Genomic DNA, 230,686 nt, shown 5'->3' with positions numbered 1-230,686 from the left:
GAAAAAACCTGAAAAACCCTTAAATCCAGTTGCTTTTTTTAATCCGACCCATACCCACACACAACCCGGCAAGCACAACCAGTACAAACACTGCCCCCATAACAGCCATGGAAACAGGCAAGCCGGGGATCAGATATGTAGGGGCATCACACGGTTTGGATGGCACCAGCGGCATGGAGGCCCAGCGCTCGGCCAGTGTACGCCCCACAACATGGGCCGCATGGCAGGCAGGGAATGGGCTTGGCCACCACTTCCACTCAACGCCCGCATGGCAGATTGCAAGCCCTTCCGCCGCTAGCAGAACAGGCACACATGCCCACAAGGCACCGCGCCCCATGCGGGCAGGCAATACAGGGGCTACAACCCCCAGCACAATCAACACCCGCCAGGGCCAGCGTTCCCACAGACACAGCTCACACGGCATAATTCCAAGCCTGTGCTGCGTCCACCAGGCAACGCCAAGTGCGGCAAAACCGGCCAGAATCATAAAAAGCGCAACCGTGCTCAGCCGCATGGTTTTTTTCATGCTGTTCTTACCTCAGACATCGCAGCAATAAACGACCGCGCCCAGCTTGCCGCCGTAACACGCCATACTTCCGCCCGCAGGCGCTCCCAGCGCACCCGGCGCTCGGAGCCGGATAGACTTAACGCCTTATGCAGGGCTGCTGCAATTTCATCCGAATCATGCGGGTTGACCAGCAGGGCATCTTCCATATCCGCCGCAGCCCCGGCAAAACGGGACAAAATAAGCGTGCCGGGGTTCTCGGGGACCTGGGCAGCCACATACTCCTTGGCCACAAGGTTCATCCCGTCGCGCAGGGGGGTGACAAGTGCCGCACTGGAAAGCTGAAAGAAAGCCGCCAGCAGCTCCCGCGGGAGCGGGTGAGTCAGGTAGCGCACGGGGGTCCAGTCAAACGCGCCGTATGTGCCGTTAATATGCCCCACAATCTGGTCCAGTTCGGCCCGCAGGCTCTGGTATTCCGGCACGCTTCCGCGTGAAACCGGCGTGATCTGGAGATACGTGACCTTGCCCCTGTATTCAGGGTAGCGCTTAAGGAATGTATCGTACCCGCGCAGTCGTTCCGGCAGGCCTTTGGAATAATCCATGCGGTCCACACCAATAATCAGCGGTAGACCGCGCAGGTCCTGACGCAGGCGCTGCACCTGTGGCAGGCTCTGCCCCTCACGCGCACAGGCTGCAAAACTGTCCGGATCAATGCCAATGGGGAACACCCGCGCCTTGGCAGGAATACCCAGAACCGCAAAGGCTTCATTCATATTCCGCGCGTCATCTTCGGTCTGCACGCCAATCACATCATAAGCACGCAGGTCGCGCATCAGGGCCGGGGCCTCTGGCAGAGAGCGCATGAGGCTCCATGGCGGAAAAGGGATGTGCAGAAAAAAGCCGATCCGCGCTTTGACTTTTAAATCACGCAGGGCCTTGCCAAGCGGGAACAGGTGGTAATCATGCACCCAGACCATGTCATCGGGTTTAAGCATGGGGGCCAGTCTGGTCGCGAACTGGGTGTTCACACTGGCGTAAATCTGCTGGTCATGCCGGCTATAGTTCATAAGCCCGGCCCGGTAATGGCACAGCGGCCAAAGAATACCGTTGGAATACCCCTGATAAAACCCGTTATATTCCTTATGGGTCAGCCCTATGGTGGCGTAGGTTACGTTGCCTACCGTGTCCACGCTGAGTGTTCTGTCCGCGCCGTCTCCGCCTATCTGCTGGCCGGACCACCCAAACCACAGACAGGGGTGGTCCTGAACAGCAGCCCTAAGTGCCACAGCCAGACCACCTGCTGGCTGTTTGCGGTCACGTACTGCTGGTACCCTGTTGGAAACAATGACCAGCCTCTGCATGCTTACCCCCTTCCAGCAACAAGGGACGCCAGCCAGGCCCTGAACACCGTAGGTGTTGGAAAATCTGCTGGAATACGGAAGAAGGCACCGCCCATACGGTGGACTGCGGCCATGCCGTCCTCATCCGTTACGTCGTCCCCCACAAAAACAGGTTTACGCCCCGCAAAGGGTGCGGTTTCCATCAGCAGGGAAACCGCATAGCCTTTATCCACCCCGGTCGGGCGGATTTCCCATGCCATTTTTGCTGGCTGGAGCGTAAAGGCCCCATCGGATTCCCTGACCCAACGCTCGGCAGTCTGGCGCAATACTTCTGCTTTTTCGGGCGCTGCGCGGTAATGCAGCACAAAACCACCCTGCTTATGCTCCAGCCGAGTGCCCGGCAGGGTCGCCAGCAGGTCAGATGCCTGCACAAGCCAGCGCTGCGGCATGCTCGGCAGCACCGCGCGCTCAATGGGACCACCGGGGCGATGGCGGATGGCCACGCCATGTTCCCCTGCAACCGCAAATGGAACATCACCCAAAAATTGGTCAATCTGGTCAATCGGGCGGCCAGAAATAATCGCCAGTGCGTCCCCACAGGCCGCACGCAGGCGGCTCAGGGTTTCCTGCAAATCGGGGGGAACCACCACGGCTTCGGGCGTTGGGGCTATGTCCACCAGAGTACCATCAAAATCCAGCAGAAAAGCTGTCTGGCTCAAAGGAGGAATTTTAAAACGGCTATCCTGCGCAAAGGAGGAACCAAACACAACGCACCTCTTGATTGTCTGTTTGCAGCGCTGGGCAAAACCCGCATGCCGTGTATTGCGCTACGCAATGAATATGATTTTTAACCCGCAGCCTTACCCTTAATAGGCCCCATCGCTATCCGGCTGGAACGGGTTGGCATTATCCGGCGCGGCAGGGCGCGGGGCAGCAGGTGGCGCCACAAGGCCCGGCGGAGTTGGCTGGGCCGGCAGGGTTTGCGAGCCCTGGCCCATGCCTGCACCCTCATCAACCGGGGCGGCTTCTGGCAGGGGTGGGGGGGCTACGGGCTTGGGCAAGGCGGGCAGGAAGGGAGCCATGTCATCCCCGGCACACTTGACCATCCGCACATCATAAACCGAACTTTCCAGCACCCCGAGCCCGGGCTCGGCGGCCAGCATCCAGCCCTTAAAGGTAGCCCCTCCGGGGTGTGTATCCTGTATTTCCAGCCAGGCGGCGGCATCGGGTGCCCGGGTTGGCGGGCGCTGGAGGCAGCGGCGGGCCAGAATATCCAGATTTTTGTAATGTATGGCCTCGCCCCCAACCGGCACGGACAAGACCTCCACATGGGCGTCCAACCGGTCCAGCACGCGCACAACTGCCGTACCCTTACCCTGCCATGTGCCAGCCGGGTAAACGGCCGGGGGAGCAAGTGGCGTACCCGTGGCACAGGCTACACCACCATATCCAGCCAGCCCAAGCAGACCCCCGGCCAGCATACGGGCACACCGCCCACGGAGTAGCAACATCATGCGCCTGCCACCTTGGGAGAGGAAAGAGAGGTAACAAGCTCTGCCAGACGCTCACGCATAACCTGTTCACTTACCCCCATGAGCACCGCATCCTCAAACGCGTCGGCCAGCACCTGCTGCACTTCCTGCCAGTTCTCTTCCAGCATGCGCAGTTTTTCCTGGCACGTAACGGGTTGCCCGTCTTCTTGCGGCCATATGCGCAACGCCGTCATTGTGTCCGCCTTAATCATGTTCGTCTTACTAAACCGTTTTTATGTCTGTTTCAGGGCAGATTTGCGCCATTGCCCTCATTCTGCCCGGCTGCGGCATCCTTGTTGGCGCGGGTCAGCGTGTCGGTCACAGAGAAAATAAACTTGCTCAGGAGTTGTTCCAGACTGATCGAACCCTGTGTCTGGCTGATGGTGCCACCTGCGGGCAGGGTTTTGTCATCGCCACCGGGGGAGAGGGCAATGTATTTGCCACCAAGCAGGCTGTCGCTGGTAATAATAGCCGCTGTATCAGCCGAGAGATGAATGTCCGGGCGCACGGTAAAAACCACATGCGCCTTGAAGGTCTGCGGGTTTACGCTTTCGCTCTGCACGGTGCCAACCGTTACCCCGGCCAGCCGCACGTCCGAGCCAACACTCAACCCGTCTACGTGCGAGAAGTCGGCCCCAAGCTGGTAGCCAACCGTATCTGTCTTGCGGCCTTCGCCGACCACTGCTGCGGCCAGCATGCCTGCCAGAGCCACCAGCACGGCTGCGCCAGTCAGAAGCTCCGCCAGACTGCGCCGTGATTTTTCCGCCATTGCCGATGCCATGAACTACGTACACTCCCTGATAAGACAAACCACTCTAACAGGGAATGTGCCGCAAATCACGCCTTGGGAACACTCTCAGGTGTCCATGCCTCATAATCACCGGTTGCAGGCGGGTGCTGGCCCGTTGCGTACAGGCTGCCCTGTGGGTGATAGGCCTGTGCGGTGCCGGTCATGTTGGCCTGATGGGGCAGTTGCCATGGCTTGCGCTCTGCCTCGGCAATCGGGGCATCAAGCGTGTGGTGCAACCAGCCCCACCATTCCGGCGGCACGGCGGAGGCATCCTCCCCTTTCAGGTAGATAACCCAGCGCTCGGGGCGCTCCGTGCCCCCACCCTTGCGGGCCGGGCCGGTGGATTCGTAATAACAGCGGCCATCGGCATCCTTGCCAAACAGCCGACCCTTCCGGCGCGTATGCAGCCATGTTCCGAAATTTGCCATGGAAGCGATGATAGGACTCCGCGCACCCTGCGGTCCATGTTTTATCGCAAACTCCCCGATCAACCGCGCGCGAGCGGGAGGATGCAAAAGTTATCCCCCATATCCTCATTTTGCAGGGTGATAACGGAGTGCCGGACGTGTTTTGTCGGGTTACGCGGTGTGTGCGCGCAGCGGTAACATGCCACTCATGACAACAGCCAGACGCCATTGGAACGGTGTGCTGATGAGCACACTGGACGCCGCAGCAGACCCGGACGCACCGCTCCGCTCCGTAACGCTGCCCGCAGAGTGGGATGTGGATGCCGCGTCCGCACTTGCCCAGCTTATGCCGGGCGACGGCCCGCTTGACCTGCCTACTCTTGCGTCACGCTGGATTACGGCCCTTGCGCTGGACGAGGCCTCTGCCCGCTCACTGGTGTGGCTGCTGCTAACGCGCCAGGCCGCACCAGTGGAAGCCGTGTGGCACTGCGCGTTCGACCGCCCTGCTGGCTTTGTGGTCAACCTGGCAGCCTTTGTCTCCCCCGGAGAAGGGTTTGCCGCGCGCACCTTTGTAGCCGCGCTCAAGCTGATCTGCGCGGTACTGCGCCAGACGGCACTCAACATGGCCGACCAACGCAATGGCGACCTGCTACTGCCCGACCTGTTTGTGCCCACCCCCTCCGCTGGCACAGATGCCCCCCCCATGCAGGCCGCCACTGCGGGGGACATCCTGCTGACCAACATGGATGCCTGCCTTGCCGGTGTTGGTCTGGATTATGATAGCGAAGATGGCCGTGCCGCCGCCTGTGCCATTACCGCACTGGCCACACTGACTGCCCATGCCGGCCGTGGCCCGGAGTCCCTGCCCCTGCCGCCCGTACGCACCGTACTACCCGGGCTGGGCGAGACCCTGCGCGCGGTCTGGAACGAAGCCGCGGTAGAAACCGATGCCCCTCTGGCCCCGATCGAAACAGGGTTTTCCACCCCCAACCCCGTAGATGGCCTGCTTGGGGTGGAAGCGTGCGGTCTGGCCCCTGTTTTTTCCATGCTCCGGCCCGATGGACGGCTGGCCAACAGCACCCGGCAACGGCTGGACATACGTGGCTTTACGGTAGAAACCGCACTAGCCGCAGCCCTTGCGGGCGAGACTGTGCTGCCCCAGCCCGGCCCCAAGGCGCATCTGGCCATGTACCGCGCACTGACCGGCTTTGCGGACCGCATGCCCGCACGCCCAGAAACCCTACCCACCCCTGTAAAGCTCCGGCTCGAGCGGGGCATGCGGCGGATTCTGCCCGCACGGCATGGCGGTTTTACACAAAAAACCACCATTGGCGGGCACCGCCTGTTCATGCGCACAGGGGAGTATGAAGACGGCACACTGGGTGAGCTGTCCCTGACCCCCACGCGGGAAAGTGGTATGGTGCGCGGGCTGATGGAAAGCTTTGGGGATGCCGTAAGCATTGGCCTGCAATACGGCGCGCCGCTGGAAGCCTATGTGGAAAACTTTGCCTATTCCTGCTTTGGCCCGGCTGGCACGGTAGAGGGTGACCCGGTTGCCTCCTACGCCACTTCCATGCTGGACTATGCCTTCAGAGCCCTGTCCGACACCTATCTGGACAGACGCCTGCCCGACGGCCCCCACCAGGACAGCACGTCCGAACCGGACCCGCTGCTCCCGCTGGACCTGCCGGATGGAGATGATACGCAACCCACACGCCCACGGCGCAACCTGCGCCTGGTCTGCTAGGTCCCGGTTTTTTACAAGGAACGGAACACAACGCCATGAGCACTCCCCAATCCCGTCTGGCCGAACTGGGTATTGACCTGCCCACACCCGCAGCCCCCGTGGCCAATTATGTTGCCTGTGTGCAAACAGGCTCGCTCCTTGTGGTTTCAGGCCAGTTGCCGTTGCACAATGGCAAGCTGTTCGCCACCGGCAAGCTGGGGGACGCCGTGAGTGTGGAAACAGCGGTGGAAGCCGCGCGTTACAGCATGATCAACGTGATCGCACAGGTTCAAGCGGCAGTGGGTGACCTCTCCCGCGTCAAGCGTGTGGTGCGTCTGGGCGGCTTTATTGCCTGCACGCCAGATTTTACAGCCCATGCTTCCGTCATGAACGGGGCGTCTGATCTGGCTGTGGCCGTCTTTGGGGATGCCGGACGCCATGCCCGCTCCACCGTTGGCGTACCCTCCCTGCCGCTGGATGCCCCGGTGGAAGTGGAAGGTCTGTTCGAGATCGCCTAACCAAGCGGAAAAAACTCATGGCTGACTGGTCCGTTACCCTGCACAACAGCATTCACGACATTCCCGCTGCGGAATGGGCGCAATGCGCAGGGCCGGATAACCCTTTTGTCAGTCATGCGTTTTTAAGCGCACTGGAAGACAGCGGCTCCACCGGCCAACAAAGCGGGTGGGTGCCACGGCATGTGTGCCTGCATAGCCCCGATGGGCAACTGGCCGCTGTCTGCCCCGCCTACCTTAAAGGCCATTCATGGGGCGAATACGTCTTTGACCAGGGCTGGGCCCGCGCGTTTGAAGCCGCGGGGGGCCGCTACTACCCCAAGCTCCAGATTGCCATCCCTTTTACCCCCGTACCCGGCCCCCGAGTGCTCCTCCACCCCGATGCCCCACCGCAGACCACCGCCGTTATGGCTGATGCCCTGCGCCAGATCTGTGCGGATACGGGCCTGTCCTCCGCCCATGTGACCTTCTGCACCGAAGCGGAAAGTACGGCCCTGCACCAGCAGGGCTGGCTGCCCCGCCTTGGCCTGCAATACCACTGGCACAACAGAGGCTACGCAACGTTTGACGATTTTCTGGCCACGCTCTCCGCCCGCAAGCGCAAGAGCATCAAACGCGAACGGCGCGATGCCAACGCTGCGGGACTGACGTTTGAAACCCTGCAAGGCGCCAGCATAACGCAGGCGGACTGGCAGGCGTTTTACCAGTTCTACCGCAATACGATCGACCGCAAATGGGGCAGCGCTTACCTGAGTGCCGAGTTCTTCCCGCTTATGGCCCAACAGCTGGGCGAGCGGGTCGTGCTTATGCTGGCGCGCAACGGCTCAACCCCCGTAGCCGCGGCCCTGAACCTGATGGGCACCCATACGCTCTATGGCCGCAACTGGGGGTGCGAAGGCAACTGGCCCTTCCTGCATTTTGAACTCTGCTATTACCGCGCCATAGATTTTGCCATTGCCCACGGCCTGCAACGGGTCGAAGCCGGCGCGCAGGGGGAGCACAAAATCCAGCGTGGCTACGAGCCGACCCTCACCCACTCCGCCCACTGGCTGCAAAGCCCCGGCCTGCGCAATGCGGTGGACCGTTTTTTGCAGGCCGAACGCCCCGCCATACTGGCAGAAGCACAGGCCCTGAGCACATTAACCCCCTACAGGCAGGAGCTCCCGCCCCAGAACCCCTAGCCCCCCAGGCCCTTCCCGGCCCCTTGGCAAAGCGGGTGGGCAAGGGTTGCAAACATTGTCGGCAGGCGTTTTTTTGCGTATGCCCGCCTGACCCTTTTCCCACCTGTTTACGCGACCGGACCGGCACAGAACTGATGAGCAGCACATCCCACACCCTCCCCCCCGAACATCAGGCCAGCCTGATTGATGGCAAGGCTTTTGCCGCAACCGTGCGCCAGCAGATCCGTGAGGATGTTCTGGCCTTCCACGACCAGCACGGCGTAACCCCCGGACTGGCCGTTATTCTGGTTGGCAACGACCCGGCGAGCGAGGTGTACGTTAAAAACAAGGCGATCCAGACACACCATGCCGGCATGCGCTCCTTTATGCACATGCTGCCCGAAACCACATCCGAGGCCGAACTGCTGACCCTGATCGGGCGGCTGAACAACGACCCGGAAATTCATGGCATTCTGGTGCAGCTCCCCCTGCCCAACGGGCTGGATGCACGCCGCATTACCAACGCCATTCTGCCTGAAAAGGATGTGGATGGTCTGGGCGAGGTCAATGCAGGCCGTCTGGCCGTAAACCTGCCCGGCATTGTGCCCTGCACCCCGCTGGGCTGCCTGATGCTGCTGCGCGACCAGCTGGGGGACATGAAGGGCCAGCACGCCGTGGTTATTGGCGCATCCAACCTTGTGGGCAAACCCATGGCGCTGCTGCTGCTGGCAGAAGGCTGCACGGTCACCATCGCCCATATTCACACGCGCGATACCGCAGCCCTTGCCCGCGAGGCGGATATTCTGGTTGTGGCAACCGGCTGCCGCGAGCTGGTGCGGGGCGACTGGATCAAACCCGGGGCCACGGTTATTGACGTGGGCATTACCCGCACCCAGACTGCAAGTGGTAAAAGCCGCCTTGTGGGGGATGTGGCATTTGACGAGGCCGTAAAGGTTGCCGGGCGCATTACCCCCGTGCCGGGGGGCGTTGGCCCCATGACCATTGCCTGCCTGCTCAAAAACACACTCACCGCGGCCCAGATGCAGATCGAGGGAAAAACCGAATGAGCCTGAACCGCCTGTGCGTTGAACTGATCCCCCGCTCCGCCGAATCTCTGGAGCAGGACGTAAAAACCGTTCAGACGGTTTTTCCCGCAGCGGATACGCTCAATGTGCCCGACCTCATGCGCTTTCCCCTGCGCAGCTGGGATGCCGCCGCCCAGCTGCGCCCGGTCTTCCCCCGTGTTATTCCGCATATCCGCGCCATAGACATTGCCCCCCACGCCCCCCTGCCCGGAGCCGAGCAGGACGGGCTGGAGGAAATTCTGGTCGTGCACGGGGACCCTCCGGCCGACCTGTCCATGCGCACATACCCCAACAGCACGGAAAGCATTATCCGCCGCTACCGCAAGGAAGCGCCGCACCTGAATGTTTATGCTGCGTTCGACCCCTACCGCCGCGCACCGTGGAAGGAGCTGGAGGACGTAGCCCGCAAAAAGGAAGCCGGCGCCTGCGGTTTTTTCACCCAGCCGGTCTTTGACTACAAACTGTTCGACCTGTGCCGCGAATGGTTGCAGGGCGAAAACGTGTTCTGGGGTCTGTCCCCCGTTATTGGCCCACGTTCACGCTCATACTGGGAAACCACAAACCACATTGTGTTCCCCAAGGATTTTTCCACAACGCTTGAATCCAACATAGCCTTTGCCCAGACTGTCCTGCGTGAACTTGGGCAGGACAAGGGATCGGCCTACCTTATGCCCGTACGCGTTAAACTCGAACACTACCTGCCTGCCCTGCTTGATGCGGTGGCCTGAACAGGCGCACTGTTCCCAACAAGCGTTTAACATGTGTGGTGCCGGGCAGGCCGCTAGTAGCAACGGGGTAGGTGTCAGGTTGTGAGACGTCATTGGGATGATGTAGCGTGGGCGATACCGCGTTATGCTTCGTTGTTTTCTTCCGTTTGCAGGGAGACCGAATGATGCTTCAGATCCACCCACAGGCACGCACGACACCGGCTGTCCGGGCTGAGATAGCTCGTTCGTCAGAACCGACATCCGTGCTCGCCAGACGCTACGGGATCAGCGATGAAACAGTCCGCAAGTGGCGCAGGCGTGGTTCGGACGCCTGTCAGGACCGCAGCAGCCGTCCCTGGAGGCTGGCCTGGAAAGCCTCGGAGGAGGAGCGCGCCATTGTCTGTCAGATTCGGCGTTCTACCGGTTTTGGTCTGGATGATCTGACCTTTGTCTTACGGCATTTCCTGCCGCATCTGAACCGGGACAATATCTGGCGGATACTGAAAGACGCCGGATTGAACAGGCTGCCTCCTGTTCTAAAGGCCGGACCAGTTCGGGGACAGGGAAAGTTCCGCGATTACGATCCCGGTTATGTCCATATCGATGTGAAACATCTGCCAAAATTACAGACAGCAGATGGGGACAGGCGGAAACGTTTTCTGTATGTCGCCATCGATCGCTGTTCCCGTTCAGTGCACCTGGCTGTTTATGACGCGGAAAATGCGGATAATTCCGTTGATTTCCTCAATGCCGTCAAATCGGCCTTTCCTTTCCGGATCACCCATATCCTGACCGATCGTGGCTCCTGCTTTACAGCGGACGCCTTCGAAAAAGCCTGTCATGACATGGGAATCGACCGACGCCGGACCAAGGCTTACTCCCCTCAGACCAATGGAATGGTGGAACGCTTCAATGGCCGTGTCGCTACAGAAGTACTGCAGGTCTGTGTCTCAAACCATGAAGATCTGGAAATTCTGCTCAGAGGCTTCTGTTTCGCCTACAATCATCGCCCGCAGCGTGTTCTGGGCGGCATCGCTCCCGCCCAATGCATCATCTCATGGCTTGAAAAACATCCCGCGTCACGTAATCAAGACTATATCAAACCGGCTGGTCGTGACATCATGAAACAGGTCGACGAAATCCTTGATTACGCCAATGACGTCTCACAACCTGACAGGTAGGCATGGCGTTTTATCTTCTCTCCTTTCATGGCGCTCTGGTTGGCTTTACCGGCCAGCGCCTGCACCCGCTCTGCCCCACAATGGGCACAAGCCGCACAACCGCCCCTGTTGCGCTGGACATGCAACACAACACACTTACCCCCGGCGGAGCCTTTGTGCGCGCCCAGCCACTGGTTACGGCGGCCCACACGCGCCCTCTGGTCGCACTCAGGGCTGGCAATGCGTATCTTTCCAGCCGCAGTCCTACCCAGTTTGATGTTGTTCCCCTGTGCGCCACATGGGAGCATTTTCTGCTCATCCCCCCCGAAAATGCTGACCTGCTCCGCACCCTGCTGCGCAGCACTTGGCATGATGGCCAGACCTTTGTGGGGCAACCCACCTGCACCGGCCATGAACTGCGGCTTGGCCCGCACACATGGCCCGTGGAGCAGCTACAGGCCGAAATCCGGGCCGACACACTCACCCTGTGGACCCATGCAGCCCCCCGGCGGGTTACGCTGCGGGTATGCCCGTCCCGCACTCTGGAAAACCTGATCGAAAACGTGACCGAGCTGCTGGAGATCGGGGCCTTCCGCCACGCACTCAGCCCATGGGCCACGGTGGACGACGTGCGCGAACAGGTGCTTAAACTCAGCATTACCCCTTCGGCCATTGCTCCGTGTATTGGTCTGGCCCAGCTCTGCTGCCAGTTCGGGCAGGGGGAACTGGGCGCGCAATTTGCCGCCTATGCGCAGTCTTTTGCCCAGATAGCCGATCTGGTGTGGTTGCAGGCCCTTATAGCCCTGCGCCTGCACGACCATGACCGCGCGGCAGACCTGCTGGCCCTCGCCCTGCGTGAGCGCTACCCCAGACATGATTTTTCGGACACACTCCCCGCACTCCTGACCCGCCTGCGGCAAGGTGAGGATGCGCTGCTCCTGATCCCCGACATGCTATACGAGCACGACCTGCCCGGTTTTGACGAGCGGTTTGATACCCTGCTGGTGCCCATGCGGCTGGCCGCCAGCAATGGCCCGGACATCCGCCAGATCTACGCCATGCTGTTCGAAAACGCCTACCAGCGGCTCAACACCACCAAAGACCTGCGCCTACTGGAAACAGAAGCTCGCCTGAACGGCCTGAGCTGGTGGACAGAAACCGCCATGGGCCACACAAGCTGGCTGGCCGGGCTTATGGCCGAGGCCGACGCCCACTATGCCATTGCCCGCCGTCTGGCCTTGCAGGAAGGCGCCATGCCAGCGCCGGACAATACTGGTATTTTTTCCTGGCTGGGGGCGCAGGAATGCCGCCAGCTTGCCAGCCGTGCCGTGCCCGACCGCACGGGTGTTTCCCGCTGGGAGTGGCAGTTTGGCACGACGGAAGTAGCCCCTGCCCTGTGTCTGGTCTTTGCGTGCGACAGTGCACACTTCCACCTTTTGCCCGGTCTTATCCTGTCCCTGCTTCAGGCATACCGGCAGGATCGTTCCTTCGGGCCTGTGCAGCTTTGCATTGGCGTTGCCAACCCCAATGCCGAGCAGCTGGCTTTTTTACGCACCATTGCCGACTGGCTGGAACTCTACGCCACCAGCCTGCGCCTGAGCTTTGGCCACGGCCCCGCAGCCGAGCAGGACACAGCCCTTGAACCCGCATTGCGTTACTTAATCCTGCCTGACATTGTGGCCCGCTTTCGCTGCCCGGTGCTTACGGGGGATTGTGCCGGGTATTTTCCCGCCAATACGGCCACATTGCTGCGCACGCTCAAAAACACGGCCTCTTACGGGTTTGATCTGCCCCTGTTCGACCAGAATGGTCGCCAGCACAGTGGCACACCGTGGAGCATTGGCACGGACACCGCCTATTTTGGCGAACCCGAACGCCTGCCAGCCATTGCGGCATTCATGAACGATTACCTGAACACTGTTTATACACCCCGCAGCAGGGCCCATACCGCCATGGACCGCTGCGCGCTGGCGCAAATGCTGCGCCACTTCATTCTGCCCCGGTGGAACGAACTATCCATCCGGTTCCTGAACAAAGGGCCGGATATTCTGGTCATGCCCGCTGGGAGCGTTGCCACCAGCACATTACTGGTTTCGCAGGCGGATGTCCTGCATGATCTGGCGGTGCACACGCCCCGCAGACCCGCAAAACTCCCCCCGCCAAACGCCTGACTGGCCAGCCCGCAATACGCGGGCCAGCCATACGCAGGGGGATTAATGTTTGCTGCTACCGTACAGGGCAGTCAGGCTGGCCGAAGCCAACTGGTGGTGGTGCACCATAAACCCGACCAGAGCAGGGCTTGCATCTGCTGTTACGTCCAGCGTGGGCACATCCAGCGCATAAACCGTAAACACGTACCGGTGCACCCGCCCTGCTGGCGGTGCGGCCCCGCCATAACCGGGCACGCCAAAGTCCGTGCGGACCTGCAAAGCCCCATCGGGCAGGCCAGCTTTGCCCGAGCCCGCTCCCTGAGGCAGGGATGTTACGGTTGGGGGCACATTCACCACAACCCAGTGCCACCAGCCCGAGCCTGTGGGGGCATCGGGGTCATAGACCGTAACCACAAAGCTTTTGGTCCCCTGCGGCGCGCCATGCCACTGCAAGGCGGGGGAGAGGTTCTGCCCGCTCTGGCCCATACCATTATAGACCTGAGCCTGAGGCAGAACATCCCCATTGGCAAAAGCCGGACTTGTCAGAACAAATGCCATGCCGGTAGCTCCCCCTTACCAGTTCTTGCTGATCAGCCAGAACTCTTCGGATGTCAGGGTCACGCGTTCGCCGGAGTCGGCGGCTGCACTGGCCAGTGCTTCAATCCGTTCAATCATGACCACCTTGCGAACATGGGTTTCGGATGTTTCAGCACTGGTTTTAAGAACACCAAGTGAAACACCGGAAGCCTTGGCCACACGGGCGGCATCAAGCAGAGCATAGGACATGCTGGAACGTCTCCTTAAATCATAAACTGTGCGCCAGACTGGGAATGTTCTGGCGGCGTAGGGTAGAATCTGGCCCTGTGCAGCCATCAGCGCAAGCCCTTGCCTGGTGGAGGCTGCCCTCCCTTTCCCTCTGGCATTGCGCTGCCCTATTGCGTAAACCCGGCACACCATGAGCAACCGCACCGAAGATTTTGACTTCCACCTCCCCGAATCCCTGATCGCGCAGGAGCCTGCCCGCCCGCGTGAATCCGCACGCCTGCTGGATGCAACAGCCCCGCACACGCTGGTTGACCGCCATGTGCGCGACCTGCCCACCCTGCTGCGCCGGGGCGACCTGCTGGTGGCCAACAATACCGCGGTTATCCGGGCACAGCTGCATGCCCTGCGGGGGGAGGCCAGAATTGGCATTACCCTCGACCAGATCCGCCCCGATGGCACATGGCATGTTCTGGTGCGCAACGCCCGCAGGCTCAGGGTGGGGGATACGCTTACCTTCGCCCACTCGGACCAGACAGCGCAGGTCGTGGCTCTGGAACCCGGCGGGGGGGCCAACCTGCGCTTTTCATGCGAGGGCGATGCGTTTGACACGTTTTTGCAAACTGCGGGGGCACTGGCACTCCCCCCCTACATCCACCGCCCCAATGGCCCCACGGCGCAGGACAGCAAGGACTACGCCACCATTTTTGAGCGTTACAAAGGGGCTGTGGCGGCACCCACTGCCGGGCTGCACTTTACGCCAGACCTGCTGGACGCAGTGGACGCCACAGGGGCCGAGCGCTGCACCTTAACGCTACACGTAGGGGCAGGCACATTCCTGCCCGTGCGCGCGGATGACATTGCCCACCACCACATGCATTCCGAACACGGGGTCATCACCCCCCAGACTGCCGAGCGCATTAACGCAACACGGGCGGCAGGGGGGCGCATTATTGCCATTGGCACCACTACCCTGCGTCTTTTGGAAAGTGCGGCTGACGAGCACGGTATTGTGCACCCCTTTGCAGGGGAGACATCCATTTTCATCCGTCCCGGCTACCGCTTCCGGGCGGTGGATGTGCTGATGACCAACTTCCACCTGCCACGCTCCACCCTGTTCATGCTGGTCTGTGCCTTTGCGGGGCAGGAGCGTGCAAAGGCGGTTTATGCCCATGCGCTGAACACCGGCTACCGTTTTTATTCCTACGGCGATGCCTGCCTGCTTGAATGCGCAAGCAGCATCCATGCCCGCTAACCCCCTACCTCCGTTCCACCCAGCAAGGACCACCCGATGAGCCGTTTCCACTGGACGTGTGAAAGCACCGATGGCGCAGCCCGCGCAGGCATGCTGCATACAGCCCACGGCCCCGTGGCTACCCCCACCTTTATGCCCGTAGGCACGGTGGGCACGGTCAAGGCCATGACCATGGATGCCGTGCGCTCCACCGGTGCGGGCATTGTGCTGGGCAATACCTACCACCTTATGCTCCGCCCCGGCGCGGCACGGGTGCGGGCACTGGGGGGGCTGCACCGCTTTATGGACTGGTCCGGCCCGATCCTGACCGATTCGGGGGGCTTTCAGGTCATGTCGCTCGGAGCACTGCGGCGGCTGGACCAGGATGGCGTCACCTTCCGCTCGCATATTGACGGGTCCGAACACCGGCTGACACCAGAAAGCTCGACCGGCATCCAGCATGATCTGGATGCCACCATCACCATGTGTTTTGATGAATGCCCGGCCCTGCCAGCACCACCCGAGGCCATTGCCGCATCCATGCGCCTGTCCATGCGCTGGGCTGCCCGCTCGCGCGAAGCCTATGTGCAGCGCACGGGTTATGGCCAGTTTGGCATTGTGCAAGGCGGCACGGAAACCGACCTGCGCGCTGAAAGCGTAAAAGCCCTGACCGATATCGGGTTTGAAGGCTACGCCATTGGTGGCCTTGCCGTGGGCGAGGGGCAGGAGCTCATGTTTGCAACGCTGGACACCACAACCCCGCTTATGCCGCAGGACAAGCCACGCTACCTTATGGGGGTTGGCACACCAGACGACCTGCTGGGCAGCGTGCAGCGCGGGGTGGACATGTTTGACTGCGTTATGCCCACCCGCGCAGGCCGCACCGCGCGTGCTTACACCGAGCGGGGCACACTCAACCTGCGCAACGCCCGCCACGCCACGGATGCCCGCCCCATTTCCCCCCATTGTGACTGTCTGGCCTGTACGCGCCACAGCCGCGCCTATCTGCACCACCTGTTCCGCGCGAACGAAATTTTAGGCCCCATGCTGCTGACATGGCATAATATTGCCTATTACCAGCGGCTCATGCGCCAGATCCGTCAGGCGATCATGGACAAAAATCTGGAGGCCACAGCCGCGCGCATGCGTAGCGAATGGGCAGCACAGGACTGGACGGAAGATGAAATGCCACAACCCCGCATTCCGCCCATTCCCTAAAGCACGCATCCCCCTGACCGTACTCTCCGAACCAGCCTTTTACGCATGACAGAGGCCACACCTTCCGCCCCAGCCCCCCCGGCCAGCACCATGCATCCGGGCAGCCGCCTGAGTGCGCGCATCCGGGACAAGGCGCTGGAACTGGGGTTTGACGCCATTGGCTTCTGCCCGGCCACACTGGGGCCGGAGGTGCGTGTGCGCCTGCAGGATTTTCTGGCAAACGGATACCACGGTGAAATGGGCTGGCTGGCCGACCGTACGGAGCCGCGCAGCCAGCCCACGGCCCTGTGGCCCGAAGCCCGCACGGTTATTGCCCTTGGCCTGTCCTACGCCCCGGAGGGCGATGCGCTGGCCACCCTGCAAAACCCCGACTGTGGCAATATTTCCGTCTATGCCCGCCACCGCGATTACCATGATGTGCTCAAGGGCATGCTCAAACATCTGGCCCAGTTTGTTGTGCGCGAGGGCAGGCTGGCCCATCCGGCCACACCGGAGGTCAAGGTCTTTGTGGATACAGCCCCCGTGGCCGAAAAACCTCTGGCGCACCAAGCCGGGCTGGGGTGGCAGGGCAAGCATACCAACCTTGTCTCCCGCCAGCACGGGAGCTGGCTGTTTCTGGGCGAAATCTACACAACACTCGACCTGCCTGCCTCCCCCCCTTCCGGCGGGGGATGTGGCAGTTGCACCCGCTGCCTGAACGCCTGCCCCACACAGGCTTTTCCCGCCCCTTACCAGATGGATGCACGACGGTGCATTTCCTACCTGACCATAGAACACGCAGGCCCCATACCCCTGCCCCTGCGCCCCCTGATGGGCACCCATATTTACGGATGTGATGACTGCCTTGCCGTGTGCCCGTGGAACAGGTTTGCTAAAATGGCCAGCAATATCAAACTCCAGCCCAGAGCAGACCTGATAGCCCCGGACCTTGCCACCCTGAGCCAACTTGACGATGCGGCGTTCAGAACCCTGTTTTCAGGCTCTCCCATCAAGCGGATCGGGCGCAACCGCTTTATCCGTAATGTGCTGGTTGCCATGGGTAATTCCGGCAGGGCACACCTATTACCCCATGCCCGCGCCCTGACCACAGACCCCGACCCGGTTGTGCGTGACGCCGCAGACTGGGCCATAACTCAGCTTGAAAGCCCCACGGCATGAGCAGACATTTGCGCAAACGCAGCCTGATACTGGCCGGGCATGACACAAGTGTAGCGCTGGAGCCCGCCTTCTGGGCCGTGCTGGAACGCATGATTGCCCACCAGAATGTCACGCTGGTCCAACTGGTAACACAGGTGGATGCAACCCGTGTGCCCGACCAGTCCCTTGCTTCCGCCCTGCGGGTCCATGCTGTGGAATGGCTGCAACAGCACATACCGAGCCAGAGCTTAAAAAAACCGCTCTAACCCACGCATTGCCCGCACACAGGCACGAAGCCCCCTGCACAGCTAGCCAGCCAGACGGCCCTCCACGGTGGTCACGCACTGCCCGCCCACGTCCACCGCACCATCTGCGCCAACGCGCACAGAAATACGGCCCGCGCGCCCAACACAGCCCCCCTGCGTGGCCAGATACTGCCCCGACCCAGACGGCAGAAGACCCCGCACATGGCGGAACACAGCCACGCTGCCATTGCCGCTACCACAGACCGGGTCCTCGTTCACACCCTGCGATGGAGCAAAGGAGCGCACCTCAATATCCACCCCGTCAGGGTCATGGGCTGCAAAAACACTGATCCCGATTGCGCCAAGGCGCTGCTCAAAAACCTGCGAGCGCCCAAAATCCGGCCGAAGTGCCAGAAGCTGCTCCACACTGCTCACGCGCGCTACAATCCAGACCGGGCCGACATCCACCATCATCGGTGAGGCCATGTGGTCCACGGGCACGCCCAGAATAGCTTCCAGTTCCGCTCTATCGGCTGCATCCAGCGTAACGTGCCGGGCGGGCGGCAAAGCAAAAGACAGGGAGCGATCCTCCCCACTGCCATTAACGTGCAGTGTCACAAGGCCAACCCCACATTCCTGCACCAGTTGCCCCTGCCTTGGCACGGCGCGCCCTGCCTCCAGCGCAGCGTGCGCACTGCCCAGTGTGGGGTGGCCTGCAAACGGCAGCTCGTTCCGGGGGGTAAAAATACGCAGCTGGTAATCTGCCTTATCGCTTTGTGCGGGGAGCAGAAACGTAGTTTCCGAGAGGTTTGTCCAACTGGCAATGGCCTGCATGGCCTGTGTATCCAGCCCCTGCGCGTCCAGCACAACGGCAACCGGATTGCCCGCAAACGGCACTTTTGTAAAAACATCCACAACTTTGTAGGTACGTTGCATGAGAGTTCTCGCCTGAATTCGGTGTTGGCAATGCTCTGCTGGAGGGGGCCATGCTTATGAGGGCTGCATGGGCTTTATGGCCGATAGCAGGCCCAGAACAAAGCGATTAAGCGGCACATCCAGACCATGCCGGTCTGCTGCGCGCACAATGGCCCCGGTTATGGCATCGTACTCCAGAGGGCGGCCTGCCTGCCGGTCCTGCAACATGGATGTGGCACTCTCTGGCGGCACGCTCTGCAGCCACGCCAGAGCGTCCTCCACATGTTGTGCTGTAAGAGCGGCCCCTTCGGCCTGCCCGACCTGCACCACTTCAGCCATGATCTGCCGGGCATTGGCCGCACAGGCGGGCTCACGCATAACCCCCGTGCGCCTTCCACACAGGGCAGTCAGCGGGTTGGCGGCACTGTTGGTGAGCAGCTTGGTCCAGACCATGCTCAGCATATCCGCAGCAAGCACAACCCGCAGTCCGCCTGCCTGCAAAGCCGCTGCCACATCCTGCACAGGTGCCTCTGCGGGAAGGCACAGGTCCGCCTGGCCGATTCGGCGCAGGACCGAACACCCCGGGGCAGACCGCTCGGCGTTAAAATAGGCAATGGCAGGCAATGCCACGGCCACAGGCGCATAGGCGGCAATCCGCTCACGGTGCTCCAGACCATTCTGCACGGCCAGAATACGCGCATCTGGCCGGTTGAATGCCGCAATCCACTCCGCCACATCCCCCGTCTGATGCGCCTTGACCGCCACCACAGCCACTGTGCACGGGCCAAGCTCGGCCGGGCTGCGGGCATGCCGGACCGGGTATTCCACCCCCTGCCCGGCCTCCTGCACATAAAGGCGGCCAAACGGGCTGCGCGCACCACAGACCCATACCTCCCACCCAGCGCGGGCAAAGGCTGCGGCCACAACAAGCCCGACCGCCCCTGCGCCAATCAGGGCAACAGCAGGCTGCGCAGGAACCTGCTCAGGAGGTGTGTTTGTGTGCATGCCTTGTCCTTTCTGGTACCGTTTGCAGCAAATGCGATAGTGGCACATTGCAGCCAAGCTCTGGCACCCACCCGGCACAGGCTAGGGTTCCGCTCCAGAACATGATAAAAGACCCCTATGGCGATATGGGGCAAAATATTTGGTGGCGTAACCGGCTTTGCCGTTGGCGGTCCACTAGGTGCGGCGTTGGGCACGGCTTTGGGCCATGCCGCAGACAGCGGCACATTGCTGCAACCACCCGCTGTTGGCTGGAGCGACCGATGGGCCGCCCGCGCGCGCCCAGACCCTAACGGAGCGGCAGCCTTTGTCGCTGCCAAACTAGCCGCCACACTGGGCAAAAAAGACCAGCTTTACGGGCTGACCTGCGTTATTCTGTGCGCCAAACTGGCCAAGTGCGATGCCCCGGTTAACCGGCGGGAGATCAACGCCTTCAAAGCCCGCTTCCGGGTGCCGGACGAGAACATGCGCGACATCGGTCGCCTGTTTGACATGGCCCGCCAGAGAACAGACGACTATGAAGCCTTTGCCCGTGAACTCGGGCAGGCTTACAGCACTGACAAACCCCCGCTTGAAGACCTGATGGGAATCCTGTTTGCCATTGCCCGTGCCGATCTGGCAGCGGACGAACCCCTTGCCCCCGAAGAGCTGCGTTTTCTCAAACGTGTGCACGCCCTGTTCGGGCTAGGGCGCGGGGCTTGGGAGCGGGCCGAACAGGGCCGGGCCCGTGCGGCCATGGGGGAAGATGACGCCTATACCGTTATGGGGGTGAGTGCCTCCCTCTCCAACGAGGAACTGCGAGCACACTGGAAAAAACTTGTCCGGCAGTACCATCCGGATGTCATGGCCGCCCGCAATGCCAGCCCCGAGGAGGTGCAGGTTGCCTCGGTCCGTATATCCAGAATCAACGCCGCATGGGACATAATCAAACGCGAGCGCGGACTGTAACGCCGGATTCCCTGTGGCCATCACATCCCGAGCAGGATGTGCGACTTTATGGCAACAGAGATTGCAAAAATCTGTTCTTCCCGGCAAAAAGGTAACTTGCAAAGGGCTATTTTTGTCCCCTGCCCTCTACGCAGAGAAGCCCTGCCATTGCACCCTGCGTTTCTCATGGTAGAGAAGGCAGCAATAAACAGGTCTGCCCGGCAGGCCATGCGGACGTCACAAGGCAAAGGTAAAGGTGGCAATGATTTCAGGACGGAACGGCTCATGGCTCCGCCCTCGCGCACAGGATCAGCACGATCAGGCGCGGGAAGGTTCCTCGGTACATCGCCGTTTCCGTCTGGGAACACTCTGCCTTGGTCTGGTGCTGCTTGGCGCAACGGGGTGTAGCTCCATTAAAGCCCCCGTTCCCACGGACCCGGATGCCCTGGCCGAATACAAGGCCGCAAACGACCCGTATGAACCGTTGAACCGCAAAATGTTCAACCTGACCATGAAGTTCGATACATGGGCCCTGCGCCCGGTTGCCAAAGCCTACGTGTGGGCCGTACCCCGCCCCGTGCGTAACTCGCTTGGCAACATGATCACGACCATGAACGAGCCCTCCGTCTTTTTTAACGACGTCGGGGCCGGCAAGCCACGCCGTGCGGGGGATTCGTTCGTGCGCTGGTGCATTAACATGACCGTGGGTGTTGGCGGGCTGATTGACGTTGCAAAAATGGCGGGCTTCCCCCACCATGACAACGATGCAGGCCTGACCATGGCCAACTGGGGTATTTCCTCCGGGCCTTATCTGTTCCTGCCCATGGGGCCGTCCTCCTTCCGTGACGGGATTGGTTACGGCATTGATCAGGGCCTTTCCCCGTGGGATTACGTGCCACGCGGTTATGGGCTTGTCAGTTTCAACTGGGCCTATAACATGATGGGTGTTGTGCATGGCCGCTCCGAGCATCTGGAAGATCTGGATGCTCTCCAGCGCGATGCTCTGGACCCATATGCCACCATTCGCAGCGCTTACCAGCAGCAGCGGAAGGCACAGGCCGAGGCCATCAAGAATGACCGCCGCGCCACCGTGCCAGACTGGTATCAATAACTAACAACAAGAAGGTAGCGCAAACATGAAACTCCTTTCTGGTCGCCGTATTGTTCTTGCCACTCTGGCCCTGACATGCGCCAGCGGACTGTTTGCCCTGCCTGCCCGCGCAGCGGATAACGCCAAGCAGTTCATTCAGAGCTTTGGCACGCAGCTTGTTGCCATTGTTAACAGCCCTGTTCCCCTGTCTGAAAAAAAGACCAAGGTCCTTCCGCTGGTTCAGAAGAATGTGGATATTGATGGTATTGGCCGCTACTGCCTTGGCCGTTACTGGAAAATTGCCACCCCTGAGCAGCGGCAGCATTATCTGGCCCTTTTCCATGAAGTGCTGGTCAATGCCATTACCGACAAGCTGGGCGAGTACCGTGGTGTCAGCTTTACCATTGGTGATGTCAGCAAGTCCGGTAATGAAGATTCCGTCAACGCCATTCTGATGCGTCCGCAGCAGCCCCCGGCTTCCATGCAGTGGGTTGTCGGTTACGACAACGGGCAGCCGCAGGTTGTAGACGTTATTGGTGAAGGAGCCAGCCTGCGCCTGACCCAGCGCAATGACTACTCCTCCTTTATTGCCCGGAATGGTGGGAGTGTCGCGACACTGCTTTCCGCCCTGCAGAAGCAGCTGGACCGCCATAACCAGTCCACCAACTAAACCGCTAAAGCCCGATCTGGCGGGGAAACCGCCGGTCTGGCAGAAAGGCACCCATGAGGGTGCCTTTTTTTATGCCCGCTTGCTTTCATACACCATCATGGTCTGCCCATTTCTGGTGAAAGTCTCGCAGACATGCATCCCGATACTGCCCAGGATGGTGCGCGATGCCACATTGCTTTCCGATGCAACGGCAATAACCCGGTGCAAACCGGCATCATGCGCGAAGTTAAGGGCCGCGTTGGCAGCCTCACGCGCAATGCCGCGCCCCCTTGCGCTGGCAAACAGGGCAAAGCGTAACCCGAACCCGCGACCATCTGGCCGGTCGTGGATACCGGTCATGCCGACAAACTGGTTATTTTCATGAATGGTAAAAATACCAACACGGTGACAGGCCCAAAAAGCAATGTCATCCGCCATCTCACGCTCGGCCTGCTGGCGGGTGCAAACACCCCCTAGCATCTGACCAAAAGCGCCGCCATCGGCCTTCAGGCGCGCCATATCTTCCATATCCCGCCATGTCACGGGCTGAAGAAGCAGGCGAGGTGTACGGACTGAGCGTAAATCCACCGCTCAGCCCCCGTAACAGAGGAAGGCTCCGCAGGGGAGCCTTCGCACAGGCATGCCGTTAACGGGCAAGCGGTTTGTAATGGATGCGGCCTGGCTCGGTCGCATCCGGGCCAAGGCGGCGGCGCTTGTCTTCTTCATAAGCCTGAAAGTTACCTTCAAACCACTCAACGTGGGAATCACCTTCAAACGCCAGAATATGGGTAGCCAGACGGTCAAGGAACCAGCGGTCATGGGAGATAACCACGGCGCAACCGGCAAACTCGGCCAGTGCATCTTCAAGCGCACGCAGGGTATCCACGTCCAGATCGTTGGTCGGTTCGTCAAGCAGGATCACGTTGCTTTCCTGCCGGAGCATCTTGGCCAGATGCACGCGGTTGCGCTCACCACCCGAAAGGACACCAACTTTTTTCTGCTGGTCGGACCCTTTGAAGTTAAAAGCCCCCACATAGGCGCGCGACGGTACGGCCCGCTTGCCCAGATAGATGACATCCGTCCCGCCTGAAATTTCTTCCCACACGGTTTTATCGGGGGACAGATCATCGCGCGACTGGTCAACGTAGCCGAGCTTTACGGTTTCCCCGATTTTCAGCTCGCCTGAATCCGGCTTGTCCTGCCCGATAATCATTTTGAACAAGGTGGACTTACCAGCACCGTTTGGCCCGATAACCCCCACAATACCGCCCGGTGGCAGTTTGAAGTTGAGGTTATCAATCAACAGCCGGTCACCAAACCCTTTGGTCAGGTTGTCGGCCTCGATAACCGTGCCGCCCAGACGGGGGCCGGGAGGAATGACAATATCGGCCACACCACCCACTTTTTCCGCACTGGCGGCCAGCATTTCCTCATACTTGGCAATACGGGCCTTGCTTTTGCTCTGGCGGGCCTTGGGGCTGGCGTTAATCCACTCCTGCTCGGCGGCAAGGGCACGCTGGCGGGAGCTTTCTTCCTTTTCTTCCTGCGACAGGCGCTTGCGCTTCTGTTCCAGCCAGGAGGAGTAATTGCCTTCAAACGGAATACCGCGACCACGCTCGATTTCCAAAATCCAGTTGGTCACGTTATCTAGGAAGTAACGGTCATGGGTGATGACCATAACCGTGCCGGCGTAATCCCGCAGGGTTGTTTCCAGCCATGCAACGCTTTCTGCGTCCAAGTGGTTGGTTGGTTCGTCAAGCAGCAGCAGGTCGGGTTTTTCCAGCAGCAGGCGGCACAGGGCCACGCGGCGGCATTCCCCCCCGGAGAGTTTTTCTACCGAGCTGTCAGCAGGCGGGCAGCGCAGGGCGTCCAGCGCGATTTCCAGCTTGCGGTCCAGCTCCCAGCCGTCGCCTGCATCAATTTTTTCCTGCAGTTCTGCCTGTTCGGCCAGCAGGGCATTCATTTCGTCGTCTTCCATGGGCTCGGCAAAACGGGCAGAAATCTCGTTAAAACGATCAACTGCCTTTTTCAGGTCGCCAAAGCCCAGAGCAACGTTTTCGCCCACGGTCAGTTTGGGGTCGAGCTGGGGTTCCTGTTCCAGATAGCCGACGCGCACGCCTTCAGCCGCCCAGGCCTCGCCGCCGTATTCCTTATCAATCCCCGCCATGATCTTGAGCAGGGTGGACTTACCAGCGCCGTTAACACCCAGAATACCAATTTTGGCACCCGGCATGAAGGACAGGGTGATGCCCTTGAACACTTCGCGCCCACCGGGATAGGATTTTGTGAGATCCTTCATCACATAGACGTATTGATAGGATGCCATGATGATGAACTCCCGTTATGCGGAATAAACTGAAAAAATGAAGCGGCTACAGGTTGCGCTGCCGGCTGGGACAGCCTGCGCCCGGCAGGACTTGAACCCGCAACCAAGCCGTTATGAGCGGCCCGCTCTAACCAATTGAGCTACGGGCGCGCAGGCGAGTATCTGATTACGCAACCAGAGCCATTTGGCAAGGGTCTGGGGCAGGAAAATCCATATATCGCCCGTTTAAAATCCGGCTCTTGGCAAGCCGCAGGTGGGCGGATAGGGTCTGCTGCATTCCCTTTGTTTATCGGTTGGAGCAGTGTTCATGGACGTTTCCAAACTTTCTCCCGGCAAGGACGTGCCGTTCGACATTAACGTTGTTATTGAAATCCCGCAGGGTTCCTCTGTCAAATACGAAATTGACAAGGAAAGCGGCGCTCTGTTCGTGGATCGCTTCCTGTTCACGCCCATGGCCTACCCCACGGCTTACGGCTTTATCCCCAACACGCTCGCAGCCGATGGTGACCCCACGGATGCTCTGGTCCTGACCCCCACAAACGTGGTGCCGGGCAGCGTGATCCGGGCCCGCCCCATTGGCGTGCTGAAGATGGAAGACGAATCCGGGCAGGACGAAAAAATCATCTGCGTCCCGCACGACAAGGTGCACCCCGAGTTCTCCAAGGTTGAAACCACGGACGACCTGCCCGAAATCACGATCAAGGCCATTGAGCACTTTTTCACCCGCTACAAGGACCTTGAAAAAGGCAAGTGGGTTAAAGTGACTGGCTGGGGCACGAAGGAAGAAGCCGGGAACTTTATTCTCAAGGCTCTGGAAGCTGCAAAAGCCAAATAAGGCGCGCTTTCTCCTGACCTGCAACAGGCATGGCCGCTACAGTGCGCCGTGTCTGTTGCAGCGCACCTGCACACCCGGCATCACACCCTGAGTGTGAAATATATTCCGTATCGCGCGGATTATCAGCCCACCAGTTTTGCGCCATGCTCTGGACAACACCTCCGACCCTTTCATTCTGTCATGGTGATGTTCATGCCCACCCCTGCTGCCGCAAAGCACCCCAAACAGCCAACCCTGTTCATCCCCCATGGGGGTGGTCCATGCTTTTTTATGGACTGGCCACAGACATGGGACCACATGGCCGCCTTTTTGCGTGGGCTAAGCGCCACGCTCCCACAAAAACCAGATGCCATTGTGGTGGTTTCCGGCCATTGGGAGGAGCAGGTTCCCACGCTCATGTCCGGTGCAAAACCGGGCCTGATCTACGATTATTACGGCTTTCCCGCCCACACCTACACGCTGCAGTACCCCGCCCCCGGCAGCCCCGCACTGGCAGCCCACATGCGGACCCTGCTGGAGCAGGCAGGCTTTGCCAGTGCCGAAAATGCCGAACGGGGGTTTGACCACGGTGTGTTCATCCCGTTCATGCTGGCTTTTCCCCAGGCCGATATTCCCGTTGTGGAGTTCTCGTTACAAAAGGCGCTGGACCCGGCCGAGCATCTGGCCATTGGCGCAGCACTGGCCCCCCTGCGGGCAGACAACGTGCTGATCATGGGCACGGGTCTGAGCTACCATAACCTGCCCCACTTCATGAGCGGTTCCCCCACAACCGACGAGCCTGCAAAGGCATTTGATGCGTGGCTGACCCGTAGCGTCTGTGCGCCGCCGCCAGAGCGCACCGCGCAGTTGACCCACTGGGCACAGGCCCCCGGTGCACGCCTGTGCCACCCCCGCGAGGAGCATCTGCTCCCGCTGATGGTGGCCGCCGGTGCCGCCGGGCAGGATTACGGCCAACAGATTTACAGCGATACAGTGCTGGGCAAGGCGCTCTCGGGCTACCGTTTTGGTTGAAGCGGCTCTTGTGCGGCCAATTTTATACGACCGTACAAGACCGCCTGCGCAAAAATGCACTTCTTTGCATTTTTTTATGAAATGCCTGTTGCCAAAGAAAAAAACATCGTTATAAAGCCCCACATACCGACGCACACAACTGGTGAGCGTTGGAAAATGCGGGTGTAGCTCAGTTGGTTAGAGCGCCGGCCTGTCACGCCGGAGGTCGCGGGTTCGAGCCCCGTCACTCGCGCCACTTTCCTTTACAAGTCAATCGTATCAGAAAGTGGCGCCGAGCGCCCTTGCGCGCTCCCCACAAACTCCCCCTCTAACCGGCCGCCAGAACGACCGGTTTTTTATACACTGCCCTTACGCTGGGTAATGCTTACTGCTGCAAGGCATCCGCACCCTGCAGTGTTACGGCTACCGCATGCACTGTTGCAGCAATCCGTGCCGCAGTCTGCACCGCAGCAGCGCCAAGCGCATCACGCACGATTTTTTCGTGGCTGGTCACACACAGGTCGCACCCGTTGATGATGGAAACGGCCAGACACCACAGCTCAAAATCCGCTTTATCCACGCCGGGGTTGCCAATCACGCTCATGCGCAGCTGTGCTGGCATTTTGGCGTATTCACCACCCGCCATATGCACAAAGCGGTAGTAGATATTGTTCATACCCATAATGGCGTTGGCAGACTGCGCAGCAGCCAATGCCTGCTCGGACAGCGTATCGCGGAACTGGGCCACAATTGCACGCGTCACATCATCATTGCGCGCAGCGAGGGCGGAGGCGATGAACGTGCCGCCAAGCTGCTGCGGGGTCAGGGTAATATCGCTTGCCAGAGACCCCAGATTCAGGCGCAGGTCCTTGGCGTAATCGGGAATACGGTCTTTGAGTGCATCTATAGACATGGCTTTTTCCGTTATGATTTATTTTGGAAAAATCTGTGCCAGACCAATACATGGAACCTGAAGCACAAGGCACAGCCAGAAACTGGCTGGGAGCGGGCTAAACAGCCCTGAAAGATAGAGTGGTGGTTGCGGCAGAATACGCAGGTATGCCACCGCAACCACCCCCGGCCCGCAAACGCGAACCGGGCAGTGCGTCAGACTCAGACTTTGATAAAGTCTTCGCCCTTTTTCCAGTTGCACGGGCACAGCTCATCGCTCTGCAGGCCGTCAAGGATACGCAGGATTTCCTGCGGGTTACGACCAACAGACAGGTCGTTGACGGACACATGACGGATCACACCGTGCGGGTCGACAATGAAGGTGGCACGCAGGGCAACGCCAGCGTCCTTTGCCATCACGCCCGTGCCTTCGGTCAGCTCGCGCTTGATGTCGGCCAGCATCGGGATCGGCAGATCCTTCAGGTCAGCGTGGTGCAGGCGCCAGTTGAGGTGCACGAACTCGCTGTCGATGGACACGCCATACACAACCGCATCACGGTCTGCGAAGTCCTTGGACATCTTGCCAAAAGCCACGATTTCGGTCGGGCAGACAAAGGTGAAGTCCTTCGGCCAGAAGAACACCACTTTCCACTTACCGGCATCGGATTTGTCGGAAATCTGAACGAATTCGCCCTTCAGGCCTTCCGGCCCACCCGGAACGGAGGTCAGATCAAAGCTGGGAAACTTATCGCCAACGGTCAGCATATGTTTGCTCCTTGTTTCTGGCACAGTGCCTGACCATGCTTTAGGCCGGGTCAGGCGGTGCAGGTATGTATGGCCCGCCTTTTTCATTTAATCCAATGAATATTTTATATAAGAACAATTGAAAGTATCGATTAACCATTCTCGGGTTTTCAGGTAGGACTTGGCCATGCTTCCACTCCCCTCCGCACAGCAGCTCCGCTACCTGATCGCCCTTTCCGAACTGCGCCACTTTGGCCGGGCCGCGGCGGCCTGTGCCGTAACCCAGTCCACCCTGTCTGCCGGGATTATGACACTGGAGCGCCAGCTGGATACCCCGTTGCTGGACCGCACCGTGGGCAAAAAAGTGGTTTTTACCCCTCTGGGGCACGAGATCGCACTCAAAGCCCGGCAGGCACTGGCCGCGCTGGAGGCCGTACCCCAACTGGCCGCCGCAGCCCGTACTCCTTTGACTGGCCCATTACGACTCGGGGTTATTCCCACCATTGGCCCGTTCCTTATCCCCCGCACGGTGCATATCCTGCGCGAGCACTTCCCCCGCCTGCTTTTGTCCCTGACAGAAGACACCACAGAACACCTGCTGGAAAAGCTCTCCCTTGGGCAACTGGACATGCTGGTGCTGGCCATGCCCTGCCTGTGTGATGGCACGGAAACCCACCCCCTGTGGCAGGACCCCTTTTATGTGATCATGCCCTCCAACCACCCTTTTGCGGCACTGGAGAGCGTGCCCGTGGAGCGGTTGTCCGAATACAACATGGTTATGATGGAAGACGGGCATTGCCTGCGTGAGCAGACACTGGCCATCTGCCGCCAGAGCCCCAGCCGCAGTGGCGCGGAAGGGGAGAGCGAACCCACCTTTACCGCCATGTCGCTCCACAGCATGGCGGAAATGGTGGAACTGGGTTTGGGAATCGCCATCATGCCAGCACTAGCCATTAACGGGGGTATTCTTAAAAACCGTAAAATTGCTGCCCGCCCCCTTGCAGATGGCGCCGCATGGCGCACCATTGGTCTGGCCTGGCGGCCCCGTTCCCCCCGTGCTGCCGATTTTTCCACTCTGGCCAGCACGCTGCTCACACTCGCACTGGACCCGGCTTAAGCACCCAATCTGCCCGCCCCCTTGCGATAAAACGCACTATAGGCGGCAAAATCCGCAAGAAAAATGCGCAGAATATTGACTCAGGCGCACGGGGCCGGTATGTGCCGAGCCAACTTATTTATGCATTGAGCGGCATCGACGGAGAATACGGGCCATGAAAATCAGAAATAGCCTGAAGTCAGCCAAGGTGCGCGACAAAGACTGCCGTGTGGTTCGTCGTCGTGGCCGGGTTTACGTCATCAACAAAAAGAACCCCCGCATGAAGGCCCGTCAGGGCTAATTCATGGTTGGTCTGGCCCTTACGGGCAAGCTTATCATGATGATCATGCATAAAGCCCGTTCCCTCGGTCCCCGAAGGAACGGGTTTTTGTTTTTAGGCCTGTCCACAGCCCTCAGCTTTACGGCTGTTCCTGCTGCCTGGGCGGATACAGCGCCCAAAACCCAGCCTGCCCCCTTGGCAGCGCCTGCTCCAGCAACTGGCACTGGCACTGGCACTGGCACTGGCACTGGCACTGGCACTGGCACTGGCACTGGCACTGCAAAACAGATTGCCCTGTTGGTCAAGCAGCTTGCCCAAGCCCCAACGCCCGAAGAGGCCCATACCCTGCAAGAAAGGCTTGAGGCCTTACGGGCAGCACACCTTTCCCCCACCACGCAACTTCTGGTCCGCCGTGCGGAAAAAGACCTGATATCCGAAAAACCGGATGATGCCGTGGACGATATGGGGGATGCACTAGCACTTCAGCCCGATCAGGCCATTCTGTGGCGCACCCGTGCCCAGATGCGCCTTGTTGCTGGCAACCTGAAGGGCGCTGTAGCGGATTTGGGGGAGGCCCTGATGCGTGATGCAGAGGACGCCCAGAGCTGGAGCCTGCTGGCCAGTGTGGAAGAACACCTGAACGATGGTCAGGCCGCACTTAAAGCATGGCAAAAGGCCACTGCCCTCAACCCCATGCTGGACAGGAGCCACAAACGCTCCGATTCCCTGCACATCAAGGCGTTTGGCCAGCCAACCTGAGCAGGCTCAGGCCTGCCGGTTTTCAATCAGGCTTTTGCGGATCTCGCGGCCACGCTCGATCTTGTTCACAATATAATCCGCATCTCCCCAGCGGATCGCGCGGGCCATGGCCTGAGCATCTTCCATAAAGCGCCCCAGCATTTCCAGCAGGGCCTCACGGTTAGCCAGAAAAATATCGCGCCACATAATGGGATCGGATGCCGCAATCCGGGTAAAATCCCTGAAACCCGAAGCCGCTAAGTCCAGCACTTCCGAGCGGGTTTCTTCCGCCAGATCATCAGCCGTGCCGCAGATGGTAAAGGCCAGCAGATGCGGCAGGTGGCTCACAATGGCGCACACACGGTCATGGTGAGCGGGGGTCATTTCCCGCAGGCGGGCACCACAGCGGGTCCATAATTCGCGGATCTGCTGCAGGGCTTCTGGCGTTGTGGCTTCCAGCGGGGTTAGCAGACACCAGCGATTTTCAAACAGGCCCGCCAGCCCCGCATCCGGGCCGGAGAACTCCGTACCAGCCATGGGGTGTGCAGGCACATAGGGCACATCAGCCCGCAGGCTGGGTAGAATGGCCTCGATGACCGACACCTTGGTGGACCCCACATCGGTCAGCACTGCGCCCGGCTTCATGGCGGGAATAACCTGCGCGGCAACGGGCCCCATAGCCCCGACCGGCACGCACAACATAACACAATCCGCCTGTGCGGCAGCAGCGACTACGTCTGTTGTTGCCTCATCCGCCAGCCCCAGTTCCATGACCCGCGCGCAGACATCCGCACTGTTGTCCACCGCGATCAGTCTGCGGGCCAGATGACCATGCACTTTGGCACGCCGCAGCACGGACGAACCGATAAGCCCCGGTCCAACCACAACAAGCGTGTCAAACACGACCTGAAGATGCTCTTCCGCCACGGCTCAGCTATCCTTGATTGTGTTGGAAGGGGCAGAATACCCAATATTTTCGCCCTGTGCCGGAGCTGCAGGCTGCTGGGGTGCATTCTGGCGCAGGCCGCGCATTTCCATAAACTGCCACAACAGCAGAACGGGAATACCAATGGTAATTTCCCGCCCACGGCGGAGCAGGGAAATACCAAGGGACAGGGACGGGTCTATGCCAAACGCATGGCCGAGCGCCATATAGGCCCCTTCCTGCACGCCCAGACTACCGGGGACCAAAAACCCGACAGACATAATGGCACAGGTTACGCCTTCCACCGCCACAGCGCCGGGGAACGTCAGCTGCGCACCCAAAAAGCGCGCTGTCAGCCACAGCATGCCAGCACCACCCAGCCAGCCGAGCAAATGGTAGCTGGCAGAACGGCAGATATGCCACGGGCGGCTCCAGGCGGCTTCCATACGTTCCTGCAGGTTATCCGCACCCGCCAGAATGCTATCCCGCCACTGGGAGGCCAGACTGCGGGTAAACATCCCCCCGAACTTGCGGAACAGGTTGCCGCCATGCGTCTGGGTCCAGATAAAACCTGCGGTTCCCGCGATCAGGAACAGGGTCCCCCCGACCACCGGCACCACAAACGGGCTGGAACGCTGGTGCGCAACAAGGCAGGCCACGGCCAGCAGCACAAATGCCACCTGCCCCATGACCTCGGTTGTAATATCCACAAGGTTGGCGCAGGCGGCTTCGGGCAGTTCTACTTCCCGGTCGGTGGCGCGGTGTACGCCATGGCCCGAGCAGGTCGCGCGAATACCAATAACAATGCCCCCAACCTGCGAAAACGGCAGGCAGGTTGCAGCCGCATCACGCACCATGCGGGCCAGCAGCAGGCGCATGTACCCAATTTCAGGAAAAGCAGCATGCCAGGCCATGCCCAGCAGGCCATCCACGGCCAGCTGGCAGCATACCATAAGCAGAAAGCCGCCAAGACCAATACGCATAACAGCACGTAAAACAGAATCGAAACCGCTCCACGCCATTGCTGCCGTAACGACCACGAGTCCAAGAAAAGTGAGAAAAACCGTAAGCTTCTTCAAGGCCTCAGCTCTGTCCGCCTGTTACGCTCGCGGCTCCGTCACGCCCATGGGCACGCCCGAAGCCCAACCGGGCGCATGTGTGAATGTTCCGCCCCCTTACACTACCACGGGGTCTGGCGCCACCTCGGGTGTCAGGATAAAGAAACAGACCAACCGTTCGGGCTTGATGCCCAACACCTGTTTTTCTTTCAGCCCTCTACCGGGAGCGCATCCTTCATGACTGCTCATACGCTCGTAACCGGCGCAACTGGTTTTGTCGGTTCCGCCGTGGCTCGCACACTGCTGGAACGCGGCCATTCCCTGCGCCTTATGGTGCGAGAAGGAAGCGACCGTAGCAACATTGCCGACATTCCGGCCGAGCTGGTGGAAGGCGACCTGTCACAGCCGGACACATTTGCGCGTGCAGTCAAAGGTTGCCGGTATGTTTTTCATGTCGCGGCCGACTACCGCCTGTGGGTACCCGACCCCGCCCCCATGATGACCGCCAACGTGGAAGGCACCCGCCTGCTTATGCTGGCAGCCCAGCAGGCAGGGGTTGAACGCATTGTGTACTGTTCCTCCGTGGCGGCCCTTGGCCTGATTGGCGATGGCACCATTGCGGACGAGAACACACCGGTAGAAGAACATGCCGTTATTGGTATTTACAAACGTTCCAAATACCGTGCCGAGCAGGAAGTGCTGCGGCTTGTGCGCGAGCAGAATCTGCCAGCGGTTATTGTGAACCCCTCCACCCCCGTTGGCCCGCGCGACATCAAACCCACCCCCACAGGCCAGATGATTCTGGACTGCGCGGCAGGCCGCATGCCCGCTTACGTGGATACGGGCGTTAACATCGTGCATGTGGATGACGTGGCAGAAGGCCATGCGCTGGCCCTTGAACGGGGCAGAATTGGCGAAAAATACATTCTGGGTGGCGAGAACTATCTGCTGCGCGACCTGTTTGCCATGGTGTCTGAAATCGCGCATGTGCCCCCGCCCAAGATCAGCCTGCCGCAAGAGGTTATCTGGCCGGTGGCTATTGTATCCGAATGGCTGTCCCGCGCTTTTGGCTTCTCGCCCCGTGTCACGCGGGAGATGCTCGCCATGTCCCGCAAGAAAATGTTCTTCTCCTCCGCAAAAGCCATGAGCGAGCTGGGTTATGCCCCGCGCCCCGCCCGCATGGCGGTGGAAGACGCCATTACATGGTTCCGCAATAACGGCATGCTGAAATAAGGGGGCGGTCCATCATGATTCTGGCTCTGGCTATTCTATGCGCCATAATCTGGATGGGTCTTATTTTCTGCCACGGGCACTTCTGGCAGGCTGGCCCCATACTCCAGCCCGCCAGCATGGCAGACGCACCGGCGGATATTGCCCCCGATGTTACCGTGGTCGTACCCGCCCGTGATGAGGCGGAGTCTATCGAGGCGGCACTTGGCTCCCTTCTGCAACAGGACTACCCCGGCGCGCTCTCGGTCATTTTAGTCAACGACCGCAGCACTGATGGTACAGGGGCTTTGGCCAGAGCCCTGCCCGATACCCACAACCGGCTGAGTGTGCTGGACGGTGCAAACCCCGAGGCAGGCTGGAGCGGCAAATTATGGGCCGTAGCACAGGGTGTACACGAGGCAGAGCGACAGACCCCACATGGCAGTGGCTACCTGTTCCTGACCGATGCCGACATTATTCACGACCCCGCCCATATTTCCACCCTTGTTGCCAAGGCACAGGCCGACCGGCTGCACATGGTTTCCGAAATGGTGGAGCTTCAGTGCATCACACTGGCCGAACGGGCGCTGGTACCTGCTTTTGTCTTCTTTTTTGCGCTGCTTTACCCCTTTGCCAAGGTCAACAACCCAAAGGATAAAACCGCTGGGGCGGCGGGGGGCAGCATCCTGCTCCGGCGCGACATGCTCCGCCAGATCGGGGGGATTGAAGCCTTAAAAGGAGCCCTGATTGATGACTGCACACTGGCCACATGCGTCAAGCAGGCCGGGGGGCGGCTCTACCTTGGCCATTCCTGCCTTGCCCGTTCCATCCGCCCTTACCCATCCGCTGCCGATATCTGGCGTATGATCACGCGCACGGCCTACGTGCAGCTTAATTTTTCTCCCCTGCTGCTGGTGCTAACCGTTGTGGCCATGCTTGTGGTCTGGATGGCACCTCTTGCACTGGCCCTGTGCGCCCACGGCGCTGCGCAATGGATTGGTGCCGGGGTGTGGCTTGCCTCCACCCTGTCCTTTTTGCCTACGCTCAGGCGTTTTCGGCTTTCACCCCTCTGGGCGCTAGGCTTGCCCCTGATTGCCGCCTTTTATACCGCAGCAACCCTTGGCTCCGCCCTTAACCACCACCGCGGGCGCGGTGTGGTGTGGAAGAACCGGGCCTATACCGAGGCCATTCCCAACAATGGGCGGGCCAGCACCCCGGACGCAGAGCAGAAAATACAGATCCCCGGACGGTAGGTTTTTTTGCCGTTACCTGCCCTCCGGCATTAAGGGATAGGCATGGCAGGCGGGCTCATGTAAACACCAAGCTGCCCTTGGGGTCCCTTTTTTTGAACACGGCACGGCATGACTGACGATACACGCATCTGGGGAAAAGCTGACGTTTCATCCGGCAAGGGTGCGTCTGACGAGAACTTTCCCGTAGGCTCCCTCCTTCTCAGCCGCAAACTGCGCCCGCATGTGCATGCCTATTACGATTATGCCCGTGTTATTGACGACATAGCAGACTGTGAAACCCTCTCCCCCGAAGACAAGGTCACCCGGCTGAATGCCATGGAGGAGGTACTCCTTGGCCAGCGCAGCGCCATTAACCGGGCCGATGCGCTCAGTGCCGCACGGCTGCGGGCTTCGCTCATACAGACCAACGTGCCGTTCGAAACCGCAACAGACCTGCTGATCGCCTTCCGTGATGATTCACGCGGCCATGAATACCGCACATGGGATGACCTGCTGCATTACTGCAAATATTCCGCCAACCCGGTCGGGCGCTACCTGATCTGCCTGCATGGGGAAGACCCGGCAGCCTTTGGCCCATCGGATGCACTGTGCACTTCCTTGCAGATTCTGAACCACCTGCAGGACTGCGCCAAGGATCTGGAGCGGCTCCAGCGCTGCTACATGCCCACAGAGCTGATGCAACGTGCCGGCACCTCCGCTCAGGATCTGCTTGCAGGCCAGACCAGCCCTGCCATGCGCAGGGTGTTCAACACCCTGCTAGACGGGGTGGATGCCCTTAACCGGCAGGCCAGCGCCCTGCCAGCCCATATCAAAGGCCGGCGTTTCCGTATGGAATGTGCGGCCATTGTAGAACTCGCCCACCGCCTGACACAGCGCCTGCGCCGCGAAGACCCGCTGGCCGGGCGGGTGGCCCTGCGCCGGACGGACGCCATGCATGCAGCCATTGCGGCCCTGCGGGCATGGGCATGACCTTCCCGAACGGTGAAAGTTCTGTAAAAAGAAACCCGTTCTCTTCAATCTTGACGAAAAACAGGTGAAAAGCGCGTGACAGCCGTAAACATCCAGATGCACGACAAACCGACCCCGCTCGGATGCGATCCGGCTGATCTTGCCTGGGTGGAAAGCACCGTCAAACAGGCAGGCACCTCCTTTGCCGCTGGCATGCGCATCCTTCCGCCCATGCGGCGTTACGGCATGTACGCCATTTACGCCTTCTGCCGCGTAGTGGACGATATTGCAGATGGCACGGCCCCGCTGGCCGAACGCACCAAAGGTCTGGAAGACTGGCACCAGCGCATTGCCGAGCTTTTTGCGGAACGGGCTGTCCTCCCGACCGAACCGCTGGACCGGGTTCTGCTGGCGACCATCAACTTTTTCTCTCTCCAGCAGGCTGATTTTGATGCCGTGATTGATGGCATGCTGATGGACACGCAGACCGCCATTGTTGCCCCGGACGAAAAAACGCTGGACCTGTATTGCGACCGCGTAGCCTCCGCCGTGGGCCGCCTGTCTGTCCGCATTTTTGGCGACAGCTCCAAAAATGGTGACCTCGTGGCTTTCCATCTGGGTCGGGCCTTGCAGATCACCAACATCCTGCGTGACATTCCCGAAGATGCAATCCGTGGGCGGCTGTACCTGCCGGCTGACCTGCTGGAACGCTTTGACGTGCCCAAAGACCCGATCAAGGCTCTGTCCGCTCCGGGGCTGGAACTGGTCGCCCGCGTTATGGCTGCCCGTGCGCAGGACCACTTCCGCACTGCCTTTGCCACCATGAAAATCTGCCAGCCCCGCTCCATGCTCCCCGCCCGCATTATGGGTGCAAGCTACGAGTCCATTCTCAAGGCGCTGTGCAAGCGTGGCTGGGGTGCAGACGTGCTGCGCGCACGTCCCCATACCTCCCTTCTTGGCAAAGCCCGGTGGTTTGCCCTTTCCTACACGTCCTGAGATAACGGCAAAACGCGGCATGTCTGGTATTTTGCATATTATTGGCGGTGGCATGGCTGGCCTTGCCGCTGCGGTAGAAGTCGCGGGCACCGGCACGCGTGTGATCGTGCATGAAGCCGGGCGGACATGCGGCGGGCGCGCCCGCTCCTACCATGACCGGCATCTGGACTGCCGCATAGATAATGGCAACCACCTGCTCCTGTCCGCCAATAGCACGGTATTCCGCTACCTTGGCATAACGGGAGCACTGGATACGCTCAGCGGACCGGGCAAGCCGATTTTCCCGTTTGTTGATCTGGCCGAGGATGCACGCTGGACGCTGGATTTGTCCCGCGGGCGTCTGCCCCTATGGGTTTTCCAGCCTCACCGCCGCGTGCCGGACATGCGCCTGCCCGAGTTGCAGAGCCTTTACCGCCTGATCCGCGCAGGCGACCAGACAACAGTGGCCGACTGCCTGCTGCCCGGTGCCTTTACCCGCAGACTGCTTGAACCTTTTTCCATTTCCGCCCTGAACACCCTGAGCGATACAGGCAGCGCGGCACTGCTTGGCGCTGTGGTGCGGGAATCGCTCTCGCTCGGGGGGCATGCCTGCGTGCCGTGGTTTGCGCGTGACGGTCTTTCCGAGTCTCTCGTGGACCCGGCCGTTGCTTACCTGGCCTCCATGAACGCCGAGATCCGCACACAAACCCGCATTACGGGGCTGGACGTTGCCAAAGGCCGCGTAACCACGCTCCATACTGCGCAGGGCAGCATTGCCCTGTCCGAGCATGATAAGGTGATTGTCGCCACCACGGCACCGGTTGCCGAAGGGCTGCTGAGCCAGCACATGGCCGGGCTGACAACCCCCAATGCGTTTGAGAGCATTCTGAACCTGCATTTCCGTCTGGCAGAGGCCCCACGCCCTGTTGGTTCTTTTGCCCAATGCGGATTTATGGGGGTTATTGGCGGCGTGACCGAATGGGTGTTCCTGCGCGGGAATATCCTGTCTGTGACCGTTAGTGCGGCCAACCGCTACGCCAAGCATGACCACGAGGAACTGGCCCGTGCCATCTGGTCCGAGCTACGCAGCGCGTGTGATGCGGTATTGGAGCAGCCCCTCCCCTCCGCACCGGATGCCCAGCGTATTGTATGGGAAAAGCGCGCAACCTTTGCCGCCACCCCGGAGCAGAACCGCCGCCGCCCCGGCTCGGCCACTCCTCTGGTTAATCTGGCACTGGCAGGGGACTGGACCAACACTGGCCTGCCTGCAACGCTGGAAGGGGCCATGCGCTCGGGCCTGCGCGCCGTACACGCACTGGGCCTGAAAACACCATCCTGAAACTACGGCTGTTGTTCTGCCCCCGCTGCGCGTTATCCGGGTTGCGGGGAGTGTGTTGCCCCTAGCCATAAGTTCTGCGGTTCAGCAAAGATCCGGGGCCAGAATATTGCAGGCAACCATACCGGCCATCTGTGGGGGTTCAGAACCCTGCGTGCTGGCCGGAGCCATTTTGCCAGCTTAATCCGATTGTTTTTCGTCTCCACCAAGGCCTGGGTTCTGATCCATGACACAGTCAACCACCACGCACCGCGCCCCAACACGCCCTGGCATTCTGGTCGGGCTTAAAGCGGAAGCACAGTTGATCCGGGGTGTATTCCCCCACGCAGCCATTGCCGCAAGTGGTGCCACCAGTGCTGGCGCACAGCATGAGGCCAACCGGCTTGCCGCATGTGGGGCAGACTGCCTGTTATCCTTCGGGCTTGCAGCAGGGCTGGACCCGACTCTGCCACCCGGGACCATTGTTATTCCCAGTGCCGTGCAGGCATGGGGCAATGTCTGGCCGAGTGAGCCAACCTTGCGCCATATTCTGGGCGGGGAACAAGCCGGGGTTATCAGCGGGCCTCTCCTCCACAGTGATCAGGTCGTATTGCAGGCCCAGCACAAAGCCGACCTGTTTGCTGCTACGCACTGTGCCGCACTGGATATGGAAAGTGGCTTTTTAGCCCGTGCAGCCCATGAAGCAGGTTTGCCCTTTGCCGTGCTACGGGTTGTGTGCGACCCGGCAACACGCTCCCTCCCCCCCATTACGGCCTGTGTTCTGTCCCCCGATGGTGGCTTGCAAATCGGCCTGCTGCTGCGCTCCCTGCTCCGCCACCCTTCCCAGATTGGTGGATTGATCTCTCTGGGGCGGGATGCCGGGCTGGCACGCAAAGCCATGCTGCGTTTTCTGCACGAGCAGGCCACCCGTCCCGCATTCCAGCAGCTTACCGCCCGCACCACGCAAGGTTAACGCAACCACAGGCAAAGGCACATCCGGGCCCGCAACTCTACGCAGCACTCTGCCCTTGCATGCAAGATACAAGAGGGGGGGAACAAGCATCACGCCCCGGTGCTTAGCCCCGACCCACAACAAAAAACCGCCCGGCATATAACCGGGCGGTTTTTTAAAGCATACGAACCAGAGTGTCTTACTGCGAGAAGGCTCTTGCCAGAATATTCTGCGTTTCAAGCGACACAGGCAGGGTAGAGTTGGTAAGGGCCACACCCTTCCACCCCGCACCAAGGGCTGTGTAAAGGTTCACCGCATCGCGCAGGCGTTCAAGGCGGGCCAGAGCTTCCATGTTCTGCGCGTTCAGTGTGGTGCGTTCGGTTGTCAGCACTTCCAGAAAGCCAACCAGCCCCGCGCCATACAGTTTACGCGCACGGTCACTGGCTGTTGCGCTATCTTCCGCCGCTTTGTGCAGTTGCTCGGCATATTCAATATCATCATGCCAGGCCGCCATGGAGTCTTCGACCTCCTTGAAGGCCGTCAGCACTGTCTGCCGGTATGTCAGGCGTGCTGCCTCAGCCGAAGCCTGCGTTGCACGGACTTCAGACGTCATTTTACCACCGTGCATCAGCGGCAGGCTGGCCATCAGCAGGAACTGCCAGCTCATGGCATTGACCTGAAACGCCTGATACATGGCAGAGGCATTGGGGTTGAAGGTCAGCGGCACCACAAAATGCGGATACAGATTGGCAACGGCAACGCCAATCTGGGCCGTGGCGACGGCGTAACGCCGCTCCGCCATACGCACATCCGGGCGGTTGGCAATGACAACAGAAGGCAGAACCGCCGGGAACTCCGGCACAACAGGCAGCGGACGCTGCTGCTTCAGTTCGTCTTCCAGCTCACCCGGCATTTTACCCAGCAACACCGCAATCGCATGCGTGACCTGAGAAACACGGGTTTTAAGCGGTTCGCGCGCTGCGATCTGGGCATCCAGTTCCGCCTGCGCCTGCGCGATCTGCAAGGTGTTCCCCACACCTTCCAGATACAGCTTGTTGGTCAGGTCCACGGCGTCCTTGGCAACGCGGATATTGTCCGTGGCGATCTGGATCTGCAACTGCGTTACGCGCAGCAGCATGTAATCCGACGCCAGCTCGGACAAAAGCCCCATGAGCACCGCACGGCGGGCTTCAATTGTGGCTTCAACTGCGTGTTCACGGGCCTGCACATCACGCCGGATACGCCCGAACATGTCCAGCTCCCACGATGCCGTGGCACCGTAGGTCAGCATGGAAGCTTCTGGCCGGTTGGCCGGGTTACCCGGACGCAACGGCCAGTTATCGATGTTCAGAGAGTAGCGGACATCCCCGCCCCCCATGTTGGCATCCATCTGCGGGTACCATTGCGCGGCGGAACGGTCACGCATGGCGCGTTCGGCCAGAATACGCTGCCCCGCAATCTGGAGGTCGTAGTTCCCCTTTATGGCGTCCTGCACAAGGCGGGAAAGGAGGGGGTCCTTGAACAGGGCCCACCACTCGACCATTTCCTTGTTTGTGCGCTCAATCTCTTCAGGGGTAGCAACATGTTCCTCCGCTGCCTCCTTGAACTGGGCAGGCAACTTCATACGGTCAGGCTGATAATTGGGCCCAACGGTACAGGCGGAGAGAAACATGCTTGTTGCGGCACATAACCCAAAGCGACGGCGAGCCTTCATGCGCTTCATCCTTGGCCCACGCTCAGAGATGATCTTGCAGCCAGGTGGTCAATGTACCCCTGCGCCCGGTTGGCTCTGGCCCCACGCTAACCGTAGCTGTCATACCTGCTGCGAGGGTGACGCTATCGGGCACATGGTCAAGATGGATACGCACCGGAATACGCTGGGCCAGACGGACCCATGTAAAGATCGGATTCACATCCTGTAGGCCCAGCTTGTCCGGCGTGCCGTTGGTATCGTTAATACCACGCGCAATGCTGACAACATGCCCGGTAAGGATTGGCTTGTACCCCATGAGCTTGACGCGGGCGACATCACCCACATGCACGCCCCACATCTTGGTTTCTTCAAAATACCCGTAAACCCAGTAGGAGTCGGCATCAATCACGGCCATACGTGCCTGACTGGCGGCTGCGTAATCGCCCACCCGCAGGTTCAAGTTGGTCACATAACCATTGACGGGAGAATACAGAACCGAGCGCTGCAGGTTCAGCTTGGCCACGTCCAGTGCGGCGCGGGCTGCGTCCACTGCGGCAATCTGGGTTGCCACGTTGGAGTTGAACACTTCCTGCTCTTCGGCCGACACAATACCACCCAAGCCCATACGACGCTTGGCGTCATTGCGTTTGAGCTTCAGGTCTTCCAATGCGCCATCCAGCCGGGCCTGTGCCTCGCGGATAGCCAGACGGAAGCGGACCGGATCGAGCACAAAGAGCGGGTCGCCCTTATGGACAAACTGGTTATCCACCACCGGAATCTGCACCACGGTGCCAGAAACTTCGGGGGCCACATCGACCACGTAAACACGCACGCGCCCGTCGCGGGTCCAAGGGGCGATCATGTAGACGTTCCAGAGAGTGATCCCCAGAACAATCGCAAGAGAGACGACCGCCAGGGTCAGAACAACTCGTATCAGGGTGCGCAGAAGGGGCATTGCAGAGACTCAAAAGCCTTTTCAGGTCAGACGTAGAGGATCAGCAGACAGAGAATGCAGACGTAAAGCGAAACTTCAAACAGCGCGATATGCCAGAACCAGCCCAAAAGGCCACTCCACCACAACGCAAACCGGATACACATGGTCAGCGGGAGTGCTGCCAGCGCATACACAACAATCGGTGCCATAAAGACACCAAAGAGATTAAATTCCGTCAGCATGACACCGCCCTGGACACCAGCATTACCGTGCGTCCCTTTTTTCAGCATCGGAACTCTCTTTATGGGCCTGAGCAGCCTGCTCTACCCGGTCGAGAACACCGCAGCACTGTTCCAGCTCCGGGTCGGACACACCAGCCATAAGCCGGGCCGTAACCTGATCTGCCACGCTGCTGACCAGAGCGGCCACCTGCCGCCCCTCCGACGTGATGCTGACAAGCTTGGAACGCCGGTCTTCCTCATCCGTCTCACGCACGACGTAGCCGCGTTTTTCCAGCACATCCAGAAGCCGCACCAGTGAAGGGGCCTCGAGTGACAGGGAACGGGCCAGATCGGTCTGGCGCATGGATGAGGATGAAAAGTTGAGATAGTAAATGGGACGCCACGTGGCATCGGTCAGGCCGAATACCCGCAGATCGGCATCTATTTCCCGCCGCCACATGGACGCAAGTCGAGCCAGCCGGTAACCGAAGGACCGGCGGGTCTCGTTGTCCACAACAGGATTATGCTCAAGTTCCATTCACTGCTCACACTAGCGAGTATGCAAAAAGTTTGCACACTCACAAAAGACTGACGCCATCATTTACAGAAACAATCCAGCGCGCCAATGCAAATTTGGAATGGAACCTATGGCTTAACCTAGACTGGACAGATTCAGTCCTTTTTACCGCGCACAATATCCCACACCTTGCGGGTGCCACCGCGGCCAACAGCGGTTGCAACGGTGGCCGTAACCGCAGCCATGGTTACGGAGTCGCGCATCTGGGTCATGCAGCGGTCACGCATGATCCGGGCTTCCACTTCATCCGTGGTCAGGTAGGAGCGGCGGCCAAACAGAACGCACACAAGGGCCGCCAGCACATCCAGCCCGAACACGGTAAAGGATGCGCCAACCGGCCCGAAGTGGCCAACAAACACAAGAAGAATCCAGAGCAGACCATGCCCCGTGATCAGGGCAAAAAGGCCAAACACCGCAGCCATGATCAAAAACGCGGCCTGACGACCGTAACGGATGGCCATCTGCTGCATCAGGGAGGACTGGGCAGATAGGGCGGATTTACCAAGATCAAAGATGCGCATGGGCTCTGGAGCTACCTTCGTTCAGATGACGCGCAAAGCGTCAGCGAGACATGCGCCCGATGATAAACCCCACCACGCCGGAAATGGCAATGGACAACCAGGACGAACGACCGCTTGTACGCTTTGCAAGATCGTTGCGCGTATGATCCGCCAGTTCGCGGGCATTGGCAACTGCCTGTTCTGTCAGATCACCTGCCTTGCCGCCTGCACGGCCCAGTGCGGGAACAATATGTTGTGTAACCAGACGCTCAATATGGGCTTTAACGGCCTCCAGTTCTTCACGCGCGGTGTCGGCTGCGGCTTCGCCAGCCAACTTAACGTCTTTGATTTTATCTGATGACATGAAACAAACCTCGTTGACTTTACCGTTTTAAATTACAACACCATTGTAACCCACAAAAAAGGACATAGTTGCATGCCGCCAGCGCATGGCTCACTCCCGGCTTTGGCGCTTACGGATTTTACTGTCCTGCCCGAAGCTCCCCCACTTGCCTTACGCCTGAGTTCCGGCTGCTGCATGGCCCTGCTGGGAATCGGCCCCACCACGCACGACCTGAACGCGCTGACCGAAGCCCTGGCAGGGCGCAGCCGGGCATCGGGGCAGATATGCGTATACGGGGTGGATGTCAGCCACAAACCGCAGGGGCGGCGCGGCATTGCCACAGTGGGGGTACATGCGCCCCTGTTCGACCACCTGAGCGTAACCGACAACATTCTGTTCCCCCTCCGCGCCACGGGCCTGCTCTCCCCCGCTGAGACCAACCGCAGGCGTGATGAGGTTCTGGCCCTGACAGGGCTGGATGCCGTGCGCACGTTCTTACCCCCTGCACTCTCCACCGAGCAGGTGTTTCGCGCAGCACTGGCTCGCGCCCTGATTACCTCCCCCGACCTGCTTGTGCTCAACCAGCCTTTAAAGGGTATGCCCCCACAGGCTGCAAAACGCTCGCTGGCGTTTTTGGAACGACTCCGCCAGGCCATTGGCCTGACCTCCCTGTTCCTCACCTCGGACCGGACCGAGGCCTTCATGACCGCCAACACCATTGGCGTGCTTGATCAGGGGCATTTGCTACAGGTGGCGGATGCCCCCACCCTGCTCAACCGCCCTGCCACGCCTGCCGTGGCGCTGGCATTGGGGGACGCCAATATCCTGACCGGCAAGGTCCTGCGCCTTGACGATGATACCGCCGAACTCCGGCTGCCATCGGGCGAAACAGTCGAGGCAATGGCCGATGGGGATCTGGCGGAGCATGATCTGGCGAGCATCTGTATTCTGCCCGACCGGCTTTCCGTTCTCTTTCCTCGGCAGGTGGAGGCTGATAGTGCTGCCGAAGCAGGCGACCTGCCATGCACCCTTGTATCCGCCCATCATCTTGGTCACACCATTACCATGCGCATGCGCCTGCGGGATGGAACGGAAATAACTGTTAACCGCCCCCCCGTGCATACACAGCGCGAGCTCAGCGCCGGCCGCCCCGCCCTGCTAGCCTGGCAAACACGGAACGCAACAGCCTTTCCGATGGATAAAAAAACCAGCTAGATTTAGGCTGGCAAAACTGGCCAACAAAAACGACGCATGAGGTTTACCCTGTTCTCTTTCCCTTTCCTGAACACACCCGACAGGCAGGCAGTGTCCTCCCAGGAACGAGGGCAGGCTCCTTCTCTTGGCGTTTTATCGCGCCGTCGCGCATTGCTGGCCGGGCTGGGTTGCCTAGCCCCCCTGCTCCCAGCTTCTGCCATGGCCCGGCACCCCGCTCCGCAGAGCAAAGCCGCCAGAAGCCTGCATATCCTGACCTTTTCGGGCAAAATTTCCGGGATACAGAGCAAAATCCTGTTCAAACCCTATGAACAGCTTACCCACCAGACTATTATACCCCATGGCTGGAACGGGCAGATCAGCGATCTGGAGCACGTTATAAAGCAGACACACCGTCCTCTGGCTGCTGCCATGATGGAAAGCAGCAGCCTGCGCATTGGCTGCAACCTCAAGCTTTTGTCACGCCACCAGACCGACAGCTCCCTCAGCAATTGCGGCCAGCCCTCCGCCGCCATAGATTACGCCATGGCATGGGACCGCGCCCGGTTTGACGCAGCCCCCAACTGGCCCGATTTCTGGGATGTTGCGCGCCACCCCGGCCGCCGCAGTCTCCGCCGTGACCCCCGCCTGACACTGGAAATTGCCCTGCTAGCCGACGGCGTGCCCGCCAATGCGCTCTACTCTGCTCTGGCAACGACCGAGGGGGTTAATCGCGCTTTCCTCAAACTTGAACAGCTCAGACCCTATATTGTCTGGTGGTCCACGCCGGAAGAAGCTGGACACATCCTGACTTCAGGCGGTGCTCTTATGGGCTGTGTTCCCACGGGGGAAATTCTTGGCATATCCGGACCAGACCGCCAGCGTTTTGGCCTACACTGGCAGCAGCGTTTTCTGGTCCAATATGGTTGGGGAGTGCTAACCGCTGCAGCACGCAACCCTGCGGCTCTGGCTTTTGTCTCCTGGCTGGAACAGCCGGCACAACAACAGGCATTTGCCAATGCCTGGCCCTCCCTCCCCTCCATAACGGAACTGAATGCTCTGGCTCCACGCCTTAGCCACGTTCCACCTGCCATTATGGTCGATGACACCTTCTGGGAGGCCAATCTGGAAAAGCTGAGTGACCGCTTCCAGCAATGGATTCACCACGTATGATTCCGTATTACTGGGGCCTTGCTGATGCACATACAGCGTGCCTCCATGGCCTGCTGATTCTCACAACCAGTCTGATGGCTACAGCCCTGCTCCTGGGGCTGGGTATTCTCATGCGTATGGAACAATGGCTTTATGCGGCCACACTTTTTCTTCTGCTTCCTTGCACAGTCCTTTCCGTAGCGCTGTCTTTGTTTTTCCATGCGCAAACTACACCGTTTTTGCAGGGCCTTTTCCTTCTTCCTCTACTTTTGTTTCCGTTATCATTACCCATCAGAACCTTGCAGCAGGGCTGGTCGGCTACTGCACGGGAACTCGGTGCAGGCCGGCAGGCAAGGCTCCGTTTTTTCTGGTTGCCACTCCTGAAAAATGCTGCCTGCCAAAGTCTTTTTCTCTCACTTCTCTTTAGCATCGTACAATGACACCTCCATCCCCTCCCCCCTTCTGGAAAACCACTCCCCTTGCGGACATGACAACCGAACAATGGGAATCTCTATGTGATGGCTGTGGCCGATGCTGCCTGCACAAACTCCGTGATGATGACACGGAAGAACTCCACTATACATCTGTCGCATGCAGACTTCTGGATGTAAAAACCTGCCAGTGCACAGACTACCTCAAACGTCACCGCAAAGTGCAGGACTGCGTAACCTTAACCCCCACCATGATCCCGGACCTGGACTGGCTCCCGCCGGACTGTGCCTATAAACGACTGTCTGACGGTCTCGACCTGCCCGCATGGCACCCGCTGATCACTGGGGACCCCAACACGGTTATCACCTCCGGCGCATCCGCCGCGGGGCGATGCATTAGTGAAAGACGTGCAGGAGCACTGGAGGATTACATTGTTGACTGGCCAGCAGAGCCTGCGACAACTCCCGACGGAAATTAACCTTTCCGCTCAGGAGCCCTTACAGGTCATCTGGAAGCACTCTTTGCGGGCAAGGCGCCTTGCCCTACGCATTGCTCCACACGAACAAAAGCTTGTTGTTACCATCCCGCAAGGCTGCACCTCTGCCCAGGCACTTGCATTCGTCCAGAAAAATCACGGATGGATTAGCGAGCGCTTGAAGAAACTTGAAAAAGCACCGTCTTTTTCAGCCAACAACACAATTCTGATTGAAGGAACACCCTACCGGATTGTCCACTCCCCAGAACAACTGGGGGGCGCATGGCTTGAAAACGACCGCCTTATGGTGAGTGGGGATGCGGCATTCATTAACAGACGCGTGACCGATTTCCTCCGCAGCCATGCCGCGACCGTATTAAAAAGAGAAGTGCAGGCAATGGCCCAGCACACTGGCCTGCGCCCGACCCGGGTGGATATCCGAGACACGTCCAGCCGGTGGGGAAGCTGCTCCTCAACAGGCAGGATCATGCTGTCTTGGCGCGTGATCATGGCACCGGAACTGGTGAGGCACTACCTGATTGCCCATGAATTAAGCCACCTCCAGCACATGAACCACAGCCCGCTCTTCTGGCAATGCGTGAGAAGCATTACACCACACAAAACACAGGCCGAAGCATGGCTCCGCCAGAAGGGACCTCTCCTGCTACAAGCCAGATGAACCGAAGATTTGCGCAATAGCTGAAGCATGCTAAAGAACAGCCGCATAGGCCATACAAAGCATATGCGAACTTGGCGGAATGGTAGACGCAGGAGACTTAAAATCTCCAGCCCGTATGGGCGTGCGGGTTCGAGTCCCGCAGTTCGCACCACAGACACCTGAAATAGCACGATTTTTCGGCTGAATGAGGAGCAAAGGCTGTCTTTGCTCCATCATCCTTCCCCACTGAGGGAAGATTTTATGCTCCGAGTTAGAGGCACTACCTACCATTTCCGCCGTATCGTTCCCCCTGCCCTGCGAGCAGCCTTAAACCGGCGGGAAATCTGGGTTTCCCTGAAAACTGGCTACCAGAATGAGGCCCGCAAACGGGCATCACTTCTTCATGCCAGAACCACTGAATTATTCTCTCAGGCCCATCTGGCCCTCTATGAACCAGACGCTTTAAGCAGGCTTGAGGGACTGCGGGTTGCACTGCGGGATTTGCAGAGCGTGAGCCTGCCTTCATCTGCTCAGGAAACGGGGTCCGTGCCAGTTTCAGCACCGATGCCTAAACCCCGAACAGTGAAGAAAATGACCAAAGCACCCAAAGCGGCCCCCTTGATGCTCTCAGGTGCCCTGAAACGCTTTGTCTTGGATAACCCTCATGCCAGTGCGGATACCAAAAAAGCCACTCAACGGGCTGTAAACCTCTTCCTGCAAGCCTTTGGCGATGCCCCTGTGTCCATTATCGGTGGCGAGAAGGCCGGAGCGTTCCGAGACCTCCTGTTTTCCCTTCCAGCCTCACTGGGGAAGCGCAAGAGCAGCCTTACCCTTGAAGAAGAGGCTCAGAGGGCCAAAGAGGAAGGTCTGCCGACCCTGAGCGGGAAAAGCGTCAAGAACCATATGATGCGCCTCTCTGCCCTTTGGAACCAGTTACACCAGAGGGAATTGGTCACACGTAACCCATGGACAGGCTGGAATTTCGAGAATGGGCAGAAGACAGTCAGGAGAAGCTGGACGACAAAGGAACTGGCTTTGCTGGCCTCTGCGTCATGGCACAGCACGTCCGTGCCAGAACAGACCTTCAGGCTGGTTGCCCTCATTGCTGCCTACTCAGGCATGAGGCTAGGCGAAATCTGCACCTTACGGAAAGAAGACCTTCAAACCATCGAAGGTATCCACTGCTTCCTTATCCGTCCTCACACCGAAACCGGCTGGGCACCCAAAACGGAAGCAGGCACTCGTGTAGTGCCAGTCCATTCAAAACTGATTGAAGCAGGAATTCTGGCCTTTAAGGATACCACTGACAGCCCTTATCTCATTCCGGGTCTGGAAACCTCAAAACAAGGTGTCAGGGGCGCAGCCCTTGGCAGGGCTTTCTCATTGCTCAAAACCCGTATCGGCCTACCAGCAGAAATCACGTTTCACTCGTTCCGGCATACCGTATCAACCCAACTCAGAAACGCGGATGCCAACATCCGGGAGGTATGGATTGACCGCCTACTGGGTCATGAAGCAACCCACAAAAGTCAGGGCACCACAACCTATCTGACCCGCATCTCAACAGCCAATTTGCTGCAAACCATAGAGGCAATAAGTTACCCGGTAACAGCCTTCAAAAAAGGAACGACTTAAAAGGGAGCCAGCAGTGTCGAATGGCTACCCATTCGACATCTGGCAAGGGGGGGGGATACCTCCCCCGTTGACCCCCTGAAAGACTGAAAATCAAGACGCTAAAATGACCGCTATCACCTTGATTGTGTTGAAAAAGTCAGGTCAAGTTTCAAGTGCCAACTTTCCGGCCGACCGCTTCTGTTTTTAATCGTCAAACCGCGCACAGGTGACATAGACTGGACCGTGGGTAGAGAGCTACAGGGCTTGGGCGGTGCCTCGGCTCAAGTGTCCGGACATCGAAGGCAGTGACACAACAACCCGAATACAAGGAGTGACACGCCCAAAGCCAGCACGATCTCATCAGAACTCTGAAATTGCTTGGGATTCCCGCCTTGTAGGAAACCGCAAATTTCCATAGAAATCCCCCAAAAGGTGATCTTGGGAAAGTGCTTCGTATGGCAGCTGACATCATGAGCATTGATGAAGTCGTCCACTATCTCAGTATCAACAGGAAAACCGCTTGTCGCTTTGCGGTCGACAGCAATCTGCCAGACTTCAGGGACGGTAACACCTAGCGGTTTTTGCGCATGGATATTGAGGACTGGATCGAGCGTGAAGCCAGTCTAAAGAAGGACAAAAAGAGATGACCGGCCAAGAACAACGCGCAGCGCTACAACGGAAAATCTGGGCCATTGCGAACGATGTGCGCGGCTCAGTCGATGGCTGGGACTTCAAGCAATATGTCCTCGGCACGCTCTTTTACCGCTTTATCAGCGAGAATTTCGCCTCATATATCGAGGCGGGTGACGAGAGCATCGACTATGCGGCTCTGTCTGATAACGTCATCACTGATGACATTAAGGACGACGCTATCAAGACTAAGGGCTATTTCATCTATCCTAGCCAGCTGTTCGCCAATGTGGCGGACGACGCCAATACGAATGACAGCCTGAACACCGATCTGGCACAGGTCTTTAAGGCTATTGAAGCCTCAGCCAATGGCTATCCGTCAGAGGAAGACATCAAGGGCCTGTTCGCCGATTTCGATACGACCAGCACGCGCCTTGGTAATACCGTCGCGGAAAAGAATAGCCGATTAGCCAAGGTGCTTAAGCGCGTTGCAGAATTGAATTTCGGGGACTTCCACAACAGTCAGATTGATCTGTTCGGCGATGCCTATGAATTCCTGATCTCGAACTATGCTGCCAATGCGGGCAAGTCAGGTGGAGAGTTCTTCACTCCGCAGCATGTCTCGAAGCTCATCGCGCAGCTTGCCATGCATGGGCAGGAAAAGGTCAACAAGATTTACGACCCAGCCTGCGGCTCCGGCTCGCTACTGCTGCAAGCCAAGAAGCAGTTCGATGAACACATCATTGAAGAGGGTTTCTTCGGGCAGGAAATCAACCACACGACCTATAACCTCGCCCGCATGAACATGTTCCTGCACAACATTAATTATGACAAGTTCAATATACAACGCGGGGATACGCTCACCCAGCCGCATTTTCAGGACGACAAGCCCTTTGATGCCATCGTTTCCAACCCGCCCTATTCGGTGAAGTGGATCGGCTCGGACGATCCGACTCTGATCAACGATGACCGCTTTGCTCCGGCGGGCGTGCTGGCGCCCAAGTCAAAGGCCGATTTCGCCTTTGTGCTCCATGCGCTCAGCTATCTTTCGGCCAAGGGCCGCGCGGCGATCGTATGCTTCCCGGGGATCTTCTATCGCGACGGGGCTGAGAAGAAGATCCGGCAATATCTGGTTGATAACAACTATGTCGAAACGGTGATCGCGCTCGCCTCCAACCTTTTCTACGGCACGACCATCGCGGTAACGATCCTGGTCCTCGCCAAGAACAAGACCGACACGGCCATCCAATTTATCGACGCCAGCGGAGAAGAATTCTTCAAGAAGGCCACCAACACCAATCTCATGACGGATAAACACATCGCGCGAGTAATGGAGATTTTTGATCGCAAGGAAGACGTCGATCATGTCGCCGCCTCGGTGCCGTATGAGACCATCGTAGAGCGCAGCTATAACCTCTCGGTCAGTTCCTATGTCGAGCCGCGCGACACGCGCGAAGTTGTGGACATTGATGAGCTGAATGAGGAGATCAGCACCACAGTTCAGCGGATCAATCAGCTGCGCGCCGAAATTGACGTGATTGTCGCGGAGATCGAGGCATGAGTGCGGCTGGCTTTCTGGAGAAGCTGTTGGATGGGGCTGAGATGGCGTGGATGCCTTTGGGAGACGTCACTCAATATGAACAGCCGACTAATTATATTGTGAAATCGGCGAACTACAGTGATGTCCACAAAACGCCGGTCTTAACAGCTGGAAAGTCTTTTATTCTGGGCTATACAGATGAGGATCGTGGAACTTATAAAGGCTCGCGATCGCCCGTCATTATTTTTGATGATTTCACAACTGCGAACAAATGGGTCGACTTCGATTTTAAAGTTAAGTCGTCGGCGATGAAGATGATTACCTCAAGCGACGATGCCAGGTTCATTTTGAGATACGTGTTTCACTGGCTAAATACGATGCCTAGCGGTTTGGTCGAGGGAGACCATAAGCGACAATGGATAAGCAACTACTGCAACAAGAAAATCCCCATCCCATGCCCGGATGATCCGCAGAAGTCGCTGGCGATACAGGGGGAAATTGTTCGGATACTCGACAGCTTCACCGAGCTTACCGCCGAGCTTACCGCCGAGCTTACCGCCGAGCTTACCGCCCGCAAAAAACAATACAACCACTACCGCGAGCAACTTCTGACCTTTGATGAGGATGAGGTGGAGTGGAAGGCGTTGGGGGATATCGCAACTCTACGCCGAGGGCGAGTTATGTCGAAGGGCTACCTGCGAGATAACGCCGGTGTGTACCCGGTGTATAGCTCCCAAACTGCAAACAACGGCATGATTGGCCAGATCGAGACGTTTGACTTTGACGGTGAGTACGTCAGTTGGACTACAGACGGAGCAAACGCCGGAACAGTATTCTACAGGAATGAAAAATTCTCGATTACTAATGTTTGCGGCGTAATCAAAGAAAATGGAGCATGCCCGCTGGACCTAAAATTTTTATTCTTTTGGCTTTCGACGGAGGCCAAGAAGCATGTTTACAGTGGAATGGGCAACCCGAAGCTGATGAGTCATCAGGTTGAGAAAATACCAATCCCGATTCCCTTTCCAGATGACCCTAAAATATCGCTAGAAGCCCAAAAGCGCATCGCCTCCATCCTCGACAAGTTCGACACGCTGACTACCTCCCTGACCGAAGGCCTGCCCCGCGAGATTGAGCTGCGTGAAAAGCAATATGCTTATTACCGCGATCAGCTGCTGAGCTTTCCCAAGCCTGACGCAGGGGCGGCGTAAATGGGACAGACGCTGCCCGAGATCGCGGAGAAGCTGCGAGACGCCTCCAAAAAGGTGCAACTCATCTATGCGTTCAACGCCTCCGGCAAGACGCGCCTTTCACGTGAGTTCAGGGAGCTGATCGACCCGAAGACCGAGGAGCGGGATGACGAGCATCGCCCCAAGGTGCTCTACTACAACGCCTTCACCGAAGATCTGTTCTACTGGGACAACGATCTTGAGGGAGACATTGAGCGCAAGCTCAAAATTCAGCCGAACGCCTATACAAAATCCGCCTTTGAAGATTTAGGACTTGACGGCAACGTCATCGCAACATTCCAGCGCTATACGCAGCCAAATCTGACACCACGATTCAGCGCAGACTTTTCGGAGGTTACTTTCTCCCTTGAGCGCGGCACCGATATGAGTAGCGGCAATCTGAAGATATCCAAGGGCGAGGAGAGCAATTTCATCTGGAGCATCTTTTATTGTCTGTTGGATCAGGTGATCAGCACGCGCAACATTACTGAGGTTGATGATCGCGAGACAGCTCAGTTCAATGATCTCGAATATATCTTCATCGATGACCCGGTCAGCTCGCTTGATGAGAACCATCTCATTCAGCTTGCCGTCGATGTCGCGGACCTGATCAAGAGAAGCGATACTACGAACGGCCTGAAATTTATCATCACAACGCACAGCCCACTCTTCTTCAACGTGCTGTTCAATGAGCTGAAAAACAAGATCTGCTACATGCTGAAACGGTTTGAGGATGGAACGTTCGAGCTTACAGAGAAGAGCGGCGATTCAAACCAGAGTTTTTCTTATCACCTTTACCTCAAACAAACGCTGGAGGAGGCAATCGCGGCGGACAAGATCGAGCGCTATCATTTCACCCTGCTGCGCAATCTCTATGAAAAGACATCGAATTTTCTGGGCTATCCGCGATGGTCAGAATTGCTTCCCGGCGATCAGCAACTTTACCTGAACCGTATTATTCAGTTCACAAACCATAATACGCTCTCCAGCGAGGCCATCGCCGAGCCCACACCGCAAGAAAAGCAAACGGTGAAGCTCCTGCTAGATCATCTGCGCAACAATTACAGCTATTGGCAGGAGGAGGCCCCAAATGCCTGACCAGACCACCCCCATCGCTGAGACCAATCGTTTTATCGTTCTTGATAAATATGTGCGCGCCTGGGAGGCGGCTGAAAGCTATCAGTCTGAGACTGACTTAGAGCGCGAGTTTGTTCAGGACCTGCACGATCAAGGCTATGAGTATCTGCCTGACCTGAAATCAACCGACACCCTGCTGGTGAATGCTCGCGTTCAGCTGCAAGCTCTCAACGATGTTCAATTTACAGATAAGGAATGGGTGCGCTTCGTTGAGACCTATCTGGATCGACCCAGCGACAGTGCTACTGACAAGACCCGCAAGATCCACGACGACTATATCTTTGACTTCGTTTTTGATGATGGCCGTATACAGAACATCTATCTGGTCAATAAGGCCAATGTTTGCCGCAACAAGGTTCAGGTCATCAAGCAGTTCGAGCAAGCGGGCACTCATGCGAACCGCTACGATGTGACCATTCTGGTGAACGGGCTGCCGCTGGTGCAAGTCGAACTGAAAAAGCGCGGCGTCGCCATTCGGGAAGCGTTCAACCAGATCCACCGCTACAGCAAAGAAAGCTTTAACTCGGACAATTCGCTCTTCAAATACCTTCAGATCTTCGTAATCTCGAACGGTACGGATACGCGCTACTTCGCCAACACGACCAAGCGCGACAAGAATAGCTTTGACTTCACGATGAACTGGGCGCAGGCCGATAACAGCCTGATCCGGGACCTGAAGGATTTTACGGCGACCTTCTTTGAGAAGCGCACGTTGTTGAACGTGTTGTTGAACTATTCCGTTTTCGACGTCAGTGACACGCTGCTGGTGATGCGCCCTTATCAGATCGCGGCGACTGAACGAATCTTGCGAAAGATCAAAAGCTCGTTCGAAGGCAAGACGCTTAGTAAGCCGGAAAGTGGCGGATATATCTGGCACACTACAGGTTCAGGCAAAACGCTGACCAGCTTCAAGGCGGCCCGCCTTGCCACGCAGCTCGACTTCATCGACAAGGTCTTTTTCGTGGTCGACCGCAAGGATCTCGATTACCAGACGATGAAGGAGTATCAGCGTTTCTCCCCGGATAGCGTCAATGGATCGGACAGCACCGCCGGATTGAAGCGTAACCTCTCCAAGGATGACAACAAGATCATCGTCACGACTATCCAGAAGCTTAACAATCTGATGAAGAGCGAGGGCGACCTGCCGGTCTATACCCAGCGCGTTGTCTTCATTTTCGACGAGTGCCATCGCAGCCAGTTTGGTGAGGCACAGAAGAACCTCAAGCGGAAGTTCAAACATTTCTGCCAGTTCGGCTTCACCGGCACGCCGATTTTTCCGGAAAATGCTTCGGGTGCGGAGACGACGGCTAGCGTATTTGGGCGCGAACTTCATTCCTATGTGATCACCGATGCCATTCGCGATGAGAAGGTGCTGAAATTCAAGGTCGACTACAACAATGTGCGCCCTCAGTTTAAAGCGATCGAAACCGAACAGGACGAAAAGAAGCTGACCGCCGCCGAAAACCGGCAAGCTCTTCAGCATCCCAAACGAATCGCCGAGATTTCCCAGTACATTCTCGATAACTTCCGCCGCAAGACGCATCGTCTCTATGGAGACAATAAGGGCTTTAACGCCATGTTCGCGGTGAGTAGCGTTGATACTGCCAAGCTCTATTATGAAAAGCTGAATGCGCTGCAGGACGGTAGCGATAAGCCGTTGAAGATCGCGACCATCTTTTCATTCGCCGCCAACGAAGAACAGGATGCTATTGGCGATATTCCTGACGAGAGTTTTGAAGTTTCGGCGCTGAATAGTAGCGCCAAGGAATTTCTTAACGCTGCAATCGCGGACTACAACGCCTGTTTCCGAACGAATTTCAGCGTCGATAGTAAGGGCTTCCAGAATTATTACCGGGATCTGGCAAAACGGGTGAAGTCCAAGGAAGTCGACCTACTCATTGTGGTTGGTATGTTCCTGACCGGCTTCGACGCGCCAACCCTGAACACACTGTTCGTCGACAAAAATCTGCGTTTTCACGGCCTTATACAAGCCTACTCCCGCACCAACCGCATTTATGATGCGACCAAGTCCTTCGGCAACATCATTACCTTCCGCGACCTGGAAGAGGCGACCGTCAAGGCAATCACACTCTTTGGCAACGCCAATACCAAGAACGTCGTTCTGGAAAAGAGCTATTCAGAATACATGGAAGGTTTTACGGACCAGACGACAGGCGAGGCGAGGCGAGGCTTTATCGATGTCGTCCGTGAGTTGAAAGAGCGTTTCCCGGATCCCACTGCCATCGAAAAGGAAGCGGACAAAAAGGCCTTTGCAAAGCTGTTCGGCGAGTATCTCCGTGTTGAGAATATCCTTCAGAATTATGATGAGTTCTCCAACCTGCGAGAGTTTCAGGAGATCGACGAGAGTGACCCCGAAGCGGTGAGAGCGTTCAAGGAGCAGCATCATTTGAGTGATGATGACGTTGACGAGCTCAAGAGCATCGAAATGCCTGCTGACCGAAAGGTCCAGGACTACCGTTCGACCTACAATGACATTCGGGATTGGTTTCGCCGCGAAAAGGCTAGTGCCGAGCAGGTTGAGTCAACGATCGACTGGGATGATGTCGTCTTTGAGGTCGACCTCTTGAAATCTCAGGAAATAAATCTGGATTATATTCTTGAGCTAATTTTTGAGTACAACAAAAAAACGAAGAGCAAGTCAGAGCTTGTTGACGAAGTTCGTCGTGTCATTCGCGCCAGTATTGGTAACCGCGCGAAAGAAAGCCTTATTGTCGATTTCATCAATCAGACAAACCTAGATGAACTGGGGGATAAGGCGGGGGTGATTGAGGCTTTTTTTGCTTTCGCACAAGCCGAACAAAGCCGGGAAGCGGAAGAACTGATAACTGATGAAAAATTGAACGCAGAGGCCGCCAAGCGCTACATTGCGACATCGATCAAGCGCGAATATGCGAGCGAAAACGGCACAGAGTTGAACTCGATCCTTCCAAAAATGAGCCCGCTCAATCCACGATACCTGACCAAAAAACGAGATGTGTTCCAGCGCATCTCTGCGTTCGTTGAAAAGTTCAAGGGTGTGGGTGGAAAAATTTAGGCGTGTTCGCGACTTTGCGCTGCCTGTACCTATTGAGCGCAGTCAACAGACTACCGCACATAAACTTCGACAACAGTGGAGGGAACCGGCCACAGCCGGATCGGGAAAACACTTTCACAAGGGCACGGAATGTACCCGAAGCAATCGCCTGGCGTCCGGCTACGCCATAAACAATGTCTGCTTTGGGACATCGCAGCTGTCAGTCGAATGGCCAGAATGGGCGCATAAGCAGCATGCAAATGAATAGCAGTTTTTTGCCTAACGCGACCGTTAACCGACATTCTGCTCGCCCTCCCCATATTGGTCATTACTCATTTGCGATGCGTCGTAGTAGGCGGTGACATAAGAGGCGAGGTCTATCCCAGCTTCCCTGAAGGGACGCATGTCGAGTATTTTTCCACCATTCACCTGCGCGACCGTGAGAGGCCCCGGCTTGAGATCAAGAGTCAGCACGACCGAGGAAAAAGAATTTGCGCCCAGTGCCGCGTCTCCCTCGTTTCTAGTAAGTTGACTCTTGGTTGCCGGTTTACTGAGTAAATATCTTTCGCGAATCAGATCATAAAATTTACGTTCAGTTTCGCTCTGCCAGGTACCGATGTCAAAACCGCCGCAACGTTGTGGTCCATCACTGTCGTGAGCAAAACCAAAGACCCATTGAGTTTGCACTTGTGCAGCGGCTATTTGGGTTCGAATGTAATCTTTCAGGGCCCGTTTGTCTGTACATTCAGGAATCGCAGCAAGTTCAATTTCAACCTCACGTGGGATAAAGAGCTTGAAACAGTCCGATGGCAGTTCAACAGCTAGATCCAGCTTGAGGTCGAAGAGTAAATTCCAGACATTGCTATCTATGGTTACGGCAATGAGACCATCCAGACGAGACTGATAAGGTAACATAATGCTATCCCTCATCATATTTTTGCAAGAAGAGGTCCAGAATGATCCGGTTTAGCGCAACGTAAGGTATCACCCCGTATTGGAGAAGATGGACGCATGGTTGTCAAGATAGAGCGACGGTGATGAATGTCGTCTATTGCTCTTTTACTATCCAATACCGGACCTTCTGCTTCCCCCCACTCCTGCCTTTCCTCCTTTCTGGCCACAGGTGACGGGGTTCTACCCGAGGCCCGGCGCATGCATTCGCGAGGAAGGAACCGGAGCCTGGGGTCCGGTCCTGGATATCGGGCCTGCGAGTTTCGAGCGCAGAAGTGCGATCTCGTGTGCTGCCCGCTCTTTTTCCGGCTGGTGGGCTTTGTTCCACTGTCGGATGCGCTCGGTTCTCGCCTGCACCAGCCGGTCAAAGCGGTATGAGAGCCAGTGCTCAAGTTTTTCCTGATCAGCCATGGCGGTAAATTCGGCATCATGCCGTTTGTGGAAATCTTCAAGGGCTGGTCTGTCGTTCTCCGTCAGAACGGGCCGGACGGGTTCTGGTGGTGTTGAGCGCAGTCCGACAACATGCAGCAAGGCCTGGACCACAAAGCGCAGCACTTCCAGAAATTCGAGCAGAAGCTGCTGGCAGATTTTTTCCAGTTTGCCAGCCTGTCCGGTCATGCGTTGCCAGAGCTTTCCTTCAGCCTGTTTCCATTCCTTTTTGGCACGACTGTAACGTTTAAAGCTGTTACGAAGCTGTTTCTGATAGGGTGTGAGACTTTCCCGCCATTTTGCAACGACTGTTTCCCGGTCCAGAGGTGCCCAGCCCGTTTCCGGGGCTTTCTGGTCAAGGATGGCCTGCTGCTTGCGGATGAGTTCCCTGATCCTGCGACGGGTACGGGCTTCCTCAGCACTGAGAATGACCGGACAGGATGGTGGCCGGGGAGAGACTGTCAGGATGGATGGCCTGTCGACCTCCTCCATCCGTCTGCGCCAGACGTCCTCAAGCTGCCTGTCCAGACGTGGAAGCCTGATGCGTCCTGGCTGTTTCCGCCGGGTCACCGGAACAACGAGGGCGGGCAGTCTCATGAGACCGCTCTCCTCATTGGTGATGCGGACAGGGACGCGGGTGCTCCTGATATCCGTTTTCGGTTTTGCCTTTGCTGCTGACTGCTCTTCTGCCAGAAGCCTTCTGAAGTCAGCCATCCTCACTTTTGTCAGCCGGGTAAAGCTGCCAATCAGCGTGCCATCGCCGGTTTCGATGATATGCGCTCCCGGTCGTGTCCCGTTCCTGTCTCCCTCGCGCATGGTCAGGCTGTGTTCCGCCAGCGCCACCCGGAAGGATGCCAGCCCGTCGGATCGGGACCAGAGAGTTGCCACCAGGGTTTTGCAGGTAGCCAGATCAACACCCTGCCGATCTGCCATCCGTCTGGCCTGCGATGTGTAGGCGGCGCGGGGGCTGGTGCTGTCAGGTGCAGGGATCAGGGCTGCGACCTGTTCCGCTTCCTGATGATGGCCTTCCTGTCGCAGGGCTCTGGCAATAGCCCTGTCATGTCGTCCGGGTACGAGGGTGTGTCCAAGCCGGATTTCTTCCAGCCGGGCGATCTTCTCCAGACGCATCCATGTGAACCGGCTTTCCAGCACATGGTCCTGCTGCCACTCGGGCAGGATCAGGTGCCCGTGGGCGCTGCCATCCTTCTGGTGAACGACGAGTGTGATGTGGTCCGGGTCCGCGTGCAGTTCTTCGCAGAGACGACGGGCAAAGCCAGCCAGCTGGTCATCGGTCATGGCCTCGTCAGGATTGAAGGCGATATGACGCAGGCCATAGGTCAGCCCTTCACGTCTGGCTTCGCGCATGGCGTCACGCATGCGCCAGTCCGAACCCGCCAGAACCCGGATGGCTTCATTCTTCGCACCATGCAGCACATGGCGGGACAAGGCACCCGCGCCACTTCGCGTTTTAATTCTGCTTTCCTGGACGATCATGGCGCATGACCACAGGCAGTCAGTGCAGGGTCAGTGCTGACCTGTCGCACCTGCGACGGGCAGACCTGTCAGAGCGGTTTCTCCGTGAGCGGGGGAGAAGGCAATCAAGATGCTGGATCAGCCTTTCAATCTCGTCCAGCACAGCCCCGCAATGCACGGCATCGCCACAGTTGGCAGAGTGGGCAAGCTGGTTGAGGTTGTTTCCAACACGGGAAAGCTGATGACGTATCCCGCGCAGTTCATCGGGAACGCGTGGCCCATCATGCCCGGTCAGTTCCACACTGGTCAGGAGGGAGCGTATCCAGTGGGCGGTTGTGGCGTGACCGAGGTGGCGAGCAACACTGCTCCAGCGCACCAGTTCATCGGGTGATGCACGGACAGAAAGACGGGATGTTCGGGCAATCGGCATGGTCGGTTCTCCTTAAAGGGGGTCAACGGGGGAAGTATTCCCCCTTGCCAGCTGCGCCATGCACCCGGAACGGGTAGCCATGGAGCACTGCTGGCTCCCTGTAAGGATAACCAATACCGATGCATGATTTCCGAACTTTCTTCTTATGCAAACGAGATTGGCGGGAGGCCTGTTCCCTTTATCCCACCAGCAGGCGGACACGCTGCCTGATTGCTTCCAGCTCTTCCGGCGAAATTGTCCCTTTCAGCTTCGCTTTCCTGACACGCCAATCCAGACTTCTGACCTGATCTGACAAGGCCACACTGGCAGTTTTTCCAGTCAGAGCCACTTCAAAAGGATAGCCTTTGACCTTGGTCGTTGTCGGACAGCACAGCATCATTCCAGCTTTAGCGTTATAGCTGACAGGACTCAGCACAACAGCAGGTCGGTGCCCAGCCTGCTCCCTGCCCGCCTGCGGATCAAACTCAAGCCAGACAATGTCCCCGCAATCAGGAACCCAGACAGTCGTTGCTTTGGCACTCACCAGCTTTCACCACCAACAGATGGACCGAAGTCCATTTCATCATGGCGGTTTTCGACCGTAATACCTGACACTAATTCTTCCAGTTTGAGAGGAACTGCTCTGACTGGCTCTATGATGATTCGCCCATCTTCTTCTCGCACATCGACGGCCTGATCGATCTTCAGACTGACGGCTTCAAGCACACCGGCAGGAAGACGAATGGCTGCACTGTTCCCCCATTTCCTGACAACGCCCTGCATGATGATTTCCCTCAGCTAAAGTTTATACGTCGTATATACATCATATTCCCATCAGAGGCCAGACCAATCCCTCTCTTGACTGCCCCACGGGTTTGCTCCCACAGTGAACCCGCAGTCACCATGTGAAGGATGATTTCATCTGAAATTATCGTTCTGTTTCAATAGGTTGTCTGTCTGGTTGCGACCAAAGAGAGCGGGTTCGAGTCCCGCAGTTCGCACCAATAACTCATTGGTTTCATTGGGTTTTGGGAATTTTGACCTCGCTTTCCCAATTTGGGAAAGTTTACATGCTCAGAAGCATCCCCTCGCGCCGCGATGGACAGACCAGATATCACTTCCGACGGGGCATACCTGCTTCCCTCCAGCCGATCCTGGGGAAGCGCGAAATTTCTCTCGTTCTGCATACGTCTGATAAGCTTGTTGCCCGTGAGCGTGCAGCTTTGCTGTATGCCCGAACAGGACAGCTTTTTCAGGCAGGCAGGATGAAGAACCCCAGCAAGGACGATCTGATCGCTCTGTATCAGAAGATCATCGCAGAGCATGAAGCACTGCGTCAGGTCGAGAAGGAACGCAACGAAGCCGTGCGCAATGCCGAGCGTGCCCGTTTCCTGTTCGAACAGATGGAACTGGTCACCCGCCAGACCGAATTCCTGAACGACGTCACTCCCTCCATGCAGAAGATTGTCACAGGCATACAGGAACTCCGGCACAAGCTTGATAAACAGGATGCCGTGACAGCCGCAGACAAGAAGGGTTTGCGCGATCAGATTGATAACCTCAATCAGCTTGTCGTGGACTGCGCCACCAAAACAGCCAATCTCGCCCCTGCGGCACCAGAGAAGAAGAAGCCCAAAGCGCCAAAGCTGTCACAGATGGCTGAACGCTTTGTCTATGAAGACAAAGCCAAGAGTGCTGGCACGATCAGAGATACGGGCAAGACCGTTCAGCTTTTCATTGAGGCCTTCGGTGATCTTCCAGTGAATCAGATCGACGGGCAGATTGCAGGCGAGTTGCGCGACCTCCTTTTTGGGCTACCGACACTGCACGGCAAGAACCGTAAACCCCTGCCGATCAGAGACGCCGTTGAGCAAGCCGCCGAGTTGGAGCTGGAAACCGTATCCGGCAAGACCGTCAAGAACCACTTTTCGCGCCTGTCCTCCATCTGGACGCATCTTGTCCAACGCGAGATCGTGTCACGCAATCCTTGGGCGAACTGGAAGTTCGACATCACCAAGAAAATCGAACGCAGGGCATGGTCTGACGACGAACTGGCCTTGCTGCTCGGTTCTCCATGGACACGCAAGGTTATCTCCGAGCGCACATATCAGGGGATTATCCAGACAGCGCTTTATACAGGGATGCGTCTGGGTGAACTCTGCAACCTGCGCAACAAGGATGTCGAGTTTATTGACGGTATCCCCTGTTTCCATATTCAGCCTCACACCGAAATTGTGAACGGCAAACAACGCGACTGGTCGCCCAAGACAGCCGCAGGCACACGCATTGTCCCGATACATAGCAAGCTGCTCGAAGCCGATATCATGAGCTTCAAGAACTCGGGGCTTTACTTCTTTGAGGAACTGACGATCGCCCGCAACGGCATTCGTGGCAACGACTTTGCGCAGGCATTTTCCAAATTCAAGCGTGGACTGGAGATACCAGAAGAGGTGACCTTCCACTCTTTCCGCCATCTGGTCTCCACCAAGCTACGCAATCAGAACAACGATATCCGTGAACTCTGGATTGATGCGCTTCTGGGGCATGAAGCAACACACCGCTCGCAGGGCACAACGAACTACATGTCCGGCATTGATGTGAAAAACCTACAACGCGTCGTTGAAGCGCTCAAATATGATCTGTCACCACAGCCCCAATCAGCGCTTCTGATTCCGCTCTCCTAAAAATATTTAGGGCTACCGCTCACACCAGAAAAAGCTCTGTTTTTCCGCTGATAAGCAGCATGCGTTGAGGTGTGGCAGGTCTTTGCGCGCATAAATTCTCCAAAACGAACGGGGCAGATTTCAGGGCGTATCCTCTCAAGACGCGTCACTTATCCGTTCTATGCAAGCGGGTGCGCTAAAATTCTCTGTAGCCGGGAGCCAGCAGTGTCCAATGGCTACCCATTCGGGTGCATCGGACAGCTGGCAAGGGGGAGATATCTCCCCCGTTGACCCCCTCTGATATGGAGAACGATCATGCCTCGTGCGCACCGCCTGTCAGTCAGAACCACGCAAGATGAACTCGAACACTGGAATCAGGCCGCACATCGTGCTGGTTGTCGCACAACAGCATTATGGGTACGTCATCTGCTAACCGAAGCGGGTATCTGTGGTCATGACGGCAAGCAGGTATGCCAGACCCTCAATACCCTACGCGACCAGTTGGCGCGTATTGGCAACAACCTCAACCAGTTGGCCCATAGCGCCAACTGCGGCGATGCCGTGCAGTGTGATGAAACCCTGACAACCATCCAGGACGTCATCGAGCGGGTCGACACGATCCTCGACCACTTCACCATCCGCCGTCTGTAATCCTGGCACCGCGGGAGCTTCGCCATGATTGTCAATGAAATACGCATCAAAACTGCCAGCGGCCATAAAGCGGTCTCCCTGCACGTGCTGTGCGGTGCCAAAAATGAACAGATCCGCGTTCTTCAGGGCGGGGACTTTCTGCTGGCAGACTGGATGCAACAGGCCAGACGCCACAAACTGCGCAACGGCCTCCGCCACATCGCCTTCAATCCCGAACTCCCCATGACTGATCGGGAACTGGAGGCCTTCGCCATACGTCTCTGCATTGAACTGCACGCAAACCCAGAGCAATGCACACTGGTCATCCACGTCAAGAACGGCAAATCCCATGGACACCTCCTGTTACCGGAATGGCAGGGTGACCATGTTCTGAGCAGTCGTTACTCATGGATGCGCCTGGAAAAGATCGCTCGCCTGGAAGAAATCCGGCTCAATCATCCTTTGGTGCCAGGGCGTCATGATGCCGCCATTGCCCGACAACTCCGCAAGGAAGGCCATCTCGACGCGGCCAACAAGGTTGAAGCGCTTATCCCACCTCCAGACGAACCCCTTCCCCGTGCCGCCTATACTTCTCAAGCCCGCAGAATGGCGGAACGGCAGGGGATCGATCTGGTCAGCATGAAGAAAACGGTTTGTGAGCTATGGGAGAGCTGCAACAAGAACCTGGCCATTTTCCGCCACCTGCTGAGCGGACATAACCTGCGCATGCGGGAGGGGGATCGTCAGGACACCCGAACTGGAGCCCATATTATTGAAACAATCGATGGACAACTCATCGGTTCATTTACGCGACTGACAAAACTGCGCATGAAAGAGTTCCGCATATTATTGCAACAGGAACAGTCTTCTTGCCCGCCCCCTTCACGGGAGAGCATCGCTCAGTTCATTATCCCCCAACCATGCACACGTGCTGCTATCGAAAACCGGATTTTGCATAACAAGCCACTTCCGTTTTTTGATCGTCCACGACACTCACGGGTCGTACCGGCTCTTTGTCGCCCGGATGTCCGGAAAAACTACCGCCTGATTATCCGCCAAAAACAGGCCTGTTACGCTGTTCTGAATGCCCACCCCACCTCGGAATGGGGACCATTCGAGCAGCCTGAGGCAGAAGTACAAAGATTATTCCGCGCCGTTGCCAGAACACGCGACAGATACCGGGATATCAAAAGAGAGCTGGAAGAGGCCGCCAGAGAGCAACAGAAAGCCCAGAAATCCTGGCTGGCCACCTTTACCAACAAACGCACAAAAGCCGATGAAAACTACGAACAGCTCACTTTGCAGCTCATGGCCATGATCCAATATCTCTTTGAAATTATCATGCACTGGCTGGGATTACGCTTAAAAGCGCCAACTTTTCCACGTTTTCCAATCCCCACAAAGAGAGAAGCCGCACTTCAGGATTACTGCGACAAGAACAAAGAATTCCGTAAACGGCTGGATGACAAAGAGCAACTCCTCCCCTTGTTGCGGCATTATTGCCAACTGGCACATAAGAAGCATAGTCAGCGTAACAAAGACTGGCATCTGAAGTATTATGCTGAACGTGAAAAAGCGCAGAAGTCTCTTCGGTATCTGGAGACCATCGGCCCAGCCTTTTTCCAGGTACCTCCTCATTTACATGACCGGATTGAAGCCTGCCAACGGAGCAAGGAGTTTGATGCAGCCCTGACCTTGATCACGGACTATAACGAGGGGCGCAAAACGTCTAACCGCTCTTTGGTCATATCTTCCCAGCCTGCCATCACACCTCCAAAGCCTTCGTTGACACCGAGACACGTTATAGCGCTGACTCGTCCCGGTTCCTCATACGGGCCATGACGCATATGCCCAACACCCCCATTCTTCCTGGCTTTTGGAGAGTATGCGTTACCCCACGTCTTGACGAGCCAGAACGCATGCTCACTCTTTAGGGGACTCTGCACGGCAAGATTGGCAGCCCCCTCCATCCACTTTATATGCACCAAAGAGAATGGAAGATAATTCTTGACGGGCAATTTGGGTTTGGCTACCAAGATTGCATGAAGCTAAATGGCGCACATAAAACGACTCTATCAGGCATTGCTGCAATCGCAGCGGGCCACCCGTTCAGAAGCCGCATTGACCCTACTGAAGGGGCTAAGACCGTTGTTGTGCAAATGCGTGATACCACACCTGATGGCGTAAACTGGGCGTCCTGCGTGCGGACTGATGTGTCCGGGCGTCGTGCTCCTGACTGGTTGCAGTCTGGGGATATTCTCTTCCCCGCCCGTGGCAATGTGTCTCACGCCGTTCTGATTGATGAGCGGATTGGCAGCCTTCAGGCTGTTGCTGCTCCTCACTTCTTTCTTCTACGCATCAAAAGCCCAGACGTGCTGCCTGCCTATCTGGCGTGGTGGCTTAACCAGGAACCGGTACAACGCCATCTGGAGCAAAACGCGCAAAGTTCCACCCTTGTGCGCAACATTGCCCGCCCAGTGCTGGAAGCCACGCCGATTGTGGTGCCGCCTCTCCCCCAACAGCAGGAAATTGCTGGTCTGGCTTTTGCCATGCAGCGGGAGGAAGCGCTCCTGCAACGCCTGCGCCAGACCAATCAACACATCATGACCGGGCTTGCCAGAGACCTTCTGGCGGGCTGACACTCCCCTTATGTTTTGAAACAGGATTTGAGTTCGTGACCGAGCAGATTTCACAAGACACCGTCAACAAGGCGCTCTGGAACGCCTGCGATACCTTCCGTGGCACTGTCAGCCCCGATACCTACCGGGATTACGTGCTGACCATGCTGTTCCTGAAATACATCTCCGATGTCTGGCAGGACCATTATGACGGCTACAAAAAGGAGTATGGGGACAATCCGGAGCTGATCGAAGCCATGCTTCAGCAGGAACGCTTCGTTCTGCCAAAAGGTGCTGATTTCTATACCCTCTATAAAGAGCGCAATACCCCCGGCAATGGTGAGCGGATCGACAAGGCCCTGCACGCCATTGAAGAAGCCAACGGCACCAAGCTGAAGGACGCGGGCAAGAGCGTCTTCCAGGACATCAGCTTTAACTCCGACAAGCTGGGTGATGAGAAGCAGAAGAACACCATCCTGCGCCATCTGCTGGAAGATTTTGCCAAACCGGACCTGAACCTGCGCCCCTCCCGCGTTGGCAATCTGGATGTGATCGGCAATGGCTATGAGTACCTCATCAAGCACTTTGCCGCCAGTGGTGGGCAGAAAGCCGGAGAATTCTACACCCCGCCGGAAGTCAGTGAACTGCTGGCCCGTATTCTGAACCCAAAACCGGGTGAGACTATCTGTGACCCCGCCTGCGGCTCGGCCTCCCTGCTTATGAAATGCGGTCGGCAGGTGACACAGAACCACAAGGGCAGCAAGGATTACGCCCTATATGGACAGGAGGCCATTGGTTCCACCTGGTCCTTTGCCAAGATGAACATGTTCCTGCATGGGGAGGACAACCACCGCATTGAATGGGGCGATACCATCCGCAACCCCAAGCTGCTGGATGACAAAAACCACCTGATGCGGTTTGATGTGGTGACGGCAAACCCGCCCTTCAGCCTCGACAAATGGGGGCATGATGAGGCTGAACAGGACGTGCATCACCGCTTTGCCCGTGGTGTGCCGCCCAAGACCAAAGGCGATTACGCCTTTATTCTGCATATGATCAGCACCCTGAAAGACCGCACCGGCCGCATGGGCGTGGTGGTTCCGCATGGCGTGCTGTTCCGGGGCAGTTCGGAAGGCAAAATCCGCCAGAAGCTGATTGAGGAAAACCTGCTGGATGCGGTAATCGGCCTGCCGGAAAAACTGTTCTTCGGCACAGGGATTCCGGCCGCCATCCTGATCTTCCGCAAGGACCGCAAGACGAAGGACGTGCTGTTCATTGATGCCAGCCGCGAGTTCAGGGCGGGCAAGAACCAGAACGTGCTGACCGAAGAGAACATCACGAAGATTGTGGACACCTACCGCGCCCGCAAGGACGTGGACAAATACGCCCACCTCGCCACGCCGGACGAGATCAAAGAGAACGACTACAACCTGAACATTCCGCGTTATGTCGATACGTTCGAGGAAGAAACGGAAATCGACCTGAACGCCGTGCGGGCCGAACGGGCGAAGATCAAGGCAGAACTGGCAAAGCTGGAAGCTCAGATGGACGCTTATCTGAAGGAGTTGGGTTATGCTTCCTGAGGGGTGGAAAAAAGTCAGCCTAACAGATGCCGTTCGTCAAAAGATTTCGTATGGAATTGTTCAGGCTGGCCCCCATGTGGACGGCGGAATTCCATACATCAAAAGTTCGGATGTGAGAGACGATATTTCACTTGCTTCTCTACAGCGCACATCTGCTGAGATTCACGGAAAATACATCAGGTCTTCTGTTCATCCCGGTGACATCGTATTTTCTCTGCGCGGAAATATTGGGGCGACCTGCATTGTTCCATCAGAGATTTCTGAAGCAAACCTTACGCAAGGCACCGCTAGAATTTCATGTAGTCAGAAAGTTTACCCTAACTTTCTGATTCAGGAATTGAGAAGCTCATCCTGTATTCAGCAGGCACTCAATTTAAGTAAGGGCAGCACTTTTAAAGAGATATCATTAGAGTCATTAAGAACACTTAAAATAATCCTCCCCCCCTTCCCTGAACAGAAGAAGATCGCGGCGATCCTCTCGACGTGGGATCGTGCGATTGAGGGAACTGAACAGCTTCTGGCCAACAGCCAGCAGCAGAAAAAAGCCCTCATGCAGCAACTCCTCACAGGCAAAAAACGCCTGCCGGGGTTCACGGGGGAGTGGGAAAGTATTACTCTAAGGGAATTAGAAAAAAAGGGGTTTTTAGAACTCGGTAGAGGCAACGTTATATCTAAGAAAGATATTGACGCTCACCCCGGACAAAACCCCATATATTCGTCATCTGTTAAAAACTGTGGCCTTATGGGAACATACGGGCATTACATGTTCGATGAAGAATTGATTTCTTGGTCGGTAGACGGTGGTGGACATTTTTTCCACCGTAAAAAACATAAATTCTCTATAACAAATGTGTCTGGATACATGCGCGTTAATCAGAAGAATTTGAATTATAAATTTTTATGCTCTCAGCTTCAATTCCTGCATGAGAAACTTCATTTTGATTATCAAACTAAGGCTCACCCAAGTGTTATCCGTGATCTGTATATTTTAAATATTCCCCCTCTCCCTGAACAGAAAGCCATCGCCGCTGTCCTAACCACAGCGGACGAAGAAATCGCAGCGATTGAATCCGACCTTTTGCGCCTGCGTCAGGAGAAGAAAGCCCTGATGCAGCAGCTTCTCACGGGCAAGCGCCGCGTGAAGGTCGATTAAGGCATTTCAGAAACAGGATATTTGAAAACATGGCTCCCGCTCCGAAATTTCAGGAAGAATACAGCGCCAAACTTCCGGCACTGGCCCTGCTCAGCACACTCGGCTGGCAGTTTCTGCCACCATCCGAGGCGCTGGCCTTGCGGAGCGGGAAACAGGATGCCGTGGTGCTGGACACACTCCTGCGGGCGGAGCTGAAAAAACGGCGCTTTACGTTTGAAGGACAGGAGCACAGCCTGTCCGATCAGGGCATTGATGCGCTGGTCTCCCACGTCACGCATCCGGATTTCGTCTCCGGCCTGCGCGATGCCAATGACAAGATGACCACGCATCTGCTGTTCGGCATTGCCATTACCGAGTTCATTAACGGCCGCAAGGCCAACCCGACCATCGCCCTCATCGACTGGCAGAACCCGCAGAACAACAGCTTTACCTTCACTGAAGAATTCAGCGTTCTGCGTACGGATCTGACGCAGACCCGCAGGCCGGACATCGTCTGCTTCGTCAACGGTATTCCATTGGCCGTGATCGAGGCCAAGCGCCCCGATGGTCAGCCGGGCAAAGGCCCGACCGTGGACGCCGGAATTTCCCAAACCCTGCGCAACCAGAGCAAGGATGAAATCCCCCAGCTTTTTGCCTACAGCCAGCTTCTGCTCTCCATCACCGGGCATGACGGGCGCTATGGCACCTGCGGCACGCCCAAGAAGTTCTGGGCCAGTTGGAAGGAAGAAGACATTCCCGAAAGCCGGATGGAGGCGCTCAAGAACACGCCACTCTCGTCGGCCCAGAAAGACGCGCTGTTTGCCGACCGGAAGCCCCCGGCCCGGGACTGGTTCGAGGACTGGGCGTCCCGCCCGCTGCATGTCACGGATCAGGACCGGCTGCTGATCGGCCTACTCTCGCCCCAGCGCCTGTTGGACATGGCGCGGTTCTTCACGCTGGTCGACCGCAAGGCAGGCAAGATCGTCGCGCGCTATCAGCAGGTTTTCGGCATCAAACGCCTGCTGGAACGCATCAAGTCCCGCCGCAGCGATGGCGGGCGTGAAGGCGGCGTGGTCTGGCACACCACGGGGTCGGGCAAGTCCTTTACCATGGTGTTCCTCAGCCGCGCCCTCATTCTGGATGACGACCTCAAGCAGTGCCGCATTCTGGTGGTCACAGACCGCAAGGATCTGGAACGCCAACTCAGCACCACCTTCTCCACCGGCGGCGAACTGGCAGACAAGAAGGACAAGGAAGACGCACTTGCCACCTCAGGCCGCCGTCTGGCGCAGCAGATCGGGCATGGGCAGGAGCGGATCATCTTCTCGCTCATCAACAAGTTCCACACCGCCACCGGCTATCCCGAATGCCATAATGACAGCGCGGACATTATCGTGCTGGTGGATGAAGGGCATCGCAGTCAGGGCGGGGAGAACCATGCCCGCATGAAGCACGCTTTGCCCAATGCTGCCTTCATCGCCTTTACCGGCACACCGCTACTCAAAGGGAGTGAGACCACCAGCCGCTTTGGTAAGATCATCCACTCCTACACCATGCAACAGGCTGTCTCGGACGGGACAGTGACGCCCCTGCTCTATGAAGAACGCAAGCCCGATCTTAACGTGAATGATGAGGCCATTGATGCCTGGTTCGAACGCATCACGCAGGGGCTGACCGAGGAGCAGGTCACGGACCTCAAGAAGCGTTTTGCCCGCGCCAATCAGGTCTACAAGGCCGATGACCGCATCCGGCTCATCGCCATGGATCTGGCGACCCATTTCGACAGCAACATCGACAGCGGCCTCAAGGGCATGCTGGCCTGTGACAGCAAGCTCTCCGCCATCCGCTACAAACGGTATCTGGACGAGGTTGGTCTGTTTGAAAGTGCCATCGTCATGAGCCCGCCCGATACGCGCGAAGGCCATACGGAAGTCGATGAGCGCAAACAGCCCGAGATTCACGACTGGTGGAAGAACAATGTCGGCAGCCAGAGCGAAGACGACTACACGCGCGGCGTCATTGAACGCTTCGAGAAAGATCCGGACCTCAGGCTGATTATCGTGGTCGACAAGCTGCTGACCGGCTTTGATGAACCGAAGAACGCGGTTCTGTATATCGACAAGCCGCTGAAGCAGCACAATCTGCTTCAGGCCATTGCCCGCGTGAACCGGCTGCATGACCAGAAGAAGCATGGATTGCTGATTGATTATCGCGGCATTCTGGCGGAACTGGACACCACGCTGGCCCGCTATGACGAACTGGCGGCCGAAAATGTTGGCGGTTATGACCCGAAGGATATTGCCGGGCTCTATAGCCAGATGAGCACGGAATACCGCGAACTCCCGGCCCTGCATAAAGCGCTCTGGGCCATATTTGAGGGCGTGAAAAACAGAAGCGACCTCCAGCAGCTTCGCGCCGTGCTGATGCCCCGCATGGTGGAGGAGCACGGCCAGATGGTGGACGTGAACCTCAAGCGCCGGGATGATTTCTATGAGGCACTAACGAAGTTTGCCGCCTGCCTGAAAGTGGCGCTGCAATCCGTGGCATTTTTTGAAGACACCAGCTTCACGGAAAAGGACCGCGCCACCTACAAGGAAACGCTGAAGCAACTGACCAGCCTGCGCCAGATGGTGATGCAGGATACGGGTGAGACGGTCGATTTCGACCAGTATGCCGAGCAGGTAAAGAAGCTGCTGGACCGGCATGTGGCGGGCGTTAAGGTTCATGAGTCCGACGGGTTGTATGCGGTCGGCAAGATGGGCAAGAAACCGGACGACAACCAGCCGGAGAACTGGAGCGAGGAAAAGACCCGTAACGAAACAGATCTGATCCGCACCCGTGTGACAAAAATGATCGACCATGAGATGCAGGACGACCCTTACGCCAAGGAAGCGTTCTCGGCCCTGCTACGCAAAGTGATTGAGAAAGCGGAGAACCTGTTTGACCATCCCCTAAAGCAGTTCATGCTGTTTGAAGAATTTGAGGAGCAGGTTGCGCAACGCAAACTCAAAGACATTCCCTCTGTATTTGAGGGACATCGCCATGCACAAGCCTATTACGGTGTGTTTCTCAAAACGCTCGCAGCAACTTTCAACTACGGACAGACGGATGATGCACCACAGTGCTGGATTGATCTGGCGTTTGAGATCGACAGGATTGTGGACAAAGCCGTGCGGGAGAACTCTCTGAGCCGCCCGGATATGGAAAAGGCCGTGCGCAAGGAGTTGCTGGGGCTCCTGTTTACCACAGGCAAACACGCAGGCTTTGGCGTGGACAAGGCACAGGAGATTATAGAGCAGGTCATTCAGATCATGCGGGCCGGACCTGCCGACACGCTTCGCAGTTGACCATGAGCGAACGAGTTTTAACCTATGGTGGCGAGCATATCCGGGTGAGTTTGCTCACCCGCTCCCGCCCTGGCACGACACTGCGCATCAAGGTGCATCCGGACCTCACAGTGCAGGCCGTTGTGCCAGACGGCACATCAGATGCCGATCTGGATCGGGCACTCCAGCAAAAAACCCGTTGGATATGGCAGAAGCTGAGAGACTTCCGCTTAATTCAGGAACACGCCACGCCACGCGAATATGTCAGCGGGGAAAGCCATTTCTACCTGGGACGACGGCATTTGCTAAAAGTCCATCATCAGCCCGATACGCCAGAAACCGTGCGTATGTTACGCGGACGGCTGGAGGTCGCTATACAGGAACGCCATGCCCTACGTATTCAGAAGCTTCTGGAACTATGGTATTTTGCACGGGCACAAAACGTGTTCCAGGCCCGTTTAGCGGCACTCCTCCCTTCTGCCTTGTGGGTCACCACGTCCCCCACTCTCAAACTTCAGGTCATGCGGACCCAATGGGGAAATTGTTCACCGGGCGGTACCATCACGCTCAACCCACATCTGGTAAAAGCCCCACGGGACTGTATTGACTACGTTATCTTACACGAACTGTGCCACTTAAAAGAACATAACCATGGACCAGAATTCTGGTCTCTTCTGGAAAGAGTCATGCCAGACTGGGTACGCCATAAGACAAAGCTAGACACAATGGCAGAACTGATGTTGCAAAAATAGATAACTTGGTCCGTTACGGGGGGGTAAGCTGAATGTCCGCTGATAGAAGCGGCAAGCAAGAAGTGGCCATTCATGTACATGATGCGTGGGCGAAACATGCGCCCATGATAGCCATTCTTGGGGATCGGCCGTAATCCCGAAAGTATCCACTCAGGTAGCCCAACCCGGCGGCTACCTCGTAGCGCAGATACTCTCTGTGCTCGTTGAACAACTGGGAACAAGCCCGAAAGTCACAATTCGCCGACAGGATTGTCGGATGGATGGTGCACACTTGCAGTAAGACAGCATCACTATTAAATTACATAATATCCATTTGAGGCGACGTTAACCCTAACGGAAATATGGTAACCATAAGTGAAAATTCTTACCCTCTATAATCATAAAGGTGGCGTCTCAAAAACGACGTCTACATTTAACTTGGCCTCCCGTCTAGCAGACGAAGGTTATCGCGTTCTGATGGTTGATGCTGATCCGCAATGTAATCTTACCGAAATTGCTCTCGCTCCAACGATTGCGACGATGGACATACGTGCAGAGGCAGCGCCAACCTCAGCCGAAATTCCAGATCTGCCTGGTTCCAGCGTTTTAGATGCACTAAATCAACGCATACAAGGCGAAGCCGCATTTATTGACTTGTCAAAAGTTAAAACGACAAAAATAACTCAAAATCTTTGGCTTCTCCGAGGGTCGGTTGACCTTAGCTCAATTGAGGATGACTTAGCGGAAGCGCACGTTCAGCGTCAGTCGACGAGGACGAATTTGATGCGCACCTATGTTGCTATTGGGGATTTATTAACGCGGTTGGCGGCAAAGGAGAAGTACGAGTATATATTTGTTGATGTTGGCCCGAGTTCCGGCGCGTTGACGCGCGCTTTCTTTCTTGTCTGCGACGCTTTTTTTATTCCCGTGGCCCCGGATCGTTTTAATGTCCAAGCAATCAGTACGCTAGCAAAAATTCTTGATAGATGGATGTCCGATCATGCAATGATCAAATCCCAATATGAAGAATTGGGGCTTCCTGTACGCCCAGGAACACCAGCATTTCTTGGCGCAATCGTTCAAGCGTTCAAATTGTATGGCGGAAAGCCCAAACCAGGCTATAAGCTTTGGATGGGACGCTTGCCACGACAAATTGAAGCTTCGTTGAAGCCAATCATGCAAAAATACGGTAAGAACAAGAAGCTTTTTTTGCCTACAACGCCCAACCCTATTGCAATAGAAGTTCCCGACTTTAATCAATTGGCTCCATTGATGCAGGAGGTTGGCAAAGCGGTATTTAACATTACACAAAAAGATACGGCTAAACTGAGCCCCAATGGAACGACTTGGAAAGGTGGAACTTGGATCGACGCAGAAGATCGAATGGAAAAATACAGGGAACTTTTTGACAATCTAATTAAAATTATCAAAGCATGGGATCGATAACTCCATGCCGGTAGAACTCAAGCAGCATTATGTCGCTTTTTTAGACATCCTCGGGTTTTCTGAAATGGTCAATTCAGACAGTCACGGAGATGATCAAGAAAATCTATCAAAACTATACAAGTGTCATCAGTCTCTATCCCAGATTTTCAGCGGCCATGCAGACTGCACCATAACACAATTTTCAGATAGTGTTGTCATTGCGAAGCCATTTGACGTTGAACATTTCACGTGGTTCGTGGAGAAAGTTGCTGATTATCAACGAATGCTGCTGGACGAGCATTTGCTCTGCCGAGGTGGGATTGCAGTAAATAAACATTACTCGGTAAATTCATTTACTTTCAGTGCCGGCCTTATTGCAGCTTATCATGTCGAAAGTAAGTTAGCACGTTATCCCCGAGTAGTTGTCTCTCCCGATGTAATTAACTTGGTCTATCCTGATTTAAGAAAAATACCATCAGCCGTTATACAAGAAGATGATGGTCTCTTCTTTGTTAATTATCTTGGTTTGACCCGCCGAAAACGTCCTACGAAATTAAAGACTTCTGTGAAAATAGTCATTGATTCTTTGGTTGCGAACAACGAACCCTCTGTTAGAGAGAAGGGACGGTGGCTTGCATCCTATGCAGACGCAATTTTAAAAACGTCGCATAGTAAACCGCGCTTCGTCGTTAAATAACATTACAATGCTCAGTGTTGTGCCGTTTAGGTTAGGCATCGGTATTTGAACCTCACCTTAATTGCCGTCACTGATTCCCCGTGTCCGCTTTTTCTCGTATTCAAATCAAAACAGACCTCTCCATTTCGTTAAACTCGATCAAAATACACTTTGCTGCTAATGTCCGCTGCGTGGAAGGCTGCTCATCGGCATGTATGTCCGCAACGAGGCGCAAACTGACTTCGCACCAGACCACTAAGCTCATCCTGTCCGTTTCGCAGCCAATTCGTAGATCTCATTATCAGCTCTTCGGCCTACGGCGATCACATAGATAACGATCCGTTCATCGATGACTTGATAAACAAGGCGATAGCCATCTTTGAGAAGCTTGATTTTGTAAAACCCCGATAAGTCACGATGGAGTACGTTCCCAGGAGAGTGAGGGTTCCAAATCAGCTTTTCCAGTTTCTTTTCAAATTTCTTACGGATGCTGCCATCAAGAGCATCCCATTCTCTGAGCGCCCTATCGTCAAATTCAAGCTCATACTCTTTCATTCACGATGACGGTTCTTAAGCTCTGCAAAACTCATACGATGCTTCTGGGTTGGATTTTTAAGACGTTCACGCACAATCTCAATGAGTTGCGCATCTTCGTCCGTGACCAGCTTGCGCTTAACGGGAGAGCGACCCGTTTCGGCTATATACGCAAGAGTATCCCGCAGAGCATCAGAAAGTGAGATGCCTTGAGCTGACAACCTCTTAACGGCAGCCGCTTTGAGTGCTTCATCTACCCGGAATGTAACGGCCGACATCGAAAAGCCTCCTCATTTGCATTACGTTTGTATCACACATATTCATACAGATAAAGAAATTAGCCGCGAGGCAAGCACCCTACTACGCATGTTTTGTGCGCCACCTCATGTCATACCTCCATGCCCAATACGCATTTGCTATCCCAAAACGCCTACGACACAATTCCAGATAACAACGAAAGTGAGCGTTAAAGCTGCATTCTTGAATCTCGTTCCGGTTCGAGTCCCGCAGTTCGCACCACAGACACCTGAAATAGCACGATTTTTCGGCTGAATAAGGGGCAAAGGCTGTCTTTGCTCCATCGTCCTTCCCCACCAAGGGAAGATTTTATGCTCCGAGTTAGAGGCACTACCTACCACTTTCGCCGTATCGTTCCCCCTACCCTACGAGCAGCCTTAAACCGGCGGGAAATCTGGGTTTCTTTGAAAACCGGCTATCAGAACGAAGCCCGCAAACGCGCTTCTCTGCTTCATGCCAGAACCACAGAACTGTTCATGCAAGCCCATTCTGTGCTGGCTGAACCGGATGCTTTCAGCAGGCTTGAGGGACTGCGGGTTTCACTACGGGATTTGCAGAGCGTGAGCCTGCTTTCATCTGCTCAGGAAACGGGGTCCATGCCGGTTCCAGCACCGATGCCAAAACCCCGGACAGTGAAGAAAACGGCCAAAGCACCAAAAGCGGCTCCCTTAATGCTCTCCGGTGCGCTGAAACGCTTCGTGCTGGACAGTCCCCATGCCAGTGCTGACACCAAGAAAGCGACCCAGCGGGCGGTAGAGCTATTTTTACAAACTTTTGGCGATGCCCCTGTGTCCATCATAGGGGGCGAGAAGGCCGGAGCCTTCCGTGACCTCCTGTTTTCACTGCCTGCATCGCTGGGCAAACGTAAAAGCAGTCTTACCCTCGAAGAAGAAGCACAGCGAGCCAAAGAAGGAGGTTTACCAACCTTGAGTGGCAAGAGTGTGAAAAACCATATGATGCGTCTCTCTGCCCTCTGGAACCAGCTACACCAGCGGGAACTGGTCACACGGAACCCATGGACGGGCTGGAATTTTGAAAGCGGACAGAAAACCATCAGGAGAAGCTGGACGACCAAGGAACTGGCTTTGCTGGCTTCTGCCTCATGGCATAGCACTTCTGTGCCGGAACAAACTTTCCGACTGGTCACCCTCATTGCAGCTTATAGCGGAATGCGATTGGGCGAAATCTGCACCTTGAGGAAAGAAGACCTCCAGAGCATTGACGGCATCCCCTGTTTTCTTATCAGACCCCATAGCGAAACCGGCTGGGCACCGAAAACAGAAGCAGGCAACCGTATTGTGCCAATGCATTCAAAACTCATTGAAGCTGGTGTGCTGGCTCTTAAGGATACCACAGACGGCCCATACCTCATCCCCGGCTTGGAGACTTCAAAACAGGGCATCAGGGGCGCAGCACTGGGACGGGCGTTCTCTTTGCTCAAGACCCGTATCGGCCTGCCAGCGGAAATCACATTTCATTCGTTCCGGCATACCGTTTCCACACAACTCAGAAACGCCCATACAGATATCCGGGAGGTCTGGATTGACCGCCTGTTAGGTCATGAAGCAACACACAAAAGTCAGGGCACAACCACTTACCTGACAGGCATTTCAACAGCCAATTTACTGCAAACCATAGAGGCAATAAGTTACCCGGAAACAGCCTTTGCAAACATGACGATTTAAAAGGGAGCCAGCAGTGTCGAATGGCTACCCATTTGACATCTGGCAAGGGGGAGTGACCTCCCCCGTTGACCCCCTCGTAATTCATAGTTGATTATACTTAAAATTTACCAGTATTCCCGATGAGCTAAAAATTTCATTGACAAGATACTCATGAGCGTACTAGCGAGAATCACAGGTTCTTACAAAGGGAATTTTCTAGTGTTAAGGACATTGAGCACTTGCTCTTGTTCGCCAAATGTTCCATTAAGCAACATGATTCAAGCTTACGCTGAGAATCGGCTTAATCAATAGTTAAGTCACAAGCACCTAAGGGTAACAGTTTCATGACGCATCTCACCGATCGAGACACCATATCAGCCTGTTTTCCGCGCAACGTCACGCATGTAGGAAAGCAGACCATAGTGCATGGAAGTTGCCTCAAACAAATTAAACGTCTCCCTGACGCCTCCGTTGATGTAATTATCACATCTCCCCCTTACAATATTGGAATAGCTTACCGATCCTACGATGATACAATGCCGCGAAAAGAATATTTGAAGTGGCTATCACGTCTCAGCAAACAACTTAGTCGCGTCCTTAAGGAAGACGGTTCATTTTTCCTAAATGTCGGAAGTACAAGCTCTGACCCTTGGATTGCCCTTGAAGTGGCCTCTTCTTTTCGGAATGATTTTATTTTACAAAATAATATCATATGGACAAAGTCAATTAGCATTGACGAGCAAAGCTTTGGTCACTTTAAACCTATTAACAGCGCCAGATACTTAAATAATAACTATGAAAATATTTTCCATTTTTCAAAAACCGGGAAAACCATTATAGATCGTCTGGCTGTGGGCGTTCCCTTTAAGGATAAGACCAATATTTCTCGTTGGGGGCATACGCTTGATAAGCGTTGCGCTGGCAATGTTTGGCATATCCCATATAAAACCGTGTCTTCTAAAACACAAAAGTTTAATCATCCTGCCAGCTTTCCAGAGGAGCTCCCCATGCGGTGCATGAAACTTCATGGAGGAGAAGATCTTGTTGTTCTCGACCCATTCCTAGGATCTGGCACAACTCTTGTCGCTGCAGAAAAATTGGGACACCATGGTATCGGCTTTGAAATAGACGATAGCTACGTAGAAACCAGCGTGGCACGCGTTGAAGGACACCTAGAAGATGAAAAAGCTGCCACTTACAGTAGTAAAAACTCAACTGTCTTTAAAAGAAATCAGCATAGCGCTGAAGATATCCGAGAAGGATGCATTAGATAAATTTACTGATGCTCGGATAACATCATGGTTCGCTGAAATTTGGGGAGAACGGTTATTTAGCTATAGAAAGCATATAAATAGCAATCATCCGGGTTCCGATGCCGCTCTGGATCTTGGCGCATTAGGCCAATTCGAAATAAGTGTACGTTGTTTTAACAAAGGTACTATTAAATTTCAGAAATCCAAACACATCGGTTCCGGTCGTAGCGCCTCTCTTGAAGATTTAGAAGAAGCACTCGAAAGTGTAGAACGTGTCGTAATTGTGGATTTAAGAAAGTTTCCCAAACTATCCTTCTATCCTATTGATTCAAAATCTCTTCTTAAGTTACTCCACAAAAACAAACTTACCACTTCGGGCATTTCGCCAACTCGTTTCGACACTTGGATTCAAGAAACATTTGATATAACTGTACAAGAAATCGATCTAACCCCCGAAACAGCCGCCATGTATTAGATTATTTATACAAAAATACCGTCCCCTATCAAATAAGAACGGTTTAAAAAGACACGATATCTATAATTTCCTACATTTTTCCCTTGACTGCCCCACTCCCCTGCTCCCACAGTGAACCCGCAGTCACCATATGAAGGATGATTTCATCTGAAATTATCGTTCTGTTTCAATGGGTTATATGACAGGTCGCGACCAAGAAGAGCGGGTTCGAGTCCCGCAGTTCGCACCACTAACCCCTTGAAATATAACAGTAAAATGAGAATTTGACGGGTCTGCGGGATTTTCCCGTTTGTCTTCCCATTATGGGAACTCGTCATGCTCCGACTCATAGGGTCACATTACCACTTCCGTCGCGCGGTTCCTCAGGCCGTGCAAGCCTGCCTCGGCAGAACCGAAATCTCCCTTTCCCTGCAAACTCAGAGTAAGCTCATTGCGCGAGAACGGGCGGCTGCCCTCTATGCAGCCACGGGCACACTGTTTGAAAGGGCAAGGATGATGGACGAGAAGCCTGACACCGATCTGATGAAAGACCTGCTGGCCGTTCAGGCCCAGATGATCCGGGATCAGGAAGAGACGCTCGCCCTGGCCGAAGAGTGCCATGCCCTTGACCGCAAAATTCGCGACGCCACCCATAACATGGCCCTACTCGAAAGAATTCAGAGCGAAAACGCCTTCCTCGATGAAAGCTCAAGAAAAATACGCGAAATCGGTCAGCGCTTTGACAGTCTGCGTCAGCAGCTCACCACCGGCGTTGCCCTGAGCAAACAGGAAAAGAAAATGCTCAGGGCGGAAGCCGACCGCCTGTCTGGCATGATCGTTGATATCCAGAGCCGTCAGCCTGCCCATATTGCCCAACCGGTGCCACAGACAATGGCCCCACCTGCACCGGAAGAGCGCAAACCCGCCCCGAAAATTTCATCACCTCTTCTTTCAACCATGGCGGAACGCTTTATCTATTCCGACAAAGCAAAGAGTGCCGACACCATAAAAGCCACCCAGAAGACTATCGATCTGTTTATTGAAGCTTTTGGCGACATGCCCGTGCGACAGATTACCGGCAACGTGGCGGGAGAGTTTTTTGACCTGCTCTCTTCCCTGCCCACAACACATGGGAAGGGCAAGACTGTTCTCCCGTTACGTGTTGTCATTGCACAGGCTCAGGAACGAGGTCTGGAAACGGTTGGCGGGAAAACCGTCAAAAACCATTTTTCCCGACTATCCGCATTATGGGGTCATCTGGTCAAACGCGACTTTGCCGACAAGAATCCATGGGCTGGTTGGGACTTCAATGTCACCAAAAAGATTGTCCGCCGGGGATGGACTGACGATGAACTGGCTTTGCTCGCCCGCACTCAGTGGTCGGGAACGGCTGTCTCTCACCGGACATGGACTGGCATTATCAGCATCGGCATGTTCACAGGTATGCGGTTAGGCGAAATCTGCAATTTACGCAGACAGGATATTGAGGTGATCGACGGAGTACCCTGCTTCCATGTCCGCCCTCACCCCGAAGATGGCTGGTCACCCAAAACGTCAGCGGGCACCCGTATCATTCCCATTCATTCCAGTCTGCTCAGAATGGAGGGGCTGAATCTAGTTGAGGACAATGGTGAAAAATATCTGTTCCCGGACCTGACCGTTTCTACTTCTGGTGAACGGGGCGATAACTTTGCCCGATCCTTCTCAAAGCACAAAAAACGGCTTGGTCTGCCAGAGGCTGTGACCTTCCATTCTTTCCGGCACACCGTCTCGACAAAGCTTCGAAACCAGGAAGCGCACATTCGGGAACTGTGGATCGACACTGTTCTGGGACATGAAGCATCCCATAAATCACAGGGCACGATGAACTACACGAGCGGGATTGAGGCCGCCAATTTGAAACAAGTCATTGAAGCCCTGAGCTATCCGCCCGAGTGCATCATGCCATTCTGAACGGTTCATATCGTCGATCTTGTTTTCATAAAAAGAAAGTTCGGAAATCAGGCATCTGAATAGGTTACCCTTACAGGGAGCCAGCAGTGCTGAATGGCTACCCATCCAGCATCTGGCAAGGGGGAATACTTCCCCCGTTGACCCCCTTTAAGGAGAACCCTGTTATGCCGATTGCCCGGGCTTCCCGCCTCTCTGTGAGAGCCAGTCCTGCCGAACTGGACCGCTGGAACCATATCGCCAACGCTCATGGCCATGCCACAACCGCCCACTGGATACGCTCCCTCCTGACCAGTGCGGAACTGGCCAGGCATGATGGGCCACGCGTTCCCGATGAACTACGCGGGATACGTCATCAGCTTTCCCGTGTTGGAAACAACCTCAACCAGCTTGCCCACTCTGCCAACTGTGGCGATACCGTGCATTGCGGGGCTGTGCTGGACGAGGTTGAAAAACTGATCCAGCATCTTGATGGCCTTCTCCCCCGCTCACGGAGACACCGCTCTGACAGGTCTGCCCGTCGCAGGTGCGACAGGTCAGTACCTACCCTGCACTGACTGTTCGTGGTCATGCCCCGTGATCGTCAAGGAAAGCAGAATTAAAACGCACGGTGGCGCGGGTGCTTTGTCCCGCCATATGCTGCATGGTGCGAAGAATGAAGCCATCCGGATACTGGCGGGTTCAGACTGGCTCATGCGTGATGCTATGCGCGAAGCCAGACGTGAGGGGCTGACCTATGGCCTGCGTCATATCGCCTTCAATCCTGCGGAACCGATGACGGATAACCAACTGGCAGATTTTGCCAGACGGATTTGTCACGAATTCCATGGAGACCCGGAGCATATGACTCTGGTCATCCATCAGAAAGATGGCAGCACCCATGGCCACCTGATCCTGCCTGAATGGCAGCAGGATCATATTTTAGACAGCCGTTTTAGCTGGATACGGCTGGAGAAACTGGCAAGGCTGGAAGAAATCAGGTTGGGCCATGCTCTCATCGCCGGGCGCCATAACCGCTCGATTGCCAAAGCTTTACGACAGGACGGCAAAGTCCATGAAGCAGAATTGATCGCAGCCCTTGCTCCAGCACAACCAGCAGACATGCCCCGTGCCGCCTATACCTCACAGGCCCACCGCACAGCGGAAAGACAGGGACTTGACCTGCCCAAACTCAAACAGCTTGTTGCCTCTCTTTGGAGACACTCTGACGGATTAAAGTCTTTCCGTGCAGCACTGACAGAGCATGGTCTGACCATGCGCGAAGGGGATCGAAAGGAGACCCGACCGGGTGCTCATATCATTGAAACCAGCGATGGAACGCTGATTGGCAGTTTTACCCGGCTGACAAAAGTGCGCATGGCGGAATTCCGAAAGCTTCTGGCAAAAGAACAATCAGCAGAACACGAAAAGTCGAAACTGGATATCAGAAGCTCCCGTGTTCCTGTGCGCATGACATCAGAGAATGACCAGACTGGAATATTCTCCGCCCCCGACGCCTCACCTGCCCCCAACAGGAGTCCAAAACGTATCCGCCTACCACGCAGGAATAAAGCGATTGGCGCACTCAGGCGCAGGCAGATGGAGGATGTGGACAGGCCAGCCACCGTGCCACACATTCCTCCGAAACCACTGTATCCGCTGATCCTCAGCGCGGAAGAAGCCCGTATCCGCCACCGGATCAGGCAGGCCATTCAGGAGCAGCAGGCTATCCTTGACCAGAGAGCGCCAGAAGAGGACTGGGCACCATTAAAGAGGGAAGAAATGCTCGCAAAATGGCGAAAAGCCCTCACCCCCTACCAGAAGCAACTGCGGAGCAGCTTTACTCGTTATCGTCGTGCCAAAAAAGAATGGGAACAGGCGGAAGAAAGCCGCTGGCAACGCATGACCGGACGAGCCGGGAAACTGGCAAAAGTCTGCCAGCAGCTTTTGCTCAAATTTCTGGAAGTCCTGCGGTTTGTTGTACAGGCGTTGCTGCATATTGTCGGGTTGCGCTCAACACCGCCAGAACCTGTCCGGTCTATCCTGACAGAACAGGATAGACCTGTCCTTGAAGAATTCAGGAAACAGTATGATGCCGAATTTTCCGCCATGGCTGGTCCGGAAAAACTCGAACCATGGCTCCAGCATCGTTTTGACAGACTGGTGCAGGCGAGAACAAACCGTATCAGACAATGGGACAAAGCCCACCAATCTGAAAAAGGACAGGCAAAGCGAGAAATCTCGCGCCTTCGTTCAAAACTTGTCATTCCAAAAGGAATAGCAGGAAATATGCCTGCCACTCCATCGCAACCAAGTATGGGACATTAACACTCACTGCCTCCACGACATACAGGCTGCTTATGCACAAACACACAATATTCAAGAATTTTGATTTTTTTATTATTCTTTAATGGTAAAGGCCAAAAAAATCATCTTTTAAAACAAGTTGACAACATTATTCGCAACCGAATGCGCCTTACTCATAGGTACCGGAAAGCCTGTTACTAGTTTAAACATTTCGTTTTTCAATCCAGTACTGACGGCTAATCTAGCAACGGAACCGCTCTGATGATTTTCCAATACATTGAGCGCGTTCTCGAGCAACTCTGGTTCTTCACGCTGAATGTAATCATCATGGCGCTCCTTCTTGCTTTGTCCTGTTTTACGTAGATGAATGTAAGCACGTTTGTACTGATCGGCTCCGATAAGCTGTAAATCGTATGCTCGATGAATGATTGCACTCAAAGAAACTTTCCAGCGCAACTTCATAACTTCCAGATTTTGCCAGTTAAGATACCTTGAACGTGGGAACTCACGTACAAAAACTGACCTAGGTATTAACAATGCGCCAGCAAACCTATGAGCTTGGCTTTCCGTTTCACGGTCTCCAGTCTGCACTCCTTGGTGCATAACCAAATGCCCAATTTCGTGCGCAATATCAAACCGCAGACGGCAAGCTGCTGGTTTAGCTTCACTACGACAGATCAATGGCCGCTTGCGATCCATTGAAAGAGCATCCACACGCTCAGATACGCCCTCAAAATGACTGACAATCGCACCACAATTTTCAGCCACACGTATAATGTTGGTGATAGGGCCAGTAAGCCCTAATCCCCACTCTATACGACACTGCTCAGCTGCGCGTTCAATATCTTCCGCACTCTGAACGGGAATATTGGGGAACGAGACAGGCGGCAGGCTAAGCATTGTATCAAGTCGATCGATCACCATTCCAAGAACTGTCCCGCGCGCCAGAGCCTGACTTTTCACCATCTGAGGCGTCGTAGCTTGCTTCCGAAAATGACACTGTTCCGGCACCAATGGTGCCAGATCAGTAAGTCTGAAGAAACGTGACAACACACCTGTAGCGTCAGCCAAAGCTTCTTCCATTTCCTGATTAGGAAGCTTCGCTCCGGATTCCAGTTGATGCATATATTGCCGTGTTACTCCTACCTTTTCCCCCATTTCATCCAATGAAAAACAATTTGCTAAACGCGCTATGCGCAACTGACCGCCAGAGAATGGTTTCTCAGAGCGTTGCATAACACCTGACCCTCATGAAAAAGTGCTTTCAAACCGTGTTTAAGAGGCATCATCCTGTTTCTTCTCTTCGCCAGGGATGCCAACAGGAGCAGGTGGTATATCCACACCTTCCGACTTGGCAATATCTTCCAAAACAACCGGAATACTGACTGCGCCTTCTTTATACGGGATAATCCAGTGTTGTACCACCGCCTCTCCACGAAAACAGACCAAATAAATGTTGTCAGCATATCCCTCCACGTCTGTATCTACAGCGATACGGAAAATGACATCCTCATCTTCTTCAGGGAATAAAAAAGATTCCTGCAAAACCTCAGAATGCGTGCGCCGTAATGTCCTGCGGTTAGGCTTGTCAGGTTCGCCTCTATAAAACCTTACTGTTGCAGCACCGATTTTAAATACAAAATGAAGGCTTGCATCTTCTATGGAAAGCCAATCTTCCTTCTCGGAAAGAGTTGCGATTTCTTTCAGACTACACGTGAATCCTCTGGAGCCTAACGTCCAACCAATATCCCCAATTTCGGGATTATGATGAATAACAGCATTTGCACGTGCCTGAGCAATTGCTTGCGCAAGCATGACTAGCCGCCCTTCTGTAAGATCAGGATGATAATCTTGAGGAGTTTTTCGTTCCATACCCATGCCCGCCATCGCGCATTTCCATTCTACACGTTAATCTGGGCATTATAGAAAATTTGTCAACCTGAATCTTTTTTGTAAACCACACCGCTCAGTTACTGACAAACCAGCAAAAGGAAACACTTACCCTTGCGTTATTTATGTCTGTTTTCGGAAATATAAATTATTGCAATGAATTTCTAAGATGAAGACGAAAGTCGATATGAAATGATCATAGCCCAACGCAACCATCACGCTTCCCGCAACGTTTCGTGTCCGAAAAACGGTCGTTTCTGGAAGCTTGTCAAGCTGCCTCGAACAGACGACGTCGCTACTGTCCCTAAAACCTGCTTTTTGGCACGCTATACCCCGCACTGAACCGTGCGCCAGACCGTGCTCCGACTGACCCGAAAAATTTTTGCAATTTCTGCCAGTGATCTCCCGGCCTGCTTCAATTCACAGGCATGCTTTTTTTGACGGGACGTCAGGATAGGGCACCTCCCCAATCGTTTTCCAGCCTGACGCGCGGCTTCCAAGCCCGCTCGCGTCCGCTCCCGGATAATCTCCCGCTCAAACTGGGCAAAGCCTGCAAGGATGGTCAAAAACAACTGACCATTAGGCGTGCCAGTCTCAATCCCAATATTCAATATTCGCACACGAACGCCGCTCTCTGCAAGGCTCCTGACCAATCCCATGACATCGACGGTATCACGTCCAAGCCGATCCAGACGTGCCACTACCATACTATCCCCCTGCCCTAGCCGGTTCAGTAGACCAGAAAGTCCAGGACGCTCTACCGCAGGAATCCGACCTGAAACAGTATCAGTGATGATCTCCTCAAGTCCCTCCCGCCTCAACTCAAGAAGCTGAGGATCATGACTCTGTTCATCCGTTGAAATACGAGCGTAACCATAACGCGCCATCGTTTGTGTCTCCTTATGTAAACGGGACACGTTTTTGAGACGCCATTTTACTCTGTTTGTGCTTCGAAAGCCTTTTGTCCCAAAAACGACGGATTGTGGAACACCAGTATTTTTTATTCCGTATCCACAGAGTTAATACATCAATTGGAGTTATCATCTTGATAGACTGACAGCACGCTCGACCATCTGGTCTACAATCATGAATATTTAATATAATTCCGCGCCGTAACAACAATGTTTCTGTAAATTTTTGGCGCAAAGAATCGTTTTTCTATGGACGTGGCGTAACAATGAATCATTTTTCGACGGGGAACCTATCGGAGTCTCCTGCCACACAATCTCGTCACGAAGCTAATCTTCCTGTAGCAATCCCTGCCTCAAACACTCCCATTAAAGCACGATGGGAGTTTTTACGGTCTCCTCTGTTTCTCGTCATTGTTGCGGCTCCAAATCTTATCTCTTTGGCGTATTGGGGCGTGATTGCTTCTCCTGTTTACCAATCAGAAACAATCGTCGTTGTTACCAATCCCAATAAAGATTCAGATAGTCTAACGTCCCTACTAGCCGGGAATGCTGGAGCATCGACTTCTGGAGCATATATTTTAAAAAATAGGCTGCTTTCGTGGGATGAATATAAATCGATCGACGAGAAATTTCATATCGCAAAAATATATAAAAATGGTGATTTTGTCGCACGTGCAGGTGGACTTTCGAGTTTCTGGCGCACTGATGATATTTCGATGTGGAAATACTATCAGAGTAAAATTGGAATCAATATTGATGAACAAACAGGAATTACAAAAATCATCGTAAGTGGATGGAATTCAAATGACACATTCAAAATATCAGAAGCTCTTATTCATGATGGTATCACGCACCTCAACCTTCTGAACACAGAAGAGGATAACGATTTCATCTCTTCCGCATCGACAGAAACGGAACGCCTAAGAAAAGAATTAGCGCTTGATGAAAGTGCTATCGCACAGTGGCGGACTGTGCATGGATATCTGAGCCCAGACTCAGACTATACATATCTGTCTAGTAAACATCTTCAGCTCGACAACAAGTATATTGACTTAAACAGTCAGTATCAGTCAGTCCTCCACAACACACCCGGCAACCCTTCTACCCTCACCCTAAAAACACAGATGAATGTTATTCAAAATGCGGAGCTAGATGCTCGTACAGCCTCTTTAGCTATTTTCCCTGTGGCGATTGAATACGAAACATTAAACTTAAAACGCGAAACTGATTCTAAATTGCTGGTATCTGCTGAAACAGCTCTTCAGGAAGCTCGCATAAAGTCAACTCAGAATCATTATTATTTGAAAACTGTAAGTAGACCCTCCGAGCCGCGTGCGCCATCAGGACCTCAGCGCTTAAAATGGATGCTTGTTGTCCTTATAACGAGCATCATTTTACGCGCTTTACTGGCATAGCCTGTATTCCCATTCGCTCCCCAAGATTGTCTTTACACGGATTCAATTCTCTCATGACCAAACTATGGGCTCACCTGAGACTTACTAGCGCTCTTACGCTCTGCCTTTCATCTCTGGAAGGATGTTCTCTACCGAATGCTGGCCCTTTGGCAGGAGAGGTAGAAGATACAAAGGGCGTAGAAACCGTTAATGTTACACCTGAACTTGCTTTGGATATGGTCCAACAGTTAAAAGAAGACGAACAAAAAAAGCTATCTCAAGCATTAGCAAAGCTTTCTAATACCCAACCTGCAAAGGAATATAAACTCCAACCCGGCGACACTGTTGATGTTTCTCTGTGGAGTTTTGCTGATGGCGGCAACACCACACAAACTTCCCCACTGGTAACCGGACCTCAAGCAACTAAACTCGGTACGTTCCAGATTGACACAAACGGAACCATTACTCTTCCGTACGCTGGTCGTATCGCTATCGCAAACCATACTCCAGACGCCGCACGCGATATAATTGCTCATAAATATGCAAAGCTCGGCCTTGTTCATTCACCTGATATCACACTGAATAGTTCAGCTACACAAAATGGTATTATCGTTACTGGCTCCACAGGCGAACCGAAAGTTCTATCATGGAACCCTGGTGGCATTACGCTTGCTCGTGCAATTACACTCACATTAGGTAATGGGACATCTACCCTGAGCGAAAACAGTGCATTAGACAATAGTACAAACGCCATTAGCGCTGCTGTTATTCGCAATGGAGAAGAAGTAGACATTCCTATTCCTGATGCTTTAAACCGTGATATACTTTTGCGCCCAGCTGACAAAATTATAATCAAACGAGAGCCTGCTGTGCAGGTCACAATAATCGGAGGTGGCATTAATAGAGCGGGCCTTTATGGCTTTTCGAAGCCGTTAGGTTTGGCTGCCACTATCGCTAGCGCACAAGGCCTGAATCCCAATGCGGCTAATAGCACTCGAATTTTTGTGTTTAGACAACAAATAGATCAAAAACCAATTCTGTACGTTTTTTCATGGAAAGACGGACGAGGTCTTATCGCTGCGCAACGCTTTCCTGTGAAAAATGAAGACATTGTATACGTCGCTGAATCACCCATTGTTCCAATTTCCCGTGTTCTTAACACCATTTTCCAAATGGCTCTTCCTGCTACTATCGCCAGATAAGTTTTTCTCATGAATTTCACTCCATATCTGACTCTTGCGGGTCTAAAGCCTGAGCAAGCAATACGTATCGCAGAACAGATAACATCATGGGAGGACCTCAGAGCGTGGCTTGATAAGCATAGTCCTACTGATGGTACACCCCCAACACAGCGCACTCCTATTGGAACGCCTGTAATGGAAACATCATGGAAGACGGCTTTAAAGCGGCGTTTCTTTACAATGCAGGAGAAAGGATATCCTGTAGGAAAAGAACCTTTGTGGCCCGCCGTTGTCGAACGGCGGAGACGAGTTTCACTCATTACAACACTTTTTTTGACTCTTTCATTAACATTACTTGCAAATGAAACTCTAACAGCTGAGCACATTACTCCTATACTTAAATCCTCCTACCTTGTTTTATATACAGTCATGAGTTATTTCATGATTGCAACTTTTGCAAAACTGGCAATCGGTTCATGGCATGCCTTACGCGGTCCCGAAGGAAATCCATGGCATCCGGCACATAGCGCCACCGACCCACGGCCAGAAGCAAAAGTTGCTGTTTTATTTCCCGTATATCATGAAGACCCTGCCAGAGTTGTCGCTGGCATGATTGCAACGGCACAATCCATTTGTCGCTATGCCCCTCATTATGCCAGTCGTTACGAATTTTTCCTTCTTTCTGATAGTAGGAAACCTGCTTATCGTATTGCAGAACTTGCTGCGCTTAACCATGCTCAAGACATATGTCCGGATATTTTATTTCATTATCGCTGGAGAACTTCCAATGACAATGCCAAGCTTGGAAACGTCATAGATTTTTGCCGTCGCTGGGGGAAATCCTACGAATATATGTTGGTAATGGATGCTGATAGCCTCATGCAGGGACAAACTATACATCAGTTACTTAGAATGATGGAAGGGAATCATCGGCTTGGTATCTTACAGACAAACCCAACACCGATTCTTCGTGAAAGCCTTTTCGGACGGATGCAGCAGTTCGCCGGGCGACTGTACGGGTCAGCGTTTTCTTATAGTCTTCAAGCCATGTATATGGGTCATGCTAGCTACATCGGTCACAATGCCCTAATCCGCACGCAAGCTTTCATCGAACATTGCATTCTACCTGACTTACCTGGGAAAACCCCATGGGGTGGTAAGCCCCTTAGCCACGACATTATTGAAGCTGCTTTAATGGCTCGTGCAGGTTATGAGGTATGGTTCCTTCCTGATATGGAAGGAAGCTATGAAGAAATACCAGCAAATATTCTAGGTTTTCTGATTCGAGAACGCCGATGGATGCAGGGAAATCTACAACATGCCCGCTTCTTATTTTTGGAAGGACTGAAGCCACTTCATCGAGAAAACTTTCTTAGCGGCTTTATGGGATATATGTCGGCTCCCTTATGGGCTGCATTTCTGATTATTTCTGCCGAGTCCATGGTGTCTTATCTTCAAAGTGGACATTTAGCTGAAGGAACGATTGCACAAATTGAAGTTCCTTCAATCATGATGCTTGCAGCCTCGGTAGTTTTTCTGTTCTCCCCCAGAATACTAGCAATATTCCTAAATATAAATAAATCAAAATCCTTTTTCTTTGGAGGAAAGCATAAACTAATCCTCTCAACCCTTGCAGAGACGGTTTTTTCTTTCTTTTTCGCTCCTCTTATGATGGCTTTCATTTCTCGCTTTGTCTGGTTCTGGCTGAAACGTAAAAGTATCTCATGGGGCACTCAACAGCGTGATGATGAGGCACTATCATGGCCTAGTTGCTTCAGACATTTTGGCTGGACAAGTGCTATTGGAATTATTGCAACAGTTGCTCTTTTTTATCAAATTAGCCATGTTCCAGTGCAAGTTGTTGCTCTCCTTACAATTGCTTCTGGGCACTGGTTACAGCCTGCTAGCATTTTCGTCTGGTTCTTTCCCATTTTAGCTGGATTAGGAGCTAGCGTTTTTATCGCCCGCATTACTAGCCGAACGTTCCCCTGCCTGAAAAAAGCCAAATGGTTCATGATCCCTGAAGAAATTGTTGTGCCACAGGAAATTATAGAAATGGAACAATGCAATGCCCATTTAAGATCCCTCATCCCTAACCCAGAAGAAATTCAAGATTGTATAAAATATGCTTTGTTAAATAAACTTTTTTATATCAAACAAAGAGCCAGAAGTCGCCTCAAATCGCAACTCTCTGAAAGAATTTTGAAACAGATTCATGACCAGAAGAAGCTATCCTTACCGGATTTCATGATTGCTATTTCTGATACACGTTGCCTAGACACATTGCATCAAATTTCATGTGAAAATGATATTTCCGAATCTAAGTTTCATTAGCTGACAACAAAACTTGTGATGAAAGATGAAATAACAACCTATGAGGAATACTCTTCCTCATGGTGAACTATACGCCAAACGGTTGTCTTACTCACTCCGAGAATACGCCCGACCTCTCGTAGAGAAGCTCCTTGAGCTACCAACTTACACACATAATGTCGTTGATATGATGTTAATTTCTGTGGCCTTCCAAGTATTTTTCCAGCGGCTCGCGCTGCAACCAATCCCGCTCTTGTTCTTTCTCTTATAATTTCTCGCTCAAATTCAGCAAAGCCGGCAAGAATGGTCAAAAATAACCGTCCATTTGGAGTACCAGTCTCCACACCAATATTTAAGATACGTAAACGGACACCTTTCGCATCCAATTCTCGCACGAGAGCCATGACGTCGATCGTGTCACGGCCAAGCCGATCTAACTTGACTGTAACAAGACTATCTCCTGCCCGCAGCCTTTTCAAAAGCGCCGACAACCCTGGCCGCTCATATGACGGCACGCTCCCTGAAATAACATCTGTAGTAATCTCTGTAACCCCTTCTGCATTTAACCTATGCAGCTGAGGATCATTCGTTTGATCTTCTGTTGAAACCCTTGCGTATCCATACAATGCCATGAGCTAAGGTTCTCTCCAGATAATATTGTTTCGACTTTAATCCGCAAAGCTAAGCGATGCGCTATGCTATCAATAGTCTGTAGAACAATAGTCATCATGCGTCCACTTTGAGCATATGAAAGAAAGTGGTTCATCACACACCCTCCGCACAATCCTAGCTCAGAATTTGCGCCATATGCGTTCTGCTAAAGGATGGTCTCAAGAAGACCTCGCTGACGCTGTCGGACTTCATCGGACGTATATAGGCAGCATTGAACGTGGAGAACGAAATCTAGGTATCGACAATGTTGAGCGCCTAGCTAATGCACTTCAAATACCGGTCACAAACCTTCTGACAAAGACCTAATTTGTGAATATTTATTATATTGTTAGTTAAGATTTTTATTTTCACATGACCATCATATATTTAGTTTAACTTTTCACGATCAATTTTTATCTTGTGATTGTTATGCATCATAAACGAATATAGCAGCGTTTCAGGCTATGGAGACTTACGAGTGTTGAAGCATAACGCTCGTAATCATTGATGAGCCTACCGCTCGACGCCCCAAAGCAACCCACGTTTTTGGTAATTGGCTGATAAGTCTCAATAAAGAATAAGTCACTTACCTCAAAATTAATCTTGCACAAAGAAACTTAAATATGGATCATGCTACCCGCCCATGTTTAAGGTTTTCACCGTGAACCGTCAGGATTTAATGGGGGGCATCAGAGAGTGTCTGACCCGCCTGCCTCCCCCTTATGAGAGCCATTATGGCGTTGTCCCACCTGCTCCACCTGAAAGTGGGGTATATCTGGACGACATCACAGCCTTGCACTCCCAGGCGATGGCTTCTCTGGGGCAAATTGCAGAATGGGCACGGGCGTCAACTGATCCCTATCTCATTAGCAGAACCCTCCGCAGCAGGGAGGCCGTCAGCAGTTCTGCAATGGAAGGCACCCACAGCACCCTGGATGAACTGCTGATCGTTGATGAAGACGATGAACAGGCCACGCAGGAAACGCGTCAGGTCAGGGATTATGCGTTGGCCCTTGAAAAATTCCTGCCTCTGGCCGCTGCATCCGGCAGAACCGTTTTCACACTCGACACCGTGCTGGCATTGCATCAGGAAGTCATGAGGCATGACATATCCTATATCGGCACTCCCGGAGCATTACGGACGACCGTAGTCTGGATTGGTGGCAGCAGACATAACATCGCCTATTCCACCTACAACCCGCCCCCACCTGACCGGGTGCTCCAATGTCTTCAAAACACACTGGATTATATGGCGGGAGATGGCATGCAGATGATGACACAATCACTCATCACGCGAGTTGCTATCGCCCATGCCCATTTTGAAGCTGTCCACCCATTCAGGGACGGCAATGGACGGGTTGGCAGACTTCTGATTCCGATGATGCTGGCAGCGGAACAAGAGCCACCTCTCTATCTCTCTTCCTACATTGAAGCGTACAAACAGGATTATTATGACGCGCTGAAACAGGCGCAGCAGAAACTGAACTGGCTCCCCCTGATTGCCTTCATGTCACAGGCTATTATTGGGACCGTGCAGGAATTCAAAGCTGTCAGGAAGGCGACCGAGACGCTGAAAGCGGAATGGCTGGGCAGACGCTCCTACAGAAAGAACTCCGCAGCGCTGAGAGCCCTGGATGTTCTGATTGATTGCCCAGTCATTACAGCAACACGACTAGGGAAAATTCTAGATATTTCTGCTCCTGCAACTAAAACTGCGCTGGAACAGTTACAGGCCGCTGGCATTTTGGTGGAACGCACCGGATATGCCAGAAACCGGATATTTTCTGCCCCCGAAGTCATGGCAATCATCAATAGACCATTCAGGGAAAGAGAACTGGATTCACCGGCCTAAACAGGCTAAATATGGCTCCATCAGGTTCCCAGACTGTTTAACCAATTCTGGGAACTCAGACACTAACCGGAAGACAGCACGTCGCATTCTTTTTGCTGTTTCAAGAAGTTAGAAACGTGTCACTGCGGGTTGGTTCGGGTTCGAGTCCCGCAGTTCGCACCACAAGCTGTTGAAAAACAGAGGTATTTTGTCCGAGAGGGAATTTTCCCATAATGGGAAAACTTCATGCTCCGCGCCATCCCGTCCCGACGCACAGGACAGCCTCGTTATCACTTCCGCCGCATCGTCCCGGCACTGCTCCGTCCCCTGTTGGGCAAGACCGAGATTTCCCTTGTCCTCCATACCTCTGATAAGCTGGTCGCCCGTGAACGTGCAGCCGCCCTGTATGCCAGGACGGGACAGCTTTTCAGAGCAGGCAAGATGCAACACCCCACCAAAGACGACCTTCTGGCCCTCTATCGCGACCTGATTGACAGCTACGAGGCCGCTCTGAAAGCGCAGGAAGAGAGTGCCGAAAAAGTGCTCGAAGCCGAACGCGCCCAGCATCTCATTGAAAAAGCCGATCTGGTCACCAAGCAATCAACCTTCCTCAATACGGTCCTGCCTCACATGGAAGGTCTTCTGAAGGGACTGGGACAACTCAGGCACACCCTCGAAAAACGGGAAGTCTGGGCTGTCACCGAAAAACAGGGCTTACAAAACCAGATCACCACGCTCTGTAGCCTGATCCAGACCAGCCTGCCTCACAATGAAGATAAACCCGATGGGCAGAAATCCTCGTCCAAACAACCGCGCAGCATGAAACTGTCGGCGGCGGCGGACAAATTTGTCTTCTCAGTACCATCCAAAAGTGCTGGCACCATCAAAGGAACGGGCAAGACTGTCGCCCTTTTCACCGAAGCCTTCGGAGATATCCCGGTTCATCAGATCACCGGCGACGTGGTTGGAGAATTTTACGACCTTCTCTCTGGCCTGCCGACCACCCATGGCAAAGGTAAAGTCACCCTCCCCCTTCGGGACGCTGTCAGAGAGGCTGAAGACAATGGAGCGGAACTCGTCTCCGGCAAGACCGTCAAAAACCATTTCTCGCGCATGTCTGCGATCTGGAGCGAACTGGTCCTGCGAGACCTCGCTCCCAAAAACCCTTGGGCCAACTGGTCTTTCGATTTAACACAAAAGACCAATCGCCGGGCCTGGTCAGAAGACGAACTGAGAACACTCCTGACGTCAAAATGGCTGGGGCGTGTTTTCCCCGAACGCACCTATCGGGGCATTGTGCGCATTGCTCTTTATACCGGCATGCGTCTGGGCGAGATCTGCAATCTGAGGAATGAGGATATCGAAGTCCTGAACGGTATTCCCTGTTTCCACATCCGACCCCATACGGTTGAGATCGACGGCAAAATTCGGGAATGGTCTCCCAAGACATCGGCCGGCACCCGTATCGTGCCCATTCACAGCAAACTGCTGGAAAAAGGTATCCTTGAGGAATTCAGAAACGCCGGCCCCTATTTCTTCAGTGAACTGCCTATCTCCAATTTCGGGGTGCGGGGCGCCAATTTTGAACTGATCTTTTCCAAGCATAAACGGCGCCTGAACCTGCCAACGCAGGTCACCTTTCACTCCTTCCGCCATCTGGTTTCAACCGTGCTCAGAAATCAGGACAGTCACATTCGAGAGCTTTGGATTGATGACCTGTTAGGCCATGAAGCCACCCATAAAAGTCAGGGCACGACCCAATACACATCGGCTATTTATCTGCAAAACCTTCAGCGTGTTGTGGAGGCCATTACCTATCCCGATGACATTGCAAACTGGTGAACACCGAGCCGGCCTGCTCTGGTTTTAGGGGCCGGAGTAAAGGACACTGGTGCTGTTTCTTGTCACCAAAACCCTCTCGTCATGCGACCATTGGTCGCTTTGGAAGGAAACCCAGGCGACCAACGGTCGCCTCACCCTCCCTTCATCAACGACCATTGGTCGCATGGCCAAACCCTCAAGTGCGACCATTGGTCGCTTTGGAAGGAAACCTGGGCGACCAACGGTCGCATCACCCGCCCTTCATCAACGACCATTGGTCGCATGGCCAAACCCTCGAGTGCGACCATTGGTCGCTTTGGGAAGAAACCTGGGCGACCAATGGTCGCATAAAACACCCCTTACAGTTTCTGCAAAAAGATGTGCTGTCTCCCAACCGAACACCTCTTTCCAATCAATTTATGACATGAAATCAGTCTCTTAATTCAAAGCCCAACAGCGTGAAGTCGGCACGTTCTGATCTGTCTGGGGATTGGGTGCGGTTAACACACACAACACAGTTTGCTTACGTCCTTCTACTGTTAAAAGAACCCCTTGCCCCGAATAGTCCGTCGTGCTGATGACCTTGAAACCCTTGTTCAATAACTCGGTCAAAGACAGCGCAAGTGGTTTCAACGTCGTGGGAACCGCCAAAGGACTATAGGGGGATTTCACACCCGACTGCGGCAGCCAGTCCCCCGATGACTGGGCAAAACCACAAACTGGCCCTAAAAGGCCAAGGGCTGTCATCACCATAAAACCGGCTTTGCGCATGAGACTTCCTCCTTCTAATGCTGTCACAGCCTGTAATGGATTGCCTCCTGTTTATCACACCAGACTTTAAGGGAGCGCTTCTATGCAACACACCTCGCTGGAAGATCAGGCCCGCACCTTGGAAGCCACGGGTGCTTACCGGGTTTTACGCCGTATCGCGCCCCTTCCGCTTGAGACGCAGGTGCCACGTGATCAGACCCGTGTGGGCCTTTTTCTGGATCTGGAAACAACCGGCCTCGACCCTGCCTGTCATGAGATCATCGAATTCGGGATGGTGCCCTTTGTGTTGATTTTCACTGAGAACTGGGTTCTTCCGCACTTTTCGTGATGGGTATCTTGTACTTAGGTTCCGGAACTGGGAAATCCAGAAAGTCGTTCACTTTCATGGATATTCCCCAGTGTCACGCCTTCGGTCTCTTGATCTTCCCCGTTCCCTCGTCGTTCGTCGTGTTGTTGCACTGGACAACAGAGTGGAGATCGAAGTCAGTCTGCGAAAGCGGAGTGCAGTGTGTCCGGACTGTCAGTGCCCGACACGACGCATTCACAGTTTCTATCAGAGAAAACTCGCGGATCTTCCATGGCAGGGCCGTCCAGCCACGCTGATCGTTTCTGTGCCGCGCTTTTTCTGCCAGACGATGCTTTGTCCACGTCGGACGTTTGTCATGCCCCTTGAGGGGATAACCGTGCGTCATGGCAGACAGACCACACGTCTTGCCGATCTTCATTATTATATCGCCCACACCCTGGGCGGTTCCGCTGGAGCACGAATGACCGTGCGCCTGTGTTGCCCCATCAGCGCGGATACTCTTGTCCGCCGTCTTCTCTCACGTGTGCAGAACACCACAAAAGGCACGGCCCTTACACGTGTGGTGGGGGTGGATGACTGGGCATGGCGGCGGGGACATCACTATGGAACGATTGTGGTTGATCTTGAGAAAAATGATGTCATTGACCTCCTGCCAGATCGGGACGCTGATACCCTTGCCCGATGGCTGCAGGTCCACCCCGGTATTGAAATCATTGCCAGAGACCGTGCCGGTACTTATGCAGACGGATGCCGCAGAGGCGCACCATCCGCTCTTCAGGTGACAGACCGCTGGCATCTGCTGAAGAACCTGTCAGACGCTTTTGTCAGCATTCTGGACCGTTTTACGACGACTGTCAGGACCCTGACACGACAGATGAACGTATCAACGGTCGTAAGCAAAATATCTGAAACAATCAGAGCGCATCCAGAAGAGGCGCAGGCGGTCGTCAGGTCAGCCTCTGGGGAACGGCGTGACATTCTTTTCAAGGAAGCTCTTGCCCTGAAAGCAGCGGGACACAGCATTCAGGCTATCGCCACAACGATCGGGGTAGAGAGAAAAACCGTGCGGCGCTGGTTTCAGCGGGGCCATGCACCACCATGGAAAAGAACGGTTCCGTCACGCAGCATACTCGTGCCTTACACAGCCCACCTGGAAAAGAGATGGTCCGAAGGATGTCGCAATAGTCGTCAGCTATGGCGGGAACTCCTGGAGCAGGGCTTTGCAGGACAATATGGCACCGTCTGGAAATGGGTGGCGACGCGACAGGGATGTTCCGCGAAACCCGTTCCTTCCGCGCATGTCGTTGCACCTCGGGGACGCAGACTTGCGCGGCTTCTCCTCGCAGAGGATCCGTTATCTGCCGGACAGGAGGGACTGCTGGTTCCTGCCCTTCTGGAAGCTGAACCGCACCTTGCCGTCACACTCTGCTGGCTCAGGAAAATGCAGACCCTGCTCTGTAAAAGGGGTGACACCTGCACGGGAGGCGATCTGAAGGCTCTGCTGGAAGAAGGAAAGACGACGCTGCTGTCACGTCTGATTCCCGCGCTTGAACGGGATGCGGCTGCCATTGAAGCGTCTCTTGTCACACCTTGGACAACCAGCCCGGTTGAAGGACAGATCAGCCGACTGAAAATGATCAAGCGAACCATGTTCGGAAGAGCAGGCTTCGAACTCCTCAGGGCGCGTGTCCTTCAGCCCGCATAATCAAAAAACATCATCACGAAAAGTGCGGAAGAACCAATGCGGGTTATCTTCTGGGGTGTTGTAGCAATGGCTATAACAGCGGGAATAGGAAAGATGTTTGGCGTTCAGGCTTGATATGTACCCACACGCATTTCCCCACCCCTGTTTTAATTAGTACAACTTCTCTGACCTTCAATCAAAACCCTGTCAGTATAACCCATTATTTCTGATCCAGAATCACAATCTTTATTGAAAGATGCCTGAGCATTCCTGCCTATATCAAACAATATCGTTCAAATTGGCGCTCATAACATAACCACTCCCTCTGATAGTATGAATCAGAGGGGGAGCATCCTGCCCCAATTTTTCCCGCAGGCGGCAAACATGTGTTTCAACAATGTTTGTACGAACCGGAAAATCCATATGCCAGACATCTTTCAGCAACATCTGACGGGAAAGAATTGTTCCAGCATTGCGCATAAAATATTCTAGGAGTTTGAACTCCTGTGGTTGCAGAAAAATTTTCTCTCCATTGCGGGTCACTGCTAGTGTCAGCAAATTCAGCTCTACACCATCTACATTCAGGATGGCCATGTTCCGAAAAGACGAGGATCGACGTAGTAAAACCTGCACACGCGCAACAAGTTCTGGCAAGGCGAAGGGTTTAACCATGTAGTCATCCGCGCCATGCCGCAAACCGGCCACACGGCTTGGCACGCCGTCCATGGTAGTCAAGAACAGCACTGGCGTCATAATACCCTGAGCGCGCATGCGCATAAGAATGGTCAACCCATCCAGACCCGGCAACATCCGGTCCAGAATAATGACGTCCCATGGCTGGGAGAGCGCATAATGCGATCCGTCATTCCCATTTGCTACAGAGACGACGTCAACCCCGCATTTTTCCAGCCCCTGTTGCAGGTAATCCGTTGTAACATGGTCGTCTTCAACCAGCAGCAGGCGGGGACGTGTGACCGACGTCATGACTGCAGACCAATCACAGTTTTGCATCTTACTGAAAGCGCGCTCATTTCTGTCTCACGGTATCAGGATCAGTGCTATATGGCACTATCTATGATGCAAAACCGGTCATGATTGGGGATTTTTTAATTTATCAACTACCGGATATGGGACACACCCTCCCCTTCATACCTTGCGAGATTACGGCAATGCGTCACAATATCCCATGATATTCGGGAACAAACCATTCAAACGCCAGAGTGCTGCGGCCCGGCGTATCATGGCCACAACGGCATTTCGTATTGTCACGCTGTTTGCCAGTCTTTTTATACTGGGTGGCACGGTCATGACCGTAACATCCGGCCTTTACAGCCAGTCCACCCTACGCCAGCAAATCCGTCAGGCAGTAGAAAACGAAGGCCACGAAACATTTGCCGATGCAGGCACGGCAGATGTGCACCACCTCCTGCCTGTTGTGCAGGGGCTGATCGAACATGAACCCGGCTTCCATTACCTTCTCCAAGGTCCCGGCCAGGTAGTTGTTACGGGTAATATGCTGCACCTGAAACCCATAGCAGGAGAACGCTGGCTAACCTGGTCCCACCGCCTGCCAAAGGAAGCAAACCAGAACATTGTTTATGGCATAGGCTACCTTCTGGATGATGGTGGCTATTACTTTGTCGGCATGGATGCCTCCTCCCTGACACACCTACAGCATGCCTTGTGGACCACGCTCCTATGGGAAATTGCAGGTTTTGGGCTCATGGGAATGGCTGGCGGTCTTTTCCTGAGCAACCTGATCCTGAAATGGATCGAAACCATAAACAGAACAGCGCGCAGCATTATGCAAGGGGACATGTCGCGCCGCATTCCCCTGCGTGGCACCAATGATGAGCTTGACCATCTTTCAGAAAGCCTGAATGCCATGCTTGATCAGAACGAATTCCTGATTGCCAGCTTAAAACAGGTTTCCAATGACATTGCACACGACATGCGCCGCCCACTGGCCCGCATGCGCCAGAACCTTGAACGTGCCAGCCTGGCCCGTTTACCAGCCGAAAACATGCAGGAGCAGGTCGAGCTTGCGATTGTGGAACTGGATGCAGCGCTAGAAATATTTTCCTCCCTGCTCAAACTCGCCCAGCTTGAAGCAGGTGCATGGAACAAGGAAATGGAACCTCTAGACCCGGCCCAACTGCTGGAATCCGTGCTGGAACCCTATCGTTCCGTCATAGAGGACCATGGACAGTACCTGCTCGCCCCACCCATGCCAGCCTGCCCTGCCATTATTGGGCATCCAGTGCTTTTGCGGCAGGCCTTTTCCAACCTGATTGAAAATGCCATACGGCACACCCCCAGCCAGACCACCATTACTGCGGCCATTAAGGTAACAGGCAACAATATCCACATAGAAATAACCGATAACGGCCCCGGCATCCCGGGCGAGGCCATGCTACGGGTTTTTGATCGTTTTGTCCGGCTGGATACAAGCCGCACGCATGATGGCAATGGACTTGGGCTCAGCATGGTCAAGGCGATCATACAACTGCATGCAGGCACAATTATCCTGCGTGATAACAAACCCGGTTTGTGCTGCATAATCTCACTGCCTGTAAAAACCCAATAAGCGACCATGCTTTATTGGGGATACTATAGTGGGTCTGCTCTGCCCCCATAGCGCTTTGGCGGAAGATTGGGGGATTGTAAGCTGACACTGCCGGAAGCTTGAGCCAGATGTGGTAGCACCACCTGCATCTTGAGACGCAATTGCATGCAGTGCTCCCAATATGCAGGGACCAACATCCGGGGTCCGATAGCCAATGCTCCTCTGGTTCCTTATTCTGGTCACATCAACTGCTGCATTTGGCCTGAGCGCTGTATCCGGCGGTGGCGCCGGACTTATTCTAATGCCCCTACTGGGGCTGGCGTTGCCGGGCAACCAGGTGCCCGCAACCCTGTCGATCGGCACAGCCGCCAGTTCCGCAGCCCGCATTCTCTCCTTCAGGCATGCAATCCGGTGGGACATTGTCCGCCATTTTGCCCCCACGGCATTACCGTTTGCGGGCCTTGGTGTCTGGGCTTTGAGTTGTATGAACCCGGCCTACCTCTCGCTCCTTCTGGGCCTGTTCCTTATGGGGAACCTGCCGATGCTTTTTCGTAAACCTGCTTCCTGCTGCACGGTTGCAACGGTTCCTGTTGCAAAGCTGCATATGCTGGGGGCCGCGGCTGGGTTCATATCCGGTTTTACGGGAGCCGTTGGTCTGGTTTTTAACGGGTTCTATTATCGGCTGGGTTTACGGAAGGAAGAAATTATCGCAACCCGTGCAGCCAACGAAATTTTGCTACATCTGCTCAAAATCATTCTTTACGCTATATTTGGCCTGCTCAGTACCCAAGCAACCGTTGCAGGGCTTGCCGTAGCAATGGCCGCAATCCTGTCTTCCATGGGCATGAAATACCTTCTGCCTTACCTGCATGACCGCCTGTTCCACCACATTGGCCATGCTGCCATGGTGGTAGCCGGTATCATGATGGTGATCATCGCCGGTGAGCAGATTGCACAACAGGAGAACATTACTGTTCATTTCGCCCACGCAGATGAAGAAGTCGCAGCATCCCTGTCATGGCAAGAGCATACTTTTGCACTGGAATGGGAGAATGGAGGCGAGCTGGAACTGAGCCATGATACCCAAAAGGCCAATCGGCTCTAACACATGGTCAGACTTCTCGCAGTTGCCCAAAGCGCTTCCTGTATTCAGCCGGTGTTACACCAAGATGGCGCTGGAAAACCCGCCGCAAAACCCTGACAGACCCAAAGCCTGCTTCAGCAGCCACCACCTTGGGCGGCTTACGCCCTTCTTCAAGCAGGTTGCGGGCAATCATCAGGCGTGTCTGCTCAACCCATCTGGCGGGCGATAACCCTGTTTCCTGCGCAAAAAGCCGCGTAAGCTGCCTGCGTTCCAGCGCAATCATCCCTGCCATGGCTTCTACACTGTATTCAGCGTCCGGCTGCTGCAAAATCTGCCGTTGAAGAGACTGCAAGGCAGACCGCCCGGCTGGGGACAGTTCCCTTTGCCGGCTGTACTGTAGTTGCCCTCCGGGTCGTTTGTAAAAAAGCACGAGTTGCCGGGCGACATCACGGGCAATTCGCTCCCCCATATCCTCCCGCACCAGCGCAAGCGCCAAATCCAGACCGGAGGATACACCTGCCGCAGTTCTAAGAGCCCCTTCCTCGCGCACAATTGCATCTGCATCCACCGTTACGGCGGGGAATCTGTGGCGAACACGGTCCACATCAGCCCAGTGCGTAGCAATGGTCTGTCCATCCAGCAGGCCGGTTTCTGCCAACGGAAAAACACCCCCACAGATTGACCCAAACCGGCGGGCTTTGGGGGCTTCCTGCCGCAGCCATCTGGTCAGGGCCGGGTTGTAACTTCTGGTCGCTGCATCGGGGGCTCCGGCCACGAGCAGGGTATCCACACATTTGCTGCCAATATCCCCCAGCAGCAGGTCAGCCCGCAGATTGAAACCACACGAACTTCGGATATCTTTTTTGGCTGCCACAAGGACAGACCGATAAAGTGGCCTGCCGTAAAACGTATTGGCTTCGGCAAAAACATCGGCAGGTCCGGCAATATCCATAAGCTGGACACCATCACTCACCACAAAAACAATCAGAAGTTCGGTCATCAGGTTTCCGGATTTTTCTCAGCCCAACATGCTTCCAGTTTCCATATAACGCTGATGCCAGGCAAGGGCTGCGGGAAGATGATGCGGAATATGCTGCCCAAAGCCATACCGCTTGGCCTGCTCGAAATAATCCTGCAAATGTGGCCTGAAATCAGGATGTGCACACTTGTCAATAATCGCCCGTGCCCGTTCCACCGGGGCAAGGCCACGCAGATCTGCCAACCCCTGTTCGGAAACAATAATCTGCACATCCTGCAAAATATGATCGGTATGCGGCACCATTGGCACAAAGGCGGATATTTTTCCTCCTTTGGCGGTAGAAGGTGACACAAACATGGACAGAAACGCATTCCGTGCAAAATCGCCAGAACCACCTATTCCATTTTGGATCCGTGACCCCATGACACAGGTGGAGTTCACGTTGCCATAAATGTCCGCCTCGATCATGCCGTTCATGGCAATAATTCCAAGGCGCCGGATGAGTTCGGGGCTGTTGCTGACTTCCTGCTGCCGAAGCACAATTTTCTGGCGGAAAAATGCAGCTTGATGGTTGATACGCTGCGCTGCTTCCGGGCTAAGGGAAAAAGAGGAGGCCGAAGCAACAGTCATGCGCCCGCTTTCCAGCATGGATAGCATACCGTCTTGAATAACCTCACTAAAACCAGTTAGGTTTTCAAAATGGCTTTCATTCAAACCTTCCAGAACGGCATTGGCAATATTGCCAACGCCACTTTGCAACGGCAACAGTGAGGGGGGAAGCCGCCCCTGTTTTACCTCATGTGCAAAAAACTCCATAACATGCCCGGCAATCTGCCGTGCAGTTGTATCAGGTTCTGCAAATGGTGCGTTACGGTCAGGCTCATCCGTAACAACAACAGCCACAAGCCGGTTAAGGTCAATGGCAAGTGTGCCGTTCCCTATACGGTCACCGGGGTGTAGCAGGGGTATAATCTGCCCGTTTGGTGGCATTTGCACACCACCCCAGATATCGTGAATGCCTGCAAGTTCAGGATTCTGCCAGGTATTGACCTCAACAATAATTTTATCCGCGATCTGCACCCATGTCGGGCTGTTGCCGACAGAAGAGCTAAGGATCACTTGCCCATCTGGCGTAACGGCAACCGCTTCGATAATCGCGACATCCGGCTTACCAAACTGCCCTTGCCGCGCCTTCTGGGCCACCTGACCAAGATGTGTATCAAGGTAAAGCGTGCTGCCTTCGTTAATCCGGGCCCGCATGGCGGTATCCCCATTGTAGGGGCTGCGAAACGCCACCGCGTTAGCTCTGGCCAGCGCTCCATCCAGCTGCGGCCCGGTTGAAGCCCCGGTTAGCAACCGCACCGTAAACGGCTCCCCGGCCGCATGGGCTGCCTCAATCCGTTGGGCAAGGGCCTCGGGTACGGCCTTGGGGTATCCGGCACCGGTAAAGCCACTGGTGGCAATAACATCCTTATTCCGGATCAGGGCTGCGGCTTCTTGTGCCGTCATGATGCGATCAAGAAATGTCTGATGAGCAATACGGTCTTTCATGGCCAGATTCATCCAAGTGTTCCTGAGGTCACTTATGATGAAAGCTGAACAGCCAACACAGCAATGAGAATGATGGTCCGCAAAAAGGTATCATAGACCATATTGGGACATGTCTCTCCACATGACTGTGAGCCACCAAGCACCGGTTACGGATAGCGCCTGCCTGTTAAGATGTTGCCCAGCGCGTTAAAAACTTTCTCATCTGCGCATGATATTGGTAGATCATGAGCAGCCCACGGCATCAAACGTGATCTGAAGTCAATTGGCGTCAATGTTCCATCGGGGAATGAGGTCTGATATGTCGATTTTTTACGGTCTTTCAGCTTTTCCCATAACACCCACCAACTCACATGGTGTGGTCGATACAGAAGGTGTAATGCACCTGACGGGCTACCTGTCAGCCAATGGTGTAGATTCCATTGGCCTGTTAGGCAGCACCGGAACTTATGCCTATCTGAGCCGGACAGAACGATGCAGGGCCGTTCGGGCAGCGGTCAAAGCCATTGGCGGTAAAACCCCTCTGATCGTGGGGGTTGGAACCCTGCGCACTGATGATGCACAGAACCTTGCACGCGATGCGGCCGCCGAAGGCGCAGATGGGCTGTTAATGGCCCCTGTATCCTATACCCCCCTCACGCAGGAAGAGGCCTACCAGCACTATGCCGCGGTCGCGGCAGTCACGCCTTTGCCCCTGTGTATTTATAACAACCCCAGCACGACACATTTCAGCTTTGGTCGTACCCTACTGGAACGGCTGGCAGATATACCCAACATTGCCGCCATAAAAATGCCAGCCCCAGCAGCAGGCACGGTCACACAGGAACTGGCAGAACTACGGAACAGCCCGACTGGAAAACTCAGTATTGGCTATAGTGGAGACTGGATTGCTGCCGAAGCCCTGCTGGCTGGATGCGACGGGTGGTTTAGTGTTTTAGGGGGATTTCTGCCCCGACTGGCCAAAGCCTTGGTCAGAGCTGCGCGTGCAGGTGATGTGGCTTCTGTAAACCATTACCAGAAAACCCTTCTGCCTCTGTGGCAGCTCTTCAAGGAATTCGGGAGCTTGCGCGTGGCTTATGCTGCAACCCGTTTTTTGGGGCTTGCCAATGCCCAGCCCCCTTTACCTATTCTGCCACTCAGCCCCCAGAACCAGCAGAGGGTGATTGAGGCATTACAGGCCTGCATGGATGATTGTTCCTAAAAACATCCCTGCATGCCATACGCAGCCGCGCATGAAGCATAGCGCGTCTGGCGCTAGGATTTTAGTGTACGGCCAGAAAAACCTTTATGATACATAACAACACTTACCAGACCTATGCCACAGGCCAGTACAAACGCAGGACCGAATGATCCATAACGGGTTGCCAGAATACCCGTCAGCAAAGGAGCCAGAACACCCCCCAGTGAAGCACCGGTATTCTGTATGGCTTCAAGCGTTGCAACGCGGTTTTCCGTAACAATCAATGTACCCAGTGTCCATCCGCAACTCACAGCCACACCACTGGCAAACAGTGTAAACGTCAACAGGACTATGGCCGGGATCGATCCCGGTTGCAAAGCGAGTGTCCCGGTCAGGATTGCACAGGCAAGCATGGACAACACCACAGTACGCCTGCATGCCACTAAAGGAGCAACTCCGCGCTGGCTGATCATGTCCATCAGCCGCCCTCCCATAAAACAGCCCAAAAAACTGAAAATCTGAGGGAATGCTGATAATAATCCTGCCTGAATGACTGAAAGATTTTCCGTTTTCTCCAGCCAGGCCGGCAACCAGGTTACATAAAGCGAGCTAAGATAGACCACACCTGTATAACCTGCCGTAGCCGCCCATGTGTTACGTTGCCTGAGCAGGTACCCCAGATCATCCTTTAACGCAGAACGGAGTGATGCCGTTGCAGAATGAGCAGGTGTGGGAGCAGACACCTCGCCCGAAGCCGGGTCGCGATAATAAACAATCCAGATAACCGCAAGCAGAAGATTGATCACGCCCACCAGGACCGACATATCCCGCCAGCCCCACCAAGCCATGATGGCCAGCAAAAAAGGAGGAGCCAGTGCAGGCCCCAAGGAGGCAGAACCATTAAACAGCCCGATCGCACTACCCCGCTCTTCCGCCGAAAACCAGTGAACCAGAACACGCGTGCCCGCCAGAAACAAAGGAGCCTCCCCCACACCCAGCAAGGCACGGGTCCAGAAAATATTGGTCGAACTATCCACCAGTCCAAACAATATTTCGGAAAACGAGCATAAAACCAGAGACGCCCCAAGAAACACCCGCCCCCCCAGACGGTCAGCCAGGAGCCCTATTGGAATCTGGCTGATCATGTAGGTCCATGCCAGAGCGGACAACAGCCAGCCCATGGTCTCATAGGACAAATGCAGGTCTGCCATAATCGCAGTATTGCCGATGGAAAGGGTTGCACGATCAATGTAATTGATGCATCCCGCCCCTACGAGCAGAAGAAGAGTCATACGCTGGCGCGTGCGGTACCTTGTATCCTGCATAAGAAATAAAATACCTTTAAAAACCTATTATTTTTCCAGAGATTTAGACGCCTGCTTGAGCCAGCGCGAGACATCATGAGGCTGTGTTTCAGACTGGCGGATAAGCTGATCAGAATGGCGCTGCATCTGCTGAATGGTCGCCTGATCATTGAAGATGATATATTGGCTACCAGCATAGATTGCAGCCCGCTGTGTTCCAAAAATTGTATAGGGCACGGTATGATGTGCCCGCCCATCAAACAGAAAAATACGTAGGGATGGGTATAACGTTTCTACCCGTTCCACCATATATTCCATCTGGGCCCGCCGGACTGAAACCGGCAACCCATCCCATGGGAACACACCATCTATCAGGCTCGTGATGGTCTGGGTCGAGAGGCAGATTTCCATATCTGTTCCCGGGGGTCGGTTATAATTGAGATTGCTGACAATGGCCTCAATCTCTGCGGGGTCATCATATTCCGGCCCCAACTCCCATGCTACAACCTCTGACATACGCAGAATATCCGGCAAACGATAGGGCACGTAACGGATTTTCATACCCTCTGCTTCCGTGTGCCAGCGGGTTAGCAAAGGAATGTTATAATAATCCGGATTATCTGCAACTTCTGTCGTGTGGGTAGCACTTGTATTTGCGGTGTCTGTTACACCCAGCAGCCAGTCCACGGACACATTATAGCGCTCGGCAATACGCACCAATGTATCCGCCCGGGGCAGACGTACGGCATCCTCGGCAAGCAACTGGCTTAATGCTGAACGATCAATCCCGATCTCCGCAGCGAACAGGGAGCGACTTTTTGATTTTGCAATCAAGGACAAGACGCGCTGCTGAAAGATGCGGGAAATGACACGTTTGCTCATGCTGCTTTTCCACGATTAATTGCGTATTATATGTGACAAAAGTCAACATATTTTACAACACACTCATTGAAAAGGGTATTTGTACGGTTAAAACCGAGTTTATGGAAAACGTACAGAATAAAACCACAAAAAATAGTGCTTTTATCATGCAGGCCATTGCAGAATGGCCAACATGGCTTGCCCTGCTGGGTTGCTACACAAGCTGGGTGCTGCTTGGATACCTTTTTTATCCTGCTCACCCGCTGCTGGCCTTGGTCTGCATGGCTGTAACAGTTGCATTCCACTCCTCACTCCAGCACGAAGCCATTCATGGCCACCCCACCCCATCTGCCCTGTGCAACGAAGTGCTGGTTGGCCTGCCCCTTGGTCTGGCTTACCCCTACCGCCGCTACCGTACGAGCCATTTGCAGCACCATCACGATGATGCATTAACCGACCCGCACCAGGACCCGGAAAGCTATTACTGGGACCGCGCGAATTGGGTACATCTCGGGTTTTTCTGGCGCTTTCTACTCACGCTCAACAATACCGTTCTGGGCCGCCTGCTGCTTGGGCCACTGGTGGGGAGTATCCGTTTTTTCTGGCAGGATCTAGCGCTCATCCGGGCTGGAAACCGCACAGTCCGGCGGGCGTGGGTTATCCATGCCCTGTCCATCCTGCTTGTTGCTGCCATTGTTACATATGGTTTTCACATACCATTCTGGCTTTATGCAGTCGGCCCGGCCTATGCGGGTAATGCCTTGATCGCCCTGCGTTCGTACTGCGAGCATCGGTGGCACGAAGCCCCGGACGGACGGACGATTATTGTTGAAAAATCTTTCCTGTCCTTCCTGTTTCTTTATAACAATCTGCATGTTGTCCACCATGCCCTGCCAGGTGAACCCTGGTTCCGCATGCCCAGCCTGTACAAGCAGAACCGGGAGCAATGGCAGATCCAGAATCGTGGATATGTCTATCGCGGTTACCACAAAATTATCTGGCAGTATCTGCTGCGTTCCAAAGAGCCATTGCTGCACCCGGCATATAGCCCACAGCCTGCAAGGGAGCAGTCATGACCTTTATTGCTTCCATGCCAATGTATGACCCACCAGAGGAACGGGAGACAGTGGATCTGAGCTGGCAACGCGTGCGAGATGCGCTGCGCCTACGTGGTATTGCTGCCCCGGAGCGACTGGTGCGCCGTAATGCTGACCTGCCCGCCGTACCCGGTGGAATAAGGGATGTCGCAGGCAACATCATTGCCCCAGACCCTGCAACATTACCGCCAGAAGAGCTGGACCTACACACGCTCTGGCGCCACCCCGACTTGCTGTTTGGTGAAACATGCTGGGGGCCGCTGGACCAGGGATTGCGACCATTTGTGCATGTCATCGCACAAAACAGCTATTCTGGCGTACCGGGAGGAGAAGGTATTCTGTACCGCAGTGCGCTGATTACCCGCAGTGAGGCACAACGCCCTGCCCCCGTACCATCAGACACTCCGGTTATGCCTGATCTGGCAGGCAAGCACTTTGCCTTTAACACGCTGGACTCCCGCTCGGGCTACTTATCTGTGGAGCGTGACCTGCACGCGCAGGGTGCGTCCATGCGCGCCTTTTCGCACACTACACCAACTGGCAGCCATTTGACCTCCCTGCGCATGGTAGCAGCCAACGAAGCGGATATTGCTGCGATTGATTGCAAAAGCTGGGCTATGGCGCAGCGGCACCACCCGAGCCTGAGCGCAAAACTGCACGTGGCTGGCTGGACAGCCCCTTCCACCGGTCTGCCGTTCATCTGCTCGGTGCATCTGCCGGAGGCTATCAGGCGCAGTGTGACAGATGTCGCCCGGGCGATCTTCCTGCCTCCAGCGCGATGTTGACCCCGCAGCCTCTCGCGCAGAACACTCCCAGTCCGCACGATCATGTTCGCACGCATCTGCATGGCAGAACAAAGCATGATCAGGACACAATATTTATCAATATCGGATTCATCGGCAATCCACTTTCGTCTTTAAAGAGAGCAAACCCATGATGACACGACAGAGGCTTGCCCGCTCCACCATTCTGGGCGGTATGATCATGATACCCACCCTGACATCGGCCATTGCTGCCAAATCGGTTCGGGCGGCTGAAGTATCTGGTGAGACCAGAACCACCCCGGCTGCCGCACCCGCAGGGCATGTGAACAAGGCTGCCAGAACCGTTGATGGTGCGCACGAGGACATTGCCGTTTTTGGGCGTGGTTCCACCCGCCAGATGACCAGTATCACCCGAAGCATGATGCAGCAGAGCGTGCCCGGCACATCCCCGCTAAAAGTGCTCAACCAGTTACCGGGCGTGATGTACCAGTCCGCAGACCCATTTGGTGGCTATGAATACTCCAGCCAGATTTTTATGCGGGGGTTTGGCCAGTCGCAATTGGGCTTTACGCTGGATGACATTCCACTGGGAGACCAGCAGTTCAACAACTACAATGGGTTGGGAGTGACACGCTCCATCATTTCCGACAACATTGGTGGCGTGGACGTATCGCAAGGTGCCGGGGCAATTGATGTTGCCTCTACCAGTAATCTGGGGGGTGCCATCCAGATTCATTCCATCGACCCATCGCATACACGGGGCGGCACTGTCAGCCAGACATTTGGAAGCAATGCGGCCAAGCGTACCTTTGTACGCCTTGAAAGCGGGGACCTGAATGCAGCCGGCACGCGCTTTTATGTATCCTACGCACGCACGGATATGAACCTGTGGAAAGGCGGTGGCTACAACTACTCGGATCAGGTCAACGCCAAGCTTGTCCAGCCTCTTGCCAATGGATCCTCCTTAAAAGCCTTTTTCGACTGGAGCTCAACGCAACAGTTCGATTATCAGGACATGACCATGGGTTACCTGCATAGCATTGGCCCCAAACTGTCCAATTATTACCCAAACTATGCCGCAGCCTATAATGCAGCACGTGGTATTTTTTCCCCCTCAATTGCTGCCACGTATGACCCGGCCGATGCCTCCTATTACGCAGGCACAGCCAACCGGGTAGATTATCTGGGTGGGCTGACACTGGACGAAAACCTAACCGACCGGCTGAACTGGAAAACAACGCTGTATGGCCATGCAGACAACGGCTACAGCACATGGACCTCACCCTATATGCCCTCCCCCAACGGGGCACCCCTGTCGCAACGCCTCCAAACACCCCAGATCGCACGCGGCGGGTTTGAAACCGCATTCACCTACAAGATTGCCCGCCATACCCTCAATGCCGGTGTGTGGTACGAATATGGCACGTTCAACGAAGGGCGCTACTTTAGCCAGGCACCATTACTGGGGCAGGGCACATTGGGTAATCCGACCAGCGGCTTTCCATCCAGCCAGATTTTTGCTCACCCGTGGCAGGAATCTTTTTCCTCCAACACCTTTGTCTTTCATCTACAGGACACCTACCGGGTCACAGACACGCTTACAGTCAATGCTGGCTTCAAATCCATGATTCTCAACGCTAGCAACAATGTTCCTACGCAAGACCCTTCCCTCCCCCAAGCAGCACAGGGGCGGCTGGAGGCATCCAATGCGTTCTTGCCACAGGTATCGGCCAACTGGCGTTTTCTGCCACACAACGAGCTGTTTTTTGATGTCTCGCACAACATGCGCGGCTTTCCCGAAGATGGCTACCAGACCAATATGGTAGCCACACCATGGGCAGCCCAGCAAAACGTGTTCCAGAGCACAAAAAATGCCTTAAAACCCGAAACTGACTGGGTATATGAAGGCGGATACCGTTATACGACCCCCTTGGTCAGTGCTCTGGCATCGCTCTACCGGATCAATTTTTCCAACCGTCTGCAAATGACATATGGCGGGCAGAACATCAGCCCTACTCCAGTGGTCCAGAACGTTGGCAGCGTAACAGCCAATGGGGCTGAGGCCAGCATTACCGTCAGGCCGTTAAAAGGCCTTTCGATCTATAACTCATTTTCTTACAACCATTCCTCTTACGACCAGAACGTTGCCAGCGGTGGTGTTCTTTACCAGACCCAAGGCAAACAGATCCCGAACTATCCACAGTTCATGTACAAGGGCAGTATCAGCTACCATATTGGCAAACTTTCAGCCCATGTGGACGGAACTTACCTGTCCAGTCGTCAGCTAACATATACCAATGACCTACATGTTCCTGGGTATTTTCTGGCCAACTTTGGCACCCGCTACGATTTTGGGCCTGTCGGCCCCTTAAAGGGGCTATCCGCCAGCTTTAACATCTACAATCTGGCCAATAAAACCTACATTGCCACCACCAATGAGGCCGGAAACAACTTCATTAACAACGGTTTCAATTATTTCCTCATGGGCGCACCCAGACAGTTTTTTGGAACGATTAGCGCAAACTTCTGAGGTTTGTGTATCCACGACCCAGAACCCATTAAGGCGCTGGGAGCAGACACAATAAGGGCTTCACATATTGGTCTCTCATACTGTGAAGCCCTTTAGTTTTGTAGACATGCCAGCCGAAAGGCGTTTTCTGCCAGCCTCACCCGACAGGGGCGGAACATGAAAACGCCTTTACCCACACGATCAGGGCACAGATTTTGCCCTGCATCACATTTAGAATAAATACTTCAGCCCCATGAACCATATGATGGAGGATGACACAAAAGATACAACGCAAGCCCCATAAACAAGGCTATACCTGAATTTTTGTTGCTTCACAAAATCTGCAACTACAATAATCGTTAATGGACATCCCCAGATATACCGATGTATGGACATAAGCGATGTGGATGATGAGATCAGGAACGTGAACAGCAATATAGTTGCTTCAACACAATATTTTCTCTTGTACGCATACCATATAATAACGATGTCTATAAGGAAGCTTACAAAAAGATGCATTCCATGCAGATGTTTTAAATAGTTCCAAGCAACCACCACAGGAATACGAAATTTTCGTTCCCACGCAATCTGGGCATGCGAAAATGCAAGACCATCCCCCATGAGATGATACAGATACAAGCTATACAACCCGATTGCGCTGAACCCCACCAGAGCAACCAGTGCGTAACTCATAAAATCATATTTTTTTGCGATTATATTTTTAAAACCTGCCTCTTTCATCAAGAAAAATGACAAGATCAAACCCACCACAAACCCGGTCGGCCGACAAAAAGAAAGAAGAAATATTGAGGCCATGAGCGCAGGCATATTCTTCTTATAAAAATTATACAGGCTGATCAGCAGCAGAATGCCATAAACACATTCTGTGTACTGGATTCTATCCCACAAGCAAAATATTGAGAAAAACGAAAGAAAAATAATAACCGTATTATCTAAATTGCACTTCCTGATTTCATTGTATTTTATCAAAAAATACGGAATGAAAAACAATATTATGTTGTTAATGATCAGGCCGGAAGCCTGCACGCTGAGTGTAGAAAGATACGAAAATCCCTTTATCATCCGGATATAAAGAGGAAAAAAACACCAATCCCCCATTCCTATCATCGTCTGATAGAGATGCGAATATTTTCCGTATCCATGATTAGCTATATAAGAATACCAATGGCAGTCCCAATGGCATGTGGCTGGCACTACTCCCCCGAACAAGGGAGTCAGCATAAAAAACATGGCCGTTGATAATATATAGAGAGATATATATTTTTTGTTGATTATTTTTTTCATCGTTAACATGTCGTGTCTCTTGCAGATTTCACGCAAATTGGCTTGACCCGCTCTTGAATATCCATTCCCCCGTATATCTCAGCCTCAAGATACTCCCATGCACTGATATTTTTATTGATATAGTAATTCCTGTAATTTTGACTGACACGGGGATGAATCATAATGAAAAGTGAAAAAACACTGAACACCGACAGAGAGAAAAATAATATTGTTATGAACAGTTTCTGAAGCGTTGTTTTTTCTTCGTCGGGTGACATCTGTCTGTATCCATTGTTAAAAAAATATTTATGAAATCCATTGCGTTATACTGCATGAAACCAGACGCAACAGAACATAGAGCGCCATCACATCGCGTTTTACTCCTACCTTCAGACTAAAAAAGGAAGGCTTTTTGCATAAATTATATTTTCGTGTCAATATAATGACCGCAAATAAGCATGCTAATATTTTATTGAATAATATTTCTGTTACTACAGAAAAACACCAAAATTATGGGAAGAAAAGCATTATTTTGTTTATACGTAATTATTCCTGAATAAAGCCATCCTGGAATTTAGAGCACCAAGAGGAAGCTTCAGGCATGGCGTCGTAGCGGCTACCCGCCAATATTTGGACTAACCTATCTGTATCTACCCGACAGAGGATGCGCCGCAGATGAATATTACGGCGCGACTCCCCTGTTACGGCTTGGTAGCTACAGCAGAACTGGCAGAAGGTGCAGGAAAGCGAAATTTGGCCAGCCGGGCCTCTTCCATCGGCAAAGGCGCATCCGTTGCGGAGACCACTCCGTTCTGGTGCAGAAGAAACGCGACCAGAGCTGCCGTATCCTGTGGCGGCAGGGTGCCCGGTGCCATGAGCGGCATGGCACGGGATATATATCCGGCTAATTGGTCAATCGGGGTGTTCGCCCAACGTGCTGTAAAATACGTGCTCAGGTCCGGTACGTCATGCCCACCTTCAAGGTCGGCACCATGGCACATGGCGCAGGCTCCAGCATAAATCTGCGCGCCATGAGCCACCTGCTCAGCCGAAAACGAGACAGCATGCCCATTACCGCTCTGGCCAGCAGCATGAGCTGTATAATGCGTGTCAGCCCAAGCCGGAGCAGTATGGAGCAAAAAGACCGACAGCACAGAAGCCAAAAGAGCAGTACGCAGGGTAAAGGAACGGGTCATGATAGTGCTCTTATCCGGCACGAGGCTGAAAACGGGTAAAAAGATCGCCAATAATAGCAATGGCCTTTTCTGCCTCGGCGCGGTCAGGGTGTTCAAAACTGTTCCCCACACCGTCCATCTCACCCAGTCCGGACATGTCATACCCCTGAATCATCACGCCATCGGATTTGGAGATCATGGCCGCACCTTGGTATTCCAGCGCATAAGATGCGTCGGGCTGAGGCGGGAGCCAGCTTGTCTGCCCACGGACAGGAATGAGGGATTTATCATTCCACCAGTCCCGCGCAGCATAGCCGGGGCAATTGATCACCACACGCTCGGGCAGGTCCGCCAGATCGGAAGGACTATGGAACTCGCGGATAACTATACGCCCACCTGCCTGATGGAACTCTTCGAGCAGAAGGTGGCCGTAAGAACCAAAATTGTAGATCATGAGCGGCGTGCGCCGTGCATAAGCTACGGGAAATGGGTTATCGGCCCCGGCCAGCAGTTCGGGTGCGGGAATAATATCGCTTATCAGGCTGGCATATTCGGCAAACTCCGCACTGTTCTGCGGCATACCTGTGGTGGCAAAGCTGCCTTTGGCCGCATCTGCTGGGGCAGGCCCATGGTCTGCCGCATCCGGTGCTGTGTCGGAAAGGGTATAGTTATCCCGAAAATCGATTGGATTGCCCGGCATGCCCAGATAATCCCGATAGGTCTGCCAGGAGTAACGGGCCATTTTTTCCCACGTTCTGGCAAATTCGGGGCCAGCCTGCTGGGTTAGGGCTATGCGCGAATCTGGTGTCCAACTCCCATTCGCCCGCACGGAACGGGTATGGGGGAGCAGGTCGCGGGCGTAGATGGTGACATCCAGCCCAGCGCGCTGCGCGGTCAGGGCCGAAGTCAGGCCGATAATGCCACAGCCTATAACCGCTACCCTGCGCTCCAGTGTAGCCGCGGCATGCCCAACAGCCATGTAAGCCGCCCCCCATGAGAGCGACCAGCCGCTACCACCATGGCCATAATTATGCACCACGGTTTTGCCCGCCACATGCTCCACATCCATGCGTGGGCCAGCAGGGCGGAACGGACGCAGGCAGACCTTTATATCCATGATCTGGTCCGCATGAGCACGAATAGGCACAATACGCGGGATGGTTCCGTGCAGGGCAGTACGCCCAAGAGCGGCTGCTGCATCTGGGGTGGCGGCCCAGCCCCGTCGGGTGCTCCCCATTATTCCGGCTGCCAGAGAGGCCGCAAACAGGTCTCTGCGTTTCAAGCTGCGTATCCTAATTGTGTGATCAACTGGCGAATAGAAGACCTAGCATACGGGAGTTTGCCGTGCATGCGCTACCCCTGCGCGCAAAACGACCGACCATGAACATGCAAAACGGATGATTTATCTGGCTGAGCAGGCTTTACATCTGGCAATGCTGCTGCTGGTAAGGATGCAACACACCTGTTGTACCGCATCGGGCGCGAATGAGCGGATACCCTGCCAGGGGGAGGCTCAAAAGCTCCCCCTGGCAGGGTCAGATACTCAGTTTTTGTAGTCAGGCTGTTCGCGGTCAAGCTTGCGGCGCAGGGCTTTCCAGATCATCTGCCCCTGATCGGGGTCCGTATCAAACTGGTTTTTGGCACGGAGCATTTTTTCTTCTGACGGAATGTGCAGCGGCACCCCGGTGGACTGCGCTGCAATCTGGATCTTGCAGGCCTGTTCCATGTAGTACATGCGGTAAAATGCCTGTGCCACGGTGCTACCTACAGTCAGCAGGCCGTGGTTTTGCAAAATAATGGCATTGCGTGTGCCAAGGTCACGCACCAGACGTTCACGCTCGCTCAGGTTGTCATCCGCTGCAATACCTTCGTAAGCATGGAAGGCAACTGCACCATAAAACTCGATATTGATCTGGTTAAGTGGGAGAATCCCCTGATCCTGTGCCGCAATAACCATACCGGCAAGGGTATGCGTATGCATGACGCATGCAGCATCCGGCCGATTGGCATGGACAGCGGAATGAATGACAAACCCGGCAGGGTTGATGTTCCAGCTTGTTTTTTGCTGCGGAACACCATCTGCGTCCACCACAACCAGACTGCTGGCTGTAATTTCTTCAAACAGAAGCCCATATGGGTTAACCAGATAACGGTGCCCATCACCGGGCAGGCGGACGGAAAGGTGCGTATAAACCATATCCGTCATGTCAAAATGCGCGATAAGCCGGTATGCGGCTGCTAGGTCTTCGCGCAGTTCCTGTTCTGTCTGCTGTGTTGTCATTGTTGTGGTGTCCTTAAATTCAAAAAGATGGTTTCAGGCTGAGACAACGCGCTTGAAATGTCCAAAAGTTGCTGTTTTGCGTGCCCCTTCGGGGAGCTTGAGGTCCCCTTTTTCAACCTTGCGCACCAGATACTGGTATGTCTGCAAGGCCTGCGCCCACATGTGCTCGCCAATAGTGATGGTTTCGTAGGAAGCTGCATCATCCTTGGCAAAAGCCGGTAACGGGCGGATCTGGGTATGGTAGTCACAGGCGTAAAAGAGCGGGAAGGAATAGCGCTCCTCGGCAACCTTGCGCACCCTGTGTGCTGTTGCCACAAACTCGCCTGCGGTCATGACTTCAAGCATGTCACCAATATTGACCACAAACGCTCCGGGGATGGGGGGCGCGTCAATCCAGTCTCCGTGCCCGTTCATCACTTCCAGCCCCGGCTTGTCTGCCAGAAGAATGGTAAAGCATTCGTAATCCGTATGAGCACCAATGCCGGGCGCGTCCTGCGCCTGTGCGTCATGCGGGTAATGGATCATGCGCAGTTTGGAGGGCGGAAAATTGGCTACGGAATCAAAGTAGTTTTCCTCCAGCCCCAGAGCGAGAGCAAAACCGCTGAAGAGCTTGCGGCCCAGATCAAACACCGCACGGTAATAAGCTTCCGCTGCGGCCTGAAAACCGGGGAGGTCCGGCCAGTTGTTAGGGCCAAGCAACGGGGTTCCAGCTTGCACCAGCGGGTGATTGGCCGGAACTTCGTAGCCAATATCAAACGCTTCCTTGTGATCGGGGCGGCCAGCGGAATATACCTCCTCCCCTTCAGGCACAAAACCTTTGTGGGTGGCAGAGGTGCCTATGTAATATTCCATCTTCTTTTCAAAAGGCTGGGCAAAAAAATCACGCGCAGCCTTGCGCACGCCCTCGATCAGATCCTCTGGCACATTATGCCCGGAAATAAAGAGAAAACCGACATTACGCGCAGCATCACCCAGCTTGTCCGCTACGGCCTGACGTTGCGCAATATCAGGGCTGTACAGACCACTGATATCAATAACGGGAATACGGGTGAAAGTTTCGGTAGTGGTGGAAACGGACATCAACCCAGTTCCTTTTTACTGCCACGCGCTGACATGGCCTGTTGAAAATGCTGGCGTTCTGTCTGGCCAGTCCAGATGTTAAGGGACCACAGGTCCGCAACCGGCATGTTGGTAAACGGCAAGGTGTGCAGGTAACCATCTGGCCCACATTCGGGGGTCATGGTGGTTGTGGTGTAGCCCCGCGCAAGCTGGCTCTGCCAGATCTGCTGCCAGATGCTCTGGTGGAACCGTAAGGCGGGTGCATATTCCGGCGCGCCGGGATGGGGTGCCTGTGGCCCCTGATCATACCCCACACGTGCCTGAATGTGATGCACACGCTCGACAAAAGCGGACAGGTCATCTGCCGGGTCATTCAGCAGGCGTTCACAGCACACAACCCAGTGGCTTATGTCCGCCGTAAACAGCATATCCGGCACCTGTGCAAGCACATCCAGCGTTACCCACGGTGTTGCCAAAATACGGGAGCGGTGTGTTTCAAAACAGCAGAGCACATTGGCTGCACGGCAGATTTCCTGCACCTGCGCAATAAACTCTGCCTGCTGGCTTGCGGGCCAGCGGTCGTTGCCCCCCAGAATGGTGACAAACCGAGGGTTCATGGGCAATGCGCTGTCCACAGCACACCGCAGGTCGTCCAGATGGTTTTGAACAGAGGCACTCTGGTTGGGAATAACGCCGCCACCTGTCATGGCTATGGCGATATACGGTGCCCCTTCTTCTTGCAAAATAGTGCTGCATTCCTGTGCGGCAGCATGGGTTGGAGGAATACGCGCCTCCAACCCGGTAAACCCCGCGGCGCGGGCTTCCGCCAGTGGGATGTCCCACCGGCGGTTATCTCCCCACAATGTTCGGAAAAGTTCAAATTTCATCATCGCTTTCCCGGTTTTTATTCAGGTATCAGAAGTTGTAGTGCAAGTCGCAGCCAACCCAGCGGGGTGTCTGGATATACTGGGCGCGGTTCCCGTCACTTCCGGTAAAGGAGTAGGTGGAGCCGTGATTGTCCTGCAGGTTGTCAACATAAACGGCAGCAGTCCATTTGCCGGTTTTGGGGCCAACTTCCATCCGCAGGCCAAGCGAGCTGATCTTGCTGGTCTGGGCGTTACTGTCCCCCAATGCGGCCCACATGTTGTCTTTCCATGTGTAGCTGGCCTGCAATGTGGTGCGGTAGCGGTCAAAGTTGATGTTGTAACGTGCAACAGCACTCCATGAGAACCGCGGCGCAAACGGAAGCTGGGAGTTATGCGCAATCTTTGGGTCCAGTGTCAGGCCGGGCAGCGAGTCAACCGGACTTTTGATCTGTGCATCCAGGTAGGCAAAGGAACCACGCAGATCAAGGTTAGGAATAACGTTATGCAAGGTGGTGGAAACTTCGCCACCCCGTGTGCGTGCACGCGGAATAGTGCCCAGCGTCAGCGAGTTGCTGGAAATGTTTGAATTTGCATAAGGGTGGAACGTACCAAAGAAGAGTGTCTGACGGTTGTGATATTCGTAGTCAAACAGGGAGCCTTCCAGAATAACCTTGTTATGCAGCAGGGAGGATTTGATCCCGACTTCATAAGCAATCAGATTTTCCGGACGAACATAATCCAGTGCTGCGGGCGCCAGAACAGGGGCTGCAAAATAACTGCCTGCCTTATAACCGTTGGAAATGGTGCCATAAGCATAAGTGCCCGGCACAATCTGGTAACGCAGACCAACACGCCCGGTAAAGCGCTCGTAATCATGCTGCTGGTTAAGATGGTTGATCGCACCATTAAGCGTTGCATTGTACGGGGCCGCAAGGCGCGGGCTTCCGTTCCCGACAGCCGAGTACACCGAACCACCATTAAAGCCACGTTCATCATAGGAAAAACGACCAGACGCGATAAAGTCCAGCTTTTTCGTGATATTGGTAACCGTGTTGACATAAACACCGGTAGACAAATTCTGCTGCGAAAAATGGTTGGTCAGGTTGACCATGCTACCGGGGTCATCCATGCGGTAGCTGGTGTAGCTGCCATCAATCTTGTCATAAGATTCGTAAACACCAACCGTCAGATGGAAGATTTTAGCCAGATTCATGCGCAGGTGCATGTCATGCGACTGGGCAATAGCCGTATCGTTCCAGCGGTAATCGGCATATTTGGTGCCAACGCCGCCTACTACGCCCGTACCATCGGAGCGCACCCCGCCAGCAACGGTGCCAAGACCATCGTAGTTGTCCAGATCATTCCGGCGGTAAAAATCGATCCCCGTTGTGGAGGAGAACGTACCAAAATCAAAAATTTTGGTAAAGTTGAGCGAAACACCACCGCCATTTTCGTTGCGTTGGGGCGGGGTATTGCCAACATTAACAGCATGCGGGTTGGGGTTTGCACCCACACCACCATTGGCAACCGTATCCATATCCTGTGGAGATGTGGACCGCCCCTTATCACGCGTATAGTGGATGTTCAGCAGGAAGGATGAGGTATCATCCACCGTAAACTTGGTCAGGTTACGCATTGCCAGCAAATCCTGCGAGCCATAACGCGCACCCGTTGCAACGTCTTTCTGCCAGCCGTCGCCCTTGACGTAGTTAAAGGCCAGACGGTTAGAAATCTTGCTTGTAATGGGGGTGTTAATGGCAAAGCGGCCGCGGCTGGTATTGTAGCTACCATAACCCCACTCCGCATAACCCCCAAACTTATCGGATGGTTTTACGGACTGCACGTTAATGCTACCACCCGTGGTGCTGCGCCCCATGTCAAAACCCTGCGGGCCTTTTTCCGTTGCAACACTTTCCACATCCAGCATCTGGCCAGTGTAGAACACGGGGAACGGAGCCAAAACGCCATCAAGGTAAATACCAATGCCACCCATGTTGGTGCCAACATAGTCATCCAGCCCAACACCACGAATGGAGAAAATGGGAGCCGAACCAGAAACAGCGTTGGTTGCCGTCACACCGGGGGTAAAGGAGGCAATGTCCTTGGGGTTCTCCAGATGGAGCGAGCGGAGTTCCTGCCCGCTGATCACGTTGACCGTGGTTGGCTCGGACAGATAGCGATGGGCATGGGTCTGCGTGACTTCAACCTGCTCGGAGCCCCCTTGCCGAGGGGCTGAGCTTTTGCGGCGTGGCGCAGTACCCGCATGCTTATGGCCTGGGGCACTGTGGCTTGCATCTGCAGACGGCGGGCTTGCAGCAGAAGGTGCAGCCGTTGCCAGTGGGGAGGTGGATGCCAAAAGCAGGCAGGGCAGAGCTGGCAGGGTAACATACGCTGGAACCGAAGCCAGAAGGCGGAAGGACCGACGTAAAAACAAGGATTTCATGCCCGTATTCCTGATTTTATTCCAGTTGGAACCGGCCCTGGGCTTATAAGGCAACCGGTCTTTTCATTTCTATTTGATAACAAAATCTCCGGCACATTCGTTTGAAAATGACTAAATCATACTTTTGCTTGTTGGCATGCGGCCCTGTAGCGTCTCAATAACGGAGCATCTGGTTAAGAAAATTCTGTGCCCGCTCCGACTTGGGCGAGGTAAAAAAAGTTTCCGGGGGCGTAATTTCTACAATTTTCCCCTGATCCATAAAAATAATACGGTCAGCAATCCGGCGGCTAAACGCCATTTCGTGGGTTACGCAAACGGTTGTAATACCCTGCTCTGCCAGTTCATCCATAATACCAACCACCCCCACAATGGCCTCGGGGTCCAGCGCTGCGGTTGGTTCATCAAACAGCATCACTTCTGGCTGCATGCACAGGGCACGGGCAATGGCTACACGCTGCTGCTGCCCACCAGACAACTGAATGGGGTATTTATCTGCCTGATCGGGAATCCCCACCTGTTCCAGATAACGGCGGGCAAGTGCTGTAGCCTCCATACGGGTCATGCGCCTGACCCGCATGGGGGCAAGAATGCAGTTTTCCAGCACGCTCAGATGCGGAAACAGATTATAGTTCTGGAACACCATCCCAACCATGCAACGCAGCTGTATGGGGTCCGTTTTTTCATTGATCAGCTTGCCATCAATGGTAAGCATACCGCTGTCATGCGGTTCAATCTGGTTGAGCGTGCGGATAAGGGTTGATTTTCCCGACCCGGATGGCCCCAGAACCACAATTTTTTCACCACGGCTTATATCAAAATCCACACGGTCCAGAGCAACAAACTTGCCGAACAGTTTGCTCATTCCCCGGACGGAGATCATGGGAGTGGTTGTGGTTTCATGCTGCATTGGAAACAACCTTTTTGCGGTCAGACCAGGAAAAACGTCGTTCCACCCGTTTCTGAAGGAAAAGGAAAAAAAACACCATGACAAGGTAGTAAATCAGTGCTGCGGCATAATACTCGGTAAAGGCGAATGTCCGTGCCACCTGTATCTGGGTGACCGCCAGCAACTCCTGCAACGAGATAACAGACGCCAGCGACGTGATTTTTAACAGATTGATAAATTCGTTAATGGTTGGCGGCAGGGCAATACGAAAAGCCTGCGGAAAAATAACGCGCCAGTAAATATCGCGCCGGCTCAGGCCCAGAGCACTTGCGCCAAGCTCCTGCCCCGGATCAACCGCGCTCAATGCGGCACGATTGATTTCGACCTGATAAGCCGATTCATTAATGGACAGAGCCAGAATGGTTGCCAGAAAAGGCGTAAACCACTGTTCCCGAAAAATAGGGAAAAACTGCGGCACCGCATTCCAGATAAACAGAAGCTGGAGCAGTGTAGGCGCAGCCCGGAACAGCGACACATAACCCTCCAGCGCCACCTTTAGCAGCGATTTTTGCGGGCTATTCAAAACAATGGCGATCGGCACGGAAATTGTGATGGCAATAAAGTGCGAAATCAGCGCAACACTCAGGGTAATCAGTGCACCGTGCAAAAATGCCATGGACGTAAGAGCGGAAAAGAATGCGCCCCAGTCAAACATTCCGCCAGCCCCGGCCTGCGCTGCATCGCCTTTTGTGGACTGGTCGGTAACAGACCATTTGGTGCGGAATGTTTGCAGCGTACCGTCGCTATCCAACGCCGATATGGCGTTCTGCAGCAGTGTCCGGTCCTCCGGATTCTGGCGGATATAAATGGCAAAATGGCGGTAATCCGGAATATTGGGGGTAATCAGCACATGCAGTTTGTCCCCCAGCTGGCGCATACGGTAAAAAAGTTCGACATCCTGACTGACGAAGGCAAAAACACGCCCGATCAGCACCTGCTGCACCACCTGCTCTTCGGTTGGGTATTGCTGGATGATCATGGGGGGCTTGCCCGCAGCAATCAGGGCATCGTTTACAACCCCCAGCCGGGTTACGTAACTGGTGCCGGATTCCACCGCGACATCCTTGCCCGACAGTTCATCCATACTGCTCAGGGAAGGAGTGCCTTTGCGCCCGACAACAACCAGCGCCGTATCCTGATAAGAAACGGCATCAAAGCTTTTTTCCCGCGCGGGGGTGCGGATAATACCGCTCATGACCAGACCGCAGCGTTGGGCGGAAAGGCTGGGGAACAGCCCCGTAAAATCCATGGTGATCACAGACAGGCGGGCATGCCAGCGCGTGGCCAGTGCCTGTGCCACGTCTATGTCAAACCCTTCCGGGTGTGTAACATCCTGCCCTTTTACAAAGGTCATGGGGGGCAGCGTGGGGTTGGTACAAACGGTTAATGTGCCGTCCTGCACGAACGAGGGAACCTGCTCTGCCCGGGCTACGCCGGGCAGCACTGCTGCGGTAAGCGCAACCGCAAGGGCCGCAACCGGACGAAGCCTGCGGGGGAGCCGCAGGTAAGATAAAACGCTGGTCATCAATAGGAAGCTTCCAGAAGGGTACGGAACGTCTCGACCATCAGGCTGGTTTCGGGGGACGTACGTGCCAGAAAATGACAGCAGGTGATCAGCCGCAGATCGTTAAAAACAATCCGGCGCAGCAAACCCTGTGCAACAAGAGGAGCGGCAAACACTTCGGGCAGAAAGCCCATATAACTACCAGAAAGAATGAGCAGGGCGCGCGCATCCACCTTGTCGGCCTTGGCACGATAGGTAAACAGCGGGCGAATCTCCTCCCACCTGTCGGATGTGGCGGCATCTGCCACGCTGACCATGCTGTGGCTGGTCAGCACATCAAGGGTGATGTCTTCTTCAGGCATATCAAAAAGAGAATGGCGGGAGCCACAGAACAGAAAAGACGCCTCCGCCACAAGCGGGCGGCAACCCAACGGGGCCTGCCCCTGGGCATAAAGAGCAATGCCAGCCGTGGCCTGCCCGGTCATGACCGCAACTTCTACCTCCTTGGTGGAGGCGGAATGCAGGTTCATGAACACACCAGGGTGGCTTTGCGTAAAGGTGTGAATGGCTTTGACCAGCGGTGTCTCGCCATGGGTTTGTATGTTATCGGGAACATACAGGTTAAAGGTGCCGCTGAGCATGCCACTGGTCTGGTTGATCTGCTGGCGGAAGTTCTCCAGACTGACAAAGAGTTTGCGGGTTGCCTCCAGCACCTCGCGCCCTTCATCCGTAAGGGCAAAGCCACTGCGGCCGCGCAGGCAGATGGTCAGGCCCAGACGGGTTTCCAGCGCGGAAATATCCAGACTGATAGACGATTTGCTTTTGCCCAGCGTAATTTCGGCCGCACTGAAGCCCCCCTGTTCCGCCACAGTGTGAAAGACACGCAGCAGCCGCAGATCAATTTCGGAAACATGCCCCTGAAAACCGCGTGGCCTCTTTCTGGGGCGGGGTGTTTTATGGCTGCTTCCCGTCATGGTTTGAATGCTCCTGTCGGATGGGGCGTCAAGAAGAGGGCGGAAGGTGCTGCCAAAGGCTCCTGTTCTATGCTGGCAAACCGTTATCGTTCTTTATCCAGAATAATTATGACGTGGAAAATATACGATGTGAAGAGAGAACCAGTGCAATGCATAAACATACGCGCACCAGAACGCAGCAGAATGACGGTTTTCCGCGTTGTTTGCCTATGTTTGCGAAAAAACCAAAGTAAACTCATATCTGTTCATATTGGGTCCGAAACGAGGCTCGGATAGCCTGCAAGGGAAAACAGATACCTTGGGGATTGACAAGACATGGCTGCAAACAGGTGGTTTATTGATAGCGAAACCGGTGTGCTGACAGATGTTCTTTTATGCCCGCCAGATTATTATGAATGGATTCCGAGCAACGACATCGCCATTCAGACCATGGCTGGCGGTGGCAGTATTGACCGGAACATCCTGAGCAGCCAGTTCAACGAGCTGGTTTCCACCCTCAAGGGGGCGGATGTTTCCTGCCATTTTCTCACGCCGCACAAGGGCATGCCTTACGAGGTTTACACCCGCGACAGCTCGCAGACCACGCCATTTGGCACGGTGGTCACCAGCCTTTCCCGCCCTGAACGGGTGGGGGAAGAAAAGGAAATCCGCACCTTTTATGCACCTGACGAAATCTGGCGCACTTGCACCGCAGGCCGGATTGAAGGGGGGGATATTCATATCATCCGCCCCGGTCTTCTGGCCGTAGGGGTCAGTGGTGGGCGCACGGATACCAAAGGGGCGGCCGAGTTCATCAGCTGGTTTGAAGAAGCAGGCTGGACCTGCCGCATGATCCATTTTCCCGAACATTTCCTGCATCTGGACGTTATTTTCTGCATGGTGGCGGAAAATCTGGCGATTGCGGCAGTCGATGTGCTGGACGAAGCAGATCTGGAGTGGTTCCGTGAGCAGGGTATCCGTATTCTGCCCGTAACCTACCGTGAAGCCATGCGGGATATGGGGTGCAACGTGCTGGCTCTGGGGCGTGACCGGGTTGTAAGCCCGCGCCATTCCACCCGTATCAATGCCATGCTGCGGGCCGAAGGACTGACCGTGCTTGATCCGGAACTGAACCAGTTCTCCCGCGGGGGGGGCAGCATTCATTGCATGACCATGCCCTTGCGCCGTCAGTCTTTGCAGACCGCGTAAGGCACAAACTAAAGGAGCAGGGGCAGATGCCAGCACGGATTGTTATCAGCGCAGATGGCAAGAAGGCGTATGAAAGCTGGCATCAGGCCTTTGCTGCTGTCGCGCCTGATCTAGATGTCTGCTCATGGTATGACCCTGCGTGGGAAGTCGGGGAGGATGATTACGCACTCGTCTGGACCCCCGAACCTGAACATATGGAACACCTTGCGGGCATGAAGGGGATTATCTGCACCGGAGCGGGTGTTGACCACCTTCTGGCGCACGAGCACTTCCCCCGCACGGTTCCACTTGTCCGCATGGGCGGGGAGCAAACCGCACGGCTGATGGCCGATTATGTTCTGTGGGCGGTTATCGGTCTGCTGCGGGATGCCCGGACATGGGCCGTGCAGCAGCAGCAGGGCATATGGCGCAACAATGTATGTTGCCGCACATCCAGCACGACCAGAGTAGGCGTTATGGGGCTGGGCCACCTTGGGGCCTATGTGGCACAGGCGCTGGCACAGGTCGGCTTTTGCGTATCGGGCTGGAAGCGTACCCCGGCCGAACTGGATAGCATAACGGTCTGGAGTGGGGCGGACACATTACCCGATTTTCTGGCCAAGCTGGATGTTCTGGTCAACCTTCTACCCGCAACCCCTGCAACTGACGGGCTGATCAACCACACCCTGCTCAGCCAGTTGCCCAAAGGGGCCGGGTTTATCAATGTCGGGCGCGGGCGCCACGTGGTGCAAAGCGATTTGCTCCGCGCTCTGGATGATGGAACACTCTGTGGCGCAGTACTGGACGTGGCAACACCAGAACCCCTGCCACCAGAAGATCCCCTGTGGCACCACCCACGCCTGACCATAACTCCCCATGTTGCCTCTGAGGCCGCGCGGGAGGTGCAGGCCCGTTACGTAGCCGACGTGGTGCGCAGTCTGGAGCGGGGGGAAAAGCCCGCGTTACTGTGCGACACAGCACGTGGTTACTAAAAACCGAACAGCTTAAAACAGGGAATGGACAGGATATGAGCCAGCACGCCAACCTGACAGTAAACGGACAGGCCCTGTGGCATGACCTTGTCACAACCGCAGCCTTTGGCGGCACAGAAAAAGGTGGCGTCTGCCGCCTTGCCCTGACGGATGAAGACAGGCAGGTTCGCGCCTGGTTTGAGCAGACATGCACGGCACTTGGCTGCACGGTTACGTATGACTCCATGGGCAACCAGTTTGCACGCCGTCCCGGCACGCGTGATGATCTCCCCCCTATTATGATGGGCAGCCACCTGGACACACAGGTCACAGGTGGTCGCTTTGATGGTATTCTAGGGGTGTTGGGGGGCATTGCCGTTTTGCGCGCCCTGCATGATGCAGGAGTTACAACCAAGCATGCGCTGGAAGTTGTAAACTGGACCAACGAGGAAGGCGCACGCTTTACCCCGCCCATGCTGGCATCGGGCGTTTTTGGGGGAGCCTTTACCGAGGAATTCGCAGGCTCCCGCGCCGATGGAGCCGGCATAACCCTACGGCAGGAACTCAAACGCGGTGGTTTTGTTGGCACAGAACCCTGTGGCCAGCACCCTGCCGCTGCATATTTTGAACTGCACATTGAGCAAGGCCCCGTGCTGGAGGCCGAAGACCGCACCATAGGTGTGGTAACGGGTGTGCAGGGCATGCGCTGGTATGAGGTTGTTGTACGTGGTCGCTCCGCCCATGCAGGCACAACCCCCATGCCCATGCGCAAGGACGCACTCCTGGCTGCCGCACGCATGATTGAACAGGTCAATGCCGTGGCTCAGGCCCATGCGCCTGAAGGACTAAGCACTATTGGTATTATTACGGCACTCCCGGCCAGCAGCAACGTTGTGCCACGTGAGGTCCGCTTTACAGTGGACCTGCGCAACCCGTCAGAACCTGTCTTGCAGACCATGGAAGAAGATTTCCTACAGCGCATGCAGGCCTGTGCACTGGAAAACGATGTGCAGGTCACGGTTACACCAACATGGAACTCTCCGGCTGTTCATTTTGACCCACGTTGCATTGCCAGCGTTAAGGAAAGCACGGAAGAACTTGGCTACAGCATGCGCGATATTGTTTCCGGCGCAGGGCATGATGCCGTTTATGTCTCCCGTGTTGTGCCAACTGCCATGATCTTTGTGCCATGCCTGCATGGCATCAGCCATAACGAGGCAGAAAGCGCCACACCGGAAGATGTCACGGCGGGCAGCAATGTTCTGTTGAATGCTGTTTTGAAAGCTGATCATCTTTTTTAAAGAGATTTTTTTCACTACACCCCTTCAAAGACCTTTCTGGTTTTCCAACCCTAGAAACTGCACTTTATAAAAAGGGGAGGGAGAAGTTGATCTTCTCCCTCCCCTTTATTGAGCGGCGTTGCAACACAATCAGCTGGTCACTTAATCAGTGACGCAACCTGTTCCATGGCTTTGCAAAAAACCTGCACATCGCTGGCCGAGCCCACGGTAATTCTGGAACAGATTGGCCAGATATCCCAGCTTCGTCCGATAATCACATTGTTCTGGGCAAATGTTCTCACAATTGGCCCGGGTGCTGTACGCCAGTCTGCCATAAGCATATTGGCTTCACTTGGAATAGTCCGGACGCCATAATGGCTCAGACATTCCTGCATGACTTTGCGGTTTTGGCGTGTTTCAGAACGCCGCTTTGCAATTTCAGCCTGATCTTTCAGACTATCCGTGCCGATAGAAACAGCGGGGACGGAAAGCATGGTCGTCTGGTAAATGCCATCATACCGCATCATTCTTTCATGCAATTGCGGGTGAGCAATACTCAGCCCCAACCGAAGTCCGGCCATGCCGAATAGTTTGGAAAAAGTACGTAAAACCACAAGATTACGGCACGATCCAAGCAGTGAAACCGCAGAGGGGGCATTACTGAAATGCAGATAGGCTTCATCCACCACCAGAACAGATTTTTCAGGAATATTACGGGCAAGCCATGCAATATCCGCTAACGGCGTAACCGTGCCAGTCGGGTTATTGGGGCTGCATATGTAATACATACCGGCATGCGGATCAGCCTTGAGCATGGCCCGCACATCGGTCTTATAGCCATTGTCTGCCCTTAGGGGGACTTTGCTCAGGGGGATCTGTAGCCATTCCGCAACACCCCATACCGTCTCGTATGTAGGGTTGCTGGTTACAAGGCCCTGCGTAGGCGAACAGAAGGAAATCACAGTCCGGCACAGCGGGTCGCTCGACCCCGGCCAGGGAGTTACCAGCTCTGGCGAAATATGATCATACGTTGCCACGGCCTCTACAAGCGCCTGACGCTCCTTACCGGTCAGATAGCGGTTGCCGTTCAGCAACGCCTTTTGTCCGGCGGGCAAAGCCGAGGGAAAAGGCCCCGTCCAGAATTCATTCCCATTGAGCAGAATGGCCCCCGCAGGGTAAACCCCGCCTACAGGCAGGGTATCCGCCCGGCTCCTATGCCAAGGCATGCCTGCCATAACAGCACCAGCGCTCAGAACAAGACCAATGCGACCGATCTGCCTGCGGGAAAAACCACGCTCCTGAAACTCCTGCTGTGTGTGCGGTGGCAGAGGGGCAACCATGGCGTGTCTCCTGTCGGGGAAAGAAAGGAATCTGGGAGAAAACTTCTTTGGTTCAAACACTGCTCGTGCAGAGTAGCATGGTGGCCAAAGTAGAATGATCAGAGCTGTACGAAAAAGAGGTGAAAAGAAAAGTTCACTTTTGTTGTAACGGAAATCGGCCGATATGTTCCGATAACGTATCTAAAAATATACGATGAAGACAAGCCTGAAAAATCGGGAGGACGTTCAATTCATCGCCAGTCACTTTATTCCTCTCCAGAACAAAGCGTCCAAACCCCCGACTGCAACGCAATGCATGGGTATTAGCCCATTGGAATAATGGTACGCGCGACCTCCAGCAGCCGGACTATGCAAAAGCTGCTTCTGCCATGCCAGAACGGCAGCGCGCTGCCCCACAGGTAACGCCTCAGGGGCAGAAAAAGCGTAACAGAGGCCCTGCCCTATTTTGACCGGCAATCACTCTGTTCTGTCCTAGCCACATTCAGTTGGTAAGCTATAAAGCCCTGCTCCAGATAACCATTAGGATACCTCGCAATTTCACGCGTATTTTCTAAAAATCTCTTTTTTTGTTCGGATGTTACGGTAAATGTCCAATAGTTGTACATATAATTTCGGACAGATTTTTCCGCATTTTCATCCATGATATTCAGAACAGAACTCCCTGCTTTTTCCTTATCATTAGCAATCAGAATCAAGGGCGGAGATTTAGAACACGCGGCCAGCTTTTGTGCGGTCTTGAGCAAATCATCCAGATTGTAATTCAGCTTGTTTTTATAAGGGACGACAACATCATAGTCATTCAATGTCATCATGAACACGGGTCGTTTTGTATAGTAAGGAATTGCCTCCAGATTATAATCCATGGATGAAAGAATAGGAGAATCCTTTAAAACTTTGTCTTTATTGATAAAATCCACAAACTGTTTGGACATGCTATTGGGTTTATGCACCTCATGAAATGCCAGCAAACCAGACAGAATTACTTGAATAGTAAGTATTGTATAAAATGATACAGACCCAATTTTATTCAGGACATTACCGGTAGGCTCTTTGCCCGTGTTTTTCTTTATCCACAATAATGCAACAACAAGCATGAGCCAGAGAGCCTCATGCCGATAATTACCTTGATAAACGATAGAAAAAAACGCAGAAAATCCGATAAGAGACAACGCTGCAACAGAAAATAGAAAAGCATCACCCCACAAAACAAGGGGGGAAAACAAGATAGCAGCGTAAGCTACTGCTTCCAGAGCAAGATATACAATTTTTCCGAAAAGGTGATGGCCGAAAACACCAGATAAATAGTCTTTACACCCGAAAAAGGTCAAATGCTTGAAAAATCGGAAATGGTGTTTGACAGTCATCTCTACCGGATGAGCCGCAGCCAGATCATAACGGGTTGGATAAACTGTCATGAAACAGGCGATAAATCCCGCAATACCCAGAAAACTGTTGAGGCATGCTTTTTTAGTGTCCTCACACCACTTTTTGCCATTTTCGTGCCAAATGCTTAATGGCCATAAAACTGAAAATCCCCCCACGATCAGAGCGGAGTGTACGTTGGTATTAGCCAACAAAAACAAAATAGGACCTGAGAAAATATATTTGTATTTATCAGTTGAAAAACAGCAGGCAAGCAGCAGCATCAACAGAGCGCTTATGCCATAATTCCTATCCATAACCGTATATTCATACAGCATGGGATAGCCAAAAAGTATCAAAGCTTTGAGTCTGAAATTAAATGGCGAGAAAAACAGCAGCAATATTACGGAGCAAAGAGATATGAACAACGATGAAGCTGGCAAAACATAATAAGAATCAGTTATCCAATATAACAACTGCTCTATTTTATAGACCAAAAATGGGTGTGGATTCCCAATAATATGGATCCGGGACGTTGCCCCTATGCCTATCATAAAATTCCGCACTTCATCCCGCCATAGGGCATGATGAAGAACCAAGTATGTTATGGTTAAAATCCACAACATAAAAATTCCAATTAAATTAATATTTTTATTTTTTAATAACCCACCTTTACTCATTTTTTATTTCCACAATATTTTGCCATTTCGGAACTCATAAAGCAGAAAACAACGCCATTCAAGAGGATTTTTTAAGTGTCAAGACCATCAACTTTGAGAATTTGTGCTTAATCTTTTTCACTATTGAATACACACTATAAAATTTCAGTTCCACCAGGAACCAGAGCATTCCTGCACAAATATCCAACATTCTTCTCAAACACTGAAGGGGAAGGAGTTCTCCCCCTTCCCATACATGCACGGCATATCTTTCGGCGGTTATGAGCGCCGTTAATTGCTGGCCAGATTTTTATCTGATTTTGAAGGAGGCAAAATATGATTGAAAAGAAGGCTAAGGAAAATAGCCGTAAGAGCACCAACGGTAATCCCGCTCCCAAACACAATCCGCACCCATGATGGGAAGCTGTCTGTAATATGCGGTTGAGCCGTAACCAGCATGCTCAATGCAACGCTGGCCCCCGCAATAATGATGTTACTATGATCATCAAAATCAACCTGACTTAAGATCTGAACACCGATCATTGCGACAGTTGCAAACATGGCAAGGGCAGCGCCCCCCAGTACCGGGGCCGGAATGCTGGCGACAAGAGCCGCTGAGACCGGAAAACTGCTGAGAATGATCATAATCACAGAGGCGGACACAATAACCCAACGGCTCCGCACACCAGTCATACGCACCAGTCCAACATTCTCTGCATAACATGTATAAGGAAATGAGTTGAGAATACTGCCCAGAACAGTCGCCAAACCATCCGCCTGAATAGCGGAGGCAATATCCTCGGCATGAATGTCACGCTTTACAATGGAGCCAATGGCATAAACACCGGCAGATGTTTCGATCATGGCGATGATCATAACAACTGTCATCGACAGAATTGGAGCGATATGAAAAACAGGAAGTCCAAAATAAAAGGGCTGAGTATAAGCCACCCAAGGCAGGGCATTATAATCATGCACTTTCATGTCACCCAGCATCATGGCAATGCCCGAACATAGGAGCAAACCCAACAGCACTGCTATGGTGGAAAAAAAACCGCGTAACACCCTTTGTAAAATGACAATCAGAAAAAAAGTACCCAACGCATAATAAATATTCCTGATATTAACAGAGCTCTGCATAATGCTCGGGCTCTGGCCACCAACAATATCATTTGCGGCTATGGGAAGCAGGGCAAGCCCGACGATAAGAATGGTTGATCCCATGACCACTGGCGGGAAAAACCTTACAATTTTGGAAAAATATTTTCCCGCTATAAACGCGAACAAACCTGCTATGAGAATTGCACCGTAAATCTCTCGCAATCCTTCTATTCCGCCACCTGCAGCTACACCAATGGTGACCATCGGCACCATGGCTGTAAAGGTAACCCCCTGTAACAGCGGTAAACGGACACCAATTTTTCCAATACCAACTGATTGTATTAAAGACGCAATACCACATGTAAAAAGATCAGCATTGATCAGATGCAGCAGGTCACTTCTGGACAGGTTAAGCGCATTGGCCAGAATGATAGGTACAATAACCGCAGCAGCATAAAACGTGCAGACATGCTGAACACCATAGATAATCAGCTTGTTTAAGGGCAGCACTTCATCAACCGGATTATCCTGTGCTGATTGAGCCTTTGTCATACAACCTGACACACCTGCATTTGTTTCGCAGCACTTCATCCCAGTTCCTTCCGGCCATGTACGACTGAACTATGAGATTAAGGAAATCTTTTGAGTATTGATCATGTTCTCTACTCACGATCAAAATGGAAAGCATGGACTAGCTTATTCAACCTTAGCTCTGGTGCCCATACGTTGCCTGTAGCCTTTCCTGCAGATAATCGTAGCCACTCACAGGCGGGTAATGCGCGCTTTCACCTTGCTGGCTGACAATTGGTTCAACCTGTGCATCCGCGTCCGGGTCCAGAAAAAAGGCAATGGAATATCGCTCTCCTTCTGGGCGCAAAACACGATGGGGGGTGGAGACATACACATCGTTGCTCCAGCGCATCAGGCAGTCCCCAATGTTGCAGATAAACGTGCCGGGAATAAGTGGCGCATCCATCCAGTCACTCCCCCGTGGGCGCACCTGCAGGCCGGACACACCATTAACGGCCAGAATGGTCACATTGCCATAATCCGTATGTGCCCCTGCCCCCGGAGCCTGATCGGCATATTTTGATAGAGAAGGCGGGTAACGCAGCAGACGCAGCGTTGCCATGGGGTTTTTGAACTTATCAACAAAAAAGTTCTCATCCACGCCAAGGTCGCGCGCAAAACCACGGTGCAGGGCCGCACCTATATCCAGACATGTTGTAAAATACGCCATCATCAGGTCCCGCCACCCCGGTAAATCGGGCCATACATCTGCATCATCCACATTATGGGGGCTGATATTGAAGGCTTCCTTATTATCGGGCAGGGATGTCGTATCAAGCCGCTCGACGCCCAGGCCAACATAACCCCGATTTTTGCCAAGCCTGCTCATGGCGACCTTTTCCTTGGCGCTGGCAGGCTGGTTGAAGAAAATGCGTGAAGCTTCAAAAAGCTTGTTCATCATTTCAGGCGCAACACCGTGGCCGGTAATGTAAAAAAAACCGGCTTCGCGGCATGCCCTGCCAAGGGCTGCAGCCACTATCTTACGCTCCGCGCTGCTGCCATGGCGGAGTGCTGCAATATCAATAACAGGAATAGGGGGAACCATCGGACGTATCCTTTCAAACGCAGGACGCAAAGACTGATGCTGATCGTCAGGCAGGCGGGTGGCGTCTCCCATGGTATGGGATGTCTGGCCATGAATACCGCGCTGCCGGATACTGCGTGGGCTCTGGCCATTCATCAGCCGGACCTCACGCGAAAGATGAAATGCCGATCCATACCCGGTAATATCGGCGATACTGGCAAGCGACATATCTGTATGCCGTATAAGGCGCAAAGCCGCCTGAGCCCTTACGTTACGTAAATACCGTATAGGGGTTGTACCCTGATGGCGACGGAACAGGTCGATCAGGTAAGGCGGTGTAACACCAGCCACGCTAGCCAGTTGCTCAAGGGATGGTTTTTCCGCGTAATGCTGGTCGATATAGGATTTTGCCGCAATCAGGGAGGGCGGCATATGCCCGATAACGTCCTGCCCCGCCTCTATACGCCATGCCGCAAACAGGGCCTCGCCCAAAGCATTGCGTAATGTATCCAGCGTGGGCGAGCTATTCAGGCCGCAGTTAATGCCCTCACGAAACAACGTGAGAATACGCTGGGATGCGCGAACCCTGTCCCCCAGAAAATCACTTCTGGCTGGCAGGGCAGACTTGAGCAGCGGTGTTTCGCACCACATCACACGGCTGCCCGGAGCGTAAGTGGAGCGACGGCCTGTTCTGTTGATAAAAATACCGCATTCACCAGCATGCAGCTCGCGCCGGTTCCTATCAATAACCGTGCTCATGGTACCTGTTTCCAACAGGATCAGAGCAGCATAGGCACCACTGGTGACCCTGAACTCCCCTCCATCGGGGTAAGCCGTTTGACCAAACGAGAAATTGGCGCCACGCCTGATAAATGCGGTTTCCTGAATCTCTGACAGATCGAGCCTCCTCACATAGCGCACGACCTGAATTATAGTTATGATTCCGGAATGATAAATAGCTCAAATGGCTAAAAACATATCCAGAATTAAGATATGGCAACCAAGGAGGGCACCCACCCCAAAAGATCAGGCCTGTAGCAAGCACGCTGGAAGCTGGAAAAATACGGGCGGCCTGAAACACCGCCCGACTGGACCGCTTTACAAAGCACTGATCACTTTAAGCCCTGCCAGAACAGCGTTGGGAATGACCGATGTCTCCCCCGGGCGCATCATGTATTCAAACTCGGGAGTTACAACCAGCCCCGGCATGATGGGGATACCATAATACGCTTCCAGAATAGCAGAGTGGGTCTGAGGTGCATTAACATAGGCCCCCATGGACATGCCTGCCATCTGGCGCAATCGTTGCCCATACGTCGTGCGGGGGCTGAGCTGGTAATAGGAATACATGACCCCAAACCGGTCAAACGGGCGCCCGGGAATGATCCCCAGCAAAGAAGCCCCGAAATAAAACTCATTGGCGAATGTAGAATTGCTTGGAGTATTATGGACAAATCCCGCCAGCACATACCCCCCCGCCATCTGGTGCTGCCCATGACTGCGGTAAACCATCTGGTCCGTCTCGATATAAAACGTATCTCTGGGCTTTTCCTTATGCTTTTGCACGGACCCGGAAAAAGCAGGCGGAACAACCCCGATCATGTCCGCATAGGGGGACGTATCATGCGCATACCCAATTTTGTAATGACCGGGCAATTTGCGTTCACCAAAAAAGGGTTCCCAGGTCAGTTCCACAGGGGTCTGAATACCAGTGTACGGCTCACTCCCCCACGCCCAGCCTGTGTTATCAACCGCTTTGGGGCCAATGCGGTACACGCCTGTTCGTAAAATCAGATCCCGCGTGGGACGTATGCGGAATGTTCCGCCCCACGATGTTTTAGGATATACGCTCCAGCCTGCAGGCTCACGAATGGCCATAGGTGCGGAACACATGGTCATGAACGTGCACAGCAGCACCGAAGTGGAATAGGTATGCGTGAGCGCAATACGCCCGAGATTAATATTGATCCTGTTGTTCAGGAACGATTTTTCTACGTAAAGGTCTGCCAGACGTGCGGCGGCAGGGCCATGAATACTCCAGACCTCGGTCAGCAGAACATTGCGCTCGCCCACGTGGTCCCACCCAACCTGCCGGCCCTCCCGGTTCATGACAATACCGTGCAGGAACCAGCCTTCCAGCGGTTTCCATCTGGTTAGCCGGCCCAGATCAAACAACATGGCAATACGCACTTCATGCGTGTAGTCCATTCCTTTGGAAAGGCCACCGCTCATATTCCCCATGCCCTCACCCTTATAGGTTAGTTCAAAGCTGAAACCATGGTTCGCCAGACGGTCCCGTAAGGGTTTAAGGGAGGGCATAAGGTTGCCAAATGCCTGCTCGGACACATAATACCCTGCACTAATATCCCCCCGCCGCAAGGCATCTTCATTATGGTTCAATAATGAGGAAATACTTTCCGTCTGAAACAAGGATTCCAGACGCTCTTCCGCAATAGGCCGCTTATGTTTGGTCGGGGGCGGTGCAGTGCCATGCCCCCCACTGGCTTCAGCACCCGCGGACACAGGCAATTTTTTAACGTCCTGCGCCATTACGGCGTAAGGCACAGCCAGCAGAACAAGCCCCAAAACAGCAGGCAATTTTGCAAGAGAATAAAAGATACAACACCGCAAGGCATATACTTTGCGGCTATGACCCCGAAATGTGGACATGGCTTTATCCAAAACTGCAAGCATCCGCCCCAGCTTGCGCTGAAACAGAGGCACAACATTCCTGATTTACAGAATAAAGGCGCGCTTAGAGCTTGCTGACGACAGGCAAGCTTACGGGCACCTTATTGTGCTGTTGCAGGTCTGGGGGAGCACGGAGCATCATTTTGTCAGACATTTTTTTCTTTTTCTTATGACTGTTTTTTATGAGGCTAAACCGGGTTTTAAAAATTTTCAATTCACGTTCTTGTCGCTTATTTGTAATAACAACAGAACATACTTCAGTAATTCATTTTTCTGCTCAGATAATATAATATCTGTCTGGTACCGGCATACCTTTACGTATTGCTTTCAAGTATCGCCAAATTGGTTCTTTGCAGCCCGTAGAATGCTGTAACCAGCCGGTTTCTAAGCTGATTTCTTTATTGCCTTAAAACACAGGTCAGTTTCAAAAATATCTCTGTTCATCTTTATCTATGAACACTCTTGTTACAGAAGAATGGAAACCGTGCCAGATTTTATGAGGCTACAAGCACCCTCTTTACAAGGCACGGTTCCAAAAATGGAATGTCTTTAGTCAACACCCACCATAACATCGGATGCCTTGATCACAGCATAGACAGACTCTCCGTCCTTTAGCCCGAGGTCTGCCACAGCCTCATTGGTAATGGATGCCATAACAATAGCTCCACCTGCAATTTCGATGCTCACATGAGAGGTGGTTGCACCTTTTTCTATTTTTCTGACTGTACCTTTGATCTGATTGCGTGCGCTAATCTTCATTATTCTATCTCCAGCATTTTTATCAGCTATCTCCCTCTGACGGACGGTAGAGAGAGTATTGCAGGAGCCAGATGCTCCTTCTTTTATATACTGCCACGTCCTGTAGAAAACACCAGCTTACTACAGTGCTTACAGTTGGAGTTATTGTGCTTTACCCCCAGCCAAGCCACAACACGCCGGTATTTGTCAGGAACAAATCACCAACGCGTGGCGATAAGCCGACTATGCCGCCTTGCGGCCACTTATAGTGACAAGCCCCTTTTTGCGCCGAATGGGAACCGGCAATCGCGCCAGATTGCCCATTCCTGCCAGAAACTGAACCTGTCCGGCCGCGATGAAGTGCATTCTACCGAACAGGCAGGAAAAACCCTTGCATCCGGCGTAGCAATGCCGCGCATGGGAGCACCATGTGCACTTGGTCTATACGCCCGTTTTAGGCTCTTCCACCAAAGACAGACGTTCCTGATTGGCCTCGGCTATTCTTTTAACCAGCCAGCCTATAAATTTGCGGGAAGCCCCCACAGGATCATCTCCATAATGGCATTGTTCATGCCATTGTGCTGCATCGGAGCCTTCCAGCCCCCGTGCAGCCAGCCAGTGCGTTATAAGGCTATGGCGCAGTGAGTGCCTGCTGGCACTCTGCCCGCCCCGCGTGGACATCCAGTGGTACGACAGCACGCCCAGATCGCTCACCAGCTCCTTGGCATAGCTGCAGGAATGGGCTTTTACGCGGTACTCTGCATGCCATTTGACAAAATGCTCGGGAGGCATGGGGGGAGAAATGCCATATCCCTGACCAAAACGGCAACCCAGATGGTAGATGGCCTCAATAACATCATCATCCTCCAGACCTTCCACAATAACCAGCTCATGGAAATCTATCCCCATATCCAGCACGGACTTAACCATGCTGAATGTCTGAAGAGGTGCTGTGCGGATATTCCGCAAAAGCCCTTGGTCAACCTTGATAATATCAAACGGCAGGGAAGAAAGGCGGAGCAGGTTACTATAACCCGACCCCAGATCATCAATCGCGATCTTGACCCCTACCGCCTTGAACTTCTGGATGGCAATATCCTGTATGGTCGGGTCGATCATCTGGGTTTCCAGCAGTTCAACCGTTAACTGCTCGGGGCGGATGTTATAGCGCTGCAAAGCACTCTCAACCCATGCTGGACCATCCTCATTTAAAAGATAAGTGGGAGGCATATTCACGGCCAGGTTGATAATCTGCCCGTCCTTCTGCCACTGCTGCAATAAGCTTAGAGACTCCTCAAGCCCCATATGGAACAGCCTGTCGAGCTCATTCTGCCCAAGCAGGGACAGGAAGCTCCCGGGTTCGATAATGGCACCATTAGTATCCTGAATACGCACAAGTGCTTCAACTTCCAGCAAATCTCCCGTGCGCAGGTTTACAATCGGCTGAACGTACATCCGCAACCCATCGCTGAACAACCTGTCCCTCAGGTAGCAGGACTGTTCTTCCGTCACGACGGACCCCCGGGGGAAGCAGCACCGCATCCACATCTGCTCCCAACGGTGTTGCAGGCTGCGGGCAAACTGCTGCATGCGCTGGGTTTCAAACTGGTTAGGGCATGCACCAAACAGGGCCAGCACAACCGCGACCTGCTCCTCCTCCATGGAAATGGGGATGCTGATGGACGAACTTATGCCCAAAGCCTGCATCATCTCCCGCCATGGAGCGGCATTGGGGTTTGTGGAATAAGAGGCACAGGTCTGCTTCTGTCGTGTCCGCCATGCCAGACCGGTCACAGTATTACCAAATACCGATTGCGCATTCACAACAGGCTGGCTGATGATCTGCTTCAGTCTTTCGGTCAGCTGGGCACCAGCAGACCCTCCACTATGTTCAACCACCAGCTCACCAGCAGGGTTCATCCGGAACAGCAAAACAGCTTTAATACCCGGCAGGCTGCCCAGAGCCTCTATGCCCTGCGCACTCACATCCGGCCATACACCCCCGGCAACAGGCAGACGCTTGGAAAGAAGAGAGAAATATTTTTCCTCTATCTTCTGCCCGGCCTCAAGCTGTGCACCTTTATCATCCTGCAAGCGCATTTCGGTTGTCAGGAGAATATGGTACCGGTCATACGCACGCAGCAGCGCTTTATCCAGACTATCAATCAGCAAACGTCTATAAATACTATAGGCTTCTCCCAACAGGGCGGGGGAAATACCACAAAGCATGTGAATGGCACCCAGCTTTGCCGCCTGTTGCAGAATATCCTGCCGTTGCGTTTCTGCCCCCAGTAAAAAATCCAGATGTGCAGCCTGCTTTTGCTTCAGGTGCTCAAGCTGCTCTGGTGTCAGGACAGACAGAATAGACTGCGCCTCGCTCATTTTTGCCAGGCTGTCGTAAAAACACTCGATAAAATTCTGCCGTATCCGCGTCAGAAACGTTTTGGCGCGGGTCAGCAGTTCCGCAGCTTCTGGCCCATATGGGTTAAAGGCAACCTGTTCCACGGCCTCCTCAGCAGGCATCTGCCGGGTATTGCTGGCCATGCACCACCAGTTCTGGCGGTTGGCCTTGTTCTGCTTGGACAAATACATGGCCGCATCGGCACGGCGCAAAAGCGTGTCGGGGTCTTCACCATCAACCGGATACAGTGCGAGCCCTAACGTCATGCCCACCATGGCAAAAGCATCCTGCGCAATGGCAAAGGGCGTTTCCACGGCTTTGTGCAGGTTATCCAGAATTTTTGTAGCCTGTGTTACCCGCAATAGCGGGTCCAGATTTTCCAGCACAATAACAAACTCATCGCCGCCCAGCCGGGCAACGTAATCCGTATGCCGGACATGCTCTTGCAAACGACGCCCAAGGGCCTGCAAAAGACGGTCCCCCGCCTCATGCCCATAACCATCATTAACCTGCTTGAAGTCATCCAGGTCCAGCATACCCACAGCCACCGAACTGCCCTGACGGACCGCACGGGCTATGGCCTGTGGCATATACTCCTCCAGCGCCAGACGGTTGGGCAGGCCTGTTAGCGGGTCATGCCGTGCGCGGCGTGCTTCCTCATTCTGGAGTTTTTCCAGCCTTTTCTGGGCATCCAGTTTATCCAGCGCATGGCCCAGCAGTTCCGCCACCTTCTGGCACAGACCTATACACTGCTCATCGAACATATCTGTGCGAATTGATACAAACGAGATAACGGCCCAGCGCACGCCGCCCCGCCAGATCGGGACCGCCAGCACGGCACGCCACTGGTTACGGTACAGAAAATCATACCACGGCGTATTTTTCTGCTCCCCCAGTTCGTCATTACTGTAAACTAGGGTCTGTCTGTCCCATGCCTCCACGGCGACAGGAAACTGGGGCGAATCTTCCTGAAAGCCAAACTTCAGGTTGGTCATCCCCTGCGTGCCAGCCCCCATGCAGGAGAGGATATGCAACGTGTCGGACTCATCCTTCCGACCAATCCAGACTGCCTGAAAAAGCGCATCATATACCAGATCGGCACATGTTTTATCGCACATCTCGCTTTCGGTAGAAGCCTGCAACACCGCATCGGCCGTGTTAAGAAGGGCGCGATACAGTCTCTGCACTAAATCCAGATTTGTTGCATTCTCCATAAAACAGACTAAAACCTTCCCCAGAGTTTATGAATGACACAAAAACTAAAGTCCAAAACACCAAAATGGGTTTGCAGTGCGTATACAACCTAAAAACAGGAAGTTTTTATAAAGTGAAAACGCCGCAAACCGGTTACAATATATTTAATTATTAAATACATAACGGTATCAGATACAGAACCCCCTGTGCTGACAGGCAGATTTCCACGCGTTTAAAGACCCCAGACTATTCTACACCCGCATTGCGGTCAGACACGCCGGGGAACAGATACCCACGCTCCCGGCAACCCTGACCAAAACCTGAACACCAGAGAGAGAACCCGGCTTTTCCTTAGGCGGCAGGTTCTTTTTCTTTGGGCATTTCCATGATCTTGATGCAGCTAGACAGAATCTTCCCGTTCAAAAAGCTGTCACGCACAAACCGGCGGGACACATCTGCGGGCTTATGCTGCCCATCGGACCGGTTTTTATTATCGTCCAGCACAACGGCACCTGTTTTGGGGTCAAAATACCCAAAATCGCATAGATGGGGGTTTCTGATATCCGCCATAATATCAAACAGATGGCATTTATACTCCCCAATCCAGATTTCCGTTCCCTTGCGGTTGGAAATATCGGGGTAGTTGAAGGTCAGCCCACGCGCATGGAAAAAGTCAAAAATACCCCCCATCAGGCACTGGGTTGCCTTAACCTCACGCGGGTTGAACTCAAAACCATAATAAAAATGCTTCTGATAACGGATTTCATCTGTGGGCAGGTATTTCTGGTTAAACAGCCCCATGAACTTCTGCAGGCCGTTAGGGTTCGCCTTTACCTTGACAGGATCCTCATGAAAGAGGGCTGTTCCACGGTAATTGAAGAACACGGGAACAATAATATGTTTTGGGTTTTCCCACATGGGAAATCTCCTAAAGACCTGACCACACAATAAATAATCTAGTTTGTTATGATTCTGCCAGCTTTGACAAGCTGCCCGTGTTCATAACCCTCAACCAAAATCACCAACGACCAATATCGGCGAGAGAGGCAGCAACATGCAAGTAACCTTACGAATGCACAACCGGCTTTGATAGCTTTACCCTAACGCCAGACCGAGCGAGACGTGGCACCATGTGCCTCCAATTACCTGCTTATACCTTTTTAGCATAGAGCATTCCTCCACCCGCCCAAACGCAATCTGCCCCGCCAGCGCCCACAAGGGGAGCATAACGGGGCAGACTTTGTAAGCGTTACCGGGCCTTCAGGGGCATGCACCTTTATCCCGCGGCTTATCCGCCACAGGCAGCAGCCCTCATGGATGCTCAGGCGGCGTGGGCTGGGCTGCCTCCTTGCCCGAAGCTGGCACGGCAGGCGGGGAGGCAACAGTTGCAGGTGCTGCGGTTGCCGGCGCCGGCACCGGAGCAGATGCGGAAGCAGGAGCCGGGGCCGGGCGCGGCTGGCGCATGGCCGCAACCTGCTCGGCATTAACCTGATGGTCCCCACTCCCGAACCTGATGGTCAGGTAATTGACCAGTCTGGCAATTTCCTCATCACTCAGGCGTTGCACGTCGGAATGGCTGCCAAAAGAGGGCATGCTGGCATGGCCAGACGGCGTCGTGCGGTTAACGCCTTCCAGAATGGTCATGATCAGGTTATCCGGCCGCCCCGAACCCACAACGGAGTTGGTATAAAGCGAGGGCACATACTGGTCCGCCGTTCCTGCGCCATTGGCACCATGGCAGGCTGCGCAGTTTGCATCGTACAGTTCAGCCCCACCCATTTCGTACAGATCACCGACCTGATGGACAACACCGGACCGAATATCAGGCTCCTGTAGCGCCTTGCCAAAACTGTCCCGCGCCTGATGCTCCATGTCATCATCATGGGCGGGAACCTGTTTGATAAAGGCGGCCAGCGCATGCAGGTCCTCATCGGTCAGATGGCTGGTGCTGTGCTCAACCGCCTCTCCCATGGGGCCAGCAGCCTGACTGCGCCCTTTGGCATGGCCCGTTTTAAGGTAGGCTACCAGATCATCCTCGCTCCAGTCCCCTATGCCGCCAGTATTGCTGGGCGTAATATTGGGCGCGAACCAGCCATTCAACTGGCTCCCGGCCAAGTACTGGTCCTGCTGCTCCACCAGCATAAAGTTACGGGGCGTATGGCAGGTGCCACAATGCTCCAGCGCAGTAGCCAGGTAATGGCCACGGCGGAGTTTGTCATAGGTTGCGGAATCCCCTGTTTCGGGCTTTTCGCTCTCGGCCAGCATGTTCCACGCCATCATGGACATACGGATATTACCGGGGAACCCCATTTGTGTTTCAGGCGCTTTTTCCGCCACCGGCTGCACGCCGTGCATGAACCATGTGTACAGCGCCTTGACGTCCTGATCAGTCAGCCCGGCGTAGGACACGTAAGGCATAACGGGGTAAAGATACGCCCCATCCTTTCGCAGGCCACGGCGCAGGGCTTTTTCAAAGTCCTCCAGCGTGTATGCACCAATGCCGTTTTGGGGGTCAGGCGTTATGTTGGTGGAAATCACCGCCCCTTTGGGGGTGGCAATTTCCAGCCCCCCGGCAAAGGGCTTGCCGCCGGGGCGCGTATGGCAGGCCACGCAGTCACCCGCGGTTGCAAGGTATGCACCACGCGCCATAAGTGCCTGCTCGTCATCCGCAGCATGGCCGGGCGTGGCATGCACTCCGCCAAAGACCGCCCCACCCAGCAGAACAGACCAGAAAATATGTTTGAAATCAGCCATGGAGCAGTTCTTTTTTCAACGTATCGGCAACACGCAGCGCTATGGCCGCTACGGTCAGGGTGATATTCCCCGTTCCCACGGTCGAAAAGACAGACGAACTGGCAATAAACAGGTTTTCATGGTCATGCGTGCGGCAATGCCCATCCACCACGGAATCCTTGGGGTCCACGCCCATAATGGTGCTGCCCGAGGGATGATCCTGCGGGAAGTAGCCCGGTGTCCATTCTTCATCCGTGCCATGCATCAGGTGGATCAGTTGCTTGAACACACTACGCGTGTGGTCACAGCTACGCACCGTGTACTGGGGCAGTTTGTAATAGACTTCGGGGTGCGGAATACCCAGTACGTCTTTTTCCGTCTTACTCAGGGTCAGGCGGTTTTCGGGGTCGGGCAGGGCCTCGTTATGGCTGAACAGACGCACCGTGTGCGATGCAAGGTAGCGGATCTGCTCTTCCAGCTCCCGACCGACATACCCTTTGGAAATGGCAAGCTGGGTGGCAAAGTCCACCTGATTGTCATCCACCATATGCACAAGGTACGCACCGCGTTCGTTCCGCCAGCTTCCATCCCGGAAATTGTCGATCACGTTTGTTTCCAGCGGCCCGCGCCCCGGCCAGAGCGCCTTGTCCCCGCTAATAAACGTCACCTGCACGCCGGTATGGTCCATCATGTTCCGGCCAACATGGCCTGAACTGTTGGCAACCCCATCGGGGCTCTGCTCATCGGCGGACAGAAGCAGGAGTTTGGCGGTTTCAATACAATGGGCGGCAATAACAAAGTATTTTCCGCTCACGCGGTGCGACCCTTTGTCGGGATCGTAATAGTGTACCGCTGTAACTTTTTTATTCGCGGCATCACGCTCAATTTTGTACACAACCGCATTGGGGATAAACTTCGCCCCGGCTGCCTCAGCATGGTAAACGGAATAGCTACCGTTATACATGGCCCCGATCGGGCAGATGGGCATGCAGTTATTATGCCCTTCGCAGGTTGGCCGCCCATCATACGGGCGCGTGTTGCGGGCCTGCGGTTCATGCACAATGCGCCAGGGGGTTTTTTCCGTAATCAGCTTGCGGAACTGCTCCCCGGCATAGGACAGGGGCAGAGCTTCCATGGGATAGGGCTGCTTGCGGGGGGAACCAAGGTCTTCCACGCTTGGGTCCGGCCCGCAAACGCCCATCATCACCTCGGCCTGGTAGTAGAATGGCTCCAGGTCATCATAGGTCAAGGCCCAGTCACGCCCCTGCCCGTAACGGGTTTTCAGCTCAAAGTCCGATGGCAGGTAACGCCATGCGCAACCGGCCCAGTGCCATGTTGTGCCCCCCATAAGCCGCAGATAAGCCTGCTGGTATGCCTCTGCATCCGGGCCGGTCGTGTGGAGGTATTTATTGGGGGACTGCTGGTTGGGCGGATGGGGCGCCCACGGCGTGCTGGGGAACGGCCCCTGATAGGAGGGTTTATTCTCCAGATTACGAAAGTTCTCTACAAAATGCTGCCGGTCCACGCGCGGACCCGCCTCTAGCACGATAACGGATATTCCAGCGCGCACCAGTTCGTTGGCAATGGAACTTCCGGCAACGCCGGACCCGACAATAACAACATCAGCGGAAAGATTCTGGTCAGAAGACATAGGTTTGGACTGCTTCAGTTCTTCAGGTGGGTTCCACGACAAACGGCGAGGGCGAAAGGGCCGGCAGACCGGTCGGACGCGCGACCTCGGGCGGCTTGGTGGTCCAGTAGAATGGACCACCAGCGGCGTAGGTCTTGGGGTAAATTGCATCTTTGGTGATGTCGAACATCAAGGCCGTGCGGTACACAACGACCTTGCCCCCCGCAACACCACGGTACCAACCGATCATGATGTCATGAATCGTCTCTTTTAAGGCCTTGTCGGCTTTTTCTGCTGCTTTTGCCAGTTCGGCCGCGGTGATCAGCCTGTATTTTGCCTTCAGGTCATACAGGGTTTCAATCTGGGCCGTACGTTCAGGTTTGGCCTGCACCATACCGGCGTACAGGGCAGCGCCCACGGTGGAGTCCAGCTCCGTGCGGTCCGTCAGGCAATGAGAGACATCCATAAACCGGGCAAGGCCGGGGTCAACGGCCGGCACGGGTGGAGGCACTGTATCCAATGCCGGAGCAGCACTGGCCCCACCCCATGCTGCCAGAGCACCAATGCCCGAGAGCAGCACATCACGACGCATCAGCCGCATGGACTGGTTCAGCTTGATTGCATTGGGCGATGCACGCCATGAACCCGCCACTGGGGAACGTCTTTCTTGCGTCACAAAAACTCACTCCACCCTAAAATCATAACCCCGACCGGAACGCAGAATATCCCGGACATTATTGCGACAACCGAACAGACAGTCTGCCCTCTACATAAACCAGAGCACTGGCTCCAAGGGGTGATAAAGCGGAATAACTCCTCTGAACGAACAACAGAACCCCCAAAAAAGAGCAGTTATCGCCCGATCACAGCCCTCCGGCCCATAGGGAACCAGATAAAGCGCTTTATTCCTGTGTTGATATTTTTGCGCATACAGGCAAAAGTGGAGTGTTATATCAAATTTTTCTTTACCTTACGGCACCTCCGGCATGCGCCTGCCCTGCCAGCACTGGGGTTGTGTGCCGCAATACAGGCATATGCCAGATAAGGGCCACACTCCGTTAAAAACGGAAGGTCACGCCACCATGAGCACCACTGCTGGAGGAAGGCCCACCATACTGCCCTAGATAGGACACGCCGATATCTATCCGGTCTGTCAGTTTAACACTCACCCCCACATCCATGACCGCCGCGTTCGGGCTCAGGGATATGCCGGCAACCTCCATGCCATAGGAGCCAGAGCCAATAGCAAAGGCCTCATGCGTGGTGGCTGTTAACAGGCCAAAGGCGTGCCGGTAACCTAATGTGGCATGTGGAGTAACCCATGCTCCATGTGTCTGGAAAGAAGCGGAAGCCCGCACCCCGAACGTGGCAAACGTGACCCCACTGGTCATTGCCCGCCCACGCAGTGCTGCCACGCCCCCACGCTCCCGGAAGGAACTGGTATGCTGGTTTACGTAAGCCACATTACCAAACGGTTCCAGCACAGCCCGCCCCGTATGGAACCGGTAGCCCAGTTCGCCCACACCCTGTGCCGTGCCTCCATCATAATGGCTAGACAGGGTGTTGCCAAAACCCGCAAACGCCACCCTGCGTGAGAGGGAGAGCAGGTTCCATGTGTAATCGCCCTCTATATGCAGGCGCCACCCGCCCAAACGCGCGCCCACATACCCCCCCAGCGTTATGTTGTTGCTCCGGCCAGACGCGCTGCGCCCTCCGCTGTCCACCATGGAACGGCCATAACTGACCAGCCCCCCAACGCGCCACCGGGCCTCCTCCCCCAAAGGCGTATCTGCCCCCATGATAAACCCGGATGTAGAATGGTGCAGGCTGGCCGCATTGCCATTGCCGCTATTATTGCCAAAACCCCCATAGGCCTGGCTCCACACTGCCGCGCGCTCTGCCGTGCAGCCCTCCTCCACACCGCGCCCATGCCGCGTGCCCAGCACATGCACGTTTTGCCCTGTTGGCCCATTATCACACCAGGCTCCGGCCAGCCGGTCGGATACGGCCTGCCGCACATACATGGAATCCTGCACCAGAACCGTGCGCATGGAGGCATGGACTTCGCCCGACAGGGCATCCAGCGCACCATCCACCGCGCGGGTACCCCCAAGCTGCACTACTGTACGCACCACGGAACTATCCAGCGCCACGCCTTGCAATCCATTCCCTGCGGCCCGCTGGTTCCGTGTCTGTGCCACTGCGGCAAAAGGCACAGAATTACGCAGTAATTGCAGGTTTACCGTATTTGCCGTGTAAAGCAGGGTGGGAGATAAAAATGGGTAAATGCTCGCCTGTTCCAGACTCACCCCTTCATACTGCCCACTTACACCCTGTGCAGCGGATAACAGGGTGTATTGCTCCCCGTAACGCAGGTTCTGCTCGGCACCCAGCAGGCGCACGGTGCCACCGGACAGGTTTGCACTCCCCGTAACCCGCACCAGTTCCTGCGTGGTGGACAGGTTATTAACCAGCAGGGAGGAACCCTGGCTCATGCTCAGGTTCCCCACCACATTCAACTGCCCACCAGTGCTCCCCACGCCGGGCGAAAGAGCAGCACCGGAGGCCACCGTTGTAGTGCCAACACTACCCTGCCCCGCCAGAGTGGCCCCGCCAAGCACATTCACCGCGCTGCTGACCCCGCCATCAACCTCCAGCACCCCGGACTGCACATCCGTCTGCCCGGTGTAGGTATTGGTCCCGGATAAAATAAGTGTCCCCTGCCCGGCCTTGGTCAGCCCCCCATTGCCCGAGAGCGTGCCAGACAACACCGCCATTCTGCCATTAGTATCAAAGGTGGACTGCACGCCACCGGTCAGCTGCATGGCCATTTGCGTGGTTAAGCCGGAATTAATCAGCTTGATGCCCCCGCCAGACAGGATCAGATGTGACTGCCCGCCCGTTCCCTCCTGATCCACCAGCGCACTGAGCGTCTGGCCATTGGCAACCCGGTCCCCCAGTGCCAGCGTGCCGCCGGATTGCAGAATAAGCGTGCCATCGCCATTAGTGTTGTCCGTACCAAAATAGACCTGCCCGCCCACAAACAGCATACCGCCATTGCTGACCTGTGTTGTACCCGTGCCGCCTGCGCCCCCCGAACCACCATTGACGTAATAATCCTGGCTTGCCTGCAAAAGGGAATTGGCACCATCCACCGTTACAGTGCCTATGCCATCACCATACATCCCAATAGCCACTGTACCCACCAGCACCCGCCCCCCATTGGTAATGTTAAGGGTGCCGTAGGTTTTGTTGGTCGTGCCAATAAACGGGCTGCCGTAATTGCTGTTATCCCCCGTTGCCACAACCAGAAGGCTCTCGGGCGATGTCACTATCTGGGAGCCCGCGCCAGAAACATTGACCAGACCATCCCCCCCACTCCAGCCAATCTGCATAACCGAGCGGTTGAGCAGCAGAGTCCCTCCCCCCTGAATGGAAAGAGTGCTGGTGCCCGAGGTGGTAAACCCGACATAAACCTGCGCAGTGGATGTGACCGTGGCCCCTGTGCCCACAATTCCCAGCGTAGCCCCACCATCCACGCAGAGTGGAGATGGGGCTATATTGTTTGAGCAGGCCCCCCCCGGTACAAAAAAACTTTCCTGACCATTCACCACATATGTTGTCTGGCTTCCGGTCAGGTACAGGGTGTTATCTGCGTGAGCAGCCTTTTGGAGCGCCACATTCAACCCGACCAGAATACCCAGAACCGGGCCTGACAAAGCAAACGAACGGACTTTGGCGCGAGAAAACAGTACAATTTTAGTGCTGTTTTTGCCCATGGAAATGCCTGCACGATCTAATTTCATGCGACTGTATTCCTTATCAGATTAATGCTGTTACTCATGAATTTGTCTTAATGATAAGCACACATGAAAATATATTGAGCGTTAAAAAAACGGTTATTCCAATTTATTGAGATTATTTGATATTTTATTAATTGATTATAAATACGTTTGTTTAAAAATTATTGACTGTATGTTTTTTGTTCTTATTTTTCTAACTTAGTTCTGTTCTTTCTCTTCCGCTGGATAACAGTAATCCAACACCACCAGCAGCCAGCGCCAACTCAAACATGGCAGGAAATGCAGCCATGCAACAGAAAGCCTTCCCACCCGTAACACTCTGACTGCATCAGAAAACGGAAACACCAAAAAGGATGCTCCCCCTGCTACATCATCTGGATACGCTGCTTCAGCATTACGGTTACGGTATCGTGACCCTGCTTGTTCTGATGGAGAGCATGGGCCTGCCTGTTCCGGCCGAAACCTGTATTATCACCGCATCGCTGTACTGCCTCAAAACCCACCATCTGGCCATTCAGGGTGTTGCGCTGGCAGCTATTGCCGGGGCGATCATCGGGGATAATCTTGGCTACCTGATCGGGCGGCATTTTGGGCTTCCGCTCCTGCAAAAGCATGGGCGCAAGGTCGGCCTGACGCCAGAACGGCTGGTGCTGGGCCAATATCTGTTCCGCCACCACGGTAGCGCCATTGTTTTTCTAGGGCGGTTTGTTTCTGTCCTGCGCGTTTTTGTGGCCCTGCTGGCTGGGGCGTGCAACATGCACTGGAAGCGCTTTATGCTTTTTAATGCACTGGGCGGCACATGCTGGGCCGGGGGGTACGCCATGGGCACCTACCTGCTGGGGCGCAAAATATCGGAAGTTTCCGGCCCGACCGGCATAGCCATAGGGGTGCTGACCGTAATCGGCCTGCTTGGCTCAGGTCTTTTTTTACGCAAGAACGAAAAACATCTGACCCAACTCGCCCTTGCCGAAGAAAAAAACCTCGAATCCCCGCAGCAAAGCACCACTTCAGCCGCCTGAAAGGCTGCTCCATTCACGCTGGCCGCCTGTACTGGATGATATTGTGAAACGGTTCCGTTTCGTTTATTTAGGACTCAACAGCAACCTCGTCATCATGACAGCAAGGGTTTACCGGCATGGCGGTCACACATCATGAACCAGACCACCTGCCCGCCTCCGCGCTGCCGCTTGGGTGGTAACCAGCACCGTGCCTTACTCTCGACCGCTGCATAATCTGGAGTATTCCGGGGAGCATGCCCCAAGCACTCCACCTAGTCTTGTGGAAGAAGCATGCTCGGCTCTGGAGCGAATTGGCTGCGACCTAAAAAAACCCGCAAAAAGCATTGTGTTCCGGCAAGGGGAAAGTGCCGATTTTATCTATTTCATACAATCCGGGGCACTCAGGCTGGATTACCAGCTTGAAGATGGCCGCAATCTGGTGCTTGATTTTTTATGGCCCGGCAGGGTTTTGGGCATTGTAGAAAACGATGTTTACGCTTGGTCTGCCATTGCGCTGGTGGACGTACACCTCAAGCGCCTGCGCCGGAGTGCCGTGCAAACCCTTGCCCAGAACTATCCGGGCATAACGGATTTACTGCTCAAGCAGAAAACAGCCTCCCTTATGGCGGCCAAAAACCATATTATTCTGATGTCCCACCCAACAGCGACCAGCAAACTGATCGGTTTTCTGCTCGATTACAGCAAACAGCCTGAATACTTCAACCAAGCAACGCAGGTGTTAACGCTGGTTATGAGCCGTAAGGATATTGCCGATTATCTGGGCATGACGTTTGAGACAACCAGCAGAATTTTCAAATATCTGGAAACCAAGAATTACATCAAAAAAATCAACCACCGGCAGATACAACTCAACACCCGCATGCTGCTGGACCCATAACCTGTTCGGCCAAACCTACCTGCGCGGCATAATCCAGATCAACCCATCATCTTTTTCTGGTCATAGCTTTGGAAGACCTTATTTTACACCGCTGCGCAGATCATAAACACGCCTGCTTTTTCAGACTTTTTTATATTCTACGCCCCTGTTCTTCCTACAGTTTACTGAAAAACCACTGTGCCAGTCTGGCACTTCCGGTCGTTTAGGCAGCCTGAATTCGCCCTGTATGGATGGGTCGCCAAATTGGCATATCTAGACTGGAGCAATACCCGTTAAATCACTGCTTCGTTACCGGTAAGGCGCTGAAAGGATAATCGTCTCCAGCCGGCCACACGAGGATCGGTCAGGGTGAAAAAACAGTCTTTTCCATATCTCTACACGCAGGACCTCTGGTATTTTGGGCTATCATGCGTTCTGGGCTGCATAATCAGCTTCCCCCGCGCAGCTCTGGCGGATAATAGTGCCGAAATTGCACAATTGCGCAGCATGGTTCTGCAACTTCAGGCACAGGTTAAAGACCTGCAGAAAAACCAGCGGACACCCCGTAGCCCCCTCCGCCACCAGCCCCGTGCGGAACAGAGCCCCACCAGCCACTATGCCTCTGGTCAACAGGCTTCTGGCACAGCGGGCACACGTCTGGCACGCTCCCCCTCCATGCCAAGCCAGCAGACGGAAGAACTGGCAGGGCCAATCCGGATCAACAACCAGCCAGTCGAACCATTTTCTGCCGACCCTGCCCCCACAACCATGGCGCAGGACACGCCAAGCGTTAAAAACATCAACCTGTCTTCTTCCAGCCCTACCGCGCTCACCCAGACAGAAGTGGACAGCCTACCCCCTATTTTTAAAATTGGCTCAGTCTCAGTCAAACTGGGTGGTTTTGTGGATATGTCCAATATCTACCGAGATAAAAACCTGACCTCAGGCCCTGCAACCCCTTGGGGTGCCTTCCCTTACTCCGGCAACCCCAATGCCCATGCCTCCGAATACCGCCCGACCGCCCAGCTCAGCCGCTTCAGCCTGCTGATTGAGGGCAGACCCGCCCGGGGGGTTACCGTTGAAGCTTACGTGGAAAGCGATTTTGGCGGTTCTGGCAGCAATTCCAATGCCGTGCAGACCAACAGCTACGTGCCCAGAATGCGACAGGCCTATCTGGCGGCAGACGACCGGGATCTGGGCCTGCACTTTCTGGCCGGTCAGGCATGGAGCCTGACCACGGGCTACACCAGCACCCTGCTGCGCAGGCACGAACAACTCCCCCCTGTTGTGGATAGCAACCTTATTCCCGGCGTAACCTTTACCCGTGTGCCTCAGGTGCGCTTTATCAAGGACTTCCACCGCAAGTGGTGGCTTGGCCTGTCAGTTGAAACCCCGCAGGCTACCCTTGGGTTTGATGATTCCACGCTGGATTCCGGCGGCAACATTCCACCCGCCATGGGGCAAACGTCTGGCCCGCATGTAATCTATAACAGCACGGGTACAGGCATGCTGGACCCCGAAGCCCATTATAGCCTTGATGCCGCGCCGGATATTGTTCTCAAGACTGCGGTGGACACTTCTGCCGGGCATTACGAACTATACGGCTTGGCACGGTGGTTCCGCACTATTGTTGTCAATGGTGGGGGCAGTGGGGGGCTTGGTGGTCAGGCGCATTCCCGGGTTGCCTTTGGGGGCGGTGTTGGTGGCTCCATGGCTGTGCCGCTTCTGTCTGGTAAAATGCAGCTAGTGGGGGATGTGCTGGCAGGCAGAGGAATTGGCCGTTACGGCCCCAGCCAGTTACCCGACATGACCTTCCGCAGCACCGGCGCACCCGCCCCCCTGCACGAAATTATTGGCTCCCTTGGCCTGATCGGCCACCCGACGGACAACCTGCTCCTGTATTCCTATGGTGGTGTGGAAGCCGCCCACCGCACGGTGTATGAAGGAGCTGATGGCAACTATTACGGCTATGGCTCCCCCAATGCCAGACTTTCGGGCTGCTCCCTGATGATGGGGGTCTGCAATGCCCAGACCCAGTCCCTTATATCGTACACAATGGGTGGGTGGTGGCACCTGCTGGATGGGCATTACGGTAGTGTTATGGCGGGCCTGCAATATACCTATGTTCGCAAATTTGCTTTTCGGGGCGTGAATGATACCGGAACCACAACCCGACCAACCGTAAACGGCAACACGGTTTTTGTAACCTTCCGGTATTATCCTTTCCAGAACTAGGCCAGAAGCAGGCTGGGGACTTGAAATACCTGAAGACAAAAACCGGAAAACACAGGGGCCTACAGCTCCCCCTCGCCCTGCTTGGCCGGGATTAATCCAGCCTTACAGGGGGGCGAATAAATGTTTCAATCCTGTCCGCAAAAATGGAGGCCAGACCACGCAGTAATCCGTACAGTTCAACCTGATGTTTTCTGTAAAGCATGATATGGCCAATACGGGCAGAGAGCCCGCGCATAAAGCCGCCCCCCAACACACGCCCACCCGGCAGGGCCGCCCAGCCATTATAATTGCCCAAGGCAACAATAGCCCCCTTGTTATGAAAAATGCAGCCAGGCACTTCTTGACCGTGCTCAATCCAGGCAGGCAGGTGCCGGGCAAGGTGAATGGCCTGCTGGCGGGCAACCTGCGCGGTTGCTGGCAAAGGGTCATCCACAATAAAGGAGCAGTCCCCCATTGCAAAAATCCGGTCGTCATCCACTGAGCACAGGTTGGGTTTAACCTGTATCTGCCCTGCACGATTGAGCGATAGCCCCCCATAGGCACGCGTAACTTCCGGCGCTTTAACCCCAGCAGCCCAGACACGCAGCATGGCAGGCACATGCGTGCCATCCTTGAGGATAAAGCCGCTCTGATCCGCCCCTGCCACTCTGGCCGATGTGCGCACGGTTACCCCAATACGTTCCAGCTCCTGCTGCGCTGCCACGGAAACAGATTCGGGAAAAGCCGGGAGAATACGTGCACCGGACTGAAGCAGCGTAATACTGAGTTTGGGCGGCTCCTTACCAAAGGCATGCAGGCTGACCGGATCCACGATTTCGAGCGATTTATGCAGCTCCGCAGCCAGCTGGGTGCCCGTTGCACCGCCACCAACAATGGCAATATCCAGCTTGGATGTGCTGGCGAACGCCTTGAGCAGTTCCATGCGGAACTTCTCGTTAAAAGAATTGGCTTCGACCAGATTATCAATAAACAGGCAGTTTTCCTTAACTCCCGGTGTACCAAAATCGTTCGCGCAGCTCCCCACCGCCAGCACTACGGCATCATATGTCAGTGTCCGGCTTTCCAGCACCGGCGTGCCATCGGACGCATGAAAAGGGCTTAGAGTTACCTGCCGTTTCTCCCGATCCAGAGAGACGACCTCACCGGGCCAGAACTCAAAATGGTTGCCGCTGGCCTGCGACATAAAACTGATCCGGTCATTTTCGTTCATGACCGTCCCTGCCGCAAAACAATGCAACATGGGCTTCCACACGTGGCAGAAGCTTTTATCCACCAGTGTAATGCGGGCCTTACCCTGCCTGCCCAGCGTTTTACCCAGACGCGTTGCAAGAGCCAGCCCGGCCACACCACCGCCAACAATAAGAATTTCAGACCTGGATGCCATCGGTTTTACCAACCTCTTTAAAAAACACGCAGAATGGAAGAGCAGCCAAAAGGGTTTCCCGCATGGGAAACACAGAAGAATTATTTTAGTCCGGGAGTTTCAGTCTGATACTTTTATAAAAAAGTATCTTATTCAGTCATTATTTTTTTGAAAAACCCGGTGGAATATCACTTCCACCGGGCTGTGTTCATCAGAACGGTGCGTCAATATCAACAGTGTTGATCAGCTTGTGGTTAACAAACTCCTTGATCCCCAGACCGATCAGCTCACGGCCATAGCCGGAACGGGCAATACCCCCGAACGGAAGATCGGCCTTTGGTGCCAGCGGATGGTTGATAAACACCATGCCTGTGCGGATCCGGGCTGCAACACGCGCACCACGCGCCTCATCCCGCGTAAAGACAGACCCACCCAGACCATAGGGCGAATCATTGGCAATACGCACGGCGTCATCTTCATCTTTCGCACGGTAAAGCTGTGTTACCGGGCCGAAAAACTCCCAATGGCGGGCTTCGTTATTCTCATCCAGACCGGTCATGAGCAGCGGCTGGAAGAACGCGCCCTTACCCGGCACGGGAGCACCGATAACTTCTACCTTTGCGCCATGGCTCATGGCCCGTGTTACCTGATCGTGCAGGTCATCCTTGGCACCCTGGGAAGAAAGCGGAGCCAGTGTGGTGGCTGGGTCCATAGGGTCACCCGCCTTAAGCTCGGCAACACCTTTTTTGTACAGCTCCAGAAAGCGGTCATACACGGCATCAGCCACAATCAGGCGCTTGGCAGACACACACACCTGCCCTGCATTCCAATGGCGGCCCAGCACGGCCCATTTGGCAGCCTTTTCAACATCGGCATCATCCAGAACAATAAAGGCGTCTGCGCCACCCAGTTCCATGGTTGCCTTTTTAAGGGCTTTGCCCGCCGTGCCTGCGATAATAACGCCAGCACCTTCGGACCCGGTCAGGGCCACGCCGCAAACGCGGGGGTCATTCAGGATCATGGCTGTATGCGGGCGCGCAGCATACAGGTTGCGGAACAGACCTTTTGGCAGACCGGCTTCTTCCATCAGGCTCTGGCAGGCTGCTGCACACTGCGGCAGGTTGGAAGCATGCTTGAGCAGCACGGCATTACCAGCAGAAAGCTGGGGCGCAATAATGCGCACAACCTGATAGAAGGGGAAATTCCAAGGTTCAATTGCCAGCACAATACCCAGCGGTTCATGCACCAAAGTGGCCTTGCCTTCCGAGGGATCGGCAACCGGCAGGGCTTCAGGCTGGAGCAGTTTTTCGGCAAATTTTGCGTAATATTCAAAAATTTCGGCTGAAAGAATCACTTCTTTTTTGGATTCTTCAAACAGCTTGCCCATTTCCAGCGTGCCAAGCAGGGCATATTTATCCACATCCCGGCGCAAAATGGCGGCGGCGGCCGTCATGACCCGTGCACGTTCTGCAAAGGATGTTTCGCGCCAGCTTTCATAAGCTGCGTGAGCCTGTGCCAGTGCGGTCTGCACTTCCGCATCCGTTGCATCGGGGAATGTGGCTAGAACTTCGCCCGTATAGGGGTTTGTTGACGCGTAGGCCATTTTTTCCTCACAAGTATTAAAAGTCGCCAAGGCAGAAGTGTGCACAATCTACCCCGCACCCGATGCGCGACCGCGCACAACATCGGGGCGATTAAAAATAGACCAGTCTATTTAATTGTTGGCACATGAGAAGCAGCCGGATGCTGCCCGCTTCTTGCGCCCACAACCTGGAACAACAGTGCACGACCATAACTCCACACAAACAGCACCCCGCCAAAACCGTGGCTTGCTGGTTTGTGCTACTCATGTTGTCTATATATGTATGGATATAGATGCGGTCAACGACGAAAATAGACCGATCGGCTCATATCCGCCCTGCACGTTACGCACATGCTTGTAACAAAAGCATTTTAAAAAAGACCAAACCGGGTCGGTTTGAGTTACACGACCCGCCGGATCAGGGCAGAAGGAGCCGCTGGGACGCCTGCCATGTTTTTTCAAACGGCTGGGAGCGGTGCGTAATCTTGACCATTAAGGTCGCGCCAAGCCAGAGCTGGTATAAAGCCCCCGCCAGTGCCTGAGCCTCCATACCGCGCTGGACCGAGCCTTCCTGTTGCCCTTCCGCAATGGTGCGGGCAATGCGGTCTATGGCTTTGGCTGTGCCGGTATCCAGAATTCTCCGCATGCGTTCGGACAAGTCAGATACTTCTGCTGCCAGCTTAACAATCAGGCATTTATCGCCTGTTTTCCCATCCACATGCGTTTCCTGCCAGAAGCGGAAATATGCAAACAGCTGGTCCGCTGCATTACCAACATCGGGTGAGAACAGAGTGTCCATTTTTTGCAGATAATCATCCATGTAAATCCGCAAAAGCTCTTCGCCAAAAGCCTCCTTCGAATCAAAATAATGGTAAAATGATCCTTTGGGGATACTTGCAACTTCCAGTATCTGGGAAATGCCTACAGCAGAAAACCCACGCTCCCCAACAATAGACCGTGCGGCTTCTACAATACGCCTTTTGGCTGCATTATGCTTTTCTACAACACTCATGCGTATTTAATAGAGTATCTACAGTGCTCAGTCAATACAACTAGACCGATCGGTCTATAAAAATCCCCTTTTACTCTGCCGAATTCTTTGCGCCATGCCGGCACCAAAGAGCCTCTCCGGCTCCATGCCCCACATACTCATCACATTGCTGCTCATGCGCTTAACCTGCTGTGCAAAGCGTTCAAAATCTGTTCCAATTACGGCATGGCCACCGCACAAACATCTGCCGCATCCCCGATCAGGAAGGTTCTTTCCGTCGTTCTGTTCAATCTGCTTGTCTATATTGTTATAGGCATGCCCAATGCGGTCCTGACCATTTTTGTGCATACAACGCTGGGCTACAGCACAACGCTGGCCGGGCTAACCTTTGCCCTACAATATCTGGCCACCTTTGCGGCCCGCTCCTCCGCTGGACGGCTGGTGGACAGAATAGGCCCCAAACCCGTGGTTATTGGCGGGTTACTGACTTGCGTCTGTTCCGGGCTGCTCTTGGGGGGGGCGGGTCTGCTGCCATATGCCCCCTCTGCTTCCCTTGCCATTATATTGCTCAGCCGCCTTTTTCTGGGCTGGGCAGAAAGCTGGACAGCAACGGGTGTTATCATCTGGAACATCCACCGCGTGGGGGCCGAGAACACAGCACTGGCCATATCATGGAACGGAATATGCTCTTACGGGGGCATTGCTCTGGGGGCACCGGTTGGTGCGGCACTTGCACTCCTGCCTGCACCGTATGGGGGGCTGGTCTCGGTTGGTGCCCTTTCTGCCGCATTACCACTATTCGGGCTTGCCCTTATTGGCTTTTACCACGGAGCCCAGCCTCACCCATCAACTGAAACACCTATTGCTTTCAGCAAGGCATTGCATCTGGTTCTGTGGCACGGCTCGGCCCTTGCCGCAGGCTCTATCGGGTTTGCCGCCATCTCGTCTTTTCTGGCACTGTATTATGCAGCCCATCATTGGACTGGCGCGGCTACGGCACTTGCTGTTTTTGGCATCGTGTTTGTGTGTATCCGGTTTTTCTTTGCGTCCCAGATCAAACGGCGTGGAGGCGTGTTTGTCGCCATTGTTTCCTTGCTGGTCGAAGCGATTGGACTGGTTGTTATTGGTGTTTTTCCGTCCCATACCAGTGCATTGCTGGGGGCAGCCCTAACAGGGGCAGGCTTTTCGCTTCTGTTCCCGGCATTAGGGGTTCTGGCAGTTAACAAGGCAGGCCCTCATAACCGTGGTGCCGCACTCAGCGCTTATTCCATCTTTCTGGACCTGGCCATTGCGTGTTCGGGCTTTACACTCGGGCCTATCATTGAACTTGCAGGCTACCCCGCCATGTTCCTGGCCAGTGCTACCTGCTGCCTGGTCGGGGCCATGATCAGCCACCTGTTAACACGTGCGCCAGATCACACCTAAGCGGGCTTAACCCCAGACATAAAAAAAGCCGCCCCGAGAGGCGGCTTCAGACAGCATTTCTGCTGGTCTGGTCTTAAACTGCCTTGAGATTGACAGCAGACTTTTTGCCGTTACGGCCAGCTTCGATTTCGTAAGAAATCTGCTGCCCTTCGCTGAGCGAAGCCATACCTGCACGTTCGAGAGCAGTAATGTGAACGAACACGTCCTGCGCACCATCCTCAGGCTGGATAAAACCGAAACCCTTGGTCGAATTAAACCATTTTACGGTGCCTGTTGCCATAACTAGGCTCCTTTTTAACGTCGTGGTCGCGCACAGAACACGTGCGCAATCGTAACTTCTAACAGGACAAGGCTGGCACAACGCGCACCAACTCGCCTTATAAGAGCATCCACTCTATATTTTTCCCACACCTCCAATACAAAGGCAAGTTATTATTTTTATAATGGACATAATTTTATTTTATGAGATCAAGAAATTTATACATGATATTGAATTTGTTACACCTCATTAATTTACATATCATTCCAATTTATTTTTACACATCTCTTTTTTTATAATCTTTTAAAGGCTGCTCCTTTCCATAGCCCCTTCCCCAACATTGCCCCTGCATGCTGGATGGAAACCACAGTTCGCGTTATGGAGCACTCTTTGGTCCATACAAAACACCAAGGCCTGTCTGCATGCCCCACTCCTCCGCCCCACAAAACCAGACAACGGGTTCTGATGGTGTTGTCTGGAAAGATTTTCCTCAGGCGGCCCTTCTTAACCTTGTAACAACAGAAATCGTGCGCAATTTTGCACGCCCGTTACAAGATGATAACCGGCGCGTACATGCCCCTACGCTATTTGCGGCTTTAGGGAGTGTTTGTGGGTTTTCCGCCCAAACCAGCCTGCTGGCGCTCATACATTCTGGGCAACGGCCGGAGCAGGATATAATGGCCCATACACTGGCTGGGGGGCGGACCTTTCTGTTTGGTGAGCAGCTCAACCAACTGCTGATGCAAGGTGACGCCAGTGTGCATAACCCCGGCCTGTGGCCCTGCCTGAGTGGGTCAGCACTCCAGAACGGCTGCTCTGCACAGGATCTACCGGACCTGAATGCCCAGTTTGCAAGCGTTGCCAGCCGTCTGGGCACCGCAGAAGAAGGCATGCCTGATGTTGAAGCCCACTTCCGCCCCCTGATCGCTACAGAAAACCTGCGCGAGGCCATGTGGGCATACGTGGAACCTATTTTTCAGCAGGATTACCCCGATCAACCCGGACCATATGGCCCGCTCCCAAAGCCGTTCTGGGGCTCCGCCATGACCGTTGCCACAGGCATGCTGTTCAACACCATGTTCAAGGTCATGGACACGCGCATTGCCATGACCATTATCCTGCAATCCGCCATTTTTGGTTCAAAAATTATAGAAGCCTGAAGCAGCGGCCCCAACCCGGTCAACTCACGAGTTGACCGGCCTTGTCTGCCTTACGGGCTTTACGGCGGGCAAGGCGTTCCTTCATGGCCATCCGCTCATAGCGGATTCTCTGACGCACCCAGTTCAGAATACCGGAAGACATCAGCACAATAATACCCACGAATGTCCAGCCATCCAGCGGCTGGCGGAATACGAGGTAGCTCAAAGCCACCCCCCACACCATCTGGCTGTACTGCGGCAGCGCAACACGGTTGGCAGGTGCTCTGGCTGTTGCCATCATCATCATCAACTGCCCCAAAGCCGCAAGAAAGCCATAACCAAACAGATAGACCCATGCTGTCGTTGTGGCAGGCCATTGTGCATGCAGCCCCATAAGCAGCCCATTGCCAACCAGAGGACCAATCAGGCTTGAACCAAACAGAGACAGGCGCGTGGGCTCCTTATCCGCCAGACGATAGGCAATAACACTGCCAGCGTTGGCAAAAGCTGCGATCAACGCACACAGATGCCCCCATTGCAGCGCCCGAAGCCCGGGGCGCAGAACAATAAGAACCCCGACAAACCCCAGCACAACCGCCAGCCATGCCCAGAATGACACTTTTTCCTTGAGCAGCAGCACGGACAGGATTGTCACAAACAGCGGCATAAGAAACATAAGCGAAAGGGCTTCGGGCATGGGGAGCAGCATAAACGCTTCCACACTGGCAGCCGTAGCAGCAAACACACACCCTGCACGCAGCAACCACATGCCCCATTTTTGCGGCCTGACGATATCCAGATAGGATTCACCGGACCTGCGGATAAAGGGCAGAATAAGAAAACCAAAAACCCCGCCAGAAAAAGCCACTTCAAATGGATCAAGCTGGCCAGCCAGCAATTTGGAAAATGCATCACTCACTGCAAAAGACGCATAAGCGCCAAAGGCCAGAGCCATGCCGGAAAAAAGAGTCTTTGTGTCCATTGAAGCCGCTATATCTGTGAGAAAAGTCCTGTATTCAGGACAATATTTGGTAGCAATAAGGGCCAGCTAGCACAAAGTAAAACGGTAATTTTTGCGCTGTATTTCTGGCATCAGGTTTTTCAATCAATCCCATGTTGCGCATAAGGCAAAATCAGACCGACAGAAAACACCTCTTTTGCACCATGCGGAGCCCGCTACCTCAGGGTAGAGGAGCATCCGGTGCGTCACCCGCAAGATCCTTCACCAAAAACCACCATTTTTCACGCGTTTTTTTATTCTGTTTTGCGTGATACATGGCCTTATCGGCCCGTTTGAGCAAACTTTCGGCATTTTCACCATCCTGCGGGTACAATGCTACCCCCAGTGTCATACCAACAGTTGCGGTGTCCTCCACTGTAACCGGAAAAGGCTTTTCAACTGCTGTATGCAGCGCGGCCAGCACAACTTCCACCTGCTCAACCGCCTGCGTGGGTGTCAGTCCCTCAAACACCACAACAAACTCATCCCCACCCAACCGGGCAACAAAATCTGTCTGGCGTATCCGGGCTTGCAGGTTTTGCCCTAGTTGCTGCAAGAGCCTGTCCCCAGCTTCGTGCCCGTATGTATCATTCACCTGTTTAAAGCCATCCAGATCAATCATGCCAATGGCAACACTGGTCGTCTGGCGCTGCGCACGGGCAAGAGCTTGCGGCAGATACTCCGTAAGCGCCAGACGGTTGGGCAGGCCGGTCAGCATATCATGCCGGGCGCGGGCAGCTTCCTGCTCCTGCAAACATTCAATGCGCTGTTTCACATCAAGCTTGTCCAGCGCATGGCCCAACAGGCTGGCAACCCGTTTGCACAATGCAATGCTTGGCGCATCAAACACCTGCGCCTGAGGGGAAACAAAGGTCATGATCGTCCATATCTGGCCATCACGCCAAATGGGTGCGCACAGCACCGCACGCCAGTTATTGGTGCGTATAAACTCAAAGCAGGGACTATTGGCCTGCTCTGCAAGTTCATCGTTGCTATAAGCAAGATCCTTGTCGCGCCATGCGCGCATAATCACCAGCGGCTGGGACAGGGAGCAGGATTGATCCAGACAGTTGTTGATCTGCTCTATCCCTTCGGTACCCTCCCCGGCATGGGATAAAACCTCCAGATGCCCTACATCGCTTACTCGACCAATCCAGACCGCATGGAACAGCGTATCCCGCACCAGATCCAGACAGGCCCGGCGACACATCTCGCGTTCATCCGTGGCCAGCAACACGGCATCTGCCGCGTTCACCAGTGCATGGTACAAACGCCTTGCGACATCCCTGCTGGTCACATCCTCAAGCGTCCAGACAGAAATATCATTTTGCAGATCAGACAATTTTACGCCTGAGCAATCAGCAATCAGAATCTGCCCATCGGAGCGGGCAAGGCGCACGCCGGTTATCCGCACTGTACGCTTTTGCGCAAGCTGCTCATAAAACTCGGCAATACGCTCGAACTCGGCCTGGTCTGCGTACAGAATTTCGGTTGATTGACCAACAAGGGCATCAGGCTCCAACCCAAACATATGCGTGGCATATGAGTTGGTCATCTGAACAACCCTGTTTTTTACAAGAAGAATCCCAACAAGGGAATTATCCAGCAAAGCGGTTTTCAACTGCTGGCTGTAAATCCTATCCAGCCCCATGGAAATATTAATGCAGACTTCCTTGAGCAGGATCTGGAGCTGATCATCAAAAATATCTGCTTTTTCATGATAAACACTAAAAACAGCCCAGACCTTGCCATCCCTGTAAATCGGCAGAGCCGTATTGGAACGCAACCCCAGCTTGAGCGCGCGTTCTTTCCACGGCGCAAGGGCGGCGTTACTTGAGAAAGACGCATTAAAAATAGGTAGCCCCGTGCGCCAGACCTGACCAATAGTACCCCCGCCCTTCCGGCAGGTCCCCCCGCGCGGAAATGGCAATATTATTCAGATACGCCCGCGCACCGCTTATTGCGAGCATCTGAAACCACTGCGCTTCATCCGGTCGGGCAATAAGGGCAATTCTAAAATGAGTATAGCGTATGGCCATATCGCAGATTTCCTGCAAAAGCCCCGCTTCATCATTTGCCTGACTGGCACATTGGCTGGCCTGTGCCATAAACATGTTAAAATCGGTCAGCCTGCGCAAATGCGCCATCTGCTCACGATCACGCCGACGGATTAAAAACTCCCCGACGAGCAATAACAGGACAAGCAGCAGGGCCTCCGCACTCCAGCGCGCGGGAGCCTGCTGGCTATATGCGTGCCACACGCGCGAGGAAGATACCAGCGTCTGCACAACAAACGGGTAACCCGGCACAGGGGCCAGCGCGACCATTTCCGGCTTTACAGACAACAAAGGGTGAACCTGCACCTGCATATGCAGCAAATGGGTCAGGGACTGCCCGCTCCGGGTATCAATAACCGTAAAATCCCAGTTCCGGTAATCCGGTGGCAGTTCCTGCTCATCCAGAAACCTGCTGAGCCGGTAAGGAGACCCTAAAAAATATCCCGCTTTTCCACCGTCTTTTTCGCGCACCCGCATTGGCAGCACGACTGTTCCCAGACTTTCCGAATAATGCACAGGCCCCAGAAGGTGATGTGGCATTTTGGGAACGGGCAAAAAATCCCGTAATGGTTCATCCAGCGCCTTTTTCTGCTCCGAGCTGGACCATTGTATGCTCTCACCATCAGCCCCCAGAACGCTAAAAGTCGAGTAAGTCGGGCGCGAAAGCAGATAGTGCCGAAGCGACAGTTCAACCTGGGGAGAAAGAGGAGTGCCAAGCTTGTCATCCGCACCGCGCAGCGCGGCCAGCGCCATATCCAGCTCGGTAAAGCGGGTATCCAGCCGCTCCATAATCAGGTTGGCATAAGCCTGACTATCCCGGCGGGCAGCCTCGTTAATTCTGGAAATGGCATGCTGGTATTCATCAAACTCAACGGCTGTACCGCAGATTGCCACAACCAGAACCGGCAGCCCGTAGCTCACCATCATTTTTGCCGGCTTTTTTATGGCTCTGAAAACCTGAGAAGCCACGACAAAGAAGGATGGGAATGGACTCACGCGCATGACCATATGCTGGATTTTATAACAAGCTCACAGGCAATATATACGACGCTATGCCAGAGACTCTATGTTTTTTAAGTAATGGATACAAATATTTTACAGATTTTTTGCAAAAATCAGCACGCGGCCCAAATTCATAAAAAGTCAAACCAAATATGGATTAAATTTTCTGGCCACTCGCATGCGCTGCATCACGTCTTTGCAAAATCCAGACATGCTCAAACCCCGGTTCTTTTCCCTTTATGCCTCTGGGCACAGGCAGGCGCTCAATACTCTCGATATTATAAGTCTGCCCGTAATACCGCTCCACATCATGCGCCATAACGGCATAGGGCGGACCAGACAGGCGGGACTGATCATATTCAACACAAATCAAAAACTGTTCTGATTTACAGGAAATTTCCATAACATGCTGCGCATAACGCACGCGTATATCCTCAGGTAATGCCACCAGAGCAGCCCTATCGTAAACCGCATCAACCGGACCGAGTATGGCATGTGTCAGCACAAAAATATCTGCTACAAAAATTTTTATATCAGGACCTTCAAACACCATGATTTCTGGAGACAGAGAAAACACAGCGGGTTGAATCCCCAATTCAGCAAAAAGCTGTTCAACCGCCAGGCGGCTCAGTTCCACACCGACAACTTTGTACCCCTGTTCTAGAAGCCAGTGGATATCCATTGTCTTCCCACATAATGGCACAAAAACCCGGTCCCCCGGAGCCAAACCGAGCCTGGAAAAATACTGCACCAAAGCATGATGCGGGCAAGGAGTATGAAACCCGATTTCGTTTTGACGCCATTTTGCAAGCCAGAACTCTGCGTTCATGAATACACATGCCTCCGCCAAAACAAATAATTGCTCACCGCGCGTGGGGCGCCAATAAAATAACAACCGTACCCAGCAGGCATAAACCCACACCCAGAAAATCCCACGGGTCTGGTCGCGCTCCTTCTGCCAGCCACATCCAGAAAACCGCCACCAGAATGTAAATACCTCCATAGGCCGCGTAAGCACGCCCCGCCACGGATGTATCAATCAGGGTTAAAAGATACGCGAACAGAAGCAGGCAACAACACCCCGGCACAAGCCAGAGGGGCGTTTTTCCCAAACGCAGCCACCCCCAGAAGGCAAAACACCCGCCGATTTCAGCTATTGCAGCAGCCAGAAAAATTAAGCCTGTCTTCATACTCTCTTGTCGCAACCATCTATCTGATCCTTCACCGCTCCTTTAAAAGAGGGCCGGATAACGGATCCTGTCTGCATATCACGCTTCAGAGCAAAAACCTGACATTAAAATTAAGCCATTTAAACCAGTCAGGCACCGTATGAAGCAATGCTTTACCTTGTTTGTTTTTCTCCACAATCCACTAGCAAAACCCTGCTTTTCCGCCCCGGAGCAGGAGCGGGAAATTATCCTTTAAATAACTGTAAAATTAGATTTTTTTTACCTATTTTTAAAAAATATATGGACGCTCCACTGTTGTAACGCCAATGTGACAATGGTGGTATGAGAATCACGATAAGCTTCATGGTGGGGTTTTGCTGCGAAGCAATTCCCCCAGATCTTAAAACATTTTTGACGCCTTGCGATAACAATAAAAACATTACGTGTGTCATCACAAGGGAATATATACGACATGAGTTTGGTTATTTTTGACAAATTTATTGAATATAATGCACAAACACTAGAACTATATTTTATTTTTTCTGTTCTGTTTTATGTAACATGCCACTTTCTGAAAAATAATTTTCCAATTCCTCAGGCTTTCAACAAAATTTATTTGACTTTGCAATCACCCATATATTCAATTTTCAAAAGACCTCACACACCAAACCATGCCTTGCGCAATGCGGTTCTTCCATCTGGCATGAATGTCATGAGGCAGATGTCCCTCTGGTTTAGCCTTCTGCTTAAAGATTGAGTCCATGCCAGAACTTGCAAACCCGCTCACGCTCTCAGGCTATACCAACACGTTTTACGCGGCCATTCTTGAACAGGCGACTGATGGCGTCATCATCATTGATGACCAGAACAGGATTGTTTTTTTCAATGCTGCGGCAGAGCATTTGTGGGGGTGTTCGGCATCTGCGGTTCTGGGGAATAATGTTGACCTACTGATCCCCCTGGGGCACCGCCAGCACCATAATGACTATATTGAACACCATCGCAAGACGGGGATTCACCGCCTTGTCAACACCTCGCGCGAAGTTACGTTTGTTCGCAGCAATGGGGATTATGTTGCCGCAGAACTCTCGTTATCTACTGCTCTGATCGGGAAAGATAACAAACGCTATTACATGGCCTTTATTAAAGGTGTGACCGAAGAAGTCCACCGCCGCAAGCTACTGGAACTGCAAAGCGAGGTTTTTGCCGCACTCGCAGACTACACAACCATACACGATGTTGCAGATATGCTGTGCAGCAAGGTGGAAGAACTTGTTCCCAACAGCATAGCCACACTCCTGCACATTACCCCACAGGGGGGGCTCTCCATTCTTTCGGGGAAAAGCCTGCCCAGCAGCAAGGTCAACAAGCTGGACAATCTGGTTTTAAGTGCTTCGGATATCCAGACCCTGCGCGCAAACCCACACCATGCCTGCGCCCTGATCTGGACCCCAAAACAGGGTCAGAGCCAGCTCAACGATCTGCATGACTGCTGGGCATCGGCCATCTGCAACGGTGCGGGAGAACTGATCGGTATTTTTGCACTTTTCTCACGCAACAAGGAAAAAATCACTGACTGGCCGCAAAAAATTGTCACAGGGTGCATTCCGTCCTGCGCATCCATTATAGAACATGAAAAAACACTCTATAAAATCAATAATTTTAATAACATTGATTCCCTAACGGGGCTTCTGAACAGAACAGCCCTGTCCACCCGCCTGAGGCAGATGCTGGCACAGACTGGGCAGGCACCCTTTGCTATTCTGATGCTTGACGTTGATCTTTTGCAGGATGTCAACAATGTCATGGGGTACAATAGTGGAGACATCCTGCTCCAGACCATTGCCCGCCGCATTGCCGCTTTTTGCCGCGGGCAAAATCTGGTTGCCCGTTTGGGAGGGGATGATTTTGTGGTTGTCATGCCTGATGCAGACCGCAACAAAGCCTGCAAACTGGCCCATGACCTGAACTGCATATCCCGCGAGCCCATAGAGGTTAAGGGCCGTGATCTGGTTGCCTCCCTGAGCATAGGGATCAGCCTTTACCCCGATGATGGCACGGAAATAGAGGAAATACTGGGTGCTTCCGAAATTGCCATGCGGCAGACCAAAAAACAGGCCCGTGGCGGGTTTCGTTTTTTTGGCAAAGGCGGCAACAGCAATATGCGCGAACGCCTGATTATTGGCTCTGCCCTGCGCGAAGCATTGCAGAAAATGCAGCTTCATCTGGTCTATCAGCCCCAGATTTGCGCATTAACGGGCACCCTGTGCGGCGTTGAGGCACTCAGCCGCTGGTTCTTCCGCACTTTTCGTGATGGGTATCTTGTACTTAGGTTCCGGAACTGGGAAATCCAGAAAGTCGTTCACTTTCATGGATATTCCCCAGTGTCACGCCTTCGGTCTCTTGATCTTCCCCGTTCCCTCGTCGTTCGTCGTGTTGTTGCACTGGACAACAGAGTGGAGATCGAAGTCAGTCTGCGAAAGCGGAGTGCAGTGTGTCCGGACTGTCAGTGCCCGACACGACGCATTCACAGTTTCTATCAGAGAAAACTCGCGGATCTTCCATGGCAGGGCCGTCCAGCCACGCTGATCGTTTCTGTGCCGCGCTTTTTCTGCCAGACGATGCTTTGTCCACGTCGGACGTTTGTCATGCCCCTTGAGGGGATAACCGTGCGTCATGGCAGACAGACCACACGTCTTGCCGATCTTCATTATTATATCGCCCATACCCTGGGCGGTTCCGCTGGAGCACGAATGACCGTGCGCCTGTGTTGCCCCATCAGCGCCGATACTCTTGTCCGCCGTCTTCTCTCACGTGCGCAGAACACCACAAAAGGCATGGCCCGTACACGTGTGGTGGGGGTGGATGACTGGGCATGGCGGCGGGGACATCACTATGGAACGATTGTGGTTGATCTTGAGAAAAATGATGTCATTGACCTCCTGCCAGATCGGGACGCTGATACCCTTGCCCGATGGCTGCAGGTCCATCCCGGTATTGAAATCATTGCCAGAGACCGTGCCGGTGCTTATGCAGACGGATGCCGCAGAGGCGCACCATCCGCTCTTCAGGTGACAGACCGCTGGCATCTGCTGAAGAACCTGTCAGACGCTTTTGTCAGCATTCTGGACCGTTTTACGACAACAGTGAGGACCCTGACACGACAGCTGAACGTATCAACGGCAGTAAGCAAAATATCTGAAACAATCAGAGCGCATCCAGAAGAGGCGCAGGCGGTCGTCAGGTCAGCCTCTGGGGAACGACGTGATATTCTTTTCAAGGAAGCTCTTGCCCTGAAAGCAGAGGGACACAGCATTCAGGCTATCGCCACAACGATCGGGGTAGAGAGAAAAACCGTGCGGCGCTGGTTTCAGCGGGGCCATGCACCACCATGGAAAAGGACGGTTCCGCTACGCAGCATACTCGTGCCTTACGCAGCCCACCTGGAAAAGAGATGGTCCGAAGGATGTCGCAATAGTCGTCAGCTATGGCGGGAACTCCTGGAGCAGGGCTTTGCAGGACAATATGGCACCGTCTGGAAATGGGTGGCGACGCGACAGGGATGTTCCGCGAAACCCGTTCCTTCCGCGCATGTCGTTGCACCTCGGGGACGCAGACTTGCGCGGCTTCTCCTCGCAGAGGATCCGTTATCTGCCGGACAGGAGGGACTGCTGGTTCCTGCCCTTCTGGAAGCTGAACCGCACCTTGCCGTCACACTCTGCTGGCTCAGGAAAATGCAGACCCTGCTCTGTAAAAGGGGTGACACCTGCACGGGAGGCGATCTGAAGGCTCTGCTGGAAGAAGGAAAGACGACGCTGCTGTCACGTCTGATTCCCGCGCTTGAACGGGATGCGGCTGCCATTGAAGCGTCTCTTGTCACACCTTGGACAACCAGCCCGGTTGAAGGACAGATCAGCCGACTGAAAATGATCAAGCGAACCATGTTCGGAAGAGCAGGCTTCGAACTCCTCAGGGCGCGTGTCCTTCAGCCCGCATAATCAAAAAACATCATCACGAAAAGTGCGGAAGAACCCAGCCGCTGGCAGCACCCCACACTTGGCTTTATTCCACCCTCCACCTTTATTCCCATTGCCGAGGAAACCGGGCAGATTGAAGCCATAGGTTTATGGTCGCTGGATAAATCCTGCCAGCAGGTCATAGAATGGGAGCAGAACAATGTTTACGTTCCCATTGTCAGCGTAAACATGTCTGCCGTTCATTTTTGCAGCATGGACCTGCCAGACCAGATCCTATCCGTATTGCAGAAGTACAATCTGGCCCCGCATCGCCTGACCATAGAAATTACCGAAAGTGTGGCCATGCGGCAGGACCCCGAAACAGCCGCCAACCTGACCGCCATCCGCAATATTGGTGTTGGCCTGTCCATGGATGATTTTGGTACGGGCTTTTCGTCCCTGTCGCGGCTTGCACAACTCCCGCTGACAGAGATCAAAATCGACCGTAGTTTTATTGAGAATTTTGAAAACAACATCAGTTCTCTTGTTGTGGCAGAAGCGGCAATCAACATTGGCAAACGCCTTGGTATCAAGGTCGTTACAGAAGGTGTTGAGCACGAAGCGCAGGAAACCAAGTTGCAACAACTGGGTTGCGATATTCTGCAGGGCTATTTTTACAGCAAACCCCTCCCCGCAAAGGACATGCCCCTCTGGCTGGACACATTTCCCGCCAGACGGGCCATCTCCCCCTTGGCCTGAGCGGGCCTGTTCTTTTATAACTCTTTTACCACGCAGGCATGGCGCGCTTCTTCTCACGCACGGCGCCATGCGCACTCATTTTATGACACTTGCCAGACACCACACGTTCAGACACTTTGCCAGCCATGATCAGTCCTTTGGCCACCCCCATACCCCAAAACGCACAACCAGTATTGTGTGAGACCGAGCTGGTGGCTGTTCTGGTCAGTATCAGCAACAATACGCCACACATTCTAACGCTGGAGCATGGCTGCTCCTTTCCGTCCGGCCCGCTTATGGTGGAGCATCGCTCCTTGCAAAAAGGGATGCGCAACTGGGTGGAACACCAGACCGGCCTCAAGCTTGGTCATACAGAACAGCTTTATACCTTTGCCGACCCCCTGCATGGGCAGGGCCACCAGATGGTGCAGATTTCCTACATGGCGTTCATCCGCCAGAACTGCGACCACAGTCTGGCCGAGCGTTCCATTTATGACTACTTCCCATGGGAAGACCGGCGGGATGCAACAACCTGTCCATTGCTGCATACCATTGCCACGCGCCTCAAACAGTGGGCCGCCGGTAACACGCAGCGCTGGCAAAGATGCACCACTGTTTTTGGCCTTGAGGACCACGCCTGGAACGATGAACTCAGCCTCCAGCGTTATGAACTGCTCTGGGAGGCCGGGCTTGTGCCCGAATCCTCGTGGCAGAATGGCGCGCACCTGCCGGGCCTGAGCATGCACCGCGACTACCGGCGCATTCTGGCCACAGCACTTTCACGCATGCGGGCAAAAATACGCTACACACCGGCAGTGTTCGACCTACTGCCCCGGCAGTTTACCCTGTTGCAACTTCAACAGGCCATGGAGGCTCTGGCAGGGCGCGCCATGCACAAACAGAACTTCCGGCGGCTTGTGCAGCAGCAAAAACTGGTCAGCCGCACCGCGGAATACGATTCCCCCCCACAGGGCCGGCCAGCACAACTGTATCAATTCGCGCCCGAAACAGCTGAACACTGCTATCTGGCAGGGGCCAAACTTCCTTTACCTGCCATCTCCTGAAAAAGTGTTTGGTTCGACCCTTGCAATTCCTGAATGCTATATATACTCAATAAGAGCATATATAGCACGGGAAATGGAACACAACCATGTCTGCCTCTCTCATGCCCAGCAGGGATGAATTATACCATCCTGTTGCCCACATTATGCTGCGGGACCAATGGGAAGCCAATTACGCGGCGGATATTGAAGCCATCCTGCGCTTGAAGCAGGAAAAAAACGCCGTCATTCTGGCCCATAATTACCAAACACCGGAAATCTTCCATTGTGTGGCAGATATTCGGGGCGACAGTCTGGCTCTGGCGCGTGCGGCACAAACGGTGGATGCCTCTACCATGGTGATGGCGGGCGTGCATTTTATGGCCGAAACCGCAAAACTGCTGAACCCGGAAAAAACTGTTCTTATCCCGGATGCTACGGCTGGGTGTTCTCTAGCCGAAGGCATTACCGCAGACAACGTGCGAACGCTCAAAAAGCGCTACCCCGGTGTGCCCGTTGTAACCTACGTTAACAGCACAGCCGATGTAAAAGCGGAAAGCGATGTCTGCTGCACATCGGGCAATGCACGCCGCATTGTGGAAAGTCTCGGTGTTCCCCGCGTAATTATGATCCCCGACGAGTTTCTGGCCCGCAACATCGAAGCCGAAACCGGCATAGAAATGCTGACATGGCCAGCCCACTGCGAAGTGCATGAACGCTTTACCCCGCAGGAAATCCGCCAGTACCGGCGCCTGCACCCCGATGTGAGTGTCATTGCGCACCCCGAATGCCCACCCGATGTGGTTGCAGAGGCCGACCATGCAGGCTCCACTGCACAGATGATCAGCTTTATTGACCAGACCAAACCGCAAAAAGTCCTGCTGGTTACAGAGTGTTCCATGAGCGACAACCTTGCGGCACTCTACCCGCAAACGCAGTTTGTGCGCCCGTGCAACCTGTGCCCGCACATGAAGCGGATTACCCTGTCCAACATCCGTCAGGCGCTGGAAACCATGCAGACGGAAGTGACCATCCCTGAACATCTGCAACACCCCGCCCGTATGGCGGTGGAGCGGATGCTGGCAATTTAAGCCCCCATACCGGAGCCTGACATGACCACAAACCTGCATCTTCCCACCCTTTTATGGGAACCCATTGTGCGCACCGCACTCATGGAAGATCTGGGAATTGGGGGGGATGTCACCACACAGGCGCTGGCCCAGCCGGGGCAGCAACTGCATGCCATCTTCCGCAGCCGCCAGAATGGTGTTCTGTGCGGGCTGGAAGGAGCCCGACAGGCGTTTGCCATACTGGACCCCAGCGTGCGCTTCAGCCAGATCAAGCAAGATGGCAACCAGATTGCACAAGGGGACGTTCTGGCCACCGTGGAAGGCAACGCCACCACCCTACTGGCTGGGGAGCGTACGGCATTGAACCTGCTGTCACACCTGAGCGGCATCGCGACGCATACGCACCATATTGTGCAAGCCGTAGCTGGCACCAAAGCCCGTGTGGCCTGCACCCGTAAAACCCTGCCGGGATTAAGAAGCCTGCAAAAATACGCGGTGCGCGCCGGGGGCGGGAGCAGCCACAGGCTCCGGCTGGACGATGCCATTCTGATCAAGGACAACCATATTGCCCTGTGTGGCGGCAACATACAAAAAGCCCTGCTTTCTGCCCGTACATATGCAGGACACCTGATGAAGGTGGAACTGGAAGTCGATACCCTCGAACAGCTTGAGGAAGCCCTGTCCGGCCCGGGGGCGGATGTCTATCTGCTGGATAACATGTCCGTACCCCAGCTTGAACAGGCCGTGCGCATGATTAACGGGCGCGCACTGGCCGAGGCCTCTGGCGGCATCACGCTCAAAACAGCCCCCGCCATTGCCCAGACCGGGGTGGATGTGCTCTCGCTCGGCTGGCTGACCCATAGCGTGCAGGCACTCGATATTGGTCTGGATATTGTGCAGAGCTAGGCACCGGCCCCTACCCTTCCGCCCCCCATAAACCCGGTAAAACCACTTTTTGCAGGCATGAACACACCACAGGGCACCCAGACTGCGGGCTTTCCGCTTGAGATACGAGTGCCATCCTCCTAATATGCAAAACGTAGAAGCACTGGTATTTTGCCAGCCCGCCATGCAATGCTCAAAGGTGCCTGTTAATGGAGTGGTCCGAAGAAATAATCGCCCAGCTTAAGGACCTCTGGGCGGAAGGTCTTTCAACGGCGGAAATCGGCAGGCGTCTTTCCATTACCAAGAACGCAGTGGTCGGCAAGGCGCACAGGCTGGGCCTACCGCCGCGGCCCTCCCCCATCCGGCGGAACGGCAGCAAACCCAAGGCAGCGGCCGACAAAGCCGAGCAGCCCACGCTTATTCCCCCCACACCGGAAGCCCCCGTTAGCCGCGCGACTGCTCCGGCTCCGTCCGTGGCACCTGCTACACAGCCGGTTGCTGCAACCACCGCGCCTACACCTGTTGCAGCCCCCTCCCCAGCACCTGCTGCTGCGACTGAAACGGGTACGGTGGATGATAAAACTGCCAGAAAAGAAAAAGCGGCACCCGTTACGCGCACCAGCGCCAAACCCAAAACACTGCTGCGCAGCATCTCGGACCCCGAACCACAAAAGCGCCGCGGCCCATCCTGCTGCTGGCCTATTGGCGACCCTGGCACACCGGGTTTTCATTTTTGTGGTGCAACGCCCATTCCGGGCAAACCCTATTGCGAGGAACACGCCCAGATCGCCTATGTGCGTCTGCGTGACCGCCGCGACAGTGTAGCCTGATCAGCCACACCCAAGCATGATGCCTGATGGTGGCACTACCACCACCATCAGGCTAACAGGCAGATAATCAGCCTTCAATCGCCTTAACCGGCTCAGCCGCGCTATCAGCCGTTTTGGTTGTGGCACTGCCTTCGGCCAGCATTTCCAGCTGCCCTGTAATCTGGCCACCATCTTCCACTTTCAGGCGATGGCAGGCGGCCTTACCCAGCAGGCGGCCGCTACCACGTACGGTCAACCCGCCACGTGCGGTCAGGGAGCCATCCACAGTACCGGCGATTTCCGCATTTTCCACTTCCACACCACCACGGAACAGGCCACCTGGCATAACGACCAGTTCCTTGGCCGTGATCATGCTGGATTCAACCGTCCCTTCAACCACCAGACGCTCTGCATCCTGCACCGTGCCCTGCACGCTAATGCCACGCCCGACAACCAGAGTACGCTGCTCCGGGCCATCCTTTTTCGGCTGGATCTGCGTGGGCAGGCCACGGGCGGCGGCAGCTCCGGGCATAGGCGGAATGCCAGCACCTGCGGGAAGAGAAGAACCAGACGGAAAAGGTGCACGACCCATAGGTGAAGTTTCCTTTGAATTATCAGAATGCGATACGGGAGCCCCAGCCGCAGAACTACCCTGAGCCGCCGCATTGGACGGAAGAACAGTGCCAGATGCCCCTGCCGGACGCGCAGAACCCTGCTGCACGGTAGAGGGTGCCTGTGTGTTTGGCTGACTATCTTCAGGCTTACGTCTTTTGAACAAGAAAATCCCCCGCCTTTCTGGCCGCCTGTATTCAGGCAGCAGTCCACGTTAACAAGCCGCTCCAACACCGGCCCGGCTTCCTTCAGAACATTTTCATGCACGGAGCCGTCCGGTAAGCAGCGCATGTTGCTTAAGCCTTACTGTTGCCCTTTTTGTGGCAGCGCGCTAGCCAAACAACCGCACAGATCATTTTTTCAGGAAAAAATTTTATCGCCATGACCGGTCAGGACACACAATACGACATTCTCGGTATTGGGAATGCCATTACCGATATTCTCGCCCGCACGGATGCCGCCTTCCTGCAAAGCCAGGGGCTCACGCCCGGCAGCATGACGCTGATCGACGTGGACCGGGCCAACGCACTGGAAGCCGCTCTGGCTCCCGAGCAGGTCATGGGTGGTGGTTCCGCAGCCAATACCTGCGTTGTTGCTGCACAGTTTGGCGCGCGCGTTGCCTACCTTGGCAAGGTCTCGCGCGATGATGCCGGGCTAAAGTTCACGCAGGACCTGCGCGATAACGGGGTGCAGTTTCCGTCCGCTCCGCTGAATACGCAGGTATTTGACAACCTGCCCACAGCCCGTTGCGTGGTCATGGTCACACCCGACGGGCAGCGTACCATGGCAACCTATCTGGGTGCCTGCACCTGCTTTACCCCCGAAGACGTACTGCCGGACATGATTGCCGCATCCAGCATTATTTATCTGGAAGGGTATCTGTTCGATCCCCCGCATGCGCAGGAGGCATTCCGCCGGGCTGCGGCTCTAGCCCACAAGAACGGCCGCCAGGTTGCTCTTTCCCTCTCCGACCCGTTCTGCGTTGGTCGCCACCGGGCTGCCTTCCTTGATCTGGTCAAGAACCACGTCGATATCCTGTTCGCCAATGAAGACGAAATCTGTGCATTGTACGAAACAGAAAACTTTGACACAGCCGCCCGCCGCACCGCGCAGGACACAACCTTTGCAGCCCTGACGCGCTCAGGCCTTGGCAGCGTGATTGTGCATGATGGCCAGCTGACCACCGTAGCCCCGGTTCCAACACAGGTTGTGGATACAACAGGTGCGGGCGATGCCTATGCCGCAGGCTTCCTGGCAGGGCTGACATCCGGCCGCAGCCTGCCTGAATGTGGGCGTCTTGCCTCTGTTGCTGCGTCGGAAATCATCTCGCACTACGGCGCGCGTCCGCTTTCCAACCTGTGGGAAGAAATGGGCTTCTAAAACAGGCCCCCCGTCCGGCGGGCGCGCGTCACTCCGTCAGGAGGCCGCGTTTTCGCCGGGCACGCTGATCACCCGCCCACCCTTGACCTGAAGCGCCACGCGCCCTTCACACAAAGCCTGCGCCACATCCCCAAAGACTCTACCCCGCCAACCCGACAGCAAGGTGGGAGCCTGTGCCGGGTCCAGCGCAAGAGCCTCCAGCTCATCCATGGAAGCAACCAGGCGTGGCGCCACATCGTGCTCCTCGCAACAGGCGGTCAGCAGCACCTTGAGCAGAGCCACCAGAGATGCAGGTGCTCTTGCGTTATCCTTACCCTTGCCCCGAGCAGGACGCGGCAGTTCCGACTCCGGCAAAGCCTGCGCCAGCTTGACCGCTTCCAGCAGCGCCATGCCGGTGCGGCCTTCGGCCAGCCCGCGGGATACGCCACGCACACGGGCAAGCGCATCCACCGTACCCGGTGTTGTGGCTGCTATTTCCAGCAGGCTTTCATCCTTGAGCAAACGCTGGCGCGGCACATTCACGCGCTGGGCCTCACGCTCGCGCAGGGCGGCAACTGCACGCAGCACACCCAGCATACGGCGGTTGCCTGTGCGGGCCTTAAGCCGCTCCCACTGCTTTTCCGGATCAGGGCGGAAGGTTGCCGGGTCTTCCAGCTCTGCCATTTCAGCAGCTACCCAGCTCAACCGCTTGTCCTGCTCCAGCTTGCGCACCAGCTTTTCGTAAACCAGCCGCAGCCATGTCACATCGCCTGCAGCATAATTCAGCTGGGCTTCGGAGAGCGGACGGGCTGACCAGTCCGTAAAGCGGTGGCTTTTATCAATCATATGGCCAGTCAGGGAGCCAACCAGACTGTCATACCCAACCTGATCCCCAAAGCCCGCCACCATGCCAGCAACCTGCGTATCAAACACAGGTGTCGGCAGGGCATCGAACTCATGCAGAAAAATTTCCAGATCCTGCCGCGCTGCATGAAACACTTTCAGCACCGAGGCATCGGCCATCAGTTCTGCCAGAGGGGTCAGGTCAATCCCTTCCGCCTGTGCGTCAATCAGCACAACAGCATGTGCGCTACCCACCTGCACCAGACACAACTCCGGCCAGTACGTGCGCTCACGCATGAACTCCGTATCAACCGTTACAAAACGTTCGGCATGAAACGGTTTAAGAGCTTCCGCCAGGTCCTGGGTAGAGGACACAAGCTGGGGTTGGGGAAAGACGGGAGTGGGTAATTTGGCCATGTTTCTTCCATACACCAGCCAACCAGAAAGAGACAGCCAGAACCCATATACCCCATACGAAACTTGACGAACGCGCCGACAAGCCGGACACCCAAGAAAACCATAGCTGCATGGAGAAAATGATGAACACGGCAGATGATGGACGCCACGCGCTTACCCAGCTTGGCCGCCAGATTGCTCCCCCCAACAGCCCGGAAGAGGCCGTGCTGGAGCGTGTGCCAGCCCCCAACCCGGACAAACGCTATATGGTGCGCTTTACCGCGCCGGAATTTACGTCCCTGTGCCCTATTACCGGCCAGCCGGATTTTGCCCATATTGTGCTAGATTATGTACCGGACCAGTGGATTGTGGAGAGCAAGTCCCTCAAGCTGTTCCTCACCAGTTTTCGCAATCACGGTGCGTTTCACGAAGCCTGCTCCGTGCAGATCGCAAGCACTCTGGTTGACCTGCTCAACCCGGTCTGGCTGCGCATTGGTGCCTACTGGTACCCACGCGGTGGTATTCCCATTGATGTTTTCTGGCAGACAGGAGATGCCCCCGCTGGGGTATGGATTCCCGCGCAGGATGTCCCGTCCTACAGAGGCCGCGGCTGAATCCGGACACAAAAAAAGCCACCTGGACGGTGGCTTTTTTTAAAATCTGGCTGAACACAAATTTTAGCTGGCGCTGCCTGCTTCAATTTCTGCCCGTACTGCCTGAATCTGATCCTGCAACACGACAAGGCGGGACGTATCCGTCTTGTCTGCCTTGTCCCATGCTTCAGACAGAGCCTCCAGCTGTGCTGTGGCCATATCAATGGAAATGTCGCTTACCGGCACAGCCTTGTCGGCCAGCACCGTGCATCGTGCGGGGGTAATGTCGGCAAAACCTCCCCCCACAAAATAGCGATCGGTCACCTTGTCCCCTTCGTAAAGGGCAACAACGCCACCACGCAGAAGAAGCATCATGGGCGAATGTTCCGGCATGGCGGCAATATCACCCTCCATGCCCGGAAGAACGGCCATATCTACCTCACGCGACACCAGAACCTTTTCAGGGCTGATTATCTCAATCTGGATTGGCATGAATGGTGCTCCCTCCAGAAGCCGGCTGTTAGGCCGACTCCCTCAGTTTTTCTGCCTTGGCAACAGCTTCTTCGATCGTTCCGACCATGTAGAAAGCCGCTTCTGGCAGATCGTCATATTCACCAGCACAGATCGCCTTGAAGGAACGAACCGTATCGGTCACGGATACCAGCTTGCCGGGGGCACCGGTAAACACTTCCGCCACATGGAACGGCTGGGACAGGAAGCGCTGGATACGGCGAGCGCGGGCCACAACCAGCTTATCGTCTTCAGACAGTTCATCCATACCCAGAATAGCAATGATATCCTGCAAGGATTTGTAGGTCTGGAGAATACGCTGCACTTCGCCAGCCACTGCGTAATGTTCTTCACCCACAATCTGCGGGTCCAGAGCGCGGGACGTGGAGTCCAGCGGATCCACAGCCGGGTAAATCCCCATTTCCGCGATGGAACGGTTCAGAACGGTAGTGGCATCCAAGTGGGCAAAGGTTGCTGCCGGAGCCGGGTCGGTCAAGTCATCGGCAGGGACATATACGGCCTGAACGGACGTAATGGAGCCTTTTTTGGTGGACGTAATACGTTCCTGCAGAGCGCCCATTTCCGTTGCCAATGTCGGCTGGTAGCCCACGGCAGAAGGAATACGGCCGAGCAGTGCGGACACTTCCGAACCAGCCTGCGTAAAGCGGAAGATGTTGTCCACGAAGAACAGCACGTCCTGGTTTTCTTCATCACGGAAGTATTCCGCCATGGTCAGACCAGTCAGGGCCACGCGGGCACGGGCACCCGGCGGTTCATTCATCTGACCGAATACCAGCGCCACTTTGGAGCCTTCGGTCGAACCGTTTTCACCCAGCTTGATCACGCCTGCGTCCTGCATTTCAAAATACAGGTCGTTCCCTTCACGGGTACGTTCACCAACACCGGCAAATACGGACACACCACCGTGCGCCTTGGCGATGTTGTTGATCAGTTCCTGAATAATAACGGTCTTGCCAACACCTGCGCCACCGAACAGGCCGATCTTGCCACCCTTGAGGTACGGGCAGAGCAGGTCAACAACCTTGATGCCGGTCATCAGGATTTCGGATGCAGCAGCCTGCTCGTCAAAAGCAGGGGCATCGCGGTGGATGGGGGCGCGACGTGCGGTCTGGACAGGGCCCTGTTCGTCAATCGGTTCACCGATCACGTTGAGGATACGGCCAAGGGTTTCCGGACCGACAGGCACGGAAATCTGTGCACCGGTGTCAACCACTTCCGTACCACGGACCAGACCATCGGTCGTGTCCATGGCGATGCAGCGCACTTCGTGTTCGCCGATTTCCTGGGCCACTTCGAGCACCAGAACCTGATCGCCCAGCTTGACATGCAGCGCGTTCAGAATTTTGGGCAGTTCACCTTCGAACTGCACGTCAACAACCGGCCCTTTAATGGTGGTAATGCGGCCAACAGCATTGGTCGTCGTGGCCGCAGGGGCCTGGGTCTGGGTTGTGGTATCCGACATGGGTCAGCTCCTGCGGGGCATACGATCGGGCTCAGACAGCCTGTGCGCCCGAAATGATTTCGATCAGTTCGTTAGTAATATTGGTCTGGCGGGTCCGGTTATAGACCTGCGTCAGACTATCGATGGTGCGGCCTGCATTGCGCGTAGCGTTATCCATGGCCGTCATACGGGCACCGTTTTCGCCCGCAACCGTTTCCAGCAGCGAAGCATAAATCTGGACCTGCAGATTGCGCGGCAGCAGCATGGCCAGCAGCGTTGCTTCATCAGGCTCAAACTCATACTGGGCCACATCGTTGGAGGCTTCGAGCGTACCAGATGCCTCTTCCACGACCATGGGAACCAGTTGCTGGCATGTCGGCACCTGTGTCATCGCATTGCGAAATTTGTTGAACACAAGTGTGCAGACATCAATCTCGCCTGCTTCAAGCAGGGCATTGATCTTGTCACCCAGGTCACTGGCGACGGAAAAGGGAATTTCCTTCGCATTTGTCCCGATCACATGATCAACGATCAGGTCCGCATGGTCACGCGTGAAAAAGTTCAGCGCGCGACGACCAACCGGAAGCAGGCGCACCGTCTTGCCTTCAGACTGAAGGCGACGGATGGTCTGCACCGTAAGGCGATGCACGTTGGAGTTAAAGCCACCGCACAGGCCACGGTCACTGGTCATGGGCACAAGGAGATGAACCTTGTCCTGCCCGGTACCGGCCAGAAGAAGAGGCGCTCCGTCCTCCCCCTTGGTTGCACCGGCCAGCTCACCCAGCATACGGCGCATGGCTGCCGCATAAGGACGAGCAGCTTCTGCGCTGGCTTGCGCCCGCCGCAGCTTGGCCGCTGCCACCATTTTCATGGCGCTCGTGATCTTCCTTGTCGATTTGATACTTCCGATCCGGGCGCGTAGTTCCTTAAGGGAAGCCATGAGTGCTTCTGCTCCCTCAGCCGGCGAAGTTGCGGTTGAAGGCGGTCAGATATTCGGTCAGCCGCGCTTCAAGGTCCTTGGAAATGGCCTTGTCCTTGCTCAGCGTGTCCAGAATGTCCTTGCCTGCGCTCCGCACATCGCTCAGCACTGCACGTTCCCAAGCCACAACCTTGCTGGCTGCAATGCCATCGAGGAAGCCACGAGTACCAGCAAACAGCAGAACAACCTGCTCTTCAACCGAAAGCGGCGAAGCCTGCGGCTGCTTCAGCAGTTCCACCAGACGGGCACCACGGGCAAGCATCTTCTGCGTTGCCGGGTCCAGATCGGATGCGAACTGGGAGAAGGCTGCCATTTCACGGTACTGGGCGAGCTCAAGCTTGATCTTGCCTGCGACCTGCTTCATGGCCTTGATCTGTGCTGCAGACCCAACGCGGGAGACGGAACCACCCACGTTAACGGCAGGGCGGATACCCTTGTAGAACAGATCGGTCTCAAGGAAGATCTGACCGTCCGTAATGGAGATCACGTTGGTCGGGATGTAAGCTGCAACGTCACCAGCCTGCGTTTCAATAACGGGCAGAGCCGTCAGAGAACCTGCGCCATTGGCGTCGGACATTTTAGCAGCCCGTTCCAGCAGACGGGAATGCAGGTAGAACACGTCACCCGGATAAGCTTCACGGCCCGGCGGACGACGCAGCAGCAGGGACATCTGGCGATAAGCCACAGCCTGCTTGGTCAGATCATCATAGCAGATCAGGGCGTGCATGCCGTTGTCGCGGAAGTATTCGCCCATAGCGCACGCAGCGTAGGGTGCGAGATACTGCAGCGGAGCCGGGTCAGATGCGGTAGCGGCCACGACGATGGAATACTTCATCGCGCCTTTTTCTTCCAGCAGACGCACAAGCTGTGCAACTGTGGAGCGCTTCTGGCCGACAGCAACGTAAATGCAGTAGAGGGACTTCTTGTCGTCGCCCTGCTCATTCACGCCCTTCTGGGCCAGAATGGTGTCGGTCAGGATGGTGGTTTTACCGGTTTGACGGTCACCAATCACCAGTTCACGCTGGCCACGGCCAATCGGCACCAGAGCGTCAATCGCCTTGATCCCGGTCTGCATGGGTTCGCTCACGGACTGGCGCGGCATAATGCCGGGTGCCTTGACTTCCGCACCACGCAGTTCAACGTCAACCAGCGGGCCCTTGTCGTCGATCGGGTTACCCAGACCGTCCACAACGCGGCCCAGCAGGCCCTTACCAACCGGCACACTGACAACCATACCCGAACGGGTGACACTGTCCCCTTCACGGATGTTGGTGTCATCACCGAAAATAACGATACCGACGTTGTCGCTTTCCAGGTTCAGGGCCATGCCCTTCTGGCCAGCGGACGGAAAGTCCACCAGTTCACCCGACATGACATTCTGCAGGCCAAATACGCGGGCAATACCATCCCCAACGGACAGGACTGTGCCGGTTTCGACCACATCAGATTCCTTGTCGAACGAGGCAATCTGCTGCTTGAGGATATCCGAAATCTCTGCGGGACGGATTTCCATCACGCGGCTCCCTTCATGGCGTAATGCAAACGAAACAGGCGGGTTTTGAGGCTGGCATCATACAGCTTTGCCCCGACGCGGACGACAAGACCGCCGAGCAGGGCGCTGTCAACACGCTCGCGAATATTGATGCGGGAATAACCGGCTTCGGCCAGACGAACCTGAAGCTGGGCCCGCTGTTCGGCCGTAAGCGGCACAGCACTGCTGACCTCGGCCACAACCTCGCCACGGCGGACCACGGCCAGAGCATCCAGCGATGCAAGAATGCGGCGCAGGACCGGCAGACGACGGTTATCAGCCACGACGCCCACAAAATTACGAAGAATCTGACCGAATCCCTGAGCCTCAAGCACGGCCAGAACGGCCTTGCGAGACACCAGAATATCCAGACGCCTGTCTTCCAGAACAGTGCGCAGGGGCGCACTTTCATCAATCAGGCGCGCAAGTGCGCCACCTTCATCAAGCACGGTGTCCAGCTGCTGCTGTTCGGCAGCCAGATCATAAAGCGCAATCGCGTAACGGCCTTCAAGACCGTTGGCCGCAAAAGCTACTGCTTGTGCTGTCGTTACGCCCGAGGCCACCACTCTTTGGTTCTTTCCTTCTGTGCGCGCCGGCATTCCACACTGACAACGATGCAACCCAGACCATCAGGCGATGAATCCAGATTTTGATGCACCTGTTGGCGCGGCCTCTAGCATGACCACAACAGGCACGCAACTAGCTGAACAACCCTATTTTATTCAACCCGCCGCTGGCAGCGCATTCTGGCAGACCAAAATACCAGACCAAAAGCCCTTAAACGCCGGAGCAGCGCACCCTATTAGGTGATAAAACCCCACGCCCGGAACGGCCAATGGGAGCCAGACGCAATCCACTACGTTCACGAAACAGTGAGGTAACAGGCATTCAGACTTTTTGGGAGAAACCTTGGAGCGGACAGAGGGAATCGAACCCTCCTCGGTAGCTTGGAAGGCTACTGCATTACCACTATGCTATGCCCGCACTCCGAAGTGTTGGTTTTTATAATCCATCCCCCACACGCGCCGCAAGCCCCCACCAGTTTTTTTACGCCCACGCTCCCCGCGCACGACAATAATCTGCAACAGGCACTTGACTTTAGAGCCACAACATATTTTGTTCCGCCTCCTGTGATGCCCGCAAGATTGTGGCTGGTCAGACGAACGGGTTTCCGTTATAGGTCTTTTCCAGCCGTGGCGGACACGCTGCAGGGGTGTAGCTCAATTGGCTAGAGTGCCGGTCTCCAAAACCGGAGGTTGTGGGTTCGAGACCCTCCACCCCTGCCAGATTTTCTCGTGGTGTACGGAAGGTTCCGCTTTTCACCTGTAAAATGCGGCTTTATCGTACAATCTGAGTGGTGTTGATTTAAGACTGCCCCCTTGGCAACCGAGCGGGGCGGAACAAGGAGAGTGTGCTTCGTGTCGTTCAGTCCCGGTAAGTTCCTGCATGATGTGCGTACCGAGGCGGAACGGGTCACATGGCCCACCCGCCGCGCAACATTTGTCACCACCGGCGCCGTACTGGCCATGGCAGGTATGGCATCCATCTTCTTCTTCGTCGTTGACCAGCTGATCGGTCTCGGCGTGCGTCAACTTTTCGGGCTGGGAGGCTGAGGAAACGGCATGGCCAAGCGTTGGTATGTGGTCCACGTCTATTCGGGCTTCGAAAAGAAAATCGCGCAGCACATCCGCGAAGATGCGGCCCAGAAGGGACTGAGCGACCATATTGACGAGATTCTTGTCCCGTCCGAGGAAGTGATTGAAGTCCGCCGTGGCCAGAAGGTGAATGCGGAACGCAAGTTCTTCCCCGGTTACGTGCTGATCAAGATGGAAATGACCGATGAGTCATGGCATCTGGTCAAGGACACCCCCAAGGTTACGGGTTTTCTGGGTACCAAAAACCGCCCTACACCTATTTCCGCGGCGGAAGCCGAGCGGATTATCCGCCAGACAGAGGAAGGTGTGCAGCATCCCCGCTCCGCCGTTACCTTTGAAGTGGGCGAACAGATTCGTGTGGCTGATGGCCCCTTCACCTCCTTCAATGGTGTTATTGAAGAAGTGGATGAAGAAAAAGGCCGCCTGAAAGTCAGCGTTTCGATCTTTGGCCGTTCCACACCGGTGGATCTGGAGTTCAATCAGGTCGAAAAGCTGTAATTTTTCAGCCCATAGATACGATATTAAAAAAGGCGGCCTCCGGGCCGCCTTTTTTATTGCTGATTCGCACCGTCCATCTGCCTTGCAAACACAACAAACCCATTCCGGCGTTTGGAACACTCGGGCATGTTCCGGGTTGTACCCTTGTCTGTTAGCCTGACGTGGTTTTTGTTTTGCCAAGGAGTTACCATGCCTTCAGCCCTGCCTCTTAGAGGAACAGCCCTTCTTAACAATGCCCTGCTGAACAAGGGCACGGCATTTACAGAAGCAGAGCGGCGGGAATACGGGCTGGAAGGACTCCTGCCCACACAGGTGGAAACACTGGACCGGCAGGTAGAGCGAATCCACAGGCACCTCGAAGCCAAACCCAGCAATCTGGAGCGCTACATCTATCTGAGCGGCCTGCGTGACCAGAACCAGACCCTGTTCTACCGGGTACTCATGTCCAACCCCGCACAGTTTGTGCCCATTGTGTATGCGCCTACTCTGGCGGCTGTCTGCCAGCAGTTCAGCCACATCTACCGTCGCCCGCGCGGCATGTACATCAGTCTGGACATGCGTGGCCGAATCCGTGACGTGCTGCGCAACTGGCCTACGGAGAACGTACGCTTCCTGTGCGTCACCACTGGGGGGCGTATTCTGGGGCTGGGTGATATTGGCGTGAACGGCATGGGCATTCCCATTGGCAAGCTGGACCTTTACACGGCCTGCGGGGCGGTCCCGCCGGAAGTGCTCCTGCCTGTGCAGTTGGATATTGGCACAACCAACAGCGCCCTGCGGGCAGACCCGCTCTACCTTGGTCTGCGCAGGGAACCCCCTCCGCTGGAGGAACTGGACGGGTTTGTGGAAGAATTTGTAAGCGCGGTTAAGGAGGTCTTCCCCAACTGCTGCCTGCATTTTGAGGACTGGAAGGGCACAGACGCCCTGCATTATCTGGACAAATACCGCAACACGGCCCTGTGCTATAATGATGACATTCAGGGCACTGCGGCCGTTACGCTGGCCGGCCTGATTACCGCGCTCAAAATCAAGAACGAAACACTGGCGCAGCAGCGCTTTTTATTCCTCGGGGCAGGCTCCTCCGGGCTGGGTACCGCGGATATGCTGATTTCCGCCCTGAAGCAGGAAGGCATAAGCGAGCAGGAAGCTATTGAGCGCATAACGCTCATGGATGTGAATGGCCTGCTCGAGACCTCCCGCACGGACCTGAGTCCACAGCAAAAACGCTACGCCAAAGCCATGCCCCCCTCGCGTGATCTGCTGGCCACAATCAAAGCCATCAAGCCCACCGTGCTTATTGGTGTTTCAACCAGCGGGGGAGCCTTTACGCAGGAGGTTGTGGAAACCATGAGCGCGCTGAACGAGCGCCCCATTATTTTCCCGCTCTCCCTACCCCAAAAAAACGCGGAATGCACGGCCGAGCAGGCTTATGAATGGTCACAGGGACAGGCACTTTTTGCCGCCGGCCTGCAGTTCCCCGAAGTGGAAATGAACGGGCGGACCTTCTACCCCGGTCAGGCCAACAATTTTTACATCTTCCCGGCTCTGGGGCTGGCTGTGTACGCCACATGCCCCAAACACATTACGGATGACATGGTCATTGAAACCGCCCGCGCACTGGCGGATCAGGTAGACCCGGCATCACGCGAGCGGGGCCGCCTGTTCCCGCCCCAGAGTGACATTCTGGAGGTATCGGTTACGTCTGCGGCGCGTATTGCCGAATTTATTTTTGATCAGGGTGCCGCAACGGTAGAACGGCCCAAGGATATTCGGGCCTGGATTGAAAGCCTGACGTACAGCCCACGCTACGCGGACTGATTTTTTACAGACCAAAAAAACCGGGGCCGTGTTTCTGCCCCGGTTTTTTTTCGATTCGACTGGGCGTATGGCGTCAGGCGTCCAGCGGAGGAGCCGGATCAAACCCGAAAACCCGGCCATAAAACGCCAGTTCCATGGTCCATGCCTGACGGATGGTTGCCTCCTGGCGGAAGCCATGCCCCTCGCCGGGGAATTCATGCAACGTACAGGGAGCACCAGCCGCACGCAGCGCCGCTGCCATGGCATGTGCCTGAGAGGGCGGAACAACCTTGTCCTCCGTCCCCTGCAACAGCAGCACCGGCGCCCTTATCCGGCTGGCGACAGAAAGGGGTGAGCGCGCCACATAAACAGACTCCGCTTCCGGCCACGGGCCAACCAGACCATCAAGGTAGCGCGCTTCAAACTTATGCGTCTCCTGTGCCAGTGCGCGCAGGTCAGTGACACCATACAGGCTGACACCCGCAGCAAACAGGTCGGATGCCGCCAGCGCCAGCAACACGGTCATTCCCCCCGCACTGGAGCCGCGAATAGCGATTCGCTCGGGGTCAACGCGGCCAGTGGCCACCATATGGCGGCAGGCGGCAATGCAGTCCGCCACATCCACAACACCCCACTGGCCTTGCAGCCGATTGCGCCAGGACCGCCCAAAGCCTGTGGAACCCCCGTAATTGACATCCAGCACGGCAAAACCGCGCGATGTCCACCACTGCACCTTAAAGGAAAAACCATCCTGCGCCCGGGCGGTTGGGCCACCATGCACCAGCACAATCATCGGGGGTTTTTCATCCTGCGGCACACAGGCACGGCTATTGGCAGGGGGGTAAAAAAAGGCATGCCCCTGCTGGCCATCGACCCCATCCACCGCAAAACGCACCGATTCGGGGCGGGAAATATCTGCCGCCTGCAAATCCAGCGTGGCAGAACGACGGAGTACCTGCTGCACACCCTGCTCGGCAGAGCCCACCACCACGGCGGGCAGGGCATCCACCGGAGCCTGCACCCATGCAAACCGCCCGTCTGCCAATGCAACAGGGCATTGGTCTGGCTGCCCTGCAAAGCTATGAGTGTGGCCCTCAGCCGTGCGTACAAAACACTGGCCTTCGCCATCACGCACGCTCAGGGCCATGCACCCGCCATTGGCCAACGGCTGGTAGCTGCTTTGGCCAAACACCCATGCGGGCTGGCCAATCTCCCCCTCTGGCATGGCATACGCCACCAGATGCGGGGCAGGCTGATGCACGACCTCCCATACCCGCCAGAGTTCGGAACGGTCAGAAATCACAAGCAGGTGGCCATCTACCGTCCAGCGCGGCTCCACCAGCGACTCGTCGCCTGCCCCTCCGGCCAGAACCTGCACACCCTCAAGTGCCGCAATGGTGCCATCTGCCCTGCGCACCACACGCCCCATGCACAGGCGCGTGGAGTCCCACGGCATGTTCGGGTGGTCCCACTCAATCCACGCCAGCAACGTGCCATCGGGCGAGAGGGTGGGGGACATGTAAAAATCCGCACCATGTTGCAGCACCAACCCTTCCGGGCCAGCCCCCCCACCAAGGGCGACCAGTGTGCTCTGGGGCTCACCAGCCACGCGGTGGTCCTCACGCACGGCCACAACCGAAGGGCTGGCGGGGTCAAACCGCAGGTCGGCAAAGCGCACGCCTTCCGCCCCGGCCAGAAGGGTGGAAGCTCCACCTCCCTGCCCCAGCAGCCAGACCTGCGCCGTGCGCCTATCCGCATAGACAATACCGTGGGGGGAGACGGCATAAGCGCCTCCGCCATATTCATGCACACGGGTCCCGACATCGGCCTGCGCAGGCAGCACCTCGGCCACGCCATCGGGCTCCGCCCAGCGCATCAGAACTGTCCGCCCCCCTTCTGCCGGGCGGCGCTCCAGCCAGAACACGGCCTGCCCTGTGCTGCGTACCTCTGAAAAAGTCAGGCTTTTACCAGCCACCAGAGTAGCCGTTACGGGGGAGGGCCAACTACCACAGCGCATGGGCTGGGGCATTTGAGCATGAGCGCTGTTCTGTTCCATCATTCACCCAGTTTATCATGCAAAACGCCCTGAACGGAAAGGCATGTGCCGCTTTGCATTCCATGCTAGGCAGGGCATACGGACCTGCTGTTTTTTCCTGTGGGCTTGACATGACGGGAGCGACTCTGCTCCTCCCCACCCCTGACGATGTTCTCTCTGAATTGGATTGTCTGTCCTGTTACACGCTCTGGAATCCATCTTTTCGCTTGATTACCTGACAACCCTGTTCACCCGGTACGGTTATGGGGTGGTTGGAGTGGTTGTTATGCTGGAAAGCATGGGCCTGCCCCTTCCTGCGGAAAGTCTGCTGATTACCGGGGCCATTTTTTGCGCAACCACCCACAAGCTCCAGATCGAAGGCATTATTGTTGCCGGGGTGACAGGGGCGATCATGGGGGACAATCTGGGCTACCTGCTTGGCCACCGGCTGGGCCTTGGGCTTTTGCGCAAGCACGGCCCACGCTTTGGCTTAACCCCTGAGCGCCTGCTGCTGGGACGTTATGTTTTTCTCAAGCATGGTGGGCCGGTTATCTTTTTTGGTCGCTTTGTGGCCATCCTGCGGATGTTTGTTGCCATACTGGCCGGAGCAAACCGTATGCCCTGGCATACGTTCCTGTTCTATAACGCGCTTGGCGGCGTGTTCTGGGCTGGAGGATACACAACATGCGCCTACCTGCTGGGAAGCGAGATTGCCAAACTCTCCGGCTGGCTGGCCGTAGGCTTTGGGGCCGCGACTCTGGTGGTTATTGGCGTGCTGTTCGTGTTCATCAAGCACAATGAAAAACGTCTGACGGAGGAAGCCATGAAAGCAGCAGAACAGGATGAGCAGCTCAAAGCCCCCCTGCCATGATGGGCCGCAGTCCCTGGCGGGTTAACAGCACACAACCGGAGCTCCATGGGCGCGTAGCCCTTGTAACCGGCGCAAACAGCGGTCTGGGGTTTGAGGCCGCACTCGGCCTTGCCCATCGTGGTGCAAAACTTATTCTACCAGTCCGCAACCCCGAAAAAGGGCAGAATGCTCTGGACCGCCTGCGCGCGGACTGCCCCCGGACGGATGTGACCCTGCTCCCGCTTAATCTGGCCTCCCTCCGCTCCGTGGCGGAATGTGCGCGGGCTGTTGGCGCGCTGACAGACCGGATTGATATTCAGATCAATAATGCCGGGGTCATGGCCCCGACGCGACGCATGGAAACCGAGGATGGATTCGAACTCCAGTTCGGTGTGAACCATCTGGGCCATTTTGCCCTGAGCGCGCATTTGCGCCCCCTGCTGGAAGCGGCAGAAGGGGGCGGTGTGCTTGTAACCGTAGCCAGCCTTGCTGCAGGTAAAAACACCATCCACTTCAACGACCTGCAATTCCGCCACAGGTATAGCCCGTTCGGGGCGTATCAGCAGAGTAAGCTGGCCAACCTGCTTTTTGCGCAGGAACTGGCCCGCAAAGCGGGGGAACGGGGCTGGAACATCCACTCCCGCGCAGCACATCCGGGATGGGCGGCTACCTCCATTGTGGCTAACGGACAAGCATCCACCCTGCCCAAGCCGCTGGGGCTGATCGAACAGACCCTTGGCACGGCTATCCTGCGCGTTATGGGCCAGTCCGCCGCCAAAGGGGCCGAACCCCTGCTTTATGCAGCCCTTGCCCCCCAGGCGCGGGATGGGGATTACTATGGCCCGCAGGGAACGGGCGAACGCCGTGGCCCACCCGGCCCGGCCATTGTGCCCCCCACAGCCCGCAAGACCAGTCTGGCCGCCCGCCTGTGGGATGTTTCGGAACGGCTGACCAACACGGCCTGGTAAAAACCAGGCCGCTTACCCGTGCGTGGAGCGGCGCGCACGGCTCTGCTGGCGCAGAACGCGCTCGATCCAGTCATTCAGCTTACGGGTGGTATCCTCTGCCTCTTCCCGGTCCGGGTAGATGGTGGGGAAGCGCAGCGCCAGCCAGCGCCATGCCACCAGCCGCTTATGCCGTTTTTCGGCCCGCTCCAGTTCTTCACGCCCGGCGCGTTCGGCAGCAGGCAGCGGGCCTGTGCCCGGTGGCAGCACACGGCGGCCAGCGGCATGGTCCGCCGCCCAGCCAACCAGACGCCTGATCCCGTTATCGCGGTCATCCACCGGGCACATGGCGTAGGACCAGCGGGTGGTCAGGTCCAGCCCTTCCACCCCTTCCAGCGCCGAGGCAATGGCAAAGGCCTGCTCCATATCCGACAGGCGGTAATTGGGATCATCCTTGCGCAGAACCGCCCTGTGAATACGTGAGAGCACGCCATACAGGCTTTGCGAGCCTATTTCGGACGCAACAGCTTTGACAATGTCCGCATCGGGCTGCACGTAGGGGCGCAAGTCATCCGGCAATTCGGCATCGGCATCCAGCTGGCGACGCACAAAGCTCGGGCTGCCTGCACCGGCCAGAACGGCCACAACGCCTGTCTCGTGCTTGCCAAAACGGCCCGCACGCCCGCCAATCTGCTTGACCTCCTGCACAGTCAGGTCGCGTGTCTGCCGGCCATCGTATTTTTTGAGCGCGGCAAACACCACCCGTTTGATGGACAGGTTAAGCCCCATGCCAATGGCATCTGTTGCCACCAGAATATCAGCCTGACCGTTGTTAAAGCGCTGCGCCTCCGCCCGGCGTACTTCCGGGCTGAGTGCGCCATACACCACAGCCACACGCTTGCCGTGCTGCATAAGGGCTGCACGCAGGTCCAGCACCTCCCTGCGGGAAAACGCAATCAGCGCATCCCCCGCCCCAAGGTCGGCCAGACGCACAGGCTGGCTGGCGGCCTTGAGCGGGCTTTTACGCTCGAGCGAGATTTCATCCAGCGGGTCACCACATAGTTCGGCAATCCGGCGGACCATGGGAATACAGTCCGGCGCACCCAGCACATACAGGTGCCGCGCTGGTGCCCCCATAATGGCGGCTGTCCATGCGGCACCACGGTCCGTATCAAACAGCATCTGGGCTTCATCAATGACGGCCACATCAACCGGGCTGTAAAAGGGGCACATTTCCACCGTTGCAGCCAGGTGCCGGCTTCCGGGGACTTCAATCCGCTCCTCCCCGGTGGACAGGGAGGCTTCAACCCCACGCGCGGCCAGCGCTTCACGGAACTCATGCGCCAGCAGACGCAAGGGGGCGAGGGCCAGCCCGCTCTCCGCCTGTGCCAGCGCATTAAGGGCTGTGTAGGACTTGCCGCTGTTGGTTGGCCCCGTGACCAGCGTAATCTGGCGGTTGAGGGCACGCGCAGTGCGGAAATGGGCCGCGTATTTGTCCAGCGCCGCCACACGGGCGATCACGGCATTGGCGACCTTACGCCCCATATCCGGCGCATGTTTGCCCTTGCCCGGACCTGTTGCGGGGCCACGTTCCTCCTTGCGCCACTCGGACAGGTTGCCCCGCAGGGCCACAAGTGCTGCGGGGTCAAACTCCCACCGCTCCCGCCCACCGGGTTCCTGCACCTTACGCGCAACGGGTAACCGATTCTCGGCAATCCAGCGCAGGGCCTCACGGTGGGAGCAATGGAGGAGTCGCGGCACCTCATTGAACGGCACAAGGCTGCTTTCCCATGCCTTAAGGTGCTCTTCCTCCTGTGCGCGTTTGTTCTGGGCGGTCTGTTCTATCCGGCTGGCGGCCCGCTGGCGCTGGGCCTCTTCCTTGCGCGCGGTCTCCAGAAAGGGGTCGCCTTCGGGCAGGTCAAAGGCAATGGCCACGGCCATAAGCAAAAGGTCGGTCTGGGCGGGGGATGGCACGCGCCCGATATCCACCAGATCCGCCTGAATGGCGGCAAACGCCGCATGGGGCGATGCCCCATACCCACGCAGGCGTGCCAGACTGACCGGAGCCAGAGCGTGCTCAAGCGCCTGATCATCCGCCGCCGGGTCGGTAATTCCGCCGACGGCCTCTTCTATTTCCTCCCGCGTAATCCAGATTCGGCCACTGCGGCGCGTACGGTCCAGCAGGCGGGAAATCCATTTTTTGCGCCGCACCTGGCACAGCGCAGCCCGATAGACCTCAACCGGGACTTCGCGCGCTCCGGGTTCAAGTGCCCGGGCAATGCGGCGCAGAACCTCTGTTTCTTCCTTGGGTTCGGGCTGGAGGCCCGTATGGGCCACGGCACGGGCAAGCGCTTCACGCGCGGGGGAGGCGGGGCTATCTGACGTCATGCCCTACTCTTGCGTCATCCCGGGCGGCGGAACAATGGGCCTTGCCCAATACTTCATGGAAAAATCAAACATTGCGCCCCGGCAATGGGGGGAACGGCGCAATATACGCTTGATATGGCAGCCGCCTTGTGCCCATTGTGCCCGCCACTGGCGGTTTGTGGCTTCCAAGCGAGGCTGTTCCTGCCCTGCTGTGTGAAGCAGGAACACGTCTTGTGACGAATTTGCACTGGCGTCCCACGCGCCTGCCCCTTAAAAACGCCGCCAAAGCACCAGGGTTGCCTTTTGCCTGTTGAAGCACTGCCCCCTTTGGGCAAAAGCGCGCCATCTATCTGATCTGCTATAAGCGGAGTACAAAGCGGTCCATGTCTGAAACCATTCTTGATAACGACGTTCTCCCCCGGATGTCTGCCTCCGAAGTGCCGAGCAGCCTGCTGCCGGTAGAAGGGCAGGACGGTGTGTGGCACCTTGCTCCCCCTACCAAGGAGTACGGCCACCTTTACCCGGCCAAGGTGCTGACCGTGCACCACTGGACCGACCGCCTGTTCACCTTCACCACCACGCGTGACCCCGGCCTGCGGTTTGAGAACGGCCAGTTCGCCATGATCGGGATTGAAGTGGACGGCAAGCCCCTGCTGCGCGCCTACTCCATTGCCTCCCCCAATTATGCGGACGAAATGGAGTTCCTCTCCATTGCCGTGCCTGATGGCCCGCTGACCTCGCGCCTGCGCCACGTCAAGGTAGGCGACACGGTTCTGATCGGGCGCAAGCCCACCGGCACCCTGCTGCTGGACAACCTGCGCCCCGGGCGGAACCTGTACTTCCTGTCCACCGGCACGGGTCTGGCTCCCTTCATGAGCCTGATCAAGGACCCGGAATGCTATGAGCGTTACGACCACGTGATCCTCAGCCATACGGTCCGTATTTCTGGCGAGCTGGCCTATGCCAACCATATCCGCCACGAACTGCCCCAGCACGAGTTCCTTGGCGAGGATATCAGCGGCAAGCTGCTTTACTACCCCGCCGTCACGCGTGAGGACTTTGCCGTAACCGACCGCATTACCAAGCTGATCGAAACCGGCAAGATCTTTACGGATCTGAACATCCCCGCTCTGGACCCCGAGCATGACCGCGTGATGATCTGCGGTTCGCCCGAAATGCTGGCCGATACGGAAGCCCTGCTTCAGGCCCGCGGGTTTGATGAAGGCAACATGTCCACCCCCGGTGCTTACGTGGTGGAAAAAGCATTTGCCGAACGGTAAAGGTAGTCCCACCTTACTGTAAAAGACCCTCAGCCCAGCACCAAAGGAGCCCTGCCCCATGACGTATGACTTTGATCTTCTGGTCATAGGAGCAGGCTCCGGCGGTGTTCGGTGCGCCCGCATTGCCGCCGGCCACGGTGCGCGTGTTGGTGTGGTGGAAAGCCGCCACTGGGGGGGCACATGCGTCAATCTTGGCTGTGTGCCCAAAAAGCTGATGGTCATGGCCAGCGATTATGCCGACATGGTGGAAGACAGCCACGGCTTTGGCTGGTCCACCGCACCGGGCACCCATAGCTGGCCCACCCTGATTGCCGCCAAGGACCGCGAAATTACGCGCCTGAACGGTATTTACGTCTCCATGCTGGAAAAAGCGGGCATTACCCTTTTTACCGGCCATGCCGAATTTGTGGATGGGCATACCCTGCGTATTACCCCCTCCCCTCTGGCCCCCACGGAACAGCCCCGGACCATTACCGCCGAGCGGATTGTGATTGCCACCGGCTCCACCCCCACCAAGCTGGATATTCCCGGAGCAGAACTGGCCATTACCTCGGACGAGGCCTTTGCCCTGCCGCAGCGCCCCGAACGGGTGATCATGATTGGGAGCGGGTATATCGGCATTGAATTTGCCGGTATCTTTGCAGGACTTGGCTCGCAGGTAGACCTTGTTTACCGCCGCGACCTGCCCCTGCGTGGCTTTGATGAAGACATGCGCACCGCACTGGCAGACGCCATAGATGCCCGTGGCATTACCCAGCACCGCCATGCCAACCCCACCAGCATAACCCGGAACGGCGCCGAGCTGGTCCTGACACTGGATAACGGGCAGACCCTGCGCGCAGACTGCATCTTCATGGCCACAGGCCGCCGCCCCAAAATTGATGCGCTGGGACTGGGCAAGACATCCATCACCACCGCCGATAACGGCCGCATTCAGGTTGATGGCAATAGCGAGACGGCACACCCGGGCATTTACGCCATTGGGGACGTGACCGACCGTATCAACCTCACCCCCGTTGCCATTGCGGAAGGGCATAATCTGGCCGATCGCCTGTTCGGGCAGGCCCCCCCGCGCCAGTGGTGCTACGCGACCACTCCCAAGGCAGTCTTTTTCTCCCCCCCTCTCGCCACGGTTGGTCTGACGGAGGAGGAAGCCACACAAAACGGGGCTGTGGATATTTACCTGACCCGCTTTAACCCCATGCGCTACACGCTGGCAGGCCGCGTGCGCAAAACGGTCATGAAACTGGTTGTAGACCAGCAGAGCCAGAAGGTGGTTGGTGTGCATATTCTGGGCGACGAAGCACCGGAAATGCTACAGGCCGTAGCCATTGCCGTAACAGCCGGGCTGACCAAAGCCGACTTTGACCGCACCATTGGTATTCACCCCACCTCAGCCGAGGAACTGGTGACCATGCGCACCCGCACACGCACCACCCCCAAAGCTGACAAGTAAGGACAACCCCCATGGCCGCATCCGCACAGAACACTCCGCACAAGGCGCATGATCTGGCGCTCAAAAACGGTTCCGTTGTCCTGCCTGATGGCACGGTGGAAACAACGGTATATGTGCGCAATGGCCAGATTAGCGCCATTGGCGGCACGGCAGATGCAGCGCGGATTATTGATTGTAGCGGCCTGACCATTCTCCCCGGCGTGATCGACACTCAGGTTCATTTCCGTGAACCCGGGGCTGTGGAAAACGAAGACCTTGAAACCGGCAGCCGGTCTGCCGTGCTTGGCGGGGTCACTGGCGTTTTTGAAATGCCGAACACCAAACCCACCACCTCCACGCCCGAAGCCGTAGCCGACAAGCTGGCCCGCGCCAAAGACCGGATGTGGTGCGAACACGCATTTTATGTTGGTGCAACATCCGACAATGCCGACCAGTGTGGCGAACTGGAAAAACTGCCCGGCACTGCGGGGATCAAGGTGTTCATGGGCTCTTCCACAGGCAACCTGCTGGTCTCTGATGATGCCATGCTTGAGCGCGTCCTGCGCTCCGGCCAGCGCCGGGTGGCCATCCATGCCGAAGATGAAGCCCGGCTGATCGAACGCATGGGAGAACGTGTGGAAGGGGACCCCTCCTCCCACCCCGTCTGGCGGGATGATGAAACGGCATTACGCGCAACTGCCCGTGTGCTGCATCTGGCCCGCAAAACCGGGCGGCGCGTGCATATCCTGCACATTACCACCCCTGCGGAACTGGAACTGATTGCCCAGCACCGCGACATCGCCACCTGTGAGCTAACACCCCAGCACCTGACACTGGCAGCCGAGGATGCTTACCCGCGTCTGGGCACGTTTGCCCAGATGAACCCCCCCATCCGCTCCGCTGCACACCGCGACGGACTGTGGCACTGGGTCACGCAGGGTATGCCTGATGTGATTGGCTCCGACCATGCGCCCCATAGTCTGGCCAACAAGAGCAAGCCCTACCCGGCCTCCCCTTCCGGCATGCCGGGTGTGCAGACGCTGCTCCCCCTTATGCTCAACCATGTGGCCCACCACCGCCTGACCCTGCGCCGGCTGGTAGACCTGACATCCGCCGGCCCCCAGCGCCTGTTTGGTCTGGTTCGCAAAGGCCGGATTGCCGTGGGGTATGATGCGGACTTTACCATTGTGGACCTGAAGGCCCGCTGGACTATAGAGCAGGACTGGCTGGCCTCGCGCTGTGGCTGGTCCCCGTTTACGGGCGAGACCCTGACCGGCAAACCTGTGGGCACCGTTATTCGCGGGCAGCAGGTGATGTGGGAAGGAACACTGGCGGACAAAGCAACAGGTCAACCCTTCCGCTTTGACGCAACCGACAAGTAAAGCGCCACGTCATCAGCTTCCAAAACGGCAGGCCCCGCGCCGGTTATATCAGGGAAACACAGCCGATAAGCGGTTCAAGCGCCGCTTATCGGCCCTAATATTGCCCCTGCAACAACTACCGGACAGAAAACCTTACCCACACACTTACTGAGACAACCGCAAAGCAGAAATCTGGCCAGCGATATTGGAAAAAGCCGTTTGCATATCAGAAGCATTGGGTGATTCGAAGTAATGGTTACTATCGGTTGCACACGCCTTCATGGTGTTGATTGCAGCCGTATCCACCGATGAGCCCTGATGTGTATAGAGAATAACAAACAGGTCTATGCCCATCGCCTTCATGTTAGAACAGACCTGCACCACAAGATTATCCAGTATGGGTCGCACAGTATCCTGAAACCCATAATAATACCCGTTTACCGTAGCCAGGTTATTATCCAGCAAACGCCCGAATGCTGTTTCGTCACTATTCCACCATCCCCCCATATTGTCATAATAATCAGGGTAGCCATAGTAACAGGGGCACATCTGGTTCGTACCATCGGTCATCAGCACCAGAATTTTCTTTGTGCTGGATTGCCCGTAATCATAGGGCATGTCTGGCAATGAACTGGACCACAGGCCCTTCCACTTGGGGCTGATTGTAAACCAGCCCATCTGCAACGCATTCTGGATCAGGGTTCCACCACGCTGCAACATGGGCATAAGGCTGATTTCTTTTTCAACGGTCGCCTTTGCCGCAGTCTCGGGCAACAGTGCAAGCGGCGGACACCCCAAATTGGGGCCGACTTCACCGCTGGAAACCCTTGGGGGAGCAGACGCGGATAATGTAATTGGGGCTGTTTCCGTAATGCCGGGGCGGCCGGAAACACTCCAGTCATTATCCCCCTGCAGGTAGCTACAGCCGCCAAACCACGAACAATAATAAGGTGTTTTCTGGTAAGTGGTGGGCCAGAAAAACGGCTTGAACAGATAACTGGATACGGGCGGATTCTCACTCATATCTGCCGTTCCATCACTCGCATAACGTGCGAACACACATCCACCCCAGCCATTTTTGCCATATTTTAGGGTGGAAATATTAGAGGAACTATCCAGCCAGTCTGTATGCGAGTTGCCAATATTTACCTCGCCACCAAACGGCACAACAGAAACCCATGTGGTTGTCGTTGTTGTACTGTCCCCATACACCGTTTCGACCAGGTTGGTTGCGCCCGTTCTAAGAGCCAAAATACCATCCGAACCCAGTGAGTTCGTATTATCCAGCACAAGAGCGACCTCAAGCCCGCCCCCTGCGGCAACAACCTGAGCCTGCGCCACAACCGGGATCTGATTCCAGCCAAAAATTTTAGCAAACACCATCGGCACATATGCTGTGGCCGAGATGTTCAGCGTAGAAGCATCCACAAACGTAATTTTGGGCCCAGGCGTTTGCGATCCAAGCGGACCAATCCCATTGGCAACATGATTGACTGCAAAATTCTGCCAGAACACCAGTGTAGCATCTGCATCACGGGTCGAGGCCTTGACCTCCCTCCCAGCCGTAAGGGCTGCCGCATCAATAGCGGTTTGCAGCCTTACACGTGTCAGATAGGTGCGGGAAAAGTCGATACCCATGGCAACAGAGGCAACCATGGCAAACATGACTATACCAACAACCAGCCCCACAGCTCCCTTTCGATCCATCATGTGCATTCTTTCGCTGTTGCTGTGGTATCAAGTTTGCCAACGCCAATATTGGTACCAAAAAAACGGGCAGGCAAAACGGACTGGCTGCTGAGCACCGGACTATCCCGGTTGGTCATAAGCCCCGAAGCAAACTGCCATAACCCGGGCCGGGCAAATGCCTCCACTGCAATAAATGTCTGAGCAGGGTTCATGGAGACACCGGATATTGCATATTGCGAAAGACTCGCTGATGTAATCCCGCTTTTAAAGGTAGTGGAGCCAACCTGCTTCTGCCAGTAAATGGCGAGCTTATTATTACTATCCGGTCCTATCGCTGTAATGATAACGGCACCATTGGTTGTACCGACAATGTCCAGAGGTGCCGCGATCTGCTGCGCATCAGCAAAAAAAACATTCAGGTCATACGGGTCTGAAATATGCTGGCATTGGGCAATAATCTGCCCCACCTGCGTCGTCACAGAGTGAAGGCGCATCCAGTTCCTGAATTCAAAAATCATGTCTGCTGCCCCCAGCAGCAGCAAGAGAGCCACAGGGGCAACAAGCGCCAGTTCCAGCGCTACGGAGCCCTTACGGTTAGCAGCTAATCGTGCCTGAAAACGGTTCATTTTTAACCAACGATGATACTTTATGGACCATACTCCTAGAGTTCATAATCCACTTTCCAAAAAAAGTAAGGTATGGCTGAGTATAAACAAATGTATAAATCATTGTATCCCCCCCAGCACCCCCAAATCCACTGCCACTGGAAGAAACAGCCGTAGCATTATTTGCCGCCGACGTTATTGTCAGGTTTTCGGGTTTTAAAATTGTCGGGGCACGTAACGTCACAAGAAAAACAATAGCCTGAGCACGACACGTTGGAGAGGCCTTTACGTTTGGCACAATCGACTGCCCGGTTGATGCAAAGCGTATTGCTTCGTCCACCCCGTTCCGCAGGGCAGCCTCGGTTTCCAGCTGCCAGCCAACCTCTATCGTGCCCACCACAACCATAATCAGCAGCAGGGCTGTTAACGCAAACTCGACTGCGGCCGCACCACGACGATCATTGCGCAACATAAGGGCGGGTCCTGAATTTGGAAAAAGACGCCATGACAATGTTTGCCTGCGCCTTTGGCATATCCTGCATGAGCGTATTCCGCGCATTATTCCGGTATCCAGCCAAGTATTGTGCCAGTGCAAAATTGGCCCGCACCCTGCTTGAAGTCGTATCCGGTGCAGCAGCAATAGGTTCCAGAATATCCAGCGCCTGAGCGTACTGCCCACTCAACACATACGACAGCCCCAGATTGCTCTGAGCAGACACTTTCATCGGATCAAGCCCCATGGCTTTCCTATAGGCCGCCTGCGCAGGCACATATTGGCCCTGCAGGTCATACGAAACGCCCAGATCAACCCATGCCTGTACATCGCGCGGATAACGCTTGACCATATCCTGTAGCAGCACCGTTGCCTGCGGCGGATCAATCTTCAGCTTGATCTTGGCCAGACCTTTGGTTGCTTCCAGGGAATGCGGCTTGTGCTGGAGGGCTTTCTCAAAAAAAATGGCGGCTGCCTGATTACGGCCCATGCTGGCATTAACCTTACCCAGTTCAGTCAGGGCTTTAGGGTCATCAGGATGTTCATTCAGATAATGTTTCAGCACCTCCAGAGCCGCCTGAGGCGCGCCATCCCGCAGTTCTGCATCGGCCTTGACAACTTCATCCGTCATCGCCGACTGCGTTCCGCAACCGGCAAGCAACGGAAGCAGCAGGAACAGCAGGACATTCATGTATCTGATACGGTACATCTCTATTGTACTCTTCTCTTCCCTTAGATTAGTTATAAAACGTCTTCACAACCTGAAGGAAGGCTGGTCCACCAGCAATAATAAACACGATTGGTAGAAAAAATAGAATCATAGGCAACGTCAGCAATACCGGTAACTGAGCAGCACGGGCTTCATACTCAATCATGCGGTTCTTACGAATTTCAACAGAAAGAGCGCGCAACGCCAGCGTTACCGACGACCCGACCTGAATAGTCTGGCTTAAGGAATTGGCAATACGGCGCATATCCAGCAATCCCGTACGGCTTGCCATCAACTGAAAAACTTCCCGTCGATCAGTAATCATGTTCATCTCCTGAGCAGTCAACTGAAACTCAAAAGCCGTACTCGGATTGACACTCTTCATTTCCAGCGCCACGCGATTAATGGCCGCTTCAATTGCCAAGCCTGCATCCGCACAGATTACCAGCATATCCAGCGCATCAGGGAGTCCTTTTTCTACCGCTTTAAGGTAGCTCTTCCTCCATTGCCGAATAAGGATATCAGGTAACAGCAAGCCAAAAATGGCCCCGGCAACAGGAGCAATAATATGCAATGCAGGTTTGGAAAAGAAATCATAGGAAAAAAACCAAGCAACAAAGCCGCCAACCGGTAGCAGGATCAGCTTACATCCAACAAAGATTTCCAGATAATGACTTCCTATATAGGAACTTGCACGCAAGCCTTCTGTAAACGCCTGAATGCTCTTTTCATCTATAATTCCACTTTTTAGAACAACTTGGCCTATTTTTTGAAATACTACTGAAAATCTACCCCCTTTTCGTTCTTCAACAGAATTAGGGTCGAGCTCGCCTACAGTCGCCAGAATAACCCGCAAACGTTTGGCACGTCTGTCGTCACTGCGTGTTTTGGCCACCAGAATGAGCACAGAAGCGCAGAACACCGCCAGCAAGCAAAGGAATATGATGATGTTCAGATAAGGTGCCATTAGAGGTCAAGAGTTCTGCTGATAATTATCTTCATAACCGCCATCCCCAAAACAAACAAAAAGAGGGCAGACGCCAAGAGGTAATGACCAGACTGCGTCCAAAAAAGCTGGTTGATATAGTCCGGATTAACGAACTCCAACAGAATGGCAATAAAAAAGGGCAGTGCAGCCAAGACGTAAGAACTCATTTTAGCTTCGCTGGAAAGTGCAAGGCCTCGCTTGTAAATGGCAATCTGCTGCTTGATCGTATCTGCTAGCGATGACAACACATCAGCCAGCGCGCCCCCCGTAGAAGACTGAATACTGATAACCGTTGCCAGAAAACGGTATTCCTGAAGATCAACCCGGTCCGCCACAGCCTGCAGAACCTCCCCCAAACTCCGGCCCACGGCAACCTCGCCCGCAATGACTTTAAACTCCCTGCACGTTGGTTCGTCGCTTTCCTCACTGACAACAATCATGCAGCGCGAAAGGGGGACACCAACACGTAGAGAGCGCACCATCATACCAATTGCATCGGGGAATTGTGTATATAATTTTTTTTTGTATCGATTCCGCAGAAAATTACAAATAAAGCGGATAGTAGCAACCCATATGAAAAAATTTATAATAACGCTCCATATACCGATAACACTAAACAGATAGTAAAGCGTTATGGTCGGGAATATGGAGGACAATAAATATATCTTCAGCAAACCCACATCACTATGTGCATAATGCTGTGGATTATACTTTGAAGCCCAGATCAAAAATTTTCTGATAAAACCAGATTCAACAATATATACAGCCCACTCCACCGGTGTACGTTTGCGTGGCTCAATATTGTGCAGAAGGTAAGAGCTTATTTCTTTATAGATACGCTTATTACGGCGATCTTTAGCTATACTGGACTGATAAAGAAGGTACGCAAGAACATTAATACCCGCAAAAAATAAAAAACCAATAACCAGAAGGAAACTGGTCATAAGGACACGCTTTCAAACGCGGCATTCCATACGCCATCCATCTGGTTATAAACGAGTTTTTCATAAAAGCTGGGGCGAATGCGCGAGACTTCGTAGCTTGTCAGCAGCTTGCCTTCTGCATCCTCACCATCAAACTGCATCCGGAAAATATCGTTCAGAACGACAACATCCCCTTCAACACCCGAAACGTCTGTCACCTGAGTAATCCGGCGGCCGCCATCCCTGTGACGCCCAACCTGAATAATCATGTCAACCGCACCAACAATCTGGTTACGGATCGCAGAAATAGGCAGACCGAAGTTGCCCATCTGCACCATGCTTTCAATACGTGTCACGCCATCACGCGTTGTGTTCGCATGGACCGTGGACATACTGCCATCATGGCCGGTGTTCATGGCCTGAAGCATGTCAAACGCTTCAGCACCACGGACCTCCCCGATAATAATGCGGTCAGGGCGCATACGCAGAGCATTACGGACAAGATCACGCTGCGTCACTTCCCCCTTGCCTTCCAACGACACGGGGCGTGTTTCCATACGCACAACATGCGGCTGCTGAAGCTGGAGTTCCGCAGCATCTTCAACGGTAATCACACGCTCACCAAAATCAATAAAATGCGAAAGTGCATTCAGCAGCGTCGTTTTACCAGAACCCGTGCCGCCAGAAATTACAACATTCAAACGAATCCGTGCTGCAATTTCGAGGATTTTGGCAACGGCAGGCGTGCAGCTGCCATTATTAACCAACTGCTGAAAACTGATTTTGTGGCGCGAGAATTTACGAATGGATAGATAAGGACCATCCAGCGCCAGAGGCGGGAAAACAATATTAACACGCGAGCCGTCTTTAAGGCGCGCATCAACCATCGGGCTTGATTCATCCACACGTCGGCCGACATCTGACGCAATGCGCTGGCAAACAGACGCAAGGTGGCGCGCATCCCGGAAGCGGATATTGGACGGCTGCGTTTTCCCGCTCCGTTCAACAAAAATGCTGTTGGGCCCGTTGACCATAATATCTGCAATACTATCGTCATCAAGCAGCGGCTGAATGGGGCCCAGCCCCTTCATGTCATGAACAAGTTCAGTCGCAATGCGGCGCTGCTCACGCAGATTGAGCTGAATCCGCTGCTCCGTGGCAACCTGATCGACCACCTGCTCGACCTGTTCAAGCAGGTCCTCGGCCGACAGGGATAAAACTATTGTAGGATCAAGCCGGTTTAAGCACAGCGGACGCAAAATAAGCGACTGATCGGACAGCGCAGGGCTTTCAACCTCTGCGGCAGGTGCCGTTTCCTGCGGAGCAGCAGCTGCTGCATCAGGCACGCTAAACTCGTCTTGCACATTTTGCATGCGGCGCAGACGATCAACAATCTCATTTTGCTTGCTAGAGCTCATTTCTTAAACCGTGCTCCCAAAGCTTTTATTTTTTCTTTGAGTTGTGCAAAAAATCCTCCCTTGGAAAGGGAGGAGCTCAACGTAACAGCCAGTGCACCATGTGCCAGCTGTTCAATAGTCTGGCGGTACACTTTGTTTTTGGTAACAACCAGCTTGCCGTCGATTTCAGCATTTCCACAATCTGCGGGCAGATACGGCATGAGTATATCAGGCTCTGTGCCCAGACTCTGCGTAATCTCGTCCAGCGACAAGGACCCAGGCCGCCCCACGTTGTTAACAACAATAAACGGCTTGCTGACAGGCGAAACACGCGGAAGGCTGGCCATGACCCGCAGTGCATCACGCACGGAGACAATGGTCGGATCCATTATTAAGATATACTGCTGTGCTTGCCCCAGAACACGCATATACACGTCATCATCCGACCATTTTACTTCGGTCAGGACAAAACGAAAACGAGGGCGCACAAGTTCCATCAACCGGGTAACAGCGTTACTCCCGATTTTGGGCAACGTGTTCAGATCCCCCATGCTCGACAGGACCTGCAAACGCTCCCCAACGGCCTGCATGCTACGCTCAAGCAGCAGTTCGTCCATACGGTCGGGTGTTTCCAGAGCAGACCGGAAACCCCCGTTGGTATTAATATCCAGCAGCGTTGCCATTTTGCCTGCGCGCAGATCAAAATCGATCAGCAACGAATATCGGCGGGCTTCTTCTGCCAGAAAATAAGCTAGATTTGTGGTGAGAGTTGTCGCCCCCACACCATCGCGCACCCCGATGCAGGCAATCAGGCTGGCCCCTTCCATCAGGCGATGCGTGTCACGCCCGTGAAGAATAATCGGACCAAAAATACGTAAAATCAGGTTACGGCTAAAGGGACGATACAAATACTCCGCCGCCCCGAACACGTGGGTGACGCTTCGGTAGAAATCCGCATCGGTGCGATCACCCAACACCATAATGGTTACGTCAGGTGGCAATAACTCCGTAACTGTACGCAGAACGCCTAATGCGTCACTTTCTCCACCAACATCGATAATCAGGTAAGATGGAAACTCATGCTTACCCAGGTAGGAGATCGCAAACGCCCCAGACCCACGCAAAACCTGCACTGTGCCGGACCGGAGCTCTTTAAGGCATTCGGTGAGCTGCGCCTCTGTATCCGCGTCCTGCACAAAAGCAAGGACGCTGCCCTGCTTTATGTTGTCAGTATCAGCAGGCTGCTGCTGGGGCTGGGACTGCTCTGGGGGAAGTGCCACGTGTTATTGCCCCCCACCACTGCTACTGGTAGCGACTCCACCCCCGGAGTTTCCCTGATCCTCACCGTTCATATTCAACTCAGCCAGACCACTCCGGCCAAGGCTTTTGACACGGTCCTCGCGCCAACGTTCCACCGCAGCCACGGCTGTCTGCCCGTCAGACGGCGGCAGCGGACGACCTCTTTGCAAATCTCGTTTATTCTCTACCTGTGCGGCCGTGTTGGCATCGTAAACCCCCAGACTCCGCCAGTGATAAGACTGATCAAGCGGTTCCATAACCGAACAGTCCGCCAAACCCATCAACAAGATAACCGCAGTGCCTGACACTATTTTATACGACATAAGGTGCTACTCCACCATAAAACCAGCATCGCCGGTTTCCAGACGCTGCCAGGGGCGTCTACGAGAAACATCGGTGCCACTCTGACGCATCATAAAAATACGTTCCATGTCATTTGGCGGCGTCCAGCCTTCATCCGGTGTGTGCAGCTCTTTTTCGTTGCTCACCGGCTTGACCAGATACGGCGTGGCAATAATGACCAGTTCGCTCTCGTCTTTCTGGAAGCTTGAGGATTTGAACAACGCCCCCAGCACAGGAATATCCCCCAGCCATGGCAGGCCTTGACCCGTAATTTTTGTGCTATCCGACATAAGACCAGCAAGAACAAAGCTTTGCCCGCTTGCCATTTCCACAGTGGTATCTGCACGCCGGACAGTAATCGCTGGAATCTGAACAGAAGAGTTCCCAGCCGAGAGCGTTACTGCCCCGTTAGAAGAAAGCGCGCTCACCTCGGGCCTTACATGCAGACTGATACGGCCATCCCCTAAAACCGTGGGAACAAACGCCAAAGAAATACCATACTGCTTAAAGCTGACGTTGGTCGTATTATTGTAACTGGAAACCGGAACAGGGTATTCACCACCAACTACAAAATTGGCAGGCTGCCCGCTAATCGTGGTCAAGTTTGGTTCGGCAAGGCTATGCACCAGACCATCTCTGGCCAGCATATCCACAACCGTTTCCAGCGTGACCGACTGACTACCGGCTTTAAAACGCGAGAGAAAGCCAATGCTGCTTTTGGTCGTTGCCAGTGTTTCCAAGGGGCTAGAAGTCGCAAGGCCGATAACTGCCGATGTTCCCAAGGCGTTAACGTTTTGCCATTCCACCCCAAGCTCACGCACCAACGAGCGATCCATTTCAACAATACGGATTTTGAGGTTCACCTGAATGGAGCCGTGCATTTTGGAATAATCGGACACAAAACCGTCTTTACCGACCAACCCACGAGCACGGTCGCTAAAACGCCAGGCTTTTTCGGGATTATCGGAATCCCCATCAATGTTCAGCCCATCTGGTGTGGCCGTGGCCCGGAGCATAGGCACAATTTTGCCCGCAGAATGATCCAGTGTGTTGGCGGGATAAGTGGAGGGCTCAACACGCACCGCGTAATGGTCAATCGCCTGCCCATTGGTATCTGCCGCCACAATACTTGTGCGACCGGCGGACAGCCCGAAGACAAACACGCTGTGTGGGCTTGCCGGACGTATTTCCGCAACCTTTGGATCCGCTGAAAACACGTTTTCGGCTGAGCCGGACAGTTCGACCAGCTTACCGTTCCCGACCTCAAGGGTCAGAACCGAAAGGGAGCGGGGCTGCGCCGCATGGCGCTTTGCAGCAACTGGCGCATGGTGCCTTCTGGGGTGCGCTTTTGCTTTGCGCGCGGATGCCTCCATAGGAGGACACATGCCAAACAATACGATGCCACTTAGCGCAATCCGCATGGCTCTTTTAAAAGTGGACATCTTGAGCGCCTGAAATCCCATTATAGACATGCATAACCTTTACGCCGCCCTTCACCTGCTGACTATCAGACGCAGAGACAGAGTATTCCCAGACCGGGGGTGTGGCAAGATCATCATGTGAGCCACCAAGCGATTGAACTGTCAGCACTATTTGACCGAGTTGCTGGGCCGTACCCAGAACACCTGACTGCTCAGGCGTGACTTCCAGAGTTACTGTTCGCACGTCTATACCGGCCTGCTCAGTAACATTCCGGCTCCCACGCGGAGATAGAGCACCACCCACGGCAACAACCCGGATACCTGAAAGGACAATTTTGGAAACAAGGCGCGAAACATTGCTTCCGCCGGCACCATCTCCGACCCGTTCGGTCATCACCACATCGACTCTATCACCAGGTTCGATAAGGCCTGACACGCCTGAGGCCAGATTGACGCCAATGCTCAGTGCGCGCATCCCGGGCTTCAGAACCGCGGAAAGAAAGCCGTGGTCCCCGACTCGAAGAAAAGCCTGTTCAACAATTCCGCCGCCCGCAGGAAGATCCATCCGCAGCAACGCCCCTTCCAGAGCCTGCCGGTTCGCTGGAGTATCCTCCAGACTCCCTGGGGGGACATAATCATCAGGGATAGCCGACGTCACTAAGTCTGCCTCGCGGAGAAAATCACCCGCATGCATGGCATGCCGGACCGTGAGCAGTTTTTTTGTATGAACAACAACTTCCTGCTGGGCGGCCTTCTGCGGTGCAGGCGCGGGGGACATCATAACTTTCCCGAGCACAAAAAGACCAATCAAGCCGATCACACCAATGAACAACATCGCAATACGCGTGACCATTCTTACCGCCTACCACTCACCCCGCAGGGTCGTCATAATGAAGCCAATCGCAATAGCCACAGCATAGGGTAGGGACATACCCCGCCTAATCCGCCAGGCCTCGACGCGCAGAACGCGATTTTTTGTTGTCCTCTTTGATATGATTGGCAATCTGTTCCGACCAAAGAGATACAGCATGGCCAGAACACCGCCAGCCAAACCAATATTCAAAAGAAAAATAAGCTGCTCATACGGCATAAAAAACAATGAGGTTGCGGCAATCAGCTTAACGTCCCCACCCCCGATGACTCCGAGACTCCACAAGAAAAAAAGCAGGAGGTAAATCAGAGCACCAAAGGCAAGGGAAATCCAATGGACTACCACACCATTTAAAATCGCAAGAGCCAGAAGACCCAGACTGACCCAGTCAGGGATCTCCCGCACTCGCACGTCAACCCACATTGCATAGCAAAGCAGGGCATAGGCTGCCATGAGAACAAACCATGACACCACTAGACCCTCTGACCATTGCCCCTCAGGAGCGCAGAAGCACTCCCAAGGTTACACCTCGTAAACCGACGCAAGGCCGCAGCAATATCCTCCGCAATTACGACGAGATACTTTGCGCAATCGAACTGAACACTGCGCTGAGCTTGGTACCAATAGTCGACACCCCACCGATAATTGCCAAAGCAATCAAGGCAGCAATCAGACCATATTCAATAGCCGTCACCCCGCGCTTATCCTTAATGGAAAAAAAACGGGCAACCACTGCTGCATATTCGTTTACTCGCAACATGTATCATTCTCCTAAATCTAAAAAATCAATGGAGGTTACCCCCACTGGTTTACGCTAGTGTGTACTATTAATACACATCGGGTTATATATTAATTGCTTTAAATCAAAATTTCAAAAAAAATCCTCTCACCTCACTCTCGCGACGTAGAGTTGTAATTTTCCATCAAATTCCTTAATGTCGAACCACATCAAATCACATCATGCAAAGCGCATTACGCAAATGCTCAGTTCGAAGAAGACTAAAGATATAGTACAATTTCTATATTCTGAATTAAAAAATATGAATTTCATGAATAAAGAAAGATGTAATGCATATTTGATAATATATATTATAGTTTTTTCGATTATTTTATCTTTTTTATATATTATCAAAGAAACAAATACAACTGAAGACTATGCATTTGGTGGAGATTTTATACTGTTTTGGGCAGCCTCCAAGCAGTTAATTCACGGCCACATTTATGATATCTACAATACAGCTGCTCATGATGCAGTCATGCAAAGTGCTCATGCCCTGAGCCACCCTTACAAACTACCATTTCTATATCCGCCTTCCATGCTTTTTTTCATCTGGCCGTGGGCATTTTTTACTTATACATTATCTTACACTCTATGGGGTTTGACGGCCCCCTTCATCACCGCAAAAACATTGAGTATTTTGTGCCGCAACTGGTCCATTACTGCATTTGCATTTGTATCTCCTCAATTCTGCATTTCTCTAGTTACAGGACAAACAGGGCTTTTGATCGCTCTGATTTTAACATTAGGTTTTTACTATATTGAAAAAAAACCATTCATTTCTGGTTTATTTTTCGGTCTCCTTATTATTAAACCACATGTTGCATTTCTTGTTCCTCTTGGTCTTATTTTTATGGGCCGCTGGCGCACAATAATTGGAATGATGACATCTGCCACTTGTATGGTAGGCCTTTCCTTGTGTGTGTTTGGTCTTGATGCTTGGATACGTTTTTTTGAATACTCACACATGATGCAAGATAGCATTTTGCATAACGTGGCTTTATGTCAGATCTTTATCACGCTATTCGGTTTTCTGTCCGTGCACCATGTGCCATTCTCTACAGCTTTATGGCTGCAAATTATATTTTCCTCTACCATCATAATGTTTGTTTTTTATAAAATAAAAAAAGGGAGGAGTATTAAAAATAATCTCATTCTATGCTTGGCCGCATCTCCTTTATGTACACCTTATCTTCTACACTACGACCTTACTTATATGATGATACCCGCAATATGGATGATTAATACAGCTATTGAAACGAAATTTCTTCCTTGGGAAAAACTTCTACTGATTGTTTTATATTTTTCACCTTTTTATATTTTGTCCCTAACCTTGCATTATCATATGCCGATTGAACCAATTATTGCCCTGATCTTCCTTTACGTAGCCTCCCGGCGCCACTCGTACCTTGAAAAGAACGCAGTTCAATGTTAAGTGAAAATAAATATATTAACGATAAACTAGAAAAAATAATTATAATCATCCCATATATTTATTTCATAAATCATAATTTCAAATTGATCTTTATTGATTATAATATTATAACTATATTGTATATGGTGGAAATGATATTGGAGCTTCTCTTTACGTTATTTCGATCTCCGGGAAGAATGAGTCATAATACAACAGACTGGATATTAGCCATTCTGGGAACGTATTCGGCGCAGATCGTTTCTACCCATGCCAGCAATACACATCTTGCCCCTGTTACATTGTGCTTTATCTTGTCGTTTATAGGCATTCTTATCAGCCTTTCAGCCAAACTCTGCCTAGGTAGAAGCTTTGCAATTGTTGCAGCTGTACGGGTTGTAAAAACTTATGGTCCATACCGTATCATCCGGCATCCAATGTATGCTGGCTACATGTTAACCAGCCTCGGTTTTCTCCTGTATAATTTCAGTCTCTGGAATATCTGCGCTATTTTTAGTACATGGTCGTTACAGATCCTGCGTATCCGAGCAGAAGAAAAAATGCTTTCCACAGATCCACAATGGTGTCTTTGGTCAAAGCAAGTTCGCTGGAAGATTTTGCCCTTTGTTTACTGATACGATTACCTGTTACGCGCATTATTCAATCATCACACCTCACACCCAAAAATTATTTGCCGTGAAATTAAAATAATGGGGTAATTTTTAAAAATTTCAATTTATTATCTGGATTATTGAAATTTCTTCGTCACATTATCATAATTAAAAAAATATACCGATTTGACCTTTTGTATTCTTCATATACCCTGTATTTACTACCGAGCTTTCCGATCAGAAATAAGAAGTTGGGTAAATATAGGGAACGTCATGGCACAAGATGAAAAAATCGTTGTTATTGGTGCTGGGCCAGCAGGTTTGACACTTGCCTATGAACTCCTGAAAGCCGGTCGGAAAAATGTAACTGTTTATGAATGCGACAAACAGGTTGGCGGAATATCAAAAACCATCAAGCATCATGGTAACCGTATAGATATTGGTGGGCATCGCTTTTTCTCCAAATCAGACTGGGTCATGTCCTGGTGGGAGAGCTTTCTGCCAATTGCAGCAGCAAACGAACAAAATGTTACCTTACAATATCAGGGTAAAGAGCGAGAGCTGGTTGTTGGACCTCAGTCTTCTGCGACTGATGACGTCATGCTGGTCCGCTCACGCCTGTCTCGTATCTATTACAATAAAACGTTTTTTGACTACCCGCTTAAACTCACACCAACAAATCTGGCCAAGCTTGGGTGGCGTAAAACCATTGTTTTCGGCCTGAGTTACCTCTGGGCTCGGTTCCATAAAATTACACCTGAACTGACACTGGAAGATTTTTTCATAAATCGGTTTGGCCGCAAACTGTACCAACAGTTTTTTAAAGATTACACTGAAAAGGTCTGGGGCGTTCCGTGCTCTAGCATTAGTGCAGACTGGGGCGCTCAGCGGGTTAAAAGCCTGTCTATTTCCAGCGCAATTCTGCATGCCTGTAAAAAAGCTCTTGGCCTGCAGAAAGACACGAGTGTTCAGACCTCCCTTATAGAGCAATTCATCTACCCCAAATATGGTCCGGGCCAGATGTGGGAAACTGTTGCGCGGCATATTACAGATATGGGGGGAACAATTCTCCTCAATCATCATGTCAATGAGATTACTTTTGAGAATAATCGCGCCGTATCCATAACTGTTACCGATCAGGATGGCGGACAAGAGCGCCAGAAGTGCGATGTTCTGGTGTCAACCATGCCGATTAAAGAGCTTGTCTCTGCCAGCGGAAATTATTTTTCCCCCACGGTAAGGCAGATTGCACAAAACCTGCAATACAGGGACTTTATTACAGTTGGCCTGCTCTATAAATCTTCGGACATAACACGCCAGTTAGAAGACAACTGGATTTATATTCAGGAACCCGGCGTCAATGTCGGACGGGTGCAGATCTTTAATAACTGGAGCCCCTATCTGGTTGCCGACCCAAAAACCACATGGCTTGGACTTGAGTTTTTCTGTTCCGAAGGAAATGAACTCTGGACTCTGAGCGAGCAGGATATGATCAAGCTCGCCTGTTTTGAAATGCAGAAAATCGGTCTTGTTTCAACGCTTAACACATTAGACAGTGTTGTGGTGCATGTGCCCAAAGCGTATCCCGGTTATTTTGGTGAGTCCTACAAAAGTTTTTCCACAATCCGCAATGCCTTGGACACTGTGGAAAATCTCTATCTTATCGGGCGGAATGGTATGCACTGTTACAATAATCAGGACCATTCCATGCTAACAGCCAAGGAAGCGGCTGACCAGATTATCTCTGGTCAGCAGGATAAGAGCAAAATCTGGGAAATTAATATTGATGATGAATACCACGAAGAAAAATCAAACTGAGGCACTTTTTCAAGGCAGGTTAGCGCCCTAACACTGCCACCTCATGACCGCCTTATGGAAAGCTGGAATGCTTGAACGGATAGCGGTCAACCATCATGCGCAGCGGAGCAAAGTCCTTGTTGGAAAATGTTTCCGTGCGCACCCATGACCCGTCGGGCGATTCCACAAAAACCGTAGCATTCCAATCGGCCGCACTAATCCCGGTCCACAGCGTTAGGGTCAGAACATCCTTGCCCTGAGCATCCTTGAGCTGCACATGCGAGTCCCCCGAGGATGGTGGCGTGCGGCTAAGTGGCCCCCAGCCGGACTTGTGGGTTGAAAGCCACTTGTTAACATCTGCCACTTCATCCGCTTCCAGCGGGCGCTGGCGGTGCATTGGCCCCACATCAATAACGCCACTGGCAACCTGCGGAAAAGAAACAGGTTTGAAATTAGGCAGGGCAAAGGTCCAGATCACAATCGTGGTGCTTATGGTCAAAACCAGAAAGCCAATAATAAACGCCGTTTCTTTCCGCATGATATATCTTTCTTACCCTCTGACTGCGGCAATCACGCGCGCTACGTCTTGGTTTGTCAGTTCCGGGTGAATGGGCAGTGCCAGAATACGCTGCGCCAGGTCTTCGGAAACAGGAAGGGCCGTACCATCATGGTGGTCACGATAGGCAGGCTGTTTATGCAGTGGCAGGGGGTAATAAATGGCCGAAGGCACCCCTTTGCCTGCCAAGCGGGCCTGTAGGGCGTCCCGCTCCGCTGTGTCTGCCAGCAATATGGCGTAAATAGCCCACGCGCTGCGGCTATCGGCCACACGTACCGGCACCTGAACACACCCGCCAAGCCCTGCATCATATTGTGCAGCTATGGCATCGCGCCGGGCCAGTTCATCTTTAAAGCTTTCCAGCTTGGCCAGAAGAACTGCTGCCTGCAGCGTATCAAGCCGACCATTCATGCCTGTGCGCAGGACCTCGTACCGGCTTGCTCCTTCACCATGGGTGCGTAGGGAGCGGTACAGGGCGGCCCGCTCGGGGTCGTCCGTCAGAATGGCTCCACCATCCCCATACCCCCCCAGTGGTTTGGACGGGAAAAAGGACAAGGTGGTTGCCGTAGCCTCGCACCCCAATGGTTTGCCCGCCAGTTCCGCCCCAAAAGACTGGGCGCAATCCGCCATAAGGAACAGCTCTTCCGCCGCAGCAATGGCCCGCAGTTCCGGCCACGGAGCGGGCTGGCCAAACAGGTCCACCCCCACAATCGCGCGCGGCCGCAGCTTGCCCGCCGCCCGCACGGCCTGTATCCGGCTTTGCAGATGCGCAGGATCGATCTGGAATGTCTTGGGGTCCACATCCACAAAAACGGGCGTTGCCCCCAGCAGCAGAGGCACCTCCGCCGTGGCGGTATAGGTGAAGGCGGGTAGAAAAACCGCATCCCCCCGGCCAATACCTTCAGCCATCATGACAATCTGGAGTGCATCCGTACCAGAAGACACCCCTACGCACTCCCGCGCACCAGCCCATTCCGCCAGACGGCCTTCCAGTTCCGCAACCTCCGGCCCCATAACAAAACGGCAATGGGCCAGCACGGCATCCAGACGCTGGCGCAGCACAGGCCCCAGCCGCTTCTGCTGGGCTGCAAGGTCAAGAAATGCAATGGGCCTGCTGTCTGAACTGCTCATGGTGCCATCTGCTCCGTGCCGTCGGCCTTTATCTGCTCGTCTTTTACCGCACCATGGAATTTTGCACCAGTCGGAGCCAGTTCGCGCACATCCCCGTTAGGGTTATGGTCAAACTCGGGCACCAGCAGGCGCAGGGCCTGCAAGGTTGCGGCGACATCACCACGCCGGGCATGGGCGGTAATCTGGTCCACGGCTGCGCGCACCTCATCCATTTCCACCACACGCGGCGTTGCCATGAGCAGGCCGGGAGCATCGGTCGGCACCGAGGTCTCACGCCCATGGAACAGTTCCTCGTACAGTTTTTCCCCTGCACGCAGGCCGGTAAAATGAATGGCAATATCTTCATCCGGCTTAAGGCCCGCCAGACGGACCATCTGCCGGGCCAGATCCACAATCTTAACCGGCTCCCCCATATCCAGCACAAAAATACCGCCCTGACGGAGCAGAACCTCCATATCCGTCCCTGTTGCACAGGACATGCCGCGCACACATGCCTGCAGCACAAGCCCCACGGCCTCAGGCACGGTCATGAAGTAACGCCGCATTTCCGGGTGGGTTACGGTTAGCGGGCCGCCCCGCTCCAACTGCCGCTGGAACAGAGGAACGACAGAACCGGTGGACCCCAGCACATTGCCAAACCGCACCGTAATGCAGCGCATGGCCTTAGGCCGCCCCGAAGAGCGGGCCTGCACATCCAGCGCCTGACAGTACATTTCTGCCGCACGCTTGGTCGCCCCCATCAGATTGAAAGGATTAACTGCCTTGTCGGTGGAAATCACGATCATGGCGGCCGCCCCATGCCGGGCTGCGGCATCGGCCACCACACGCGTGCCGTGCAGGTTGGTCAGAACACCTTCCGCCGGATTGGCCTCCACAATCGGAACATGCTTGAGTGCTGCCGCATGGAACACCAGATCAGGCTTGTACTGGGCCATAATGGCGTTAATCCGCTCCGCATCCCGCACATCGGCCACAACCACCTTGCGCGTAATGCCCGGAGCACACTCCGCCAGCTCCACATCAATCTGCCACAGTGCGAACTCGCCATGGTCCAGCAGAACAAGGCAGGCGGGCGCGTGGCGGGCAATCTGGCGCACCAGCTCGGAACCAATGGTCCCCCCAACCCCCGTTACCAGAACCGAGCGCTGGTTGATCAGGCGGTCCAGCCCGGCCTGATCCAGCGGTACCTGCGGGCGGTTCAGCAGGTCCTGCGGCTGCATTGGCTGCAAACGCACCTGTTCTGCCGGGGTCATGTCCAGCATGGCTGGCGGTCGCAGCACAGCCAGACCGTATTCTGCCGCCACATCCAGCATCTGGCTTAATGCACGGCCCCTGCAATCGGGGTCCAGCACCACCAGAGCTTCTGGCAGATGCCCCGCCGTGTTCATCTGCGCCAGCACACGGGCCAACTCTTCCCGGTGCCCCAGAATAGGCACGTTACGAATCCGGTAGCCCGTTTGTGACCGGTTCCCCCCCACCAGCCCCGCAATACGGACATTCATGTGCTTGCCGCGTTCTGCCACCTGAATAAACAGATCCGCTGCGGTATCCGACCCAATCAGCAGCACGCTTTGTCCATCAGTCCGTGGCCCGCCTGCTCTGTGCGCCAGACGGTGGAACACCCGCACCCCGCCGAGCAGAACCAGCAGCACAAGGGCGTAAATAAAGGGGAACGCAACACTGGGCAGGGGCAACCCGGCCCACACCACACCTGCAAAAAGCAGCAGAGCGCTACTGAATGACGCACCGGCCAGCCCCAGCAGGTCCGACATGCCTGCAAAGCGCCAATATTGCTGCGGCAGCCTAAAGGGGAGCCCTCCCACCACCAGTGAGGCACCCCCCGCAAGGGCAAACCACACTGGATGAAGCTGCACCCCATAAGGGGCCGCCAGCCAGCAGGCCAGCACTGCCGCCAACGCTGCCAGCCCGCCGTCGAGCAGGATATTCAGGGCAATCCTGTTCAGCGGCCAAAATCTTGCATAATGATGCTGGAGCTGGGAACGTTGCGATACCATGATCGTGCGCTTATAGCCCAGCGCCCGACATCCTAGAAGCAGCCTAACCGGACAACCCTCTCTTTCATGTCTTTTTTTCCCGCCGTTCTGGTTTTTTCATGCCTGCCTTGCGCTGCCCTGCTGTGTGCAGCCCTTGTGCGGTGCATGATCAGGCTGGCGGTCATGGACCAGCCCGACCACCGTAGCGCCCATGCCACCCCCACACCCAAGGGGGGAGGAATCGGGGTTATGGTGGCATTCGGACTGTTTTTTCCTGTTCTGCAGGGGGTGGCAGGCCAGCCTGTTTTCTCTTTCCCATGTCTTATGGCAGCGGGGGCTCTGGTGCTTTTGTGCTGTGTCTCGTGGCTGGATGACCTGTACCAGTGGCACCCCGGCCTTAAGTTTGCAGCGCAAACCATAGCCGCCTGCCTGATTGTAGCGGGCGGTGTGCATCTGACCGGGCCAACGCCGCTGGCGGGTGCGGTCCTGTCTGTTCTGTGGCTGGTTTTTATCACCAATGCCGTCAACTTCATGGACGGGTTAAACGGGCTGATTGCGGGGTGTCTGGCCTTTGCCGCCCTGTGCGTGGGCCTTGCTGCCCCGTTTTTTGGCGTGCCGGAGCTACAATGGCCTGCCTTGCTGCTCAGCGCCTGCCTGGTGGGCTTTCTGCCCTTTAACTTCCCCCATGCCCGGATTTTTCTGGGTGATGTTGGCAGCCAGGGTTGCGGCCTGCTGGCGGGAATAGCCAGCCTGTATATTGCCAGCCATACCACCCTGCCACGCGGAGGAATACTGGGTCCTGCCCTGTTGTTCCCACTGGTTTATGATGTGCTGTTCACGCTTATCCGCCGCCTGTACATGCGGCAGACGCTTGTACAGGCGCACCGGGGGCACCTTTACCAGATTATCTACCGTAGCGCCGTAGCGGTGCCCATTGTCTCCTTGCTGGAATGGGGGCTAACCCTGTGGGGTGGTGGCGTTGCCTGCCTTGTAGCGCCCACAACAGGGTTCTGGAGCGGCATGGCTGGCGCAGCCCTGCTTATATTACCCCAACTGGCATGGACCCTTTGGGGTGTGCTGCGCGCACGCCAGCACGCAATTGGCCCGTGGTAAGTCACACACCCCGGCAAGCGGTTATTTGAGTGTTAACGTCAGCCCCTGAGCAGAACCGGCAAGCCGCGCCCCCTGCGAGATGGTCTCGATCTTGATCCGGACGCCATTCTTGTTTTCCAGCACAGCCCCACCCAGGCCCTGACCCAGCGTGGCCTCGCCGTGGGCTGCAGCATAGGTGCCGCTAAAATCCTTCAGGCGGTGCAGGTTATAAACCGTGCCTGTTCCCTCGATCTTGGAAAAACCGACAGCGGCAATCGTCCCGCCGGTAATGGAAAAGGCATGCGTTTTGCCGCCATAGGTCAGCTTACCCTCACCCCACGTATAGCCCAGCCCAATATCGGCCGATTTGGCGGTCAGGGTAATTTTGGCGGTGGGTGCGCCCATGGCATCGGCGGCGTATGCGGCAGGTACGCCCGCAACAGAGACAGCCAGAGTGGCCGCGGCAACAAAAGAAGAAAAACGCATGGAACAGCTCCCTTTACAGGCGTGTCCAGAAGACTGTTAACAACCTGAAGGTTGAAAACATCTGACACAGGTCAGGAATAACAACGCCCTCCATGCAAAAAGGTTGCCGATTACAGCCCCGCCCCCTTTCTGGAAGGGTACGAGGTCCGCAACACGGCAACCTTTATACGTGCATGTATAAAACGTGCAGGCTGGCTGATCAGGCAGCCGCAACACGGCGCAGGCGGCGCACTGTTGCCACTTTTTCTTCCTGCTGGGTGTTCTGGGCCACATCATGCGCGGTCATGCCCATGATGGAGCGAATTTCCTTCAGATAGGAAGCGCCCTTAGGGGTACGCTGCACCAGCACGGAGCGGCGGTCCAGCGGGTCCACCTTGCGGCGTGCCAGATCCAGTTCGGTCAAACGGTCGAGTGCCCGGGTAATGGCAGGCTTGGACACGTTCAGGCTTGCCGCCAGACCGCGCACTGTATGCCCGCTTTCATCCAGATAGCAGGTCAGGAACACAGCGAGCTGACGGGCGGACAGGTCCGGCCCTTCTCCGCGCACCAGTGCAACAATGGTATCCCGCAGGGTCTTGACCAGATCCTCTGCCTTTTCTGCGGCCTGTGCCATGACGTTCAACTTCCTTTTGTGCCGGGGACCAGAGCTTTGGCCCGCCCGGCTGTGTTTTTCCGGCCCATATGCAAACCGGAATGAATCTGATGCGCTTTATATAGACACCGAAACGATTTTTTAAAGCGCTGTCACAAAAAAATATTACGCCAGAGTGGTCTGTAAAAACCCTAACTCTTTTGCGCCCGATTCGTTCCACAAAGAGAACAGATTACACGAAAAAGTGCACGAATCCCGGGAGTATCCCCGCCTTCTGGCCGTCCGGGTCTGCTGGAATCATTCCACGCATAACTATCGATATGCACCCAGCGCTGGTCTGGTTTTACAAAATGTTCCAAAAACAGCGCGGCTGTAACAGCTCCTGCCATGGGCCGGGAGGCAATATTATTCAGGTCCGCCACCGTGCTTTTAAGCCAGCCTGCATAACCCTGCCAGAGCGGCAGACGCCATAGAGGGTCGGCCTCGTGCTCCGCCGCCTCCGCGAACAGCATGGCCGTGGAGTCGTTGTTGCAGAACAGGGCAGGCAGGTCTGGCCCCAGCGCCACGCGGGCAGCGCCTGTAAGGGTTGCCACATCCACCAGCAGGTCTGGCGCGCTCTCACCTGCCTCGTGCAGCAGGTCACTCAGTACCAGCCGCCCTTCGGCATCGGTATTGCCAATTTCCACCGTTAAGCCCGAGCGGCTCCGAATAACGTCCAGCGGGCGCATGGCATGGCCGGATACGCTGTTTTCCACACATCCCAGCCGCAGTTCCAGCCGCACGGGCAGGTCCTGCGCCATAACCAGATAAGCCAGCGCCAGCACGGTCGCTGCCCCGCCCATATCCTTTTTCATGCGCAGCATGCCGCTGGAAGGTTTGATGTCATACCCCCCGCTATCAAAGCACACACCTTTACCAACGAGGGAGATCAGCGGTGCATCCTTGCCGGCGTGTGTGCCATGCCAGCGGGCCACGACCACTCTGGGCCCACGCTGCGAACCATTACCCACATGCGCCAGCAGCGGATAAGCCTCGTCCAGCGCTGTGCCCTTGATGACCTCGACCTCAGCCCCAAGCGGGCGGAGTGCCGTTTTGGCCTCCCGTGCGAGCTCGGATGGCCCCAGCAGGTTGGCAGGGGTATTGATCAGGTCACGCGCAAAGCAGATAGCCCGTGCCATCTGCGCTGCCAGCCCCTTGCGCTCGGTCGCCGTCACGACAAGCCGGGGCTGCTCACCCTGCTCTTCGGTTTTCAGGCTGTAGCGGTATGCGCCCAGACAAAAGCCCAGAATAACATCATCCCGCGCCACATCATCTGGTGCCTGCACGGTCCAGTCCCCTGCGGGCAGGTCCTGTGCCAGCTTGCCGAATATAAACGGGTCGCGCGGCGTGGTCTTTTTTTCAGGCAGGCCAAAAAGCGCCTGCACCTTGCCCCCGGGGCCGGGCACCAGCACAAGCTGGCCTGCCCGCGCGACAAAGCCGCAGCTTTGGGCAAAGCTGACCGCCGCCTCCCCTGCCAATGCCACCCATGTCTCTCGCTCACAGGCCCGCACGGCATAAACGGTGCACAGAGTCTTCCGCCTGCGCGCAACGCTCAGACAGTCCAGATCATGAATAGGCATGGCATTCCTCCTTCTGCCCGCACCCTGCGCTTCCCTTTTGCATGATGCAACGGGGGAGGCTGCACGCATTGCCGACTTGCTTTTCAGGCGCGGGCAGCGGACCATGCACGGCATGAAGGTTCCCCCCCGCCAGATGGCTCCTGCCCTGCACGCAGCCCAGTGCGCAGATCAGGCTCCGGTCCGTGCCATTCTGGGCCCGACCAACACCGGCAAAACACATCTGGCGCTAGAGCGGATGCTGGCACACGCGTCCGGTGTCATCGGTTTTCCACTCAGGCTGCTAGCGCGCGAGAACTATGACCGCATGGTGCGGCTTAAAGGGGTTCGCTCGGTTGCGCTGATTACGGGGGAGGAAAAAATCATTCCTCCGCAGGCGCGCTGGTTCTCCTGCACGGTTGAAGCCATGCCCATGCACCGCCCGGTGGACTTTGTGGCGGTGGACGAAATCCAGCTTTGTGCCGACCCCGAGCGTGGCCATATTTTTACCGACCGCCTGCTCAACGCCCGCGGCCGGTCCGAAACCCTGTTCCTTGGGGCGGACACCATTGCCCCGCTCATGCGCAGCCTGATCCGCGACATCAGCATTGAAACCCGCCCGCGCCTGTCCAGCCTGAGCCATACTGGCCACACCCGCCTGTCGCGCCTGCCGCCCCGCACGGCCATTGTCGCTTTTTCCATGGCCGAGGTGTACGCCATTGCCGAACTGATCCGGCGCAAAAGAGGTGGGTGTGCGGTGGTCATGGGCCAGCTCTCCCCCCGCACCCGCAACGCGCAGGTCGCACTGTACCAGAACCGCGAGGTGGATTATCTGGTCGCCACCGATGCCATTGGCATGGGGCTGAACATGACGATCGACCATGTTGCCTTTGCGGGCCTGTCCAAATTTGACGGGCAGCGCCACCGCATGCTGGCTCCGGCGGAAATCGCCCAGATTGCCGGGCGCGCAGGTCGTGGCACGCGCGATGGCACATTTGGTACCACCGGGGAGTGCCCTCCTCTGCCAGAGGCCATGGCCGAGGCCGTGGAAACCCACAAGTTTGAGCCTCTTCCCTTTTTGTGGTGGCGTAGCAGCAAGCTCGATTTTGCCTCCCCGCAAGCCCTGTATGCCAGCCTGTGCCAGAAGACCCCACACCCCAACCTGCGCCCTGCCGAACCCGCAGCCGACATGCAGACGCTTAGCGCACTTATGCAAACCCCTGCCGTGCGCACACTGGCCACAACCACCGCACACACCCGCCTGCTGTGGGAAATCTGCCAGATACCGGATTTTCGCAAACTGGGACTGGACAGCCATATCCGCCTATGTGGCCAGTTGTTTAGTATTCTGGCCAAAGACGGGCAGTTGCCTTCCAGTTGGCTCAAAGGGCGGCTCGCCAGTCTGGAGCATACAGGTGGCGAGATAGAAGACCTGATGCACCGCCTGATGGGTATTCGCACATGGTCCTATGTTGCAGCCCACCCCGACTGGGTGGAAAACGCCCAGCACTGGCAGCGCCATACCCGCATGCTCGAAGACACACTCTCCGATGCCCTGCATGAGCGGCTGGCCAGCCGGTTTGTGGACAAACGCGCCGCCAGTCTGGCACGCAGGCTGGAAGAGGCAGATGGAGCCCCCCTGCTGTGCGCCATTAACAAGGCCGGGGAAGTGCGCGTGGAAGGGCATGACGTAGGGCATATGCGCGGCTTTGCCTTTGTGCCCGACCCCGAAGCCGCACGCTCTGATCAGGCCCTTATTCTCAAAGCCGCACGGCGCGCTGCCCGGAGTGAGATCCCCCGGCTTGTTGCCCGTTTTCTGCAAGCCCCTGAGAGCGAGATCACGCTGGACAACCAGACAGGCCACATCCTGTGGCGTGATGAGCCAATCGCCCATTTACGCAAAGGCCCTTCGGTCCTGCACCCGGTGATCCATATTGATGATGCGGAGTTTCTGGAATCCACCCATAAAGCCAGAATACGCGAGCGGCTGACACAATTTATGGCCTCGGTCCTTGCCCACACCCTTGCCCCGCTCTTCCGTGCGGAGCAGGCTGTGGCAGACCACCCCCTGCTCCGCGGCATTGTGCATGCTGTTACCGAAAATGGCGGCGTTGCCACCCTGCCCGCCCCGCCTGTTCTTCCCCCGGCGGAAGCGCTGCTACTCCGCCGGCAAGCCATTCGGCTCCATGGCCCGCTGGCTTTCTGCTCGCCATTGCTCAAGCCCCATGCCATGGCGCTCCGCAGCCTGCTGCTCCGCATCCACACGGGCCAATCTATAACGCAGCCCTTGCCCGGTGGTGCGGTTTCCGTGCGTCTGAGCGCACCATTAGCACCCCCTGCACAGGCACTGCTGACCAGCCTTGGCTGGCTGCTCAGCCACAACACGCTGGTTCGACTCGATATTGCAGCCAGCCTCATGCAGGATATGCGGGTTTTGTGTGCCCGCACCCCCAAACCTTTGCCGCTCTCTCTGGCATCCCGCCTGGGGATCAGCAAAAAAGAGCTGCCCCATGTGCTCAAAGGGTTAGGAATCCGCCTGCACCCCCCCGCCCCCTTGCCGCCGCGTTATGCGGGGCCACCGGCACCTTTTATGGTTTTACCAACACGCCACGCAGAAAAAAGAAAACAGCGGTCCAGCCGTCCAAAACATGGTGCACATCTACAAAGTGCCCAAAATAACAGTCCTTTTGCCATTCTGCGCACGTTACGGAGCCAAATGTAGGAGCAGCCCTGCGGGCATTGAAGTGCCCCCTTTCGTCCAAGCGGGTTGCCATAGTGCAAAAAGCCCATCATATCTGCGCCATCCTTGGTGGCACGACCGGCTGGTTGGCCATCTGACCCCACGCGGCGAGCCCCACTCGACCGCCAGATAATTTCGGAGATGGCAATGACCTACGTGGTCACTGAAAACTGCATCCGCTGCAAATTCATGGACTGTGTGGAAGTCTGCCCCGTTGACTGCTTCTACGCCGGTGAAAACTTTCTGGTTATCAACCCGGATGAATGCATTGACTGCGGCGTATGCGAACCTGAATGCCCGGCCGAAGCCATTTTCCCCGACAGCGACGACCGGTCAGCAGCGTGGGCGGAAATCAACACAAAATATGCCAGCCAGTGGCCCAACATTACACGCAAGGGCACCCCACCGGCTGATGCGCAGGAATGGAAAGACAAGCCCAACAAGGCTGACCTTCTTTCCCCCGAACCGCACAAGGACTGAAACCCCACCTGACTTAAGGGGTTTTACCAACAAAAAAGGCACCGGTTTTCCGGTGCCTTTTTTGTTGGGCGCAGTACAGCCTTCGCAAAGGGTAACAGGCGGTGCAACGCGCAGCGCCCCAGCATTGCCCGGCAACAGGCCCAATAAAAAACCCCGGAGCCTGAGCCCCGGGGTTTTTTATTGCTGACCGCCGCCCTGACCTAAGCCAGAGCAGCGAAGCGACATGATATCAGCGAGACATCATGTTCATGGACGTGTTCGCCATGACAAAGACCGTGCCGACAATAAGGATGGACACGAAAGCAACGGTGAAAACAAACGCAATGTTGTTCCAACGTGCTTCAGAACCACCACCCATGTGCAGGAAGTAGTGCAGGTGCACCAGAACCTGAACAAGTGCCAGAACAGAAAGCACCGCCAGCGTGCCGGTTGGCGCAAGGCTGTGGCTCATGACCACACCAAACGACAGAACCGTCAGGATAACAGCAAGAACAAAGCCGATAAGGTACGAAGATACGCTACCGTGGCTCTCGCCCGAGGAGGATGTGTTCGGATTGCTCATCAGATCATGCTCGCCAGATAGACATAGGTGAAAACACAGATCCAGACGATATCCAGGAAGTGCCAGAACAGGCTCAGGCAGGTGAGCTTGTTCATCATGCGTTCCGGAATTTCAGTTGTCCCCATCAGCTGAACCATCAGGGTAACAATCCAGATCAGACCACACGTCACGTGCAGACCGTGGGTGGAAACCAGCGTGAAGAACGCAGACAGGAATGCACTGCGATCGGGGCCGGCACCATCCGCGATCATGTGCGCGAATTCACGCACTTCCAGACCAACGAACCCAAGACCCAGCAGGAATGTGACGCCAAGCCACATGATAACCGAGCTGATCTGGGTCTTATGGGCGGCAATCATGCCAAACCCATAAGTAATGGAAGAGAGAAGCAGGAGGGCTGTTTCCAGCCCAAGCCCACCAAACTCGAACAGTTCGTGCGGGGTTGGCCCACCGTTGAACTGGTTACGCAGGACTGCAAACGTGGCAAACAGGGAGCCAAAGATAATGCAGTCCGTCATCAGATAGACCCAGAACCCGAACACCACCGTATTTTCGTGGTGATGTTCGTCGTGGCCTGCGGTCGGAACAGTTGTGTTCTGTGCCATTATTCTGCTGCCTGTGCCATCAGTTTACGGGTGTGCTCGTTTTCGATCCGGGCAACCTCTTCGGCAGGGATATAGTAGTCAATATCCTTGTTAGCGCTGCGTGCAATGATCGTAGCGATCACACCCACAAGGCCAATGGCTGCCAGCCACCAGATGTACCACACGGCGGCGAAACCGAAGATCAGGGCAAAAGCACCAGCCGAAATACCAGCTGCCGTGTTTTTCGGCATATGGATTGCTTCGTACTGACCGCCAGCCTGACGGGTATCAATGCCGTTTTCCTTGTCGTGCATATAAGCGTCAAGCGAGCTGACATGCGGGACAATGGCGTAGTTATACACCGGCGGAGGAGAGGAAGTGGACCATTCCAGCGTACGGCCGTTCCAGGGATCGCCCGTGAAGTCACGGTTTTCAGGCTTGTTGCAGTCGCGGATGGAGACAAAAATCTGCATCAGCTGGCAAACAACACCGAACAGGATGAGCACTGCGCCAACTTCAGCGATCAGCATCCAGGGATGCCAGGCCGGGTTGTCATAGTGGTTCATACGGCGGGTCATGCCTTCGAAGCCGAGAACATACAGCGGCATAAAGGCAAAGAAGAAGCCAACGAGCCAGAACCAGAAGGCGCGGATGCCCCAAGCTTCGTTCATTTTGAAGCCAAGAACCTTCGGAGCCCAGAAGTTCATGCCGCAGACGTAACCGAAGTACACACCACCGATAATCACGTTATGGAAGTGAGCAATCAGGAACAGACTGTTGTGCAGCACAAAGTCGGAACCGGGGATGGCCATCATAACACCGGTCATACCACCGATGGTGAACACCACCATGAAGCCAACAGCCCAATACATGCAAGCATGGTACTGGATGCGACCCTTATACATGGTGAACAGCCAGTTGAAGAGCTTAACACCAGTCGGGATGGAGATGATCATGGTTGCGATGCCGAAGAAGGCATTCACGTCCGGACCAGCGCCCATGGTGAAGAAGTGATGCACCCACACAAGGAAGGACAGCACCATGATGGAGCAGGTTGCATAGACCATGGTCTTGTAACCGAAGAGCGGCTTGCCGGAGAAGGCAGGCACAACTTCGGAGAACACACCAAAGGCAGGCAGAACAAGAATGTAAACTTCCGGATGGCCCCAAGCCCAGATCAGGTTCAGGTACAGCATCTGGTTGCCGCCACCATCATTGGTGAAGAAGTGCATACCGAAGTAACGGTCCAGACCCAGCAGGGCGACAGCAACCGTCAGCACGGGGAAGGTTGCCATGATCAGGATGGAAGAGCAGAAAGCCGTCCACGTGAACACGGGCATCTTCAGCCAGGTCATGCCTGGAGCGCGCATCTTAACAATGGTGACAAAGAAGTTCACACCGGTCAGCAGCGTGCCAACACCAGAGATCTGGATTGCCCAGATATAGTAGTCAACACCCACGCCAGGGCTGAACTGCATTTCGGACAGCGGGGGATAAGCCAGCCAGCCGCACTGCGAGAACTCACCAATGAACAGGGATATGTTCACCAGCATGAACGCAACAGCCGTCATCCAGAAGCTCAGGTTGTTCAGGAACGGGTAAGCCACGTCACGTGCGCCAATCTGCAGCGGCACAATGAAGTTGAACAGACCGGTCATGAACGCCATGGCCAGGAAGAAGATCATGATCGTCCCGTGAGCGGAGAAGATCTGGTCATAGTGATGCGGGGGCAGATAACCGGGGTTACCCGCATAAGCCAGCGCAAGCTGGGTACGCATCATGATGGCGTCCGCAAAACCGCGGGCCAGAGCAACCAGCGCCAGTACAATGTACATGACAGCCAGACGCTTGTGATCGACAGAGGTAAACCACTCTTTCCAGAGGTAGCCCCATTTGCCGTAATAGGTAATCAGTCCCAGTACCGCGACACCGACAATGAGAACGCCGATGAACGTACCTACTAGGATCGGCACATCCAACGGGATGGCCGAAAGCGATAGTCTCCCTAGCATAGATCCTATTCCTTCATATTCATGTCGGACATCGCGGACTGCTGCACCTGAATCATTTTGCCAGTGCTTTTGTCCATGACCATGCCGTTGTTGTATTTGGCAACGATCGTGTTGAACATGCCGGGTTCAACATGCGCGAAATATTCGACGGGGTTCGCTTCGCTCGGTGCAGCCAGTTTAGGATAGGTCTGGCTATCCAGCTGTTCGGAAGATGCACGCACCTTTTCGACCCAAGCATTGAACTCGTCATTGCTCATGGCCAGGGCATGGAAGTGCATGTCCGAGAAACCACGCCCACTGTAGTTGGCGGATTCACCCATGTAATCGCCCGGCTCGCTTGCCAGCAGATGAAGCTGGGTCTGCATGCCTGCCATTGCATAAATCATGGAACCAAGACGCGGGATGAAGAACGAGTTCATCACGGAATCAGAGGTGATGTCGAAATCAACAGGCGTATTGACCGGCATAGCCAGCTGATTAACTGTTGCAATTCCCTGTTCGGGGTAAATGAACAGCCATTTCCAATCCTGCGCCACAACCTGAACATGCAGCGGCTTGGTATTGGCTTCTGCCTCAAGCGGCTTGTAGGGGTCCAGAGAATGACAGGTCTGGTAGGTGATCACTGCCAGAAACAGAATAATCAGAGACGGAACGCCCCAGATCACCACTTCAATCTTGTTGGAATGGCTCCATTTCGGCAGATATTCGGCACTCGTGTTGGACTGGCGATACTGCCAGGCAAACCAGAGTGTCAGAATAATGGTCGGAACCACTACGATCAGCATTGCGATCACAGAGGTGGTAATAAGAGTTTTAACCCCCTCTCCCACCGGGCCTTTCGGGTCCAGAACGTCTAGTTCGCACCCGGCAAGCAGCAACGCTGACGATAGGCCGCCCAATCGCGCCGTTCTCGCCAGTAACTTGTTTTTCATCGCACGCCTCTTGGTTCTGACATCAACTTAGCCTCACAAAGACTTTTGCCCTGCTGCCACAGAAGCCTGACAACAGCAAGAAAAACCGCGTCCCGGCATGGGGAGCCCTTTCTGTTCCGCACCAGCAACACATTCTGGCCATCCAAGATGAATACCCCGAATATGTTGCTTACGGCGCAGCCCCCCATGCACGGCGGAAACGCATTGCGCCTACTTTATTCCTTACGCGGGGATTCTCAAACGTCAGAAAAGTTCCATCTGCCTTTCGTCACAATCAGTTAGCCGCTGTGAGCATGGCTTTTGCCTACTTTTGCGGCGGCTGGATGACCCAAACAGCATATCACGGAATGTTTCGTAATATTTCAAAAAATTCAATAATGGCAAAATTTAGTCTGAAATTTCATATTGTTAGAGAGCACACAAAATCTCACATCCCTGTTACAACTTAAAGAATTGAAATCAGGACCATTTCTGCACCCATTCTTGATTTTCATGCCATCATTCGGACCAAGCATAACTGCCCATACAAAAAAACCCGGCCATAACTGACCGGGCTTTCCTCTGGCAGGACCAAGAGTGCTGCTCTGGAGCTCTCAGTCGCTGGAATTGCGGACACCCATGAACTGCAGCAGGAACTGAAAGAGGTTGATGAAGTTCAGGTACAGGCTCAGCGCATCATAAACACTGCGCTTGGCGGTCATTTCCGGGCCTTCGTATGCGGCAAACTGCGGGTAGGTAACCCGAATCCGCTGGGCATCAAACGCGCTGAACGCCGTGAAAACGAGCACACCCGCAATGCTGTAGAGGTAATACACAGTCGGGCTTTTGAGGAAGAGGTTGACCAGAGCGGCAATGACCAGCCCAAACAGCCCCATCATCAGGAACGACCCGAACTGCATGAGGTTAGCCTTGGTCACGTAACCCCAGAGGGAGGTCGCGCCAAACATGCACGCCGTTACCAGAAACACGCGGACAATGGAGGTCCCGGTATAAATAACGAACACACTGGCCAGACTGGCCCCCATAGCCGTACAGAACGCCCAGAACAGCGCCTGCGCCCCCTGAAGAGACAGCCGGTTGATCCCGAACGACATGACCAGCACAAACGCCAGCGGGGAGAGCATGGCCAGATCACCCAGCAGAGTGGGGCGCGGCAATGGACCCGCAGCAGTCAGGTAGATCTGAAAAAACAGGTCGCTCAGACCGGTATTGGCAATGACGTACGCCACAATCCCGGTCAGCAGAAGGCCAGATGCCATCCAGTTATAAACACGCAGCATATAGCTACGCAGACCAGCGTCCAGACTGGCCTGATCGTTCCAGCCTGACGCTGATGCGGGGGAACGGTAGTCGTTACTAAACGACATGGTTTTCTACACTCCTTACCCAGACAAGCTGGCTTTGCTTTATACTTGTGGCTGCCCTGCCTTTCCGTCAAGGGTATCACGCGTCATATAATATAAGGCCGGCCGACAATCTGTTCGGGTCACGGCCTGCTTCCTCCCGCACCCTGTCACAAGGCCCGGATATGCACCTTATTGCCGGTCTTCCGCTCCCGGTGGAGATGCGCCTTTTCCTCCATGGTTTTCAGGACTTCTTTCCCTCCCGGGAATGGAGGTCCATGCCACTGCTTTACCTGCCCCTTGTGTCCTTCGGGCGCATGCAGCCGCAGGTCTGGGAGGAACTGGACCAGACCCTGTACACACTCCATCTGCCTGCCCCGGCAACGCTCCGGCATACGGGTTTTGACGTGAGTCTGAAACGGAACCGAATCATGCTGGAGGCCACTGTAGAAGCCTCTGTTATAGATCACCTTTCCGTGAAAATCAGGAACCAGGCGCGGCTGGCTGGCGTCTCCTCGACACACTCCCTCCTCCCCTCGGGCGTTGCCCTGGCAGACATTACCGATGTGGACCCGAATGTGTGCAATTTATGGCTTGCAACCCACCGCCATCTCTTTGCCCAGACAGAAGAAGTTTGCGAATTCACCGTGTTCAAGACTGGAAAAAACCGTGAAAACCCTTTTTGGGAGGTGATGGCGGAATACCAGTTTGCTGATGGCTTCCCACACACCTCCAATTTGTTATAACATGATCTTTCCTCAGTTCCGTTCCCGCTCCTGCATGCGCCGGAACCGACCTTTTGCACCCCTGATCTCTACAAGGAACGAATACGTGGGGATGCAGCTATTCTCTTGGCGTGATTGACATACAGCGCCCGCCTTGGCTGATGTGTGAGAAACCGGATTTCCGGCTCTATTTTTCCTCATCTTGATACACAGTCGAGGACATGAACGCATGACCCGCCCCGCCTCCGCCAAGAGACGTTCGCTGCTAGGAATTCTCGCGGCTGGAACAATCTGTGCCGCTGCCCTACCTTACGCAGCAGCCCCTGCCCGCGCCGACAGTCAGGGTGACACGGGACAAGCCATCATCCATGCCGATGAGCACCCCGAGAACTGGCTGTCCTATGGACGCACCTACTCTGAACAGCGCTACAGCCCGCTGGATCAGATCAACCGCTCCAACGTTGGTAACCTGAAGCTGGCCTGGTACTACAATCTGGACAGCAACCGCGGTCAGGAAGGCACGCCTCTGATTGTGGACGGCATTATGTATGCCACGACCAACTGGTCCAAAATGAAAGCCCTTGATGCGGCAACCGGCAAGCTGCTGTGGGAATACGACCCCAAGGTGCCCGGCAACATTGCCGACAAGGGCTGCTGTGACACGGTTAACCGTGGCGCTGGCTACTGGAACGGCAAGGTCTATTTTGGCACGTTCGATGGCCGCCTGATTGCGCTGGATGCCAAAACCGGCAAAAAAGCGTGGGAAATCAACACCATTCCTGCCGATGCCTCTCTGGGCAAGCAGCGCTCCTATACGGTTGACGGCGCTGTGCGCATTGCCAAGGGCCTTGTCCTTATCGGCAACGGTGGCGCAGAATTTGGTGCCCGCGGCTTTGTCTCCGCTTTTGATGCGGAAACCGGCAAGCTGAAATGGCGCTTCTACACGGTTCCGAACAACAAGAACGAACCCGACCACGCTGCGTCGGATAATGTTCTGATGACCAAAGCCTACCGGACATGGGGCCCCAACGGGGCATGGGTCCGTCAGGGCGGTGGTGGCACCGTGTGGGACTCCATTGTGTATGACCCCGTGTCCGATCTGGTCTATCTGGCTGTCGGTAACGGTTCCCCCTGGAACTACAAATACCGCTCCGAAGGCGTTGGCAACAACCTGTTCCTTGGCAGCATTGTCGCCGTCAAGCCAGAAACGGGTGAATATGTCTGGCACTTCCAGGCCACCACCATGGACCAGTGGGACTACACCTCTGTCCAGCAGGTCATGACCCTTGATGTGCCGATCAATGGTGAAATGCGCCACGTTGTGGTGCAGGCTCCCAAAAACGGCTTCTTCTACATGCTCGACGCCAAGACGGGTGAATTCCTGGCTGGCAAGAACTACGTGTACGAAAACTGGGCCAGTGGTCTGGACCCGCTGACGGGCCGCCCGATCTACAAGCCTGAAGGCCTGTGGACCCTGAACGGCAACTTCTGGTACGGTATTCCCGGCCCGCTGGGTGCCCATAACTTCATGGCCATGGCGTACAGCCCCAAGACCCACCTGGTCTATCTGCCTGCACACCAGATTCCATTTGGTTACCAGAACCAGGCTGGCGGCTTCAAACCCCACCCCGATGCCTGGAACCTTGGCCTGGACATGACCAAAACCGGTCTGCCTGACTCGGCCGATGCCCGCTCCGCTTACCTGAAGGACCTCAAGGGCGAGCTGCTGGCATGGGATCCCGTGAAAATGGAAACCGTGTGGAAGATCGACCACAAAGGCCCATGGAACGGTGGCGTTCTGGCAACGGGCGGCGATCTGCTGTTCCAGGGCCTGGCCAACGGTGAATTCCACGCCTACGATGCAACCAACGGTGCCGACCTTTACAAGTTTGACGCACAGAGCGGCATTATTGCTCCGCCCGTGACCTACAGCGTAAACGGCAAGCAGTATGTTGCAGTTGAAGTGGGCTGGGGTGGCATCTACCCGATCTCCATGGGTGCCATGGGCCGTACGTCGGGCTGGACCGTCAACCACTCCTACGTGGCCGTGTTCTCGCTCGATGGCAAAGCCCAGCTGCCTGCCATGAACGAACTGGGCTTCCTGCCCGTCAAGCCGCCTGCGGAATATGACACCAAGGAAGCTGCCAAGGGCTACTTCCAGTACCAGACCTACTGCCAGACCTGCCACGGCGACAACGGCGAAGGTTCGGGCGTGCTCCCTGACCTGCGTTGGTCCGGTGCCATCCGCCATGACGATGCGTTCTACAACGTTGTGGGCCGTGGTGCGCTGACCGCTTACGGCATGGACCGTTTTGACACGAGCATGAAGCCTGAAGAAATCGAATCCATTCGTCAGTACCTCATCAAGAGGGCGAACGAGACCTATCAGCGCGAAGTGGATGCCCGAAAGAACGCTCAGGGAGTTCCTCAGACCCCTGTCGTGGGCATTACGCCCCAATAAAGCGGCAGTCATAACGTCATTCGGTACACAAGCGATACAGTGGTAAAAATGATGATGAACAGACTAAAAGCCGCTCTTGGAGCGGTCACTGTCGGGCTTCTGGCAGGAACCTCCCTGGCACACGCGCAGGGAGCGGATGAAGACCTGATCAAAAAGGGCGAATATGTCGCCCGTCTTGGTGACTGTGTGGCTTGCCACACAGCACTGAATGGTCAGAAATTTGCAGGTGGGCTGGCAATCAAAACCCCCATCGGCATGATCTACTCGACCAACATCACGCCAGACCCCACCTACGGGATTGGCACCTACACGTTGCAGGAGTTCGATGAAGCCGTGCGCCATGGCATCCGCAAGGATGGCAGCACGCTTTATCCGGCCATGCCTTACCCGGCCTTCTCCCGCATGACGCAGGACGATGTGAAGTCGCTCTACGCCTACTTCATGCACGGCGTGCAGCCTGTTGCCCAGAAGAACCGCGAGGCAGGCAT

The 230,686-nt window shown here is 54.8% G+C and carries 203 protein-coding genes, 5 tRNA genes and 1 pseudogene (1 of these 209 running past the window's edge); 103 read left to right on the top strand and 106 right to left on the bottom strand.

Annotation, left to right across the window (positions count from 1 at the left end; genetic code table 11):
* Positions 1-19: 19 nt before the first annotated feature.
* The 7 genes from LKE65_RS05195 to LKE65_RS05165 form a co-directional block, all read right to left on the bottom strand.
* A complete protein-coding gene (locus LKE65_RS05195; protein ID WP_278740666.1) occupies positions 20-526 on the bottom strand; it encodes a disulfide bond formation protein B in 507 nt (168 codons plus the stop codon).
* Positions 523-1,866, bottom strand: coding sequence for an alpha,alpha-trehalose-phosphate synthase (UDP-forming) (locus tag LKE65_RS05190; protein WP_278740665.1), 1,344 nt, complete (start codon positions 1,864-1,866; stop codon positions 523-525). Before LKE65_RS05190 ends, LKE65_RS05195 begins: the two co-directional genes overlap by 4 nt.
* A gap of 2 nt (positions 1,867-1,868) precedes the next feature.
* Positions 1,869-2,612 carry a trehalose-phosphatase gene (gene otsB / locus LKE65_RS05185; RefSeq protein WP_278740664.1) on the bottom strand — a complete coding sequence of 248 codons (744 nt, stop codon included), beginning with the start codon at positions 2,610-2,612 and terminating at the stop codon, positions 1,869-1,871.
* A gap of 99 nt (positions 2,613-2,711) precedes the next feature.
* Positions 2,712-3,359: a DUF2155 domain-containing protein gene (locus tag LKE65_RS05180; RefSeq protein ID WP_278740663.1), complete on the bottom strand. Its 648-nt coding sequence runs from the start codon at positions 3,357-3,359 to the stop codon at positions 2,712-2,714.
* The gene (locus tag LKE65_RS05175; protein WP_086646408.1) at positions 3,356-3,571 is read right to left on the bottom strand and encodes a hypothetical protein; all 216 of its coding nucleotides are present in this window, start codon (positions 3,569-3,571) and stop codon (positions 3,356-3,358) included. Before LKE65_RS05175 ends, LKE65_RS05180 begins: the two co-directional genes overlap by 4 nt.
* 50 nt (positions 3,572-3,621) lie before the next feature.
* Positions 3,622-4,158: an outer membrane lipid asymmetry maintenance protein MlaD gene (gene mlaD, locus LKE65_RS05170; RefSeq protein ID WP_095349662.1), complete on the bottom strand. Its 537-nt coding sequence runs from the start codon at positions 4,156-4,158 to the stop codon at positions 3,622-3,624.
* 56 nt (positions 4,159-4,214) lie between these two features.
* Positions 4,215-4,595, bottom strand: coding sequence for an NADH:ubiquinone oxidoreductase subunit NDUFA12 (locus tag LKE65_RS05165; protein WP_086646353.1), 381 nt, complete (start codon positions 4,593-4,595; stop codon positions 4,215-4,217).
* 178 nt (positions 4,596-4,773) lie between these two features.
* Between LKE65_RS05165 and LKE65_RS05160 the strand changes: the two genes are divergently transcribed.
* The 7 genes from LKE65_RS05160 (at position 4,774) to LKE65_RS05130 (ending at position 13,098) form a co-directional block, all read left to right on the top strand.
* Positions 4,774-6,321, top strand: a complete 1,548-nt coding sequence (locus LKE65_RS05160; RefSeq protein ID WP_095349663.1) for a TSCPD domain-containing protein — start codon at positions 4,774-4,776, stop codon at positions 6,319-6,321.
* 35 nt (positions 6,322-6,356) lie between these two features.
* Entirely contained in the window at positions 6,357-6,818 is a 462-nt protein-coding gene (locus tag LKE65_RS05155) for a RidA family protein (RefSeq protein ID WP_253528130.1), read from the top strand.
* Positions 6,819-6,835: 17 nt separating this feature from the next.
* Entirely contained in the window at positions 6,836-7,996 is a 1,161-nt protein-coding gene (locus LKE65_RS05150) for a GNAT family N-acetyltransferase (protein ID WP_278740662.1), read from the top strand.
* Between the two features lie 134 nt (positions 7,997-8,130).
* Positions 8,131-9,042, top strand: coding sequence for a bifunctional methylenetetrahydrofolate dehydrogenase/methenyltetrahydrofolate cyclohydrolase FolD (gene folD, locus LKE65_RS05145; protein WP_095349665.1), 912 nt, complete (start codon positions 8,131-8,133; stop codon positions 9,040-9,042).
* Positions 9,039-9,788, top strand: a complete 750-nt coding sequence (locus LKE65_RS05140) for a methylenetetrahydrofolate reductase (RefSeq protein WP_086646357.1) — start codon at positions 9,039-9,041, stop codon at positions 9,786-9,788. Before folD ends, LKE65_RS05140 begins: the two co-directional genes overlap by 4 nt.
* A gap of 164 nt (positions 9,789-9,952) precedes the next feature.
* Positions 9,953-10,948, top strand: a complete 996-nt coding sequence (locus LKE65_RS05135; RefSeq protein ID WP_278741768.1) for an IS481 family transposase — start codon at positions 9,953-9,955, stop codon at positions 10,946-10,948.
* 2 nt (positions 10,949-10,950) lie between these two features.
* Positions 10,951-13,098, top strand: coding sequence for a hypothetical protein (locus LKE65_RS05130; RefSeq protein WP_278740661.1), 2,148 nt, complete (start codon positions 10,951-10,953; stop codon positions 13,096-13,098).
* Positions 13,099-13,140: 42 nt separating this feature from the next.
* Here LKE65_RS05130 and LKE65_RS05125 read toward each other — a convergent pair whose 3' ends face one another.
* Both LKE65_RS05125 and LKE65_RS05120 read right to left on the bottom strand, forming a co-directional pair.
* Entirely contained in the window at positions 13,141-13,635 is a 495-nt protein-coding gene (locus LKE65_RS05125; RefSeq protein ID WP_165925564.1) for a kinase inhibitor, read from the bottom strand.
* 15 nt (positions 13,636-13,650) lie between these two features.
* Entirely contained in the window at positions 13,651-13,863 is a 213-nt protein-coding gene (locus tag LKE65_RS05120; RefSeq protein WP_086646360.1) for a hypothetical protein, read from the bottom strand.
* A 169-nt stretch (positions 13,864-14,032) separates the two neighbouring features.
* On the opposite strand from LKE65_RS05120, the gene queA reads away from it, so the two are divergent.
* From queA to LKE65_RS05100, 4 genes are all read left to right on the top strand, one after another.
* Complete coding sequence (gene queA, locus LKE65_RS05115; protein WP_278740660.1) at positions 14,033-15,094, top strand: tRNA preQ1(34) S-adenosylmethionine ribosyltransferase-isomerase QueA; 1,062 nt, start codon at positions 14,033-14,035, stop codon at positions 15,092-15,094.
* A 36-nt stretch (positions 15,095-15,130) separates the two neighbouring features.
* Positions 15,131-16,291 (top strand): tRNA guanosine(34) transglycosylase Tgt, encoded by a 1,161-nt coding sequence (tgt, locus tag LKE65_RS05110; protein ID WP_278740659.1) that lies wholly within the window; start codon positions 15,131-15,133, stop codon positions 16,289-16,291.
* A 90-nt stretch (positions 16,292-16,381) separates the two neighbouring features.
* The gene (gene queG, locus LKE65_RS05105; RefSeq protein ID WP_278741766.1) at positions 16,382-17,449 is read left to right on the top strand and encodes a tRNA epoxyqueuosine(34) reductase QueG; all 1,068 of its coding nucleotides are present in this window, start codon (positions 16,382-16,384) and stop codon (positions 17,447-17,449) included.
* Positions 17,446-17,694, top strand: coding sequence for a ribbon-helix-helix domain-containing protein (locus LKE65_RS05100; protein ID WP_278740658.1), 249 nt, complete (start codon positions 17,446-17,448; stop codon positions 17,692-17,694). Before queG ends, LKE65_RS05100 begins: the two co-directional genes overlap by 4 nt.
* 42 nt (positions 17,695-17,736) lie before the next feature.
* On the opposite strand, the gene LKE65_RS05095 is transcribed toward LKE65_RS05100, so the two are convergent.
* Together LKE65_RS05095 and LKE65_RS05090 are read right to left on the bottom strand one after the other, a co-directional pair.
* Complete coding sequence (locus LKE65_RS05095; protein WP_278740657.1) at positions 17,737-18,609, bottom strand: PhzF family phenazine biosynthesis protein; 873 nt, start codon at positions 18,607-18,609, stop codon at positions 17,737-17,739.
* Positions 18,610-18,663: 54 nt separating this feature from the next.
* Positions 18,664-19,593, bottom strand: coding sequence for a ketopantoate reductase family protein (locus tag LKE65_RS05090; protein WP_278740656.1), 930 nt, complete (start codon positions 19,591-19,593; stop codon positions 18,664-18,666).
* Between the two features lie 117 nt (positions 19,594-19,710).
* Here LKE65_RS05090 and LKE65_RS05085 point away from each other — a divergent pair, with 117 nt between their 5' ends.
* The 3 genes from LKE65_RS05085 (at position 19,711) to LKE65_RS05075 (ending at position 22,277) form a co-directional block, all read left to right on the top strand.
* Positions 19,711-20,538 carry a TerB family tellurite resistance protein gene (locus tag LKE65_RS05085; RefSeq protein ID WP_278740655.1) on the top strand — a complete coding sequence of 276 codons (828 nt, stop codon included), beginning with the start codon at positions 19,711-19,713 and terminating at the stop codon, positions 20,536-20,538.
* Positions 20,539-20,779: 241 nt separating this feature from the next.
* Positions 20,780-21,628 carry an MlaA family lipoprotein gene (locus LKE65_RS05080; protein ID WP_086646367.1) on the top strand — a complete coding sequence of 283 codons (849 nt, stop codon included), beginning with the start codon at positions 20,780-20,782 and terminating at the stop codon, positions 21,626-21,628.
* Between the two features lie 25 nt (positions 21,629-21,653).
* Complete coding sequence (locus LKE65_RS05075) at positions 21,654-22,277, top strand: MlaC/ttg2D family ABC transporter substrate-binding protein (RefSeq protein ID WP_086646368.1); 624 nt, start codon at positions 21,654-21,656, stop codon at positions 22,275-22,277.
* 69 nt (positions 22,278-22,346) lie between these two features.
* Here LKE65_RS05075 and LKE65_RS05070 read toward each other — a convergent pair whose 3' ends face one another.
* From LKE65_RS05070 to LKE65_RS05060, 3 genes are all read right to left on the bottom strand, one after another.
* Positions 22,347-22,844, bottom strand: coding sequence for a GNAT family N-acetyltransferase (locus LKE65_RS05070; RefSeq protein WP_086646369.1), 498 nt, complete (start codon positions 22,842-22,844; stop codon positions 22,347-22,349).
* 58 nt (positions 22,845-22,902) lie between these two features.
* Positions 22,903-24,582, bottom strand: coding sequence for an energy-dependent translational throttle protein EttA (gene ettA, locus LKE65_RS05065; protein WP_086646370.1), 1,680 nt, complete (start codon positions 24,580-24,582; stop codon positions 22,903-22,905).
* A gap of 76 nt (positions 24,583-24,658) precedes the next feature.
* Positions 24,659-24,732: transfer RNA gene (locus LKE65_RS05060), tRNA-Ile, on the bottom strand.
* A gap of 157 nt (positions 24,733-24,889) precedes the next feature.
* Between LKE65_RS05060 and ppa the strand changes: the two genes are divergently transcribed.
* The 3 genes from ppa to LKE65_RS05045 all read left to right on the top strand — a co-directional run bounded on the left by ppa (position 24,890) and on the right by LKE65_RS05045 (position 26,663).
* Entirely contained in the window at positions 24,890-25,417 is a 528-nt protein-coding gene (gene ppa / locus LKE65_RS05055) for an inorganic diphosphatase (RefSeq protein WP_086646371.1), read from the top strand.
* Positions 25,418-25,609: 192 nt separating this feature from the next.
* Entirely contained in the window at positions 25,610-26,428 is an 819-nt protein-coding gene (locus tag LKE65_RS05050) for a DODA-type extradiol aromatic ring-opening family dioxygenase (RefSeq protein WP_278740654.1), read from the top strand.
* Positions 26,429-26,586: 158 nt separating this feature from the next.
* Positions 26,587-26,663: transfer RNA gene (locus LKE65_RS05045), tRNA-Asp, on the top strand.
* 129 nt (positions 26,664-26,792) lie between these two features.
* On the opposite strand, the gene LKE65_RS05040 is transcribed toward LKE65_RS05045, so the two are convergent.
* Together LKE65_RS05040 and LKE65_RS05035 are read right to left on the bottom strand one after the other, a co-directional pair.
* Entirely contained in the window at positions 26,793-27,320 is a 528-nt protein-coding gene (locus LKE65_RS05040; RefSeq protein ID WP_086646372.1) for a carboxymuconolactone decarboxylase family protein, read from the bottom strand.
* A gap of 200 nt (positions 27,321-27,520) precedes the next feature.
* Positions 27,521-28,063 (bottom strand): peroxiredoxin, encoded by a 543-nt coding sequence (locus LKE65_RS05035; protein ID WP_086646412.1) that lies wholly within the window; start codon positions 28,061-28,063, stop codon positions 27,521-27,523.
* 166 nt (positions 28,064-28,229) lie between these two features.
* Between LKE65_RS05035 and LKE65_RS05030 the strand changes: the two genes are divergently transcribed.
* The 3 genes from LKE65_RS05030 to LKE65_RS05020 all read left to right on the top strand — a co-directional run bounded on the left by LKE65_RS05030 (position 28,230) and on the right by LKE65_RS05020 (position 30,177).
* On the top strand, positions 28,230-29,159 hold the full coding sequence (locus LKE65_RS05030) for a hydrogen peroxide-inducible genes activator (protein ID WP_086646373.1): 930 nt from the start codon (positions 28,230-28,232) through the stop codon (positions 29,157-29,159).
* Between the two features lie 154 nt (positions 29,160-29,313).
* A complete protein-coding gene (gene ykgO / locus LKE65_RS05025; protein ID WP_003625637.1) occupies positions 29,314-29,439 on the top strand; it encodes a type B 50S ribosomal protein L36 in 126 nt (41 codons plus the stop codon).
* Positions 29,440-29,442: 3 nt separating this feature from the next.
* Entirely contained in the window at positions 29,443-30,177 is a 735-nt protein-coding gene (locus LKE65_RS05020) for a tetratricopeptide repeat protein (RefSeq protein WP_278740653.1), read from the top strand.
* A gap of 6 nt (positions 30,178-30,183) precedes the next feature.
* On the opposite strand, the gene LKE65_RS05015 is transcribed toward LKE65_RS05020, so the two are convergent.
* Both LKE65_RS05015 and LKE65_RS05010 read right to left on the bottom strand, forming a co-directional pair.
* On the bottom strand, positions 30,184-31,083 hold the full coding sequence (locus tag LKE65_RS05015; RefSeq protein WP_278740652.1) for a prephenate dehydrogenase/arogenate dehydrogenase family protein: 900 nt from the start codon (positions 31,081-31,083) through the stop codon (positions 30,184-30,186).
* 3 nt (positions 31,084-31,086) lie between these two features.
* The gene (locus LKE65_RS05010) at positions 31,087-32,160 is read right to left on the bottom strand and encodes a lysylphosphatidylglycerol synthase domain-containing protein (RefSeq protein WP_086646376.1); all 1,074 of its coding nucleotides are present in this window, start codon (positions 32,158-32,160) and stop codon (positions 31,087-31,089) included.
* Positions 32,161-32,376: 216 nt separating this feature from the next.
* Here LKE65_RS05010 and hpnA point away from each other — a divergent pair, with 216 nt between their 5' ends.
* The 6 genes from hpnA (at position 32,377) to LKE65_RS04980 (ending at position 38,812) form a co-directional block, all read left to right on the top strand.
* Entirely contained in the window at positions 32,377-33,372 is a 996-nt protein-coding gene (hpnA, locus tag LKE65_RS05005) for a hopanoid-associated sugar epimerase (RefSeq protein WP_086646377.1), read from the top strand.
* 14 nt (positions 33,373-33,386) lie between these two features.
* The gene (locus LKE65_RS05000) at positions 33,387-34,601 is read left to right on the top strand and encodes a glycosyltransferase (protein WP_253528109.1); all 1,215 of its coding nucleotides are present in this window, start codon (positions 33,387-33,389) and stop codon (positions 34,599-34,601) included.
* A gap of 108 nt (positions 34,602-34,709) precedes the next feature.
* Complete coding sequence (gene hpnC, locus LKE65_RS04995) at positions 34,710-35,570, top strand: squalene synthase HpnC (RefSeq protein WP_253528107.1); 861 nt, start codon at positions 34,710-34,712, stop codon at positions 35,568-35,570.
* Between the two features lie 96 nt (positions 35,571-35,666).
* Positions 35,667-36,545, top strand: a complete 879-nt coding sequence (gene hpnD, locus LKE65_RS04990) for a presqualene diphosphate synthase HpnD (RefSeq protein ID WP_086646413.1) — start codon at positions 35,667-35,669, stop codon at positions 36,543-36,545.
* 19 nt (positions 36,546-36,564) lie between these two features.
* Entirely contained in the window at positions 36,565-37,863 is a 1,299-nt protein-coding gene (gene hpnE, locus LKE65_RS04985) for a hydroxysqualene dehydroxylase HpnE (RefSeq protein ID WP_278740651.1), read from the top strand.
* Between the two features lie 223 nt (positions 37,864-38,086).
* A complete protein-coding gene (locus LKE65_RS04980) occupies positions 38,087-38,812 on the top strand; it encodes a phosphorylase family protein (protein WP_278740650.1) in 726 nt (241 codons plus the stop codon).
* Between the two features lie 178 nt (positions 38,813-38,990).
* Here the strand turns inward: LKE65_RS04980 and LKE65_RS04975 are convergent, their stop codons facing one another.
* The 6 genes from LKE65_RS04975 to LKE65_RS04950 form a co-directional block, all read right to left on the bottom strand.
* Complete coding sequence (locus LKE65_RS04975; protein WP_179290169.1) at positions 38,991-40,505, bottom strand: efflux transporter outer membrane subunit; 1,515 nt, start codon at positions 40,503-40,505, stop codon at positions 38,991-38,993.
* A gap of 22 nt (positions 40,506-40,527) precedes the next feature.
* Positions 40,528-41,439 carry an efflux RND transporter periplasmic adaptor subunit gene (locus tag LKE65_RS04970; RefSeq protein ID WP_086646383.1) on the bottom strand — a complete coding sequence of 304 codons (912 nt, stop codon included), beginning with the start codon at positions 41,437-41,439 and terminating at the stop codon, positions 40,528-40,530.
* A 26-nt stretch (positions 41,440-41,465) separates the two neighbouring features.
* Positions 41,466-41,660, bottom strand: coding sequence for a DUF1656 domain-containing protein (locus LKE65_RS04965; RefSeq protein ID WP_025827705.1), 195 nt, complete (start codon positions 41,658-41,660; stop codon positions 41,466-41,468).
* A 22-nt stretch (positions 41,661-41,682) separates the two neighbouring features.
* Positions 41,683-42,177 carry a MarR family winged helix-turn-helix transcriptional regulator gene (locus LKE65_RS04960; RefSeq protein ID WP_086646384.1) on the bottom strand — a complete coding sequence of 165 codons (495 nt, stop codon included), beginning with the start codon at positions 42,175-42,177 and terminating at the stop codon, positions 41,683-41,685.
* A gap of 134 nt (positions 42,178-42,311) precedes the next feature.
* Positions 42,312-42,737 (bottom strand): phage holin family protein, encoded by a 426-nt coding sequence (locus tag LKE65_RS04955; protein WP_086646385.1) that lies wholly within the window; start codon positions 42,735-42,737, stop codon positions 42,312-42,314.
* Between the two features lie 40 nt (positions 42,738-42,777).
* A complete protein-coding gene (locus tag LKE65_RS04950; protein ID WP_086646386.1) occupies positions 42,778-43,080 on the bottom strand; it encodes a hypothetical protein in 303 nt (100 codons plus the stop codon).
* A gap of 72 nt (positions 43,081-43,152) precedes the next feature.
* Between LKE65_RS04950 and LKE65_RS04945 the strand changes: the two genes are divergently transcribed.
* From LKE65_RS04945 to LKE65_RS04895, 11 genes are all read left to right on the top strand, one after another.
* On the top strand, positions 43,153-44,274 hold the full coding sequence (locus LKE65_RS04945) for an ABC transporter ATP-binding protein (protein ID WP_278740649.1): 1,122 nt from the start codon (positions 43,153-43,155) through the stop codon (positions 44,272-44,274).
* Positions 44,275-44,310: 36 nt separating this feature from the next.
* Positions 44,311-45,423 carry an extracellular solute-binding protein gene (locus tag LKE65_RS04940; RefSeq protein WP_278740648.1) on the top strand — a complete coding sequence of 371 codons (1,113 nt, stop codon included), beginning with the start codon at positions 44,311-44,313 and terminating at the stop codon, positions 45,421-45,423.
* Positions 45,420-45,842 carry a spermidine/putrescine ABC transporter permease gene (locus LKE65_RS04935; protein WP_278740647.1) on the top strand — a complete coding sequence of 141 codons (423 nt, stop codon included), beginning with the start codon at positions 45,420-45,422 and terminating at the stop codon, positions 45,840-45,842. Before LKE65_RS04940 ends, LKE65_RS04935 begins: the two co-directional genes overlap by 4 nt.
* A complete protein-coding gene (locus tag LKE65_RS04930; protein ID WP_086646389.1) occupies positions 45,839-46,312 on the top strand; it encodes a YcgN family cysteine cluster protein in 474 nt (157 codons plus the stop codon). The genes LKE65_RS04935 and LKE65_RS04930 overlap by 4 nt, the downstream gene beginning before the upstream one ends.
* Positions 46,233-46,988 (top strand): M48 family metallopeptidase, encoded by a 756-nt coding sequence (locus LKE65_RS04925; protein WP_341461183.1) that lies wholly within the window; start codon positions 46,233-46,235, stop codon positions 46,986-46,988. Before LKE65_RS04930 ends, LKE65_RS04925 begins: the two co-directional genes overlap by 80 nt.
* Before the next feature lie 65 nt (positions 46,989-47,053).
* Positions 47,054-47,139 (top strand) — tRNA-Leu (locus tag LKE65_RS04920).
* 89 nt (positions 47,140-47,228) lie between these two features.
* Entirely contained in the window at positions 47,229-48,602 is a 1,374-nt protein-coding gene (locus tag LKE65_RS04915; RefSeq protein WP_341461182.1) for a site-specific integrase, read from the top strand.
* 622 nt (positions 48,603-49,224) lie between these two features.
* Positions 49,225-50,772: a type I restriction-modification system subunit M gene (locus tag LKE65_RS04910; protein ID WP_278740645.1), complete on the top strand. Its 1,548-nt coding sequence runs from the start codon at positions 49,225-49,227 to the stop codon at positions 50,770-50,772.
* The gene (locus LKE65_RS04905; RefSeq protein ID WP_278740644.1) at positions 50,769-51,962 is read left to right on the top strand and encodes a restriction endonuclease subunit S; all 1,194 of its coding nucleotides are present in this window, start codon (positions 50,769-50,771) and stop codon (positions 51,960-51,962) included. Before LKE65_RS04910 ends, LKE65_RS04905 begins: the two co-directional genes overlap by 4 nt.
* Positions 51,963-53,078, top strand: coding sequence for an AAA family ATPase (locus LKE65_RS04900; RefSeq protein WP_278740643.1), 1,116 nt, complete (start codon positions 51,963-51,965; stop codon positions 53,076-53,078).
* A complete protein-coding gene (locus LKE65_RS04895; RefSeq protein WP_278740642.1) occupies positions 53,071-56,172 on the top strand; it encodes a type I restriction endonuclease subunit R in 3,102 nt (1,033 codons plus the stop codon). The genes LKE65_RS04900 and LKE65_RS04895 overlap by 8 nt, the downstream gene beginning before the upstream one ends.
* A gap of 270 nt (positions 56,173-56,442) precedes the next feature.
* Here the strand turns inward: LKE65_RS04895 and LKE65_RS04890 are convergent, their stop codons facing one another.
* The 5 genes from LKE65_RS04890 to LKE65_RS04870 form a co-directional block, all read right to left on the bottom strand.
* The gene (locus tag LKE65_RS04890; protein WP_278740641.1) at positions 56,443-57,066 is read right to left on the bottom strand and encodes a hypothetical protein; all 624 of its coding nucleotides are present in this window, start codon (positions 57,064-57,066) and stop codon (positions 56,443-56,445) included.
* Positions 57,067-57,285: 219 nt separating this feature from the next.
* Positions 57,286-59,025, bottom strand: a complete 1,740-nt coding sequence (locus LKE65_RS04885) for a hypothetical protein (protein ID WP_278740640.1) — start codon at positions 59,023-59,025, stop codon at positions 57,286-57,288.
* Positions 59,026-59,044: 19 nt separating this feature from the next.
* Positions 59,045-59,434, bottom strand: a complete 390-nt coding sequence (locus LKE65_RS04880; protein WP_278740639.1) for a MobC family plasmid mobilization relaxosome protein — start codon at positions 59,432-59,434, stop codon at positions 59,045-59,047.
* A gap of 178 nt (positions 59,435-59,612) precedes the next feature.
* Complete coding sequence (gene mazF / locus LKE65_RS04875; protein WP_278740638.1) at positions 59,613-59,957, bottom strand: endoribonuclease MazF; 345 nt, start codon at positions 59,955-59,957, stop codon at positions 59,613-59,615.
* Entirely contained in the window at positions 59,954-60,196 is a 243-nt protein-coding gene (locus LKE65_RS04870; RefSeq protein WP_278740637.1) for an AbrB/MazE/SpoVT family DNA-binding domain-containing protein, read from the bottom strand. Before LKE65_RS04870 ends, mazF begins: the two co-directional genes overlap by 4 nt.
* 287 nt (positions 60,197-60,483) lie before the next feature.
* Between LKE65_RS04870 and LKE65_RS04865 the strand changes: the two genes are divergently transcribed.
* The 10 genes from LKE65_RS04865 to LKE65_RS04820 all read left to right on the top strand — a co-directional run bounded on the left by LKE65_RS04865 (position 60,484) and on the right by LKE65_RS04820 (position 74,218).
* Positions 60,484-62,097, top strand: a complete 1,614-nt coding sequence (locus tag LKE65_RS04865) for a DUF6538 domain-containing protein (protein ID WP_278740636.1) — start codon at positions 60,484-60,486, stop codon at positions 62,095-62,097.
* A 294-nt stretch (positions 62,098-62,391) separates the two neighbouring features.
* Entirely contained in the window at positions 62,392-62,727 is a 336-nt protein-coding gene (locus LKE65_RS04860) for a MobC family plasmid mobilization relaxosome protein (RefSeq protein ID WP_253545415.1), read from the top strand.
* 24 nt (positions 62,728-62,751) lie between these two features.
* Positions 62,752-64,548 (top strand): hypothetical protein, encoded by a 1,797-nt coding sequence (locus LKE65_RS04855; protein WP_253545413.1) that lies wholly within the window; start codon positions 62,752-62,754, stop codon positions 64,546-64,548.
* 200 nt (positions 64,549-64,748) lie between these two features.
* Complete coding sequence (locus LKE65_RS04850; RefSeq protein ID WP_253545411.1) at positions 64,749-65,345, top strand: restriction endonuclease subunit S; 597 nt, start codon at positions 64,749-64,751, stop codon at positions 65,343-65,345.
* A 35-nt stretch (positions 65,346-65,380) separates the two neighbouring features.
* Complete coding sequence (locus LKE65_RS04845) at positions 65,381-66,907, top strand: type I restriction-modification system subunit M (RefSeq protein WP_253545409.1); 1,527 nt, start codon at positions 65,381-65,383, stop codon at positions 66,905-66,907.
* On the top strand, positions 66,897-68,060 hold the full coding sequence (locus LKE65_RS04840; RefSeq protein ID WP_253545407.1) for a restriction endonuclease subunit S: 1,164 nt from the start codon (positions 66,897-66,899) through the stop codon (positions 68,058-68,060). The genes LKE65_RS04845 and LKE65_RS04840 overlap by 11 nt, the downstream gene beginning before the upstream one ends.
* A 29-nt stretch (positions 68,061-68,089) precedes the next feature.
* Positions 68,090-71,386, top strand: coding sequence for a type I restriction endonuclease subunit R (locus tag LKE65_RS04835; RefSeq protein WP_253545405.1), 3,297 nt, complete (start codon positions 68,090-68,092; stop codon positions 71,384-71,386).
* A gap of 2 nt (positions 71,387-71,388) precedes the next feature.
* Entirely contained in the window at positions 71,389-72,117 is a 729-nt protein-coding gene (locus LKE65_RS04830) for a M48 family metallopeptidase (RefSeq protein WP_253545491.1), read from the top strand.
* 354 nt (positions 72,118-72,471) lie between these two features.
* Complete coding sequence (locus tag LKE65_RS04825; protein ID WP_278740635.1) at positions 72,472-73,542, top strand: ParA family protein; 1,071 nt, start codon at positions 72,472-72,474, stop codon at positions 73,540-73,542.
* Between the two features lie 4 nt (positions 73,543-73,546).
* Positions 73,547-74,218: a hypothetical protein gene (locus LKE65_RS04820; protein WP_278740634.1), complete on the top strand. Its 672-nt coding sequence runs from the start codon at positions 73,547-73,549 to the stop codon at positions 74,216-74,218.
* A gap of 240 nt (positions 74,219-74,458) precedes the next feature.
* Here LKE65_RS04820 and LKE65_RS04815 read toward each other — a convergent pair whose 3' ends face one another.
* Together LKE65_RS04815 and LKE65_RS04810 are read right to left on the bottom strand one after the other, a co-directional pair.
* A complete protein-coding gene (locus LKE65_RS04815) occupies positions 74,459-74,752 on the bottom strand; it encodes a type II toxin-antitoxin system RelE family toxin (protein ID WP_253545168.1) in 294 nt (97 codons plus the stop codon).
* Entirely contained in the window at positions 74,749-75,009 is a 261-nt protein-coding gene (locus LKE65_RS04810; protein ID WP_253545170.1) for a type II toxin-antitoxin system RelB/DinJ family antitoxin, read from the bottom strand. Before LKE65_RS04810 ends, LKE65_RS04815 begins: the two co-directional genes overlap by 4 nt.
* Before the next feature lie 330 nt (positions 75,010-75,339).
* On the opposite strand from LKE65_RS04810, the gene LKE65_RS04805 reads away from it, so the two are divergent.
* The 6 genes from LKE65_RS04805 (at position 75,340) to LKE65_RS04780 (ending at position 82,656) form a co-directional block, all read left to right on the top strand.
* Entirely contained in the window at positions 75,340-76,713 is a 1,374-nt protein-coding gene (locus tag LKE65_RS04805) for a DUF6538 domain-containing protein (protein WP_341461181.1), read from the top strand.
* A gap of 323 nt (positions 76,714-77,036) precedes the next feature.
* Positions 77,037-77,966 carry a DNA-methyltransferase gene (locus tag LKE65_RS04800; protein WP_278740632.1) on the top strand — a complete coding sequence of 310 codons (930 nt, stop codon included), beginning with the start codon at positions 77,037-77,039 and terminating at the stop codon, positions 77,964-77,966.
* Entirely contained in the window at positions 77,872-78,420 is a 549-nt protein-coding gene (locus tag LKE65_RS04795) for a hypothetical protein (protein ID WP_278740631.1), read from the top strand. The genes LKE65_RS04800 and LKE65_RS04795 overlap by 95 nt, the downstream gene beginning before the upstream one ends.
* Positions 78,421-78,735: 315 nt before the next feature.
* The gene (locus LKE65_RS04790) at positions 78,736-80,352 is read left to right on the top strand and encodes a DUF6538 domain-containing protein (protein ID WP_253545172.1); all 1,617 of its coding nucleotides are present in this window, start codon (positions 78,736-78,738) and stop codon (positions 80,350-80,352) included.
* 164 nt (positions 80,353-80,516) lie between these two features.
* Entirely contained in the window at positions 80,517-80,906 is a 390-nt protein-coding gene (locus tag LKE65_RS04785; protein ID WP_253545174.1) for a MobC family plasmid mobilization relaxosome protein, read from the top strand.
* A 19-nt stretch (positions 80,907-80,925) separates the two neighbouring features.
* A complete protein-coding gene (locus LKE65_RS04780; protein ID WP_278740630.1) occupies positions 80,926-82,656 on the top strand; it encodes a hypothetical protein in 1,731 nt (576 codons plus the stop codon).
* 108 nt (positions 82,657-82,764) lie between these two features.
* Here LKE65_RS04780 and LKE65_RS04775 read toward each other — a convergent pair whose 3' ends face one another.
* The 3 genes from LKE65_RS04775 to LKE65_RS04765 form a co-directional block, all read right to left on the bottom strand.
* Complete coding sequence (locus LKE65_RS04775) at positions 82,765-83,871, bottom strand: helix-turn-helix domain-containing protein (protein WP_253545178.1); 1,107 nt, start codon at positions 83,869-83,871, stop codon at positions 82,765-82,767.
* Positions 83,872-83,910: 39 nt separating this feature from the next.
* Positions 83,911-84,522, bottom strand: a complete 612-nt coding sequence (locus LKE65_RS04770) for a hypothetical protein (RefSeq protein ID WP_253545180.1) — start codon at positions 84,520-84,522, stop codon at positions 83,911-83,913.
* Positions 84,523-84,851: 329 nt separating this feature from the next.
* A complete protein-coding gene (locus tag LKE65_RS04765) occupies positions 84,852-85,412 on the bottom strand; it encodes a recombinase family protein (protein WP_253545182.1) in 561 nt (186 codons plus the stop codon).
* A 290-nt stretch (positions 85,413-85,702) separates the two neighbouring features.
* Between LKE65_RS04765 and LKE65_RS04760 the strand changes: the two genes are divergently transcribed.
* Genes LKE65_RS04760 through mdoH form a run of 3 tightly spaced genes read left to right on the top strand, consistent with a single transcriptional unit; the run spans position 85,703 to position 90,345 of the window.
* The gene (locus tag LKE65_RS04760; protein ID WP_253545184.1) at positions 85,703-86,851 is read left to right on the top strand and encodes a hypothetical protein; all 1,149 of its coding nucleotides are present in this window, start codon (positions 85,703-85,705) and stop codon (positions 86,849-86,851) included.
* A 53-nt stretch (positions 86,852-86,904) separates the two neighbouring features.
* Positions 86,905-88,032, top strand: coding sequence for a polysaccharide biosynthesis/export family protein (locus LKE65_RS04755; protein WP_253545186.1), 1,128 nt, complete (start codon positions 86,905-86,907; stop codon positions 88,030-88,032).
* 9 nt (positions 88,033-88,041) lie between these two features.
* Positions 88,042-90,345, top strand: a complete 2,304-nt coding sequence (mdoH, locus tag LKE65_RS04750; RefSeq protein WP_253545188.1) for a glucans biosynthesis glucosyltransferase MdoH — start codon at positions 88,042-88,044, stop codon at positions 90,343-90,345.
* 38 nt (positions 90,346-90,383) lie between these two features.
* Here mdoH and LKE65_RS04745 read toward each other — a convergent pair whose 3' ends face one another.
* Positions 90,384-90,956 (bottom strand): recombinase family protein, encoded by a 573-nt coding sequence (locus LKE65_RS04745; RefSeq protein ID WP_253545190.1) that lies wholly within the window; start codon positions 90,954-90,956, stop codon positions 90,384-90,386.
* Positions 90,957-91,071: 115 nt separating this feature from the next.
* Between LKE65_RS04745 and LKE65_RS04740 the strand changes: the two genes are divergently transcribed.
* From LKE65_RS04740 to LKE65_RS04730, 3 genes are all read left to right on the top strand, one after another.
* The gene (locus LKE65_RS04740; RefSeq protein ID WP_278740629.1) at positions 91,072-91,302 is read left to right on the top strand and encodes a helix-turn-helix domain-containing protein; all 231 of its coding nucleotides are present in this window, start codon (positions 91,072-91,074) and stop codon (positions 91,300-91,302) included.
* Between the two features lie 334 nt (positions 91,303-91,636).
* Positions 91,637-92,827 (top strand): Fic family protein, encoded by a 1,191-nt coding sequence (locus LKE65_RS04735; protein ID WP_278740628.1) that lies wholly within the window; start codon positions 91,637-91,639, stop codon positions 92,825-92,827.
* A 225-nt stretch (positions 92,828-93,052) separates the two neighbouring features.
* Positions 93,053-94,648, top strand: coding sequence for a tyrosine-type recombinase/integrase (locus LKE65_RS04730; RefSeq protein WP_278740627.1), 1,596 nt, complete (start codon positions 93,053-93,055; stop codon positions 94,646-94,648).
* Positions 94,649-95,065: 417 nt separating this feature from the next.
* On the opposite strand, the gene LKE65_RS04725 is transcribed toward LKE65_RS04730, so the two are convergent.
* Entirely contained in the window at positions 95,066-95,398 is a 333-nt protein-coding gene (locus LKE65_RS04725) for a hypothetical protein (protein ID WP_244896516.1), read from the bottom strand.
* An 82-nt stretch (positions 95,399-95,480) separates the two neighbouring features.
* Between LKE65_RS04725 and LKE65_RS04720 the strand changes: the two genes are divergently transcribed.
* Both LKE65_RS04720 and LKE65_RS04715 read left to right on the top strand, forming a co-directional pair.
* A complete protein-coding gene (locus tag LKE65_RS04720; RefSeq protein WP_278740626.1) occupies positions 95,481-95,726 on the top strand; it encodes a hypothetical protein in 246 nt (81 codons plus the stop codon).
* A gap of 70 nt (positions 95,727-95,796) precedes the next feature.
* Positions 95,797-97,410: an ISL3 family transposase gene (locus LKE65_RS04715; protein ID WP_278740625.1), complete on the top strand. Its 1,614-nt coding sequence runs from the start codon at positions 95,797-95,799 to the stop codon at positions 97,408-97,410.
* Between the two features lie 258 nt (positions 97,411-97,668).
* Here the strand turns inward: LKE65_RS04715 and LKE65_RS04710 are convergent, their stop codons facing one another.
* The gene (locus tag LKE65_RS04710) at positions 97,669-98,373 is read right to left on the bottom strand and encodes a response regulator transcription factor (RefSeq protein ID WP_278740624.1); all 705 of its coding nucleotides are present in this window, start codon (positions 98,371-98,373) and stop codon (positions 97,669-97,671) included.
* Between the two features lie 202 nt (positions 98,374-98,575).
* Here LKE65_RS04710 and LKE65_RS04705 point away from each other — a divergent pair, with 202 nt between their 5' ends.
* Positions 98,576-99,976, top strand: coding sequence for a sensor histidine kinase (locus LKE65_RS04705; protein WP_278740623.1), 1,401 nt, complete (start codon positions 98,576-98,578; stop codon positions 99,974-99,976).
* 193 nt (positions 99,977-100,169) lie between these two features.
* Positions 100,170-101,060: a sulfite exporter TauE/SafE family protein gene (locus LKE65_RS04700; RefSeq protein ID WP_278740622.1), complete on the top strand. Its 891-nt coding sequence runs from the start codon at positions 100,170-100,172 to the stop codon at positions 101,058-101,060.
* Positions 101,061-101,067: 7 nt separating this feature from the next.
* Here the strand turns inward: LKE65_RS04700 and LKE65_RS04695 are convergent, their stop codons facing one another.
* Both LKE65_RS04695 and LKE65_RS04690 read right to left on the bottom strand, forming a co-directional pair.
* Positions 101,068-102,039 (bottom strand): GlxA family transcriptional regulator, encoded by a 972-nt coding sequence (locus LKE65_RS04695; RefSeq protein WP_278740621.1) that lies wholly within the window; start codon positions 102,037-102,039, stop codon positions 101,068-101,070.
* Between the two features lie 18 nt (positions 102,040-102,057).
* The gene (locus tag LKE65_RS04690; RefSeq protein ID WP_086645151.1) at positions 102,058-103,569 is read right to left on the bottom strand and encodes an acetyl-CoA hydrolase/transferase family protein; all 1,512 of its coding nucleotides are present in this window, start codon (positions 103,567-103,569) and stop codon (positions 102,058-102,060) included.
* Between the two features lie 298 nt (positions 103,570-103,867).
* On the opposite strand from LKE65_RS04690, the gene LKE65_RS04685 reads away from it, so the two are divergent.
* Positions 103,868-104,767, top strand: coding sequence for a dihydrodipicolinate synthase family protein (locus LKE65_RS04685; RefSeq protein WP_278740620.1), 900 nt, complete (start codon positions 103,868-103,870; stop codon positions 104,765-104,767).
* Between the two features lie 53 nt (positions 104,768-104,820).
* Here the strand turns inward: LKE65_RS04685 and LKE65_RS04680 are convergent, their stop codons facing one another.
* Entirely contained in the window at positions 104,821-106,071 is a 1,251-nt protein-coding gene (locus LKE65_RS04680) for an MFS transporter (RefSeq protein WP_278740619.1), read from the bottom strand.
* A 27-nt stretch (positions 106,072-106,098) separates the two neighbouring features.
* A complete protein-coding gene (locus LKE65_RS04675; protein ID WP_278740618.1) occupies positions 106,099-106,932 on the bottom strand; it encodes a helix-turn-helix domain-containing protein in 834 nt (277 codons plus the stop codon).
* Positions 106,933-107,078: 146 nt separating this feature from the next.
* On the opposite strand from LKE65_RS04675, the gene LKE65_RS04670 reads away from it, so the two are divergent.
* From LKE65_RS04670 to LKE65_RS04660, 3 genes are all read left to right on the top strand, one after another.
* Positions 107,079-107,987 (top strand): fatty acid desaturase, encoded by a 909-nt coding sequence (locus tag LKE65_RS04670; protein WP_278740617.1) that lies wholly within the window; start codon positions 107,079-107,081, stop codon positions 107,985-107,987.
* Entirely contained in the window at positions 107,984-108,793 is an 810-nt protein-coding gene (locus LKE65_RS04665) for a phosphate/phosphite/phosphonate ABC transporter substrate-binding protein (RefSeq protein ID WP_278740616.1), read from the top strand. Before LKE65_RS04670 ends, LKE65_RS04665 begins: the two co-directional genes overlap by 4 nt.
* A 148-nt stretch (positions 108,794-108,941) precedes the next feature.
* Positions 108,942-111,302, top strand: a complete 2,361-nt coding sequence (locus tag LKE65_RS04660; RefSeq protein WP_278740615.1) for a TonB-dependent receptor — start codon at positions 108,942-108,944, stop codon at positions 111,300-111,302.
* 210 nt (positions 111,303-111,512) lie between these two features.
* Here LKE65_RS04660 and LKE65_RS04655 read toward each other — a convergent pair whose 3' ends face one another.
* The 10 genes from LKE65_RS04655 to LKE65_RS04610 all read right to left on the bottom strand — a co-directional run bounded on the left by LKE65_RS04655 (position 111,513) and on the right by LKE65_RS04610 (position 123,813).
* Positions 111,513-112,595 carry a hypothetical protein gene (locus LKE65_RS04655; RefSeq protein ID WP_278740614.1) on the bottom strand — a complete coding sequence of 361 codons (1,083 nt, stop codon included), beginning with the start codon at positions 112,593-112,595 and terminating at the stop codon, positions 111,513-111,515.
* 671 nt (positions 112,596-113,266) lie between these two features.
* A complete protein-coding gene (locus LKE65_RS04650) occupies positions 113,267-113,761 on the bottom strand; it encodes a cytochrome c (protein WP_278740613.1) in 495 nt (164 codons plus the stop codon).
* Between the two features lie 10 nt (positions 113,762-113,771).
* On the bottom strand, positions 113,772-115,022 hold the full coding sequence (locus LKE65_RS04645) for an FAD-dependent oxidoreductase (protein ID WP_278740612.1): 1,251 nt from the start codon (positions 115,020-115,022) through the stop codon (positions 113,772-113,774).
* A gap of 261 nt (positions 115,023-115,283) precedes the next feature.
* A complete protein-coding gene (locus tag LKE65_RS04640) occupies positions 115,284-116,021 on the bottom strand; it encodes a class II aldolase/adducin family protein (protein ID WP_086645166.1) in 738 nt (245 codons plus the stop codon).
* A 33-nt stretch (positions 116,022-116,054) separates the two neighbouring features.
* Positions 116,055-117,101 carry an isopenicillin N synthase family dioxygenase gene (locus tag LKE65_RS04635; RefSeq protein WP_278740611.1) on the bottom strand — a complete coding sequence of 349 codons (1,047 nt, stop codon included), beginning with the start codon at positions 117,099-117,101 and terminating at the stop codon, positions 116,055-116,057.
* The gene (locus LKE65_RS04630) at positions 117,101-117,970 is read right to left on the bottom strand and encodes a sugar phosphate isomerase/epimerase family protein (protein WP_278740610.1); all 870 of its coding nucleotides are present in this window, start codon (positions 117,968-117,970) and stop codon (positions 117,101-117,103) included. Before LKE65_RS04630 ends, LKE65_RS04635 begins: the two co-directional genes overlap by 1 nt.
* Positions 117,971-117,995: 25 nt before the next feature.
* A complete protein-coding gene (locus tag LKE65_RS04625; protein ID WP_098123156.1) occupies positions 117,996-120,389 on the bottom strand; it encodes a TonB-dependent receptor in 2,394 nt (797 codons plus the stop codon).
* A gap of 154 nt (positions 120,390-120,543) precedes the next feature.
* Positions 120,544-121,296 carry an amino acid ABC transporter ATP-binding protein gene (locus LKE65_RS04620; protein WP_278740609.1) on the bottom strand — a complete coding sequence of 251 codons (753 nt, stop codon included), beginning with the start codon at positions 121,294-121,296 and terminating at the stop codon, positions 120,544-120,546.
* Entirely contained in the window at positions 121,286-122,860 is a 1,575-nt protein-coding gene (locus tag LKE65_RS04615; protein WP_165926368.1) for an ABC transporter substrate-binding protein/permease, read from the bottom strand. The genes LKE65_RS04620 and LKE65_RS04615 overlap by 11 nt, the downstream gene beginning before the upstream one ends.
* Complete coding sequence (locus LKE65_RS04610; RefSeq protein WP_278740608.1) at positions 122,860-123,813, bottom strand: LysR family transcriptional regulator; 954 nt, start codon at positions 123,811-123,813, stop codon at positions 122,860-122,862. The genes LKE65_RS04615 and LKE65_RS04610 overlap by 1 nt, the downstream gene beginning before the upstream one ends.
* Positions 123,814-124,128: 315 nt before the next feature.
* On the opposite strand from LKE65_RS04610, the gene LKE65_RS04605 reads away from it, so the two are divergent.
* From LKE65_RS04605 to LKE65_RS04595, 3 genes are read left to right on the top strand one after another with little or no spacing between them, the layout of a single operon-like run.
* Entirely contained in the window at positions 124,129-125,001 is an 873-nt protein-coding gene (locus LKE65_RS04605) for a dimethylarginine dimethylaminohydrolase family protein (protein ID WP_278740607.1), read from the top strand.
* Between the two features lie 26 nt (positions 125,002-125,027).
* Entirely contained in the window at positions 125,028-125,972 is a 945-nt protein-coding gene (locus LKE65_RS04600) for a 2-hydroxyacid dehydrogenase (RefSeq protein ID WP_278740606.1), read from the top strand.
* Between the two features lie 35 nt (positions 125,973-126,007).
* Complete coding sequence (locus LKE65_RS04595) at positions 126,008-127,252, top strand: M20 family metallo-hydrolase (RefSeq protein WP_278740605.1); 1,245 nt, start codon at positions 126,008-126,010, stop codon at positions 127,250-127,252.
* A gap of 137 nt (positions 127,253-127,389) precedes the next feature.
* On the opposite strand, the gene LKE65_RS04590 is transcribed toward LKE65_RS04595, so the two are convergent.
* The 12 genes from LKE65_RS04590 to LKE65_RS04535 all read right to left on the bottom strand — a co-directional run bounded on the left by LKE65_RS04590 (position 127,390) and on the right by LKE65_RS04535 (position 148,480).
* Positions 127,390-128,571: an aminotransferase class I/II-fold pyridoxal phosphate-dependent enzyme gene (locus LKE65_RS04590; protein WP_278740604.1), complete on the bottom strand. Its 1,182-nt coding sequence runs from the start codon at positions 128,569-128,571 to the stop codon at positions 127,390-127,392.
* A 440-nt stretch (positions 128,572-129,011) separates the two neighbouring features.
* Complete coding sequence (locus LKE65_RS04585) at positions 129,012-130,613, bottom strand: hypothetical protein (protein WP_278740603.1); 1,602 nt, start codon at positions 130,611-130,613, stop codon at positions 129,012-129,014.
* A 270-nt stretch (positions 130,614-130,883) separates the two neighbouring features.
* On the bottom strand, positions 130,884-132,245 hold the full coding sequence (locus LKE65_RS04580; RefSeq protein ID WP_278740602.1) for a nucleobase:cation symporter-2 family protein: 1,362 nt from the start codon (positions 132,243-132,245) through the stop codon (positions 130,884-130,886).
* A gap of 154 nt (positions 132,246-132,399) precedes the next feature.
* The gene (locus LKE65_RS04575; protein ID WP_278740601.1) at positions 132,400-134,199 is read right to left on the bottom strand and encodes a 2-oxoglutarate and iron-dependent oxygenase domain-containing protein; all 1,800 of its coding nucleotides are present in this window, start codon (positions 134,197-134,199) and stop codon (positions 132,400-132,402) included.
* A 186-nt stretch (positions 134,200-134,385) separates the two neighbouring features.
* Complete coding sequence (locus LKE65_RS04570; protein WP_278741762.1) at positions 134,386-135,837, bottom strand: carbohydrate porin; 1,452 nt, start codon at positions 135,835-135,837, stop codon at positions 134,386-134,388.
* A 690-nt stretch (positions 135,838-136,527) separates the two neighbouring features.
* On the bottom strand, positions 136,528-136,737 hold the full coding sequence (locus tag LKE65_RS04565) for a TOBE domain-containing protein (protein WP_086645129.1): 210 nt from the start codon (positions 136,735-136,737) through the stop codon (positions 136,528-136,530).
* A 420-nt stretch (positions 136,738-137,157) separates the two neighbouring features.
* The gene (locus tag LKE65_RS04560; RefSeq protein ID WP_278740600.1) at positions 137,158-140,304 is read right to left on the bottom strand and encodes a bifunctional diguanylate cyclase/phosphodiesterase; all 3,147 of its coding nucleotides are present in this window, start codon (positions 140,302-140,304) and stop codon (positions 137,158-137,160) included.
* A 358-nt stretch (positions 140,305-140,662) separates the two neighbouring features.
* The gene (locus tag LKE65_RS04555) at positions 140,663-141,229 is read right to left on the bottom strand and encodes a hypothetical protein (RefSeq protein ID WP_086645127.1); all 567 of its coding nucleotides are present in this window, start codon (positions 141,227-141,229) and stop codon (positions 140,663-140,665) included.
* 393 nt (positions 141,230-141,622) lie between these two features.
* Positions 141,623-143,065 carry a cytochrome c gene (locus LKE65_RS04550; RefSeq protein ID WP_095350199.1) on the bottom strand — a complete coding sequence of 481 codons (1,443 nt, stop codon included), beginning with the start codon at positions 143,063-143,065 and terminating at the stop codon, positions 141,623-141,625.
* The gene (locus LKE65_RS04545; RefSeq protein WP_278740599.1) at positions 143,058-144,695 is read right to left on the bottom strand and encodes a GMC family oxidoreductase; all 1,638 of its coding nucleotides are present in this window, start codon (positions 144,693-144,695) and stop codon (positions 143,058-143,060) included. Before LKE65_RS04545 ends, LKE65_RS04550 begins: the two co-directional genes overlap by 8 nt.
* A 22-nt stretch (positions 144,696-144,717) precedes the next feature.
* On the bottom strand, positions 144,718-145,350 hold the full coding sequence (locus LKE65_RS04540; protein WP_408744027.1) for a sugar dehydrogenase complex small subunit: 633 nt from the start codon (positions 145,348-145,350) through the stop codon (positions 144,718-144,720).
* A 382-nt stretch (positions 145,351-145,732) separates the two neighbouring features.
* Complete coding sequence (locus LKE65_RS04535) at positions 145,733-148,480, bottom strand: autotransporter outer membrane beta-barrel domain-containing protein (RefSeq protein WP_278740597.1); 2,748 nt, start codon at positions 148,478-148,480, stop codon at positions 145,733-145,735.
* Positions 148,481-148,830: 350 nt separating this feature from the next.
* Here LKE65_RS04535 and LKE65_RS04530 point away from each other — a divergent pair, with 350 nt between their 5' ends.
* From LKE65_RS04530 to LKE65_RS04520, 3 genes are all read left to right on the top strand, one after another.
* Complete coding sequence (locus LKE65_RS04530; RefSeq protein WP_278740596.1) at positions 148,831-149,496, top strand: DedA family protein; 666 nt, start codon at positions 148,831-148,833, stop codon at positions 149,494-149,496.
* 187 nt (positions 149,497-149,683) lie between these two features.
* The gene (locus LKE65_RS04525; protein ID WP_179290174.1) at positions 149,684-150,373 is read left to right on the top strand and encodes a Crp/Fnr family transcriptional regulator; all 690 of its coding nucleotides are present in this window, start codon (positions 149,684-149,686) and stop codon (positions 150,371-150,373) included.
* A 348-nt stretch (positions 150,374-150,721) separates the two neighbouring features.
* Positions 150,722-152,587 (top strand): hypothetical protein, encoded by a 1,866-nt coding sequence (locus tag LKE65_RS04520; RefSeq protein ID WP_278740595.1) that lies wholly within the window; start codon positions 150,722-150,724, stop codon positions 152,585-152,587.
* A 91-nt stretch (positions 152,588-152,678) separates the two neighbouring features.
* Here LKE65_RS04520 and LKE65_RS04515 read toward each other — a convergent pair whose 3' ends face one another.
* The 3 genes from LKE65_RS04515 to LKE65_RS04505 form a co-directional block, all read right to left on the bottom strand.
* A complete protein-coding gene (locus LKE65_RS04515; RefSeq protein ID WP_253529785.1) occupies positions 152,679-153,971 on the bottom strand; it encodes an NAD(P)/FAD-dependent oxidoreductase in 1,293 nt (430 codons plus the stop codon).
* Between the two features lie 190 nt (positions 153,972-154,161).
* Entirely contained in the window at positions 154,162-155,553 is a 1,392-nt protein-coding gene (locus tag LKE65_RS04510; RefSeq protein ID WP_278740594.1) for an NAD-dependent succinate-semialdehyde dehydrogenase, read from the bottom strand.
* A gap of 397 nt (positions 155,554-155,950) precedes the next feature.
* Positions 155,951-156,544, bottom strand: coding sequence for a TetR/AcrR family transcriptional regulator (locus LKE65_RS04505; protein ID WP_278740593.1), 594 nt, complete (start codon positions 156,542-156,544; stop codon positions 155,951-155,953).
* Positions 156,545-156,748: 204 nt separating this feature from the next.
* Between LKE65_RS04505 and LKE65_RS04500 the strand changes: the two genes are divergently transcribed.
* Positions 156,749-157,948: an MFS transporter gene (locus LKE65_RS04500; RefSeq protein ID WP_278740592.1), complete on the top strand. Its 1,200-nt coding sequence runs from the start codon at positions 156,749-156,751 to the stop codon at positions 157,946-157,948.
* 73 nt (positions 157,949-158,021) lie between these two features.
* Here the strand turns inward: LKE65_RS04500 and LKE65_RS04495 are convergent, their stop codons facing one another.
* Positions 158,022-158,228 (bottom strand): cold-shock protein, encoded by a 207-nt coding sequence (locus LKE65_RS04495; protein WP_086645119.1) that lies wholly within the window; start codon positions 158,226-158,228, stop codon positions 158,022-158,024.
* A gap of 401 nt (positions 158,229-158,629) precedes the next feature.
* Between LKE65_RS04495 and LKE65_RS04490 the strand changes: the two genes are divergently transcribed.
* Positions 158,630-159,367: a hypothetical protein gene (locus tag LKE65_RS04490; protein ID WP_278740591.1), complete on the top strand. Its 738-nt coding sequence runs from the start codon at positions 158,630-158,632 to the stop codon at positions 159,365-159,367.
* Positions 159,368-159,386: 19 nt separating this feature from the next.
* On the opposite strand, the gene LKE65_RS04485 is transcribed toward LKE65_RS04490, so the two are convergent.
* From LKE65_RS04485 to LKE65_RS04465, 5 genes are all read right to left on the bottom strand, one after another.
* Entirely contained in the window at positions 159,387-160,328 is a 942-nt protein-coding gene (locus LKE65_RS04485; RefSeq protein ID WP_278740590.1) for a DMT family transporter, read from the bottom strand.
* 199 nt (positions 160,329-160,527) lie between these two features.
* A complete protein-coding gene (locus LKE65_RS04480; protein ID WP_278740589.1) occupies positions 160,528-162,276 on the bottom strand; it encodes a diguanylate cyclase domain-containing protein in 1,749 nt (582 codons plus the stop codon).
* The gene (locus tag LKE65_RS04475) at positions 162,194-163,330 is read right to left on the bottom strand and encodes a hypothetical protein (RefSeq protein WP_278740588.1); all 1,137 of its coding nucleotides are present in this window, start codon (positions 163,328-163,330) and stop codon (positions 162,194-162,196) included. Before LKE65_RS04475 ends, LKE65_RS04480 begins: the two co-directional genes overlap by 83 nt.
* Before the next feature lie 232 nt (positions 163,331-163,562).
* Complete coding sequence (gene tmpT, locus LKE65_RS04470) at positions 163,563-164,234, bottom strand: thiopurine S-methyltransferase (RefSeq protein ID WP_278740587.1); 672 nt, start codon at positions 164,232-164,234, stop codon at positions 163,563-163,565.
* A gap of 34 nt (positions 164,235-164,268) precedes the next feature.
* Positions 164,269-164,595, bottom strand: coding sequence for a YnfA family protein (locus LKE65_RS04465; protein ID WP_086645115.1), 327 nt, complete (start codon positions 164,593-164,595; stop codon positions 164,269-164,271).
* Positions 164,596-165,046: 451 nt separating this feature from the next.
* Between LKE65_RS04465 and LKE65_RS04460 the strand changes: the two genes are divergently transcribed.
* The 8 genes and pseudogenes from LKE65_RS04460 (at position 165,047) to LKE65_RS04430 (ending at position 173,093) form a co-directional block, all read left to right on the top strand.
* Positions 165,047-165,331 carry a hypothetical protein gene (locus LKE65_RS04460; protein WP_278740586.1) on the top strand — a complete coding sequence of 95 codons (285 nt, stop codon included), beginning with the start codon at positions 165,047-165,049 and terminating at the stop codon, positions 165,329-165,331.
* A gap of 4 nt (positions 165,332-165,335) precedes the next feature.
* Positions 165,336-166,691: pseudogene (locus LKE65_RS13530) on the top strand (diguanylate cyclase domain-containing protein); the annotation flags it as partial.
* Between the two features lie 267 nt (positions 166,692-166,958).
* On the top strand, positions 166,959-168,572 hold the full coding sequence (locus LKE65_RS13525) for an ISL3 family transposase (RefSeq protein ID WP_075624942.1): 1,614 nt from the start codon (positions 166,959-166,961) through the stop codon (positions 168,570-168,572).
* A gap of 9 nt (positions 168,573-168,581) precedes the next feature.
* On the top strand, positions 168,582-169,289 hold the full coding sequence (locus tag LKE65_RS04450) for a putative bifunctional diguanylate cyclase/phosphodiesterase (RefSeq protein WP_341461205.1): 708 nt from the start codon (positions 168,582-168,584) through the stop codon (positions 169,287-169,289).
* Between the two features lie 125 nt (positions 169,290-169,414).
* Positions 169,415-170,332, top strand: coding sequence for an NUDIX hydrolase (locus tag LKE65_RS04445; RefSeq protein ID WP_278740584.1), 918 nt, complete (start codon positions 169,415-169,417; stop codon positions 170,330-170,332).
* Between the two features lie 86 nt (positions 170,333-170,418).
* Positions 170,419-171,399, top strand: coding sequence for a quinolinate synthase NadA (gene nadA / locus LKE65_RS04440; RefSeq protein ID WP_095350187.1), 981 nt, complete (start codon positions 170,419-170,421; stop codon positions 171,397-171,399).
* A gap of 21 nt (positions 171,400-171,420) precedes the next feature.
* On the top strand, positions 171,421-172,284 hold the full coding sequence (gene nadC, locus LKE65_RS04435; protein WP_278740583.1) for a carboxylating nicotinate-nucleotide diphosphorylase: 864 nt from the start codon (positions 171,421-171,423) through the stop codon (positions 172,282-172,284).
* 188 nt (positions 172,285-172,472) lie between these two features.
* Positions 172,473-173,093, top strand: coding sequence for a GcrA family cell cycle regulator (locus LKE65_RS04430; RefSeq protein ID WP_278740582.1), 621 nt, complete (start codon positions 172,473-172,475; stop codon positions 173,091-173,093).
* 67 nt (positions 173,094-173,160) lie between these two features.
* Here the strand turns inward: LKE65_RS04430 and LKE65_RS04425 are convergent, their stop codons facing one another.
* A complete protein-coding gene (locus tag LKE65_RS04425; protein ID WP_194301366.1) occupies positions 173,161-173,850 on the bottom strand; it encodes a bactofilin family protein in 690 nt (229 codons plus the stop codon).
* A gap of 215 nt (positions 173,851-174,065) precedes the next feature.
* On the opposite strand from LKE65_RS04425, the gene LKE65_RS04420 reads away from it, so the two are divergent.
* Positions 174,066-175,064 carry an adenosine kinase gene (locus tag LKE65_RS04420; protein WP_095350184.1) on the top strand — a complete coding sequence of 333 codons (999 nt, stop codon included), beginning with the start codon at positions 174,066-174,068 and terminating at the stop codon, positions 175,062-175,064.
* A 36-nt stretch (positions 175,065-175,100) separates the two neighbouring features.
* Here LKE65_RS04420 and rnd read toward each other — a convergent pair whose 3' ends face one another.
* Positions 175,101-176,303, bottom strand: a complete 1,203-nt coding sequence (gene rnd, locus LKE65_RS04415; protein WP_278740581.1) for a ribonuclease D — start codon at positions 176,301-176,303, stop codon at positions 175,101-175,103.
* A gap of 110 nt (positions 176,304-176,413) precedes the next feature.
* On the opposite strand from rnd, the gene queF reads away from it, so the two are divergent.
* Positions 176,414-176,896, top strand: a complete 483-nt coding sequence (queF, locus tag LKE65_RS04410) for a preQ(1) synthase (protein ID WP_278740580.1) — start codon at positions 176,414-176,416, stop codon at positions 176,894-176,896.
* A 63-nt stretch (positions 176,897-176,959) separates the two neighbouring features.
* Here the strand turns inward: queF and atpC are convergent, their stop codons facing one another.
* From atpC to LKE65_RS04380, 6 genes are all read right to left on the bottom strand, one after another.
* Positions 176,960-177,367, bottom strand: a complete 408-nt coding sequence (atpC, locus tag LKE65_RS04405; RefSeq protein WP_086645104.1) for an ATP synthase F1 subunit epsilon — start codon at positions 177,365-177,367, stop codon at positions 176,960-176,962.
* Positions 177,368-177,395: 28 nt separating this feature from the next.
* Positions 177,396-178,868, bottom strand: coding sequence for a F0F1 ATP synthase subunit beta (gene atpD / locus LKE65_RS04400; RefSeq protein WP_165925908.1), 1,473 nt, complete (start codon positions 178,866-178,868; stop codon positions 177,396-177,398).
* Positions 178,869-178,899: 31 nt separating this feature from the next.
* Positions 178,900-179,787 (bottom strand): F0F1 ATP synthase subunit gamma, encoded by an 888-nt coding sequence (locus tag LKE65_RS04395; RefSeq protein WP_278740579.1) that lies wholly within the window; start codon positions 179,785-179,787, stop codon positions 178,900-178,902.
* Positions 179,788-179,803: 16 nt separating this feature from the next.
* Positions 179,804-181,339 carry a F0F1 ATP synthase subunit alpha gene (gene atpA / locus LKE65_RS04390; RefSeq protein ID WP_278740578.1) on the bottom strand — a complete coding sequence of 512 codons (1,536 nt, stop codon included), beginning with the start codon at positions 181,337-181,339 and terminating at the stop codon, positions 179,804-179,806.
* Entirely contained in the window at positions 181,339-181,956 is a 618-nt protein-coding gene (atpH, locus tag LKE65_RS04385; RefSeq protein WP_278740577.1) for an ATP synthase F1 subunit delta, read from the bottom strand. Before atpH ends, atpA begins: the two co-directional genes overlap by 1 nt.
* A gap of 311 nt (positions 181,957-182,267) precedes the next feature.
* Positions 182,268-182,341: transfer RNA gene (locus LKE65_RS04380), tRNA-Gly, on the bottom strand.
* Between the two features lie 225 nt (positions 182,342-182,566).
* Between LKE65_RS04380 and LKE65_RS04375 the strand changes: the two genes are divergently transcribed.
* From LKE65_RS04375 to LKE65_RS04360, 4 genes are all read left to right on the top strand, one after another.
* Positions 182,567-182,643, top strand: a tRNA-Trp gene (locus LKE65_RS04375).
* 132 nt (positions 182,644-182,775) lie between these two features.
* Positions 182,776-182,970, top strand: a complete 195-nt coding sequence (gene secE, locus LKE65_RS04370; RefSeq protein ID WP_059024606.1) for a preprotein translocase subunit SecE — start codon at positions 182,776-182,778, stop codon at positions 182,968-182,970.
* Between the two features lie 9 nt (positions 182,971-182,979).
* The gene (gene nusG, locus LKE65_RS04365) at positions 182,980-183,510 is read left to right on the top strand and encodes a transcription termination/antitermination protein NusG (RefSeq protein ID WP_086645100.1); all 531 of its coding nucleotides are present in this window, start codon (positions 182,980-182,982) and stop codon (positions 183,508-183,510) included.
* Positions 183,511-183,699: 189 nt separating this feature from the next.
* Entirely contained in the window at positions 183,700-185,328 is a 1,629-nt protein-coding gene (locus tag LKE65_RS04360) for an NAD-dependent malic enzyme (protein WP_278740576.1), read from the top strand.
* 73 nt (positions 185,329-185,401) lie between these two features.
* On the opposite strand, the gene LKE65_RS04355 is transcribed toward LKE65_RS04360, so the two are convergent.
* A complete protein-coding gene (locus tag LKE65_RS04355) occupies positions 185,402-187,363 on the bottom strand; it encodes a S9 family peptidase (RefSeq protein ID WP_408744082.1) in 1,962 nt (653 codons plus the stop codon).
* Between the two features lie 265 nt (positions 187,364-187,628).
* Here LKE65_RS04355 and LKE65_RS04350 point away from each other — a divergent pair, with 265 nt between their 5' ends.
* Entirely contained in the window at positions 187,629-188,213 is a 585-nt protein-coding gene (locus LKE65_RS04350) for a DedA family protein (protein WP_086645156.1), read from the top strand.
* Positions 188,210-189,160, top strand: a complete 951-nt coding sequence (locus tag LKE65_RS04345; RefSeq protein WP_278740574.1) for an SDR family oxidoreductase — start codon at positions 188,210-188,212, stop codon at positions 189,158-189,160. Before LKE65_RS04350 ends, LKE65_RS04345 begins: the two co-directional genes overlap by 4 nt.
* 12 nt (positions 189,161-189,172) lie before the next feature.
* On the opposite strand, the gene LKE65_RS04340 is transcribed toward LKE65_RS04345, so the two are convergent.
* Entirely contained in the window at positions 189,173-191,524 is a 2,352-nt protein-coding gene (locus LKE65_RS04340) for a helicase-related protein (protein ID WP_086645096.1), read from the bottom strand.
* Positions 191,525-191,886: 362 nt separating this feature from the next.
* Between LKE65_RS04340 and LKE65_RS04335 the strand changes: the two genes are divergently transcribed.
* The 3 genes from LKE65_RS04335 to LKE65_RS04325 are packed head-to-tail and all read left to right on the top strand — an operon-like array spanning position 191,887 to position 195,600.
* The gene (locus tag LKE65_RS04335) at positions 191,887-192,783 is read left to right on the top strand and encodes a ferredoxin--NADP reductase (RefSeq protein ID WP_095350180.1); all 897 of its coding nucleotides are present in this window, start codon (positions 191,887-191,889) and stop codon (positions 192,781-192,783) included.
* Positions 192,784-192,841: 58 nt separating this feature from the next.
* Complete coding sequence (gene gorA / locus LKE65_RS04330) at positions 192,842-194,239, top strand: glutathione-disulfide reductase (protein ID WP_278740573.1); 1,398 nt, start codon at positions 192,842-192,844, stop codon at positions 194,237-194,239.
* A gap of 11 nt (positions 194,240-194,250) precedes the next feature.
* Positions 194,251-195,600, top strand: coding sequence for a dihydroorotase (locus LKE65_RS04325; RefSeq protein WP_278740572.1), 1,350 nt, complete (start codon positions 194,251-194,253; stop codon positions 195,598-195,600).
* 144 nt (positions 195,601-195,744) lie between these two features.
* Here LKE65_RS04325 and LKE65_RS04320 read toward each other — a convergent pair whose 3' ends face one another.
* The 13 genes from LKE65_RS04320 to LKE65_RS04260 all read right to left on the bottom strand — a co-directional run bounded on the left by LKE65_RS04320 (position 195,745) and on the right by LKE65_RS04260 (position 207,076).
* A complete protein-coding gene (locus LKE65_RS04320; protein WP_158093019.1) occupies positions 195,745-197,289 on the bottom strand; it encodes a Tad domain-containing protein in 1,545 nt (514 codons plus the stop codon).
* Positions 197,286-197,894 carry a TadE/TadG family type IV pilus assembly protein gene (locus LKE65_RS04315; RefSeq protein WP_086645091.1) on the bottom strand — a complete coding sequence of 203 codons (609 nt, stop codon included), beginning with the start codon at positions 197,892-197,894 and terminating at the stop codon, positions 197,286-197,288. Before LKE65_RS04315 ends, LKE65_RS04320 begins: the two co-directional genes overlap by 4 nt.
* The gene (locus LKE65_RS04310) at positions 197,863-198,345 is read right to left on the bottom strand and encodes a TadE/TadG family type IV pilus assembly protein (protein WP_086645090.1); all 483 of its coding nucleotides are present in this window, start codon (positions 198,343-198,345) and stop codon (positions 197,863-197,865) included. The genes LKE65_RS04315 and LKE65_RS04310 overlap by 32 nt, the downstream gene beginning before the upstream one ends.
* A complete protein-coding gene (locus LKE65_RS04305; protein ID WP_206752413.1) occupies positions 198,332-198,997 on the bottom strand; it encodes a tetratricopeptide repeat protein in 666 nt (221 codons plus the stop codon). Before LKE65_RS04305 ends, LKE65_RS04310 begins: the two co-directional genes overlap by 14 nt.
* Before the next feature lie 106 nt (positions 198,998-199,103).
* Positions 199,104-200,042 carry a type II secretion system F family protein gene (locus LKE65_RS04300; RefSeq protein ID WP_278740571.1) on the bottom strand — a complete coding sequence of 313 codons (939 nt, stop codon included), beginning with the start codon at positions 200,040-200,042 and terminating at the stop codon, positions 199,104-199,106.
* Entirely contained in the window at positions 200,042-201,007 is a 966-nt protein-coding gene (locus LKE65_RS04295; RefSeq protein ID WP_278740570.1) for a type II secretion system F family protein, read from the bottom strand. The genes LKE65_RS04300 and LKE65_RS04295 overlap by 1 nt, the downstream gene beginning before the upstream one ends.
* The gene (locus tag LKE65_RS04290; RefSeq protein WP_341461179.1) at positions 201,004-202,332 is read right to left on the bottom strand and encodes a CpaF family protein; all 1,329 of its coding nucleotides are present in this window, start codon (positions 202,330-202,332) and stop codon (positions 201,004-201,006) included. The genes LKE65_RS04295 and LKE65_RS04290 overlap by 4 nt, the downstream gene beginning before the upstream one ends.
* Before the next feature lie 68 nt (positions 202,333-202,400).
* Positions 202,401-203,663, bottom strand: coding sequence for an AAA family ATPase (locus tag LKE65_RS04285; protein ID WP_278740569.1), 1,263 nt, complete (start codon positions 203,661-203,663; stop codon positions 202,401-202,403).
* Between the two features lie 3 nt (positions 203,664-203,666).
* Positions 203,667-203,939 carry a hypothetical protein gene (locus LKE65_RS04280; protein ID WP_278740568.1) on the bottom strand — a complete coding sequence of 91 codons (273 nt, stop codon included), beginning with the start codon at positions 203,937-203,939 and terminating at the stop codon, positions 203,667-203,669.
* Positions 203,940-204,011: 72 nt separating this feature from the next.
* The gene (locus LKE65_RS04275) at positions 204,012-205,397 is read right to left on the bottom strand and encodes a type II and III secretion system protein family protein (protein ID WP_233129011.1); all 1,386 of its coding nucleotides are present in this window, start codon (positions 205,395-205,397) and stop codon (positions 204,012-204,014) included.
* A gap of 55 nt (positions 205,398-205,452) precedes the next feature.
* Positions 205,453-206,298, bottom strand: a complete 846-nt coding sequence (gene cpaB / locus LKE65_RS04270) for a Flp pilus assembly protein CpaB (RefSeq protein WP_278740567.1) — start codon at positions 206,296-206,298, stop codon at positions 205,453-205,455.
* Between the two features lie 9 nt (positions 206,299-206,307).
* Complete coding sequence (locus tag LKE65_RS04265; RefSeq protein ID WP_278740566.1) at positions 206,308-206,769, bottom strand: A24 family peptidase; 462 nt, start codon at positions 206,767-206,769, stop codon at positions 206,308-206,310.
* Positions 206,770-206,884: 115 nt separating this feature from the next.
* Positions 206,885-207,076 (bottom strand): Flp family type IVb pilin, encoded by a 192-nt coding sequence (locus LKE65_RS04260; protein ID WP_278740565.1) that lies wholly within the window; start codon positions 207,074-207,076, stop codon positions 206,885-206,887.
* A 289-nt stretch (positions 207,077-207,365) separates the two neighbouring features.
* Here LKE65_RS04260 and LKE65_RS04255 point away from each other — a divergent pair, with 289 nt between their 5' ends.
* The 3 genes from LKE65_RS04255 (at position 207,366) to LKE65_RS04245 (ending at position 210,934) form a co-directional block, all read left to right on the top strand.
* A complete protein-coding gene (locus tag LKE65_RS04255; protein WP_278740564.1) occupies positions 207,366-208,529 on the top strand; it encodes a glycosyltransferase family 87 protein in 1,164 nt (387 codons plus the stop codon).
* Complete coding sequence (locus tag LKE65_RS04250; protein ID WP_278740563.1) at positions 208,523-209,140, top strand: methyltransferase family protein; 618 nt, start codon at positions 208,523-208,525, stop codon at positions 209,138-209,140. The genes LKE65_RS04255 and LKE65_RS04250 overlap by 7 nt, the downstream gene beginning before the upstream one ends.
* A 249-nt stretch (positions 209,141-209,389) precedes the next feature.
* Positions 209,390-210,934, top strand: coding sequence for an NAD(P)/FAD-dependent oxidoreductase (locus tag LKE65_RS04245; protein WP_278740562.1), 1,545 nt, complete (start codon positions 209,390-209,392; stop codon positions 210,932-210,934).
* Between the two features lie 52 nt (positions 210,935-210,986).
* Here LKE65_RS04245 and LKE65_RS04240 read toward each other — a convergent pair whose 3' ends face one another.
* From LKE65_RS04240 to LKE65_RS04230, 3 genes are read right to left on the bottom strand one after another with little or no spacing between them, the layout of a single operon-like run.
* On the bottom strand, positions 210,987-211,451 hold the full coding sequence (locus LKE65_RS04240; protein WP_086645077.1) for a hypothetical protein: 465 nt from the start codon (positions 211,449-211,451) through the stop codon (positions 210,987-210,989).
* A gap of 12 nt (positions 211,452-211,463) precedes the next feature.
* Positions 211,464-212,600, bottom strand: coding sequence for a DegT/DnrJ/EryC1/StrS family aminotransferase (locus LKE65_RS04235; protein WP_086645076.1), 1,137 nt, complete (start codon positions 212,598-212,600; stop codon positions 211,464-211,466).
* On the bottom strand, positions 212,597-214,615 hold the full coding sequence (locus tag LKE65_RS04230) for a polysaccharide biosynthesis protein (protein ID WP_278740561.1): 2,019 nt from the start codon (positions 214,613-214,615) through the stop codon (positions 212,597-212,599). Before LKE65_RS04230 ends, LKE65_RS04235 begins: the two co-directional genes overlap by 4 nt.
* A gap of 66 nt (positions 214,616-214,681) precedes the next feature.
* Between LKE65_RS04230 and LKE65_RS04225 the strand changes: the two genes are divergently transcribed.
* The gene (locus tag LKE65_RS04225) at positions 214,682-215,707 is read left to right on the top strand and encodes a UDP-phosphate alpha-N-acetylglucosaminephosphotransferase (RefSeq protein WP_278740559.1); all 1,026 of its coding nucleotides are present in this window, start codon (positions 214,682-214,684) and stop codon (positions 215,705-215,707) included.
* Positions 215,708-215,728: 21 nt separating this feature from the next.
* On the opposite strand, the gene LKE65_RS04220 is transcribed toward LKE65_RS04225, so the two are convergent.
* The 3 genes from LKE65_RS04220 to LKE65_RS04210 all read right to left on the bottom strand — a co-directional run bounded on the left by LKE65_RS04220 (position 215,729) and on the right by LKE65_RS04210 (position 218,383).
* Positions 215,729-216,172 carry a hypothetical protein gene (locus LKE65_RS04220; protein WP_086645073.1) on the bottom strand — a complete coding sequence of 148 codons (444 nt, stop codon included), beginning with the start codon at positions 216,170-216,172 and terminating at the stop codon, positions 215,729-215,731.
* Positions 216,173-216,371: 199 nt separating this feature from the next.
* Complete coding sequence (locus tag LKE65_RS04215; RefSeq protein WP_278740557.1) at positions 216,372-216,785, bottom strand: MarR family transcriptional regulator; 414 nt, start codon at positions 216,783-216,785, stop codon at positions 216,372-216,374.
* A gap of 170 nt (positions 216,786-216,955) precedes the next feature.
* Complete coding sequence (locus LKE65_RS04210; RefSeq protein WP_408744026.1) at positions 216,956-218,383, bottom strand: leucyl aminopeptidase family protein; 1,428 nt, start codon at positions 218,381-218,383, stop codon at positions 216,956-216,958.
* 112 nt (positions 218,384-218,495) lie between these two features.
* Between LKE65_RS04210 and LKE65_RS04205 the strand changes: the two genes are divergently transcribed.
* Together LKE65_RS04205 and fdxA are read left to right on the top strand one after the other, a co-directional pair.
* Positions 218,496-221,081, top strand: coding sequence for a helicase-related protein (locus tag LKE65_RS04205; RefSeq protein ID WP_408744081.1), 2,586 nt, complete (start codon positions 218,496-218,498; stop codon positions 221,079-221,081).
* Positions 221,082-221,246: 165 nt separating this feature from the next.
* Complete coding sequence (gene fdxA, locus LKE65_RS04200) at positions 221,247-221,579, top strand: ferredoxin FdxA (protein WP_086645070.1); 333 nt, start codon at positions 221,247-221,249, stop codon at positions 221,577-221,579.
* A 229-nt stretch (positions 221,580-221,808) separates the two neighbouring features.
* Here the strand turns inward: fdxA and cyoD are convergent, their stop codons facing one another.
* From cyoD to LKE65_RS04175, 5 genes are all read right to left on the bottom strand, one after another.
* Complete coding sequence (gene cyoD / locus LKE65_RS04195; RefSeq protein ID WP_086645069.1) at positions 221,809-222,141, bottom strand: cytochrome o ubiquinol oxidase subunit IV; 333 nt, start codon at positions 222,139-222,141, stop codon at positions 221,809-221,811.
* Positions 222,141-222,746, bottom strand: coding sequence for a cytochrome o ubiquinol oxidase subunit III (gene cyoC, locus LKE65_RS04190; protein WP_086645068.1), 606 nt, complete (start codon positions 222,744-222,746; stop codon positions 222,141-222,143). The genes cyoD and cyoC overlap by 1 nt, the downstream gene beginning before the upstream one ends.
* Entirely contained in the window at positions 222,746-224,737 is a 1,992-nt protein-coding gene (gene cyoB, locus LKE65_RS04185; RefSeq protein ID WP_086645067.1) for a cytochrome o ubiquinol oxidase subunit I, read from the bottom strand. Before cyoB ends, cyoC begins: the two co-directional genes overlap by 1 nt.
* Positions 224,738-224,742: 5 nt before the next feature.
* Positions 224,743-225,669, bottom strand: coding sequence for a ubiquinol oxidase subunit II (gene cyoA / locus LKE65_RS04180; protein ID WP_086645066.1), 927 nt, complete (start codon positions 225,667-225,669; stop codon positions 224,743-224,745).
* Between the two features lie 593 nt (positions 225,670-226,262).
* Positions 226,263-227,036, bottom strand: a complete 774-nt coding sequence (locus LKE65_RS04175; RefSeq protein ID WP_086645065.1) for a Bax inhibitor-1/YccA family protein — start codon at positions 227,034-227,036, stop codon at positions 226,263-226,265.
* Between the two features lie 254 nt (positions 227,037-227,290).
* Here LKE65_RS04175 and LKE65_RS04170 point away from each other — a divergent pair, with 254 nt between their 5' ends.
* From LKE65_RS04170 to LKE65_RS04160, 3 genes are all read left to right on the top strand, one after another.
* Positions 227,291-227,758 (top strand): hypothetical protein, encoded by a 468-nt coding sequence (locus tag LKE65_RS04170; RefSeq protein ID WP_143221935.1) that lies wholly within the window; start codon positions 227,291-227,293, stop codon positions 227,756-227,758.
* A gap of 208 nt (positions 227,759-227,966) precedes the next feature.
* Positions 227,967-230,198, top strand: coding sequence for a PQQ-dependent dehydrogenase, methanol/ethanol family (locus LKE65_RS04165; RefSeq protein WP_086645063.1), 2,232 nt, complete (start codon positions 227,967-227,969; stop codon positions 230,196-230,198).
* A 48-nt stretch (positions 230,199-230,246) separates the two neighbouring features.
* Positions 230,247-230,686, top strand: the 5' portion of a protein-coding gene (locus tag LKE65_RS04160) for a c-type cytochrome (RefSeq protein ID WP_095350261.1). 979 nt of this gene lie beyond the right edge of the window; 440 of the gene's 1,419 nt are visible here — the first part of the coding sequence; its start codon is at positions 230,247-230,249; the stop codon falls past the right edge of the window.

Origin of the sequence: Acetobacter fabarum, assembly GCF_022483405.1 — a bacterium.
GTDB lineage: Bacteria > Pseudomonadota > Alphaproteobacteria > Acetobacterales > Acetobacteraceae > Acetobacter > Acetobacter fabarum.
Note: the sequence above shows the minus strand (reverse complement) of the source record. Positions and strands in the feature narration are given on the sequence as shown.

Coding starts and splice junctions, on each gene's coding strand:
- LKE65_RS04295 (WP_278740570.1), bottom strand. CDS start 201,007: ATGACCAGTTTCCTTCTGGTTATTGGTTTTTTATTTTTTGCGGGTATT.
- LKE65_RS05100 (WP_278740658.1), top strand. CDS start 17,446: ATGAGCAGACATTTGCGCAAACGCAGCCTGATACTGGCCGGGCATGAC.
- LKE65_RS04835 (WP_253545405.1), top strand. CDS start 68,090: ATGGCTCCCGCTCCGAAATTTCAGGAAGAATACAGCGCCAAACTTCCG.
- LKE65_RS04215 (WP_278740557.1), bottom strand. CDS start 216,785: ATGGCACAGGCCGCAGAAAAGGCAGAGGATCTGGTCAAGACCCTGCGG.
- LKE65_RS04230 (WP_278740561.1), bottom strand. CDS start 214,615: ATGGTATCGCAACGTTCCCAGCTCCAGCATCATTATGCAAGATTTTGG.
- LKE65_RS04210 (WP_408744026.1), bottom strand. CDS start 218,383: ATGCCTATTCATGATCTGGACTGTCTGAGCGTTGCGCGCAGGCGGAAG.
- LKE65_RS04960 (WP_086646384.1), bottom strand. CDS start 42,177: ATGGAACTTGAGCATAATCCTGTTGTGGACAACGAGACCCGCCGGTCC.
- LKE65_RS04625 (WP_098123156.1), bottom strand. CDS start 120,389: ATGAAATCCTTGTTTTTACGTCGGTCCTTCCGCCTTCTGGCTTCGGTT.
- LKE65_RS04630 (WP_278740610.1), bottom strand. CDS start 117,970: ATGATGAAATTTGAACTTTTCCGAACATTGTGGGGAGATAACCGCCGG.
- LKE65_RS05160 (WP_095349663.1), top strand. CDS start 4,774: ATGCCACTCATGACAACAGCCAGACGCCATTGGAACGGTGTGCTGATG.
- LKE65_RS05120 (WP_086646360.1), bottom strand. CDS start 13,863: ATGTCCTATGCTCTGCTTGATGCCGCCCGTGTGGCCAAGGCTTCCGGT.
- LKE65_RS04660 (WP_278740615.1), top strand. CDS start 108,942: ATGATGACACGACAGAGGCTTGCCCGCTCCACCATTCTGGGCGGTATG.
- LKE65_RS04710 (WP_278740624.1), bottom strand. CDS start 98,373: ATGACGTCGGTCACACGTCCCCGCCTGCTGCTGGTTGAAGACGACCAT.
- LKE65_RS04350 (WP_086645156.1), top strand. CDS start 187,629: ATGCTGGAAAGCATGGGCCTGCCCCTTCCTGCGGAAAGTCTGCTGATT.
- LKE65_RS04965 (WP_025827705.1), bottom strand. CDS start 41,660: ATGCTGACGGAATTTAATCTCTTTGGTGTCTTTATGGCACCGATTGTT.
- LKE65_RS05140 (WP_086646357.1), top strand. CDS start 9,039: ATGAGCCTGAACCGCCTGTGCGTTGAACTGATCCCCCGCTCCGCCGAA.
- LKE65_RS05030 (WP_086646373.1), top strand. CDS start 28,230: ATGCTTCCACTCCCCTCCGCACAGCAGCTCCGCTACCTGATCGCCCTT.
- LKE65_RS05000 (WP_253528109.1), top strand. CDS start 33,387: ATGATTCTGGCTCTGGCTATTCTATGCGCCATAATCTGGATGGGTCTT.
- LKE65_RS04840 (WP_253545407.1), top strand. CDS start 66,897: ATGCTTCCTGAGGGGTGGAAAAAAGTCAGCCTAACAGATGCCGTTCGT.
- LKE65_RS04615 (WP_165926368.1), bottom strand. CDS start 122,860: ATGACCAGCGTTTTATCTTACCTGCGGCTCCCCCGCAGGCTTCGTCCG.
- LKE65_RS04690 (WP_086645151.1), bottom strand. CDS start 103,569: ATGAAAGACCGTATTGCTCATCAGACATTTCTTGATCGCATCATGACG.
- LKE65_RS04565 (WP_086645129.1), bottom strand. CDS start 136,737: ATGAAGATTAGCGCACGCAATCAGATCAAAGGTACAGTCAGAAAAATA.
- LKE65_RS04945 (WP_278740649.1), top strand. CDS start 43,153: ATGCCGCCAGCGCATGGCTCACTCCCGGCTTTGGCGCTTACGGATTTT.
- LKE65_RS04320 (WP_158093019.1), bottom strand. CDS start 197,289: ATGATGGATCGAAAGGGAGCTGTGGGGCTGGTTGTTGGTATAGTCATG.
- LKE65_RS04360 (WP_278740576.1), top strand. CDS start 183,700: ATGCCTTCAGCCCTGCCTCTTAGAGGAACAGCCCTTCTTAACAATGCC.
- LKE65_RS04500 (WP_278740592.1), top strand. CDS start 156,749: ATGGCCACCGCACAAACATCTGCCGCATCCCCGATCAGGAAGGTTCTT.
- LKE65_RS04225 (WP_278740559.1), top strand. CDS start 214,682: ATGTCTTTTTTTCCCGCCGTTCTGGTTTTTTCATGCCTGCCTTGCGCT.
- queG (WP_278741766.1), top strand. CDS start 16,382: ATGCATCCGGGCAGCCGCCTGAGTGCGCGCATCCGGGACAAGGCGCTG.
- hpnD (WP_086646413.1), top strand. CDS start 35,667: ATGCACGACAAACCGACCCCGCTCGGATGCGATCCGGCTGATCTTGCC.
- LKE65_RS04585 (WP_278740603.1), bottom strand. CDS start 130,613: ATGAGTAAAGGTGGGTTATTAAAAAATAAAAATATTAATTTAATTGGA.
- LKE65_RS04905 (WP_278740644.1), top strand. CDS start 50,769: ATGAGTGCGGCTGGCTTTCTGGAGAAGCTGTTGGATGGGGCTGAGATG.
- LKE65_RS04720 (WP_278740626.1), top strand. CDS start 95,481: ATGCAACACACCTCGCTGGAAGATCAGGCCCGCACCTTGGAAGCCACG.
- LKE65_RS04460 (WP_278740586.1), top strand. CDS start 165,047: ATGAGTTTGGTTATTTTTGACAAATTTATTGAATATAATGCACAAACA.
- LKE65_RS04880 (WP_278740639.1), bottom strand. CDS start 59,434: ATGCCGATTGCCCGAACATCCCGTCTTTCTGTCCGTGCATCACCCGAT.
- LKE65_RS04850 (WP_253545411.1), top strand. CDS start 64,749: ATGAAGCTAAATGGCGCACATAAAACGACTCTATCAGGCATTGCTGCA.
- LKE65_RS04650 (WP_278740613.1), bottom strand. CDS start 113,761: ATGACCCGTTCCTTTACCCTGCGTACTGCTCTTTTGGCTTCTGTGCTG.
- LKE65_RS05130 (WP_278740661.1), top strand. CDS start 10,951: ATGGCGTTTTATCTTCTCTCCTTTCATGGCGCTCTGGTTGGCTTTACC.
- LKE65_RS04790 (WP_253545172.1), top strand. CDS start 78,736: ATGCTCCGACTCATAGGGTCACATTACCACTTCCGTCGCGCGGTTCCT.
- LKE65_RS04760 (WP_253545184.1), top strand. CDS start 85,703: ATGAATCATTTTTCGACGGGGAACCTATCGGAGTCTCCTGCCACACAA.
- ettA (WP_086646370.1), bottom strand. CDS start 24,582: ATGGCATCCTATCAATACGTCTATGTGATGAAGGATCTCACAAAATCC.
- LKE65_RS04275 (WP_233129011.1), bottom strand. CDS start 205,397: ATGGAGGCATCCGCGCGCAAAGCAAAAGCGCACCCCAGAAGGCACCAT.
- LKE65_RS04805 (WP_341461181.1), top strand. CDS start 75,340: ATGCTCCGAGTTAGAGGCACTACCTACCACTTTCGCCGTATCGTTCCC.
- ykgO (WP_003625637.1), top strand. CDS start 29,314: ATGAAAATCAGAAATAGCCTGAAGTCAGCCAAGGTGCGCGACAAAGAC.
- LKE65_RS04915 (WP_341461182.1), top strand. CDS start 47,229: ATGCTCCGAGTTAGAGGCACTACCTACCATTTCCGCCGTATCGTTCCC.
- LKE65_RS04755 (WP_253545186.1), top strand. CDS start 86,905: ATGACCAAACTATGGGCTCACCTGAGACTTACTAGCGCTCTTACGCTC.
- LKE65_RS04595 (WP_278740605.1), top strand. CDS start 126,008: ATGAGCCAGCACGCCAACCTGACAGTAAACGGACAGGCCCTGTGGCAT.
- LKE65_RS04235 (WP_086645076.1), bottom strand. CDS start 212,600: ATGAGCAGTTCAGACAGCAGGCCCATTGCATTTCTTGACCTTGCAGCC.
- LKE65_RS04300 (WP_278740571.1), bottom strand. CDS start 200,042: ATGGCACCTTATCTGAACATCATCATATTCCTTTGCTTGCTGGCGGTG.
- hpnC (WP_253528107.1), top strand. CDS start 34,710: ATGACTGACGATACACGCATCTGGGGAAAAGCTGACGTTTCATCCGGC.
- LKE65_RS05135 (WP_278741768.1), top strand. CDS start 9,953: ATGCTTCAGATCCACCCACAGGCACGCACGACACCGGCTGTCCGGGCT.
- queA (WP_278740660.1), top strand. CDS start 14,033: ATGAGCAACCGCACCGAAGATTTTGACTTCCACCTCCCCGAATCCCTG.
- mlaD (WP_095349662.1), bottom strand. CDS start 4,158: ATGGCATCGGCAATGGCGGAAAAATCACGGCGCAGTCTGGCGGAGCTT.
- LKE65_RS04445 (WP_278740584.1), top strand. CDS start 169,415: ATGATCAGTCCTTTGGCCACCCCCATACCCCAAAACGCACAACCAGTA.
- LKE65_RS04930 (WP_086646389.1), top strand. CDS start 45,839: ATGACACCTCCATCCCCTCCCCCCTTCTGGAAAACCACTCCCCTTGCG.
- LKE65_RS04550 (WP_095350199.1), bottom strand. CDS start 143,065: ATGGCTGATTTCAAACATATTTTCTGGTCTGTTCTGCTGGGTGGGGCG.
- LKE65_RS04725 (WP_244896516.1), bottom strand. CDS start 95,398: ATGCGCAAAGCCGGTTTTATGGTGATGACAGCCCTTGGCCTTTTAGGG.
- LKE65_RS04335 (WP_095350180.1), top strand. CDS start 191,887: ATGTCTGAAACCATTCTTGATAACGACGTTCTCCCCCGGATGTCTGCC.
- LKE65_RS04935 (WP_278740647.1), top strand. CDS start 45,420: ATGATTCCGTATTACTGGGGCCTTGCTGATGCACATACAGCGTGCCTC.
- LKE65_RS04895 (WP_278740642.1), top strand. CDS start 53,071: ATGCCTGACCAGACCACCCCCATCGCTGAGACCAATCGTTTTATCGTT.
- LKE65_RS04775 (WP_253545178.1), bottom strand. CDS start 83,871: ATGCAACGCTCTGAGAAACCATTCTCTGGCGGTCAGTTGCGCATAGCG.
- LKE65_RS04815 (WP_253545168.1), bottom strand. CDS start 74,752: ATGAAAGAGTATGAGCTTGAATTTGACGATAGGGCGCTCAGAGAATGG.
- LKE65_RS04765 (WP_253545182.1), bottom strand. CDS start 85,412: ATGGCGCGTTATGGTTACGCTCGTATTTCAACGGATGAACAGAGTCAT.
- LKE65_RS05175 (WP_086646408.1), bottom strand. CDS start 3,571: ATGACGGCGTTGCGCATATGGCCGCAAGAAGACGGGCAACCCGTTACG.
- cyoA (WP_086645066.1), bottom strand. CDS start 225,669: ATGAAAAACAAGTTACTGGCGAGAACGGCGCGATTGGGCGGCCTATCG.
- LKE65_RS04695 (WP_278740621.1), bottom strand. CDS start 102,039: ATGACCGAACTTCTGATTGTTTTTGTGGTGAGTGATGGTGTCCAGCTT.
- LKE65_RS04165 (WP_086645063.1), top strand. CDS start 227,967: ATGACCCGCCCCGCCTCCGCCAAGAGACGTTCGCTGCTAGGAATTCTC.
- rnd (WP_278740581.1), bottom strand. CDS start 176,303: ATGGCCAAATTACCCACTCCCGTCTTTCCCCAACCCCAGCTTGTGTCC.
- LKE65_RS04250 (WP_278740563.1), top strand. CDS start 208,523: ATGTTAAGTGAAAATAAATATATTAACGATAAACTAGAAAAAATAATT.
- LKE65_RS04955 (WP_086646385.1), bottom strand. CDS start 42,737: ATGCGCATCTTTGATCTTGGTAAATCCGCCCTATCTGCCCAGTCCTCC.
- LKE65_RS04830 (WP_253545491.1), top strand. CDS start 71,389: ATGAGCGAACGAGTTTTAACCTATGGTGGCGAGCATATCCGGGTGAGT.
- LKE65_RS04490 (WP_278740591.1), top strand. CDS start 158,630: ATGCCCCACTCCTCCGCCCCACAAAACCAGACAACGGGTTCTGATGGT.
- LKE65_RS05050 (WP_278740654.1), top strand. CDS start 25,610: ATGCCCACCCCTGCTGCCGCAAAGCACCCCAAACAGCCAACCCTGTTC.
- LKE65_RS04205 (WP_408744081.1), top strand. CDS start 218,496: ATGAAGGTTCCCCCCCGCCAGATGGCTCCTGCCCTGCACGCAGCCCAG.
- LKE65_RS04355 (WP_408744082.1), bottom strand. CDS start 187,363: ATGGAACAGAACAGCGCTCATGCTCAAATGCCCCAGCCCATGCGCTGT.
- LKE65_RS04465 (WP_086645115.1), bottom strand. CDS start 164,595: ATGAAGACAGGCTTAATTTTTCTGGCTGCTGCAATAGCTGAAATCGGC.
- hpnA (WP_086646377.1), top strand. CDS start 32,377: ATGACTGCTCATACGCTCGTAACCGGCGCAACTGGTTTTGTCGGTTCC.
- LKE65_RS04555 (WP_086645127.1), bottom strand. CDS start 141,229: ATGTGGGAAAACCCAAAACATATTATTGTTCCCGTGTTCTTCAATTAC.
- cyoC (WP_086645068.1), bottom strand. CDS start 222,746: ATGGCACAGAACACAACTGTTCCGACCGCAGGCCACGACGAACATCAC.
- LKE65_RS04590 (WP_278740604.1), bottom strand. CDS start 128,571: ATGGTTGCCCCTCTGCCACCGCACACACAGCAGGAGTTTCAGGAGCGT.
- LKE65_RS04315 (WP_086645091.1), bottom strand. CDS start 197,894: ATGAACCGTTTTCAGGCACGATTAGCTGCTAACCGTAAGGGCTCCGTA.
- LKE65_RS04395 (WP_278740579.1), bottom strand. CDS start 179,787: ATGGCTTCCCTTAAGGAACTACGCGCCCGGATCGGAAGTATCAAATCG.
- LKE65_RS04240 (WP_086645077.1), bottom strand. CDS start 211,451: ATGCGGAAAGAAACGGCGTTTATTATTGGCTTTCTGGTTTTGACCATA.
- LKE65_RS05085 (WP_278740655.1), top strand. CDS start 19,711: ATGGCGATATGGGGCAAAATATTTGGTGGCGTAACCGGCTTTGCCGTT.
- LKE65_RS04475 (WP_278740588.1), bottom strand. CDS start 163,330: ATGATGGTGAGCTACGGGCTGCCGGTTCTGGTTGTGGCAATCTGCGGT.
- LKE65_RS04795 (WP_278740631.1), top strand. CDS start 77,872: ATGAAAAAGCTGCCACTTACAGTAGTAAAAACTCAACTGTCTTTAAAA.
- LKE65_RS04640 (WP_086645166.1), bottom strand. CDS start 116,021: ATGACAACACAGCAGACAGAACAGGAACTGCGCGAAGACCTAGCAGCC.
- cyoD (WP_086645069.1), bottom strand. CDS start 222,141: ATGAGCAATCCGAACACATCCTCCTCGGGCGAGAGCCACGGTAGCGTA.
- LKE65_RS04510 (WP_278740594.1), bottom strand. CDS start 155,553: ATGGCCTACGCGTCAACAAACCCCTATACGGGCGAAGTTCTAGCCACA.
- LKE65_RS04865 (WP_278740636.1), top strand. CDS start 60,484: ATGCTCAGAAGCATCCCCTCGCGCCGCGATGGACAGACCAGATATCAC.
- LKE65_RS04785 (WP_253545174.1), top strand. CDS start 80,517: ATGCCGATTGCCCGGGCTTCCCGCCTCTCTGTGAGAGCCAGTCCTGCC.
- LKE65_RS04485 (WP_278740590.1), bottom strand. CDS start 160,328: ATGGACACAAAGACTCTTTTTTCCGGCATGGCTCTGGCCTTTGGCGCT.
- atpH (WP_278740577.1), bottom strand. CDS start 181,956: ATGCCGGCGCGCACAGAAGGAAAGAACCAAAGAGTGGTGGCCTCGGGC.
- LKE65_RS04800 (WP_278740632.1), top strand. CDS start 77,037: ATGACGCATCTCACCGATCGAGACACCATATCAGCCTGTTTTCCGCGC.
- LKE65_RS04670 (WP_278740617.1), top strand. CDS start 107,079: ATGCAGGCCATTGCAGAATGGCCAACATGGCTTGCCCTGCTGGGTTGC.
- ppa (WP_086646371.1), top strand. CDS start 24,890: ATGGACGTTTCCAAACTTTCTCCCGGCAAGGACGTGCCGTTCGACATT.
- LKE65_RS04345 (WP_278740574.1), top strand. CDS start 188,210: ATGATGGGCCGCAGTCCCTGGCGGGTTAACAGCACACAACCGGAGCTC.
- LKE65_RS05165 (WP_086646353.1), bottom strand. CDS start 4,595: ATGGCAAATTTCGGAACATGGCTGCATACGCGCCGGAAGGGTCGGCTG.
- nadA (WP_095350187.1), top strand. CDS start 170,419: ATGTCTGCCTCTCTCATGCCCAGCAGGGATGAATTATACCATCCTGTT.
- LKE65_RS04680 (WP_278740619.1), bottom strand. CDS start 106,071: ATGCAGGATACAAGGTACCGCACGCGCCAGCGTATGACTCTTCTTCTG.
- queF (WP_278740580.1), top strand. CDS start 176,414: ATGGAGAAAATGATGAACACGGCAGATGATGGACGCCACGCGCTTACC.
- LKE65_RS04700 (WP_278740622.1), top strand. CDS start 100,170: ATGCTCCTCTGGTTCCTTATTCTGGTCACATCAACTGCTGCATTTGGC.
- LKE65_RS04220 (WP_086645073.1), bottom strand. CDS start 216,172: ATGCGTTTTTCTTCTTTTGTTGCCGCGGCCACTCTGGCTGTCTCTGTT.
- LKE65_RS04730 (WP_278740627.1), top strand. CDS start 93,053: ATGCTCCGCGCCATCCCGTCCCGACGCACAGGACAGCCTCGTTATCAC.
- cpaB (WP_278740567.1), bottom strand. CDS start 206,298: ATGGTCACGCGTATTGCGATGTTGTTCATTGGTGTGATCGGCTTGATT.
- LKE65_RS04600 (WP_278740606.1), top strand. CDS start 125,028: ATGCCAGCACGGATTGTTATCAGCGCAGATGGCAAGAAGGCGTATGAA.
- LKE65_RS05150 (WP_278740662.1), top strand. CDS start 6,836: ATGGCTGACTGGTCCGTTACCCTGCACAACAGCATTCACGACATTCCC.
- LKE65_RS04265 (WP_278740566.1), bottom strand. CDS start 206,769: ATGGCAGCCTATGCCCTGCTTTGCTATGCAATGTGGGTTGACGTGCGA.
- LKE65_RS05180 (WP_278740663.1), bottom strand. CDS start 3,359: ATGATGTTGCTACTCCGTGGGCGGTGTGCCCGTATGCTGGCCGGGGGT.
- atpD (WP_165925908.1), bottom strand. CDS start 178,868: ATGTCGGATACCACAACCCAGACCCAGGCCCCTGCGGCCACGACGACC.
- LKE65_RS04260 (WP_278740565.1), bottom strand. CDS start 207,076: ATGTTGCGAGTAAACGAATATGCAGCAGTGGTTGCCCGTTTTTTTTCC.
- LKE65_RS04325 (WP_278740572.1), top strand. CDS start 194,251: ATGGCCGCATCCGCACAGAACACTCCGCACAAGGCGCATGATCTGGCG.
- LKE65_RS04545 (WP_278740599.1), bottom strand. CDS start 144,695: ATGTCTTCTGACCAGAATCTTTCCGCTGATGTTGTTATTGTCGGGTCC.
- LKE65_RS04655 (WP_278740614.1), bottom strand. CDS start 112,595: ATGTTAACGATGAAAAAAATAATCAACAAAAAATATATATCTCTCTAT.
- fdxA (WP_086645070.1), top strand. CDS start 221,247: ATGACCTACGTGGTCACTGAAAACTGCATCCGCTGCAAATTCATGGAC.
- LKE65_RS04255 (WP_278740564.1), top strand. CDS start 207,366: ATGAATAAAGAAAGATGTAATGCATATTTGATAATATATATTATAGTT.
- LKE65_RS04675 (WP_278740618.1), bottom strand. CDS start 106,932: ATGAGCAAACGTGTCATTTCCCGCATCTTTCAGCAGCGCGTCTTGTCC.
- LKE65_RS04745 (WP_253545190.1), bottom strand. CDS start 90,956: ATGGCATTGTATGGATACGCAAGGGTTTCAACAGAAGATCAAACGAAT.
- LKE65_RS04605 (WP_278740607.1), top strand. CDS start 124,129: ATGGCTGCAAACAGGTGGTTTATTGATAGCGAAACCGGTGTGCTGACA.
- LKE65_RS04970 (WP_086646383.1), bottom strand. CDS start 41,439: ATGCCCCTTCTGCGCACCCTGATACGAGTTGTTCTGACCCTGGCGGTC.
- LKE65_RS04495 (WP_086645119.1), bottom strand. CDS start 158,228: ATGGCAACAGGCACCGTAAAATGGTTTAATTCGACCAAGGGTTTCGGT.
- LKE65_RS04685 (WP_278740620.1), top strand. CDS start 103,868: ATGTCGATTTTTTACGGTCTTTCAGCTTTTCCCATAACACCCACCAAC.
- LKE65_RS04505 (WP_278740593.1), bottom strand. CDS start 156,544: ATGAGTGTTGTAGAAAAGCATAATGCAGCCAAAAGGCGTATTGTAGAA.
- LKE65_RS05035 (WP_086646412.1), bottom strand. CDS start 28,063: ATGCTGACCGTTGGCGATAAGTTTCCCAGCTTTGATCTGACCTCCGTT.
- LKE65_RS04705 (WP_278740623.1), top strand. CDS start 98,576: ATGATATTCGGGAACAAACCATTCAAACGCCAGAGTGCTGCGGCCCGG.
- LKE65_RS04340 (WP_086645096.1), bottom strand. CDS start 191,524: ATGACGTCAGATAGCCCCGCCTCCCCCGCGCGTGAAGCGCTTGCCCGT.
- LKE65_RS05040 (WP_086646372.1), bottom strand. CDS start 27,320: ATGTCTATAGATGCACTCAAAGACCGTATTCCCGATTACGCCAAGGAC.
- LKE65_RS04610 (WP_278740608.1), bottom strand. CDS start 123,813: ATGACGGGAAGCAGCCATAAAACACCCCGCCCCAGAAAGAGGCCACGC.
- LKE65_RS04980 (WP_278740650.1), top strand. CDS start 38,087: ATGACACAGTCAACCACCACGCACCGCGCCCCAACACGCCCTGGCATT.
- LKE65_RS04430 (WP_278740582.1), top strand. CDS start 172,473: ATGGAGTGGTCCGAAGAAATAATCGCCCAGCTTAAGGACCTCTGGGCG.
- LKE65_RS05095 (WP_278740657.1), bottom strand. CDS start 18,609: ATGCAACGTACCTACAAAGTTGTGGATGTTTTTACAAAAGTGCCGTTT.
- LKE65_RS05155 (WP_253528130.1), top strand. CDS start 6,357: ATGAGCACTCCCCAATCCCGTCTGGCCGAACTGGGTATTGACCTGCCC.
- gorA (WP_278740573.1), top strand. CDS start 192,842: ATGACGTATGACTTTGATCTTCTGGTCATAGGAGCAGGCTCCGGCGGT.
- LKE65_RS04900 (WP_278740643.1), top strand. CDS start 51,963: ATGGGACAGACGCTGCCCGAGATCGCGGAGAAGCTGCGAGACGCCTCC.
- atpC (WP_086645104.1), bottom strand. CDS start 177,367: ATGCCAATCCAGATTGAGATAATCAGCCCTGAAAAGGTTCTGGTGTCG.
- LKE65_RS05190 (WP_278740665.1), bottom strand. CDS start 1,866: ATGCAGAGGCTGGTCATTGTTTCCAACAGGGTACCAGCAGTACGTGAC.
- LKE65_RS04530 (WP_278740596.1), top strand. CDS start 148,831: ATGCTCCCCCTGCTACATCATCTGGATACGCTGCTTCAGCATTACGGT.
- LKE65_RS04740 (WP_278740629.1), top strand. CDS start 91,072: ATGAAAGAAAGTGGTTCATCACACACCCTCCGCACAATCCTAGCTCAG.
- LKE65_RS04665 (WP_278740616.1), top strand. CDS start 107,984: ATGACCTTTATTGCTTCCATGCCAATGTATGACCCACCAGAGGAACGG.
- mdoH (WP_253545188.1), top strand. CDS start 88,042: ATGAATTTCACTCCATATCTGACTCTTGCGGGTCTAAAGCCTGAGCAA.
- LKE65_RS04535 (WP_278740597.1), bottom strand. CDS start 148,480: ATGAAATTAGATCGTGCAGGCATTTCCATGGGCAAAAACAGCACTAAA.
- LKE65_RS04950 (WP_086646386.1), bottom strand. CDS start 43,080: ATGTCATCAGATAAAATCAAAGACGTTAAGTTGGCTGGCGAAGCCGCA.
- LKE65_RS05075 (WP_086646368.1), top strand. CDS start 21,654: ATGAAACTCCTTTCTGGTCGCCGTATTGTTCTTGCCACTCTGGCCCTG.
- LKE65_RS04570 (WP_278741762.1), bottom strand. CDS start 135,837: ATGGCGCAGGACGTTAAAAAATTGCCTGTGTCCGCGGGTGCTGAAGCC.
- LKE65_RS04820 (WP_278740634.1), top strand. CDS start 73,547: ATGCCGGTAGAACTCAAGCAGCATTATGTCGCTTTTTTAGACATCCTC.
- LKE65_RS04635 (WP_278740611.1), bottom strand. CDS start 117,101: ATGTCCGTTTCCACCACTACCGAAACTTTCACCCGTATTCCCGTTATT.
- LKE65_RS04855 (WP_253545413.1), top strand. CDS start 62,752: ATGATTGTCAATGAAATACGCATCAAAACTGCCAGCGGCCATAAAGCG.
- LKE65_RS05125 (WP_165925564.1), bottom strand. CDS start 13,635: ATGGCATTTGTTCTGACAAGTCCGGCTTTTGCCAATGGGGATGTTCTG.
- LKE65_RS04175 (WP_086645065.1), bottom strand. CDS start 227,036: ATGTCGTTTAGTAACGACTACCGTTCCCCCGCATCAGCGTCAGGCTGG.
- nadC (WP_278740583.1), top strand. CDS start 171,421: ATGACCACAAACCTGCATCTTCCCACCCTTTTATGGGAACCCATTGTG.
- LKE65_RS04420 (WP_095350184.1), top strand. CDS start 174,066: ATGACCGGTCAGGACACACAATACGACATTCTCGGTATTGGGAATGCC.
- LKE65_RS04170 (WP_143221935.1), top strand. CDS start 227,291: ATGCCACTGCTTTACCTGCCCCTTGTGTCCTTCGGGCGCATGCAGCCG.
- atpA (WP_278740578.1), bottom strand. CDS start 181,339: ATGGAAATCCGTCCCGCAGAGATTTCGGATATCCTCAAGCAGCAGATT.
- LKE65_RS05090 (WP_278740656.1), bottom strand. CDS start 19,593: ATGCACACAAACACACCTCCTGAGCAGGTTCCTGCGCAGCCTGCTGTT.
- LKE65_RS04620 (WP_278740609.1), bottom strand. CDS start 121,296: ATGCAGCATGAAACCACAACCACTCCCATGATCTCCGTCCGGGGAATG.
- LKE65_RS04885 (WP_278740640.1), bottom strand. CDS start 59,025: ATGATCGTCCAGGAAAGCAGAATTAAAACGCGAAGTGGCGCGGGTGCC.
- LKE65_RS04810 (WP_253545170.1), bottom strand. CDS start 75,009: ATGTCGGCCGTTACATTCCGGGTAGATGAAGCACTCAAAGCGGCTGCC.
- cyoB (WP_086645067.1), bottom strand. CDS start 224,737: ATGCTAGGGAGACTATCGCTTTCGGCCATCCCGTTGGATGTGCCGATC.
- LKE65_RS04910 (WP_278740645.1), top strand. CDS start 49,225: ATGACCGGCCAAGAACAACGCGCAGCGCTACAACGGAAAATCTGGGCC.
- LKE65_RS04245 (WP_278740562.1), top strand. CDS start 209,390: ATGGCACAAGATGAAAAAATCGTTGTTATTGGTGCTGGGCCAGCAGGT.
- hpnE (WP_278740651.1), top strand. CDS start 36,565: ATGTCTGGTATTTTGCATATTATTGGCGGTGGCATGGCTGGCCTTGCC.
- LKE65_RS04310 (WP_086645090.1), bottom strand. CDS start 198,345: ATGTTGCGCAATGATCGTCGTGGTGCGGCCGCAGTCGAGTTTGCGTTA.
- LKE65_RS04280 (WP_278740568.1), bottom strand. CDS start 203,939: ATGGAACCGCTTGATCAGTCTTATCACTGGCGGAGTCTGGGGGTTTAC.
- LKE65_RS04870 (WP_278740637.1), bottom strand. CDS start 60,196: ATGCAGGGCGTTGTCAGGAAATGGGGGAACAGTGCAGCCATTCGTCTT.
- LKE65_RS05195 (WP_278740666.1), bottom strand. CDS start 526: ATGAAAAAAACCATGCGGCTGAGCACGGTTGCGCTTTTTATGATTCTG.
- LKE65_RS04940 (WP_278740648.1), top strand. CDS start 44,311: ATGAGGTTTACCCTGTTCTCTTTCCCTTTCCTGAACACACCCGACAGG.
- LKE65_RS04580 (WP_278740602.1), bottom strand. CDS start 132,245: ATGACAAAGGCTCAATCAGCACAGGATAATCCGGTTGATGAAGTGCTG.
- LKE65_RS04890 (WP_278740641.1), bottom strand. CDS start 57,066: ATGTTACCTTATCAGTCTCGTCTGGATGGTCTCATTGCCGTAACCATA.
- LKE65_RS04515 (WP_253529785.1), bottom strand. CDS start 153,971: ATGGCATCCAGGTCTGAAATTCTTATTGTTGGCGGTGGTGTGGCCGGG.
- LKE65_RS05080 (WP_086646367.1), top strand. CDS start 20,780: ATGATTTCAGGACGGAACGGCTCATGGCTCCGCCCTCGCGCACAGGAT.
- LKE65_RS04305 (WP_206752413.1), bottom strand. CDS start 198,997: ATGACGGATGAAGTTGTCAAGGCCGATGCAGAACTGCGGGATGGCGCG.
- LKE65_RS05020 (WP_278740653.1), top strand. CDS start 29,443: ATGGTTGGTCTGGCCCTTACGGGCAAGCTTATCATGATGATCATGCAT.
- LKE65_RS04860 (WP_253545415.1), top strand. CDS start 62,392: ATGCCTCGTGCGCACCGCCTGTCAGTCAGAACCACGCAAGATGAACTC.
- LKE65_RS04770 (WP_253545180.1), bottom strand. CDS start 84,522: ATGGCGGGCATGGGTATGGAACGAAAAACTCCTCAAGATTATCATCCT.
- folD (WP_095349665.1), top strand. CDS start 8,131: ATGAGCAGCACATCCCACACCCTCCCCCCCGAACATCAGGCCAGCCTG.
- tgt (WP_278740659.1), top strand. CDS start 15,131: ATGAGCCGTTTCCACTGGACGTGTGAAAGCACCGATGGCGCAGCCCGC.
- nusG (WP_086645100.1), top strand. CDS start 182,980: ATGGCCAAGCGTTGGTATGTGGTCCACGTCTATTCGGGCTTCGAAAAG.
- tmpT (WP_278740587.1), bottom strand. CDS start 164,234: ATGAACGCAGAGTTCTGGCTTGCAAAATGGCGTCAAAACGAAATCGGG.
- LKE65_RS04975 (WP_179290169.1), bottom strand. CDS start 40,505: ATGAAGGCTCGCCGTCGCTTTGGGTTATGTGCCGCAACAAGCATGTTT.